General features: G+C 68.3%; 176 protein-coding genes, 1 tRNA gene and 27 pseudogenes (2 of these 204 only partly in view). 91 read left to right on the top strand and 113 right to left on the bottom strand.

Annotated features, from left to right (window positions below):
• The 3 genes and pseudogenes from ACHMW8_RS03525 to ACHMW8_RS03515 form a co-directional block, all read left to right on the top strand.
• Positions 1-594, top strand: the 3' portion of a protein-coding gene (locus tag ACHMW8_RS03525) for an alpha/beta fold hydrolase (RefSeq protein WP_395444765.1). It extends 327 nt beyond the left edge of the window; only the last 594 of its 921 coding nucleotides appear in the window; its start codon lies off the left edge, out of view; its stop codon occupies positions 592-594.
• A 125-nt stretch (positions 595-719) separates the two neighbouring features.
• Positions 720-1,484 (top strand): SDR family oxidoreductase, encoded by a 765-nt coding sequence (locus ACHMW8_RS03520; RefSeq protein ID WP_395444764.1) that lies wholly within the window; start codon positions 720-722, stop codon positions 1,482-1,484.
• Positions 1,485-1,581: 97 nt separating this feature from the next.
• A pseudogene (locus ACHMW8_RS03515) lies at positions 1,582-4,138 on the top strand (response regulator).
• 21 nt (positions 4,139-4,159) lie between these two features.
• Here ACHMW8_RS03515 and ACHMW8_RS03510 read toward each other — a convergent pair.
• Complete coding sequence (locus ACHMW8_RS03510) at positions 4,160-5,320, bottom strand: aminotransferase (RefSeq protein ID WP_395444763.1); 1,161 nt, start codon at positions 5,318-5,320, stop codon at positions 4,160-4,162.
• Positions 5,321-5,406: 86 nt separating this feature from the next.
• Between ACHMW8_RS03510 and ACHMW8_RS03505 the strand changes: the two genes are divergently transcribed.
• A complete protein-coding gene (locus ACHMW8_RS03505) occupies positions 5,407-5,652 on the top strand; it encodes a GlsB/YeaQ/YmgE family stress response membrane protein (RefSeq protein ID WP_125155368.1) in 246 nt (81 codons plus the stop codon).
• 6 nt (positions 5,653-5,658) lie between these two features.
• Here ACHMW8_RS03505 and ACHMW8_RS03500 read toward each other — a convergent pair whose 3' ends face one another.
• The 3 genes from ACHMW8_RS03500 to ACHMW8_RS03490 all read right to left on the bottom strand — a co-directional run bounded on the left by ACHMW8_RS03500 (position 5,659) and on the right by ACHMW8_RS03490 (position 11,737).
• A complete protein-coding gene (locus ACHMW8_RS03500) occupies positions 5,659-8,076 on the bottom strand; it encodes a putative bifunctional diguanylate cyclase/phosphodiesterase (protein WP_395444762.1) in 2,418 nt (805 codons plus the stop codon).
• Positions 8,077-8,430: 354 nt separating this feature from the next.
• Entirely contained in the window at positions 8,431-10,266 is a 1,836-nt protein-coding gene (typA, locus tag ACHMW8_RS03495) for a translational GTPase TypA (protein ID WP_125155370.1), read from the bottom strand.
• A gap of 529 nt (positions 10,267-10,795) precedes the next feature.
• Positions 10,796-11,737: an N-formylglutamate amidohydrolase gene (locus tag ACHMW8_RS03490; RefSeq protein WP_395444761.1), complete on the bottom strand. Its 942-nt coding sequence runs from the start codon at positions 11,735-11,737 to the stop codon at positions 10,796-10,798.
• 156 nt (positions 11,738-11,893) lie between these two features.
• Between ACHMW8_RS03490 and cpdR the strand changes: the two genes are divergently transcribed.
• Positions 11,894-12,250 (top strand): cell cycle two-component system response regulator CpdR, encoded by a 357-nt coding sequence (cpdR, locus tag ACHMW8_RS03485; RefSeq protein WP_004616083.1) that lies wholly within the window; start codon positions 11,894-11,896, stop codon positions 12,248-12,250.
• A 110-nt stretch (positions 12,251-12,360) separates the two neighbouring features.
• Positions 12,361-12,435, top strand: a tRNA-Val gene (locus ACHMW8_RS03480).
• A 707-nt stretch (positions 12,436-13,142) separates the two neighbouring features.
• On the opposite strand, the gene ACHMW8_RS03475 is transcribed toward ACHMW8_RS03480, so the two are convergent.
• A complete protein-coding gene (locus ACHMW8_RS03475) occupies positions 13,143-13,994 on the bottom strand; it encodes an MBL fold metallo-hydrolase (protein WP_395444760.1) in 852 nt (283 codons plus the stop codon).
• Between the two features lie 423 nt (positions 13,995-14,417).
• On the opposite strand from ACHMW8_RS03475, the gene ACHMW8_RS03470 reads away from it, so the two are divergent.
• A complete protein-coding gene (locus ACHMW8_RS03470) occupies positions 14,418-15,491 on the top strand; it encodes a hypothetical protein (protein ID WP_395444759.1) in 1,074 nt (357 codons plus the stop codon).
• A gap of 211 nt (positions 15,492-15,702) precedes the next feature.
• Here ACHMW8_RS03470 and ACHMW8_RS03465 read toward each other — a convergent pair whose 3' ends face one another.
• Entirely contained in the window at positions 15,703-15,894 is a 192-nt protein-coding gene (locus ACHMW8_RS03465) for a hypothetical protein (protein ID WP_395446087.1), read from the bottom strand.
• Between ACHMW8_RS03465 and ACHMW8_RS03460 the strand changes: the two genes are divergently transcribed.
• The 4 genes from ACHMW8_RS03460 (at position 15,836) to ACHMW8_RS03445 (ending at position 20,599) form a co-directional block, all read left to right on the top strand.
• Positions 15,836-16,354 (top strand): carboxypeptidase-like regulatory domain-containing protein, encoded by a 519-nt coding sequence (locus tag ACHMW8_RS03460; RefSeq protein ID WP_395445887.1) that lies wholly within the window; start codon positions 15,836-15,838, stop codon positions 16,352-16,354. The two genes, ACHMW8_RS03465 and ACHMW8_RS03460, sit on opposite strands and share 59 nt — an antisense overlap.
• Positions 16,355-17,247: 893 nt before the next feature.
• The gene (locus tag ACHMW8_RS03455; RefSeq protein ID WP_395445886.1) at positions 17,248-18,099 is read left to right on the top strand and encodes a TonB-dependent receptor domain-containing protein; all 852 of its coding nucleotides are present in this window, start codon (positions 17,248-17,250) and stop codon (positions 18,097-18,099) included.
• The gene (locus ACHMW8_RS03450) at positions 18,093-18,935 is read left to right on the top strand and encodes a hypothetical protein (protein WP_395444758.1); all 843 of its coding nucleotides are present in this window, start codon (positions 18,093-18,095) and stop codon (positions 18,933-18,935) included. The genes ACHMW8_RS03455 and ACHMW8_RS03450 overlap by 7 nt, the downstream gene beginning before the upstream one ends.
• A 65-nt stretch (positions 18,936-19,000) precedes the next feature.
• A complete protein-coding gene (locus tag ACHMW8_RS03445; RefSeq protein ID WP_395444757.1) occupies positions 19,001-20,599 on the top strand; it encodes an adenosine deaminase in 1,599 nt (532 codons plus the stop codon).
• A gap of 13 nt (positions 20,600-20,612) precedes the next feature.
• Here ACHMW8_RS03445 and ACHMW8_RS03440 read toward each other — a convergent pair whose 3' ends face one another.
• Positions 20,613-21,968: an NCS2 family permease gene (locus ACHMW8_RS03440; protein ID WP_395444756.1), complete on the bottom strand. Its 1,356-nt coding sequence runs from the start codon at positions 21,966-21,968 to the stop codon at positions 20,613-20,615.
• Between the two features lie 311 nt (positions 21,969-22,279).
• Between ACHMW8_RS03440 and ACHMW8_RS03435 the strand changes: the two genes are divergently transcribed.
• A complete protein-coding gene (locus ACHMW8_RS03435; protein ID WP_395444755.1) occupies positions 22,280-23,170 on the top strand; it encodes a hypothetical protein in 891 nt (296 codons plus the stop codon).
• 235 nt (positions 23,171-23,405) lie between these two features.
• On the opposite strand, the gene ACHMW8_RS03430 is transcribed toward ACHMW8_RS03435, so the two are convergent.
• A complete protein-coding gene (locus ACHMW8_RS03430) occupies positions 23,406-24,620 on the bottom strand; it encodes a citrate synthase (protein ID WP_395444754.1) in 1,215 nt (404 codons plus the stop codon).
• A gap of 113 nt (positions 24,621-24,733) precedes the next feature.
• Between ACHMW8_RS03430 and ACHMW8_RS03425 the strand changes: the two genes are divergently transcribed.
• Genes ACHMW8_RS03425 through ACHMW8_RS03410 form a run of 4 tightly spaced genes read left to right on the top strand, consistent with a single transcriptional unit; the run spans position 24,734 to position 29,964 of the window.
• The gene (locus tag ACHMW8_RS03425; protein WP_395444753.1) at positions 24,734-26,902 is read left to right on the top strand and encodes a TonB-dependent receptor; all 2,169 of its coding nucleotides are present in this window, start codon (positions 24,734-24,736) and stop codon (positions 26,900-26,902) included.
• A gap of 10 nt (positions 26,903-26,912) precedes the next feature.
• On the top strand, positions 26,913-28,277 hold the full coding sequence (locus ACHMW8_RS03420; protein ID WP_395444752.1) for a CitMHS family transporter: 1,365 nt from the start codon (positions 26,913-26,915) through the stop codon (positions 28,275-28,277).
• Positions 28,274-29,659 (top strand): acyclic terpene utilization AtuA family protein, encoded by a 1,386-nt coding sequence (locus ACHMW8_RS03415; RefSeq protein WP_395444751.1) that lies wholly within the window; start codon positions 28,274-28,276, stop codon positions 29,657-29,659. The genes ACHMW8_RS03420 and ACHMW8_RS03415 overlap by 4 nt, the downstream gene beginning before the upstream one ends.
• A complete protein-coding gene (locus ACHMW8_RS03410) occupies positions 29,659-29,964 on the top strand; it encodes a DUF4387 family protein (protein ID WP_395444750.1) in 306 nt (101 codons plus the stop codon). The genes ACHMW8_RS03415 and ACHMW8_RS03410 overlap by 1 nt, the downstream gene beginning before the upstream one ends.
• Positions 29,965-30,149: 185 nt before the next feature.
• Here ACHMW8_RS03410 and ACHMW8_RS03405 read toward each other — a convergent pair whose 3' ends face one another.
• The 5 genes and pseudogenes from ACHMW8_RS03405 to ACHMW8_RS03385 form a co-directional block, all read right to left on the bottom strand.
• On the bottom strand, positions 30,150-30,683 hold the full coding sequence (locus ACHMW8_RS03405; RefSeq protein WP_395444749.1) for an RNA polymerase sigma factor: 534 nt from the start codon (positions 30,681-30,683) through the stop codon (positions 30,150-30,152).
• 31 nt (positions 30,684-30,714) lie between these two features.
• Positions 30,715-32,091 (bottom strand): efflux transporter outer membrane subunit, encoded by a 1,377-nt coding sequence (locus ACHMW8_RS03400; protein WP_395444748.1) that lies wholly within the window; start codon positions 32,089-32,091, stop codon positions 30,715-30,717.
• Between the two features lie 3 nt (positions 32,092-32,094).
• A pseudogene (locus tag ACHMW8_RS03395) lies at positions 32,095-32,843 on the bottom strand (efflux RND transporter permease subunit).
• 22 nt (positions 32,844-32,865) lie between these two features.
• A pseudogene (locus ACHMW8_RS03390) lies at positions 32,866-35,211 on the bottom strand (efflux RND transporter permease subunit); the annotation flags it as partial.
• Between the two features lie 4 nt (positions 35,212-35,215).
• The gene (locus ACHMW8_RS03385; RefSeq protein WP_395444747.1) at positions 35,216-36,337 is read right to left on the bottom strand and encodes an efflux RND transporter periplasmic adaptor subunit; all 1,122 of its coding nucleotides are present in this window, start codon (positions 36,335-36,337) and stop codon (positions 35,216-35,218) included.
• A gap of 168 nt (positions 36,338-36,505) precedes the next feature.
• On the opposite strand from ACHMW8_RS03385, the gene ACHMW8_RS03380 reads away from it, so the two are divergent.
• Genes ACHMW8_RS03380 through ACHMW8_RS03370 form a run of 3 tightly spaced genes read left to right on the top strand, consistent with a single transcriptional unit; the run spans position 36,506 to position 38,248 of the window.
• Positions 36,506-37,195 carry a response regulator gene (locus ACHMW8_RS03380; protein WP_395444746.1) on the top strand — a complete coding sequence of 230 codons (690 nt, stop codon included), beginning with the start codon at positions 36,506-36,508 and terminating at the stop codon, positions 37,193-37,195.
• On the top strand, positions 37,192-37,581 hold the full coding sequence (locus ACHMW8_RS03375; RefSeq protein WP_395444745.1) for a hypothetical protein: 390 nt from the start codon (positions 37,192-37,194) through the stop codon (positions 37,579-37,581). Before ACHMW8_RS03380 ends, ACHMW8_RS03375 begins: the two co-directional genes overlap by 4 nt.
• Entirely contained in the window at positions 37,544-38,248 is a 705-nt protein-coding gene (locus ACHMW8_RS03370; RefSeq protein ID WP_395444744.1) for an ATP-binding protein, read from the top strand. Before ACHMW8_RS03375 ends, ACHMW8_RS03370 begins: the two co-directional genes overlap by 38 nt.
• 120 nt (positions 38,249-38,368) lie before the next feature.
• Here the strand turns inward: ACHMW8_RS03370 and ACHMW8_RS03365 are convergent, their stop codons facing one another.
• Positions 38,369-39,373 (bottom strand): LysR family transcriptional regulator, encoded by a 1,005-nt coding sequence (locus tag ACHMW8_RS03365; protein ID WP_395444743.1) that lies wholly within the window; start codon positions 39,371-39,373, stop codon positions 38,369-38,371.
• Positions 39,374-39,449: 76 nt separating this feature from the next.
• Here ACHMW8_RS03365 and ACHMW8_RS03360 point away from each other — a divergent pair, with 76 nt between their 5' ends.
• Both ACHMW8_RS03360 and ACHMW8_RS03355 read left to right on the top strand, forming a co-directional pair.
• A complete protein-coding gene (locus ACHMW8_RS03360) occupies positions 39,450-39,743 on the top strand; it encodes a nuclear transport factor 2 family protein (protein WP_395444742.1) in 294 nt (97 codons plus the stop codon).
• Complete coding sequence (locus tag ACHMW8_RS03355) at positions 39,740-40,528, top strand: SDR family oxidoreductase (RefSeq protein ID WP_125155388.1); 789 nt, start codon at positions 39,740-39,742, stop codon at positions 40,526-40,528. The genes ACHMW8_RS03360 and ACHMW8_RS03355 overlap by 4 nt, the downstream gene beginning before the upstream one ends.
• Positions 40,529-40,578: 50 nt before the next feature.
• Here the strand turns inward: ACHMW8_RS03355 and ACHMW8_RS03350 are convergent, their stop codons facing one another.
• Entirely contained in the window at positions 40,579-41,004 is a 426-nt protein-coding gene (locus tag ACHMW8_RS03350; protein WP_125155389.1) for an Lrp/AsnC family transcriptional regulator, read from the bottom strand.
• Positions 41,005-41,142: 138 nt separating this feature from the next.
• On the opposite strand from ACHMW8_RS03350, the gene ACHMW8_RS03345 reads away from it, so the two are divergent.
• From ACHMW8_RS03345 to ACHMW8_RS03300, 10 genes are all read left to right on the top strand, one after another.
• Positions 41,143-42,174 carry an ornithine cyclodeaminase gene (locus tag ACHMW8_RS03345; protein ID WP_395445885.1) on the top strand — a complete coding sequence of 344 codons (1,032 nt, stop codon included), beginning with the start codon at positions 41,143-41,145 and terminating at the stop codon, positions 42,172-42,174.
• A 252-nt stretch (positions 42,175-42,426) separates the two neighbouring features.
• Positions 42,427-42,969 carry an RNA polymerase sigma factor gene (locus ACHMW8_RS03340; RefSeq protein ID WP_125155391.1) on the top strand — a complete coding sequence of 181 codons (543 nt, stop codon included), beginning with the start codon at positions 42,427-42,429 and terminating at the stop codon, positions 42,967-42,969.
• Positions 42,962-44,011, top strand: coding sequence for a FecR family protein (locus ACHMW8_RS03335; RefSeq protein ID WP_395444741.1), 1,050 nt, complete (start codon positions 42,962-42,964; stop codon positions 44,009-44,011). Before ACHMW8_RS03340 ends, ACHMW8_RS03335 begins: the two co-directional genes overlap by 8 nt.
• A gap of 209 nt (positions 44,012-44,220) precedes the next feature.
• Complete coding sequence (locus tag ACHMW8_RS03330; protein ID WP_395445884.1) at positions 44,221-46,569, top strand: TonB-dependent receptor domain-containing protein; 2,349 nt, start codon at positions 44,221-44,223, stop codon at positions 46,567-46,569.
• Between the two features lie 71 nt (positions 46,570-46,640).
• Positions 46,641-47,684, top strand: coding sequence for a hypothetical protein (locus ACHMW8_RS03325; RefSeq protein WP_395444740.1), 1,044 nt, complete (start codon positions 46,641-46,643; stop codon positions 47,682-47,684).
• Between the two features lie 26 nt (positions 47,685-47,710).
• Positions 47,711-48,604, top strand: coding sequence for an alpha/beta hydrolase family protein (locus ACHMW8_RS03320; RefSeq protein WP_395445883.1), 894 nt, complete (start codon positions 47,711-47,713; stop codon positions 48,602-48,604).
• Positions 48,605-48,624: 20 nt separating this feature from the next.
• The gene (locus tag ACHMW8_RS03315; protein WP_125155395.1) at positions 48,625-50,163 is read left to right on the top strand and encodes an amidase; all 1,539 of its coding nucleotides are present in this window, start codon (positions 48,625-48,627) and stop codon (positions 50,161-50,163) included.
• A 33-nt stretch (positions 50,164-50,196) separates the two neighbouring features.
• Positions 50,197-50,796, top strand: coding sequence for an FMN-binding negative transcriptional regulator (locus tag ACHMW8_RS03310; RefSeq protein ID WP_395444739.1), 600 nt, complete (start codon positions 50,197-50,199; stop codon positions 50,794-50,796).
• A gap of 257 nt (positions 50,797-51,053) precedes the next feature.
• The gene (locus ACHMW8_RS03305) at positions 51,054-51,578 is read left to right on the top strand and encodes a serine hydrolase domain-containing protein (protein WP_395444738.1); all 525 of its coding nucleotides are present in this window, start codon (positions 51,054-51,056) and stop codon (positions 51,576-51,578) included.
• Positions 51,529-52,566, top strand: coding sequence for a serine hydrolase (locus tag ACHMW8_RS03300; protein WP_395444737.1), 1,038 nt, complete (start codon positions 51,529-51,531; stop codon positions 52,564-52,566). Before ACHMW8_RS03305 ends, ACHMW8_RS03300 begins: the two co-directional genes overlap by 50 nt.
• Before the next feature lie 232 nt (positions 52,567-52,798).
• Here the strand turns inward: ACHMW8_RS03300 and ACHMW8_RS03295 are convergent, their stop codons facing one another.
• A complete protein-coding gene (locus tag ACHMW8_RS03295) occupies positions 52,799-53,704 on the bottom strand; it encodes an NAD(P)/FAD-dependent oxidoreductase (RefSeq protein WP_395444736.1) in 906 nt (301 codons plus the stop codon).
• The gene (locus ACHMW8_RS03290) at positions 53,697-54,179 is read right to left on the bottom strand and encodes an RrF2 family transcriptional regulator (RefSeq protein ID WP_395444735.1); all 483 of its coding nucleotides are present in this window, start codon (positions 54,177-54,179) and stop codon (positions 53,697-53,699) included. The genes ACHMW8_RS03295 and ACHMW8_RS03290 overlap by 8 nt, the downstream gene beginning before the upstream one ends.
• Positions 54,180-54,513: 334 nt before the next feature.
• On the opposite strand from ACHMW8_RS03290, the gene ACHMW8_RS03285 reads away from it, so the two are divergent.
• From ACHMW8_RS03285 to ACHMW8_RS03265, 5 genes are all read left to right on the top strand, one after another.
• Complete coding sequence (locus tag ACHMW8_RS03285) at positions 54,514-54,867, top strand: DUF305 domain-containing protein (protein WP_395444734.1); 354 nt, start codon at positions 54,514-54,516, stop codon at positions 54,865-54,867.
• Between the two features lies 1 nt (position 54,868).
• The gene (locus tag ACHMW8_RS03280; RefSeq protein ID WP_395444733.1) at positions 54,869-56,236 is read left to right on the top strand and encodes a hypothetical protein; all 1,368 of its coding nucleotides are present in this window, start codon (positions 54,869-54,871) and stop codon (positions 56,234-56,236) included.
• A gap of 107 nt (positions 56,237-56,343) precedes the next feature.
• Positions 56,344-56,871: a sigma-70 family RNA polymerase sigma factor gene (locus ACHMW8_RS03275; RefSeq protein ID WP_395444732.1), complete on the top strand. Its 528-nt coding sequence runs from the start codon at positions 56,344-56,346 to the stop codon at positions 56,869-56,871.
• The gene (locus ACHMW8_RS03270) at positions 56,868-57,644 is read left to right on the top strand and encodes an anti-sigma factor family protein (protein WP_395444731.1); all 777 of its coding nucleotides are present in this window, start codon (positions 56,868-56,870) and stop codon (positions 57,642-57,644) included. The genes ACHMW8_RS03275 and ACHMW8_RS03270 overlap by 4 nt, the downstream gene beginning before the upstream one ends.
• A gap of 187 nt (positions 57,645-57,831) precedes the next feature.
• Entirely contained in the window at positions 57,832-59,310 is a 1,479-nt protein-coding gene (locus ACHMW8_RS03265) for a M20/M25/M40 family metallo-hydrolase (protein ID WP_395444730.1), read from the top strand.
• On the opposite strand, the gene ACHMW8_RS03260 is transcribed toward ACHMW8_RS03265, so the two are convergent.
• Entirely contained in the window at positions 59,292-60,224 is a 933-nt protein-coding gene (locus ACHMW8_RS03260; RefSeq protein ID WP_125155402.1) for a LysR substrate-binding domain-containing protein, read from the bottom strand. The two genes, ACHMW8_RS03265 and ACHMW8_RS03260, sit on opposite strands and share 19 nt — an antisense overlap.
• Positions 60,225-60,356: 132 nt before the next feature.
• Here ACHMW8_RS03260 and ACHMW8_RS03255 point away from each other — a divergent pair, with 132 nt between their 5' ends.
• Together ACHMW8_RS03255 and astD are read left to right on the top strand one after the other, a co-directional pair.
• Entirely contained in the window at positions 60,357-61,553 is a 1,197-nt protein-coding gene (locus tag ACHMW8_RS03255; protein WP_395444729.1) for an aspartate aminotransferase family protein, read from the top strand.
• Positions 61,554-61,555: 2 nt separating this feature from the next.
• Positions 61,556-63,020, top strand: a pseudogene (gene astD / locus ACHMW8_RS03250) (succinylglutamate-semialdehyde dehydrogenase).
• Positions 63,021-63,040: 20 nt separating this feature from the next.
• Here the strand turns inward: astD and ACHMW8_RS03245 are convergent.
• A complete protein-coding gene (locus ACHMW8_RS03245) occupies positions 63,041-64,006 on the bottom strand; it encodes an FCD domain-containing protein (RefSeq protein WP_395444728.1) in 966 nt (321 codons plus the stop codon).
• Between the two features lie 301 nt (positions 64,007-64,307).
• Here ACHMW8_RS03245 and ACHMW8_RS03240 point away from each other — a divergent pair, with 301 nt between their 5' ends.
• The 12 genes and pseudogenes from ACHMW8_RS03240 (at position 64,308) to ACHMW8_RS03185 (ending at position 81,192) form a co-directional block, all read left to right on the top strand.
• Entirely contained in the window at positions 64,308-65,867 is a 1,560-nt protein-coding gene (locus tag ACHMW8_RS03240) for an ABC transporter substrate-binding protein (protein WP_395444727.1), read from the top strand.
• A 19-nt stretch (positions 65,868-65,886) separates the two neighbouring features.
• Positions 65,887-66,831: an ABC transporter permease gene (locus ACHMW8_RS03235; protein ID WP_125155407.1), complete on the top strand. Its 945-nt coding sequence runs from the start codon at positions 65,887-65,889 to the stop codon at positions 66,829-66,831.
• Between the two features lie 8 nt (positions 66,832-66,839).
• Entirely contained in the window at positions 66,840-67,655 is an 816-nt protein-coding gene (locus ACHMW8_RS03230) for an ABC transporter permease (RefSeq protein ID WP_125155836.1), read from the top strand.
• A 150-nt stretch (positions 67,656-67,805) separates the two neighbouring features.
• A pseudogene (locus ACHMW8_RS03225) lies at positions 67,806-68,459 on the top strand (ATP-binding cassette domain-containing protein); the annotation flags it as partial.
• 30 nt (positions 68,460-68,489) lie between these two features.
• Positions 68,490-69,284: an ATP-binding cassette domain-containing protein gene (locus tag ACHMW8_RS03220; RefSeq protein ID WP_395445882.1), complete on the top strand. Its 795-nt coding sequence runs from the start codon at positions 68,490-68,492 to the stop codon at positions 69,282-69,284.
• 214 nt (positions 69,285-69,498) lie between these two features.
• Complete coding sequence (locus ACHMW8_RS03215) at positions 69,499-72,186, top strand: TonB-dependent receptor domain-containing protein (RefSeq protein WP_395444726.1); 2,688 nt, start codon at positions 69,499-69,501, stop codon at positions 72,184-72,186.
• Positions 72,187-72,284: 98 nt separating this feature from the next.
• On the top strand, positions 72,285-72,815 hold the full coding sequence (locus ACHMW8_RS03210; protein WP_125155410.1) for an RNA polymerase sigma factor: 531 nt from the start codon (positions 72,285-72,287) through the stop codon (positions 72,813-72,815).
• A gap of 4 nt (positions 72,816-72,819) precedes the next feature.
• Positions 72,820-73,794, top strand: a complete 975-nt coding sequence (locus ACHMW8_RS03205) for a FecR domain-containing protein (protein WP_125155411.1) — start codon at positions 72,820-72,822, stop codon at positions 73,792-73,794.
• Between the two features lie 154 nt (positions 73,795-73,948).
• A complete protein-coding gene (locus ACHMW8_RS03200) occupies positions 73,949-75,817 on the top strand; it encodes a hypothetical protein (RefSeq protein WP_395444725.1) in 1,869 nt (622 codons plus the stop codon).
• Positions 75,818-75,861: 44 nt separating this feature from the next.
• On the top strand, positions 75,862-78,681 hold the full coding sequence (locus ACHMW8_RS03195) for a TonB-dependent receptor (protein ID WP_395444724.1): 2,820 nt from the start codon (positions 75,862-75,864) through the stop codon (positions 78,679-78,681).
• 196 nt (positions 78,682-78,877) lie between these two features.
• Positions 78,878-80,038 (top strand): alginate lyase family protein, encoded by a 1,161-nt coding sequence (locus ACHMW8_RS03190; protein WP_395444723.1) that lies wholly within the window; start codon positions 78,878-78,880, stop codon positions 80,036-80,038.
• Positions 80,039-80,229: 191 nt separating this feature from the next.
• On the top strand, positions 80,230-81,192 hold the full coding sequence (locus tag ACHMW8_RS03185) for an aldose epimerase family protein (RefSeq protein ID WP_395444722.1): 963 nt from the start codon (positions 80,230-80,232) through the stop codon (positions 81,190-81,192).
• Between the two features lie 33 nt (positions 81,193-81,225).
• Here the strand turns inward: ACHMW8_RS03185 and ACHMW8_RS03180 are convergent, their stop codons facing one another.
• The gene (locus ACHMW8_RS03180) at positions 81,226-82,275 is read right to left on the bottom strand and encodes an arginine N-succinyltransferase (RefSeq protein WP_395444721.1); all 1,050 of its coding nucleotides are present in this window, start codon (positions 82,273-82,275) and stop codon (positions 81,226-81,228) included.
• Positions 82,276-82,281: 6 nt separating this feature from the next.
• Complete coding sequence (locus tag ACHMW8_RS03175; protein ID WP_395444720.1) at positions 82,282-83,745, bottom strand: serine hydrolase domain-containing protein; 1,464 nt, start codon at positions 83,743-83,745, stop codon at positions 82,282-82,284.
• Between the two features lie 185 nt (positions 83,746-83,930).
• Between ACHMW8_RS03175 and ACHMW8_RS03170 the strand changes: the two genes are divergently transcribed.
• The 5 genes and pseudogenes from ACHMW8_RS03170 (at position 83,931) to ACHMW8_RS03150 (ending at position 88,781) form a co-directional block, all read left to right on the top strand.
• Entirely contained in the window at positions 83,931-85,205 is a 1,275-nt protein-coding gene (locus tag ACHMW8_RS03170) for a hydrolase (RefSeq protein ID WP_395444719.1), read from the top strand.
• Positions 85,206-85,215: 10 nt separating this feature from the next.
• The gene (locus ACHMW8_RS03165; protein ID WP_395444718.1) at positions 85,216-85,446 is read left to right on the top strand and encodes a PepSY domain-containing protein; all 231 of its coding nucleotides are present in this window, start codon (positions 85,216-85,218) and stop codon (positions 85,444-85,446) included.
• Positions 85,398-85,946 (top strand): annotated as a pseudogene (locus ACHMW8_RS03160) (PepSY-associated TM helix domain-containing protein); the annotation flags it as partial. The gene ACHMW8_RS03165 and the pseudogene ACHMW8_RS03160, both read left to right, overlap by 49 nt.
• 94 nt (positions 85,947-86,040) lie before the next feature.
• Positions 86,041-87,666: a flavodoxin domain-containing protein gene (locus ACHMW8_RS03155; protein ID WP_395444717.1), complete on the top strand. Its 1,626-nt coding sequence runs from the start codon at positions 86,041-86,043 to the stop codon at positions 87,664-87,666.
• A 65-nt stretch (positions 87,667-87,731) separates the two neighbouring features.
• Complete coding sequence (locus ACHMW8_RS03150) at positions 87,732-88,781, top strand: carbohydrate porin (RefSeq protein WP_395444716.1); 1,050 nt, start codon at positions 87,732-87,734, stop codon at positions 88,779-88,781.
• Positions 88,782-88,805: 24 nt separating this feature from the next.
• Here ACHMW8_RS03150 and ACHMW8_RS03145 read toward each other — a convergent pair whose 3' ends face one another.
• Entirely contained in the window at positions 88,806-90,116 is a 1,311-nt protein-coding gene (locus ACHMW8_RS03145) for an MFS transporter (RefSeq protein ID WP_395444715.1), read from the bottom strand.
• Positions 90,117-90,221: 105 nt separating this feature from the next.
• Between ACHMW8_RS03145 and ACHMW8_RS03140 the strand changes: the two genes are divergently transcribed.
• Positions 90,222-91,412: a lactonase family protein gene (locus ACHMW8_RS03140; protein WP_395444714.1), complete on the top strand. Its 1,191-nt coding sequence runs from the start codon at positions 90,222-90,224 to the stop codon at positions 91,410-91,412.
• Between the two features lie 3 nt (positions 91,413-91,415).
• Positions 91,416-94,016 carry an aconitate hydratase AcnA gene (gene acnA, locus ACHMW8_RS03135; protein WP_395444713.1) on the top strand — a complete coding sequence of 867 codons (2,601 nt, stop codon included), beginning with the start codon at positions 91,416-91,418 and terminating at the stop codon, positions 94,014-94,016.
• A gap of 249 nt (positions 94,017-94,265) precedes the next feature.
• Here acnA and ACHMW8_RS03130 read toward each other — a convergent pair whose 3' ends face one another.
• Positions 94,266-96,566 (bottom strand): TonB-dependent siderophore receptor, encoded by a 2,301-nt coding sequence (locus ACHMW8_RS03130; protein ID WP_395444712.1) that lies wholly within the window; start codon positions 96,564-96,566, stop codon positions 94,266-94,268.
• Positions 96,567-96,796: 230 nt separating this feature from the next.
• Between ACHMW8_RS03130 and ACHMW8_RS03125 the strand changes: the two genes are divergently transcribed.
• Both ACHMW8_RS03125 and ACHMW8_RS03120 read left to right on the top strand, forming a co-directional pair.
• Positions 96,797-97,807, top strand: coding sequence for an alpha/beta fold hydrolase (locus ACHMW8_RS03125; RefSeq protein ID WP_395444711.1), 1,011 nt, complete (start codon positions 96,797-96,799; stop codon positions 97,805-97,807).
• Between the two features lie 256 nt (positions 97,808-98,063).
• On the top strand, positions 98,064-98,966 hold the full coding sequence (locus ACHMW8_RS03120) for a helix-turn-helix domain-containing protein (protein ID WP_395444710.1): 903 nt from the start codon (positions 98,064-98,066) through the stop codon (positions 98,964-98,966).
• 4 nt (positions 98,967-98,970) lie between these two features.
• Here the strand turns inward: ACHMW8_RS03120 and ACHMW8_RS03115 are convergent, their stop codons facing one another.
• A complete protein-coding gene (locus tag ACHMW8_RS03115; protein ID WP_395444709.1) occupies positions 98,971-99,606 on the bottom strand; it encodes an NrsF family protein in 636 nt (211 codons plus the stop codon).
• Entirely contained in the window at positions 99,599-100,042 is a 444-nt protein-coding gene (locus ACHMW8_RS03110) for a sigma-70 family RNA polymerase sigma factor (protein WP_395444708.1), read from the bottom strand. The genes ACHMW8_RS03115 and ACHMW8_RS03110 overlap by 8 nt, the downstream gene beginning before the upstream one ends.
• A gap of 400 nt (positions 100,043-100,442) precedes the next feature.
• Between ACHMW8_RS03110 and ACHMW8_RS03105 the strand changes: the two genes are divergently transcribed.
• On the top strand, positions 100,443-101,144 hold the full coding sequence (locus tag ACHMW8_RS03105; RefSeq protein ID WP_395444707.1) for a DUF1109 domain-containing protein: 702 nt from the start codon (positions 100,443-100,445) through the stop codon (positions 101,142-101,144).
• Between the two features lie 146 nt (positions 101,145-101,290).
• On the opposite strand, the gene ACHMW8_RS03100 is transcribed toward ACHMW8_RS03105, so the two are convergent.
• From ACHMW8_RS03100 to ACHMW8_RS03090, 3 genes are all read right to left on the bottom strand, one after another.
• The gene (locus ACHMW8_RS03100) at positions 101,291-102,040 is read right to left on the bottom strand and encodes a putative DNA-binding domain-containing protein (RefSeq protein ID WP_395444706.1); all 750 of its coding nucleotides are present in this window, start codon (positions 102,038-102,040) and stop codon (positions 101,291-101,293) included.
• Positions 102,037-102,867: a DUF692 domain-containing protein gene (locus tag ACHMW8_RS03095; RefSeq protein WP_395444705.1), complete on the bottom strand. Its 831-nt coding sequence runs from the start codon at positions 102,865-102,867 to the stop codon at positions 102,037-102,039. The genes ACHMW8_RS03100 and ACHMW8_RS03095 overlap by 4 nt, the downstream gene beginning before the upstream one ends.
• A 65-nt stretch (positions 102,868-102,932) precedes the next feature.
• Positions 102,933-103,202 carry a hypothetical protein gene (locus tag ACHMW8_RS03090; protein WP_125155429.1) on the bottom strand — a complete coding sequence of 90 codons (270 nt, stop codon included), beginning with the start codon at positions 103,200-103,202 and terminating at the stop codon, positions 102,933-102,935.
• A 240-nt stretch (positions 103,203-103,442) separates the two neighbouring features.
• Here ACHMW8_RS03090 and ACHMW8_RS03085 point away from each other — a divergent pair, with 240 nt between their 5' ends.
• From ACHMW8_RS03085 to ACHMW8_RS03060, 6 genes and pseudogenes are all read left to right on the top strand, one after another.
• Positions 103,443-103,913 carry a DoxX family protein gene (locus tag ACHMW8_RS03085; protein ID WP_125155430.1) on the top strand — a complete coding sequence of 157 codons (471 nt, stop codon included), beginning with the start codon at positions 103,443-103,445 and terminating at the stop codon, positions 103,911-103,913.
• Between the two features lie 355 nt (positions 103,914-104,268).
• Positions 104,269-104,733 (top strand): carboxypeptidase-like regulatory domain-containing protein, encoded by a 465-nt coding sequence (locus tag ACHMW8_RS03080; protein ID WP_395444704.1) that lies wholly within the window; start codon positions 104,269-104,271, stop codon positions 104,731-104,733.
• A gap of 335 nt (positions 104,734-105,068) precedes the next feature.
• Positions 105,069-106,154, top strand: a complete 1,086-nt coding sequence (locus tag ACHMW8_RS03075; RefSeq protein WP_395444703.1) for a hypothetical protein — start codon at positions 105,069-105,071, stop codon at positions 106,152-106,154.
• A complete protein-coding gene (locus ACHMW8_RS03070; RefSeq protein ID WP_395444702.1) occupies positions 106,046-107,746 on the top strand; it encodes a hypothetical protein in 1,701 nt (566 codons plus the stop codon). Before ACHMW8_RS03075 ends, ACHMW8_RS03070 begins: the two co-directional genes overlap by 109 nt.
• Entirely contained in the window at positions 107,743-109,209 is a 1,467-nt protein-coding gene (locus ACHMW8_RS03065; RefSeq protein WP_395444701.1) for a sulfatase, read from the top strand. Before ACHMW8_RS03070 ends, ACHMW8_RS03065 begins: the two co-directional genes overlap by 4 nt.
• Positions 109,187-110,305: pseudogene (locus ACHMW8_RS03060) on the top strand (sulfatase); the annotation flags it as partial. The gene ACHMW8_RS03065 and the pseudogene ACHMW8_RS03060, both read left to right, overlap by 23 nt.
• Here the strand turns inward: ACHMW8_RS03060 and ACHMW8_RS03055 are convergent.
• Genes ACHMW8_RS03055 through ACHMW8_RS03045 form a run of 3 tightly spaced genes read right to left on the bottom strand, consistent with a single transcriptional unit; the run spans position 110,282 to position 112,107 of the window.
• Positions 110,282-110,665: a hypothetical protein gene (locus ACHMW8_RS03055; protein ID WP_395444700.1), complete on the bottom strand. Its 384-nt coding sequence runs from the start codon at positions 110,663-110,665 to the stop codon at positions 110,282-110,284. The pseudogene ACHMW8_RS03060 and the gene ACHMW8_RS03055 overlap by 24 nt on opposite strands.
• A 45-nt stretch (positions 110,666-110,710) precedes the next feature.
• The gene (locus tag ACHMW8_RS03050) at positions 110,711-111,706 is read right to left on the bottom strand and encodes an amidohydrolase family protein (RefSeq protein WP_395444699.1); all 996 of its coding nucleotides are present in this window, start codon (positions 111,704-111,706) and stop codon (positions 110,711-110,713) included.
• Positions 111,703-112,107, bottom strand: coding sequence for a hypothetical protein (locus ACHMW8_RS03045; protein WP_395444698.1), 405 nt, complete (start codon positions 112,105-112,107; stop codon positions 111,703-111,705). Before ACHMW8_RS03045 ends, ACHMW8_RS03050 begins: the two co-directional genes overlap by 4 nt.
• A 38-nt stretch (positions 112,108-112,145) precedes the next feature.
• On the opposite strand from ACHMW8_RS03045, the gene ACHMW8_RS03040 reads away from it, so the two are divergent.
• Both ACHMW8_RS03040 and ACHMW8_RS03035 read left to right on the top strand, forming a co-directional pair.
• A complete protein-coding gene (locus tag ACHMW8_RS03040; protein WP_125155435.1) occupies positions 112,146-112,793 on the top strand; it encodes a TetR/AcrR family transcriptional regulator in 648 nt (215 codons plus the stop codon).
• Positions 112,794-112,985: 192 nt separating this feature from the next.
• Entirely contained in the window at positions 112,986-113,948 is a 963-nt protein-coding gene (locus tag ACHMW8_RS03035) for a nucleoside hydrolase (RefSeq protein ID WP_395444697.1), read from the top strand.
• On the opposite strand, the gene ACHMW8_RS03030 is transcribed toward ACHMW8_RS03035, so the two are convergent.
• The 3 genes from ACHMW8_RS03030 to ACHMW8_RS03020 form a co-directional block, all read right to left on the bottom strand.
• Positions 113,945-116,296 carry an arylsulfatase gene (locus ACHMW8_RS03030; protein ID WP_395444696.1) on the bottom strand — a complete coding sequence of 784 codons (2,352 nt, stop codon included), beginning with the start codon at positions 116,294-116,296 and terminating at the stop codon, positions 113,945-113,947. The genes ACHMW8_RS03035 and ACHMW8_RS03030 overlap by 4 nt on opposite strands.
• Positions 116,297-116,439: 143 nt before the next feature.
• The gene (locus ACHMW8_RS03025; RefSeq protein WP_395444695.1) at positions 116,440-117,354 is read right to left on the bottom strand and encodes a formylglycine-generating enzyme family protein; all 915 of its coding nucleotides are present in this window, start codon (positions 117,352-117,354) and stop codon (positions 116,440-116,442) included.
• Between the two features lie 180 nt (positions 117,355-117,534).
• Positions 117,535-117,921: a c-type cytochrome gene (locus ACHMW8_RS03020; RefSeq protein ID WP_395444694.1), complete on the bottom strand. Its 387-nt coding sequence runs from the start codon at positions 117,919-117,921 to the stop codon at positions 117,535-117,537.
• Between the two features lie 189 nt (positions 117,922-118,110).
• On the opposite strand from ACHMW8_RS03020, the gene ACHMW8_RS03015 reads away from it, so the two are divergent.
• Positions 118,111-118,911 carry a universal stress protein gene (locus ACHMW8_RS03015; protein WP_395444693.1) on the top strand — a complete coding sequence of 267 codons (801 nt, stop codon included), beginning with the start codon at positions 118,111-118,113 and terminating at the stop codon, positions 118,909-118,911.
• A 74-nt stretch (positions 118,912-118,985) separates the two neighbouring features.
• Here the strand turns inward: ACHMW8_RS03015 and ACHMW8_RS03010 are convergent, their stop codons facing one another.
• Positions 118,986-121,004 carry an ATP-binding protein gene (locus ACHMW8_RS03010; RefSeq protein ID WP_395444692.1) on the bottom strand — a complete coding sequence of 673 codons (2,019 nt, stop codon included), beginning with the start codon at positions 121,002-121,004 and terminating at the stop codon, positions 118,986-118,988.
• A 264-nt stretch (positions 121,005-121,268) separates the two neighbouring features.
• Here ACHMW8_RS03010 and ACHMW8_RS03005 point away from each other — a divergent pair, with 264 nt between their 5' ends.
• Entirely contained in the window at positions 121,269-121,832 is a 564-nt protein-coding gene (locus ACHMW8_RS03005; RefSeq protein WP_395444691.1) for a LuxR C-terminal-related transcriptional regulator, read from the top strand.
• Between the two features lie 59 nt (positions 121,833-121,891).
• Here ACHMW8_RS03005 and ACHMW8_RS03000 read toward each other — a convergent pair whose 3' ends face one another.
• The 7 genes and pseudogenes from ACHMW8_RS03000 to ACHMW8_RS02970 all read right to left on the bottom strand — a co-directional run.
• Positions 121,892-122,083, bottom strand: a complete 192-nt coding sequence (locus ACHMW8_RS03000) for a hypothetical protein (protein WP_125155443.1) — start codon at positions 122,081-122,083, stop codon at positions 121,892-121,894.
• An 87-nt stretch (positions 122,084-122,170) separates the two neighbouring features.
• Positions 122,171-122,794 carry a pyridoxamine 5'-phosphate oxidase family protein gene (locus tag ACHMW8_RS02995; protein ID WP_395444690.1) on the bottom strand — a complete coding sequence of 208 codons (624 nt, stop codon included), beginning with the start codon at positions 122,792-122,794 and terminating at the stop codon, positions 122,171-122,173.
• A 64-nt stretch (positions 122,795-122,858) separates the two neighbouring features.
• Positions 122,859-123,290, bottom strand: coding sequence for an OsmC family protein (locus ACHMW8_RS02990; RefSeq protein ID WP_125155444.1), 432 nt, complete (start codon positions 123,288-123,290; stop codon positions 122,859-122,861).
• A gap of 101 nt (positions 123,291-123,391) precedes the next feature.
• Positions 123,392-123,613, bottom strand: a complete 222-nt coding sequence (locus ACHMW8_RS02985) for a DUF5961 family protein (RefSeq protein ID WP_125155445.1) — start codon at positions 123,611-123,613, stop codon at positions 123,392-123,394.
• A gap of 132 nt (positions 123,614-123,745) precedes the next feature.
• Positions 123,746-124,080 (bottom strand): annotated as a pseudogene (locus tag ACHMW8_RS02980) (hypothetical protein).
• The gene (locus ACHMW8_RS02975) at positions 124,004-124,195 is read right to left on the bottom strand and encodes a hypothetical protein (RefSeq protein ID WP_395445881.1); all 192 of its coding nucleotides are present in this window, start codon (positions 124,193-124,195) and stop codon (positions 124,004-124,006) included. Before ACHMW8_RS02975 ends, ACHMW8_RS02980 begins: the two are co-directional and overlap by 77 nt.
• Positions 124,196-124,256: 61 nt before the next feature.
• A pseudogene (locus ACHMW8_RS02970) lies at positions 124,257-125,507 on the bottom strand (M10 family metallopeptidase C-terminal domain-containing protein); the annotation flags it as partial.
• A 502-nt stretch (positions 125,508-126,009) separates the two neighbouring features.
• Between ACHMW8_RS02970 and ACHMW8_RS02965 the strand changes: the two are divergent.
• Positions 126,010-127,224 carry an OmpA family protein gene (locus ACHMW8_RS02965; RefSeq protein WP_125155447.1) on the top strand — a complete coding sequence of 405 codons (1,215 nt, stop codon included), beginning with the start codon at positions 126,010-126,012 and terminating at the stop codon, positions 127,222-127,224.
• 241 nt (positions 127,225-127,465) lie between these two features.
• Here the strand turns inward: ACHMW8_RS02965 and mnmD are convergent.
• The 3 genes and pseudogenes from mnmD to motA all read right to left on the bottom strand — a co-directional run bounded on the left by mnmD (position 127,466) and on the right by motA (position 130,686).
• Positions 127,466-129,248, bottom strand: a pseudogene (mnmD, locus tag ACHMW8_RS02960) (tRNA (5-methylaminomethyl-2-thiouridine)(34)-methyltransferase MnmD).
• Between the two features lie 93 nt (positions 129,249-129,341).
• A complete protein-coding gene (locus ACHMW8_RS02955) occupies positions 129,342-129,689 on the bottom strand; it encodes a hypothetical protein (protein WP_125155449.1) in 348 nt (115 codons plus the stop codon).
• Between the two features lie 130 nt (positions 129,690-129,819).
• Positions 129,820-130,686: a flagellar motor stator protein MotA gene (gene motA / locus ACHMW8_RS02950; protein ID WP_125155450.1), complete on the bottom strand. Its 867-nt coding sequence runs from the start codon at positions 130,684-130,686 to the stop codon at positions 129,820-129,822.
• A 202-nt stretch (positions 130,687-130,888) separates the two neighbouring features.
• Between motA and ACHMW8_RS02945 the strand changes: the two are divergent.
• Positions 130,889-132,203, top strand: a pseudogene (locus ACHMW8_RS02945) (MFS transporter).
• Between the two features lie 35 nt (positions 132,204-132,238).
• On the opposite strand, the gene ACHMW8_RS02940 reads toward ACHMW8_RS02945, so the two are convergent.
• Positions 132,239-132,883, bottom strand: coding sequence for a helix-turn-helix domain-containing protein (locus ACHMW8_RS02940; protein WP_125155452.1), 645 nt, complete (start codon positions 132,881-132,883; stop codon positions 132,239-132,241).
• 153 nt (positions 132,884-133,036) lie between these two features.
• Here ACHMW8_RS02940 and ACHMW8_RS02935 point away from each other — a divergent pair, with 153 nt between their 5' ends.
• Entirely contained in the window at positions 133,037-133,363 is a 327-nt protein-coding gene (locus tag ACHMW8_RS02935; RefSeq protein ID WP_395444689.1) for a nucleoside transporter, read from the top strand.
• A gap of 117 nt (positions 133,364-133,480) precedes the next feature.
• Here ACHMW8_RS02935 and fixJ read toward each other — a convergent pair whose 3' ends face one another.
• The 5 genes and pseudogenes from fixJ to ACHMW8_RS02910 form a co-directional block, all read right to left on the bottom strand.
• The gene (fixJ, locus tag ACHMW8_RS02930) at positions 133,481-134,110 is read right to left on the bottom strand and encodes a response regulator FixJ (protein WP_125155454.1); all 630 of its coding nucleotides are present in this window, start codon (positions 134,108-134,110) and stop codon (positions 133,481-133,483) included.
• Positions 134,103-135,582, bottom strand: a pseudogene (locus tag ACHMW8_RS02925) (PAS domain S-box protein). Before ACHMW8_RS02925 ends, fixJ begins: the two are co-directional and overlap by 8 nt.
• Before the next feature lie 261 nt (positions 135,583-135,843).
• Positions 135,844-137,403, bottom strand: a complete 1,560-nt coding sequence (locus tag ACHMW8_RS02920; protein WP_395445880.1) for an amino acid ABC transporter ATP-binding/permease protein — start codon at positions 137,401-137,403, stop codon at positions 135,844-135,846.
• Between the two features lie 198 nt (positions 137,404-137,601).
• A pseudogene (locus ACHMW8_RS02915) lies at positions 137,602-137,661 on the bottom strand (hypothetical protein); the annotation flags it as partial.
• Between the two features lie 89 nt (positions 137,662-137,750).
• A pseudogene (locus ACHMW8_RS02910) lies at positions 137,751-138,962 on the bottom strand (ABC transporter transmembrane domain-containing protein); the annotation flags it as partial.
• Between the two features lie 207 nt (positions 138,963-139,169).
• On the opposite strand from ACHMW8_RS02910, the gene ACHMW8_RS02905 reads away from it, so the two are divergent.
• The 4 genes from ACHMW8_RS02905 (at position 139,170) to ACHMW8_RS02890 (ending at position 142,638) form a co-directional block, all read left to right on the top strand.
• Positions 139,170-140,732, top strand: coding sequence for a cytochrome ubiquinol oxidase subunit I (locus ACHMW8_RS02905; RefSeq protein ID WP_125155458.1), 1,563 nt, complete (start codon positions 139,170-139,172; stop codon positions 140,730-140,732).
• 14 nt (positions 140,733-140,746) lie between these two features.
• Entirely contained in the window at positions 140,747-141,898 is a 1,152-nt protein-coding gene (gene cydB / locus ACHMW8_RS02900) for a cytochrome d ubiquinol oxidase subunit II (protein ID WP_395444688.1), read from the top strand.
• A 14-nt stretch (positions 141,899-141,912) separates the two neighbouring features.
• Entirely contained in the window at positions 141,913-142,032 is a 120-nt protein-coding gene (gene cydX, locus ACHMW8_RS02895) for a cytochrome bd-I oxidase subunit CydX (protein ID WP_035043223.1), read from the top strand.
• 153 nt (positions 142,033-142,185) lie between these two features.
• On the top strand, positions 142,186-142,638 hold the full coding sequence (locus ACHMW8_RS02890) for a chemotaxis protein CheW (protein WP_125155460.1): 453 nt from the start codon (positions 142,186-142,188) through the stop codon (positions 142,636-142,638).
• An 88-nt stretch (positions 142,639-142,726) separates the two neighbouring features.
• Here ACHMW8_RS02890 and ACHMW8_RS02885 read toward each other — a convergent pair whose 3' ends face one another.
• The 12 genes and pseudogenes from ACHMW8_RS02885 to tet form a co-directional block, all read right to left on the bottom strand.
• Complete coding sequence (locus tag ACHMW8_RS02885; protein ID WP_125155461.1) at positions 142,727-143,203, bottom strand: ASCH/PUA domain-containing protein; 477 nt, start codon at positions 143,201-143,203, stop codon at positions 142,727-142,729.
• A 112-nt stretch (positions 143,204-143,315) separates the two neighbouring features.
• Complete coding sequence (yihA, locus tag ACHMW8_RS02880) at positions 143,316-144,005, bottom strand: ribosome biogenesis GTP-binding protein YihA/YsxC (RefSeq protein ID WP_125155462.1); 690 nt, start codon at positions 144,003-144,005, stop codon at positions 143,316-143,318.
• A complete protein-coding gene (gene yidC, locus ACHMW8_RS02875) occupies positions 144,005-145,861 on the bottom strand; it encodes a membrane protein insertase YidC (RefSeq protein WP_125155463.1) in 1,857 nt (618 codons plus the stop codon). Before yidC ends, yihA begins: the two co-directional genes overlap by 1 nt.
• Before the next feature lie 7 nt (positions 145,862-145,868).
• Positions 145,869-146,321, bottom strand: a complete 453-nt coding sequence (rnpA, locus tag ACHMW8_RS02870; protein WP_395445879.1) for a ribonuclease P protein component — start codon at positions 146,319-146,321, stop codon at positions 145,869-145,871.
• A gap of 92 nt (positions 146,322-146,413) precedes the next feature.
• On the bottom strand, positions 146,414-146,548 hold the full coding sequence (rpmH, locus tag ACHMW8_RS02865; protein ID WP_004622337.1) for a 50S ribosomal protein L34: 135 nt from the start codon (positions 146,546-146,548) through the stop codon (positions 146,414-146,416).
• Between the two features lie 189 nt (positions 146,549-146,737).
• The gene (locus ACHMW8_RS02860) at positions 146,738-147,733 is read right to left on the bottom strand and encodes an NADPH:quinone oxidoreductase family protein (protein ID WP_395444687.1); all 996 of its coding nucleotides are present in this window, start codon (positions 147,731-147,733) and stop codon (positions 146,738-146,740) included.
• A gap of 137 nt (positions 147,734-147,870) precedes the next feature.
• Positions 147,871-148,929: pseudogene (locus ACHMW8_RS02855) on the bottom strand (alpha/beta hydrolase); the annotation flags it as partial.
• Between the two features lie 33 nt (positions 148,930-148,962).
• On the bottom strand, positions 148,963-149,598 hold the full coding sequence (locus ACHMW8_RS02850) for a TetR/AcrR family transcriptional regulator (protein WP_125155467.1): 636 nt from the start codon (positions 149,596-149,598) through the stop codon (positions 148,963-148,965).
• A gap of 217 nt (positions 149,599-149,815) precedes the next feature.
• Positions 149,816-150,067, bottom strand: coding sequence for a DUF2164 domain-containing protein (locus ACHMW8_RS02845; protein WP_125155468.1), 252 nt, complete (start codon positions 150,065-150,067; stop codon positions 149,816-149,818).
• A gap of 120 nt (positions 150,068-150,187) precedes the next feature.
• Positions 150,188-151,575, bottom strand: a pseudogene (locus ACHMW8_RS02840) (flavin-containing monooxygenase).
• Positions 151,576-151,650: 75 nt separating this feature from the next.
• Complete coding sequence (locus tag ACHMW8_RS02835; protein ID WP_395444686.1) at positions 151,651-151,977, bottom strand: hypothetical protein; 327 nt, start codon at positions 151,975-151,977, stop codon at positions 151,651-151,653.
• Positions 151,978-152,084: 107 nt separating this feature from the next.
• Positions 152,085-153,311, bottom strand: coding sequence for a Tet(A)/Tet(B)/Tet(C) family tetracycline efflux MFS transporter (gene tet, locus ACHMW8_RS02830; RefSeq protein ID WP_395444685.1), 1,227 nt, complete (start codon positions 153,309-153,311; stop codon positions 152,085-152,087).
• 82 nt (positions 153,312-153,393) lie between these two features.
• On the opposite strand from tet, the gene ACHMW8_RS02825 reads away from it, so the two are divergent.
• Positions 153,394-154,017 (top strand): TetR/AcrR family transcriptional regulator C-terminal domain-containing protein, encoded by a 624-nt coding sequence (locus tag ACHMW8_RS02825; RefSeq protein WP_395444684.1) that lies wholly within the window; start codon positions 153,394-153,396, stop codon positions 154,015-154,017.
• Here the strand turns inward: ACHMW8_RS02825 and ACHMW8_RS02820 are convergent.
• Complete coding sequence (locus tag ACHMW8_RS02820; RefSeq protein WP_125155473.1) at positions 154,001-155,329, bottom strand: sorbosone dehydrogenase family protein; 1,329 nt, start codon at positions 155,327-155,329, stop codon at positions 154,001-154,003. The genes ACHMW8_RS02825 and ACHMW8_RS02820 overlap by 17 nt on opposite strands.
• Before the next feature lie 75 nt (positions 155,330-155,404).
• Here ACHMW8_RS02820 and ACHMW8_RS02815 point away from each other — a divergent pair, with 75 nt between their 5' ends.
• Positions 155,405-156,076 (top strand): arylesterase, encoded by a 672-nt coding sequence (locus ACHMW8_RS02815; protein ID WP_125155474.1) that lies wholly within the window; start codon positions 155,405-155,407, stop codon positions 156,074-156,076.
• Between the two features lie 34 nt (positions 156,077-156,110).
• On the opposite strand, the pseudogene ACHMW8_RS02810 reads toward ACHMW8_RS02815, so the two are convergent.
• From ACHMW8_RS02810 to ACHMW8_RS02770, 9 genes and pseudogenes are all read right to left on the bottom strand, one after another.
• Positions 156,111-159,191, bottom strand: a pseudogene (locus ACHMW8_RS02810) (efflux RND transporter permease subunit).
• Positions 159,192-159,204: 13 nt separating this feature from the next.
• The gene (locus ACHMW8_RS02805; RefSeq protein WP_395444683.1) at positions 159,205-160,326 is read right to left on the bottom strand and encodes an efflux RND transporter periplasmic adaptor subunit; all 1,122 of its coding nucleotides are present in this window, start codon (positions 160,324-160,326) and stop codon (positions 159,205-159,207) included.
• Between the two features lie 118 nt (positions 160,327-160,444).
• The gene (locus ACHMW8_RS02800) at positions 160,445-161,617 is read right to left on the bottom strand and encodes an acetyl-CoA C-acetyltransferase (RefSeq protein WP_395444682.1); all 1,173 of its coding nucleotides are present in this window, start codon (positions 161,615-161,617) and stop codon (positions 160,445-160,447) included.
• Positions 161,618-161,697: 80 nt separating this feature from the next.
• Positions 161,698-162,141 carry a hypothetical protein gene (locus tag ACHMW8_RS02795; RefSeq protein ID WP_125155478.1) on the bottom strand — a complete coding sequence of 148 codons (444 nt, stop codon included), beginning with the start codon at positions 162,139-162,141 and terminating at the stop codon, positions 161,698-161,700.
• An 87-nt stretch (positions 162,142-162,228) separates the two neighbouring features.
• Complete coding sequence (locus ACHMW8_RS02790; RefSeq protein WP_125155479.1) at positions 162,229-162,579, bottom strand: hypothetical protein; 351 nt, start codon at positions 162,577-162,579, stop codon at positions 162,229-162,231.
• 199 nt (positions 162,580-162,778) lie between these two features.
• Positions 162,779-163,123 carry a hypothetical protein gene (locus tag ACHMW8_RS02785; protein WP_370450178.1) on the bottom strand — a complete coding sequence of 115 codons (345 nt, stop codon included), beginning with the start codon at positions 163,121-163,123 and terminating at the stop codon, positions 162,779-162,781.
• Between the two features lie 51 nt (positions 163,124-163,174).
• Positions 163,175-163,456: a helix-turn-helix transcriptional regulator gene (locus tag ACHMW8_RS02780; RefSeq protein WP_395444681.1), complete on the bottom strand. Its 282-nt coding sequence runs from the start codon at positions 163,454-163,456 to the stop codon at positions 163,175-163,177.
• A gap of 62 nt (positions 163,457-163,518) precedes the next feature.
• Positions 163,519-164,577, bottom strand: coding sequence for an L-glyceraldehyde 3-phosphate reductase (gene mgrA / locus ACHMW8_RS02775; RefSeq protein ID WP_395444680.1), 1,059 nt, complete (start codon positions 164,575-164,577; stop codon positions 163,519-163,521).
• Positions 164,578-164,672: 95 nt separating this feature from the next.
• On the bottom strand, positions 164,673-165,575 hold the full coding sequence (locus tag ACHMW8_RS02770) for a LysR family transcriptional regulator (protein ID WP_395444679.1): 903 nt from the start codon (positions 165,573-165,575) through the stop codon (positions 164,673-164,675).
• A 135-nt stretch (positions 165,576-165,710) separates the two neighbouring features.
• Here ACHMW8_RS02770 and wrbA point away from each other — a divergent pair, with 135 nt between their 5' ends.
• The 5 genes and pseudogenes from wrbA (at position 165,711) to ACHMW8_RS02745 (ending at position 171,772) form a co-directional block, all read left to right on the top strand.
• Entirely contained in the window at positions 165,711-166,310 is a 600-nt protein-coding gene (gene wrbA, locus ACHMW8_RS02765) for an NAD(P)H:quinone oxidoreductase (RefSeq protein ID WP_395444678.1), read from the top strand.
• Between the two features lie 510 nt (positions 166,311-166,820).
• Positions 166,821-167,649 (top strand): annotated as a pseudogene (locus ACHMW8_RS02760) (flagellin).
• Positions 167,650-167,978: 329 nt separating this feature from the next.
• On the top strand, positions 167,979-168,806 hold the full coding sequence (locus ACHMW8_RS02755) for a flagellin (protein ID WP_395444677.1): 828 nt from the start codon (positions 167,979-167,981) through the stop codon (positions 168,804-168,806).
• A 183-nt stretch (positions 168,807-168,989) separates the two neighbouring features.
• Positions 168,990-171,458 (top strand): glycoside hydrolase family 3 protein, encoded by a 2,469-nt coding sequence (locus tag ACHMW8_RS02750; protein WP_395445878.1) that lies wholly within the window; start codon positions 168,990-168,992, stop codon positions 171,456-171,458.
• 158 nt (positions 171,459-171,616) lie between these two features.
• A complete protein-coding gene (locus tag ACHMW8_RS02745; RefSeq protein WP_395444676.1) occupies positions 171,617-171,772 on the top strand; it encodes a hypothetical protein in 156 nt (51 codons plus the stop codon).
• On the opposite strand, the pseudogene ACHMW8_RS02740 reads toward ACHMW8_RS02745, so the two are convergent.
• Positions 171,753-173,415: pseudogene (locus ACHMW8_RS02740) on the bottom strand (carboxylesterase/lipase family protein). The gene ACHMW8_RS02745 and the pseudogene ACHMW8_RS02740 overlap by 20 nt on opposite strands.
• Positions 173,416-173,535: 120 nt before the next feature.
• On the opposite strand from ACHMW8_RS02740, the gene ACHMW8_RS02735 reads away from it, so the two are divergent.
• Positions 173,536-174,954, top strand: coding sequence for a S41 family peptidase (locus ACHMW8_RS02735; RefSeq protein WP_395444675.1), 1,419 nt, complete (start codon positions 173,536-173,538; stop codon positions 174,952-174,954).
• Here the strand turns inward: ACHMW8_RS02735 and ACHMW8_RS02730 are convergent.
• The 5 genes and pseudogenes from ACHMW8_RS02730 to putA all read right to left on the bottom strand — a co-directional run.
• A pseudogene (locus tag ACHMW8_RS02730) lies at positions 174,955-176,272 on the bottom strand (mannanase); the annotation flags it as partial.
• Complete coding sequence (locus ACHMW8_RS02725) at positions 176,269-177,633, bottom strand: alpha/beta hydrolase family protein (RefSeq protein WP_395444674.1); 1,365 nt, start codon at positions 177,631-177,633, stop codon at positions 176,269-176,271. The gene ACHMW8_RS02725 and the pseudogene ACHMW8_RS02730, both read right to left, overlap by 4 nt.
• 92 nt (positions 177,634-177,725) lie before the next feature.
• A complete protein-coding gene (locus ACHMW8_RS02720) occupies positions 177,726-178,007 on the bottom strand; it encodes a type II toxin-antitoxin system RelE/ParE family toxin (protein ID WP_395444673.1) in 282 nt (93 codons plus the stop codon).
• Entirely contained in the window at positions 178,004-178,267 is a 264-nt protein-coding gene (locus tag ACHMW8_RS02715) for an antitoxin (protein ID WP_395444672.1), read from the bottom strand. The genes ACHMW8_RS02720 and ACHMW8_RS02715 overlap by 4 nt, the downstream gene beginning before the upstream one ends.
• A 38-nt stretch (positions 178,268-178,305) precedes the next feature.
• On the bottom strand, positions 178,306-181,395 hold the full coding sequence (putA, locus tag ACHMW8_RS02710) for a bifunctional proline dehydrogenase/L-glutamate gamma-semialdehyde dehydrogenase PutA (RefSeq protein ID WP_395445877.1): 3,090 nt from the start codon (positions 181,393-181,395) through the stop codon (positions 178,306-178,308).
• A gap of 433 nt (positions 181,396-181,828) precedes the next feature.
• Between putA and ACHMW8_RS02705 the strand changes: the two genes are divergently transcribed.
• A complete protein-coding gene (locus ACHMW8_RS02705) occupies positions 181,829-182,296 on the top strand; it encodes an Lrp/AsnC ligand binding domain-containing protein (protein WP_125155492.1) in 468 nt (155 codons plus the stop codon).
• A gap of 392 nt (positions 182,297-182,688) precedes the next feature.
• Here the strand turns inward: ACHMW8_RS02705 and ACHMW8_RS02700 are convergent.
• The 3 genes and pseudogenes from ACHMW8_RS02700 to ACHMW8_RS02690 all read right to left on the bottom strand — a co-directional run bounded on the left by ACHMW8_RS02700 (position 182,689) and on the right by ACHMW8_RS02690 (position 188,448).
• Positions 182,689-184,093 (bottom strand): annotated as a pseudogene (locus ACHMW8_RS02700) (efflux transporter outer membrane subunit).
• Between the two features lie 2 nt (positions 184,094-184,095).
• Entirely contained in the window at positions 184,096-187,263 is a 3,168-nt protein-coding gene (locus ACHMW8_RS02695; protein ID WP_125155494.1) for an efflux RND transporter permease subunit, read from the bottom strand.
• Between the two features lie 12 nt (positions 187,264-187,275).
• Positions 187,276-188,448 (bottom strand): efflux RND transporter periplasmic adaptor subunit, encoded by a 1,173-nt coding sequence (locus ACHMW8_RS02690; protein WP_125155495.1) that lies wholly within the window; start codon positions 188,446-188,448, stop codon positions 187,276-187,278.
• 201 nt (positions 188,449-188,649) lie between these two features.
• Between ACHMW8_RS02690 and ACHMW8_RS02685 the strand changes: the two genes are divergently transcribed.
• Both ACHMW8_RS02685 and ACHMW8_RS02680 read left to right on the top strand, forming a co-directional pair.
• On the top strand, positions 188,650-189,246 hold the full coding sequence (locus ACHMW8_RS02685; protein WP_125155496.1) for a TetR/AcrR family transcriptional regulator: 597 nt from the start codon (positions 188,650-188,652) through the stop codon (positions 189,244-189,246).
• Between the two features lie 132 nt (positions 189,247-189,378).
• Positions 189,379-191,076 carry a hypothetical protein gene (locus tag ACHMW8_RS02680; protein ID WP_395444671.1) on the top strand — a complete coding sequence of 566 codons (1,698 nt, stop codon included), beginning with the start codon at positions 189,379-189,381 and terminating at the stop codon, positions 191,074-191,076.
• A gap of 19 nt (positions 191,077-191,095) precedes the next feature.
• On the opposite strand, the gene ACHMW8_RS02675 is transcribed toward ACHMW8_RS02680, so the two are convergent.
• The 11 genes and pseudogenes from ACHMW8_RS02675 to ACHMW8_RS02625 form a co-directional block, all read right to left on the bottom strand.
• A complete protein-coding gene (locus ACHMW8_RS02675) occupies positions 191,096-191,611 on the bottom strand; it encodes a hypothetical protein (protein WP_395445876.1) in 516 nt (171 codons plus the stop codon).
• A 168-nt stretch (positions 191,612-191,779) separates the two neighbouring features.
• Positions 191,780-192,720 (bottom strand): annotated as a pseudogene (locus tag ACHMW8_RS02670) (family 43 glycosylhydrolase); the annotation flags it as partial.
• A gap of 178 nt (positions 192,721-192,898) precedes the next feature.
• Positions 192,899-194,336: pseudogene (locus ACHMW8_RS02665) on the bottom strand (sugar porter family MFS transporter).
• Between the two features lie 122 nt (positions 194,337-194,458).
• The gene (locus tag ACHMW8_RS02660) at positions 194,459-194,920 is read right to left on the bottom strand and encodes a hypothetical protein (RefSeq protein ID WP_395445875.1); all 462 of its coding nucleotides are present in this window, start codon (positions 194,918-194,920) and stop codon (positions 194,459-194,461) included.
• A gap of 273 nt (positions 194,921-195,193) precedes the next feature.
• Positions 195,194-195,412, bottom strand: coding sequence for a hypothetical protein (locus ACHMW8_RS02655; protein WP_395444670.1), 219 nt, complete (start codon positions 195,410-195,412; stop codon positions 195,194-195,196).
• A gap of 304 nt (positions 195,413-195,716) precedes the next feature.
• Positions 195,717-197,492, bottom strand: a complete 1,776-nt coding sequence (xylD, locus tag ACHMW8_RS02650; RefSeq protein ID WP_125155502.1) for a xylonate dehydratase XylD — start codon at positions 197,490-197,492, stop codon at positions 195,717-195,719.
• Positions 197,485-198,351, bottom strand: a complete 867-nt coding sequence (locus ACHMW8_RS02645) for an SMP-30/gluconolactonase/LRE family protein (RefSeq protein WP_125155503.1) — start codon at positions 198,349-198,351, stop codon at positions 197,485-197,487. Before ACHMW8_RS02645 ends, xylD begins: the two co-directional genes overlap by 8 nt.
• Positions 198,352-198,444: 93 nt before the next feature.
• Positions 198,445-199,194, bottom strand: coding sequence for a D-xylose 1-dehydrogenase (gene xylB, locus ACHMW8_RS02640; protein ID WP_125155504.1), 750 nt, complete (start codon positions 199,192-199,194; stop codon positions 198,445-198,447).
• 5 nt (positions 199,195-199,199) lie between these two features.
• Complete coding sequence (locus ACHMW8_RS02635) at positions 199,200-200,636, bottom strand: aldehyde dehydrogenase family protein (protein ID WP_125155505.1); 1,437 nt, start codon at positions 200,634-200,636, stop codon at positions 199,200-199,202.
• A gap of 16 nt (positions 200,637-200,652) precedes the next feature.
• On the bottom strand, positions 200,653-201,807 hold the full coding sequence (locus tag ACHMW8_RS02630; RefSeq protein ID WP_395444669.1) for a fumarylacetoacetate hydrolase family protein: 1,155 nt from the start codon (positions 201,805-201,807) through the stop codon (positions 200,653-200,655).
• Positions 201,808-201,969: 162 nt separating this feature from the next.
• Positions 201,970-203,026 (bottom strand): annotated as a pseudogene (locus ACHMW8_RS02625) (LacI family DNA-binding transcriptional regulator).
• An 87-nt stretch (positions 203,027-203,113) separates the two neighbouring features.
• Here ACHMW8_RS02625 and ACHMW8_RS02620 point away from each other — a divergent pair.
• Positions 203,114-203,626, top strand: coding sequence for a molybdenum cofactor guanylyltransferase (locus ACHMW8_RS02620; RefSeq protein ID WP_395444668.1), 513 nt, complete (start codon positions 203,114-203,116; stop codon positions 203,624-203,626).
• Here ACHMW8_RS02620 and ACHMW8_RS02615 read toward each other — a convergent pair.
• The 12 genes from ACHMW8_RS02615 to ACHMW8_RS02560 all read right to left on the bottom strand — a co-directional run bounded on the left by ACHMW8_RS02615 (position 203,623) and on the right by ACHMW8_RS02560 (position 219,430).
• Complete coding sequence (locus tag ACHMW8_RS02615) at positions 203,623-205,125, bottom strand: sulfite reductase subunit alpha (RefSeq protein WP_395444667.1); 1,503 nt, start codon at positions 205,123-205,125, stop codon at positions 203,623-203,625. The two genes, ACHMW8_RS02620 and ACHMW8_RS02615, sit on opposite strands and share 4 nt — an antisense overlap.
• Complete coding sequence (locus tag ACHMW8_RS02610; protein WP_395445874.1) at positions 205,125-206,102, bottom strand: FAD:protein FMN transferase; 978 nt, start codon at positions 206,100-206,102, stop codon at positions 205,125-205,127. The genes ACHMW8_RS02615 and ACHMW8_RS02610 overlap by 1 nt, the downstream gene beginning before the upstream one ends.
• Positions 206,103-206,185: 83 nt before the next feature.
• Positions 206,186-207,079 carry a DUF4198 domain-containing protein gene (locus ACHMW8_RS02605; protein ID WP_395444666.1) on the bottom strand — a complete coding sequence of 298 codons (894 nt, stop codon included), beginning with the start codon at positions 207,077-207,079 and terminating at the stop codon, positions 206,186-206,188.
• A gap of 8 nt (positions 207,080-207,087) precedes the next feature.
• Positions 207,088-207,606, bottom strand: coding sequence for a DUF2271 domain-containing protein (locus ACHMW8_RS02600; protein WP_125155512.1), 519 nt, complete (start codon positions 207,604-207,606; stop codon positions 207,088-207,090).
• 11 nt (positions 207,607-207,617) lie between these two features.
• Positions 207,618-208,247, bottom strand: coding sequence for a PepSY-associated TM helix domain-containing protein (locus tag ACHMW8_RS02595; protein ID WP_395444665.1), 630 nt, complete (start codon positions 208,245-208,247; stop codon positions 207,618-207,620).
• A 35-nt stretch (positions 208,248-208,282) separates the two neighbouring features.
• Complete coding sequence (locus ACHMW8_RS02590; RefSeq protein ID WP_395444664.1) at positions 208,283-210,259, bottom strand: HWE histidine kinase domain-containing protein; 1,977 nt, start codon at positions 210,257-210,259, stop codon at positions 208,283-208,285.
• A gap of 199 nt (positions 210,260-210,458) precedes the next feature.
• Positions 210,459-211,166 carry a 2OG-Fe dioxygenase family protein gene (locus ACHMW8_RS02585; RefSeq protein ID WP_125155514.1) on the bottom strand — a complete coding sequence of 236 codons (708 nt, stop codon included), beginning with the start codon at positions 211,164-211,166 and terminating at the stop codon, positions 210,459-210,461.
• Entirely contained in the window at positions 211,163-211,591 is a 429-nt protein-coding gene (locus ACHMW8_RS02580; RefSeq protein WP_395444663.1) for a group III truncated hemoglobin, read from the bottom strand. Before ACHMW8_RS02580 ends, ACHMW8_RS02585 begins: the two co-directional genes overlap by 4 nt.
• A gap of 170 nt (positions 211,592-211,761) precedes the next feature.
• Positions 211,762-214,182, bottom strand: a complete 2,421-nt coding sequence (locus ACHMW8_RS02575) for a glycoside hydrolase family 3 N-terminal domain-containing protein (RefSeq protein ID WP_395444662.1) — start codon at positions 214,180-214,182, stop codon at positions 211,762-211,764.
• A gap of 171 nt (positions 214,183-214,353) precedes the next feature.
• Positions 214,354-216,153 carry a DUF885 domain-containing protein gene (locus tag ACHMW8_RS02570; protein WP_395445873.1) on the bottom strand — a complete coding sequence of 600 codons (1,800 nt, stop codon included), beginning with the start codon at positions 216,151-216,153 and terminating at the stop codon, positions 214,354-214,356.
• Positions 216,154-216,421: 268 nt separating this feature from the next.
• On the bottom strand, positions 216,422-218,368 hold the full coding sequence (locus tag ACHMW8_RS02565; RefSeq protein WP_395445872.1) for a M61 family metallopeptidase: 1,947 nt from the start codon (positions 218,366-218,368) through the stop codon (positions 216,422-216,424).
• A 198-nt stretch (positions 218,369-218,566) separates the two neighbouring features.
• A complete protein-coding gene (locus ACHMW8_RS02560; protein WP_395444661.1) occupies positions 218,567-219,430 on the bottom strand; it encodes a BON domain-containing protein in 864 nt (287 codons plus the stop codon).
• A gap of 204 nt (positions 219,431-219,634) precedes the next feature.
• Between ACHMW8_RS02560 and dnaG the strand changes: the two are divergent.
• Positions 219,635-221,576 (top strand): annotated as a pseudogene (dnaG, locus tag ACHMW8_RS02555) (DNA primase).
• Between the two features lie 441 nt (positions 221,577-222,017).
• A complete protein-coding gene (rpoD, locus tag ACHMW8_RS02550; protein ID WP_125155520.1) occupies positions 222,018-223,979 on the top strand; it encodes an RNA polymerase sigma factor RpoD in 1,962 nt (653 codons plus the stop codon).
• 77 nt (positions 223,980-224,056) lie between these two features.
• Here rpoD and ACHMW8_RS02545 read toward each other — a convergent pair whose 3' ends face one another.
• From ACHMW8_RS02545 to ACHMW8_RS02510, 8 genes and pseudogenes are all read right to left on the bottom strand, one after another.
• Positions 224,057-224,560 carry a VOC family protein gene (locus ACHMW8_RS02545; protein ID WP_125155521.1) on the bottom strand — a complete coding sequence of 168 codons (504 nt, stop codon included), beginning with the start codon at positions 224,558-224,560 and terminating at the stop codon, positions 224,057-224,059.
• Positions 224,561-224,812: 252 nt separating this feature from the next.
• Positions 224,813-225,163 carry a response regulator gene (locus ACHMW8_RS02540; RefSeq protein WP_395444660.1) on the bottom strand — a complete coding sequence of 117 codons (351 nt, stop codon included), beginning with the start codon at positions 225,161-225,163 and terminating at the stop codon, positions 224,813-224,815.
• Between the two features lie 180 nt (positions 225,164-225,343).
• Positions 225,344-225,469, bottom strand: a pseudogene (locus ACHMW8_RS02535) (ATP-binding protein); the annotation flags it as partial.
• A 346-nt stretch (positions 225,470-225,815) separates the two neighbouring features.
• Positions 225,816-226,730: pseudogene (locus ACHMW8_RS02530) on the bottom strand (histidine kinase dimerization/phospho-acceptor domain-containing protein); the annotation flags it as partial.
• Between the two features lie 226 nt (positions 226,731-226,956).
• A complete protein-coding gene (locus ACHMW8_RS02525) occupies positions 226,957-228,021 on the bottom strand; it encodes an endo-1,4-beta-xylanase (RefSeq protein WP_395444659.1) in 1,065 nt (354 codons plus the stop codon).
• A gap of 62 nt (positions 228,022-228,083) precedes the next feature.
• Positions 228,084-228,503: a flagellar export protein FliJ gene (locus ACHMW8_RS02520; protein ID WP_125155524.1), complete on the bottom strand. Its 420-nt coding sequence runs from the start codon at positions 228,501-228,503 to the stop codon at positions 228,084-228,086.
• Positions 228,503-229,837 (bottom strand): flagellar protein export ATPase FliI, encoded by a 1,335-nt coding sequence (gene fliI / locus ACHMW8_RS02515; protein ID WP_125155525.1) that lies wholly within the window; start codon positions 229,835-229,837, stop codon positions 228,503-228,505. Before fliI ends, ACHMW8_RS02520 begins: the two co-directional genes overlap by 1 nt.
• 145 nt (positions 229,838-229,982) lie before the next feature.
• Positions 229,983-230,686, bottom strand: the 3' portion of a protein-coding gene (locus ACHMW8_RS02510; RefSeq protein ID WP_395444658.1) for an alpha/beta hydrolase family protein. Its footprint extends 304 nt past the window's final position; the window shows 704 of its 1,008 coding nt (coding positions 305-1,008); its start codon lies beyond the right edge, outside the window — the gene reads right to left on this strand; it ends in the stop codon at positions 229,983-229,985.

The raw sequence follows: 230,686 nt of genomic DNA, 5'->3' as shown, positions 1-230,686 counted from the left end.
GCCGCGGTGATGGACGTCCTGAAGGTCCAGAAGGCTCAGCTGGTCACCCACGACATCGGCAACATGGTCGGCTACGCCCTGGCCGCTGAGCATCCCGACCGCATCACCAAATGGGTGGTGATCGACGCCCCGCTGCCGGGCGTCGGGCCCTGGGAGGAAATCCTGAAGCTGCCGATGCTGTGGCACTTCAACTTCCGCGGCCCGGACATGGAGCGCCTGGTCGCTGGCCGCGAGCGCATCTATCTGGACCGCTTCTACAACGAGCTGTCGTTCAAGCCCGCCGCGATCACCGAAGAGACCCGCCAGCACTACGCGGCGCTCTACGCCCGCCCCGGCGCGATGCACTCGGCCTTTGAGCAGTTCAAGGCCTTCACCCAGGACGCGGTCGACAACAAGGCCTTCGCCGCCAAGGGCAAGCTGCCCATGCCGGTGCTGGCGGTCGGCGCCGACCACTCCTTCGGCGAGCGCCAGGCCGAGGTGCTGCGCTTCGTGGCCAGCGACGTAACGGCCAAGGTGCTGCCCGACTCCGGACACTGGGTGATGGAGGAGCAACCCGCCGCGACCACGGCGATCATCACGGGGTTCCTGGACTAGGATCCTCCGTCCCCCGTCATCCCGACCGCAGCGCCGCCGAGGGCCGGGATGACGGGAGTGCTTGACCCACCGCCGCCTTGCCGCCAGTTTGAGGGAAAATTCAAACAAACGTTTAGGGCGGCGCCATGAACCTCTTCGACCTGACCGGCAAGGTGGCGATCATCACCGGATCCTCGCGGGGCATCGGCAAGGCGATCGCCGAGCGGATGGCCGAGCACGGCGCCAAGGTGGTCATTTCCTCGCGCAAGCTGGAACCGTGCGAGGCCGTCGCCGCCGATCTCAACGCCCGATACGGACCGGGGACGGCCATCGCGGTCCCGGCCAATATCGCCTCGAAGGAGGATCTCCAGCACCTCGTCGACCAGACTCGCAAGGTCTTCGGACAGGTCGACATCTGCGTCTGCAATGCCGCCAGCAATCCCTACTACGGGCCGCTGGCCGGGATCAGCGACGACCAGTTCCGCAAGATTCTGGACAACAACATCATCAGCAACCACTGGCTGATCGGCATGGTCGCGCCGGAGATGCGCGAGCGGAAGGACGGCGCGATCATCATTGTCTCGTCGATCGGCGGTCTGCGCGGCAACGCCATCATCGGGGCCTACAACATCTCCAAGGCCGCGGACTTTCAATTGGCGCGCAACCTGGCTCACGAGTTCGGGCCGGACAACGTGCGGGTCAACTGCATCGCGCCGGGTCTGATCAAGACCGATTTCGCCCGGGCCCTGTGGGAGAATCCCGAGACCCTGAAGCGCGCGACCACGGCCGTGCCGCTGCGCCGGATCGGCGAGCCGGACGAACTGGCCGGGGCGGCGGTCTATCTCGCCTCAAAGGCCGGCAGCTTCATGACGGGGCAGGCGCTGGTGGTGGATGGCGGCGCGACCATTTGAGCCGTTCGAACCCGAAGTCGCTCAATGCCGGCGATAAGCTTAACTGGTCCTACATCTATCCCCTCGAAGGGTGACTGCAGTCTCCAGGAAACCGGACTTGCGGCGCCTTCTCGTCCTTCTCGCCTTGATTGGGTCGTTCACGGCCGGCGCCGCTGAGGCGCAGGGCGACGCCCAGCCTTTGGCCCAGCGGTTGGATGAGCTGGCTCAGGAAATAGGCGCGCACGAGGTTCGCAACCCTCCGCGCGACAACGAGGATATCGAACGCGCCGGCCGCCGCGTCCTGCGCGATCACGGTCAGGCCCGGCTCTATGGCCTGTGGCGCGTTCTCTACGCCTACAAGAGCAATCAGATCGAAGGCCGGTTCGACGCCTGGGTCAAGCTGGCCCGCGAGGCCGCCGCGCGCGATCACGACACCCAGCTCGCCACCCTGGTCGAGCTGGAGGCCCTGGCCTATCGCCACGAGACGCACGGCTTCCGCGCCTTCACCGACGGCGACTGGCGCAAGTATCTGAGTGGATCGGGTCCCGACATCCGCGTGATGGCCGGGATCGAGCGCGTGCGGCACCTGGGGCAGACCGGCCGCTGGGCGGAGGCCGCCCGGCTGGCCGCCGACCTGCAGGTCGATATCGAACGGCGCGGCCGTATCGCCGAGCCTGTGCTGGCCGAATTGCATCAGGTGCACAGCTACACGCTGTCGGACATCGGCGACAAGGAAGGCGCCTTGGACCACATGGCCCAGGCCGTGCGGCTGGACGAACGCGACTCCTTCCACGTCCGCAAGATCGAGCGGATCTACGACATCGCCTACACCGCCGCCGACCTGGGCGAGCTGGGCGCGGCCCAGCGCATGGCCGACCTGCACCACCGCATGGTCGTGGCCGACGGCGACAAGGATCTTCTGACCTGGGACCAGCACCTGTGCGCCCGCATCGCTCTGATGCTGAACCAGCCGCGCAAGGTGCTGGCGTGCCTGAGCGGCGCCCGGGCAGAGCTCGACAACCCCAGTCGCCGGCTTCAAGTCATCATGCTGGGCCAGCGCGCCCAGGCTCTGGCCCAGCTGGGCATGGCCGTTCGAGGCCCGCGCCGACCTGGAGCGGCTGAAAACCATTCCCACCGTGCTGACCCAGCGCGACCCGGGCGCCGAGGCGCTGGTCCAGGCCTATATCGACCAGGCGGAAGGCCGCAGCGACCTGGCTTTCCGCGAGTTGGACGCCTGGCGGCGGGCCAATAGCGCTGAGACCGAGAAGGCCCACGCGCGCAGCGTGACCGAGTTATCCTCCGCCCTCGACAGCGAACTGCGCGCCAAGCGCGACGAGAGCCGCCGCCTGACCGAGGAGGTGCGGCTCAGCCGCAGCCTGGCGCGGGCGTCGGTTGTCATCGCGCTCTTGCTCGGCGTGCTGGTCGCCGGGGGCATCGCCTGGGCCCTCCACCAGCGTCGCGCCTCCCGCCGCCTGAAGGGCGCCCAGGAGCACGCGGAAGCCGCCAGCAAGGCCAAGTCGGCCTTCCTGGCGGTCATGAGTCACGAGCTGCGTACGCCGCTGAACGGGATGCTGGGCCTGACCCAAGCCTTGCGCGCCGGGACCCTGACGCCGGAGCAACGCGAGCAGGTCGACCTGATCATGGACAGCGGCGACACGCTGCTGGTCCTGCTGAACGATATTCTCGACCTCTCCAAGATCGAGGCCGGCAAGCTGGAGATCGCCCCCACGGTTGGCGATCTGGTCCAGACCTGCGCCCGTCTGGTCGGCGGCTACCAGCCGACGGCGCGCGAAAAGGGCGTGCTGCTGACCTTCAAGGTGGAGAGCGAGGCGCCCGGGCCGCTGATGTTCGACGGGGTGCGGGTGCGCCAGTGTCTGACCAACCTGGTCTCCAACGCGCTGAAGTTCACGACCACGGGCAAGGTCGAGGTGGCCCTGGCCTGCTATCCGGAAGAGGAGGGGCGGGTTCGCGTGCGCCTGCGGGTGTCCGACACGGGCATCGGCATGACCGAGTCCACGGTCGCCAAGCTGTTCCTCCCCTTCACCCAGGCCGACGCCTCGACCACCCGCAACTTCGGCGGCACGGGCCTTGGCCTGAACATCACCCGTCGGCTGGTCGAGATGATGCGCGGCGAGATCCGCGTCGAAAGCGAAGAGGGACGAGGTTCGGTCTTCACCATCGAGATGCTGGTCGACGCGGCCGACGCCTCCGAACTGCCGGCCAGCCAGGCCGAGGCTGGCGAGGACAATGTCCGGTTCGCCGCCCTGCATGGCCGCCGCGTGCTGGTGGTCGACGACCATCCGGTCAACCGCCGCGTCATTCGCCTCTTCCTCGAGCCGTTCGAGTGCGAGCTGGTCGAGGCCCAGAACGGCCAGGAGGCGTTGGACGTGTTGGAGCGCGAGCCGGTCGACCTCGTCCTGATGGACGTCAACATGCCGGTGATGGACGGGCTTGAGGCCACGCGTCGGCTGCGCGCGGATTCGCGTTTGGCGCGGCTGCCGGTGATCGCGCTGACGGCCGACGTGATGTCGGCGCAGATCAAGACGTGCCTGGAGGCGGGCTGCGACGCGCACGTCGCCAAGCCGATCGACCTGCGGAACTTGCTGTCGGTGATGGACACGTGCCTGGCGCGCGGTGTGGCGCGCGAGGTGATGGCGGGACTGAGCGCGCTGTAGCCTCTGGCTGATAAGCTCTGGCTAGCTGAAAGAAGCCCGAGCTCTCGCCAGCCGCTCCACCGCCGCGTCCAGAGTCGCGTCCGCCTTGGCGAAGCATAGCCGCACCACGTTGCGCACAGGGTCCTCGGCGAAGAACGCCGACACCGGGATCGCCGCCACGCCAAACTCGACGACCGTCCGCTCACAGAAGGTCACGTCATCGACCGGAATCCCCGACGCCGTCAGGTCGACGTTGAGGAAGTACGTCCCCTGGCTCTCCAGCACGACATAGCCGGCCGCGCGCAGGCCGGCGGTCAGGCGGTCGCGGGAGCGCTGCATCTCGACAGGCATCTCGTCGAACCAGGCGCGGTGGTTGTCGAGGCCCCACGCCACGCCGACCTGCAGGTTCGGCGGCGTGGTGAAGGTCAGGAACTGGTGCGCCGCCGCCAGGGCCCTGGTCAGGGCGGGGGCGGCCATCAGGAAGCCGACCTTCCAGCCGGTCATGCCGAACAGCTTGCCGGCCGAGCCGATCTTCACCGTCCGCTCGCGCATCCCCGGGAAGGTCATCAGCGGTCGATGCTCGCGGCCGTCGAACACGACCGCCTCCCAGACCTCGTCGCACACCGCGATCGCGCCGTGCTTGACGCAGAACTCGGCCAGCAAGGCCAGGTCCTCGTCGGGCGTGACGATCCCGGCCGGGTTCAACGGGCTGTTCAGCACCACCATCCGGGTCTTTTCGCTGAACGCCGCCTCCAGCATTGCCCTGTCGAACCGCCAGTGCGGCGGGGCCAGACGGACGAGGCGGGGGATTCCGCCCGCGCGGCGGACCAGAGGCAGGTAGGCGTCGTACAGCGGTTGGAACAGCACGACCTCGTCGCCGGGCGAGATCAGGGCCGTGAACGCCGCCGCCAGGGCCTCGGTGGCGCCGGAGGTGATGACGATCTCCGTAGCCGGATCAAGCCGCAGGTCCTGAGCCCGGCCATAGTGCCCGGCCACCGCGGCGCGCAGCTCCGGCAGGCCGCGCATCGGCGGATACTGGTTGGAGCCCTCGATCAGCGCCCGCGCCGCCGCTTCGCGGACGGGCAGGGGGCCCTGATCGTCGGGAAAGCCCTGGCCCAGATTGATGGCGCCGTGCTGGCGGGCCAGGCCGCTCATCCGCTCGAAGATCGTGGTGGGCAGGTTGTCGAATACGGGATGGACCATGCCCTTGCCTAACACGGCGCGGGAATTCTGAAACCCGGCGGCCGCTCGCGCATTCTCGTGGCTTAGCTTCCAGAGGAGGGCATCACATGCACGGCGTCGGTTTCATCGGAGCCATCATCATCGGCATCTTCGCCGGCTGGATCGCCGAGAAGATCATGAAGCGGGACCATGGCCTGCTGACCAACCTGATCGTCGGCCTAGTCGGCGCGCTGCTCGGCGCGTTCCTGGCCGGGATGCTGGGCATCCACTTCTGGGGCTGGGTCGGCAGCCTGGTGATTTCGACCCTGGGCGCGATCGTGCTTCTGTGGATCCTGGGGTTGGTGAAGAAGTAGGGGCGACTAACCGAGCGCCGCTTCTTCTTCCGCGCCATCGTCCTCGCCTTCCCGACGCATCTGTCGCGCCAGGTTCGACAGCAGGAAGCTCGGGATGTCGCCCACCGGCATCGGCCGCCCGTACAGGAAGCCCTGGAAGGTGTCGCAGCGCATGTCGGACAGCAGCCGCGCCTGGGCGGCGGTCTCGACGCCTTCCGCGGTGACTTCCAGGTTCAGGGTCTGGCCCAGGAGGGCGATGGTGCGCAGGATGTCGGCGATGGCCGTGTTGTCCTGCATCTCCGCCACGAACGACCGGTCGATCTTGATCTTGTCGAACGGGAAGCGCCACAGATAGGCTAGGCTGGAATAGCCGGTGCCGAAGTCGTCCATGGCGATCTTGACGCCCAGGGCCTTCAGGGCGGCCAGCTGTTCCAGGGTCTTGGCGCTGTCGTGCAGCAGCAGGCCCTCGGTGATTTCCAGTTCCAGGCGGCCCGGCGCCAGGCCCGAACCGGCGAGAGCCGCCTTGACCTGGGCGACCAGCTCGCCGGACGCGAACTGGTTGGGCGAGAGGTTGACGGCGACGGTCAGATGCGGGGGCCAGCCGGCGGCGGTGCGGCAGGCCTCGTGCAGCACCCACTCGCCGATCTTGCCGATCAGGCCCCATTGCTCGGCGCACTCGATGAAGTCGGCCGGCGGCACCAGGCCCCGGCGCGGATGCTGCCAGCGCAACAAGGCCTCGAAGCCCGTGGTCTCGTGCTCATGAGCGCCGATCAGAGGCTGGAAGAACAGCTTGAGCTCGTTTTTGGCCAGGGCGTCGCGCAGGTCCAGCTCCAGCGCCCGGCGCTCCTGGGCCCAGACGTCCATGGCGGTCTCGAAGAAGCGATAGGCTCCGCGTCCGTCGCCCTTCGCGCGGTAGAGAGCCAGGTCCGCGTTCTTCAGAAGGCCGTCCGGATCGTCGGCGTCGAATGGCGCGACGGCGATGCCGACGCTGGCGCCGATCAGCACGTTGTGGCCGCGGACGTCGTAGGGATCCGAGAGCGTGTCGACGACGGCCATGGCCAGGGCGCCCAGCGCCTCCGCGCCCGGCGAGGGGGCGATGACCACGGCGAACTCGTCGCCGCCGAGCCGTGAGACCAGACCCTGGGCCCCGACACAGTCGCGCAGGCGCGCGGCGGCCTGGACCAGCAAGGCGTCGCCGATCGGGTGGCCCAGGCTGTCATTGACGCCCTTGAAATGGTCGAGGTCCAGGCACAGCACGGCGCAGCCCAGGCCGCTTCCGCCGTGGGCCTTGGGCTTGCCATGCTCGTTCCAGGCCTTGCCTAGGGCCTGCAGGAACGACAGGCGGTTGGGCAGTTGGGTCAGCACGTCGTAGTGGGCCAGGCGCGAGATGCGGGCCTGGTCCTCGCGGGCCTGGGTGATGTCGGCGCCCACGCCTCGGAAGCCGATGAAGGCGCCGTCCATGTCGAGCACGGGCTTGGCCGACAGCGACCACCAGTGGGTCTCCTCGCCGACGCCGATCGAGACGACCACGTCGCGGAAGGTTTTCTGTTCGGCGAACAGGGCCGAGAGGGAGGCGACCGGGCCGCTCGGGGCCTCGGCCGCGCCGCACAGCTCGGACATCGGCCGGCCGATCAGCGCGTCCTTGTCGGCGCCGGCCGCGGCGGCCATGCGGTCGGAGACATAGGTCATGGCCCCGGAAGCGTCGACCTCCCACAGCCAGTCGCTGGCGCCTTCCTCGAAGTCGCTGAGCAGCAGAGAGACAACCTGCCTCTGCTGTTCCAGCTCATCGGCGGCGACCAGGCGTTCGACGAAGATCTTGGCGTGCGACAGGCACGAGACGCTGACCACCAGGTGGCAGAAGATCAGCAGGCCGCCCAGGGCGTACAGAATCGGGTCGTGGCTCGTGGCCAGCGCCCACAGGGCGCCAATGACCATGGGGGTCGAATAGGCGATGGCGGCGGCTGGCAGGGTCAGCATGGCGAAGCCGCCACAGCCGATCATCCCGGCCAGGACCGAGGCGACCAGCATCGGCATGGCGCCCGAGAAGCCCTGAGCCTTGGGCATGGTCAGGACGGGCAGCACGCTCCACAGCAGACCCAGCAGGCCCGCCTGGATGACGATGCGGCGCGCGCCGCGCGCGGAAACCGCGGACTTGGCGCTCTTGAGGCGCCGGGCGGCGTACCAGCCGCGCAGGCCGAGCAGGGCGTAGCTCATCACCGTCGCCGCCCAGACTGTCAGGATGACACGGTGCGGCCCGGTCAGGCCGGCCAGATTGACCAGCAGGGCGATGACGATGTTGGCGCTCATCATCACCGGGGTCATGCGCAGAATGGACTGTACCTGCTCCATGCGTACGCGTCCGGCCATGGCCTCGGGCACGGCCGGGTTCACGCGCTCAGCGAGCGCGGCCAGGCCGCGGCCGATCATCGAACTGATGGCGCGCACGCGCTGTCCTCGTCTCAACTGGAGTGGAGATCTGCTGGGCCAACCATCCTTCGCCCGGGTAAACCTCCGGTTAAGTTCGTGATTTGGCGAAGCAAATCACGCGATGAAATCGAATGCATGGCTGTATTCGCGACCGGCTCGCCAGTTGACGCTCCGCTCCGTTCTTCCCGACGAAAGCTGGGGCCTAGATCTCGGAGCGCCGGGCCGACCGGCTTGGCGTGGTGTTTCTGGGACCGCCCCGGCGCTGCTCCGTCTGGAGTGGGCTTTCGCCCGGGAAAAGGGGAAGGGGCCGGGGCAAAGAAAAAGGCCGCCGTCCTTTCGAACAGCGGCCCAATTCTCGAAGGGTGAAGAATCCTACTCTTCCTTGACGCGACGCTTGCGGAACGACGGGTTCAGGATCTGCTTGCGCAGGCGGATGTTCTTCGGGGTCACCTCGACCAGCTCGTCTTCCTCGATATAGGCGATGGCCTGCTCGAGGGTCATGCGGCGCGGCGGGGTCAGGCGGATCGATTCGTCCTTGCCCGAGGCGCGGACGTTGGTCAGCTGCTTGGCCTTCATCGGGTTGACGTCGAGGTCGTCCTGACGGGCGTTCTCGCCGATGATCATGCCCAGATAGGTCTTCTCGCCGGCGCCGACGAACATCACGCCACGCTCTTCCAGGTTCCACAGCGCATAGGCCGCCGTCTCACCGTCCGAGTTGGAGATCAGCACGCCCTTGCGCTGCTGGTCGATCGCGCCCTTGTAGGGCTCATAGTGGCTGAACACGCGGTTCAGCACGCCCGAACCGCGCGTGTCGGTCAGGAACTCGCCCTGATAGCCGATCAGCGAGCGCGACGGAGCGACCAGCTGGATGCGGGTCTTGCCCGCGCCCGACGGGCCCATGTCCTTCAGCTCGGCCTTCCGCAGCGACAGCTTCTCGATGACGATGCCCGAGAACTCGTCGTCGACGTCGATCATGACGTCTTCCATCGGCTCCAGGCGCTTGCCGGTTTCCGGATCGGTCTGGAACACGACGCGCGGACGCGAGATCGAGACCTCGAAGCCTTCGCGGCGCATGTTCTCGATCAGGACGCCCAGCTGCAGTTCGCCGCGGCCGGCGACTTCATAGGCGTCGCCCTCGGCGGTCTCGGTGACCTTGATGGCCACGTTCGATTCGGCTTCCTTCAGCAGGCGGTCGCGGATGACGCGGCTTTGCACCTTGTCGCCTTCGCGGCCGGCCAGCGGGCTGTCGTTGACCGAGACGGTCATCGAAATGGTCGGCGGATCGATCGGTTGGGCCGGCAGGGCCTCGGTGACTTCCAGGGCGCACAGGGTGTCGGCGACGGTGGCCTTGGACATGCCGGCGATGGCGACGATGTCACCGGCCTCGGCGCCTTCATCGACCGGCGAACGCTTCAGGCCGCGGAAGGCCAGCACCTTGGTGATGCGGCCGCGCTCGATTTCCTTGCCGTTGCGGTCCAGGGCCTTGATGGCCATGCCCGGGACGGCCTTGCCGCTCTCGATGCGGCCGGTCAGCAGGCGGCCCAGGAACGGGTCGCTTTCGATCAGCACGTTCAGGATCTGGAACGGCTCGTCCTTCTTGGCGATCTGCTTCGGCTCCGGCACGTGGCGGACGATCAGGTCGAACAACGGGGCCAGGTTATCGTTGGGCACGTTCATGTCGAGCGTGGCCCAGCCGGCGCGCCCCGAGGCGTAGATGTGCGGGAAGTCCAGCTGCTCGTCCGTGGCGCCGATGGCGGCGAACAGGTCGAAGGCGGCGTTGTGGACGCGGTCCGGATCGGCATGGGCGCGATCGACCTTGTTGATGCAGAGGATCGGCTTCAGGCCCATCTTCAGCGCCTTGGTCAGCACGAACTTGGTCTGCGGCATGACGCCTTCCTCGGCGTCGACCAGCAGGACGCAGCCGTCCACCATGCCGAGGATCCGCTCGACTTCACCGCCGAAGTCGGCGTGGCCGGGCGTGTCGATGATGTTGATGCGGGTTTCGCCCGCTTCACCGTTCCACAGCACGCTGGTGCACTTGGCCAGAATGGTGATGCCGCGCTCACGCTCCTGGTCATTGGAGTCCATGGCGCGCTCGGTGGTGGCTTCATTGGCGCGGAAGACGCCCGACTGGGCCAGCAGCTGGTCGACGAGGGTGGTCTTGCCATGATCGACGTGCGCGATGATGGCGATATTTCGCATGGACATGGGAGCGGACGGACTTTCGGGAGGAATAGGAGATGACGCTGTGCGCGTCAGGCGCGCGGCTTTTACGCGACTGCGTCCGATTTATCCACCCCTGACGCTCGGAAAGACTTGTCGCAGGTAACCGGTGTCATCCGCAAAGCCTTATGAGCCTTGGGTTTGCGAGGTGTTCTCACTGGAGACCGTTTCAAACGCAACAAATTGTGCGCTGCAACATGCCTAAATTTAATGCACTTCCGAGTAGCGCCGTTCTGTGATCCTTACCCCACAACGGGTTGCGCGATACTCCTGTCAAAAAATCGACATTAACAGCGACTTTTTCACTTGCCTGTTTTTGCGCCGCACCCTATAAACATTCCTGTGAGGCGGCGCTGCCGCTTCTGCCCTTCCTGGGCGTTTCCTCCCTAATGAACTGGCCCGGCGGTTTCGCCGGGCTTTTTTTGGTCCGGGCGGCCACGGGCGTCATTGATCCATGACAAGGCGCGTCGGGAGGTGGGCTCGGACCCAATTCTAGCGCGGGATTCTTCTCGCCCTAACGCAGTTCCGCGAGATCCAGCGCCGCCAACACCCTGGTCAGCGACTCGGCGTCGGCCGTGAGCCGCGCCAGGCCTTCGGTCGGTTCGCGCGTGGTCTCGTTCATGTAGAGCGCGCGGTTGATCTCGATCTGCAGGGCGTGAGTGCGCCGGGCCGGGCGGCCGTAGTGCTCGGTGGTGTAACCGCCGGCATAAGGGGCGTTGCGGACGACGCGATAGCCCAGGGCTTCCAGTTCGCGCTCGACAAGGCCGGTCAGCTTGGGAGAGCAGGCCGCGCCGAAGCGGTCGCCCAGCACGATGTCGCACGGACCGCCGTTTCGGGCGCGTTGGCCGTGCGCGGCGGCCGCCGGCATCGAATGCCAGTCGATCAGAATCGCCGCCCCATGCGCGGCGCGCGCCGCCGCCAGTTGGCGGTCCAGCGCGTCGTGATAGGGGCGGTGGGTCAGTTCCACCCGCGCCCTGGCCTCGGCGAAGGTCAGCTTGCGCGCGTAGATCGGCCGCCCCTCGCCGGCGATGCGGGGAATCGTGCCCAGCCCCGCCGCCACCCGGGCCGAGCGGCCGTGGGCGTAGTCGGGCAGGGTCTCGGCGAACATCGAGGGATCCAGCTCCCACGGCTCGCGATTGAGATCGACATAGGCGCGGGCGAGGCGGGCGCGGATGACGCTGGCCCCCAGGGCCGGCGCGCCAGCGATGATCTGGTCGACGAAGGCGTCCTCCGAGGCGCGCAGCGTCTCGACCGGCAGGCGGGCGGCGGCGATCATGTCTTCCGGATAGATCCCGCCCGAATGGGGCGAAGCGAACACCAGGGCCGTGGGCGGAGGGATTCCGGCTTGCGCGGCGCGCGTCACTTCGAACGCCGGGCCGCCGAACGTCTCCAGCGGCGCGGTCATCTCCCCGTCCTTTGGGGCGTTGTCTGCCGAGAGGGGCCGCCAAGCGCTCATCCGGGCATCATCGAAGCCCGACCGCGCCGGGTCAAACGACAAACAGCGCGATAGCGGTTCGTCCACAGCCCGCGACACTTAGGTTCATCCCCGATTTACGCTCATCGCGCTAAGGTGACTGTCTCCGATCGACGACTTTCCCTGGAACGTGACCTCATGGCCCGCATCCTTCTCGCCGAAGACGATGATTCCCTCCGCGGCTTCCTGGCGCGGGCGCTGGAACGCGCCGGCTTCGAAGTCCAGGCCTGCGCGGATGGCGAGGAAGCCGTCCAGCACCTGGAACATCCTTGGGATCTGCTGCTGACCGACATCGTCATGCCGGGCATGGACGGCATCGAGGTGGCCCGCCAGGCCGCCGCCCGCGACCCCAGCCTGCGGATCATGTTCATCACCGGCTTCGCCGCCGTCGCCCTCTCGGCCCAGGACCGCGCGCCGGCGGGCGCCAAGGTGCTGTCCAAGCCCGTCCACCTGCGCGACCTGGTCGCCGAGGTGGAAAAGATGATGGCCGCCTAAAAAGTTGCCCTAAAAAGTTTTAGGGCGGCTTGCGCCTCGGCGAAGCCGCCGCTATACCCCCACACCTTCCCGGCCGGGACGCCTCTCGAGGCGCTTCGGATCGCTTCGGCGGACGCGTAGCTCAGCGGGAGAGCACTACGTTGACATCGTAGGGGTCACAGGTTCAATCCCTGTCGCGTCCACCATCCTCTTTTCCCAATAAAGCCAGATGCTTGCGGCTTGATCGAGCAATCGGTCTCTGGCCGATTTTCGGCGTCCCTCCAGTTTCCCCAGCATGGGCGCGAAATTCCCGTGCGCGGCATCCATCGTGGCACGCACAATGTGCTCGTAAGCGAGCTTGCGAGGGTGATCTGTACCCACCACCGCGCTCCCGCTTTGGGGGCGGCTCCAGCGGCGACGCCGCAGCGTGAGCTCGACGTAGTCGACGCCAGAGACATAGGGAAAGTGGCTGTGCGCCGCCGCCGAGCCGTAGTCGAAAATCTCGTTGCGTACTGACGTCCGACTCTGTTCGGCGCGATAGCGCAACTGCCGCGCTCTCGGGCGAGACCTTACGCGGCGCGCCATTTCGTCCGAACCGCGACCGGTGGCGCTCTATCGGATCCTGTCTTGACGCGTGACGTTCGGCTGCCAATCGCTCACTCAGCCCGTGCCTCGCGTTCGCGCAATATGGTTGAATGGCGACCTCGGCGATCTGGTCGCGACTTATTCTCTTCCAGATGCGGTCGGAGGACTCTCAGAAAGGAGGCCTGCGAGAGCTTCGCGCCTTCGCGGATTTTGAGAGATCCAATCAACTGGCCCGGCTCGCGCTGGGCCATTTTTCAGGATGCGGTCAGAGCCTGATGGGCGGGGACGTCAGACAGGCGGTCGACCCGATGGCGACGTGATCCGGCGGCTAAAGAGCGTATTTGCGCCCTTCCTCCGCTATCATGAATTTGAAGAAGCCGATCTTTTCCAGTTGCCGCTCTACCGACCTACGGCTCGACGGCCCCGCTCCCGAAGGCTTTATGTGCGTGACCAGTATCGGCAAGGCCCGCATGCGAGCGTCGTCCTGCGTCATGCCGCGCAACGTCTGAAGCTCGGTGTTCAGCCACATCGGGGTCAGGTGCCCGTAGAGTCGGGCGGCTGGGACAGGGTCGGGGTACGAGACCTCGATCAGCATTCCCCGCAGCCGCCCCTGCCGCACCAACGGAGCCACGGCGCGCCAAAGATCTTCCAGGTTCGTCGCGTGTTCGACCGCGTCGGGACCCGTGTCGCCCAGGCAGAGGAAGGCGTCCGGTCCGCTCCGGAGCAGGAACGCGGTCGACGTCACCCCTCCGTGTGACAGCGGGTAGGCCGTGACGGTCATGCCCGTACCTGCGATCGGCTCGGGCGTCCCGCCAGGTTCCAGGTCCTTGTAGTGATACTTGCCGATGTGAGGCGAGGGGCCGCGGTCGCCCATGTTGGGCCATGCGACCCAGTTGAAATAGTGATCCGCGAGCGCTTGGTTCACTTGCGGCAGACTCATGATGTCTTTCTGGGTGTCGTCTGGAGACGCCAGCACAAGACCCGCGACATGGTCGAGGTGGGCATGTGTGATCAGGTAGGCAGCGATGGAGTCCATCACCTGTCCGCGCGAGTCAGCCCCTGGGTAGCGGCCCTTGCGCACGGCCCGATCCAGGCCCGAAGCTAGCGTGCCCACGTCGCACATCACGCCCGACCGGTTCCCATGGGCGACGATATGGTAGGCGCTCGTCGGCTCTTCCACGCCGCCGTTGACGCCTAGCGCGACGACCTCGAAGGCGGACGGCGGCGGCGCGGCCGCCGAGAGCAGGAGAAGCGCTGGAAGAAGCGCTCGCGGGAAACCTCGACCTTGCATGACGCCTAGACTTCGAAAAGATCTGAAGCTTGTCGCGCCGAGAGCGGAATGGCGAGGCATAAGGGGCTTGGCTGCCCCGCCACCGACGAGCAACTCCCTGGAGCCGCGCTAAGCGGCAGCACAGGCGCGAGCTTGCCCGGTACGGCGTCACATGAAGTAAGAATTTATTTCCACTCCCGCGCTCGCTTGACCGGCGAGCGCCGCGCGCCATTGCATCCGACCAGAACAAGGCTTTCAGCGTCCCCGGCCATCCGCCGCGGCGCCAGGGTCTTCGCGTAGCGTTACAGGGCCCAGTTGGGGGAATTTGCGATCATGTTGAACTTGTCCGCCTGGACACGCCGATCCCTTTTGGCTGCGGCCTTCGCCGGGATGACGGCGACGTCGGCCCTGGCTCAGGCGCCGGTTTCGCCGCCCGCCGCGTCCACGGCCACGGCCACGGCCACCGCCCCCATCCCGATCCGTGTCGTCGTCGTCACGGCCTATGCGCTGGAAGACAAGGCGTGGATGGCCAAGGCGCCCCAGACGCTGGACTTCCCGAACGGCGTCGCGCCGCTGGGCTACGATCCGGCGAAGGGCGTCCTGATCGTCCGCACTGGCGTGGGCACCAACCATGCGGCCATCACCACCTTCGCCCTGGCGACGGATCCGCGCTTCGACCTTTCCAAGGCTTACTGGGTGATCGCGGCCATCGCCGGGGTCAATCCGAACGAGGCCTCGCCCGGGTCGGCGGCGTGGATCGGCAACGTCATCGACGTCGACTTCGGCAAGTGGGTCGATCCGCGCGAGGCCCCGCCGGAATGGCCAGGCGGCTATCCGCCGTTCCAGCCGCCGCGCGCCGGCCGGCCCGATAGCGTCTACTATCCGCTCAACACGGGCCTGCGTGACTGGGCCTATGGGCTGACTAAGGGCATTCAGCTCCCGGACACCGAAGCGCTGAAGACGGCGCGGGCGCGCTTCTCCAGCTATCCGAACGGCTCCAAGCCGCCCTTCGTGCTGACTGGCGACGAAATCTCCGGCCAGGCCTACTGGCACGGCGAAATGCTGACCAAGCGCTACGCCAAGCTCGCCACGGACTTCAGTGGCGGCAAGAGCCGGTTCGTGATGACCGCCATGGAGGACACCGGCGTCGCCAATGCGCTGCGGCGGCTCACCGTGGTCGGCAAGGCCGACTACGACCGGCTGGTCGTCCTGCGCACCGCCAGCAACTACTCGCAGCAGGCTCCGGGCGAGAAGTCCGGTCGACAGCATGAACCGACCCTATGCCGGGGTCGGCGACGCCGCCGCCTACGCCGCCCTCGTGGTGGCCGGCAAGGTCGTCGACGAGCTCTCGGGCAATTGGGCGGTCTATCGCGACAAGATTCCCGGCGACGGGAAGTAACGACCTGAAACGGCGGATCGACCCTCGTGGTCGGTCCAGCCGCGAGGACGCGCCAAGCGTCCCGACCGTTGGGGGAAACACCGCAAACTCCGCTTCACGGCTGGCCATGCGCTTCGGCGCGCAAGCGCGGTCGAAGGCGAGGCGGGCGTAACGGATTCAGTTCGGTGTGGCTCGGGGGACCGTGGCCCACCATCTCAAGGGGACCCAAATGCGACATCTTTATGCCGCGAGCGCCATCGCGCTCGCCTTGGCGGCCACCGGAACGACGGTCGTCGCCCAGGAGACGACCTCCTCGATCCGGGGCTCGGTGACCGCCGGCGGCGCGGCCGCCGTCAACGCCAGCGTCAGCGCCGTGCACGAGCCCTCGGGTACGACCGCGAACGCCACCACCAACAGCGCCGGCGCCTTCAACCTGACCGGCCTGCGTCCAGGCGGCCCCTACACCGTGACGGTGACCGCGCCGGGCTTCCCGCCGGTGACCTCGCAGAATCTTCTTCCTGAGCGTGGGTCAGCCTTATGTCCTGCCGGTCGCCGTGGGCGATACGCAGGTCGACGCCCTGGTGGTGACCGCCACTCGGGGGGAAAAGAGCGGCCCGCTGGTCACGGTGTTCGATCGCGACAGCATCGCCAGCGTAGCCTCGGTGTCTCGCGATATCCGCGACATCGCCCGTCGCGATCCGTTCGCTTCGTTCAATCCCAGCACCCGCGGCGTCTCGATCGCGGGCCAGAACGGCCGGACCAACCGCTTCTCGGTCGATGGCGTGCGCTTCTCGGACAACTTCGGCCTGAACCAAGGCGGCCTTCCCAGCGCGCGCGGCCCGATCCCCTTGGACGCGATCGAGCAGCTGTCCGTCAAGATCGCGCCCTATGACATCTCCGAAGGGGATTTCCAGGGCGGCTCGATCAACGTCGTTCTGCGCTCGGGGGGCAACAAGTTCACCGGCGCCGCCGGTTACACCTATTCGGACGACAGCCTGATGGGCACGAAGTCCAAGGGCAGCAGCTTCTCGCAGGAGATGACCTCCAAGACGCGCAACGCCTTCATCTCGGGGCCGATCATCAAGGACAAGCTGTTCTTCGCCTTCGCCTACGAGAAGCTCGATGAGACCGTCCCGTCGGTCTTCGGCCCGCCCGGTTCGGGCAACGCCATTCCGAACCTGACCCAGGCCCAGGTCGATCAGGTCACCTCGATCGCCAAGTCGGTCTACGGCTACGACACGCTCGGCGTGCTGACCAGCCGTCCTGAAAAGGACAAGAAATGGACGCTGAAGCTCGACTGGAACATCAACGACAACCAGCGCCTGTCGTATTCGACCATCCAGAACAAGGGTGAGACGATCGCGCTGAGCGGCGGCAGCTCGTCAATCACCTCGCCGGGCCTCGGCCTGGGCTCCTACGCCACTCACGAGCCGGAAAAGGTCGAGACCCACGTCCTGCAGCTGAACTCCCGCTGGACCAACGCCTTCAGCACGGAGGTGCGGGTCAACTACCGCGACTCGATGAAGGTCCCGATCTCGTTCGGCTCGCCAGGCTACAGCGACATCACCGTCTGCCTCGACCCGGTCGCCGTCGGTTCGCTGAACCAGTGCACTCAGACGGGGACGCCGCGACTGATCTTCGGCACCGAAGCCTTCAGCCAGGCTGACGTCGTCGGGCAAAAGCAGTATGGCGCCGAATTCGTCGCCCGCTACAATCTCGGCGACCATGCCTTCAAGCTGCACGCGTCCTACAGCCGGCTGAAGATCAGCAACACGTTCGTGGCCAATTCGCTGGGCACCTACTATTTCGAACTCCCTGGCGGACTTCCAGGCCCGCCAGGCCGGCCAGCTTCTGTACCAGTACTCGATCACGGGCAAGCTGTCGGACGCCAGCGCCAGCTTCGACTATGATCAGCTGACCTTTGGCGCTCAGGACAGCTGGGACATCACGCCGGAGCTGAACGTCACCGCCGGCGTCCGTTTCGACGGCTACGAGATGAAGGACAAGGCGCCGCTCAAGACGTCGTTCGTCAATCGCTACGGCTTCGCCAACAACGCCAATATCGACGGCAACCTGGTTGTCCAGCCGCGCGTCGGCCTGACCTGGCGGCCGACCGATCGCCTGACGGTGCGCACGGGCGTGGGCCTGTTCAACGGCGGCGCGCCAGACGTCTTCGTCGGCAACAGCTTCTCGAACGCCGGGGTGTTCACCAACACGGTCACGATCGGCCGCGCCGTCGGCGGTACGGGCTGCACCATTCCGGCGACGGTGGCCAACGCCGCGGCGATCTGCGCGGCGGCCCTGAACAATGTCCAGGGCAACAAGATCGACCCGCTGGTGTCCAGCTACCTGCAGACCAACACTTCCGCCCTCGGGGCCTCGCCGACTTCGTTCATCCTGCCGACCTTCAAGCTACCGGCGCAGTGGAAGACCAACCTGTCGGTCGACTACGTGGCCGATCTGGGCGAGCGACTGGGTGACGGCTGGCGTTTCGGCGCGGACCTGTTCTATGGGCGCGCGGACTCCGCCGCCTACTATACCGACCTGCGCCTGACCAAGGTCGGGACGGCGCCGACGGCCGCCCGATCTATGCCGACACCTACACCAATACGGCCAACAGCGACCTGGCCATGCTGAGCACCGACAAGGGCAAGTCGGTCATCGCCGTCGCCCGGGCCAGCAAGTCCTTCGACTTCGGCCTGGATACCGGCATCAGCTATACCTACTCGGACGTGAAGTCGCTGTCGGACATGGGCAGCTACGCCTCGGGCGGTTCGACGGCCAGCGGCACCTATGGCGGCCAGCCGATGGTCGATCCGAACCAGCCGGCGTATGGCCGGTCCAGCTATGAGGTGCGGGACAACTGGAAGTTCAACATCGACTACGCCCACGCCTTCTTCGGCGACTACAAGACCAGCTTCAATCTGTTCGGGGAACTGCGTTCGGGCTCGCCCTACAGCCTGACGATGAACACCACCTTGTCCAACAGCCGCTCGACCCTGTTCGGCACGACCGGCGGCGGCAACCGCTACCTGCTGTACGTGCCGGACGTGTCGAGCATCACCGCCGACTCCAAGGTCAGCTATGCCTCGACGGCGGTCTACGAGGCGTTCCGCGACTTCGTGCGGGCCAACGACCTGAGCCAGGGCGTGATCGGCAAGAATACGGAGAAGTCCCCGGATTACTTCAAGGTCGACCTGCACGTCGAACAGGAGGTGCCCGCGCCGTTCCTCGGCTCGGCTCGGTTCAAGCTGTTCGGCGATGTCGAGAACCTGCTGAACCTGATCAACAGCGACTGGGGCTCCTACAGGACCTACAACCCACTGACCTCGGTGGTGAACGTCGCCTGCGCCCAGCAGGTCGGCTCAAGCTGCAATCAGTATTCCTACACCGCCTTCACCAAGCCGACCCTGCAGCCGAACGCCCAACTGGGCGTCTGGCGGGTCCGCCTGGGGGCCCGCTTCGAGTTCTAGTTTTCACCGCTTAAGCTTCGGCCCCGGCGTTCGCGCCGGGGCCGATTCCATATCAGGGGCAGCGCATGATGTCCGCATCCATGAAGGCTCTCGTGGCCCTGTTCGCCGCCAGCTGCCTGGCGTCCGCCTGTCCGGCGATCGCCGGGACGTCCGCGGACACCGAGCTGGACGCCCTGTTCGCCAAGGCGGCGACGTCGCCGCCGTTGCTGCGCGTGCTGTTGACCAAGTTGCCCAAGGGCGCGGACCTGCACAACCACGCGGGCGGCGGCACCTATGCCGAGGACTTCATCGCCTGGGCCGCGGCGGCCGATGGCTGTTTCTCCAGGTCGACCCAGTCCCTGGTATCGGCCCCTTGCGCCGGCGAGGCCAACGCCGATCGGGTTGCGCTGAAAGGCCTGCCCGAGCGAGACCCCGACCTCTACAGCGACATCGTCGATGCGCTCTCCACCCGCCGCTTCGAGCAGGGGGTAGGCGATCCGGAAATCTCCGGCCATCGTCGTTTCTTCCGCACCTTTGGCCGCTCGGGACGGGGCGGCGGCGAGGACCGCGGCGTGCGGATCCAGGCCGAGGCTCTGCGCCAGGCCGCGCTCGACAATACCCTGTATCTGGAGTTGATGGCTGGCTCGAGCGCCTCGCGGGCGGTCGTCCAGGCTTCGGCCGCCATCCCGTGGGCCGATCCGTGGGTCCAGACGGCCGACGGCTCGCCGCCTCAGCGCCTGGACGCCAGGATCCTGCAAGCCCGTCTCGATCAGCTGAAACCAGCCATCGCCAAGGCTACGCCGGCGGCGGTCGCGGAGGCTGACGCCAACGACAAGGCCATCGCCGCCCTCAATCGTTGTGAGACCGCCAAGCCCGAGCCGGCCTGCGATGTGACGCTGCGCTATCTGCTGTCGATCTCGCGCCAGCGCTCGCCGGAGGTGGTGTTTGGCCAGATGGCCGCCGCCTTCGCCTTGGTGAAGGCCGACCCGCGCTACGTCGGGATCAACATCCTGGAGCCCGAGGACGGGCCGGTGTCGCTGCGCGACTACCGGCTGCACATGCGCCTCTTCGCCTTCTTCAAGACGCTGTATCCCGACGTGCCCCTGACCCTCCACGCGGGCGAGCTGGCCATGGGCCTGACGCCGCCGCGCGACCTGCGCTTCCATATCGCCGAGGCGGTCGAAATCGCCGGGGCCCGCCGTATCGGCCACGGGGTCGACATCGCCTATGAAGACGACGCCGAAAAGCTGTTGGCGCGCATGGCCCGCGATAAGATCGCCGTCGAGATCAACCTGACCAGCAACGACGTCATCCTGGGCGTGAAGGGCAAGGACCATCCGTTGCCGCTGTATCTGGCCGCCGGTGTGCCCGTGACCCTGTCTACGGACGACCTGGGCGTTTCACGAAGCGATCTGACCCACGAATACATGCGCGCGGTGCTGGAACAGGGCGTGCGCTACGGTCAGCTGAAGCAGATGTCGCGCGACAGCCTGACCTACTCTTTCCTGCAAGGCGCGAGCCTGTGGGATGGTCCCTGCGCCGACGCCAGCGGCCCGACGCCGTCCGGACCCTGCGCGGCGGTGCTGAAGACCAGCCCCAAGGCGCGCGATCAGTGGCGTCTGGAGCGGGCCTTCGACACCTTCGAGACCCAGATGAAGGCCATCGTCCCGAAGCTCGCCCCGTAGAGCCTGTCCTGTTTCAGCCCGCCGTCATCCAGACGAAGCGGGCGACGAACAGGCCCGCGAGCACGAACAGCAGCCAGTCGCCGCGTCGGGCCTGGCCGCGCACGATCTTCAGCGCCGCGAAGACCGTGACGCCGAACGCCAGGCCGTTGGCGATCGAGAAGGTGAGGGGAATGATGATCAGCGTCAGGAAGGCCGGCACGGCGGTGTAGGCGTCGTCCCAGTCGACCTCGGCCAGCGGCGCCATCATCAGGCCGCCGACGATGATCAGGGCGGGGGCTGTCGCCGCCGCGGGGACCAGTTGGGCATAGGGCGCCACGAACACCGCCAGCAGGAACAGGATGCCGGTCACCACCGAGGCCAGGCCCGTGCGGCCGCCGGCCTGCACGCCAGCGGCGCTCTCGACATAACTGGTTACGGTGCTGGTGCCGACCACGGCTCCGACCATGGTCGCCACCGAGTCAGTGGTCAGGATGCGGTTCAGGCCCGGGATCTTGCCCACCGCGTCGACAAGGCCGGCGCGCTTGGTCACCGCCACCAGGGTGCCGATGTTGTCGAAGATGTCGACGAACAGGAAGACGAAGATGATCTCGAACAGGCCCAGGCCGTGTCCGCCGAAACCCAGGGCGCCGGCGATATCCAGCTTGAACGCCGTCTGCGTCATCGCGGTCAGGCTGTAGGGCTGAGGCGTGAAAACGACCTGGCCGCACAGCCAGGCAATGATGCTGGTGACGACGATGCCGATCAGCAGGGCGCCCTTTACCCGCCAGGCGCTGAGGCCGGCGATCAGCAGCAGCCCCAGAAGCGCCAGGGCGGGACCTGGCTGACGCAGGTCGCCTAGGGCCACGAAGGTCGCCGGATTGCTGACCACGATGCCGGCGTTCTTCAGACCGATGAAGGCGATGAACAGGCCGATGCCGCCAGCGACGGAGGCGAAGAGGTGTACGGGAATGGCCGCGATGATCATCTGCCGGACGCCGGCCGCCGTCAGCAGCAGGAAGATCGCTCCCGACAGGAACACGCAGCCCAGACCGACCTGCCAGGGCACGCCCATCTGCAGCACGACGGTGTAGGTGAAGTAGGCGTTCAAGCCCATGCCGGGCGCCAGGGCGAGGGGCACGTTGGCGACCAAGCCCATGGCCAGGGTGGCGAATCCGGCGGCGATGCAGGTGGCCACGGCCACGGCGGCGACCGGAAGGCCCGCATCGGACAGGATCGCCGGGTTGACCATGATGATATAGGCCATCGCGACAAATGTCGTAGCCCCGGCCAGGATTTCGGTCCGAACGCTGGACCCCCGCGCGCTGATCCCGAAGTGACGGTCCAGCGCGGCTGTCGTTCCAGTCGCGCCTTGCGAGGCCTTGCCGCTCATAGGTCTTCCCGATCCTTCACCGTGCCCCCGAGGAGGGCGCCGGTACGCCAAATAAGAGGGCAATTCGCGCGGGATGCGCGCGACGTCCCTGAAGCCAGGCGCGCTATGGCGACGGACCTCGTTCTTCGTCGCTAGACAGATAGCGGCGACGTGGCCGCGCGGGGTGTTGGATAATGAAGCTGTTACTTACTGGCGTGAGATCGGCGACCGATGCCGAATGTGTTGGCGCGTTGCGCCCGTCGCGCGGGCGCCTGCTCGACGCGAGAACAGGTTTCGCCAGGCCGGGGCGCGGAGCCGGCTGGAGATTCGCCTTGGGATCCGCTCTGGCGGGCTTTGTGGCGATGGTCTCGGCGGGAATGGCCATGGCCCAGACCGTGGCGACCGCGCCATGCAAAGCCACCATCGCCGTCATCGGTGGGACCTATCTGAACGACGCGTTGCTGAATTCCAGCTACCTGGGTCAGACGTTCCGCATCCGAACTCCGGTGGGAGAGTCGCCCGAGATCGCGTGCGGCAAGGCCAATGGCGTCGACTTCTACTACATCCACGGCCACGGGCAGGGGCGCTGGGTAGAGACCTGGACGGCGCTCTATAAGCTGGGCGTCAAGGAAGCGATCGGCGGGGCGACGGCCGGCGGCGTCAATCCCGAGATGAAGACTCGCGACTTCGTCGTCCCGAGCGACTTCATCGACTTCAACATCTCGCGACCGCGCGCCTTGCCCAAGCAGATCTACACCACGGGCGAGACCATCCTGCCGCGCTACACGCCGGCGACGGACCCGCTTCTGGACGACATCCTGGTCGACGAAACCCGCAAGCGCCTAGCCGCCGACGCCTCGCTGAAAGACATCAGGGTCCACAAGGGCGGCGTGGTGATCCAGGCGGCGGGCGGGCGGTTCGAGACGCCGGCCGAGATCCGCTTCTTCAAGCAGATCGGCGGCGACATGGTGACCATGAACGTGGGATCCGAAATGGCCTATGCCCGCATGGCCGGCGTCAACTACGCGAGCTTGGTCGTCATATCCAATCCGGCCGAGGGCTTGGGTGATTGGCGCTTCGAGGACCTGACCGCTATCTATCGGTCGCTCAACAAGGTCTCGCTGGACATCGTCATCGCGGCTCTCCCGCGCATCGCGGGTCTGGCGGGAAAGCCGCGTGTCGGCGATGCGCTGCGCATCCATCCGGAAATGACCAGCAAATAGCGCTTCACATCGGCAAGGGCGGTGAGTTGCGCTTTCGTCAGTTTCGCTCGATCGATCTGGTCGATCTCGATGACGATCGCGGTCGGCTCTCGGTCGGCGGCCGCGGCCGCCGACATCGGCCTACGTCCATGTTCGCCGCGCCGGAGTCTGGCGGGCGATTTCGGCGCACGTGGTCAAGCTCGAATGGCTGATCCTCAGACGATGCAAGCCAATGGGGCAATCGGGCGTCACAAGCCTATATCCCGCCTCCCGACCCCCTCTCCAAAGCGCCCGTCGGTAGCGGCCCGTCATAGCTGGCTCGGGCGCTGCGACCGATCATCGGCTCGGCCATGGCTTCCTGTGCGTGCGCGATCCAGCCGATGGCCCGGCCGATGGTGCCCAACGCCAGTTCATTGCCGGCCAGGCCCAGGCGATGACCCAGGAAGGCCAGCAGCACGATGACGCCCGGCTCGCGCGAGGTCAGGTCCGTGACGACGCCAACGGCTGTCTCCAGCCGCTGGAACAGAGGGTCGTGGACCAGGCCGGCGCGGCAGGCCGACAGCAGGGCCTGGGCGCGCCGGTCGCCACCCCTGTGCATCGGCAGGGTCTCGAAACCCGCCAGGTCCTCACCGGCCCGGAAGCGCGAGATGATCGGCTGGGCTGGATCGGCGGCGCCGAGGATTTCCAACACCAGACGGCGAACGGCTTCGTAACGCTGGATCTTGGCCTTCTGACCGGTGGCCGCGACCAGGCCGACCAGCACCGCCGCATAGGGTGTCAGTCCTGTGCTGGCCGCCGCCCGCACGGCGTGGGTGGTGGCGGCGAACTCGTGGTCGGCGATCAGGATCAGAGCGCGCCGGATCAGGTCGGCGAAAACCAGGTCCGCGCCCAATGTGTCGGCGATCGCGCGATGCACCGGCGCGGGCGACGGTGCGTCTGCGCCCAGGATCAGCGCCGTCAGCCAGCGCAGGGCGTCCGCGCCGGAGGCGGCGAAGCCGGCCGGAGACAGGTCGAAGGCCCGCGGGTTGGCGCGCTCGATCAGCGGCAGCATCGACATCGCCCGGTCGAGCGTTGGGGCGTCTTGCAGAGCGGCCAGCATCGCCGGGAGCATGAGTGGCGCATGCGGCAGGCGATTCGTGAAGATCTGATCCGCCGGAGCCTGCCAGAGCAAGGCCGCGACATCCTCTACGCTCGCACGGTCGGCCAGGTCGACGACGTCATGGCCGCGATAATAGGTGCCGGTGGCCGTTAGAAGGGTGATGCGCGTGGACGGGGCGGGCGGTTCTCCGCCCTGCGGCTCGAAGGACGCCAGCAGCGCCAGGATGTCGGCGCGCCAGTAGCGGCGGCGCCGGGTGCCTGGCACGGCGAACGACCGCAGCCCCTTGCGACTGACATACGAGTACAGCGTCGGAACCGAGATTCCGAGCGCTTCGGCCGCTTCCGGCGCGTCCATGTAAAGATCATCGCTCATGCGCCTTTCTCCAAACATTGACGCAATTCGTCAAGATTGACGAACATTGATGCGCTGTGTGTCCTTGCGCTCAAGGCGGCCGTAGAGCCGCATCAGAGGGAAAGGAAACAGCCATGAAGAAGGCGATCTTCGCCGCGGCCCCGCTGGGCGTCGCATTGGCCGCCACGGCGTCGGCCGCCGCCGCGCAGGTCTCGACCGCACCGCAGCCGTCCGCCACGATCGAGGAGGTCGTGGTCACGGCCCAGCGCCGGGCGGAGAACGTCCAGAACGTGCCGATCACCATGAACGTCTTCGGCGCCAAGCAGGTCGAGCAGGCCCGCATCACCGAGGTGAGCGAGGTCGCCAACCGCACCGTCGGTCTGAACTTTGACGCCTTCCCGACCAGCCAGCCGCGGCCCGCCATCCGCGGCATCGGCTCGTCCGACCGCGGGGCGGCGGGCGATCCGTCGACGGCGGTCTTCATCGACGAGGTCTATATGGGCCGGCCGGCGGCCGTGGCCTTCGACGCCTTCGACGTCGAGCGCATCGAGGTGCTCAAGGGGCCGCAGGGGACGCTTTGGGGCAAGAATGTCGTCGGCGGCGCGCTGCACGTGGTCAGCCGCCGGCCCAGCTTGGCCGGCTTCGACGCGAGCGTCGCCGCGACGCTGGGTAACTACGACCGGCGCGAGCTGGCGGCCTACGCCAACCTGCCCTTGGGCGACACCGTGGCCCTGCGGATCAGCGCCAGCACCCGCCAGCACGACGGCTTCGTGCGCAACCTCTACCTGAACAATCGCGTGCAGGACGAGGACACCCAGAGCCTGCGCGCCCAACTGCTGTTCAAGCCGAACGACCGCCTGACGGCCCTGATCGCCGCCGACGGCACGCGCAATCGCGCCACCTTGCCCGCGCGTCACACGATCGGCGTCGATCCGGCCAGCTCCAGCGCGGCGGTCTGGCGCGCCGCCGTCGACCGCGATCCGGGCGTCACCCGGATGGACATTAACGGCGACGACGATCGCGACACCTACGGCCTGAGGTTCAATCTCGACTACGACTTCGGCGCCGCCATCCTGTCGTATGTCGGCAGCTATCGTTGGCTGGACTACGACTCCTTCGGGGATGGCGACGGCGGCAATCCGACCACCAACCGCATCAATATCCGCGGCGGCCAGTACGAGGAGACCGAGTTCTGGAGCCAGGAACTGCGTCTCACGGCGGCGCCGGGTGGGCCGCTGTCCTGGGTGACGGGGCTCTATCTCTACCGCGCCGACACCAGCCGCACCGATCTGCTGGTGCTGGACAGCCCACCGGCGCCGTCGAACACGTTCCTGGCTCGCGACCAGTACGACCAGAAGAATGTGACCGACAGCGCCGCGGCTTTCGCCGATGTCACCTACGCCCTGACCGATCGCCTGAAGCTCTTCGGCGGCCTGCGCTATTCGCGCGACAAGAAGGACTACGGCGTCTCGACCCAGGCCAGCACGGCCTTGGTCCGCGCAGCCAGCCGCTATGCGGTGCGCGCCTCGGACTCATGGAACCAGCTGACCTGGCGCCTGGGCGGCAACTATGAACTGTCCGACGCCGCCATGGTCTATGGCTCGGTCTCGACGGGCTTCAAGAGTGGCGGCTACCAGGACACCCCCTCGACGCCGACCTCGGCCGCCACGCCCTTCGACGCCGAGATCGCCACGTCGTATGAGATTGGCCTGAAGAGCCAGCTGCTGGGCCGCACCCTGCTGTTCAATCCCAGCCTGTTCTGGATCGACTACGACGACCTGCAGGTTCGCCGGACGGTCGGCTTCGACACCATCACGACCAACGCGGGCTCGGCGCGCATCCGTGGGGCCGAGGTGACGGCGCAGTGGACTCCGGGCGGCGGATTTTCGCTGGGCGCGGCCTACGCTTTCACCGACGCGCGCTTCGTCGATCTCGTCACCGGTGGGGCTGATCTGTCGGGCAACCGGCTGAACCGCAATCCGCGCCACAAGATCTCGCTGTCGCCGGCCTACGAGCGGGCGCTGGCGAGCGGCGGGACGGCGTTCGGCGCGGTGGACGTCAACTACGAGAGCTTCATCTTCGACGATATCGACAACAATCCTATCAACGTCCGGCCGGCGCGGACCCTGGTCGATGCGCGGCTGGGCTATCGCAGCCCCGACGGACGTTGGGAGGCGATGCTCTGGGGCAAGAACCTGACGGACGAGGTGACCATCACCCACCAGTACATTCTCGCGGGCGGCCAGTTCGCCTATTTCGGTCCGCCCCGGACGTACGGCGCGACCCTGCGCTGGCGCTACTGAGGGGGCGGCGGTGAACTCCTCGCTTCTCGCCGTCACCGGGTTCGGCATGGTCGCCGTCTTCATGACGCTGATCATGACCCGGCGGCTGTCGGCCGTGGTCGCCTTGATACTCGTGCCCGTCCTGGTCGCGGCGTTCTGCGGCTTTGGTCCGGCCATGGGGCCGATGATCGTCAAGGGCCTGGTGAAGCTGGCCCCAACGGCTGCGGTGCTGCTGTTCGCGGTCTTCTACTTCGGCGTGATGATCGACGCGGGACTGTTTCGGCCGCTGGTGGACCGGGTGCTGGCCATGGTCGGCGGCGATCCGCGCAAGGTCGCCTTGGGCACGGCCGCGGTGGCGGCGATGGTCTCGCTGGACGGCGATGGCGCGACGACCGCCATGGTGACGATCACCGCCTTCCTGCCGATCTACCGCCAACTGGGCATGAACCCGCTGATTCTGGCCGTGCTGCTGGGATCGTCCAACGCCATCATCAACATGGTGCCGTGGGGCGGGCCGTTGGCGCGGCTGGCGGCGGTGCTGCAGGTCGACCCGAATGCGATCTTCCTGCCGCTGATCCCGGTCATGGCGGTCGGGCTGCTGGGCGTCGCCGCCCTGGCCTGGCGTCTGGGCGACGTGGAGCGCCGACGACTGGGCGTGCAGGACCTGGCTCCCGACGTCTGGCGGGTCGATCCCGCCCAGGCCGCCGTGGCGCGACCCAAGCTGTGGTGGCTGAACCTGGGCCTGACGATCGCGGTGCTTCTGGCGGCCATCCTGCGCCTGGCGCCGCTGCCGGTGGTGTTCATGGTCGGCTTCGCGATCGCCCTGACCCTCAACTATCCAAGGCTGGACGACCAGCGCGCGCGCCTGGCCGCTCATGCCCCGGCGGTGATGGGCATCGTCGTGCTGGTCTTCGCGGCCGCGACCTTCACCGGCGTCCTGGAGGGAACCGGCATGGTCGGCGAGATGGGCAAGGCCTTCCTCGCCGTGCTGCCCCCGTCCTGGGGACCGCATCTGGCCGTGGTCACCGCTTTCGCCAGCGGTCCCATGACCTTCTTCCTGTCCAACGACGCGTTCTTCTTCGGCATCGTTCCGATTATCGCCGAGATGGGACAGGCCTACGGCATCGCGCCCGAAGCCATCGCCCGCGCCTCGCTGCTGGGCCAGACGGTCCATGTGCTGAGCCCGCTTGTGGCGGCCATCTATCTGGTCGCCGGCCTGCTCGAGGTTGATGTCGGCGCGATGCAGCGATTTGGCCTGAAGTGGGCCGTGGCGTTGATGACGCTGATGATTCTGGCCGCCGTGGCCTTCGGCGCTGTCCCCCTGTCCGGAAATTCTTCCGTCGCCCCGACCGCCGAGGCGCGGGCGGCCTCAGTTCTCGCGCGGAGCGCATCATGACCGATTTCGAAGACACCCTCGTCGTCGTCCCCGTCGGCGCGCTGGGCGCCGGCATCGATCCCGAACACGTGGAGGCGGGATTGACACAGGGCGCCCACGCCATCGCGTTGGACGCGGGCTCGACCGACAGCGGTCCGTCCTGCCTGGCGACGGGCGTCTCCAAGTACAGCCGCGAGGCCGTGAAATCGGACCTGCGCGTGCTGATGGCGGCGCGGGCGAAGTATGGCGTGCCGCTGCTCATCGGCACCTGCGGCACGGCCGGCGGCGACGCCGGGGTGGCCTGGACGCTTAATATCGCGCAAGAGGTCGCCACCGAGCTTGGGCAGAATCCCAGGATCGCGACCCTGCATTCGGAGCTGAGCCGCGAACAGGTGCTGGCGAAGCTGGAGGGCGGCAAGGTCTTGCCCCTGGCGCCGCTGGGGCCGCTGGATGCGGCCACGATCGAGCGCTGCGAGCATATCGTCGCGCTGATGGGGCCCGAGCCCTACATTGCCGCGCTGAAGGACGGCGCCGACATCGTCCTGGGCGGGCGGACCACCGACACCGCCGTCATCGCCGCCGTGCCGCTGATGCGCGGTGCGGGAGCGGGAGCGGCTTGGCACGCGGGCAAGATCTCGGAATGCGGCGGGCTCTGCACGGTCGATCCCACCGACGGCGGCGTGCTGATCAAGGTCGGGCGCGACGCCTTCGAGGTCTGGCCGCTCAGCAGCCAGAACCGCTGCGACGTCTACAGCGTCTCCTCGCACATGCTGTACGAGAACAGCGATCCCTTCATCCTGACCGAGCCCGGCGGCGTGTTGGACGTGACGCACGCCCGGTACGAGGCGATCGGCGAGCGGGGCGTCCGGGTGACCGGATCGCAATTCCTGCCCAGGCCCTACACGATGAAGCTGGAAGGCGCGGCGCTGGGGCCGTTCCAGACCCTGATGTGGGTCGGTATCGCCGATCCGGCGGTGTTGGCGGTGGTCGACGGCTTCGTCGCGACGCTTCACGCGGCCCTGGTCGAGCGCGTGCGCAAGGTCATGGGCCTGACGCCGGACGCCTTCGATATTTCGCTGCGCCCCTATGGCTGGAACGCGGTCTCGGGGCTTCCCGCCGCCGAAGGGACCCCGCCGCCGCGCGAGATCGGCCTGATGTTCGTGGCCACCGCCGAGACCCAGGACCTGGCCACGCGCATTGCCAGGACCTGCAATCCCTACTTTTTCCACTTCCCGGTTCGTCGCGGAAAGGAGCTGCCCAGCTACGGCTTTCCGTTCTCGCCGGCCGAGGTCGAGCGCGGCCGCGCCTATGAGTTCGTACTCAACCATGTCGTTGCGACACAGGATGGGATGGAGCTGGTCCGCCGCGACATGATCGACAGCCCCATCCCGGAGATCGCCTGATGGCCAAACTGAAAGACGTCGCCCGCTACGTGCGCTCCAAAGCGGCGGGGCCGTTCTGGATCACCGTCGATATCTTCTTCCCCTCGCGCGACGTCTACGACAGCAGCAGGGATGCGGCGGGCTTGGCCACGACGGCGATCGAGCAGGCGCTGCGGCTCGATCCGGGCTCGGCCAAGCGCGTCGATGTCCCCGATCTGGCGGTGATCAAGTACGCCTATCCGCGCCGACACGCGCAGGGCGGCGCTTTCGAACGCGACATGCACGGTGGCCAACAATTCGTTCCGCTGCTGGAGCTCGAAATCTGAGCACCCTTGCAGTGATCTTCCCCGAGAAGATGGACGGGGTTAAGCCGCTCTGCGTCCGGCCTCGGCGGGGCCTCCGCCGGCCAGACACAGTCGCCGGGGCCGGCGTCCTCGTGCATGGGACGTCGCCTTTCAGACCGGCGATTTGGAGGTTCGTCTCGCCTCGGGCGACGTAGTCGATCAGGGCGTCATCGCCTGACTTTCGTGAGCAAGTGCTGGAGCGTTCGCGCCATGTGTTTCTCGACCGAGCTTCGCGAAATTCCGAGTTGCTCGGCTGTCTGAGCATGGGTCAGTCCATCGAACTTGTGCAGCCAGAAGACTTGCCGCGTCTTGGAGGGCAGGTCCGCCAGCGCCTGGGTCAATCGCTCTAGCCGCAAGCGAGCGTCCACCGCGGCCTCGGCGTCTGGTGCGTCCGTGATGTCGGCTCCGTCCAGGTTTGTGTGGCTTACGCGCCGCCAATCAGCGTCGCGGGCCTCGGAGCGTCGCCGAGCGCGGATGTGGTCCAGCAGCAAGTTCGACGCCAATCGGTAGAGATAGGCCGATGGATTCTCGATCGTCTCACCATCCACCCGCTGAACCTTGAGGAAGAGATCCTGCATCAGGTCCTCGACGTCCGCGCTCGCGCGGGTCCGAACGGAGAGAAAGCGACGCATGTCCTCGCGCCGCGCGAAGTAGGCGAGGACCAGGGCGTGCGTCGGGGGAGCGAGCGGATCGTCTTTCACGAGGCTTCAAGTTCGGCGGTTTACGGGATCGCTAGGTGGGCTCCAGACCGCCGCCGAGCGCGGCGTAGAGCGCGACCATGGCCGCGAGCTGGTCGTGTCTGAGCGACAGCAGCGCTTGGCGCGCCGCATAGTCGGTGCGCTGCGCGTCGAGCAGCTCTAGGCGACCGTCCAGGCCTGCGCGATAGCGTAGCTCCGAGAGTTGCAGGCGCCGCGCCGCGGCCTCGGCCACGCCCTCCTGGACATGGACCTGGTTGGCGAAAGTGGCCTGGGCCGCCAGGCCGTCGGCGACTTCCCGGAAGGCGACCTGGATCTGCCGTTCGTAGGCGGTCACCGCGAGCGACTTGCGCGCCTTGCTCAAGGCCACGGCGCCCCGCAATTGGCCGCTCCTGAAGATCGGCTGGGTGATCTGGGGGGCGAAGGACCATGCGCGGCTTGCGGGATCGAACACGGCGCCGAGATCCGAACTGGCGCCGCCGAGCGCGCCCGTCAGCGAGATCCTCGGCAGCAGGGCCGCGCGCGCGGCGCCGACATCGGCGTTGGCGGCGCGCAGCATGTGCTCGGCCTGCGCGATATCGGGTCGACGAACCAGCAGTTCGGCGGGAAGGCCGGGCTCCAGCTGGGTCGGAAGCGGCTGATCGGCCAGGGGAATGGGAGGCGGGAGCGGAGCCGGTTCGGGCGCGCCGACCACGAGCTCAAGAGCATTGCGGGCCCGGGCGAGGGTCCGACGACCGGCCTCGCGATCCGCTTCGGCTTGGCGCACCATGCCCTCGGCCTGGGCGACGTCGAGGCCGCTGGCCTGCGAGGCCGACTTTAGCCGCTGGGCGATGTCGAGCGATGCGCGCCAGTCCGACAGCGTGGCTTCGGTCAGCGCCAGCTGTTCCTCGGCCAGCCGCTCGTCGAGATAGGCCGTCGCGACGGCGGAAATCAGGGCGATCCGCGCGCTACGAGCGCCGGTCTCGCTAGCGAGATAACGTTCGTACGCGGCGTTGGACTGAGCGCGTAGGCGTCCGAACAAGTCCAGCTCAAACGCCGTCAGCCCGAGATTGGCCGCGAAGGCGTCCGTTCGTCCTTGGGTCGGCGAGCGCTCCTGCGTCCGCGCCAGGCTGGCTGCGATATCGGGCCCCAGGGCGGCGCGCGCGACGCCGCGTTCCGCGCGGGCGGCCTCGACGCTCAACAGGGCGGCCCGGAGATCGCGGCTCTGCTCCAGGGCCTGGCCGATGAGGGCTTGAAGCCTGGGATCGCCATAGACCTGCTTCCAGGCGAGTGATCTCGCCGCGGGGATATCCGCCGCCACCCCGCCCTGAAGCACGGGATAGGAAGCGGCCACCGGCGCCGCCGGAAGCTCCAGCCGAGGCGTGACCGAGCAGGCGCCCAGCAGCGCCGCGCTACAAAGGATCAGAGCACGCATGGATCAGCCCTCCGCCGAGGCGGCGTTGTGTCGTCTCGACAGGCGCTCCGCCGCGCCGACGACCACGACGAAGAAGACGGGAACCAGGACGATCGTCAGCAGGGTGCCGGTGACCATCCCACCGAACACACCCGTTCCGATGGCGTGCTGGGTTTCGGCGCTGGCGCCTGACGCGATGACCAGGGGAACCACCCCGAGGGCGAAGGCCAGGCTGGTCATCAGGATCGGACGCAGGCGAAGCTTGGCGGCATGGATGGCCGCTTCGGTCAGCCCCATGCCCTGGGCGCGACTGGCCTTGGCGAACTCGACGATCAGGATGGCGTTCTTGGCCGACAGGCCGATGATGGTGATCAGGCCAACCTTGAAGAAGACGTCGTTGGGCAGGCCTCGCAACAGCACCGCGGCCAGAGCGCCAATCAGGCCCAGCGGGATGGCCAGCATCACCGAAAGCGGGATCGACCAGCTCTCATAGAGGGCCGCCAGGACCAGGAAGACGACCAGCATCGACAGGGCGAGCAAGGCGGGGGCCTGGCGCCCGCCAGCTTCTCCTGCAGCGACTGCCCGGTCCACGCGACCGCGTAGCCCCCGGGAAGCTGGGCGGCCAGTCGCTCCATCTCGGCCATCGCCTGACCGCTCGAGACGCCGGGCGAGGCCGATCCGGTGAGGCGCACCGACGGATAGCCGTTGAAGCGGGTCATCTGGGCGGGCGCTGTGGTCCAGGCCGGAGTGACCACCTCGGACAGCGCGACCATCCCGCCGGAACTCGTTGCGGACATACAGCTTCAGCACGTCGCCGATCTGCATCCGGAACGGCGCGTCGGCCTGGACGATCACCTGCTGCAGGCGGCCGGCGTTGACGAAGTCGTTGACGTAGCTGGAACCCAGGGCGGTCGACAGGGTGTCGCCGATCGCCGCGAAAGAGACGCCAAGGGCCTGGGCCTTCTGTCGGTCGATATCCAGCCGCACCGTCGAGCCGGCCGGAAGGCCGTCGGGATAGACGCCGGTCACCAGCTTGCTTTGGGCCGCCAACTCCAGCAGGCGCGTCCGGGCCTTGATCAGCGCCTCGGGGCCGCGATTGGCGTGGTCCTGCAGCGCCAGGGTGAAGCCCGACGAGTTGCCCAGCTCGTCGATCGACGGCGGCATCATCGACATGACCTCGCCCTCGCGCTGGGTCTTCATGGCCTCGGTCGCGGCCTGGACCTCGCCGGCGCTGGTGGCGCCGTCACGGTTCTTCCAGTCCTTGAGCATCGTGAAGACGAGCGCGGCGTTGGGGCCCTGGCCCGAGAAGCTGAAGCCGGTGACGGCCTGGGTCGTCTCTATGGCGGGGCGCGTGCGGGCGTAGTGCTCGAAGCGCCCGACCGCTTCGCTGGTGCGCTGGGCCGTGGCGTCGGCCGGCAACTGGAACGAGGTCATGAAGTAGCCCTGGTCCTCCTCGGGAAGGAAGGCCGACGGCAGCACCAGGAAGGCGCCCGCCGTGACGGCGACGACGACGCCGAACGCGGCCATCGCGCGCCCTCCGCGGCGCAGCACCTTGCCCAGCAGGCGCTCGTAGCCGTCGGTCAGGCGGTCGAAGCGTTGGTCGAACCAGCCGAAGAAGCCCTTTTTCGGCGCGTGGGCGTCGATGGGCTTCAGCAAGGTCGCGCACAGGGCTGGCGTCAGGGACAGCGCCAGGAAGGCCGAGAACAGGATCGAGACGGCCATGGACAGCGTGAACTGGCGATAGATCGCGCCCACCGATCCGTCTGCCAGGGCCATGGGGATGAAGACCGCCGCCAGTACGGCGGTGATGCCGATGATCGCGCCGGTCATCTCCGACATGGCCTTGCGGGTCGCGTCCTTGGGCGAGAGGCCTTCGGTCGCCATGATCCGCTCGACCGCCTCGACCACGACGATGGCGTCGTCGACAATGATGCCGATCGCCAGCACCATGCCGAACATGGTCAGCACGTTGATCGAGAAGCCCGCCGCCAGCATCACCGTGAACGCGCCCATCAGGGCGATCGGCGCGACGATGGCGGGGATCAGGGTGTAGCGGATCTTCTGCAGGAACAGAAACATCACCAGGAACACCAGCGCCATGGCCTCGACCAGGGTCTGGACGACCTTCTCGATCGAGACGCGGACGAACGGCGCTGTGTTGAAGGGGATGGCCAACTGCATGCCGGGCGGCGCGGATTTCTGCAGCTCGTCGAGCCGGGTCTGGATCGCCGCCGCGGTCCGCACCGCGTTGCCGCCGGGCGACAGCTGAACCCCCAGCGCCGTCGCCGGCTGTCCGTTCTCGCGCGTGGCGAAATTGAAGTTCGCCGCGTTGAGCTCGATGCGGGCGACGTCGCCCAGGGTGACGCGCGAGCCGGCGGTGTTGGCGCGCAGCACGATGGCCTTGAACTGCTCGACGGTCCGCAATTGGCCGTCGGCCGTCAGCGGGACCGTGACGCGCTGGTCCTTGACCGTCGGCTCGCCGCCCAGGGCGCCCGGCGCGAGTTGCTGGTTCTGGGCCGCGATCGCCGCGGTGACGTCGCTCAGCGCGAGATTGAAGCCCGTCAGCTTATTGGGATCGACCCAGATGCGCATGGCGCGCTCGGAGCCGAACATCTGCACCCGGCCGACGCCCGGAACGCGCTTCAGCTCGTCGGCGATATTGCGCACCATGTAGTCGCTGAGCGCGACCTCGTCGTCGCGCCCGTCGACGCTGCGCAAACTGACCATCATCAGAAAGTTGGACGCCGCGCTTTCGACGCTGACCCCGGTCTGGCGCACGGTCTGGGGCAGGCGCGGCTCGATCGTCTTCAGGCGGTTCTGGACGTCGACCTGGGCCAGCTCCGGGTTCGTGCCCGGCTTGAAGGTGGCCGTGATAGAGGCCGAGCCCGACGTGTCGGTCGAGGACTCGAAATAGAGCAGGTTCTTGACGCTCGAGAGCTCCCGCTCGATTAGGCCGACGACCGAGTCGTTCATGGCCTGGGGCGTGGCCCCGGGATAGCTGGCGTAGATGCTGACCGTCGGCGGCGCCACGACCGGGTAGCGCGCCACGGGGAGGCGAGGGATCGCCATCAGGCCCGCCAGGACGATGGCGATGGCGATCACCCAGGCGAAGATCGGCCGCTCGATGAAGAACTTCGGCATGGGACTAACGCGCTCCGATCTGGAACGGGACGGTCTTGACCTGGGCGCCGGCCGTGACGCGGTCCTGTCCCTCGACGATGACGCGCTCTCCCGCTTTCAAGCCGCGAGTCACGACGTAGCGGCCGCCCACCACGTCCCCGACCTCGACGGCGCGGGTCTCGACGAGGCCCCTGGCGTTCACCAGGCTGACGATCGGCTTGCCGCCGCCATCGCGAAGCACCGCTTGCTGAGGCGCCAGGACGGCGCCCTGGATCGGCGCGCGCGGCAGACGGGCGCGGACGAACATGCCCGGCAGGAACGCGCGATCGGGATTATCGATCTGGACGCGCGCGATGGCGTCGCCGGTCGCGGGATCGACCGTGACGCCGGAGAACAGGATCCTGCCCTTGCGCGGGTATGGCGCGCCGGAGGGGGTGAGAATCTCCACCTCGCGGCCCGCGCCGCCGCCCGCCATGGCGCGGAGCGCTTCGAGGCGAGCCGACGGCTGACGGACGTCGACATAGACCCGGTCGATCTGCTGGACGGTGGCCATGGGACCCGCGCCGCCGGCGGCGACCAGGGCGCCCTCGGTCACCTGCGCTTCTCCGATCCGCCCGGAGATCGGGGCCTTCACGGTCGCGAAGCTCAGGTCTACGCCGCGGCGGCGCAGGGTCGCGCGCGCTTCCGCCAAATCAGCCTCGGCCTGGGCCTTGGCCCCCACCGCGTCGTCGTAGCTTTGGCGGCTGATCGCGTCGGACTCGACCAGCGGCGCCAGGCGCGAGACTTGCGCCTTGGCGCGGTCCGCCACGACGACCGCGCGCGAAAGCGCGGCCTGTGCGCCTTCGGCTTCCGCCTGATAGGGCGCGGGATCGATCTGGAACAGCGGCTGGCCCGCGTGGACCTCGCTTCCCTGGTCGAACAGCCGCCGTGTCACGACGCCGGACACCTGCGGGCGAATTTCCGCGGTGCGGAAGGCGACCACCCGACCCGGCAGGTCGTCCATCGGGATGACGGTCGCGACTTCCGCGGTCGCCACCGCTACTTCAGTCGGGGCGGGCGACGCGCCGACCTCGGCCTGACCGCAGGCGGCCAGGGTGGAGGCGCCGAGCAGGAGGGCGGCGGCGAGACGAATGTTACGGCGGTCCATGAAGAGGCAGGCTCCCGAGGCGCACCCTTTGGTGGCGCGGGGAGCCTATGCCCGAGCGCGGTTGCGCGATCGTGGAGGCCATGTTGCGACTTGGTGGAGGCTTCTGGCGCCGCCCGCGGAAGGATGATTAGTGCTCGACTGTCCGGTCGCGGCCGCATTGGAGACCCCGTGAACGCCCTGGTTCTGATCGTTGAAGACGAGCGCGAGATCGCGGAGATCCTCGTCGGGTATCTGGAGCGCGAGGGGCTCAGGACCGTCACGGCGCGCGATGGCCAGACGGCGGTCGAGCTGCATCAGGCGCTTCGCCCCGACCTCGTCCTGCTCGACGTAGGGCTGCCCAAGCTCGACGGCTGGGAGGTGCTGGCGCAGCTTCGTCGGCGGGGCGCGACGCCCGTGATCATGCTGACGGCCCTGGACCAGGATCTGGACAAGCTGCAGGCGCTTCGGATCGGGGCGGACGACTATGTCATCAAGCCTTTCAACCCGCTGGAGGTCGCCGCCCGCGCCAAGGCCGTGCTGCGCCGCGTCTCGGGCCGGGACGCGGCCTCGGTGGCGCGCGCGGGACCGCTTGATGTCGATCCCGTCAATCATACCGCCACGGTCAACGCGCCTGACGGGCCGCGCCGGCTCACCTTGACCCTCACCGAGTTCCGCCTCTTGCTTCACATGGCCCAGGCCCCGATGCGCCTCTATACGCGCGCCGAACTGCTGGACGCCTGCCTGTCGGGCGGAGACGCGCTGGAGCGGACCGTCGACAGCCATCTGAGCAAGCTGCGCAAGAAGCTCGAAGCCGCTGGCGCGCCAGGCATGCTCTCGAACGTCCGGGGCCTCGGCTATCGCCTCCTGGGGGGGCAATGAAAGCGCAGAGTCTATCGCAGCGCCTCAACCTGGCGGTCGTCGGCATCACCCTGGCGACCCTGGTCCTGAGCCTGATCTTCATTGCCGTCGGTTACGGGCTGCTCTTCGAGTTCGCTCCGAAGCTGGTGTCGGCCGAGGACGCCATCCTGCCCGCTCCCGTGGAATGGGGGATGTACTCGGTCTGTATCGTGCTGGGCAGCATCGCCGCGAGCGTGGTCGCGACGCGGGTCGCCCGACGGATGGTTGAGCCGCTCGAGACCCTGGCCGAAGCCGCGCGGCAGATCGCCAGCGGGAGACCTTTCGGCCAGAGCGATCTTGACCACTCCCGCGCCGACGGAAGCCAGCCAGATGATCGCCGACTTCAACGCCATGGCCGATCGGCTTGAGAAAGCCGTCGACGACATCGTCACCTGGAACAGCTTGATCGCCCACGAATTGCGGACGCCGGTCACGATCCTGAAAGGGCGTCTCCAGGGCCTCGCCGAGGGCGTCTTTCAGCCCGAGCCGGCGCTCCTGCAATCCCTTCACCACCAAGCCGACGCGTTGGCGCGGCTTGTCGAAGACCTGCGGGTCGTCAGCCTGCTAGACAGCGGCCGCCTGCAACTGAGACCCATCGAGATCGATCTGGCATCCGAGATCGAGGGGCTTGCGCGCCTTGTCGAACGCGACCTCGACAAGGCGGGCTTCGGATTGCGCATGACCCTCACGAGCGGCCGCTGCGTCGCCGACCCGGTCCGCTTGCGACAGGCGGTGCTGGCCCTTGTCGACAATGCGCTGAAATATGCGGAGCCCTGCGTTCTGGAAATCGCGACGCGGGTCACGGACGCCGATGTCGCGATCAGCGTCATCGATGAGGGACCGGGAATGCCAGAGGGCTTCTCAGAACGCGCTTTCGAGCCGTTTCGACGCGGGGACGACTTCGACATGAAGGCTGGATCAGGCCTCGGTCTAGCCGTGGTGCGCGGCATTGCCGGGGCCCACGGCGGTCAGGTGAGCTACGAGCGCCGAGACGGCCGTTCGGCCTTTACGATCACGCTGCCGAGAAGGGGCTAGGTTGGAAGGCGCGCGCACGGTGCCCACGGCCGCGCAAACTGTTTTAGCCGCCTGGCGCGAGGCTAGGTTACGCCCCCTGAACGTCGCCTTCCTGGAGGCGCGGCAACGTCACGTCCCAACCTATTGAGCGCTCCAGGCCTGGCTGGCGCCGCCGTACCGCCGCGCAAAATCAATAAACGCCTTGAACGCCGCGGTCGGGTTGCGTCGGCTCGGATAGTAGAGGCTCAACGGCGAGAGCGTGGGCGTCCAGTCCTCGAGCACGCGCACCAGGCGGCCCGCCTCAATGTCGTCCCGCACGTCGGACTCCATCGCCAGGGTGAGGCCAACGGAAGCAAGGGCGGCCGCGCGCGCAAGGCTGGCTTCGTCCAGGGTGATGGGGCCCTTGACGTCGATCTGGACCGATTGTCCATTCTTCTCGAACGGCCAGCGGTAGATCGCGCCATTGGGAAGTCGGACGCGTAGACAAGAATGCTCGGCGAGGTCTTGCGGGACCCTGGGCGTCCCATGCGCTTCCAGATAGTTTGGCGCGCCCACCACAACATTGCGCCGTCCGCGTCCCAACGGGAGCGCGATCATGTCGGCCGGCACAAGGTCCGCGCTGCGGACGCCGAGGTCGAAGCCGCCCGCGACGATGTCCACCAGGCGACCTTCGGTGACGATGTCGATGTGGACCTGAGGGTGCGCGCGCAGGAACGGCAGGACGAGCGAGGCGAAAATTTCCCGCGCCGCTGTCGGGAAGGCGTTGATGCGCAACGTGCCCGACGGCGTGGCCTGTTGAGCGCGCGCGACCTCCATCGCCTCATGAATATCGCGCACGGCGGGCGCGACTTGAGCGACGAACCGCTGACCCGCCTCGGTCAAGGAGACGCTTCGCGTCGTCCGGTTGAAAAGCCGTACGCCAAGCGTGCGCTCGAGCTTTCCGACCGCATTGCTGAGGGCGGTCGTTGAAACCCCCAGCTCAAGCGCAGCCGTCCGGAACTTACCCTTCCGGGCGACCATGATGACGGCGTCCAACTCCGTGAGACTGTTAAGGGCCATTGTCCGGATTTTCGTGATGAAGCATCCCGGATTGTCCTGATTATCCAGCGACTGTCCATCGCTACCTTGGTTGGCAAGCGCACTCACGGCCAACTCGGCCGCGACCGCGAAAGGCAGGACAGAACAAATGTCGCTCGAACTTCCATCCCCCATCGCCGCCTATGTGGCGGCGAACGCCCGCCTCGATGTGTCCGCCATGCTCGAGCCCTTCGCGGCCGACGCCCTCCTCACCGACAACGGCCGCGCCGTTCTGGGGCGCGCCGAACTCAGGCGGCTGTTCGAAGAGGAAGTCGTCGCCGTGAAGGCGATCTTCACGCCGGACACCGTTCGCCATGAAGACGGTCAGGTCGTCGTCGAGGGGCCCGCCCACGGCGACTTCAAGGGCAGCCCGATCCGCTTCACCTATCGCTTCACGCTCGAAGACGACGCCATCAAAGCTCTGGAGATCACGGCGTGACCCTCAAGACCGATCCGACCGAGTTCGCCGGCAAGCGCGTGCTCATCAGCGGCGGCACCAAGGGCTTGGGCCGCGCCACCGTCGAGCGCTTCCTGGCCGGCGGCGCCCGGGTGATCACCGCCGCCCGCGGGAGCCCCGAGCCGATCGACGGCGTCGAGTTCGTGCAGGCTGACCTGACGACGGCCGAGGGCGGGGAAAGCCTGGCCAAGGCGGCGCTCGAACGCCTGGGCGGCATCGACATCCTCGCTCACGTCATCGGTGGCTCCGCCACGCCCGGCGGCGGCTTCGTCGCCCTGACGGACGATCACTGGCTCTCCGAACTGAACCTGAACCTGCTGGCCACGGTCCGTCTTGATCGCCTGCTGATCCCGCAGATGATCGAGCGGGGCGGCGGCGCGGTGGTCCACGTCACCTCGATCCAGTCGGTCCTGCCGCTCCCCGAGGCGACCACGGCCTACGCGGCGGCCAAGGCCGCGCTCAGGACCTACAGCAAATCCATTTCAAAGGAACTGGGCCCGAAGGGCGTGCGGGTCAACGTCGTCTCGCCCGGCTGGATCATGACCGAGTCGACCGGGGTGTTTCTCAAGCGTCTCCAGGACGCCAACGGCGGAACGATCGAGGACGCGCGTCAGCTCGTCCTGCGCGGCCTTGGCGGGATTTCGATTGGTCGCGGGGCCGAACCCTTCGAGGTCGCCGATGTCATCGCCTATCTGGCCTCGGATCGCGCCGCCGCGATCCACGGCGCCGAGTTCGTCATAGATGGTGGGACGGTGCCGACCGTCTGATCTGTTCGATGGTCCACGCCCCGCGGTGGCTGGGCGTGGAGGCCATGACCTTACACGCTACTGAGCAACAGGCTGGTCTCGCTGTTCTGGACACCGGGAGTTTCGCGCACGTGGCGCAGGACGCGGTCGAAATCCTGCAGGCTGGCCGCGCGGATTTCGGCCACGAGATCCCAGGAACCATTGGTCGAGTGCAGCGAGTGCAGTTCGGGCAGGCCGCGCAGGCTGCGGATGACTGCGGTCGTCGACTTGCCCACGACCTCGATCATCATGATCGCCCGGATGGCGTCGTCTTCGGTGTCCTGGCGCACGCGGACCGTGAAGCCAAGCACAGTGCCGCTGTCGAGCAGGCGCGACAGGCGGTTCTCAACGGTCTGCCTGGACACGCCCAGCAGCAGGGCCAGTTTCGAGAGAGGCGCTCGACCATCTTCGCGCAGGGCGCTGATCAGCCGGCGATCGAGGTTATCAAAGATATGCATTGGCTAATTCACAAGAGCGATCATCAATTTCGCCAGAAATCTGGCAAAATGATAGGTGGTTTCGGCATCCCGTTCGATATCGGCTCGCAACTAGAATGCGGCCGACGCTTAACCGGAGGGACCGCCCCCGTGCTTTTCATGGATGTCGACGCCGTCGTGAACCTCGTCGATCGGATCGGCCTCGAGACGGTCCTGACCGAGATGGCGGGATATATCGAGGAGGACTACCAACGCTGGGGGGAGTTCGAGAAGTCGCCGCGTCTGGCGAGCCACTCCCCCGACGGCGTGATCGAGCTGATGCCGACCAGCGACGGCCAGGCGTTCGCCTTCAAGTACGTGAACGGCCACCCCGCCAATACCGCCAAGGGGCTGCAGACGGTTGTCGGCTTCGGCGTGCTGGCCTCGGTGAGCACCGGCTATCCGGAGCTGATCGCCGAGATGACCATAACCACGGCCCTGCGCACGGCGGCGACCTCGGCCATGGCCGCGCGGCACCTGGCGCGGGACGACGCCAGCACGATGGCGATCATCGGCCTGGGCGCGCAGTCCGAGTTCCAGGCTCACGCCTTCCGGGCCGTCCTGGGCGTGCGCCGGCTGCGGGTCTATGACGTGGATCCGTCCGCGACCCGCAAGTTCCTGGCCAACATGCGCGATCTCGGCTTCGAGATCACCGTGGCGCGATCGGCGGCCGAGGCGGTGCTGGGCGCCGACATCGTCACCACCGTCACCGCCGACAAGGCCCAGAACCACATCCTCTCCGACAACATGGTCGGCGCCGGCATGCACCTGAACGCCGTGGGCGGCGACTGTCCGGGCAAGACCGAGCTGGCCGCCGACATCCTGCGCCGGGGCGAGGTGTTCGTGGAATTCACGCCGCAGACGCGGATCGAGGGCGAGATCCAGCAGCTGGAGCCGGACTTCCCGGTCACCGAGCTGTGGCAGGTGATGTCGGGCAAGGCGCCGGGGCGTCGCGGCGCCGAGCAGATCACCATCTTCGACTCGGTCGGCTTCGCGATCGAGGACTTCTCGGCCCTGCGCTACCTGCGCGACCGCATGGTCGAGACCGGAGACGGGACGCGGCTGAACCTGCTGGCCGCGCCGACGGATCCGCGCGATCTCTTCGGCCTGCTGACGGCGCGCGAACACCCCGCGACGCCTGTCGCGGTCTAGGCGCGAGCGACCCAACCTCCGCGCGAAAGTGGCCGGCAAGGCTGCGTAGAGGATGGGCAGAAGGCGCCCGAGAATTCGGAAACTCTGGTTGCCAGACGGATGGACTTGCCCGAGGACTGGACGCAACGATCAGAATAAAGGGGATCGGCCGGGCGAGGAGGGACCCGCGTCGGAAACGACGGGCCCCGACCGCCGCGACGCACGCGGGGCGTCGCGTCCGGTTAGACCCTTGTCGGGGATGGCGTCGCGCCGATGAAGACGGACATCAGGGCATTGGAGACCAGGGCGGGGGGCGAGCGTCGGGCGCGCCTGTCGGACCTCGTCACGCGCCACCGCGAGACGGTTGTCCGCTATTTCCGGCGCAAGGGTCTGGACCCCGCCGCCGCCGAGGACGGCGCCCAGGAGACCTTCATCCGCATGAGCCGGGTCGATCCCGGTGACCTTGTAAGCCCAGAAGCCTATCTCTTCACGGTCGCCTCGAACGTCTTCCTCGAGCGCGGCCGCCGGGCCAGGACGCGACGCGAGGACCGGCATGTCCACATCGACACCGTCGAACTGATCGACAGCGAGCAGTCGCCCGCCCGCATCTTCGAGGGGCGGGAGGCCCTCGTCCGGCTGGCCAAGATCCTCGAGGAGCTGCCGGCGAGGACGAAGGAAGTTTTTCTGCTCAACCGAATGGACGGTCTGACCTACACTCAACTCGCGACGCGGTTTGGGGTCTCGGTAGGTACGATCGAAAAGCAGGTGAGCAGAGCGCTCGGCCACATCCGGGCGCGGATGGATCAGGATGCGTAAGCGCGGTTCGATATTCGACGGCGGGTTGAAGCCGCCCCAGGGACAGGGCGCGCGGGCCGCGCCCGACTGGGTCGCGCGCCTGGCCTCCGACCAGAGCACCCGCGAGGACGATCATCGACTGCGGCTGTGGCTGGAGGCCGACGCGGCCAATGGCGCGGCGTTCGACGCCCATGCCCGGGTGTTCAACGCTGTCGGCGACCTGGCCGACGATCCGGAGGCGCGCGCGATCCTGATGGGCGGCAAGGCCGCGCCCGTCAGGCGCGTCGATCGCCGGGCGCTGCTGGGCGGCGGGCTGGCGGCGGCCGCGGCGGCCGTCACGGCGGCGGTCATCGGTTCGGACGTGCTGGCGGAAAAGAGCTATCGCACCGAACCGGGCGAGCAGCGCCGGCTGCGTCTCGCCGACGGTTCGATCGTGATGCTCAACACCCGCTCCAAGCTGCGGGTGCGCTTCGACGGCGACGAGCGGCGGCTGTTTCTCGACTACGGTCAGGCCTGGTTCCAGGTCGCCAAGGACGCCCAGCGACCGTTCCGGGTGTTCGTCGGCGAGGACGAGGTCCGGGCCCTGGGCACGGCCTTCGATGTCCGCCGCGAAGGCGAGCGCGCGACGGTCACGCTGGAGGAGGGCAAGGTCGCCATCTTCCGTCAGGCCGGCAATCAGCCCCTGGGCCTCAAGCCGGGGGGCGCGACCTCCAAGCTGGTGGCGGGTCCTGTCGCGCCGGCCGTGATCCTGTCGCCCGGCGATGAGGCGCGTCTGGTTCCGGCCGCCGCCCCGGCTGTCGCCGCCGTCGATCTTGCCCATGTCCAGGCCTGGCGGACCGAACGGGTGATCCTGGAATCCACGCCGTTGGGCGAGGCCATCGAGGAGTTCAACCGCTATGGCGGTCCACAGCTGGTGCTGGGCGACAGCGATCTGGCGGCCATGCCGGTCAGCGGCGTCTTCCACACCGATCGTCCCAAGGCCTTCGCCGAGGCCATAGCCTCGTCCTTCCCGGTCAAGGCTCGCCCCGGCGATGGCGGCCAGATCGTTCTGACGCACCGCTGACGCCGGGGCGAAATTCCTCCGTCACAAAAAGTTCGAAAGGCGATGGGGGTAAAACCTCCCGGCTGCATCCCTGTCACTGAACGCTTGAGTTCGAGGGGGCAAGATGAAGACCATCGACCTACGGGGACTGCTGCTGGCGGGTTGCGCGGCTTTGGCCGTGACCGGCGGCGCGACGGCGGCGCAGGCGCAGGCGGCGCGGGACTACGCCGATTCAGCGGCAGGATCTGGCCTCGGCCCTGCGGGCCTATTCGCTGAAGAGCGGCCAGGACGTCGTCTACGACCCCAGCCTGGTGCGGGGCAGGACCTCTCCGGGCGCCAGCGGGCGACTGACCGACGAAGCCGCGCTGCAAGCGCTTCTGGCCGGCAGCCGCCTCTCGGCGCGGCGCACGCCCGCCGGCGGCCTGAGCATTGTGCCGGAAGGCGAGGCGGGACGCCCCCAGGCCGACGCCACCGGGGAGTTCTCGCCTCCGGCGGCGACGGTCGATGAGATCATCGTCACCGCCGGCAAGCGCGCCGAACGTCTGGGAGACCTGGCGGGCGGCGCCTCGGCCGTCACGGGTCAGCAGCTGAAGGCCGCCGGCGCTCAGAGCAACGCCGACTACCTCGGCCGCATTCCTGGCGTGGTCTTCAACGAAGGCACCTCGGGCCAGTCGGCGGTGACCATCCGCGGCGTCGGCGCTACGGCGGGGATCGACCAGGGACAGGGGCCAACCGGTTACTTCCTCAATGAAATCCCGCTGACCGAGCCCAGCTACGCCTCGGGCATTCCCGATGTCGACACGTTCGACCTGAACCGCGTCGAGGTGCTGCGGGGGCCGCAGGGCTCGCTGTTCGGTTCGGCCTCGCTGGGCGGGGCGATCAACTACATCGTCAACACCGCCGACGCTTCGGGCTTCGACGCCGCGACCGAGACGACGGTCCGCCACATCGCGCGCTCGGGCAAGGCCAGCTACGCGGTGAAGGGCATGGTCAACATCCCGATCATCCAGGACAAGCTGGCCGCCCGCCTGACCGGCTTCTCGCGCGAGGATGCCGGGTATATCAGGAACCTGGGCGCGGGCACGCGCAACAACCTGCAGGTCAATGGCGTGCGCGGCTCGTTGGTGTTCACCCCGACCGACCGCACGACCCTGTCGCTGCTGAGCCTGTATCAGAAGAACAAGTCCGACGAGATCGCCACGACGCAGAGCGCCTTCGGGCCTTATGCGCGCTCGACGATCCTGGCCGGTCCGACCGACTACGACTTCGAGATCCACTCGCTGCGGCTGGACCACAGGTTCGACTTCGCCAACCTGACCGTCCTGGCCTCGACCAATACCAAGGACCATGTGCTGGACAGCGACGTCACGCGCTCCAGCGCCCTGCGAACCTTCGCCCCGAAGGGGGTGCTGTCGCAGGAGATCATGCACACCAAGATGAAGACCATCGAGGCGCGGCTGGCCTCGGACGGCGACGGCCCGTTCAAGTGGCTGATCGGCGGCATGTATTCGGAGACCAACACCGACGTCGCCACCCTCAGCAGCCTGCCGACGGGCGCGGCGGTTTTGGCGTCGCGCTATAACGCCGCCCAGCTGCAGGGCGAGCTCTTCAACCGCACCTACAGTCACCGCGAGGGCGCCGAGAAGGCGCTGTTCGGCGAGGTCAGCTACGAGTTCATCCCCACCGTCACCGCCACGGTCGGCGGCCGTCTGTTCGACACCAAGTACTGGGTCGAGATCCAGCGCTACGGCATCAACTACGGCCTGACGGGCCAGACGGTGCCGCGCCGCAACGCCGGCGACGACGGCTTCGTGCCCAAGGTCTCGCTGGCCTGGCGCCCCAGCCGCGACCTGACGGTCTACGCCCTGGCCAGCGAGGGCTTCCGGTTCGGCAATCCGAACACGGTCGTGGATCTGCCCGGCTTCGACACGCCGGCGGCCTGGGCCTCGGACTCGCTGTGGAACTACGAGCTGGGCGCGCACAGCAGCTGGCTGGAAGGCCGCCTGCAGGTCGACGCCTCGGTCTACAACATCGACTGGAGCGACATTCAGGTCCGTCTGGTGCGCCCGGGCGACAATCTGACCTATGGAACCAATGCCGGTTCGGCCCGTATCCGCGGCGTGGAGCTGGCGGTGGTGGGGCGCCCGACCGCCGCCCTGACGTTGTCGTCGAACATCACCTATCTTGACGCCAAGCTGACCGAAACAGTGAGGACGGCCTCGCCGCCGCTGCTGGAGGGCACCCGACTGCCGGGCGACTCGCCCTGGCAGATCTCGAACCAGGCGAGCTACCGCTTCAGCGGGCCACTGACGCCGGTCCTGACCGTGTCGCACCGCTACCTGGCCAAGGCCCCGGAGACCCTGCAGGGACCCGACGTCAAGGTCGCCGGCTACAACCAGTTCGACGCTCGCCTGAATGTCAGCCTCGACAATGTCGACGTGGCCCTGTTCGCGACCAACCTCGCCAACAAGCGGGCGGTGGCTTTCGGCTACGGCCTGTCCAGCACTGGCACCGGCCTCAGCGAGTTCGTCATCCGCCCCCGCACCGTGGGCGTGACGTTGAACTGGAAGCTGCGGTAGCCGGTCCGTCCCGGCGCGTCGCCCACCCGTGGCGCGCCGGACCTTCTTCCTACAGGACATGAGGCGGGCGCATGGCCGGCGGACTTCGATTTGCATTGCTGCTGGCCGCGCTCGCCCTGCTGGGCGGCGCGCCTTTCGCCGCTTCGGCCGCGGAGCCGATCCGTCCCGCCGACATCATGGGCTTGACCGACGTGTCGGATCCGCAGCTGTCGCCAGACGGCAAGCTGGTCGCCTATGTGGTCATGCCCACCCTGTCGACCCAGCGGCCGTCGCGGTCGGCGATCTGGATCGCGCCGACGGATCGCAGCGCGCCGCCGCGCCGCCTGACGTCCGGCGCGCAGATCGAGAGCGCCCCGCGCTGGTCGAGCGACGGGCGCGAGATCGCCTTCCTGTCCAACCAGGCCGATCCGTCGGCGCCCACGATCGCCGCCCGGCAGCTGTGGGTCGCCCCTGTCGACGGCGGTCCGGCCAAGCGCCTGACGGCCTCGCCTACCGAAGTGCGCGCCTTCTCCCGTTCGGCTGACGGCAAGGCCGTCGCCTATGTCGCCGCCGACCCGAAGACCGACCAGCAGAAGGCTGATATCGCCGCCAAGCGGGACCAGATGATCATCGATGATAAGGGTGAGCTCGGGCGCCTCTGGTTGCTGGAGGCAGGGGGCCAGCCGCGCCGCATCGCCATCGAGGGCCGCGCCATCGCCGAGGCGCGCTGGTCGCCGGACGGCAAGCGGCTGTCGGCGCGGGTGGCCGACAGCACCGGGCTGAACGACTACTTCTATCATTCCGACGTCGTGCTCATCGACGCCGCCACCGGCGCCGTCCGCACCCTGATGCGCGAAGCCTCCGGTCCGGGAGAATGGTCGCCCGACGGCAAGCGCCTGGCCTTCGCCCAACTGCGTGAACAGTATGTCGGCCTTCGGGTCTGGATCGTCGATGTCGACGGCGACCGCAGGCTGAAGGTCGGCGAGGATCATCTCGGCCACCTGACGCGCCTGGAATGGGCCGCCGATGGTCGCTCGCTGCTGGCCCAGTCGTTCGAGGCCACGCGCTCCAGGCTGGTGCGGATCGACGCCAAGGATGGGAAGATCTCCCCCTGCTGGCCTTCGAGGGGCGACTGACCGGCTTCAGCGCCGAGAACGGCCGCGTGGCCCTGGCCGCCGACACCCCGACCCGGCCCGACGACATCTGGCTATGGACGCCGGGCCAGAAGACCGCGCAGCCGCTGACCGATCTCAATCCGCAGGTGCGCCAGTGGGCGCTGGGCCAGGTGCGCGAGGTGAGCTGGACCAGCAGCCTGGACGGCCGCAAGGTCTATGGGACCCTGGTGACGCCCCCCGGTTACGCGCCCGGAACGCCGATCAAGACGGTGATCCAGGGCCATGGCGGCCCAGAGGGCTTCTGGTGGTCGGGCTGGCTGGGCAGCTGGCACGACTGGGCCCAGATGCTGGCCACCCACGGCTATGCGGTGCTGCTGCCCAATCCGCGGGGTTCGGACGGCCAGGACATCGGCTTCACGCGGGGCCCGATCAACGACTGGGGCGGCGGCGATTTCCAGGACGTGCTGGACGGCCTGGACATGCTGGTGGCGGAGAAGATCACCGACCCGACCCGTGTGGGGATCGGCGGCTGGAGCTATGGCGGCTTCCTGTCAGCCTGGGCGGTGACGCATAGCGACCGCTTCCGCACGGCCATCGTCGGCGCCGCGCCCGTCGACATCTCGTCCATGCTGCTGACCACCGACACGCCCGATTTCGTGGCCGGCTATTTCGGCCGCTTCCCGGAGAACCTGGCGCGGATGGACGCCTCGTCGCCGGTGCGTTTCGTCGATCGCGTGAAGGTTCCGGTGCTGGTGCTGCATGGCGAGCAGGACCGCCGGGTGCCGGTGAGCCTGGGCCTGTCGTTCTACCGGGGCCTGCGCCTGCTGGGGAAGGACGCGACCATGGTCAGCTATCCGCGCGAGCCGCACTGGACCTATGAGCCCGCCCACCAGACCGACATCCAGGAACGGGTGCTGGCCTGGTTCGACGCGCATCTTTGACGCCTGCGAGGAACAAGATCATGGACCTGAACCGTCGAACCCTGCTGGCGACCGCGACGGCCGTCCTGGCCGCGCCGGCCCTGGCTCGGGCCCAGATCAAGGCCGGCGACGGGATCGTCGGGATGAACGCTCGGCGGATGGTCGCCGCCCTCCGCAAGCGGGAGCTGTCCAGCCGCGAGGTCGTGGCCGCCCACCTGACCCAGATCGACCGCCTGAACCCGCGCTTCAACGCCATCGTCTCTCGGGTCGACCGCGACGTCCTGCTCAAGCAGGCGGCGGCGATGGACGAGGAGGCCGCCGCCGGCCGGTTCCTCGGCCCGCTGCATGGCCTGCCGCACGCGGTCAAGGACACCGCCCCGGTCAAGGGCGTCCGCAGCACCCAGGGCTCGCCGATCCTGCGCGACAACATCCCCGCCGCCGACAGCCTGGTGGTCGAGCGCATGCGCAAGGCCGGCATGATCTTCATCGGCAAGACCAACGTGCCGGAATTCGCCCTGGGCTCGCACAGCTTCAATCCGCTGTTCGGGACGACAGGCAACGCCTATGCGCCGGACCGCTCGGCCGGCGGCAGCACCGGCGGCGGCGCGGTCGCGCTGGCGCTGCGCATGGTCCCGCTGGCCGACGGCAGCGACTTCGGCGGGTCGCTGCGCAACCCGGCCGGCTGGAACAACGTGTTCGGCTTCCGGCCTTCGTTCGGCCGCGTGCCGTCCGTCCCCAACAGCGACATGTTCTGGCAGAACTTCGCCACCTCCGGCCCGATGGCGCGAACGGTCGAGGACCTGGCCCTGCTGCTCTCGGTGCAGGCCGGTTCGGACCCGCGCTCGCCGTTCTCGCTGCCCGACGATCCGGCGATCTTCGCAGGGGCCCTTGACCAGGACTGGAAAGGCAAGCGGATCGGCTGGCTGGGCGACCTGGGCGGCGCCTTGCCGATGGAGGCCGGCGTCCTCGATACCTGCGTCAAGGCGCTGGAGGCCTTCCGGGCGATCGGCATGACGGTCGAGGCGGCCACTCTGTCGGAGCCCGCGGCGGACATGTGGCGCACGGCGGTGACGCTGCGCCATTGGTCGGTCGGTTCGGACCTGCAGGCCTTCTATGACGATCCGGCCAAGCGCGCGCTGATGAAGCCCGAGGCGATCTGGGAAGTGGAGGGCGGCATGAAGCTGACCGCCCCGCAACTGGCCGTGGCCTCGGCCGGCCGCACGCGCATCTATCAGGCCTTCCGGACCGCCTTCGAGCGCTATGACTTCCTGGTGCTGCCGACGGCCCAGGTCTTCCCGTTCGAGAACGCCACGCGCTGGCCCACGGAAATCGCGGGCGTCCAGATGGACAGCTATCACCGCTGGATGGAGGTGACCCTGCCGGCGACCATGGCCGGACTGCCGGTGCTGGCCGTCCCCGCCGGCTTTGGGGGAGCCCGACACCTGCCCATGGGTCTGCAGATCATCGGGCCCAACCACGCCGACCTCGCGGTGCTCAAGCTCGGTCACGCCTACGAGCAGGCTTCGCCCTGGATCGCCGCGACGCCGCCGGCCGCGCTAAACGACGTCGCGCGCGGGTGACGACCAGTGCTTCCGCCTGAAACCCTCCGATCGATGATCCATCCTTTTTCGACGTGGACGAACCAGGACGTCGCGGACCTGATCGCAGCCCATCCCCTGGCTTGGATCGTCAGTAGCGGCTCGGCTGGCTTTCACGCCACGCCCTTGCCCTTGCTGGCCGATCTCGATGGGGAAGGGCGCCTGGTCTCGCTGACCGGACACATGGCGCGCTCGAACCCCCTGGTCGAGGTCCTGGAGCGGGAGGGGAAAGCGCTGGCGCTGTTCATGGGGCCTCATGGCTACATCTCACCATCCTGGATGTCCGACCGAACCCAGGCTCCGACCTGGAACTACGCCGTGCTGCGGGTCGAGGTTCGGGTTCGGTTCGACGCCGTCACGGTCGATGAGGCTCTTGATCGGCTTTCCAGCGCCATGGAGGTCGATCGACCAAAGGCGTGGTCGCCAGACGAGATGGGGGAGCGCTTGCACCGTCTCGGCCGTGGGGTGATCGCGTTTCGCGCCGATGTCGAACGTTTGGACGGCCGCTTCAAGCTTGGCCAGGATGAGCGCGACGACGTCTACGCCGATATCATGACGGGCCTGGGTCCCGGAGACCTGGCGGACTGGATGGGACGTTTCAATCCCGACCGCTGACCGTGGCGGGCGTCGCCTTGTAGGACGGGCGCCGACGTCGACGTGGCAGGCGAGGTGGGGATCCGCCGACAGGTTCGGCGGGCGCGGATGCTGGCGTTCTTCGGCCCAGGCAAGCTCTTGGTCAAAAGGAAGGCGTGTTACCGAGTTCGGCTGAGAGGTCGCATCGCCGCCGGCTCTCTGCCGAAATGCCGTGACAAGGCATGCGGGGACAGGATCAATCTGTGTGACTTCGAGCATGTCCGCCTAGGGAAATTCCTATGATGAAGGGGCGCGATTCCGCCTTGTTCTTGCCGACCCGGCGCGGCGTGCTTGGCGCCATCCCCGCCGCCGCCATGGTGTCGAGTGCTGTGGCGGCCGCGCCGCCGCGAACGACAGCGCTTTCGCCCGAAGCCACGAAAGCGATCGGTGGGATGGTTGACGGCTTCGTCGCGCAGAACCGCGCCGATGGTCTGTCCGTCGCGGTGGTGATGAACGGAGCCATGCGCTTTTTCAACGCCGGCGTTACGTCCCAGACCACGCTCACGGCAGCGACTGAACATCATGTCTATGAGATTGGCTCGGTGTCCAAGACCTTCACGGCGCTGATCCTCGCATCAGCGATCAAGGAAGGCCGGGTCGCCTTGAACGATCCCGTGCGGAAGTTTCTGCCGCCGGGCTTCGACAATCTCGCGAAGGACGGTCGAGCCGTCACCTTCGCCGACATCGTCACGACGACCTCGGCGCTCCCCGACAATGTTCCGGACTATCTGGCGGTCGCGCCGGGCGCCCGCCCAAACAGTTGATCTTCGCGGCGGCGCAATTCCTGGACGCCTTTCCCTATGCCGGATTTCTTCCCGAACTGGCCAAGGTGACGTTGCTGGACAAGCCCGGCGTGGCGCCCGCCATTCGAACGCGGCGTCCGTCCTGCTCGGCGTCCTGCTCGAACGCATCTATGGAAGACCCTACGCCGACCTGCTTTCGCGATACGTCGAGAAGCCCCTGGGCCTTGGCGCCGGAACGGGTGAGGGACGCGCGAGCTTGCAGGTCGCGGGCTACGGCGCCGACGCCACCCCGCGTCCACGTTTCAACCAGCCCGTAATGCTTGCCGCGGCCGGACTGCACTACTCCGCGGCCGACATGGCGAATTACCTAACCGCGCAGATCGACAGGCGCACACCCGCGATCGCGCTCAGCCAGCAGCCGCTCTTTGCAGTTAGCGACGCCGATTCGATCGCCTTCCATTGGACCGTCGGACGCAAAGCCGACAGCAAGACATATCTCCGCCATAGCGGAGGGACGTTCGGCTGCTCCACCTACTGTGATTTCCATCCGGATCAACGGTTTGGGATCGTGCTCCTGGCGAACCGGGTGACAAGAGACACTCAGGAAGACCTCAAGAAGATGGCCGAGGCCATCCATCTTGCCCTGTTCGGCGCGCCCGCGGGCCTGGCCAGATTGCATCGCTTGCTGGAGGCCAGCGACTACAGCGACGTGACGGCGACGGTCGCGCTCGTGAAGCGCCAAAACCCCGAACTCTTCCTCAAGGAAGAGTACCTCAATGATTGGGCGTACCGCCTTTTGAAGGCTCAGCGGGCGAAGGCGGCGGTTGGCCTGGCGGGCTATAATGCGGCTATCCGCCCCGAAAGCTGGAACGCCCACGACACCTATGGCGAGATGCTCGCCGCGAACGGCGACAAGGCCAGAGCCATCGCGGAATATCAGCGCTCGATTGAGCTCAACCCCGCCAACTCCAGCGGGAAAGGGATGCTTGCCAAGCTTCAATCACAATAGGTCGTCAGCCGCTGCGTGAGAGCGCCGCTAAAAGGAATTCGGCGTTACGGGAGCGCATAAACCTGGGCGGACGGGGCCAAGCCCGCCCCCGCGTCTGGCGCTGAATATCGGGGGGCGGAGACGCATCAACGTCGGCAACTGGCGCCGCCTCGCCCCTAGAGCATTTTCCGATCGGTGTGAAACGGTCATCGGATCGAAAATGCTCTAGGTGGAACAGAAGCCGGATGGGCCTCTAGGCGGCCAGCGCATCGCGGATCAGCGACTGGTGGGCGGCGACCCCAGCCAGGACCCCGTCGGCCGAGGCTAGGGTAGCGTTTTGCATTGGGCGTGCTGCGTCTCCGGCCGCGTAGACGCCGGGCACGGTCGTGGCTTTCCAGGCGTCGGTTCGGATGATCGGTCCCAGCGGCCCTTCGTCGAATTCGCAACCGAGCATATGGGCCAAAGGACTGGCCATGCGCTGGGCGGGCGCGACAAAGAGACCGTTCAGCGCGACCGTGCGTCCATCGGCCAAGGCCACGGCCTCGAGATCGGGCGCGCCGCCCAGCAGGGCGACGATCGGGGTCCGCTCGATGCTCACCCCACGCGCGTCCAGCAGCGCGCGCTGTTCATGGTCCGGTTCGAACACGCCCTGGGTGAACAGCGTCGTCGGACCCCAGTCGGGTATCATCGCGGCCTGATGGGCCGACATCGGATGTCCCGCCATCACGCCCAGAGGCCGATCGCGGTGCTCATAGCCATGGCAATAGGGACAGTGCAGAACACTGGCGCCCCAGCGCTCCTTCAGGCCCGCGATTTCCGGCAGGATATCGACGACCCCTGTCGCCAGGACGAGACGCCGAGCCTGGGCGAGGCGACCGCCGGCCAGGGTCAGTTTGAAGCCGACGTGGAGCGCCTCGGCGTCCAGCACCTCTCCGTGGACAAAATCCACCGTCGGATAGGCGGTGACCTGACAGGTCGCCTCTCGCACGATCTGTCCCGGCGCTTTGCCGTCCTGGCCCAGGAAGCCGTGCGACGCGTCGGCGAAGCGGTTGCGCGGCAGACCCGCGTCCACGAGCAGAATTCGGCGACGCGCGCGGGCCAGTTGCATGGCGGCGGAAAGGCCGGCGAAGCTGCCGCCCACGACGATGGCGTCAAACATGGTGATGGTCCTTTGGGAGGGGGATCTTGGTGGTGTCGACGCGGCCGAACAGCTCGGCCAGCGACACAGTCGCCAACCGCCTGGTCAATAAGGCGCGCGCCTCCACGACGGCTTCGTCGAGCGCCGCGTTGACGGCCTTTTCAATCAGGCATCCCGGCGAGTCCTCGGCTCTGCCCAGAGCGATGACGGGTTCGTCCAGCGCGTCCTGAACGTCCGCAAGGCTGATCTGCGATAGCGGTCGGCCTAGGCTCCAGCCGCCGCCGTGTCCCTTTGTCGAGGCGACGATCCCGGCCTCGCGCAGGCCCGCGAAGGTGCGCCGGATGACGACCGGATTGGTCCCGGCGCAGGCGGCCATCTCCTCGGAGGTCATGGATGCTTGGCGCTGAGCCATGTGCAGAAGCACGTGGAGGGCGACGGACAGGCGGCTATCACGTTTCATGTAATAATATTTGTTACATGAAGCGCCGCGCCGCAAGGGGCGCCGCTCCGGGCGGGGTCGGCACGCTCTCGGCTGGTGCGTGAGAGGTCAGTGGCCAAGGTGGCTCAAGGCCATGAGCGCGCTCGCCCATTCGGGGAATGGCCAGCTGATCACCTGCTGGCCTGTCCGCGCGCCAGGGATAGCGCGGAAAAGATTCTCAAGCGGGCGGAATAATCGCCGCGGCTCAGCGTCTCCTGTTCGACGGTCGCGTCTTCCGACGCCGAAACTGGAGAATGCTGTTGGCCTTCGCACGCAATTCACAAAAGCGAACCTGGCGCCCCTTTTCCTCGCGGCGAGTCTCGGATGGGCCGCGCCGCTGGCGGCCAGCACCTTGGCCGACAGCTTCAAGGCCGAGAACGACGTGGCCATGGACAAGATGATGGCCGCCATGGCCGTCAAGCCGACGGGCGACGTCGACCGCGACTTCGTCGAGATGATGATCCCTCACCACCAGGGCGGCATCGACATGGCCGTCGCCGAGCTGCGCTACGGCAAGAACGAGCAGCTGCGCCGGGTGGCCCAGGAGATCATCGTCGAACAGCAGCAGGAGATCGCCGCCATGCGCCTGGCGCTGGGCGATCCCTTGCCGCCGGCCTCCGCCGCGCCGACCGGTCCGCCGGCAGGGGCCTCATCCCCTTCGCCGTCCACGCCCCATCACCACGCCGCTCCGGCCCAGGATCACTGAGATGAAAACCGCGTCCTTCGTGCTGGCGCTTTTCGCCGCCAGCGCCGTTTCCGCCACCGCCTGGGCGGGCCAGGCCCCCGGCAAAGCCAGCGACGCCGATATCGCCATCAGCCATCGCGACCGCGTCTACGCCGCCGAGCAGTTCTCCAATACCGTGTCGGTCACCGATCCGGTCGACAACAAGCTTCTGGGCGTGATCCGACTGGGCGATCCGTCGCCGGGCAATTTCAGCCCGCTCTACAAGGGCCAGGTGCTGGTGCACGGCATGGGCTTCTCGCCCGACCACAAGACGCTGGCGGTGGTGTCGATCGGCTCCAACGCGGTGACCTTCATCGACACCGCCACCAATGCGGTCAAACACACCGCCTATGTCGGCCGCTCGCCGCACGAGGCCTTCTTCACGCCCGACGGCAAGGAGGTCTGGGTCACGGTGCGCGGCGAGAACTATCTGGCGGTCCTGGACGGCGCGACCTTCGAGGAAAAGACCCGGATCATCACCCCGGCCGGCCCGGGCATGACCATCTTCTCGCCCGACGGCCAGTACGGCTATGTCTGTTCGTCGTTCAATCCCGAGACCGACGTGATCAGCGTCGCCGACCACAAGATCGTCGGCAAGGTGGTCCAGCCCAGCCCCTTCTGCCCCAACATCGCCGCCTCTCCGGACGGCCGGCAGGTGTGGTTCACGCTGAAGGATGTCGGCAAGGTCGTGGCCTTCAACGCCCGGCCGCCGTTCGAAGTGCTGAAGGTGATCGACACCGGGCCGATCACCAACCACGTCAATTTCATCCGCAACGCCAAGGGGCAATTCGCCTATGTGACGGTCGGCGGTCTCAACCAGGTGCAGGTGTTCCGCACCGACGACTTCTCGAAGGCGGCGACCATCCCGGTCGGCAAACTACCCCACGGGATCTGGCCGTCGGGCGATGGGACGCGCATCTATGTCGGTCTCGAGAACGCCGACGAACTGGCGGTGATCGACACAGCCGGCAACAAGGTGATCGCCAACGTGCCGATCGGCCAGGCGCCCCAGGCGCTGACCTATGTCCCCAACGCCGTTCCCGAGGGGCCCGGGACCCAGAACCTGCAGCCGCTGGGCGTCGCCGGCCAGGCCGCCCACCTCACCCTCGCCGCCGTCGGCGGCGCGCCGGGCGTGAGCCCGACCAGCGTCAGCCTGTTCGACCAGGGCCTGATCCAGGTCGTGCAGGCCTCGGTTACGGGCCTCGCGCCCGGAGTCCCCCTACGTGCTGGCTCTGTCGGACAAGGCCGATGGCGGTGGACAGCTTCAGCCGCTGGCCAGCTTCATGACCAATCCGGCCGGATCGGCGATCGTCAACGCCATTGGCCCCATCCGCCAGCTGGTTCAGGCTAGCCAACCCGACCTGCGGCGCTATCTTGTGATCGCGGCTGGCGGGCCGGACGGGCCCGGCGCGCTGGTGCAAGTCCAGGCCCCGTGACGGTTCGGGCGAGAGCATCGACATGGACGACATGATCGCTCTGATCGAGCCGTCGATTCCCAGCCTGCGACGCTATGCGCGCTCTCTCTCGCGCGACGCGTCGGAGGCCGATGATCTCGTCCAGGACTGCCTGGAACGCGCCATCAGTCGCTGGGGACAAAGACGCCGCGACGGCGATACGCGAAGCTGGCTGTTTTCGATCCTGCATAATCTGGCGATCAGCCGCTGGCGGCGGTTCCAGCGACGCGGTCGGCATATGGCGATCGACGATGTCACGGACGCCGCTTTGTCCCTGCCCGCGAGCCAATCCGACGGGATGGATCATGCCGATCTGATGCGCGCCCTGGCCGGCCTGCCCCCGGACCATCGTGCGGTGCTCCTGCTGGTCGGCGTCGAGCAACTGACCTACGCCCAAACCGCCGCCGTGCTAGGCGTTCCGATCGGCACGGTGATGTCCCGGCTCTCCAGGGCGCGCGAACGCCTGGCCCAACTGATCGCCGCCGATTCCGTCATTCCAGCCCAACGCGCACACCTGCGGAGGATCAAATGAGCGCGCCTCGTCCGATCAGCGAAGACGACCTGCAGGCCTATGTCGACCAGGTCCTGGACGCTGGCCGCCAGGCGGTGGTCGCCGACTATTTGCGGCTTCACCCCGAGACGGCGCGGCGGATCGACGGCTACATCGCCCAGCGCGACGCCCTTCGCGCCGCGCTTGCGCCAATCGCCGAGGCGCCGATCCCGCCGGAACTTGGCGTTCGCGCCCTGGCCGAGGCCCGACGCGCGCGCCTGATGGCCTGGCGCCCCGCCGTGGCGGCCGCGATGCTGCTCTGTCTGGGCGGCGTGGGCGGCTGGTCGGCGCGCGCGGTGTTCACGTCCCCGGTCAACGGCGTTGGCGCGTTGGCGCGCGAGGCCGTCGACAATTACCGCGTCTACGCGTCGGACGATCATCGCCCTTTCGAAATGGGGGCGGCGCAGAAGGCCGATCTGGTTCGCTGGGTGTCGAACCGCCTGCATAGCCCGGTCGAGGTCCCCGATCTGCGGTCGGCCGGCTATCGATTCATCGGAGGCCGCCTGGTGACGACGCCGCATGGCCCGGCGGCCATGTTCCTCTACGACGGGGAGGGCGGCGAACGCTTGGCGGTGATGGTCCGGCCCATGAAGGTGGAGAAAAACACCGCCATGTCGGAGCGGAGCGATGGCGGCCTGGGCGGCGTTTCCTGGGCGACCGACGGCATCGGCTACAGCCTGGTCGCGCCATCGAGCCCAAGATCGCTTCGCCACTTGGGCGACGAAGTGCGTCGACAGGCCGAGGCGACCATCTGATCGACGGCGCCGCGGACCGTTGGGGGCCCGGCTATCCGGGCCTTGGCTGGGCGCGCTCGGTTCCCGCGACCTCCTAGTCGTGGTTGGCCGGACGGGCTTCTCTTCGATCTCAAGGTCCGGAAAAGAGCTTTGCATTCGCCCTTACGCGCGTCATGTTGGATTGCATTATTGGCACAACAAGACAATTATGCCGGAGGCGATGGGCGATCCCGCTCGCCGCCGTGGTCGCGAGGGGAAAATGCAGGTCGAGTTGAAACTGCTTTCGGGACTGGCCTTGGCCGTTCAGGTGTTCGCCCTGACCCCCTCCGCGGCGCACGCGGCCGAGGACGCCAAGTTGGCGCGCTACCGTGAAACCTATCGCGAGATGATCGAGACCGATTCCAGCGCCGCCACCGGCAGCTGCACGGCGGTGGCCGAGAAGGTCCAGGCGCGCCTGCTGGCGGCCGGCTATCCGCGCGCGGCGGTCGAGGTCAGCATTCCCGAGGGCTTTCCCAAGGACGGCGCCCTGCTGGCCCGCCTGGACGGAACCGACCCAAAGGCGCCGGCCGTATTGCTCTTGGCCCATATCGACGTGGTCAACGCCAACCCCGCCGACTGGAAACGCGATCCTTTCAAGCTGGTCGAGGAAGACGGCTACTTCTTCGGGCGGGGCGCGATCGACGACAAGGCCATGGCCAGCAACCTGGTCGACGCTCTGGTCCGCTACAAGGAAGAGGGCTTCAGGCCGCGCCACACCCTCAAGCTGGCCCTGACCTGCGGCGAGGAGAGCGGCGGCCGGGTCAAGGGGGTCAAGTGGCTGCTGGAGCATCGGCCCGAGACGCTGAAGGCGGCCTTCGCCATCAACGAGGGCGGCTCGGGCTATCTGGACGCGGCCGGCAAGCCGACGGTGTTCGGCGTCGAGGCTGGCCAAAAGGTCTACCAGGACTTCAAGCTGGTGGTGACCAGCCCCGGCGCGCACAGCTCCCGTCCCGGCAAGGACAACGCCATCACCCGCATGTCGGCCGCGCTGGTTCGTCTGGGCGCCTATCAGTTCCCGGTCCAACTGAACGACGTGGCCAAGGGGTTCTTCGGCCGTTCGGCCGCGCTCCACGAGGGCCAGGTGCGCCAGGACATGGCCGCGATCGGTGCGGGCGCGGCCGACGCCGCGGCCATCGCCCGCATCGCCGACGCCGACCCGACCTGGAACGCGCGCCTGCGCACCACCTGCTCGTCGACGATGATCGACGGCGGCCACGCCCGCAACGCCCTGGCTCAGCATGTCGAGGTCAACGTCAACTGCCGCATCGTGCCGGGACCCAGCATCGAGGAGATCCGCGCGGCGATCGTCACCGCCCTGGCCGATCCGTCGGTCGAGGTGACCACCAACTCGCCGCCGCCCCCGCCGCCCGTTCCGACGCCCCTGACCCGCGAGATCATGGGACCGATCGAGACGGTGGCCGCGCGCCTGTGGCCGGGCACGCCGGTGATCCCGGCCCTGTCGACCGGCGCCACCGACGGGCGTTTCCTGACCGCGGCCGGCATCCCGACCTACGGCGTCACCGGCATGTTCGTCGATCCCGACGGTAACGGCGTCCATGGCCTGGACGAGCGGGTCAGGGTCAGTTCGCTCTATAAGAGCCGCGACTTCCTCTACCAGTTGATCAAGCTCTACGGCATGGGGCGGTGAGGCTCGCGCGGGGACTCCTCGCGCGCCTCGGCGATGATCCAGTCGCGCAATTGAGCGAAACCCCGCTTGTCACGCTGGCCGGGCGGGTAAACCAGATAATAGGCCCCCTGGCTCGACATCGGCAGGTCGAAGACCTGGACCAGCGCGCCCGAGGCCAGCTCCGGCTCGATCAGGAAGCTGGGGATCAGGGCCGCGCCCGCGCCGGCGACCGCGGCCTGGGCCAGCATCAGGAAGTGCGCGAAGTCAGGTCCCGCGCGCATCGACGGCCGCGGCGATACCTCGGCCAGTTCGAACCAGCGTGTCCAGGCGTCCCGGCGAAAGCTCTGGGTGAGCAGGGGGAGGCGCGCCAGATCCGCCGGGCTCGCCAGGCCGTATTGGGCGGCAAGCGATGGCGCCACCACCGGGATGCTGCGTTCGTGGAACAGAAGGTCATGTTGCGCCCCGCGCCAGTCGGGGCGGCCAAAATGGATGGCCGCGTCGAAGGGCTCCTGGGCGAAGTCGAACTCGTCGGTGCGGGCGGCGAAATTGACCATCAGGTCCGGGTGGCGGCTGGTCAGATGCGGCAGGCGCGGGGCCAGCCATCGCATGCCGAAACTCGGCAGGGTCGCCAGATTGACTGTCCGGTCGGACGAGGGCGCCAGCGCCTTGGCCGTGGCGCGGCGGATGCTGTCCAAGGCCGGGGCGATGGCCGCCGCATAGGCCTCGCCCTGCGCGTTCAACGTCACGCGCCGCCCCGAGCGATCAAACAGGGGCGCGCCCAGCCAATCCTCGAGATGGGAGATCTGCCGGCTGACGGCGCTCTGCGTCAGGCCGATCTCGTCGGCGGCCCTGGAGAAGCCGCCATGGCGCGCCGCGGCGCTGAAGCTATGTAGCGCCGCCATCGGCGGAAGCAGCTTTCGGCTCGCGTCATTCATTCCAAAAGCTCATCTAGACATTCTGGTTTTACGTTTGCTGATCGGAAGCTCCCGGTCAATCTATCGCACCAAATCGCACAAGGCGTAGCTCTGGTCGCGCCGTCACATCCTTGCGTTTTGGAGCGTCCCGACATGTCCGACCCGTTGATGAACGTCTATAATCGCGCGCCTCTGGCCCTGGTCAGCGGACGCGGCGCCTGGGTCTTCGCCGAAGACGGCTCGACCTATCTCGACTGCGTGGGCGGGGTGGCGACCAACGCCTTGGGGCACGCCCATCCGGCGCTGGTCGCGGCGCTGACCGAGCAAGCCCAGCACCTCTGGCACGTTTCCAACATTTTCCAGATTCCGCAGCAGAACGCGCTGGCGGACCGCCTCGTCGCCGCCTCGTTCGCCGACCGGGTGTTCTTCGCCAACACCGGCTCGGAAGCCGTTGAGTGCGCGCTGAAGACGGCGCGCCGCTATCACGCGGCCAACGGCCAGCCCGAGCGCATCGACATCATCGGCTTCGAAGGCTCGTTCCACGGGCGGACCTATGCGGCCGTCAACGCGTCGGGCAACGCCGCCTATCTGGAGGGCTTCGGTCCCCGGCTTCCGGGCTATCTTCAGCTCAATGTCCGCGACGCGGCCGGCATCGAAGCGGCGATCGCCGCCGACACGACCGCGGCCGTCATCGTCGAGCCCGTGCAGGGCGAGGGCGGGGCCCGCGCGCTGAGCGGTGAATTCCTGCAGCGCCTTCGGACGCTCTGCACCGAGCACGGCGTCCTGCTGATCTATGACGAGGTGCAGAGCGGCATGGGCCGCACCGGCAAGCTCTTCGCCCACCAGTGGTTCGAAGGTGTCGAGCCCGACATCATGGCCCTGGCCAAGGCCCTAGGGTCAGGCTTTCCCGTCGCCGCCTGCCTGGCGACGGAAGCGGCGGCCAAGGGCATGACGCCCGGCGCCCACGGCTCGACCTTCGGCGGCAATCCCCTGGCCATGGCCGTGGCCATCGCCGCCTTCGACGAGATCTCGCGACCGGAGACCCTGATGCTGTCGCGTGGTGTCGGTCATCACCTCGCCGTCGAACTGGATCACCTGATCCGCCGTCGCCCCGACGTCTTCGTCGAGCGGCGGGGCAAGGGCATGCTGATCGGCCTGAAGCTGAAACCCAACAATCGCGAGTTCATGGCCGCGGCGCGGGACCGGGGCCTGCTGGTGGCCGGCGGCGGCGACAATTGCATCCGCCTTCTGCCGCCGCTGATCCTGTCGAGGGAGGAAGCCGACTTCGCGCTCGAACGGCTGGAGCAGACCTGCGACGCCTTTGGCGCGGCCCCGATCCGGGCGGCCTGACGATGGCCAGCCTGTTCATCGACGGCGCCTGGCGCGAGGGACGCGGCGAAGTCTTCGCCTCCACCGATCCCGCCAGGGGCGAGACGGTCTGGAGTGGCGCGGCGGCCGACGCCCTCGAACGCTGAGGACGCCCTGCGCGCCGCGCACGGGGCCTTTCCCGCCTGGGCCGCCACGGCGCTGGAAGAGCGGATCGCGCTGGCCCGCGCCTACGGCGAACGCCTGAAAGCCCGCGCCGAGGACATCGCGCGAGACATCGCGCGCGAGACCGGCAAGCCGCTGTGGGAAGCCCGCGCCGAGGTCGCCGGCATGGTCGGCAAGGTCGAGGTGTCGATCCGCGCCCAGGCCGAACGCGCCGGTTCGCGCGCCGCCGAAGCCGCCTTCGGCCGCTCGGTGCTGCGTCATCGCCCCCACGGGGTGATGGCGGTGCTGGGGCCGTTCAATTTCCCTGGTCACCTGCCCAATGGCCACATCGTCCCGGCTCTGCTGGCCGGCGACACGGTGGTGTTCAAGCCCTCGGAGGAGACGCCGCTGACCGGCGCCAACCTGGCGCGGGCCTGGCAGGAAGCGGGCCTTCCCGGCGGGGTCCTCAATCTGGTGCAGGGGGGCCGCGACACCGGCGCTGCGCTGATCGCGGGCAAGATCGATGGCCTGCTGTTCACCGGCTCGGCCGCCGCCGGCGCCCACTTCCGCCGGGCCTTCGTCGACCGGCCCGAGGTGATCCTGGCGCTGGAACTGGGCGGCAACAATCCCCTGATCGCCTGGGATGGCGACCCCGCCGCCGCCGCCTCGGTGATCGCCCAGTCGGCCTTCTTCACCGCAGGCCAGCGCTGCTCTTGCGCGCGCCGCCTGGTGCTGCCGCGCGGTCCGCGTGGCGACGCCATCCTCGAGGCGCTGCTGGCGCTGGTCGCGCGCCTGACCATCGGCGAGTGGGACAGCCAGGAGCCGCGCTTCATGGGCTCGCTGATCTCGGTCGCCGCCGCCGACCGCGTGCGGGCGGCGGTCGCGGCCCTCGTGGCGCGGGGCGCGCGGGTCCTGTTCGCGGGGACGCTGCCGGCCGGTCTGTCGCCGGCCTTCGTCGCCCCGACCCTCCTCGACGTCACCGAGGTCGACGTCGCCGACGAGGAGATCTTCGGTCCGGTGCTGCAGGTGATCCGCGTCGACGACTTCGAGACGGCGATCGCCCGGGCCAACGACACCGCCTATGGCCTGGCCGCGGGCCTGATCACCGAGGACGACGCGCTCTGGGAGATCTTCCTCGATCGCGCCCGGGCCGGGGTAGTCAATCGCAATCGGCCCACCACCGGCGCGGCGGCGACCTTGCCGTTCGGCGGTCTGGGCGCCTCGGGCAATCATCGCCCCAGCGCCTACTACGCGGCGGACTATTGCGCCTATCCGGTGGCCAGTTTCGAGGCCGATCGCCTGGTCGATCAGACGGCCGACATCACCGGCCTGGCCGCGCCAGGTTAGAGCACTCTAGGCGATCAAACTCAGCTGGGCTTGGCGTGATCGGGATTCATGACCCCGTGATGGGCGCTGGTCGTCAGGTGGTTGCGCATCAGGGCCGAGGCTCGCTCGTTGTGGCCCGCGTCCAGGGCGTCGAGAATCTCCAGGTGCTCCGTGATCGATTCCTGAACCCGCTCGACGCCATATTCCCAATTGTAGTTGAGGAAGCGGCGAAGCTGGATCTGCTGCTGGACGGCGGCGAGCATGAAACGGTTGCCCGAGCAGCGGGCCAGGCCCTCGTGGAAGTCGGAGTTCATCTCGTAGAATTCGACCGCCAGGACATCGCGCCAGGGGCGCTCGCGGAACGCCAGGTGCTTGGCGCGCGATTCGGCCAACCATCCCCGATCAAGCGAGAAGGTCGGCTGCACCAGCAGGGCCGGTTCGAGGGCGTGGCGGAAGGCGTAGCTTTCGGCCTGGGCGCGCGCGGAGTCGATTGAGGGCAGGAAGGTCCAGCCATTGCCGGCCTTGCGTTCGACGAGGCCAAGCGCCGAGAGGCGGCGCAGGACGCGCAGCACCTGCGGCAGCTTGGCGTCGAACAGACGCATGATCTCCTGCTGGGTGCAGTCGGCCGCCAGGCGTCCGACGTTGCGGGCCTGGGCGATGGCGACCGCCAGCCTTTGGTCGTCTTCCTCCTGCAGGTTGACCGGATCGATCTCGGGGGCGGCGATCACCGGCTCCAGAAGCACGAAGCCGCGATTGGCCCGGGCCTCGACCGCGCCCTGGTCGGCCAGCAGCTTCAGGGCGCCGCGGATGGGCGTGCGCGACACGCCGAAATGCTCGCACAGATCCAGTTCGACCAGGTGATGACCAGGACCCGCGCCCTGCTCCTTCAGCAGGCGAAGGATGCGCGCGGCAAGGTCGGCCTGCAGGCGGCTAGGGCCGCGTCCCGTCGATCCCGCGGCCTTGGCGCTGGTTTCGGCGGGCGGCTTCCTGTTTGTCCGTGGAACCATCGCGCGTCGCCTTCAACTCCCTGAATCTTCTAACGCCACACACCTTGAGCCACGCGCAAGGATTTCGTCCTGTTGTCGCCCGCGTCGGCGCATCCTGGCAAGCAGCCGGCATGATCCTTGGCTGATCATATCCTGCCCAGAAGTGCGGCGTGCGGCGCTGTCGCGTGCGGTGTTGGCATTTTGTCTTTTCGACACTGAGAAAACATTTATATAGGGTTCAGAGCCTGTCCGGAAGAGACGAAGGCCATGGTTGGCGGGTGGACCGCCAGGCTCCGGGGTGTGTGATGGGGAAGTGCGAGCAATGAAGCCGTCAGGCGTTTTCGTCCATTTGGCGACGGTCCTGGCGGTTTGCCTGGGCCTGGCGGGAGCCGCGCGGGCAGAGACAGTGCTGCGCGCCCGCCTCAACGCCGACATCTTGTCCCTGGATCCGGGCGCGCGCCGCGACGAGAACACCGACGCGGTGATCCTGCACGTCGTCGAGGGGCTGGTGGCCTCGCGGGAGGACGGTTCGATCGGGCCGATGCTCGCGAGCCGCTGGACGGTGTCTCCGGACGGGCGGACCTACACCTTCGCGCTTCGCCGGGGCGTGACTTTTCAGAATGGCGCGCCGCTGACCTCGGCCGAGGTGGTCTGGTCCCTGAAGCGCTATCTCGACCCCAAGACGCGCTGGCGTTGCCGCTTCGAGTTCGGCGACGAGGGCATCACCAGGATCGAGTCGATCACCGCGCCCGATCCCGGAACCGTGGTGATCCGACTTTCCCGGCCCGCCCCGATGTTTCTCAAGACCCTGGCGCGCAACGACTGCGGCGGCACGGGGATCCTGCATCCGGACTCGGTGGGATCCGATGGCGCGATCCGCCGCCTGATCGGCACCGGTCCCTTCGAGGTCTCCACATGGAAGCGCAACCAGTTCATCGAGCTGTCGCGCTTCGCCCGCTACGCGGCCCTGCCCGGGCCCCGCGACGGCAACACCGGCGGCAAGCACGCCCTGGTGGACAAGGTCCGCTTTCTGATCATCCCCGACGGTTCGGCGGCGCGCGCAGCCTTGCTGCGCGGCAGTCTCGACGTTCTGGACGCGCTGAGCCCCACCGAGCTGGCCGGGGTTCGGGGCAAGCCGGGCGTGCGGCTGGAGATCAATCCGACGATGGATCTCTACGCGGTGCTGTTCCAGACCCAGGATCCGGTGCTCGGCGACGCGCGCCTGCGCCGCGCCATCGCCCTGTCGATCGATACGGCTGGCCTCGCCAAGGCGGTGACCTGGGGCACGGCCAAGGGCAACACCTCGCCAGTGCCGCTTGTCAGCCCGTTCTTCGGCCCGGTGCAGGCCTCTCAGCGACGGGTCGATCTGGCCGAAGCCCGGCGCCTGGCCAAGGCCGCCGGCTACAAGGGGCAGCCGATCCGCTTGGTCACCAACCGCCGCTACCCGCAGTGCTTCGACGCGGCCGTGCTGATCCAGGCCATGGCGGCCCAGGCCGGGATCAACATCCAGATCGACACCCTGGACTGGGCCAGCCAGCTGGATCGCTACGCCACCGGCCAGTACCAGGCGATGGTCTTGCCGTTCTCGGCGCGCCTGGACCCGTCGCTGAACTTCGGGCTGCTGATCGGCGACAAGGCCAAGGACCCGCGCAAGGCCTGGAGCACGCCGCAGGCGCGGGCATTGCTGCGCCGTTCGATGGAGGTCGAGCGCCCCGCCGATCGCCAGGCCGCCTTCGATGACCTGCAGCGCGCCTTCATGGAGGACACCCCGGCCATCGTGCTGTTCAGCAGCTCGCGCATCGCCGCCGTCCGGCGGAACGTCACCGGCTACAAGGGCTGGCCCGCCGCACAGCAGCGCCTGTGGGGCGTTGGCCTGCGCTGAGCCCGGAAAGAAACCAGACATGCTCAGCTATATTCTCAAACGCCTGCTGCTGACCTTGCCAACCCTCCTGATGGTGGCGCTGGCGGTGTTCTTCCTGATCCGGCTGATCCCCGGGGATCCGGCCCTGGTCATGCTGGGCGACGCCGGCGACGCGGCGTCCCTGGCCGCGCTGCGCCAGGACCTGGGCCTGGACCAGCCGCTGCCGGTGCAGTTCATCCTGTGGGTCGAACACGCCCTGCGGGGTGATCTTGGCCACTCGATCCTGACCAGCGAACCGGTCTCCGTCTTGATCTGGCAACGCTTCCAGCTGACCGCGATCGTTGTCTTGGTGGCGGTCAGCGCCGCGACCGTGATCGCCGTGATCGCCGGCCTGGCGGCCGCCTGGCGGCGCGACACGCCGCTCGACCTGGCCGTGGTCGGCGCCGCAAGCCTGGTGCTGGCCGTGCCCAGCTTCTGGCTGGGCCTGATCCTGCTGCTGGTGTTCGGCCTCAAGCTCGGCTGGCTGCCGGTGGTCGGCTATGTGCCGTTCTCGGAGAGCGCGGTCGAGGCGGCGCTTTTCCTGGTGCTGCCGATCCTGACTCTGACGATCACCGAGAGCGGCGTGCTGACCCGCATGATGCGCTCCAGCGCCATCGACGTTCTGCGGCTGGAATATGTGACTCACGCCCGCGCCAAGGGGCTTTCGGAATTCACGGTGCTAAGCCGCCACGTGTTCCCCAACGCCTTCGCCCCGACCCTGACCCTGGTCGGCCTGATCCTGGGGCACCTGCTGGGCGGCATCGCGGTGATCGAGACCGTGTTCACCCTGCCGGGCCTGGGCCGCCTGATGGTCGATTCCATCCTCGGCCGCGACTACCCGGTCGTGCAGGGCTGCCTGCTGTTCACCGCCGTCGTCTACGTGGCCGTCAACCTCGTCGTCGACCTCTGCTATCCGCTCTTCGACCCGCGGGTGACCGCCCAATGAAACCCTCCATGCTCTCCGGCGCCAAGCCCAACGCCGTCATCGGCGGTTTGCTGGTGGGCGGCCTGCTGGTCGTCGTCCTGCTCGGCTATGTCTGGACGCCCTACGATCCGATCGCCATCGACCTGGCCCATCCCCTGGCGCCGCCGTCCTGGACCCACTGGTTCGGTTCCGACGAGTTCGGCCGCGACGTGCTGAGCCGCGCCATGCTGGGCGCGCGGATCAGCGTCACCATCGCGCTGGGCGTCGTCGCCGCGGCCGTGATCGCCGGCACGCTGATTGGGGCGATCGCCGGCTTTCTGCGCGGCTGGGTCGACCGGGTGATCATGAGCGTCAACGACGCCATCCTGGCGTTTCCCGGCATGCTGCTGGCCCTGGCCCTGATCGCGGTGCTGGGCTCCAATCGCGGCAGCATCATCCTGGCGCTCAGCGTCGCCTACCTGCCCTCGATCGTGCGGGTGGTGCGCGGGGCGGTGCTGTCGATCCGCGAGCGCGAATATGTCGAGGCCTCCAAGGTGGTCGGCGACGGCGCCCTCTACACCATGGTCCGCCATGTGCTGCCCAACGCCCTGCCGCCGGTGGTGGTGCTGGCCACGAGTCTCTTTGGCTGGGTGGTGCTGTCGGAAAGCGCCCTGAGCTTCCTGGGCGTGGGGGTCCCGCCGCCCGCGCCGACCTGGGGCAACATGCTCAGCGCCGCCCGGCCCTACATGGAGAACGCCAGCTGGCTCAGCGTGACCCCGGGCGTCTGCATCGCCCTGACCCTGCTGGGCGTCAATCTGCTGGGCGACGCCCTGCGTGACCGCCTCGACCCTCGGAGGGACGCATGACCGCCGCGACGCCGCTGCTGCGGCTTTCCAACCTGCGCATCGAGGCCGATGTCCATTCGCGCGAGCGGCCGCGGCCGCCGCTGCTGGAGGGCTTGAGCCTCGACCTGGCCGAAGGCCAGGTGCTGGCCATCGTCGGCGAGTTCCGGCAGCGGCAAGACCATGGCCGCGCGGGCCGTGCTCGACCTGCTGGCGCCGGGCGTGCGGCGGACGGGCGGGTCGATCCAGCTGTCGGGCCGGGAACTGACCGCCCTGTCGCCCGACCAGATGAGGGCCGTGCGCGGCGGCGACATCGGGATGGTGTTCCAGGAGCCGATGGTCTCGCTGAACCCGGCCATTCCGATTGGCAAGCAACTGGCCGAGGGTCTGCGCCTGCACCGCAAGCTGCCCGAGGCCGAGATCCGCCGCCAATGCCCGGAGATGCTGCGCCGGGTCCAGATCGCCGATCCGGAAAAGTGCCTGGCCGCCTATCCGCACGAGTTCTCCGGCGGCATGCGCCAGCGGATCATGCTGGCCTCGGTCATGCTGCTCAAACCCCGCCTGCTGATCGCCGACGAGCCGACCACGGCGCTGGACACGCTGAGTCAGCGCGAGGTGCTGGAGCTGATGGTCGAGCTGGCGCGGGACTATAGGGTCGCCGTTCTCCTCATCACCCACGACCTGGGCCTGGTCGCCAAGTACGCCGAGAGGGTGGTGGTGCTGGAGAAGGGCAAGCTGGTCGAGGCCGGCGACACCCGCCAGGTGCTGACCGCGCCCGAGCATCCCTACACCCAGCGCCTGGTCGGCTCGCTGCCGCGCCGATCGGAGGGCCGCCAGGCCCTGGCGCCGGACGCGCCGGTGCTGTTGTCGGTCAAGGGCTGCTGCATCGACTATGCCGGCAAGCCGGGCCTGCTATGGGCCGGACCGCCCAAGCGCGTCGTGCATGGCGTGGATCTGGCCGTCCGCGCTGGCGAGATCCTGGCCGTCGTCGGGGCCAGCGGCTCCGGAAAATCGACGCTCGGGCGGGCCATGCTGGGTCTCAAGCCGATCGCCGAGGGGGCCGTGACCTTCGATGGCGTCGACATCGCCAGGATGCGCCCCGAGCAGATGCGCGCGTTTCGTCGCGACGCCCAACTGGTGTTCCAGGACCCGTTCTCCTCCCTGGATCCGCGCTGGCGGGTGGGCCAGATCATCGCCGCGGCGCTGCGCAATGTTCCGGGCCTCGACGCGCGCCAACGTCGCGAGCGGGTGGAGCGCATCCTGGAGGAGGTGGGCCTGGGCGGCTTCGCCGACCGTCATCCCCACCAGATGTCCGGCGGTCAGCGCCAGCGGGTGGCCATAGCCCGCGCCGTGGTCTCGCGACCGCGCCTGGTGATCGCCGACGAGCCGGTCTCGGCGCTGGACATGACCATCCAGCTTCAGGTGCTCGATCTCTTCCAGGCCCTGCAGGCCCAGTACGGCTTCGCCTGCGTGTTCATCACCCACGATCTGGCGGTCGTCGAGCAGATCGCCGATACCGTACTGGTGCTGTCGCAGGGCAGGGTGGTCGAGACCGGGACGGTCGAGGCGGTCTTCGCCGCGCCCCAGCACGCCTACACCCAGGCGCTGCTGGCCGCCACGCCGGCCTTGGCGGCGGTTGCGCTCGCGGGTTGACGACCGGCGCTAGCCCGGGGTTTCAATGGCCGAACGGTTCTGGGGCCGCGGCCCGTCGCCGTCGTGGGGCTGACGCGCGTGAACGGATCATCGCCGCGCTGGCCACGGGGATGGCGCCGGGGCCGAGCACAAGCTACTGGCGTTATAAGGAGAATGGACCGCGCGTCAGGATCGCGCGCCGAGCGGGCGGAGATCCGCAATTGGGGAGGTCGGCATGTTTCCGCGCGCGTTCCGCGCTCGTCGCCTGGGGTGCGTGGGGGGGCTCCTGGCCCTGGCCGTGCTGATCCCCGCGCACGCGCTCGCGGAACAGGCGGCGGCCAGTTTCGACCAGGACGCTTCCAGCCTCGGCCTCGCCCTGCAACGGTTCGGTCAGGCCACCGGCCTGCAACTCCTCTACGCTCCGGACCTGACCGCCGACCAGCGCGCGCCGGCCCTGCGCGGCCGCATGAGTCCCGAGCGCGCGCTGAGCGCCTTGCTGGCTCGCACCGATCTCGCCTTTCGCAAGACCCCTTCGGGCGTCATCGTCATCTACCGCGTCAAGCCGGCGGCGCGACGGGAGCAGGAGGCTTCGCCCGTGGTCCGCCACGCGCAGGAGATCGAGCCGGTCGTCGGTCTGGAGGCGGTGGTCGTCACCTCGGGCAAGCGGGTCGAGACCCTGGGCCTGTCCGACGCCTCGGTGCAGGCGCTGTCCAGCCAGATGATGGACCGCGCTGGCGTACGCGACTTCGACGACCTGACCAAGCTGGCCCCGACCCTGACGATCTCGAAGACCACCCAGCCGGGCAACAACAGCATCAATGTCCGGGGCGTGGGCACCTATTCCTATTCGATCGGCGCCGAGCCCAGCGTGGTGGTGGTGATCGACGACGTTCCGCAGGCCTTTCAGGCCATGGCCTTCACCGCCCTGGCCGACGTGCGGCAGGTCGAGATCCTGCGCGGTCCGCAGAGCACCCTGTTCGGCAAGTCGGCCTCGGCGGGCGTCATCTACATCACCACCAACCCGGCCAGCGACGTCTTCGCCGCGCGGGCCGAGACCATGTTGACCGACGACCACGAACGGCGACTGCAGGCCAGCATCACCGGGCCGGTGAGCGACACCCTGAAGTTCCGGCTGTCCGCCGCCTACAGCCGGTACCGTGGCAACGTCTTCAACCTGGCGACCCGGCAGTGGCTGAACGGCCAGTCGGATCTCAACCTGCGGGGCAAGCTGGTCTGGACGCCGGGCGACAACTGGGCGATCACCCTGACGCCGCACTTCACCCGGTCGCTGGCCTCGTGCTGCGTGGGCGCCGACACCTATATCTCACCGCAGGCCACGCAAGGGCGGGCCGAGTTGTCGCGCGAGGCGGTTCTGCGCGGGATCGTTCCCGGACCCGACAACCACTTCGCCCGCTACGACGTCAATGCGCGCGGCAACGCCAGCGACAAGGGCGTGAACCTGCGCGTAGGCGGGACCGTTGGCTCCTGGCGGCTGACCTCGATCTCCTCGGTGAATCGCTACTACCTCTACGATCGGCAGGACACGGACGCGACCGACCTGGACTACAGCCTGATCGCGCCTCGGGCGCCGCGCGGCGGTTCGGCCAACGGCGGCTATTTCCGCATACGCGCCGAGAACCAGGAGGTGCGCCTGAATAGCCCCGCTGGGGGGGCGTGGGACTATGTCGCCGGCGTCTATGTCGGGCGGACGCGGTCGGAGCGCTACTTCGTGCGCGGCTCCAACAGCTTGGGCGACTACAACGGCTTGCCGTCGCTCCCGACCACCAACAGCACGGCCTATTCGCGCTACCTGGCCCGGACCTCCAGCCGGACGATCGCGGCGTTCGGACAGGGAGCCTACGCGGTCAACGGAAACGTCTCGATCCTGTCGGGCCTGCGGCTCAGCCACGAGAAGATCGGCTATCGGTTCGACGACCTGGGCAACGGGGTCACCTATGGCGCGCCGGATTGCTCGCGCGTCAGCCCGACTCTGCCAGTCGAGACCTGTCACAGCGACACCGCGCTCAGCGGGCGGGTCGGCGTGCAGGGCAAGGTCACGCCGGGCGTGACGGCCTATGCCAGCTATTCGACAGGCTACAAGGGCCGGGCCTATGACCTGACCAGCAGCCTGACGACGCGTACGCTCGCGACCTCCGGACCCTATGCCGGCCGCCCCATCGCGGACGCCATCGCCGCCCAGCAGCCGGTCGCGTCGGAGACCGTGGGCAGCTATGAGGTCGGGCTGCGGGCCGTCTCGCCGGATCGCGACCTCAGCCTGAACCTGACCGCCTATCGGGAGCGGTTCTCGGGTTTCCAGGCCCAGAGCCGCGACGACGCCACGGGCCTCAACGTTCTGAACAGCATCGGCAGCCTGCGCGCCGAGGGCATCGAGAGCGAGTTCAGCGCGCGTCTGAGTCCTCGCCTGACCTTGGACGGCGCGGCGGCCTACAGCCGCGCGATCATGACCGATTTCGACGGCGCCGCCTGCTACTTCGGCCAGACCGCCGCGCAGGGCTGCGTAGGCGGGAAGCAGGATCTCAGCGGCAAGCCCCTGTTCAACGCCCCGCGCTGGTCGCTGACCCTCAACACCCTCTATCGCAAGCCCCTGGGCGGGGACAGGCTGCTGGAGCTCACCGCCGGCTACCGCTGGCGCTCGAGGGTGGTCTACAGCCTGTTGCAGGATCCGGCCTCGGTCGAGCCGGCCTATGGCGTCCTCGATGTCTCCGCGGGGGTGAGCGGACAGGGTTGGCGCCTGACCGGCTTCGTCGGCAATCTGCTGGACGCGCGGTTCGCGGTGACGCGCGGCCGGGACACGCAGTGGAACCTCGTCGGCGCCGACGGCCAGCCGGCCATGGCCACGCACTGGAAGCCCGCGCGCGACAGCGGTCGCCACGTTGGCCTGCGCCTTGCCGTGGATTACTGAAGAATGAGCGCGCGCGCGTTGAGGATTTGGCGGACTGGCGCGTCGAAACCCAGTGAGCGCGGCGAAGATCCGCGTCTTCGGGAGGACTTTTCGTAGGGATGGCCGCGCAGCTCAAACTCGATCCGCGCGAGCAGGCCCGCCTCCAGCGGCTGTCGGAGGCCTACCGCGGGCCGCTGACCGCCTATTTCGAGCGCCGTGTGAGGTCGCGCGACGAAGCCGAGGATCTGGTGCAGGAGGTGTTCCTGCGCCTGGTTCGACGGTCCGACGGCGCGGACATCGACAATCCAGAGGCGTTCGTTTTCCGGACGGCGGTCAACCTGTTGCGCGACCGCTCGCGACGGCGGAAGACGTTCCGCGACCACCTCGACGAGACCGAGCTTCGTCAGGATCGTTTCGAGGGCATTTCGCCCGAGCGCGTCCTGGGAGACAGGCAGGCCTTGCAGGCGGCGATGCGGCGATTGTCCGAACTGGACGAGCGCACGCGGGACGCCTTCATCCTGCACCGGCTGGAGGGCTGGAAACACGCTGAGATCGCCAAGGCGTTCGGCGTTTCCGTCAGTTCGGTCGAAAAGTACATCATCAAGGCCCTGGCGCACCTGATGCGCGGGGTCGATCCGTTTCAGAGCTAGGCCCGTGTTCGATCCGCCGCGACAGATCCTGATCGACGAGACCGCCGCGGGCTGGGCCGCGCGCCGGCTGGGCGGGGCCGCGTCCGACGAGGCCGGCTTCACGCGCTGGCTGGCCGACGATCCCGCGCACGAAGAGGCCTACGCCCGCGCCGAGGCGGTCTGGCGTCTGATGGGCGAGGGAGCCGGGACCGACGGCGTGCTGACCCTGCGACGTGAGGCTCTGCAGCGCGCCCGCGCCAGGCGGTCCGGTTGGAGCCGCCGGGCGGTCGCCGCCGGGGTGGTGGGCGCCATCGCAGCACCGGTCGGCGGCCTCTGGTGGATGCGCCATCGCGCCGGGCAGGGGGCGCTGTTTCAGACCGCGCTCGGCGAGCAACGCACCCTGACCCTGTCCGACGGCAGTCGCGTCACGATGGATGCGTTGACGGTCATGAGGGTCCGCTACACCGCCGAGGCGCGGTCGATCGATCTGGTCGCCGGCCGCGCCTATTTCGAAGTCGCTCACGACGCCAGCCGGCCGCTGCGGGTGCATGCCGGCCCGCGTACGGTGACCGCCGTGGGCACCGCCTTCTCGGTCCGCCGCGAGCCCCGCGAAACCACGGTCGTCCTGGCCGAGGGCAAGGTCGCGGTCAGCGATCACGAGAGCGCCACGGTTCTGGCCGTCATGCGGCCGGGGCAGTCCCTGCTGATGGTTGACGGCCTGCAGGCAGGTCGTCCGGCGAGCGCCGACCTCGGTCGGCTCCTGGCCTGGCGCCAGGGGCAGATGATCTTCGACGACGTCGCCCTGGCCGACGCGGCGGCCGAGATGAACCGCTACTCAACCCTGCAAGTCGTGGTCGCCGATCCTCGTCTCGCCAGGCTGCGGATCAGCGGCAGGTTCTATGCGGGTCAGAGCCGGGCGTTCGTCGAGGCGATCCAGTCCTACTTCCCCGTGCGGGCCAAGAGCACCGCCACGACGGTCGAGCTGCACGCCGCGCCGTAGGGGCCCATCGGTGAAGTCCGAGCGGTTCGCCGCCCGACGCGCGCGTCAGCGAAAAGTCCGAAAAAACTTTCGATTTCGATTGAGGATGCCGCCGCCAAGCGCGTCGGAACGGTCAAGAGAAAGGTCGAATGGCCACTCGGGGAGGATCGTTGACTTGCACCTGACACCGGTTACCAGCGTCGCCCACGGCGTTTCGATCGCGGCCTTGATCCTGCTGGGCTCTGGCCTCGCCGCCCACGCGGCCGAAGCGCCGGCCGCCGCCATTCCCCCTTACGACGTCACCGTCCGCGATCGCATCCAGCCCCAGACCGAGCAACTGCTGCTGAAGCTGGTCAAGGACGGCCGCAAGCTGGAGCTGGACGGCACGCCGGTGTTCAACGGCAGCGACAAGTTCCTGCCGGGCAAGATCGCGATGGGCCTGGTCGACTTCCTGATCACCCTGCCGGACAACGACCCGCGCCTGCCGGCCTACCTCGCCGACTTCCGCAAGATCGCCAAGCTGACGGCCGACGACGCCAACGACAGCTGGGGCGCCTACTACTACCTGTCGGCGCTGAACAAGCTGCGCGAGGCTGGCCGGCTGAAGGACGCCGTCGACCCGCTGACCCTGGCCAAGCTGCGCGTGCGGCTGGACTGGCGGATGTTCGTCGACGTCGACACCTACCAGCTGATCGACCACCCCAATAACTACTACTGCGTGGCCTTCGCCATCGCCCGCCTGCGCGCGCGCATGGGCTGGGAGGATGGCGCGCCGGCGGAGAAGCTCTACGCCAAGATCGCCGAACACTACGACCTCTATTCCGGCCAATACGGCTTCGCCGACGAGACCGATGGGGACGGGCGCTTCGACCGTTATAGCGTGCTGCTGGCCGGCGAGATCGCCCAGCGCTTCATCGAGACCGGGGGCAAGCCGCCGCAGCAGGTTCTCACCTGGCTGCGCAAGTCCGCCGATGTGATGCTGATGCGCCTGGACGCCCAGGGACAAGGTTTCGAATACGGCCGCAGCATCGGTCCCTATGGCGAGACGGCGATCATCGAGGTGCTGACCGCCGCGGCGGTGCTGGACCTGCTGACGCCGCGGGAGAAGGATCTGGCCTACGCCTATTCCGCCCGCGCGGCTCAACGATACGCGGCGTTCTGGCAGGATCCCAAGACCGGCTCGGTGAACCTCTGGGACGGCGGCCGGCGCACCGACGACTATCGCGGCAAGTTCCGGATCCTCGGCGAGAACCTCTCCCTGGCCCACCAGTACGCCTACACCAGCGCCCACTGGACGCGGATGGGCTATGGCGGCAAGGCGCCCGCCAACGACTGGGCCGAGGGCCTGGCGAGCCTGCCCCGGCGACAGGTCACATGGTTCCAGCGCGGCGACTACGACCGCCTGCTGGTCTCGGTCCGTGATGGCGCGCGGCTGGTCAGCCTGCCGGTGATCAACGGCGGCGAAAGCCAGCACATGCACAATCCGTATTTTCCGATCCCGTTCTCGCCCGGGATGCTGGCGGCCTCGCCGGACGGCGTCGCGCCGTTCCTGACGCCACGCCTGACCCTGGAGGACGGCTCGGCCCTGATGCCGCTGGCCTATTTCAAGGACGCCAGGGTCGAGGCCAAGGGCGCCAGGACCACCGTCTCCTGGCGCCAGGACGAACTGGACCGGATGGGCGAACGCGCCCCGGTCGCCGACAAGCGCGTCTCGGTCAAGACGACCTACGTGCTGGAGCCCGGCCGCATCACCCGCACCGACGTCTTCACCCCGGCCGCCGGCGTGAAGGTCAAGGATATCGAGCTGCAGCTGGGGTCGTTTTCGGGCGGCGCCAAGCAGGCCGGGGCGGTCACCACCTTCGCCGACGGGGCGGTCCGCCGTTTCGCCGTCGAGGGCCTGAAATCCTGCCAGTCCGGCCCTGTCGGCCAGGACAAGGAATACCGAACCGCGACCGGCGCCATGACGACCAAGGTCGTCTGCCATGGCGCGCCGACCGACCCGGCGACGCCTTTCAAGATCACCTGGCGTCTGGACTACCGCTGAGGGGAGAACCTCGGCGAACAATCAAAAAAGGATGGGGAAGCTCCATGAAATCAACATTCTATCGTAGCCTGCTGCTGAGCGCGGCGATCATCCTCCCGGCCCAGGCCCTGGCTCAGACCGCCCCGGCGACGCCGCCCGCGGACGATACGATCGATGCGATCGTCGTCACTTCGGCGCGCGCCACCCAGCGCAGCTCGATCGAGACCAAGCGCACCGCCAGCGTCATTGTCGACGGCATCGTCAATGACGAGATCGGCGCCCTGCCGGACAACTCGGTGGGCGACACGCTGGAGCGCATCACCGGCGTCACCGCCGACCGCTTCAAGGGCAACGCCAACGAGCTCAGCGTCCGGGGCCTGGGTCCCGCGCTCAGCTTCTCGACCTTCAACGGCCGCGAGGTATCGACCGCCGGTCCCGACCGCTCGGTGGCCTTCCAGCAGTTCCCGTCGGAACTGGTCAACGGCGTCCTGGTCTACAAGAGCCAGCAGGCCGACTTCCTGGACGGCGGCATCGCCGGCGTGATCGAGCTGAAGTCGATCCGACCCATCGACTACGGCAAGCGCCGCATCCAGATGGAAGTGCGCGGCGCCTACCTGCCCAAGGACGACGACATCCGCGGTCACAACGGCCTCGGCTATCGCGGCAACATCTCCTACACCGACAGCTTCGACACCAAGTTCGGCGAGATGGGCGTCAGCCTCGGCTACCAGCGCCTGGATCAGGCCACGCCCGAGGACTACTACATCACCAACTCCGCGTTCGTGCCCTGCACGACCTACGCGGCGGCCCCGGGAACCTCGACGGCCAACTGCTCGAACGCCACGACCGCGCCGACCGGCTCGACGATCGGTCCGCGCTACTTCGCCACCAGCTCGCGCACCTTCCAGTCCAAGGTCACGGACGAGAAGCGCGAAGCGCTGATGGGCACGTTCCAGTGGAAGCCGACCTCGAACCTCGACATCAGCATCGACGGCCAGTACTCGACCCGCAAGAGCGGCGAGTACCGCAACCAACTGGCCATTACCGAGGCCCTGCGCGGCGTCCAGCCCCTGATCGTTGGCGGCCAGTCGAACGACTTCAGCGACGGGGCGCTGATGAAATACAGCGGCAACTCGAACCTCGAGATCCAGGTCGAGGACCGTCAGCGCAACGAGAAGTACATCGGCGGCGGCGGCGCGGTCACCTGGACCCCCACGGATCGCCTGACGATCAGCGGCGACCTGTCCTACTCGCAGTCGCACCGCACCGAACTGCAGAAGGCCACCAACATGCGCTCCAAGTCGCGCGTGGCCTATACGCTGGACGCCACGACCGACGAGGTTCCCTCGGTCACCTTCACGAACTTCGACGTCAACGATCCGGCCAACTTCCTGATCGGCGCGCCGACCAGCAACAGCAACTATGCGCGCTATCGCCTGGCCACCGACCGCTTCGACAAGATCGGCGCCGTGCGGGCCGATGTGACCTACGAACTGGGCGACGGCTTTTTCCAGAACATCAAGATCGGCGGCCGTCTGTCGGATCACCGCCGCACCCAGGACGCCGGCAACAACAGCGATCTTCCGATCCCGGTCACCTATGACGGCCGCACGCCGACCCAGCTGGTCGCCGACGCCAACGCCAACTGCCGCGTGCCATTCTCGACCTCCGACTTCATGGACGGCAAGACCAACGTCAAGTCGTGGGCGCTGTTCGACAACGACTGCCTGTTCCGCACCTACACCGGCAAGGACAAGGTCGACCTGCCGGCCAACGCGCCCGGGCCGGAAGACTCCAATATTCGTGAGCGGATCAGCACCGCCTACATCATGACCAGCTTCCGCACCCATCTGGGCGACACGCCGGTTTCGGGGAACGCCGGCGTGCGCTATGTCCGCACCCGCGTGCTGTCGAAGGGCTTCCGCGGCGAGTTGACCGTAACACCGTCGGTGGGCGGCTCCGCCGCGACCGTGGTCCGCACGCCCGGCACGCCGCTGCAGGAGATCGAGGGCGAGGGGGGCTACGAGTACGTCCTGCCCAGCATCAATGTCGCCTTCGACCTGACCGATGTCGTGAAGCTGCGCCTGGCGGGCTACAAGGCCCTGTCGCGCTCGGGCATCGAAGACTTCAACGTGGGCATCACCCCGGGGGTCGACGCCAACGCGACCACGGTGCAGGGCGTCCTGGCCAACAGCACCACCGGCAATCCGAACCTCAAGCCGATCCGCGGCTGGAATCTGGACGCCTCGCTGGAGTTTTACGTCAATCGCGACACCTCTTTCGCGATCGCCACCTACTACAAGTGGCTGAAGGGGGCGTCGTTCGACGCCCAGGAGCCGCGCGAGACCAGCATCGTCGCCAACGGTCAGCTGGTGACCTTCAACGCCATCGCGCCGGCCAACGACCCGGCGACCCGCGACCTCTACGGGATCGAGTTCTCGGGCAACCACGCGTTCACCTACCTGCCGGGTATCCTCAGCGGGTTCGGCGTGCAGGGCAGCTTCGCGATCACTGAGGCCAATTTCGAAATCCCGGATTCGTCCGCCGTCGGTCCGTACACGGACATGGCCAACCTGATGGGCCTGTCCAAGTACACCGGCAATGGCTCGATCTACTGGGAGAACGACAAGCTCTCGCTGCGGGCCTCGTATCGGTATCGCTCGGGCTACTTCAAGCCCAACAGCAACACCAATCGCAGCGTAAAGGGCTCGGGCTATCTGAACCTGTCGGCGTCCTACGACCTGACCAAGCAGGTGCAGCTCAAGCTCCAGGCCCTGAACGTCACCAACACCCGAGACATCATGTACAAGGCCGGCGAGGACTCGATCACCGAGGTCTCGGACAATGGGCCGCAGATCTACGCTGGAGTTCGTCTGCGATTCTGATCCAACGCGGTCCGGCGGGTTCTTCATTCATCCCCGCCGGACCGACGACTGTCCCGCCGCGCCGTCGCGGTCCGTCGACCGTCAGGACTCCCCAATCGCCTCCCAAGCGCGGATTGCCTGACCGACGGATGGTTCCCGGGGCCGAGCCCCGGGGCGCGGGACCTTTTTATCCCTTCGGCGCCGTTCGGAGTGGTTCATGAACCGACGCGATTTCTTCCTCGGGACGGGCCTGGCCCTGGCGGCGTTTGGCGGCGCGAGGGCGGCGCCGCTCGACATCGCCGGCATCGATCGGGCGCGGATCCTGAAGGCCGCCGATCGCTACCTGGCCGAGGCGCCGGCAACGATCACCGCCTTCGCCGCGCCGCGCGGCCCTGGCGGCCGACACGACTACTACTCGGAAGCCGACTACTGGTGGCCCGATCCGGCCCATCCCAAGGGTCCGTACATCCGCAGGGACGGCTATTCCAATCCCGACAAGTTCACCGCCCACCGCGACGCGTTGATCAGGCTGGGCGTCCAATTGCCGGCCCTGGCTGCGGCCTACAAGGTGACCCGGGACGCCCGCTACGCCGAGCACGCCGAGAAGCACCTGCGGGCCTGGTTCGTCGCGCCCGACACCCGCATGAACCCGAACCTGGAGCACGCCCAGGCCATTATCGGCGTCAACACGGGCCGGGGCATCGGCGTCATCGACACCCTGCACCTGGTCGAGGTGGCGCGGGCGGTTTCGGTGCTGGCGGCGGCGCGACCGGAACTCGGCGTCTATGCCCCGACCATCGCCTGGTTCGACGCCTATCTGACCTGGCTGACCACCTCTCCGAACGGCGTCGACGAGCGCGACCAGAAGAACAACCACGGCAGCTGCTGGGCGCTACAGGCGGCCGTGTTCGCGCAACTGACGGGCCGCGAGGCCGAGCTGGACACGGCGCGCGGGCGGATCAAGGCGCTGGTTGTCGGCCAGATCGCGGCCGACGGCTCCCAGCCTCTCGAGCTCTCTCGCACCAAGCCCTATGGCTACTGCCTGTTCAACCTGGACGTCCTGGCCGCCTGCGCCCACGTGATGTCGACGCCGGGCGGCAACGTCTGGACCTTCAAGGGGGAGACTGGCGGCTCGATCGCCGACGCCCTGGCCTATATGGCCCCGTTCATCGCCGACAAGACAACCTGGCCCAAACCGCCCGACGTCGAGGCTTGGGACGGCTGGCCCGTCCGCCAACCCAGCCTGCTGTTCGGAGGCCTCGCCTTGAAACGACAGGGCTATCTCGACCTCTGGAAACGGCTGGATCCGGATCCAACAGAGCCCGAGGTCATCCGCAACTATCCGCTTCGTCAGCCGGTGCTCTGGGTCGATGCCTGATCTCGTCTCCCGCGAAAACCGCGTCGGCGCGGCGCTGGCTCTAATCGCTGTGATCGCCCTGATCGCCGTCGCTGGCGAGGCCCGCGCCGCCGAGGTCCGCCGTCTGCCGTTCGGCAAGACCAGGGCCGGCGCGGCCGTGGTCAAGACCGTGCTGCGCAACGACCTGGGCATGAGCGTCGCGGCCATCGACTATGGCGCCGACCCTGACCGCGATCGAGACGCCCGACCGCCAGGGCAAGTTCGCCAATGTCGTGCTGAATCGACCCGACATCGGCGCGTACGAGACCAACCAGCGGCGTTATGGCGCGGTGATCGGCCGCTATGCGGGCCGCATCACCGATGCGCGCTTCTCCCTGGACGGCCAGACCCGCCAGCTCGAGGCGGGGCGCAACAACATGACCCTGCACGGCGGCTCGCGGGGCTACGACAAGCGGTTGTGGTCCAGCCAGGTTGTCTCGGACAGCCAGTCGGTCGGCGTCCGCTTCAGCCTGCTCAGCCCGGCGGGCGACCAGGGCTTCCCTGGGACGCTGAGGCTGACGGTGACCTACCGTCTGATGCGCAAGTCCAACGCGCTGCGCATCGACTATGTCGCCTGGACCAGCGCGCCGACCGTGGTCAATTTCACCAACCACGCCTTCTTCAACCTGGCCGGAGCCGGGGCGGGGGCGAGCGCCGTGGCGGATCATCGCGTCCAGATCGACGCCGACCGCTACGCGGAGGTCGACGCCCGCAAGGCCCCGACCGGCAAGCTGCCTTCGGTGGCGGGCACGGTTCTGGACTTCCGGTCGCCACGACGGCTGGGCGACGTGCTGCGTCTCGACGATCCGCTGCTGGCCGCGTCGAACGGCTTCGATCACAGCCTCGTCCTGCGCGACGCCATGTCGACCGTTCCGCTTCCGGCCGGCTGGATCGAAGATCCCGCCAGCGGCCGCCGGATGACGGTGCTGACCACCGAGCCCTCCATTCAGTTCAACAGCGGCAACGGGTTCGACGGCAGTGAGACCGGTTCGGAGGGCGTGGCCTATCCCCGGCACGCGGGCCTGGCGTTCGAGACCCAGCACCTGCCGGACAGCCCCAACCAGGCGACGTTCCCCTCGACGGTGCTGCGGCCCGGGACCCCGTTTCGATCGACGACCGTCCTGCGTTTCTCCTGAACCGAGCGGACGGATTTCACCCGAGGGCGCAAGTCACATTCCATCGGCTCGGGCGCGACGTTCGCGGCCCGGCGCGATACGGACCTCAGCGCCACGGTCGACCCGCAAGGCGCGCCGGGCCGTCTCGTCGATGGCGACCTCGCCCGCCGCGGCGCGGGCGCGGGTCTCCACGACACGGAAGTCCTCAAGGCGGGTGTTCGAGACCAGCCAGGGCGAGGTCTCGCCCGCGCCGGTCTCCGCGACCTGGACCGAACGGCTATCCTGCACCGTACGGATCTTGTCGCGCGCGGCATGGACCTGAGGGCCGCCGTCAAAGACATCGACATGGGCCTCGTAGCGGAAGTCCTCGTCCATCAGCATGGCCATGGCCTTGGCGCTGACCGCATGGGCCCGGCCGATGGCCTGGCGCGCATCCTCCGGCAGCAAGGCGGTGTAGATCGGCTGCTTGGGCATCAGGTCGGCGATGAACCCGGCGCCCTCGACCGCGCTGAGACGGTCGGCCTCTTCGAACGGCAAGTCGAAGAATCGCGCGCCGATCGCGTCCCAGAACGGGCTGCGGCCATCCTCGTCCTGCCAGCCGCGCATCTCGGCCATGACCCGGTCGGCGAACAGGTGTGGAAAGGCGGCGATCAGCATGTAGCGGCTGCGGGCCAACAGACGGCCGGCGCTGGTCCCGCGCAGCTCCGGCCGGATCGCCAGGGAGCCGACCTCGGTCGCCCCGGTATAGTCGTTGCTCAGGGTCAGCAACTCGACGTCGACCCGGCGGCCCAGAAGTTCCGAACGCTGCACCAGCTTGGTGAGCTTGTAGGAGAAGAAGCCGTGGCGCTCGCCGATGCGCGGATAGACCGCCGAGATGCCCAGGACGCGGCCGTCGGCAAGATCCTCCAGCACCAGGACGTGCTGGCGGTCGTCGGTCTCCTGGCCGGCGAAGGTGCGCTCAGAGCAGTCGATCTTGTTGGCGAGAACCGCGGCGTCCGGGGGCAGGGTGGTCATGCCAGGGCCCAAGGCCCGGGCCAGGTCCAGCAGCGGATCCAGGTCGGCGGCCCGCGCGGCGCGGACCACCCAGGCGGGCGCGTCGGTCATTGCGGCTTAAGACTCCGGTCGGCGATCCCCGTCAGTTCCGGCCAGGCCAAGGCGCCGGAATTGACGTTCACGGTGCGGGTGAGCGTCAGGCGCTCGCCCTCGAAGCGGCACCAGACGGTGTCTCGAAAGGCGGTGTCGGGGAAGATCCAGGTCAGGCGCGTGGTGGTCTCGTTGACCTGCTCGGCGCCGGCCAGAACGCACACGCCGTGAAGGGCGTAGCCATGGTGCAGGTCGCGGCCGGGCATGTCGGTGACGCCGGCGATCCAGTCCCGGAACCCCGCCGTGATGGCGTGCTCGCCGGCCTCGTCGACGAGGGTGAACACGCAACGGTCCTTCTCGAAGTCCAGCCGCACGGCCCGCACTCCGAGCCGGTTGTCGTCCATCCGGTAGGTGACGCCGCTCACCAGGCGGGGGGTGTTGGCGCGCACGGAGTTCAGCGGCCTGGGCCGCCGCAGGGGTGACAGGGCTGCGTCGAGCGCCGCGTCGCCTTCCGCGGACCCGCCGCGCAGGGCGTCTCGGGATCCAGCGATCGATGAACGGGGCGATCTTTTCGCTGCCGTCGATCGCGCCCAGCACCACCAGGGTCGCCTCGGCCTGCGGGAACACCGTCGCCATCTGCACGAAGAGACCCAGGGCGCTGTAGCTGCCGTCGGGGCGCACCACCCAGTGATAGCCGTAGCCGCCGTCGCCATAAGCCCGCGTGGCGCGCGCCACCCAATCGGCTGGCAGTAATCGACGCCCGTTCCAGACGCCGTTCTGGGCGTGCAAGGCGCCGATCTTCAGCAGGTCGACCGGCTTGAAGGTCAGCCCGTTGCCGCCGGGGTTGATGCCGTCCGAGCCGATGTCCCACTGCTCGCCAGTGATCCCCAGCGGCTCGAACAGTCGCGGCTTGAGATAGTCGTGGAGGGTCAGGCCGGTGGTGCGCGACAGGATCGCCGCCAGCATGTAGCTGGCCGCGCTGGTGTAGACATAGGCGCCGCCGGGCGGGTGCGTGATCGGAATGCCAAAGAACTTGGCGATCCAGCTCTCGCTGCTGCCGCGCCAGAGGGCGCCGGAGGTCTCGGCCGCATGCCCCGTGCGCATGGTCAGCAGGTCTTCCACCGTCATCGCCGCCAGCTTCTCGTCCACGACGGGCGGCAGGTGCTGGGGAAAGAACGACACCACCTTGTCGTTCAAGGCGAAACGGCCTTCCTCCAGAGCCAGGCCGATCGCGCAGGCGGTGACGCTTTTGGCCACCGAGTGCATCACCCGCGGGGTGTCAGTCCGATAGGGCCACCAGGCCGCGTCGACAGCCACATGGCCGTGGCGATGCAGCATCACCGCATGCAGCTCCAGGCCCGCCTCGAGCGCCTCGCGCATGAAGCCGGCGATCCTGGCGCCGTCGACGCCCACGGCCGAAGGGCGCGCCCGGGGCAAGCCGTCGACCGCGACCGCCGCTTCCGTCGCGGAGCTATCGGAAATGAGCGCCATTCACCCCAGCCTGAAAGTCTCGCGACGACGACCGATCGACGCAAAAAAGTACCGTTGGCGAAAGTCGATACGGTTGACCGGAGCGGGCGTCAATGATTTTGTATTTATGTGAGCAAAAAGACGAAACGGCCTTCTGAAGTCGGTGCGCTTGCGTTTCCGGGCCTTGCTATCGGGTGGAGCACAGGGTGACGAACGACAACCACGGGGCGCGCGCGGCCAGGCCCGTTGAAGCGGAAGACCGCTTCATGCTCGACCGCCTGGCGCGGGATGGGGCGGCGCTCGTCGAACGCGCCACGACGTGGTGCGGCGTCAACTCCGGCAGCCGGAACCTCGAGGGCCTGGCGACCCAGGCCGGCCTGTTGGTCGAGGCGCTGGAGGTCTTGCCTGGGGAGGTGACGCGCTCGCCTCTGGACCCCACCCTCGAAGTCGCCGCCGACGGCGCCGAGCGCCGTCAGGCCAATGGCGAGGCGCTGCTTCTGACCGTGCGGTCGCATGCGCCCGTTCAGGTGATCCTGACGGGGCACTACGACACGGTGTTCCCGGCCGACACCGCCTTTAGGCGCGTGGTCGCGCGCGACGACGGGGCCCTGAACGGGCCTGGCATAGCCGACATGAAGGGCGGGATCAGCGTCATGCTGGGCGCCCTGGCCGCCTTCGAGCGTCATTCGCTGGCGCATGCGGTCGGCTACCGCGTCCTGCTGTCGCCCGACGAGGAAACCGGATCGATCGCCTCGGCGCCGCTCCTGGCCAAGATCGGTCGGCTTGGTCACGTGGGCATGACCTACGAGCCGGCCATGGACCATGGCGGGCTGGCCGGAGCCCGCAAGGGCTCGGGCAATTTCCACATCGTGGTCCGCGGCCGCGCCGCTCATGCCGGCCGTGACTTCGACAAGGGGCGCAACGCCGTGGTCGCGGCCATGGCCATCGGCCAGGCGCTGGCCGCGCTGAACGGCCGGCGCGAGGGCGTCACCGTCGATCTGGCCAAGATCGACGGCGGCGGGGCCTTGAACATCGTGCCGGACCTGGCGGTCATACGGTTCAACGCCCGCTTCCCCGACGCCGCCGCTCAGGCCTGGCTGGAGGCGGGGATCGACGAGGCTCTGGAGATCGGGCGGGGCGAGGGGCTGAGCGTCGAGCGCCACGGTGGCGTCACCCGCCCCGCCAAACCGCTCAACCCGGCCCAGGAGAGACTTTTGAACGCGGTGCGCGAGACCGGCGCGATGCTGGGCCAGCCGATCGCCTGGAAGGCGTCGGGCGGCGTGTGCGAAGGCAACAACCTGTTCGCCGCAGGCCTGCCCAACGTCGACACCCTTGGCGTGCGGGGCGGCGACATCCACAGCCCGGCCGAGTTCGCCCGACCCGAGAGCTTCGTCGAGCGCGCGCAACTTTCGGCCCTGCTGCTGGCCCGGCTGGCGCGCGGCGAGATCGACGCCCCGGCGCTGCGCGCCGCCATGACCTAGGCGCTGTCGCATGCTGAAGGAACTGATCCGCCAGATTCATTGGGCGCTAGGCCTCACCCTCGGGCTGGTGCTGACGGTGATGGGCGTCACCGGGACGATCACCGCGTTCGACGACGAGATTCTGAGAGCCCTGGACCGCGGCGTGATCCAGGTCGCGCCCCGGCAGGCGCCCCGCTTTCGCCCGACGCCCTCTTGGCGCGCTTCGCCGCCCAGCGCCCTGGAGCCAAGCCAACCCTGCTGACCCTGCAAGGCGAACCGGGTGGTTCGGCGCGGGTCACCTTCGTCCCCGCCGGCCGCTCCAAGGACTCCACGGCTCCGCCCGAGAAACTGTACCTGGATCCCTATGACGGCCGAGTGCTGGGTCAGGCGCGGGGCGAGGCGTTCTTCGCCCGGATTCTGCTGCTGCATCGGGTGCTGCTGCTGCCGGGCGGGAGTGAGGGGGCCGGGCGGCAGGTCACCGGGGCGGCGGCCCTGGCCCTGCTGTTCTTCGTGATCTCGGGGATCTATCTGCGTTGGCCAAGATCGGCCGCTCGCTGGCGGGCTTGGCTGACCTTCGATCCGCGCCAGCGCGGCCGGGCCCTGTGGCGAGGCCTGCACGTAACGGTCGGGACGTGGGTGGCCTTGGCCTATCTGCTGAGCGCGGTCAGCGGCCTCAGCTTCTCCTACGATTGGTGGCGCGACGGGCTGTCTCGCCTGCTGACCGGCCAGGCTCCGCCCGCCAAAGCCGCCGAGTTGACCAAGGCGGCCCGGAAGACGAGCGGCAAGGACGGAGCGGCGGTCAAGAAACCCGGCCGTCCGTCGCTGGACAGGGCCTGGGCAGGCATGAAGGCGATCAATGGCGGTCGCTTCGACAGCGCCATCGTCACCATTCCCAAGGACGCCAAGGCGACGGTGCGCATCCGCTACCTCGACCTCGGCGCGCCGCACGACCGCGCCTTCAACGAGCTTCAGCTCGACCCCCACGACCGGGGCGGCGCGCAAGGTCACGCGGTTCGACGATCTGCCCCTGGGCCGCAAGCTGATGCAGGCCATGGTCGCGGTCCACCGGGGCGCGTTCTTCGGCCTGCCGGGACGGATCCTGGTCATGACCGGGGCGGCCCTGCTGCCGGGCTTCTTCATCACCGGCTGGCTGCTCTATCTCGACCGTCGTCGCGGAGGGCGCGCCGCGCGGGTCCTGGCCAAGGCCGCCAAGCGCCCGGCGCGGCCGGCCGGCGGCGAGGAGATCCTGGTGGCCTTCGCCAGCCAGACCGGCACGGCCGAGCAACTGGCCTGGCGAACGGCCGCGGCCCTGGTCGAAGGCGGCCGCGTGGCGCGCGTGACGTCCCTGGCCAGTCTCGACGCCGACGCTCTGGCGCGCGCCGACCTCCTGCTGGTGGTGGCCGCGACCTATGGCGAGGGCGAACCGCCGGACGCGGCGCGCGCCTTCGCCCGCAAGCTCATGGATCGGCCGCTCGACCTGCCGCGGCTGCGTTACGCGGTCCTGGCCCTGGGCGACAGCGCCCATGCCGACTTCTGCGCGTTCGGGCGACGGCTGGACGCATGGCTGAGGGCCAGCGGCTCGCGAGCCGTTTGCGATCTCACCGTGGTCGACGGCGGGGAGCGCGACGCTCTTGCCCTGGCCCGCTGGCGCGAGGTGCTGACGGCCCTGGGCGCGGCGGCGCCCGCCGAGACCTGGAGCGCCGACCACCACGAGCCTTGGGTCCTGACCGCGCGGGAGCACCTCAACCCAGGTTCGCCCGGCGGCGAGACCTGGCGCGTGGTCCTGACCCCGCCCGATCCGGCGCGTCTGGTCTGGACGGCCGGTGACATCGCCGAGGTCGTCGCCAGAGCTCCGGACGGGGACGACCGAAGCCCCGCGCCCCGCGACTATTCGATCGCCAGCCTGCCGTCCGAAGGCCACGTGGAGCTTCTCGTGCGGCAGTCGGTGTTGCCCGACGGGCGGCTGGGCTTGGCCTCGGGCTGGCTGACCCGGCACGCGCCTCTGGGCTCCAGCGTGCCGATGCGCCTGCGGGCCAACACCAACTTCCATCCGCCGCGTCAAGCCCGGCCGATGATCCTGATCGGGGCCGGCACGGGCCTGGCGGGCCTGCGCGGTCATCTGGCCCATCGGGCCGAGCGCAGCCTGACCCCGACTTGGCTGATATTTGGCGAACGCTCGCCCCGCGCCGACCGCTACTACGCCGACGCGTTGGAGGCCTGGCTGGCGTCAGGCGTCCTGCGGCGTCTGGACCGGGTGTTCTCGCGCGAGGACCAGCGTCGGGAGGGACCTCGCTACGTTCAGGACATCCTGACTCGGAACCCCCACGTGGTGCGCCAGTGGGTCGATGACGACGCGGCGATCTTCGTCTGCGGAGGCCTTGCGATGGCCGCCGCCGTGGACCGCGTTCTGGCGAGCATTCTCGGGCGGGAGCGTCTCGATGACCTCGCCGCCGCCGGGCGTTATCGGAGGGATATCTATTGAGCCGTCATCCTGCGCGAAGCCGGAAGGCCAAGCCCTCCCGGCGCACGGTCTTTGGATTGGCCGCGGTGTCTGCGGCCCTGCCCGTCGCCGAAGCCGCCTGGGCGCGGGAGGGCGAGGTCTGGAAGAGTCAGGCGGCCTATACGGCGGATCTTGTCGTCACGCCCAACGGATCGGGGCGGGCCTGGGCCCTGGACAATCTGGACCTGACCGGCGACCTCGATCTCGACGCTCTGGCGGGCCTTCGCGACGCCGTCTTCCACGCGGGACTCCTGATCAACACCGGCGGCCAGCCCGACGCCGCGCTCGGGACGCTGGAAGGGCTCGACAATATCGAGGTGACGCGTCCGCGCACCCGTCTGTTCGAGGCTTGGCTGCAACAGGATTTCGGCGCCGGGCGAGGATCGGTGCGCGCCGGGCTCTACGACCTCAACAGCGAATTCTACGCCACGGCGGGCTCCGACCAACTGATCCATCCCGCGTTCGGGATCGGCACGGAGTTGTCAGCGACCGGATCGGCGGGACCGTCGATCTTCCCCTCGACGGCGCTGGCGGTGCGGCTTCGCTGGGAGGACGAGCGCAAGCGCTATGTCCAGGCGGCCATCATCGACGCCAAGGCCGGAACGCTGGGCGATCCCGGCGGCGTCGATCTTGGGTTCGCCCAAGGGGCGTTGGGCGTCGTCCAGGTCGGCGGGGGCGACCGCAGCCGCTGGGCGGTGGGGGCCTGGCGCTACGGCTTTGAGCGTGACGACACCGGAACGCCGCGCGCGCGCGGGATCTACGGCCTGTTCGAGCGTGACCTGACCTCGGACCATGGCCGGGGGATCACTCTGTTCGTCCGCGGCGGCGCGAGCGCCGGGCGCGCACCGATCGCCGTGTCCCTGCAGGCCGGAGCGACCAGAGGCGGCGTCTGGGCCAGCCGCCCGGACAGCCGTCTGTCGGTCGGCTTTCACTACGCCAAGGCCCGCGGCGATGGGAGCGAAGTCGGCTTCGAGGCGGCCTATGCCGACAAGATCGCGCCGCGGACGACCCTGCAGCCCGGCCTGCAACTTGTCGCCGCGCCGGGCGGGCGGTCCATCGCCATCGCCTCTCTCCGGCTCATCGTTGAAGCCTGGTGAGACGGGAGATCGGAGGCGCAAGGATCAGGTTCGCCTTTCGGCGGCGGTGGTGTTCAGCCGCGCCGCGGCGGTCATGGCGAAGGCGACCAACGTCAGGACGGCCAGGAACAGCAGGCCCTTGGCCGGGTCGCCGGTGCGCGTCTTGACCCAGCCCAGCGCGTAGGGGCCCGCGAAGCCGCCCAGATTGCCGATCGAGTTGATCACCGCCACTGAGACCGCCGCCGACGATCGCGTCAGGAAAAGCCCGGGCAGCGACCAGAACGGCGACTTGAACGCGTAAAGGCCGGTCAGGGCCAAGGTCAGCAACACCATCGACAGGACGATGTCGCGGGTCAGGACCGTGGCGGCCAGGGCCAGGCCCGCCACCAGCAGGGGCAGGGCCGAATGCCAGCGGCGCTCGCCGGTGCGGTCCGAGTTCTTGGACCAAAGCACCATGGCCACCGTGGCCACCGCATAGGGCGCGGCCGAGACCAGGCCGATCTGGAAGGCGGTGAGGCTCTTGGACAGGTGCTTGACGATCTGCGGCGTCCAGTAGCCGATGCCCAGATTGCCGCACTGGTAGATGAAATAGATCGCCGACAGATAGAGAACGCCCGGGGCCAGCATGGCCTTGACCGTCCCCAGATGCCGGACGCCGCCGCGACGGGCGTGATCGGCCTCGATCCGCGTCTCCAGCCAGTTGCGCTCCTCGGGCGTCAGCCACTTGGCGTCCTTGGGCCGGTCGGTCAGCAGCCAGTAGGCGCCGACGCCCCCGATCACCGCCGGGACGCCCTCCAGGAAGATCATCCACCGCCAGCCCCCGAAGCCCATGACGTCGTTCATCCGTTCCATGATCAGGGTGCTGAGCGGCGCGCCCAGGAGGTAGGAGGCGGGGATGGCGGCCAGGAAGAAGGCCACGGTCGCGGCCTGTTCCTTGGCGCGCACCCAATAGGTCAGATAGACGATGATGCCGGGAAAGAACCCCGCCTCGGCCACCCCCAGCAGGAAGCGCAGGACGTAGAGCTGGGCGGCGTTCTGGACGAAGGCGGTCAGGATCGACACCGCGCCCCAGGTCAGCAGGATCCGCGCGATCCAGATCCGCGGGCCAAAGCGGTTCAGGGCGATGTTGCTGGGCACCTCGAACAGGAAATAGCCGAGGAAGAACACGCCCGCGGCGAAGCCGAACGCTTCGCTGGTCAGGGCCAGGTCATGGTTCATCTGCAGGGCCGCGTAGCCGATGTTGGCCCGATCCAGGTACGAGATCATGTAGAGCCCGAAGCAGGCGGGGATCAGCCGCCAGAACACCTTGCACGTCGTGCGGGTCTCCAGCGCCCGCGCCGCCTCGTCATCCTGCATCGCTCGTCTCCCGGCGCCTGATCGTCACGGGGCCTCGTCGCCCTCTTTCCACGGCAGGATTGAACTATTATAGATAGAAATACAATAACGATCCGGAGCCAGGCCGTGCCGCCATCGACTCACGCCGAAGTCTCGGCCGCGCCCAGCCGGCGCGGGGTGCTGGCGGGCCTGGGGGCGGGCGTGCTGACGGGATCGGGCGCCGCGGCGCGCGAAGGAAGGACCAAGGGGATGACGAGCTATCTGGCCTATGTCGGGGCGCGCACCTCACGCGAGCGCAACGCCCGGGGCGACGGGATCAACGTGTTCCGGGTCGACGCGGCGAGCGGCGCCTGGAGCCACCTGCAGCTGGTCGGCGATCTGGTGAACCCCTCGTTCCTGGCGTTCGACCGCACGGGATCGAACCTCTATGCGGTGCATGGCGACCAGACCGAGGTCAGCGCCTTCCGGATTGGCGCCGACGGCCTGCTGACGGCGATCAATCGCCGGTCCACCGGCGGCAAGAACCCGGTGCACCTGGCGTTCGACGCGACCAATCGCTGGCTGGTCGTCGCCAACCACATCACCTCCAGCCTGGCGGTCCTGCCGCGCGGCGAGGACGGGTCCCTGGGCGAGCGGGTCGACCTTGTCACCCTGTCGGGGCCGATCGGTCCGCATCGCGTGGAACAGCCCTTCGCCAAGCCGCACCAGGTGGTCTTCGATCCTTCCAACCGGTTCCTGGCCGTGCCGGACAAGGGATTGGACCGCACCTTCGTGTTCCGGCTCGATCCGGCCACCGGCAAGCTGACGGCGATCGACTCGCCGGCTCTGGGCCGCGACGGCTCGGGTCCGCGCCACATCGGTTTCCATCCGGGCGGGACGCTCGCCTATGTGATCAACGAACTGGATTCGACCGTCACGGCCATGCGCTTCGACTCCGCCAGCGGTGCGTTAACGCCGTTCCAGATCGTCTCGAGCCTTCCCGATTCCTTTGTCGGCAATAGTCGGGGCGCGGAGATCGAGGTCTCGGCCGATGGTCGGTTCGTCTACGCCTCCAACCGCGGACACGACAGCCTGGCCGTCTTCGCCGTCGACCCGGCCAACGGTCGCCTGACCCCGGTCGAATGGCGGGCCAGCGGCGGCAAGACCCCGCGCTTCTTCGCGATCTCGCCGGACGGCCGTTTTGTGTTCGCGGCCAACGAGGAGAGCGACACCATCGCGCCGTTCGCCGTCGGACGGGAGACCGGGCGGCTGTCGCCGGCCGGTGAGCGGATCAAGGTCGGCAGCCCGGTCTGCATCGTCTTCCGCGCTCGGGCCTGACCCATGCGTATCGCCAAGATCGAGGGCGCGTTCGGCGTCCTGGCCTGCGTGGACTTGCCGGCCGAAGCGGGCGGGGCGCTGCACCGCCTGCCGATCACCCACCGGATCCTGCTGGAGAATCTCCTGCGTCAGGGCGGCGAGGCGGCGCGGGCCGGGCGCGCCGATCTCCTCGCCTGGCTGGAGCGTGGCCGCAGCGAGGCGGCGATCACCTTCTCGCCGTCGCGCATCCTGATGCACGACACCACCTGCGGTCCCGCCCTGGTGGATATCGCCACCATGCGCGACGTGCTGGCGGCGGCGGGCGGCGACCCGACCCGGCTCAATCCCGACAGGCCCGTGGCGACCTCGACCGACCATTCCCTGGCCGTGGACTTCGCGGGCGTCGGCGACGCGGCGGCCCGCAACATGGCGCGTGAGCTCGAGCGCAATGGCGAGCGCTACCGGTTCATGAAATGGGCGTCGGGAGCGGTGGACGGCTTTCGGGTGTTCCCGCCCGGCAGCGGCATCATGCACACCATCAACATGGAGCGCCTGGCGACGGTGGTCGCCCGCGAGACGCGCGACGACGTCCCATGGGCGGTCCCCGACACCCTGGTGGGCACCGACAGCCACACGCCGATGATCAACGCGCTGGGCGTGCTGGGCTGGGGCGTGGGCGGGCTGGAGGCCGAGGGCGCGATGTTCCGCGTGCCGGTCTCTCTGCGTATTCCCGAGGTCGTCGGCGTTCGTCTGACCGGCGCGCTGGGGCCGGGCGCGACGGCGACCGACCTGGCCCTGGTGGTCACCGAGCGGCTGCGCAAACTGGGCGTGGCCGGGGAGTTCGTCGAGTTCTTCGGTCCTGGCGTGGGCAGTCTGAGCGTCGGTCAGCGGTCGGTGGCGGCCAATATGGCGCCCGAATACGGCGCCTCGACCGGCTTCTTCCCGATCGACGCGCGCACGCTCGACTACCTGCGGATCACCGGCCGGGACGCGCCTCAGATCGAGCTCGTCGAGGCCTACGCCCGCCGCCTTGGCCTTTGGCGGACGCCGGAGCTGGAGCCGCGCTACACCGAGACGATCGAGATCGACCTGTCGGTCCTGACGCCCAGCGTCGCGGGACCGCGCCGGCCGCAGGACCGGTTGGAATTGGCGGCCGTGCCCGCCGCCCTGGCGCCGGCCCTGGCAGGCGTCGCTCCGGCCGGTCCCGGCGGGCCTCCGGCCGACGCGGTGGCGATCGCCGCCATCGCCTCCTGCACCAACACCACCGACCTTGGCCTGCTAGTGGCGGCGGGTCTGGTGGCGCGCAAGGCCAGAACCCTGGGCTTGGCGCCGCCGGCCTGGGTGCGCGCCTCCCTGACGCCCGGGTCGCCCGCCACCCGTCGCCGGCTGGAGCGCGTCGGTCTGCTTGAAGATCTCGAAGCCCTGGGCTTCTCCATCGCCGGCTACGGCTGCGCGACCTGCATCGGCAACTCCGGCCCCCTGCCAGCCGTGATCGAGCAGGCGATGGCCAAGCGGGGTCTCAAGCCCATCGCCGTGCTGTCGGGCAATCGCAACTTCCCCGGCCGGGTCCACGCCCAGGTCGACAACGCGCTCCTGGCCTCGCCCGCCCTAGTGGTCGCCTACGCCCTGGCCGGGCGAGCGGCCCTGGACATCGCCAGCGACCCGATCGGCCACGGCCCGGGCGGCGAGGTCGTGCGTCTGGCCGATCTCTGGCCCGCGGCGGACGAGGTCGAGGCGTTCGTCCGTCTCGCCGCTGATCCGGGGGATGTCGCCGAGGCCTATGATGCGGCGGAGGCCTCCCCCGCCTGGGCCGCTCTGTCGGCGCCGGAGGCGGCGCGGTTCCCCTGGGACCCTTCGTCGACCTATCTGCGGCCACCGCCGTTCGTACGCCAGGAGAGCGGCGTGATCGCGCCGGGATCGATGCGGGCGCGGATCCTGTTGGCGCTGGGCGACGACGTCACCACCGACCACATCTCGCCGGCCGGGGCGATCCCCGCCGCCAGCGAAGCCGGGCGCTGGCTGGTCGCTCACGGCGCCGACCCAGCCGATCTCAATGTCTACGCCTCGCGCCGCGGCAACTGGGAGGTGATGGTCCGGGGGCTCTTCACCAACCGGACGCTGAAGAACCTCCTGGGCGAAGGTCTCGCGCCCGGCTGGACCTTCGATCCCGACGGCCAGCCGGCCCCGGCCTGGACGGCCGCGCAACGCTACGGGGCGCTCGGCGCGCCGCTGGTGATCGTGGCCGGAGAGCGCTACGGGACCGGCTCGTCGCGCGACTGGGCGGCCAAGGGCGTTCAGCTCCTGGGCGTGCGGGCGGTGCTGGCCAGAAGCTTCGAGCGCATCCACCGCTCCAACCTGGTTGGCATGGGCGTGGCCCCGTTGCGAATGCCTGAGGGCTGGCGCCCGGAGACCCTGGGCCTGACGGCGACCGATCACATCGAGATCGATTGGGACCTCGACGCACTGGCCCCCCGCGCGTCGATCGCCATCCGGATCCTGCGGGCCGATGGGACGGTGCTGGAGGGGCAGGCCACGGCCCTGGTCGAGACCCAGGCCGAGATCGCGCTGTTGCGGGCGGGAGGCATGATTCCGAGCATCCTGCGCCGGGCGCTGGACAGGCTCTAGGCGGCGCCGACGTGACGGCAAGTCTGGTCTGATTTCGGCGGCCCGGGTCGTCGAGGCGTCGGTGGAGCAAGTGCTGAGCGATCCAGCCGCCCGAACCCGTGACATCGGCGGGCCCTCGGGCACGGCGGCCTTCGCCTGGTCCGTGCGCGAGGCCATCGGCTCGCGCGCCATGGACGCGCGAGCCATGCAAAAGGAATGGGCCGGCCTCGCGATGAGGCCGGCCCAAGATCGACGGTTCCCGGGGGAGGATCAGAACTCGGTCGAGATCGCGAACTTCACCGTCGACGGCGCGCCTTGCGCGGCGAAGAGGCCGCCGGTGGAGGCGAAGTACTTCTTGTCGCCGATGTTCTGTCCGTAGACGCGGAAGGTCGTCGGCCGCCCGGCGATCTCGGTGCGATAGGACGCGCCCAGGTCGAACAGGGTGTAGGCGGGGATGAAGTTCTGATTGAGCGGATTGATGGCCTGGTCGCCGGTGTGGAAGACGCCGCCATTGATCGCCAGGCCCTCGACCAGGGCTGTGAGCCGGTACTCGCCCGACACCGACCAGGAAACCTTCGGCGAGCCCTCGACGCGCTTGCCGACGATGGTCGGCGAGATCAACTGGCTGCCGCTGGCCGCGTCGATGCGCGGCGTTCCGTTGGCGTTGAACAGCAGGACCGTAGGGGAGCCCGACGTGTACTTGGCGTCCAGGAACAGCGCGCTGGCGTAGATCGTGAAGTCGCGGCTGACCTTGCCCGTCAGGCTCGTTTCCAAGCCCTTGTAGGTCTGGCGGCCGTCCTTGACGTAGGTGTTGGCGCCATTGACGACGGCGGAGTCGCGCTTGATGTCGAAATAGGCCGCTTGCAGCAGCAGGGTGGGGAAGATTTCCCACTTCACGCCGCCCTCATACTGGGTCGATTGCGACGGACCCAGTTGCTCGTTGGAGTTGGTCGCCGTCAGCGGCGCGGCCGGCGTCGATTCCAGCCCCTCGATATAGGTCGCATAGAGGCTGACATTGGACTTGGGTTTGATCACCACCCCGCCCGACAGCGAGGTCGGCTTGGCCTGGAAGGTCTTCACGCCCGTGTCGAGGCGCTTTTCCTCGTAGTCGGACTTGCGCACCCCGACCAGCACCTGAAGCCATTCGTTGTACTTGATGCGGTCAAAGACGTAGTAGCCGACATCCTTGATGCCGCTGGGGTTATTGAGCGCGTTCAGCGGCTCGCCCAGCTGCGGGATGGCGTGCGGGTCGGTGATGCTCTGCCGGCACAGGGCGCGGGTCTGGCCCGCCGCGGCGGTCGAGGCCAGGGTCGCGCCGATCAGGGCCCCGGTCGTGCTGTTGTAGAGGCAGGCCTGGGCGCTGCTGGCCGACGAGCGGTTCTCGCGGATGTTGTCGGAGGCGCCCAGCAGGATCTCATGCTTCAGCGGGCCGGTGGAGAAGGCGCCGGTGATCTCGACGCGGTAGTTCTCGTTGCGGTACTTGGCGACCGGCTGGTAGCTGACCGACAGCGGGAACTCGCCCACCGCGCCCGTCAGGGGATTGGTGTTGGGATCGTTCGGGTCGATCGTGTTGAAGTGGCGTTCGCGCTGCAGGCGCGACAGGCCGGCGCTGGCGACGAGCTCCCAGTTGGGCAGGAAGCGCCAGATCGACTTGGCCAGCAGGTTGCTTTCCTTGGTCTTGTTGCGCGCCCAGTCCGGTCCGAAATTGGTCGAAGGATCGATCAGGTTCGGCAGCTTGATGGTCGGATAGGGGTTGGCGACCGTGGTGGCCGGGACCTTCAGGAAGCGGTAGATGCCCGGTTCGTTGACATCCTTGAAGATGCGCTCGCCGTCGAACTGCAGGGTCAGGGTGTCGGTCGGCTTCAGGTCAAAAGCGCCCGACAAGAGGTTGCGCTTGCCGTCGGTGTTGTCGATGCCGGAGTCGGGTCGATCGTAGACGGCGTTGATCCGATAGCCGAGGATGCCGCGCGTGCCGCCGACATCGACATGGCCGCCGACCGCGCCGTGCGAATTGCCGAACACCGACATGTTCAGCAGCGGGTCGGGCGTGGCCCGCTTCATGGTCAGGTTGATGATGCCCGAAGGGCTGGTGAAGCCGTAGTACAGCGCCGAGGCGCCCTTCAGGGCTTCGACGCGCTCCTTGTCCTCGAGCGGCAGGTCGATGAGGTTGATGATCGGCAGCGTGCCGTCGAGGCGATAGTTGCCGCGGTTCTCGACCGGAATGCCGCGGATGGCCAGGTTGCTGTAGACCGTCGGCGAGGTCTGGGAGGCGGTGACCCCGGGCGTGTTGCGCAGGGCGTCCTGAATGCTGCGCGACTGCTGCACGTCGAGCATTTCACGCGGGATGACGCTGATGGTCAGGGGGGTGTCCAGCTGCTTGGCGCCGCGGAAGCTGCCGACCTGGACGGCCTTGGTGCCGGTGGTGTCAGCGGTGACCACGATCTCCTCGAGGGCGGAGACTTCGCCCGGCGCCGTCGTCGACTGGGCGTTGGCCAGCACTGGAAGGGCCAGGGTCGCCGCCAGGGCGGTGGTCCCCAGCCAGGCGCGGCGTGTAAGCGTATGGCAAGTCATCTCGTTACCCCCTTCTTGACGAATTTAACCCACCCCCGCCGGCTTCCGGACATCAGGTGTGCTGTTTGTACTTTTGGTGACGATAATTACGTATTGTATTTTGTAAACCAGAAATCCAGTTTGCGGCCATCACGTCCCGACTGGCGCCTTTTTCGAAGGCGCCGTTGGCGGTCGAGAGGCAACCGATCCCCGGGCAAGTTAAGGGCCGGCGGACAAGCTCGGAGAAGATGATGCGCAGAGTCGACTGGACCGCCTGCATCGCGATCGTTCTTGTCTCGATGGCCTCGGCGGCGTTCGCGGAGTCTAGGGTCTCCGAACCGAAGATCGTCGCCGAGACGGTTCGCGACGACGTCTTTCCCAAGCTCCAGGCCCACTATCCCAACGGCGTCGTCGCGCGAGGCGGTGTCGAATTCGCCAACCTGACGGGCTTTCGGCCATTGCAGCTCGACCTCTATACGCCGCGCCCGATCAAGGGCGGCGCGCCGCTGGTCGTCTGGGTCCATGGCGGCGGCTGGAACCGGGGCGACTCTCGCACCGCCGGCGGCTTCGCCGACTTTCCGGCGGTGCTGGCGTCGGTGGCCGCGCGTGGCTTCGGGGTGGCTTCGGTCAACTACCGCCTCAGCGGCGAGGCGCGGATCGCCGACCAGGTGCGGGATATCAAGAGCGCGGTGCGCTTCCTGCGCGCTCATGCGGCCGACTACGGCCTCGATCCGGCCCGGGTCTATCTGGTGGGCGGCTCGGCGGGGGGCCAGCTTGCGGCCCTGGCGGCGACGACCTGCGGCGTGCCGCTCTTCGATCCGCCCGCCTCGACCGGGCGCCTGCCAGGCTCCCAGGCCAGGACCGCCAAGCCCTTGCCCGTCTCCGACTGCGTCCAGGGCGCGGTGGCCTGGTTCGGCCCGTTCGACATGAGCCGGCCAGGCTCTCTCAAGGTCGAGCAGGTGCTCGGATGCGCCGGGGCCGACTGCTCGGCCGCCGCCGCGGCGGCCAGTCCTGCGACCTATCTCGACGGAGACGACCCGCCGATGCTGCTGCTGCACGGCGCCGCCGACGATCAGGTCAGTCCCGAGCAGACCCTGGTCTTCGCCGACAGGCTCCGCGCGGCGGGCGTGCCGGCGGACACGGCGATCCTGCCAGGCGTCGGCCACGGTTGGATCGGGCCCGACCTTGCCTCGACCCGCGCCGCCAGCCTCGACGCCCTCAGGCGCACGCTGGATTTTCTTCAGGCACAGGCGCGACGTTAGCGCGTTCCGCGCGCCAAACCTCTTCGCGGGGCGACCGCGAGGTTGGCCAAGTGACCGTCCCCCGCTCCAGGAGAGCCAAGGCGGCCAAGCCGCCGAGGACGTGTAACGAACCATGGTCTGTGATCCAGCGGAAGGGATCGTCGTGGCGACGAGCGCCCCGGTCAAACCCCTGACCAGATAATTCAGCTGGACGTGTAACGCGGGGGGCCGCTCGCGCGAAACCGAGAGGTAGCTGGATCCATCGAGAGAACGCGCAATGACGATTCCGGCGACTCGCGCCTTGAAGGGCCTGGCGAGTCCGGACGACTGGGCCCGTGGCCTGGCTCGCGCGCCGCTGGTCGACGTCGCCGTGGGGCGTTCGAGGCAGACGCGCCTGCGCCGCTGGCAAGGCACGGATCCCGATGTCGACCAGCCCGCGCTCGACGCGCACTATGTCGTTGTCCACCTGGGCGGCGCCAAGCGAATCCGGCGGACCGGGGAGGGCGCGAGCCTGGTTTCGGACGTGGCTTCCGGCGCGATCACCATCGTGCCGGAAGGCGCGGCCTACGCGTGGAGCACCCAAGGCCCCATCGACTACGCCCATTTCTACGTTTCGCCCGCGACCTTCGAACACGCCGCCGAGACGACCTTCGACCGGGATGGCCGCGGCGTGGCGCCGATCGACCGGATCGGAGGGGAGGATCCGGTGTTGCTCGGCCTGTTCCAGGCGATGCTCGACGAAGCGGCCTCGCCGTTGGGCGAAGCGCTCTATATCGACACCTTGGGTGAGGCTTTCATCGGCAGACTGCTTCGCGACCATTCCAACCTCCCGCCCTCGGGGCGGCGGGCGCCCTACGCCCTGGCGCCGCGGCGACTGGCGGAGGTGATCGGCTTTATCGAGGCCAACCTGGCCCAGGCGCTCACTCTCGATGATCTGGCGGCCGTCGCCAAGCTCAGCCGGTATCACTTCAGCCGCGCTTTCGCGCGGGCGACGGGTCTGGCGCCGCACGCCTTCGTGGTCGACCGCCGGCTCGACGCCGCCAAGGCGCTGCTGCGCGCCACTAGTCTGCCGATCGAGGACGTCGCCAGACGATGCGGCTTTCGCGGCGCCTCGCACTTCGCGGCGCGCTTTCGCCGGGCGACGGGGGCCAGTCCTTCGGACTATCGCCGCGACCGGTGAGGGGTCACCAGCGCGCCAGGCGCGGCAGCAGCAGCCGAACCAGGAAGAGAGCCAGGCCGCAGCTGAAGCCATACCAGACCGCGACGTAGAGCGGATCGTCGTGCGGGCAGGCGAACACGAAGACGAAGGCGGCCCAGGCCGCCGCCCCAGCGCCGATCGCCAGGGATGAGCCTGGAGCATGGGTGGCGGCCGCCCGTCGCATCAGGGCGGCGAGGAGCGCCACCGGCGGAGCCGACAAGCCGACCACGAAGCCGACACAGTGCAGGCCGTCGCGCCAGTCGAGCCGCGCGACCAGATCGCCGCCGCCGTCCATCGCCGCATCGAACAACCAGCCCGCGCCCAGCGCGAGGACCACCGCCATCGCCATCAGCTGTAGGCCGCGCCGGGGCGACACCTCCGGAGCGAAAGATCGCAGGGCTGTGGCGAAGCCGAGAAGGGCCAGGGTTCCCAGGCTGATCAGCTTCCACCAGAACACCGGCAGGCCCAAGGCCGCCGCGAGGTTCGGACGCGCCAGGCCGGCCGCGAGGAACAGGCTCAGTTCCAGCGCGCAAAGCGCCGCGAGCGCCAGGATCTCGAGGCGGGGCGAGCGGCGGCGGACCGGCGCCAGGTCTCCGGCCAGATTGTCGAGAAAGTCATCCATCGGCGTAGGCCTGATTTTGTACGGCAAGGGTCAGTCGGGCCAGGCCCCTGTGGATATTGATCTTGACCAGCGAAATGGACTGGCCGGTCCGCCGGGACGTCTCCTCGACGCTGTAGCCGTGAATCTTGACCAGACGGATGCATTCGGCCTGGGCGGGTTTCAATTCCGCCAACAGCTGGTTCAGGATCGTGGCGCTGATCACCGCCGCGCCGTGATCCTGCGTGGCGATGTCCTCGCCCAAAGGCTCGGTCGCCATGCGCTTCAAGGCCCGCAGGCGATCGATCCACTTGTAGCGCGCGATCGCACCGAGCCAGGGACCGAACGGCCGACCGGGGTCGAAGGTGTGACGCTTGTCATGGATGGCGATCAAGGTGTCTTGCACCGCGTCCTCGACGATCGCCGGGGCAGGCGCCGGCTGAAGTAGCGATTCAGCCATATGTGCAGCTCTCCCAGCAGGCGGCGGTATCGGACGCTGTCGCCCGCCTGGGCGGCCATCATCAGCTCCGCCCATTCGCTATCGGCCATGCAAATTCCGCTCAGATGATCCCAGGGTCATGACGGCGTCCCCCGCGTCAGGGCGAATCCCGGCCAGCGGATTTCACTCGCTACGCGATCCGAAGATCAAAAGGGGCGGGCGGAAAGTGACGGGGACGACGCCACGGCAAGAACGCGACGATGAGCGCAAGAAGTCGCTAGGTCCGGAGGCCGGACATCTTGCGGGGATGGGGGAGGAATTCGCGCGAAGCCCTGTAACCGCCGTACAGGCCTCGTCGAACGTCTTGATGACGGAGGCCGGTCCTCGGCTGGCCGCCAATTCAATCGAACCGGGATTTTCCGTGCGACCACCCGATCCCAACGCCGCGGCTCCGCCTCGAGCGGCCCTTGCCGGAGCCACCGCGTCCGTCGAGCGGACGATCGCCGGTCTTGTCGCGGACCTGCGGCCCGTGGCGCGCCATGCCGCGGTCCGTCGCCTGTTGGCCGGCGCGGGTGTCGGCGTCGTGGCTTCGATCATCCTGGTCGACCTGGTGCTCGGCTATCGGCCGGACATGGTCGGCGCGGCGCTCACGGCGATGTTCTGGATCAAATTCGCCTATACCCTGGCCCTGGCGGGGCTGGCGCTCTGGACGGTCGACCGGCTGGCGCGACCGGGCGTATCGGCCATGAGCCGGTCGTTCTGGCTGTTGGCGCCGGTCGCGGTCCTGACCATTCTGGCGATCTGGCAACTGGCGGACGCTCCGGCGACCGACCGGCGCCACATGCTGATGGGCGTCAGCGCCGCGGCCTGTCCATGGCGCATCGTGGGGTTCGCCCTGCCGCCGCTGGCGGGCTTGCTGTGGGCGGTGCGTGGCCTGGCTCCGACGCATCTGGCCCATGCGGGCGCGATCGCGGGAATCGCGGCCGGCGGCCTGGGCGCGGCCGCCTACGCGCTCAACTGTCAGGAGGCGACCGGTCCTTTCGTCGCGGCGTGGTACAGCTTGGGCGTCCTGGCCGTCGGCGGACTCGGCGCGACCCTGGGGGCCAGGGTGCTGCGATGGTGAGCCCGCTCGTGTTGGGCGCCGCTCTTGTCGCCTGTCGCGCGAAGGCCTCGGCGCCGCCGGTCGAAGACGCCGCCGGCAGGGTCGTGGACGTCTCCGGTCGCGCGCGAACCGGATGATCCGCGATCCCTGGCGCATGATCATTCGGCTCAGGCGGCCGTCATGATCAGGCCGTCCTGGAGCCAGGATGCCAGCAGCCCTCCGGCCTGGCGAGCCGCCTCGTCCGGGTCGTCGACCACCTTGGCCAGTCGCTCGCACAGACCCGTGAAGGTTATGCCCTGCTGGATCCAGCCAAGCGCTTCAGCCTCGAAGGCTTCGATCGTTCGGTATTGCGGCGACAAGCCCGCGCGCCACACGCGGATCGCGCCCGGTTCCGGCAGGCGCTCGGCGGCTGGAGGCGTCACGCCCTCGGCCAGGGCCGTCCAGATGGCCGCCGCGTTGGTCGCCACGACCCTGACCGTAAGGGTCGGCGCGAACGTCAGGGTCGCGGCGTCCCAGTCGACTTTGGCCAGGGCCTCCTCGTTGATCGGCTCGGCGTCGGTTCCGTCGAAGGCGCGACGCAGGGTCCAATCCAGCCAGGCCAGTTCCCGAACCTCCAGATCATCGGGGTAGAGTTGGCTCAAGGTGTCGGTGAATTCCGCGCCATAGTCGGCGAGCGTCCAGGCGTGGGGCGCGTGACGTTCGATGTGGAAGCGGGCGCTCGCCTCGAAGGCCTCGTCGCCCAGCCACCCCCAGGTCTTTTCATAGGTGTCGCGCAGGCAGGCGGCCAGCTGAGCGCGATAGGCGTGGTGGTAGACCGCCAAACCGGGGCCTCCGGTCGCCGCGACGCCGGGCGGATGATCCGGCGCGCCGGTCAGGATATGGTCGCGCAGAGCGCGTTGCTGGGCGAGCAGGTTCATGCCGCGCGCCTCCAAGGCGAGGCCAAGCCGCGGGCGATCTGCAGCTCGGCGAGCAGTTCGGCCAAGGGGGGAATGTCGTCGTCGCGCTCGATCATCGTGGCGGCCGGCCCAAACCGTCGGCAGGCGGTCTCATAGAGCGCCCAGACCGGATCGGGCACGGGCTGGTCATGGGTATCGATCAGCAGCGCCTTGCCGACGCTATGGCCGGCCAGGTGCATCTGGCGCACCCGGTCGGCGGGCGCCTGCTCCAGATAGGCATAGGGGTCGAAGCCATGGTTCGCGCCGCTGACGTGGATATTGTTGACGTCGAGCAGCAGGAAGCAACCGGTGCGCCGACAGGTCTCGGCCAGGAAGGCCACTTCGCTCATCTCGTCGTCGGCGAAGGTCAGGTAGCTGGACGGGTTCTCCAACAGGATCGGCCGCTCCAGCACGTCCTGAGCCCGCGAAACGTTGGCGCAAACGATGTCCAGCGCTTCCTCCGTATAGGGCAGAGGCAGGAGGTCATGGGAATTGAAGCCCTCCACCCCCGTCCAGCAGAGGTGGTCGGACACCCAGAGCGGCTTCACGCGATCAGCCAAGGCCTTGAGTTGGCGTAGATAGTCGGGCTTGACGCCGTCCGCCGAACCTATGGACATCGACACGCCATGCAGCGCCACGGGATAGCGTTCGCGGACCGCGTCGAGCATGTAGAGGGGGCGGCCGCCCCTGACCATGAAATTCTCGGAGATCACTTCCACGAAATCGACGGCGATCTCCGTCTCCAGGAAGTCGGAATAGTGCTGCGGGCGCAAGCCCAGGCCAAAGCCTTCGAAGGGCGGGAGGGTCACGGCATGGTCTCGGGCAGGAGGACGGCGGGGCCCGGCGCAAGATCGCGCCCCGCCAGATGGAAGCCTTAGTTCGGGGCGGTCAGCGAGCCGCCGGCGGTGGCGCAGGCCTTCTTGGTCAGTTCCTTGAAGCCCTGACCCTTGCAGTCGTTCTGGCCCTTGCAGTCGTGGTTGCCCGACTTGCAGTCCGAGGCGCCCTTGCACGAGTTGACGCCGTAGCAGTGGACCTTGGCGGTCGCGGCCTTCGGCGCGGCCGACGCCTGAGTGACGGCGACCATGCTGGTCAGGGCGAACACGGCGGCGGCCGAAGCGATCGTGGCGGACTTGAAGTTGGTCATGTTGGTCTCCTTGAGGACATGTCGCGGGCCGCGAAGATCGGCCTGACGAGGAGGTTTTCGTCGGCCGTCCCGCGCCGGTTACAGGACCTCATGAAGTTTCTCGCGATGACGAGCCGCCACGGCGGATTTTCTCCCAGGGTGTAACCGGCGGGCGTCGCGCGTCGAACCCATGCTCGTGGCCCACTTCCATTTCTTCCGGGCCGGCCGTCGCGCCTGACGCGCTCTTCAGGAGATTCAACCATGCGTTCGCCCCCCTTGCCCATCTACGCCAAGGCCGCCGCCGCCGTCAGTCGCGCGGTCCCAGAGGCGGTGCTGCTGCTCACGGCCCGTCTGGGTGTCGCGGCCGTCTTCTTCCTCTCCGGTCGAACCAAGGTCGACGGCATTTTGCACATCAAGGATTCCACCTACGGACTGTTCGAGACCGAGTACAAACTGCCGCTGGTCTCTCCCGACATCGGCGCGCACCTGGCGACCTATTCGGAGCATCTGTTTCCCATTCTGCTGGCTCTGGGCCTGTTCACTCGGGTCGGCGGCGCGGCCTTGCTGGGCATGACCCTGGTGATCGAGATCTTCGTCTATCCCGACGCCTGGCCCACCCACCTGAGCTGGGCTGGCCTTCTTCTGCCCTTGATCGCGCGGGGCGGCGGCGACTGGTCGCTGGACCGACTGCTTGGCATCGAACCGCCCGCGAGGCGAGCAACGGGCGACTAGAGTATTTTCCGACGAAGTGGATACCGGTTCGTCGTCAGAAAATGCGTCAAACAAAATGCTCTAGGACCAGGCCACGTTCTGCGCCGCCCGTTGTGGCGCTGGAGACCTCCGACGAGACCTTCGAAGGTCAGGCTCGCCATCCGAATCGACGCCAGCGATCTTGTCTTCGAGGTTGAGGACAGCCGTTTCCACGGCCTTTCGCTCGATTTATGAGCGCGCGGCGCCGCTGGCGATGCAGATCGCCGCACGGCGGACGCCAAGGCGATTTAAGCAACTTTACTTATCGGAAAAGTTCAGTGACCTTACTTAAATCGAGCGGGTGGCCCGGCTGCCCGCGCTGGGTAAGGGGTAGGTCATGGGGTGCAGGACTTATTGGAGCGGCGCGGCTTTCGGCGTGATGATGCTGGCGGCGGCCAGCGCGGCTCACGGCCAGGAATCCTCGTCCAACATCCATGGCGTCGTCACGCTGAACGGAGCGCCGGTGGCCAATGCGGGCGTCGCGGTGGTTCACACGCCGTCCGGAACCCGAGCCTTCACCTCCACCGAGGCCAGCGGCGTCTTCGACCTGCGCGGCCTGCGGGTCGGCGGGCCCTACACGATCACCGTCACCGGGGGCGGCCAGCCGCCCAAGACGCTGGAGAACGTCTTCCTGCGCGTGACCAAGACCGAGGAAGTGTCGATCGACCTCGCCGCGGAGGAGACGGTTCGAGGCCGTGGTCGTCACGGCCTCGGGGACGCGAAACTCCGACCAGGGGCCCAAGACGGTCTTGGGGCGCGAGGCCATCGCCGCGGTGGCCAGCGTTGCTCGCGACCCGCGTGATCTGGCGCGGCGCGACATATTGGTGTCGCAGGACCTGTCGGGCGGCCGGGCGGGAGCCAACGCCGGCGGCATCTCGATCGCCGGCTCCAACCCGCGCTTCAACCGCATTTCGGTCGACGGGGTGTCGGCGCAGGACAGCTTTGGCCTGGCCCAGGGCGGCATGACCACGACCCGCGGGCCGGTGACCCTGGACGCCATCGAGCAGTTCAGCATCGCCGCCGTGCCGACCGACGTCGAGAATGGCGACTTCGTCGGCGGGGCGATGAACATCGTGCTGCGTTCGGGCGCCGAACCGGTTCCATGGCACGGCCTTCGTCAACTACCTCAACGACGGCATGGTCGGACGCCATCTCAGCAAGCAGCGCACGCCGTCGCAGATCAGCCAGAAGAACTACGGCGGCTTCCTGTCCGGGCCGATCATCAAGGACAAGCTGTTCTTCGCCGCCGCCTACGAGACCTATCGGACCAGCGAGGCAGTGTTGTTCGGCGCTCCAGGCTCGGGCGCGCCCAACATCTATTCCAACGGCCTGACCCAGGCGACCATCGACGCGGTCAAGTCGACCTTCGACACCAACTACGCCAGCGACTATGCGGTCGGGGACTCGCTGACGAGTTCGCCCGTCACCGACAAGAAGTACTCGGTGAAGCTGGACTGGAACATCAGCGACCGCCACCGCGCCTCTCTGACCTATCGCTACGCGCAATCCGCGTCGATGAACAAGCCTGACCTCAGCGCGACGACGGCGACCCTGACCTCGCACTGGTTCGAGCAGTCGAATGTCGACGAGGCCACCACGCTGGACATCCGCTCCAACTGGACCGACCGGTTCACCACGACCCTGAAGGCGACCTATCGCTCTTACGTCAACGGGCAGAACCCGCCGACGGGCCAGAACTTCTCCGATATCTCGGTGTGCGCCGCGCCGACATCGGACGCGGTCACCACCACCTGCCAGACGGGCTATTCGTCGGTGCGCTTCGGCGTCGACCAGTTTCGCCATGCCGGGGCGCTGGACCTTCAAGAGGCCCGCTTCCAGTTCCTCGGCGAGTATTCCTGGAACGGCAACCGCTTCAAGTTCGGGGCCCAGGCCCGCAAGGCCGACGTCTACGACCTGTTCGTGCCCAACCGTCGCGGCACCTACTATTTCGACTCCCTGGCCGACTTCGCGGCGGGCAAGGCCAGCAGCCTGACCTACGCCAACGCGGTAACGGGCGATCCCAACACCGCGGCCTTCAACTCGACCTACTGGACCAATTCGGTTTTCGCCCAGGACACCCTCGACATCACCGATGACCTGCGGGTTACCGCGGGGTGCGGTTCGACTGGTACGACCAGCCCGACCGGCCGATCTACAACCCCAACTTCACGGCGCGGAACGGCTTCAGCAACCAGAAGACCATCGACGGCCTGCACATCCTGATGCCCCGCGTCTCGGCCGAGTGGACGCCGCGCGAGCGCCTGAAGATCAACGGCGGCTTCGGCCTTTTCGCGGGCGGCATCCCGGACGTGCTGACCGGCACGCCGTTCTACAACACCGGCTACGCCACGACCCAGGTCGTCATTCAGCGCAACGCCGCCGGCGCGTTCACCGAAACCACGGGCACGGGCGGCTTCACCCAGGCGATCGGCGCCGCGGCGCTGAACAACCTGACCGGCGACGCGACCTTCGGCTACCAGATCCCCTCCGTGGTCCAGCAGCTGCAGCAGGGGACCCTGCCCGGCGCCACGGCCATTCCGGCCCTGGGCGCGGTCATCGCCCTGTCGCCGACCTTCGAAATTCCGGGGCAGTGGAAGGGCTTCCTGTCGATCAACCTGGACCTGGGCAAGGGCTGGGCGCTGAGCGGCGACTACGTGCATAGCCAGGCCCATAACGACCTGACCTATTCCGACTACCGGGCCCAGCCGCTGGTGATCAACGGCGTCCAGCAATTCCTGCCGGACGGCCGCATCCGCTACGACGGCCTCTCCGCCGCCGTGCCGGGCAAGAACTCGACCAACCTCGGCGCCAACAACGATCTGGTCGCCACCAACACCGACAAGGGTTCGTCCTGGACCGGCGGCCTGACCGTCTCGAAGCGCTGGGACTGGGGCGTCGACATGGCCTTCGGGCTGGCGCGCCAGCGCATGAGCGACGTTAGTCCCGGCGCCTATTTCGGAACGACCTCCGCCTCGCTCTACAACACCGTGCCGGCCTATGGAGACCCGAACCACGACTACCTCGATCGTTCGGTCTACGAGATCCGCAACCGCGCGAAGTTCGAGCTGAGCTTCCACAAGGCGTTCTTCGGCGACAACGAGACCCGCGTCACCTTGTTCGCCGAGCGACAGGACGGTCGCCCGTTCGGCTTCACGATGCAGGATTCCGCGGCCGGGCGCGGCCCCGTGTTCGGCGTCACCAAGACGGCCCAGGCGCTGTATGTGCCCGACTTCGCGGCGGACACCAACACGTCGGATCTGAATGTCGGCCTGGTGACCTTCGCCACCGCCGCCGACCTGGCCCGGTTCCAGAAGTACGTGAACGCGTTCAACATCCCGACGGGGCTGGTGCGCAAGTACAGCAACACCAACGCGCCCATCAACCGCGTCGACCTGCAACTGAGCCAGACCCTGCCGACGCCGATCGAGGGGCACAAGGTCAAGCTGCAGTTCGATGTCCGCAACCTGCTCAACCTGATCAATCGCGACTGGGGCCTGGTCGGCGAGTATACCGATATCAACACCCTGGCCCGCGTGGACTGCGCCGACGCCAACGGCGCGGCGGTGGGGGGCCAGCAGCGCGGTCTGCGCGCGCTACCGCTATTCCAGCGTGCCGACCAGCGTGACCAAGACGCGCAACACGGCCCTGTCGCTTTGGTACATGCAGGTCAGCCTCCGCTACGAGTTCTAAGTCCCCTCATGACTTGGAAAGGCCCCGGGACCCGTGCGAACCCACTCCGCGCAGGTCCCGGGGTTGTCTCCATGGGACGAACCCGGAAGATCTGGATCAAAGCAAAGCAAGCGAGGGCGGCATGAAGGACTTGACCCGGCGGGACCTGTGCGGCGGCGCCGCGGGATCGGCGACGGTTTCTGCGGCGGGCCTGGCGTCCGCCGCGCCCGCTCGTCGCCGGCCCAACATCGTCTTCGCCCTGGCCGACGACTGGAGCTGGCAGTCGGCCCGTCCGGTCGACATGCTGGGCCTGCGGATGCCCAACTACGCGCGCGTCGTCCGCGACGGCCTGAGCTTCGACAACGCCTTCGTCGCCGCGCCCACCTGCACCACCTCGCGCGGGTCGATCCTGACCGGCCGCGCGCCATGGCAACTGGAGGAGGGCGCCAACCTGGCCAGCATCCTGCCGGCCAAGTTCGCGGTCTATCCCGAGATGCTGGAGCGGGCCGGCTACCATGTCGGCTTCGCGGGGAAGGGCTGGGCGCCGGGTCAGCTGAAGCCGGCTGGTCGCGCGCGCAATCCGGCTGGCGACGCCTATCCCGACTTCGCCGGCTTCCTGGCCAAACGCCCCGCGGACGCGCCGTTCTGTTTCTGGCTCGGCGACCGTGATCCGCACCGGCCCTATGTACGGGGGCAGGGACAGCGCAACGGCGTCAGCTTCACCGGAACCCTGCCGCCCTACCTGGCCGACAGCCCGGCCACGCGTGAGGACGTCGCCGACTACATGTTCGCCGCCGAGCGTTTCGACCGCGATCTTGGCGTGGTGTTGGCCGCGCTGGAGGCGGCGGGCGAGCTGGACAACACGCTGGTGGTCGTGACGGGCGACAATGGCTGGCCATTCCCGCGCGGCAAGGCCACGCTCTACGACGCCGGCGTCCACGTGCCGCTGGCCATGATGTGGCCCGGCCGGATCAAGGCCGGCGGCCGAACGCGGGCCCTGGTCACCCTGACCGACCTGGCTCCCACCTTCCTGGAGGTCGCCGGCCTGCCCCCGTCGCCGGTGATGACCGGCGCCAGCCTGCTGCCGGTGATGACGGGTGGGCGCTGGGCGCGCGACGCGGTGATCACGGCCATGGAGCGTCACATGGATGGGCGCACCCAGCCGGGGCAAGGCTATCCGATGCGGGCCCTGCGCACCGAGCGCTACCTGTTCATCCGTAACTTCCATCCCGAGCGCTGGCCGGCGGGCGACCCGCCGCGACGCGCGGTCGACGCCGCCAAGCTGGAGACCAGCGTGTTCGCCGGCTTCGCCGACATCGACCAGGGGCCGGCCAAGGCCTGGCTGGCCACCCATCCGGACGACCCAGCCTATGGTCCCGCCGTCGGCAAGCGGCCAGCGCGCGAACTCTACGACGTGACGGCCGATCCGTTCGAGATGCGCAACCTTGTGGGCGACCCGCGTCACGCCCGCGTACTGGCGCGAATGGACCGCCGTCTCACCGCCGAACTGAAGCGACTGAAGGACCCGCGCGTCGGGCCCGACGGCGACGTCTTCGACCGCTACCCCAGCTACAGCGACCCCGGCTATGGCCGGCCGGCCGACTTCTGATTCCCAATTCCGTATTGGCGTGGAGGGCGTGATGACCCGTTTGACGAGGCGATCGATGTGTAGCGCCCTGGGGGCGCTGGGCCTGACCGGCGCGACGGCCGGTGCGACCCCGATGAGCCGGCGGCCCAACATCCTGTTCGTCCTGGCCGACGACTGGGGCTGGACCTCGTCGAGAGCGATCGACGAACTGGGCATGACACTGCCCAACTTCGAGCGCGTGAAACGCGCCGGCCTGACCTTCACCAACGCCTTTTGCGCCGCGCCGACCTGCACGGCCTCGCGGGGCGCCATCCTGACGGGCCGCGCGCCCTGGCAGTTGGAGGAGGGGGCCAACCTGGCCAGCATCCTGCCGAAGAAGTTCGGGGTCTATCCCGACATGCTGGAGGCGGCGGGCTATGTCGTTGGCTTCGCCGACAAGGGCTGGGCGCCGGGGCAGCTGAAGCCGGTGGGACGCACGCGCAACCCGGCGGGCGATCGCTACGCCGATTTTCCCGCCTTCATGGACAAGCGCCAGGCCGGGACGCCGTTCTGCTTCTGGCTGGGGACGCACGATCCGCACCGGCCTTACGTCAAGGGACAGGGACGGGCCCATGGCGTCACCTTCGACGGCCCCATGCTGCCGTACCTGCCCGACGCGCCGGAAATCCGCGAGGACATCGCCGACTATATGTACGCCGTCGAGCGCTTCGACCGCATCCTGGGCGTGGCGCTGGACCGATTGGAGGCCTCGGGCGAGGCCGACAACACCCTGGTCGTGGTGACCGGCGACAACGGACCTTCGTTCACACACAGCAAGGCGACGCTGTACGACGCGGGCTCGCACGTGCCCATGGCGGTGTCCTGGCCGGGCAAGGTCAAGCCGGGAACCGTCACCGACGCCTTGGTCGTGCTGACCGACCTGGCCCCCACTTTTCTGCAGGTCGCGGGCCTGAGGCCGACGCCCGAGATGACCGGCAGGAGCCTGGTCCCGCTCCTGCGGGGCGGCCGGGGCGCGCGCGACGCGGTGGTCACGGCCATGGAGCGGCACATGGACGGCCACACCGAGCCGGGCTCGGGCTATCCGATGCGGGCCCTACGCACCGACCGCTACCTCTTCATCCGCAACTTCCATCCCGAGCGATGGCCAGCCGGCGATCCGCCGCGCCAGACGCCTTCCGCCGACCGCCTGGAGAAGGACAACTACGCCGGATTCGCCGACATCGGGCCGGGACCGACCAAGGCGTTCCTGGTGCTGAACCAGGCCGATCCGAGGGTCGCGCCGTACTTCGCCCTGGCGACGCGCAAGCGGCCCCCGCGCGAGCTCTACGACATCAAGGCCGACCCCTATCAACTGCGTGATCTTTCGGGCGATCCGCGCTACGCCGCGCGCCTGAAGGCCCTGGACCAGAGGCTGGAAAAGGAATTGGTCGCCACCGCGGATCCGCGCGTCGGCAAGGATCCCGACGTGTTCGACCACTATCCCTCCTACAGCGATCCGGGCTTTGGTCGCCCGGAGGGGATTTTAGGCGTCGCCGGCCACGCGCCGGCCGCCGACCCACACCTGGGCGATGTTGGCGCGGCTGGCGTTCAGCAGGATCTTGCCGGCGAGGTCTTCGGGCGAGACCTCGCCGAACAGGCGTATCGAACCGTTCGCGGCCTCGCAGTCGATGAGCAGGGCGTCGAACCAGCAGCCGGGCTCGAAGCGGCCGATCGGCAGGTCCAGCGCCCGGCCGCCGCCGGCGGTGGCCAGATGGAAGGCCGTGACGACGTCGATGCGCGAGGCAGGACATCCCCGCTGGTCGGCGGGCAGATCGGGGTCAACGCCGGTCTCCAGCATCCGCGAGGCGGCGATCGCCATGCGGGCGGTGTCGAACAGGGACGCAGCATGACCGCCCGAGATGTCGGTGCCCAGGCCGACGTGCAGGCCCTTCTCCAAGGCGCGGCGCAACGGGAAGACGGCGTTGGCGAAATAGGCGTTCGACAGCGGGCAGTGGGCCACGGCCGCGCCGCGCGCCCGCACGCGCTCCATGTCGTCGTCGGTCAGGAAATTGGCGTGGGCCAGCACCGTGCGGCGGCCCAGGAGCCCAAAGCCGTCCAGGCTGGCGGCGTCGGTCACGCCGTGCCGCGCCAGCACGTGACCGTGGGCCCAGTCGCTTTCGGAGCAGTGGGTCTGGACATGGCAGCCGGTCTCCCGCGCCAGACTCCCGAGGCCGCTCAGCGCCGCGTCGGTGCAGGACGGGATGAAGCGCGGAGTGATCACCGGCCAGACCAGGCCTTCGGTATTGTCCGGATGGCCGCGGACGTAGTCGATCAGGGCGCGCGCGCCGTCGACGGCGTCCTCGGCAGAGGCGTCGCGATAATAGTCGGGACAGGCGGCCGGATCGTCCATCGCCACCTTGCCGACCAGGGCCCGCTGGCCATGCGCCAGGCACAGGTCGACAAGCTTATGAGTGGCCTCCTGATGGACGGTGGCGAAGTAGAGCGCGGTGGTCGTGCCCTGGGCCAGCAGGTCCGTCACGACCGCCGCATAAACCTCCGTCGCGAAGTCCAGGTCGGCGAACCGGCTCTCCAGCGGGAACGTGTATCCTGCAGCCAGACCTCGAGGGGGACGTCCAAGGCCTGGCCCAGCTGGGCGTACTGCGGCGCGTGGACGTGCAGGTCGACCAGACCCGGGATCATCCAGGCGCGGCCGGTCAGCGTCACCAGGCGGTCGGCGGCCCGCGCGCTCGCCAGCAGGCTCTCATGGCCGGCGTGGTCGGCGGGAAGCACGGCCTGGATAAGCCCGTCCTCGCCGATCGAGATCAGGGCGTCGGAGAGGCTTTCGAGCCGATCCGGCTCGGGGGCGTGCAGGAATGATCCGCGAACAACCTTGCCGCGAAGATCCGTTCTCGCAACTTCTTCCGCCGCTTGCGTCGTCATTGTCTTGCCCTCCCGGGCGTTCCCTGTAGGAAACGGCTATGCTGCTCGCCAAGACCGCCATTCCGCGCTCGATGAACCCCGATGACACCAAGGGGAGATTGATCGCGACCTGCGAGCGCCTGCTCGGCGAGCGCGGTTTCGGCGGAGTGGCCCTGCACGAGATCGCCCACCAGGCGGGGCAGAGCAACAAGTACGCCGTCCAGTACCATTTCGGCGATGTCGAGAACCTGATCAGCGCGGTCTTCGCGACGCGTGAGCGCTTCATCATCGAGCGCCGGCTGCAGCTGATCCAGGTGGCCGAGTCCAAGAACCTCATGGGCGACCCCGAGGCGCTGCTGGAGCTGATCTACCTGCCGATCGCCGAGCAGGTGGACGAGGACGGCCGCCACAGTTTCGCGCGGTTCTGGATGCAGTTCTTCGCCCGCCCGGACGCCAGCGGCCTTGCCGCCAATCCGTTCCCCGGCCGTCACCCGATGTACTATCGGATTCTCGACCTGCTGCAGGCGGCGGTGGGCGGTCCGCCGGGGCGCGTCGAGGCGGAACTGCGGATGCTGGGCTTCATCAACTTCGCGGCCCTGATCGACCGCGACAACGCCAAGATGGGCGGCAAGCGCGTGCCCGCCCTCGGCACGGTGGTGACGCGGACGGTCCGTCTGATGGCCGCGGCTCTCACGGGCGCGGCTTGAGGCGCTGGAGCGTTTCGGCGCCTCCGGCGTGATCAGGAAAGAGGCGTCGCGCATGGTAATCTTCGAGCTTCAATTAAGCCAATTTACTTAACTCCGCCGTTTTGGCAAGTTGCGCCGGCGCGATCGGGATCGCGCGCGCCACATCGCCCGAAGACGAACGGGCGAGGCGCTGCACGCCAGCTGGACAGGTGCATGCGGCTTATCATTGATACGGACACGGCAGGCGACGACTGCTTCTCGATCCTGCTCGCGGCCGCGCGACCCGACGTGACGCTGGAAGCGCTGACCATCTGCAATGGCAACATCGATTTCGACCAGCAGGTCGAGAACGCTCTGGTCACGCTGGAGGTCGCGGGTCTCGCGGGCCGCGTTCCCGTCCACCCTGGCTGCCCGCGTCCCCTCCTGCGCGAGCCGGTGGACGCGGCCTATGTCTTCGGCCAGGACGGCATGAGCGACGCCGGCTTTCCAAGGACCGCCCAACGTCCGGAGGTCAGCCATGCCGTGGACGCCATCATCGACCTGGTGATGAGCAATCCCGGCGAGATCACCTTGCTGGCCCAGGCCCCGCTGACCAACATCGCCCTGGCGGTGAGCAAGGAGCCGCGCATCGCCAAGGCCTTGAAGCACCTGTGGATCATGGGCGGCTGCGACAACGGCATCGGCAACGTCACGCCGGCCGCGGAATTCAATTTCTACGTCGATCCCGAGGCGGCCGCGATCGTGCTGAAGGCCGGCTTTTCGATCTCTCTGGTGACCTGGACCCTGTCCCTGACCGACAGCCTGCTCACCGAGGCCGAACTGAGCGACATCGCGGCGATCGGTAGCGAGCGCGCCGCGTTCTTCACCACCGTCAACGCCGCTTCGGTCGCCTTCAGCCAGGCGCGCTACGGGCATGGCGGCACCTTGCACCCGGACGCGCTGGCCTGCGCCTGCGCCGTGGTCGATGGCGTGGTGACCCGCACGGAGGCGTGCCTCGTGCAGGTCGAGACCGCGCCGGGCCTGACCCGCGGCTATTGCAGCGTGTCTTCCTCGATGCTGCCGGATCAGGAGGAGGCCGATCCCGCCCTTGGCAAGGCTCCGCCGCCCAACGTCCGGATCGTCAAGGCCGTCGACCGCGAGCGCTTCCGGCGGGCCTTGACCGAAGCGCTGCGCTAGCTGGCGGGGTCCAGGTCGACCTCGACCTTGTCGAGGACGCCCGGGTAAGTCGGCGCGACACCGTAGTCGACGACGGGCGAGCCGCTGTCCTCGCCGATGTCGAAGGTGTCCTCGAACGACACCTTGCCTCGGCTGGTGCGCGGGACGCGGGCCTGGCCGACCACCTTGTCGTCGACCGACAGGATTGCGGTCGCGCCCTGGCCGGGACCGCCGCCGTCATAGACCAGGCGCACGGCGATCTTGGCCGGCCCCGCGCCCAGGCGGGTCGGCGACTGGACCGTCGTGATCTGCTTCTGGAAGAAGTTGTAGGTGAAGGCCGGCTTGCCGTCCTTGACGTATAGCGAAAAGCCGCCGGACTCTCCGCCCATGCTGACCACGGGGCCATCGCCGTCCCGGGCCGGCGCGACGATCCGGGCGGTGATCGAGAAGCTCCGGTTCTCGACCGGCGGCCACATGCCGCTGTAGAGCCTCGTCTGGCCGTAATAGGTGCGATGCACGGCCTCGCGGGTGTCGGGCTGGCCGCGCCCCAGCACTCGAGGATCGATCGGCAGAACCTGGTTGCGCCTGGCTTCGGCGTCGAACAGGTCCTGCAGCGCCTTCAGCCTGGCCGGATTCGCCGCCGCCACGTCATGGGCCTGTGAATAGTCATGGTCGAGATCGTAGAGTTCCCAGGCCTGGGGCTTGAGCGTGTCGACCGAGCTGTAGACCCAGGGCGCGAGGCCCGTGCGCTGGGCGGCCAGCCAGCCGTCGTGATAGATCGCCCGATTGCCCAACATCTCGTAATATTGGGTCGTGCGTCGGCTGGACGCGGCGCCGCTATCGATGGTCGCCAGCAGGCTGGCGCCATCGAAAGGGGCCTGGTCGACGCCGTTGACACGCCTCGGCTGAGGAACGCCGGCCGCCTCCAGCAGGGTGGGGGCGATGTCGATGACGTGCTCGTACTGCCAGCGCGTGCCGCCAGGATCCTTGACCCGGCTGGGCCAGGAGATGACCAGCGGGTCGCGGGTGGCGCCCAGGTGCGAGCCGATGCGCTTGCTCCACTGGAACGGCGTGTTGCCCGCCCAGGCCCATCCGGCGCCGTACATCGGCGTGGTCGAGGCTCCGCCCAGCGTCGGCAGGGCGCGCAGGCGCTCGGCGGTCGTGTCGGTCACCCCATTGATCTGCGCCATGGAGTTGATCGCGCCTTCCGGGCCGCCTTCCTGGCTGGCGCCGTTGTCGCCCGCGATGAAGACGATCAGCGTATTGTCCAACTGGCCGGTCTGGCGGATGGCGTCGATCACGCGGCCGATCTCGTGGTCGGTCTGGGCCATGAAGCCCGCATAGACCTCCATCATCCGGGCCTGAACCTTCCGCTCGTCCGGCGACAGCGAGTCCCAGGCCGGCAGTTCGGGCGGGCGCGGCGTCAGCGTGGCGTCGGCGGGCACGACGCCCAGCGCCTTCTGCCGGGCGAAGACCTGCTCGCGGTACTTGTCCCAGCCCATGTCGAACCGGCCCTTGAACTTGTCGATCCAGGCCTTGGGCGCCTGCAGGGGAGCGTGGGTCCCGCCGGGGGCGTAGTAGATGAAGAACGGCTTGTCCGGATTGACCGACTTCTGGCTGCGCAGCCAGGCGATCGTATGGTCGGCCATCGCCTCGTTCAGGGTGTAGTCGCCCGCGCGGCCCTTGGGCGGGTCCAGGCGGCCGGGCTTGACCCCCTCATTGATCTGCGGCGCCCACTGGTCGGTCTCGGCCTGGATGAAGCCGTAGAAGTAGTCGAAGCCCTGACCGCTGGGCCAGCGGTCGTAGGGGCCCGACGGGGTCATTTCGGAGACGGGCGTCAGGTGCCACTTGCCGATGGCGGCGGTGGCGTATCCGTTGGCGCGGAGGATCTCGGAGACAAAGGCCGAGCTCTTGGGCAGGACGCCCGTGTAGCCGGGGTAGCTGCTGGCCCAGTTGGTGATCGTGCCCATGCCGATGGCGTGGTGGTTGCGACCGGTCAGCAGCGAGGCGCGGGTCGGCGAGCACATCGGCGTCACGTGGAAACGCGTGTAGCGCAGGCCGTTGGCGGCCAGGGCGTCGAGGGTCGGGGTCGTGATCGCCGCGCCGAACGCCGAGGTCTGGGCGTAGCCGGCGTCATCCAGCAGGACGAGAAGGATGTTGGGCGCGCCCGCCGGGGCGGCGGGGGCCGAGGGCGGCGGCGTCTCGGCCCGGGAGTCGCGATAGGTCGCCCCGATCGAACCTTGAAAGCCGGGCAGGGGGATGGGCAGGACCGAGCGGTCGATCGATGGCGAGGCAGCCTGGGAGGACGCGGCTTGGGCCGAGGCCACGACAGGGCCCGCCAAGCCGGTCGCCAGAGCGGCCAGGGACACGAAAGCTGCTAATCGGGACCGCATGTCTTGCTCGCCGAAACATCTGAACCATCGCGCGGAAGCGCAACCGCCAGAAGACAGGCTTGGCAAAATCTAAGTCAAGATACTTATTCCGTCGCGCTCAAAGCACGCTCAGGCGCTGCCTAAACGGCCAATCTGCGGACACAGCGGAAGCCGATGTGGCTGGTCGAGGTGTCGACAGCTTCGGGGTGTCGGGCGGCGGGCCGGTAGCGCTGGCAATAGTTGGGCGCGCAGAGGTGCGAGCCGCCCTTGATGACCTTGCGGGGGATGCGGGCCGGATCGCCGGGCTCGTAGCTGTGGTCCTTCAGCGCCCCGCGGGGATTGCTGGGCACGCAACAAGCGCTCTTCTTGGCCGCCGCGCCGCGCGGGGCGTACCAGTCGCGGGTCCATTCCCAGACGTTGCCGATCATGTCGTGCAACCCGTGACCATTGGCCGGGAAGCTGCGGACCGGCGAGGTGCGCTCCCAGCCGTCCAGCAGGTCATTGGCGACCGGAAACTCGCCCTGCCAGTAGTTGGCCAGCATGGCCCCGTCGGGCGCCAGTTCGTCGCCCCAGGCGTAGTCGGCGTCGACGAGGCCGCCGCGCGCGGCGTGTTCCCATTCGGCCTCCGTCGGCAGCGACTTGCCCGCCCAGCGCGCATAGGCCTCGGCGTCGGCATAGGCGACATGGACCACGGGATGGTCATCCAAGCCGTCCAGCGAACTTTCTGGACCGTAGGGGCGGGCCCAGTTCGCGCCGGGCGTCCAGAGCCACCATTGCGAGACATCGTTCCAGTTGGCCAGGCGCTCCGGCTTCTGGAAAACCAGCGAGCCCGCCACGGCCATCGCCGGATCCATGCCGGGATAATCCTTCGGATCCGGCGGGATCTCGGCCACCGTCACATGGCCCGTGGCCTCGACGAAGCGACGGAACGCGGCGTTGGTCACTGGCGTCTCGTCGATCAGAAAGGCGTCGACGCGCACGTCGAGCGACGGCGCTTCCTCCGGATAGAAGCGGTCCGATCCCATCCGGAAGACGCCAGCGGGAATCAACTTCATGTCCGTCGTTTCCGGGCGAAGCGCGCGGGAGGATCTCAAGGCCATTCTCGGAACGCCACAATGGAAGAAGCCGCCAAGGCTAGCGGCGTCGTCGCAAACATCAATCGACGGTCTTCGTCGTGGAGGCGCATTGTCTCGGCGGCGAACAGGGCCGACGACGCCGTCCGCCCAAACGCGACGTCAGCGGACGTCCGAGCGACGCCTCGCCGGCGTTTCCGGCTCGTCGATGTCCAGTGACTTGATGTAGGCCGTCAGGGCGGCGATCTCGGTCGACGAGAGCGGCTTGCGGGGCATGCGGTAGTGGCCGACGGCGGAGATCGTCTCCAGCTCCCAGTCCAGACGCGTGTCCTTGTATCGGCGCGCGACCTCCTTGAAGGTCGGCGGAGCGCCCGTGGCCGATGCGCCTTCGAGTTGATGGCAGGTCAGGCACTTGTTGCTCGCCAGGACGCGGCCCGTATCGACGGCGCGCCCGCGCGCGGCCTCGGCGGGAGAGACCCGGTCCAGGGCCGCGCAGCCCGCGAGGGTGGCCAGCGCCAGGGCGCCGAAAAGCGTTCGATAGTTTCGCATGAGGCCTCCCGCGCCGCTTCACGGCCTTGGCGCGGTCATCATCGCCCGCCTGACCATCCGAGATTTGATATCGAGCAACTCGCCTACGGGAAACTGCGGATGTCGTCCTGGCTGGCGCGGCGCCACAACGGCTCCAACCCAAAAAGGACCGCTGGCGGCCCGCTCCCTTAGCTTGGCAGGAGAACGGCAGTGAAGAACATTCTTTTGCTCGTGCACGGCGACAAGGGCCTGGAGGCCCGGCTGCAGGTGGCGCTGGATCTCGCTCGGGCGCTCAATGGCCACATTCAATGCGCCGATGTCACGCCCCTGACGCTCTATCCGGCCGATCCGATGGCATGGTCGACCGGCATGCCGCTGGACGAAGACCGAAAGCTCGAGGTGGAGCTCCGCCAGCGCCTCGAGCCGCGCCTGGCCGCCGAGGGGGTTTCCTGGAACTGGACGGAGAGCGTCGGCGACATCGGCGTCTGCCTGACCAATCAGTCGCTGCTGTCCGATCTCATCGTGGTCAACTGCCGGCGCGACACCTTCCTCGCGGATCATCGTCGGGGCCTTGTCGGCGATCTCGCCGTCCACGCGCGACGCCCGATCATGGCCGCGCCCGAGATGGCGCCCGGGATCAAGCTGAGCGGCGCGGCGATCGTGGCCTGGGACGGATCGGCGCCCGCTTCGGCTGCGCTGCGCTCGGCGATCCCATTGTTGACCCAGGCCTCGGAAGTCCATCTGGTGACGGTCGGAGAACTGGACAACGGGCCGTCGGCCGAGGACGCGGCCGTCTACCTGTCGCGGCATGGCGTGCGGCCCCAGGTTCACGCGATCGCGCGGGGCAAGGCCTCGCCGGACCGGGTGCTGCTGGACCTCGCCGACAATCTCCGCGCCGGCTATTGCGTGATGGGCGCGTACGGAAAGGGGCGCCTCTCCGAAGCGCTGTTCGGCGGCGTGACGCGTCGCATGATCGAGGCGGCCGCCCTGCCGCTGCTTCTGGATCACTAAGGCGAAGGTTTGGCGCGTGGCGGGCGCCGGCCAATCGCGCTTTCGGCCGCCCCGGACGGAGCGGCCTTGTATCGTCAGGATTCCCGCCGAGCCCTTGGGTGGGGGACGCGGGCGGTGTTGGCGACCGCGGAAAGCAACTCGCCGGCGTTGATCGGCTTGCCGACGAAGCCGTCCATTCCCGCCGCCAGGCACTCGGCGATCTCCTCGCTTGAGGCGTTGGCCGTCACCGCGACGATCGGCGTCGCGGCCGCCTCTCCGCCGAGCGCCCTGATCTGTCGCGTGGCCTCCAGTCCGTCGAGCTGGGGCATGTGAACGTCCATCAGGATAAGGTCGAACCGACCAGACGCGGCGGCCGCCACCGTCGACAGGCCGTCCTCGGCGAACTCGTAGCGGAGACCCGCTTCGTCCAGCAGGATCGCGATCACGCGACGATTGAGCGGATGATCCTCGGCCACCAGGATCAGGGGATCGAAGTCGATGGGGCCGGGCGAAGCGGACGGCGCGGGCGTCTGGCCCGCCGGGCTGGCCCGTGGAAAGGTCACATCGACCGTGAAGGTCGAGCCCGCCTGCTGTCCGGGCTCGGCTCGGATGTCGCCGCCCATCATGGCGACCAGCTCCTTGCAGATCGCCAGCCCCAGTCCGGCCCCGCCGTGACGACGCGTCGTCGTGGCGTCGCCCTGCACGAAGGGCTCGAACAGGCGTTGAAGCTCGCACGGCGCGATGCCGGGGCCGCTGTCGGAAACGGAGAATGTCACGCGATCCGAGTTCCGGTCTCCGGAGGCGCGCAGGCTGACGGCGCCGCGCTCGGTGAACTTGATCGCGTTGCTCAAGAGGTTCGAGAGAACCTGCCGCAGTCTATGGCCGTCCGCGAGAACGGCTTCAGGCAGCTCCACGCACTCGATGTGCAGCTTCAGATCCTTGGCCTCGGCCGCGAAGCGCCAGATCTCGCCGACGGTCAGCACCAGTTGATGGAGATCGATCGGCGTCGGGTCCAGCGAGAGAGCGCCGGACTCGACGCGCGCAAGGTCCAGCACCTCGTTGAGGATCGACAGGAGGGCGTCTCCGGACGACTTGATGAGCTTGGCCATCTCGAGCTCGGCGGGCGGCAGCGGACGCTTGGCCAGGGCATCGGCGACGGCCAGGACCCCATTGAGCGGGGTTCGCAGTTCGTGGCTCATGATCGCCATGAAGCGAGACTTGGCCTGGCTGGCCTGCTCGGCCTGCTGCCTGGCGGCCTGAGCCTCTCGCGTCCGTTCCTGGAGGTCGCGCTTTCGCTCGGTCAGGTCTTGGCCCAGGGTTCGCAGCTCCTGGACCTGCTGGCGCAGGCGCTGGTTGGCCAGCGTCAGGGCGGCGTCGACCCGGAGCCGCTCGTCGATGTCTCGGCAGACGCCAATGAACTTCTGGGCGCCGCCGATGGTCGCCTCACCGACCGACAGCTCGATGGAGACGCGGCCGCCATCGCGTCTCGTCAGGCTGAGGGGCCTGGGACCGACGTTGAGAATGCCGCTGCTGCCCGTCTCCATATAGCGCGCGACGCGGACCTGATGCGTGTGGGCGTCGTTCGCGCTCATCAGCACCGTCAGGGGCTGGCCGACGAGCGAGCCCGGCGGCCAGCCGCCAAGGGCGTGAGCGGCGGGATTGGCGTTCTCGATGAGGCCGTTCACGTCGATCACGAAGATCGCGTCGGCGGCGTTGTCCAGGATCGCGTTCAGACGTTCCTCGGCGGCGGAGTGGGCTTGTCGCGGAAAGAGGACGATCTGGATGGCGGCATCCTCGCCTTCGGCCTGGCGCCAGGACAGGGCCGACCAGCCCAATCCGGTCAATGTCTCGTCGTCGGCCGGTCCCGCGGGCGCGCGAACCAGTCTGCGCAAGAGCGCCCGCGCGGTCCGCTCTGGCGCGGTCAGTCGCCGGCTGACCAGAGCCATCGTTTCGGTGGCGTTCAGGATTTCACGGTCGCCCACTATACAGCGAACCAGCGTTCCTGTGCTTCTAAACTGTAAGACGATCGGCGCGAAAGCGCCCGATAGGGTGGCGTCTTCGGAGGTATAGTTAGCGCTATCTACGGGGCAATTTCGAGCGGGTCTTGTCGCCATAACTTCCTCGAATCGTCTCTCGACACGAGCGTGACACGGTGACGTCTGGCGTTGCTCATCCCTATGGCTAGGCGCCGTGCCGTAAGTTGCGGCGGATCAATTCCTTGCGGTCCAATTTCATCAAAATACTAGCCAGAGGGCTAGGTGACGCGCCGGGATAGATTCCCTATTTGCGGTATGGGTATTTGGCGGCGCCACTAAGTTTATCGACGTAGGTCAGCAATGAGGGTGGCGATTCTAGGCTCCGACATGGAGCGCGCGGCGATGCTGCGGAACATGGTCGCAGAAGCGATCGGAGGCGAGATTGCCGTCGGCGTCCACACCGCCCAACTTCCCGCCGATGTGATATTCGACCTGCTTATCCTCAACGTGCCGGTCACTGCGGACCCGATCGATAGCTTCGCGCAGGTCGTCAGCTTGCGGGCGCGACATCGCGTCCTGTTCGCCCCTCGATGCGACCTGGACCTCGCCAAGCTCGCCTATGCCCAGCGTTTCCAAGGCTTCATTGGAGAGCACATCACCCGCGAGATGCAGCATGCGATATTGCGGTTCATCGTCGCGGGCGGCGAGTATTTCCCTTGGGTCGACAAGGGCAAGTTAGGGCAGCGGCCGTCGGTGGAGCGGCTGTCCAAGCGGCAACGCGAGGTGCTTGGTCATCTGCTGAACGGCAAGACCAACAAGCAGATCGCCGACGCGCTCAGGATCTCCCTGGCGACCGTGAAGCTGCATGTTCAGGCCATCCTCAGCGAGGCGGGCGCCCGCAACCGCACCGAGGCCGTCGTGCGGTTCGGCGGGCTTGGGCGAGCCGACCTCGGGAAGGACGTCTAGTCCTTTGTTTTAACGCATTTTCTGGCGACGAACCGGCGTTCGCTTCGTCGGAAAATGCTCTAGATGGGCTCGCTGATCGGCTGGAAGCTGGCCGGGTCCAGCCCCTCGTCGACGCCCTTCACATAGAGGCCTTCGGCGTGGTGATGGTAGTCCTCGACCTCGTAGACCTGGCCCGAATAGACGCCCAGGTGCGGCAGGCTCACCCCGGTGCGCAGCAGCATGTCGCCCTGGCGGAAGATGCGTTCGCTCATCGTGGCTCCCTCTCGTGACGACGGAACGTGCGGCGCCGGAGGCGGCGGCGCCAAGACACGAGTTCGTCAGCTTCCGAAACGGAACGTCTAGGCGGGGCCGAGGCGCTCGCGGAGCTGCTGGTTTTCCGCTTCCAGCGCGGCCAGCCGGTCGCGCAGGGGCGCGACCGCGCGGGCGATCTCGGCCTCGGTGAAGCGCGGGATGATGTGCTGTGGGCAGTTCCAGTCGAAGGCGGCCAGCCGCAGGCGGAAGATCCGTTCGGGCCGGGCGCGGTAGCCGGGGACGCTGACCCGCGCCAGCAGGTCGGGCTCGGCGTCCAGCGCCAAGCGCTCGGCGTGGGCCAGAATCTTCAGGCGGGCGCGGCGGGGATAATCGACCAGGATCAGGGCCAAGCGGTCATTGGCGTCGAGGTTGCCGGTGCTGATGTACTGGCGATTGCCCGCGTAGTCGGCGAAGGCCAGGGTCGTCTCGTCGAGCACCTTGAGAAAGCCGGGCGGGCCGCCGCGGTGCTGGACATAGGGCCAGCCGGTCTCCGAGACGCTGGCCATGTAGAAGCTGTCGCGCTCGGCGATGAAGGCGACCTCGTTGGGCGTAAAGGCCTCGGAGACGCGATCGACCGCGCCGGGCGTCCACAACTGGTCGACGCCCATCTCGGCCTGGGCCGCGCGCACGCTGGGCGAGCTGGCCAGGTCCAGGAAGCTGTAACGGCTCACGGCGCGATCTCCCGGCGTCGCGCCCAGCCTGAAACGGGGAGGGAGCGCGACACCGGGCAGGATCCTATTCGGTCAGGCTGGCGTCGAGGGTGATCTCGGCCTTGAGCAGTTTGGAGACCGGGCAGCCAGCCTTGGCCTTGGCGGCCAGTTCCTCGAACTGGGCCTGATTGGCGCCGGGGATGCTGGCCTTCAGGGTCAGGTGCGAGGCGGTGATGGCGTAGCCGCCCTCGACCTGTTCCAGGGTGACCTTGCAGGAGGTGTCCATGCGGTCGGCCTTGAGGCCCGCCTCGCCCAGGATCAGCGACAGGGCCATGGTGAAGCAGGCCGAGTGGGCGGCGGCGATCAGTTCTTCGGGATTGGAGCCGGGCTGGCCCTCGAAACGGCTGGCGAAGCCGTAGGGATAGTCCTGCAGGGCGCCGCTCTCGGTCGAGATCGAGCCCTTGCCGTCCTTGATGCCGCCGCTCCAGGCGGCCGAGCCGCTTCTGACGATCTTCATGTCGGTGTCTCCAGTGGGGTGTTGGACGAGGTCAGGGGGTGTCGAAAGCGTTGCACCACGGCGCGGCCGCGGCGGCTTGAAGGAAACCGCTTTTCTTGCGCTCAGGCGCTGGCGCAGGGCTCGGTCTCGCCGGTCGCCAGGTCGACGCGGAAGCACTGCTCGCGCCCGGTGTCCTCGTCGCGCACGAGGATCGCCAGCTCGTCGCTGTCGACGTCGTGGGCGAAGTCCTCGACATAGGCGACCGCCGCCGCTTCGGGGCTGGTCTCGTCGATCGAGCGGGCTTGGTGGCCATGCAGATGCAGGGCGCGGGCGGTGAAGGTCATGATGGTCTCCTCGGGCAGGAGAAACGCGCCGGGGCCGCTTTCGGATTCATGAGATGCGAAAACGGCGGCGAGCCCGAAGCCCGAAGCCCGCCGCCCGCCCCCCGCCGTGGGGCGTGACGGGAGGTGCTGACCTCAGATCAGATTGTATTCCGGCTTGGCGTAGATCCCGATCAGGTCGACGCCATAGACATTGTGCGTCACCTGGTCGGCGAAGAAGGCGTCGGCCGACTTGGCGTAGACGCCGACGTGCTCGGTCTCGCCGCGGCCAGCAGCCAGCCGACCATGGCGGCCTTGGTCCCCTGACCGTTGGCGCCGTCCTGACCGTAGTAGGCCATGTAGCTGGCGCGGGTCATGGTCCAGCCGCCGACCACGACGGTGGTGTCCAGCAGGTCATGGACCTTTTGGTCGGTGGGCGCCGCGCCGAAGATGGTCGCATAGGCTTTCTTGGTGGCGTCGAAGAGGGTCAGGGACCCGTAGGTGGCCGTGAAGGTCGCGGCGCCTTTCGCCGTTCTTGCCCAGATTGACAGCGAAGTTGATGAAGCGGTTCACCGTGTCGAACGACTGGTAGTAGGCGCTGTTCAGGGTGTTGGGGTTCGCGCCGTTTCGGGTCGACGAGATAGTCCATGCCCGCGGCGGTCGGGGTCTTGCCCGTGAAGAACTGGTAGGAGAGGGCGGCGACCGCGCTGGTGTTCACCGTCGCCTTGACGACCAGGCCGATGGCGTCCGTGTAGCTCGTCCCGGAGGCCATGGCGCCGGCGATCGACTTGGTCATGGCGTCTGCGCCGGTGCTGAAGGTCTGCAGGCGCAGGACGCTGGCCATGGCGGAGGCCACCCGGCTGTCGACCAGGGCGACCGCGCGGTCCGAGAACTGCAGGTTCTCGATATTGATGGCGGTGTCCGAGCCGTCGGTTCCGGCGTTGTCCTTGATCTGCCAGCCGCCATTGGCCAGGGCGCTGACGGCGTAGGACGCGAACTTGCCGGCATAGGCGGCGGTGTCCAGGCCCGCGCCGCCGTCCAGGACGTCATTGCCCGAGCCGCCGGTGATGCGGTTGGCCACCGCGTTGCCGGCGATGGTGTCGGCCGCGGCGCCGCCGATGGCGTTCTCGATGGCCGCGCCGATGGCGATGGTGACGTTGCCGGTCAGGCCGCCCACGCTGGAGAAGAAGCCTTCACGCAGGTCGATCGTCTGGGCGACCTTGTAGCCGGAGAAGTCGAAGGTGTCGGTCCCGCCGGCGTCCCACGCGGCGAAGACCAGCTTGGTCGACGACGAGGTCGCCGAGAACCAGTCGCGCTCGGCGTTGGAGTTGAAGCCGTAGACCGTGTCGCCGGTGCGGGTGGTCCTGTTGGCGCCGTAGGCCAGCTGGGCCGCGGCGATGTCGTCCAGCAAGGGCGAGGCGGCGTAGGCGCCGCCGAACGCGCCGCCGGTGTTGGATTCGCTGAAGTAGGACATCACCGTGTACTGACGGCTATCCTCGTAATAGTCGGCGTCGGCGCTGTAGGTGATCGCGGTGGCCGCGCCGTCGGCGTTGTAGTCCGACGGGTGGGCCAGGCCGATGGCGTGTCCGATCTCATGGACCAGCACCATGCCGCCGTAGTTCGAGCCGTTCGGGTTGCTGTTGTAGCCGAGGCTGGAATTGATCCAGACGTCGCCCGAGCGACTGCTGGGCTGGGCGTTGCCCGGATAGTAGGCGAAGGCGGCCGAGCCGGACTCGCCGCTGCCATAGTCGCCGAACAGGATGGCGGCGTCGTCGCTGTAGGCGGTCGCGCCCGTGGTTCCGGCGCCGACCCGCACGAACTTGATGTCGGCCACGTCCGACCAGGCCTGTAGGGCCTTCTCGGTCTGGATGATCTGGGCGGCGTTGAACTGCGAGAAGCCCGAGGTGTCGCTGGGCATGGTGGTCGGCGCGGTGGCGCGGAAGGCATAGGTCACGCTCGCGCCGACGTGCAGGGCCGGACCCCAACCCGGTTCGCCGCGCAGCAGCTGGGAGGCCGCCTCGGCCACCGTCAGGCTTTTCTTGCCCGCCACGACGCCGTCGCGAGCGTCGGCGTTGACGAAGGCGTTCGGGGGACTGATCGCCCGTAATCATCACGGGTTCCTGGCCGGCCTCGGGAAACGTTTCAATGCTCACGGACATACTCCACTCGCCCCACGCCGGAAGTATGTAGAGAGGGCATTTCTCCTGCAATCTCCGCTACTTGCGACATGTGCGCGCACTTCTCTGGCCAAGCTAAGCTTTGCCGGGGCGCCGGCGCGTCCGCGACGTTTTTCGCAATTGACCGCGTTTTGTGGCTTTTTCGCCACACCCAAAACCGTGAAGTGCGCGTTTGTCGTGCTGAGGTCCCGGGGACATGTCGGGCTCGAGACATACTACAGAGACTAGAGAGGGTTTTTAGACATGAATATGCGGTTGCTTGCCGGCGTCGCCTTGGTCGCGCTCGGCGCGGCCTCGGGTGCTTCGGCTCAAAGCGCCCTGAGCGGCTTCTATGTCGCGGGCGATGTGGGCTACCACGAGCCGAAGGACGTCAAGGCCACGTCCTCGAACGGCTATCAGTGGAATTTCTCGGGCGACAAGGACTGGGCCGGCTTCGCTCGCCTGGGCTACAAGTTCTCGCCGAACTGGCGCGTGGAAGCTGAATACGGCTATCGCCCCAGCGACCTGAAGAGCGTCCGCGGCAACGGTCTGGCCGGCGCTCAGCCGATCGGCCTCTGCACGCCCGGCGTCGGCCGTTCGGCCGCCTCGCCGGACTGCGGTGAGCTCGACGGCAGCCTGAAGGCCACCACCCTGATGGCCAATGTCATCTTCGACCTGGCTCCCGGCGGCACCTTCAACCCGTATATCGGCGCCGGCGCCGGTACGGCCTGGGTTCACAACAAGGCCTATGGCCAGCTGTCGGGCGTTCCGGCCGGCGGCGCTCGCTTCCAGAACACCAACTTCGACGACGTCGACCAGGCCTTCGCCTATCAAGGCATCGTGGGCGTGGGTTGGAACTTCGCTCCGAACTGGTCGATGGACCTGACCGGTCGCTATCTGGAAACCAAGAACCTCAAGTGGGGCTCGGTGACCCAGAACACCGGCCCGGCCGGTGGTTCGATCACGGACGTCGGCACCTTCTCTGGCAAGTACAAGGACGCTTCGGTGACCCTGGGTCTGCGCTACACCTTCGGGTCGCCGCCGCCCCCGCCGCCCCCGCCTCCGCCCCCGCCGCCCCCGCCGCCCCCGCCCCCGCCGCCTCCTCCGCCCCCGCCGCCGATGCCGGCCGCTCCGGCCTATGAAGCGCGCGAGTTCGTGGTCTACTTCCCGTTCGATCAGTACGTGCTGACGCCGGAAGCCCAGGCGGTGGTCCAGCAGGCCGCCGAATACGCCAAGGGCGGCAACGCGACCAAGGTCGTGGTGACGGGTCACACCGACACCTCGGGTTCGGACCGCTACAACCAGAAGCTCTCGGAACGCCGCGCCAAGGCCGTCGCCGATGGCCTGGTCAGCCAGGGCCTGAACGCCACGGCCGTGGCTGTCGACTGGAAGGGCGAAAGCGCTCCGGCCGTCGCGACCGGCGATGGCGTCAAGGAACCGCTGAACCGCCGTTCGACGGTCTCGATCAACTTCCAATAAGGAAGTCTCGATCGACGGAATTGGGGGCTGGCCGCGAGGCCGGCCCCTTTTTCTTTGGCGGGGCAAAAACGGAAAGACGCTCCCGATGGGGCGTCGGGAGCGTCCGATCCGGCGGACCAAGAGGGCGAAGGACCGCCGTAATGGGGCCGGCAAGAAGGGGGCGCCAGCCTCATCGGTAGATTTGAACGGGTAGGAAGCGCTGGCGGCAAAGGGTCCGTCGCGCTCCGATAACCGTGTTCGATTATACGCCGATACCCGTGTCAGGCGAGTCGAAACGGCCAGACTCGGTCAGGTGCGACAATTGGCGCGGCAAGGGCGAGGGATGGCCCAGCAACTTGGCGACCAGGTGCTCGGCCAGCAGCGGGGCCAGGCAGAAGCCGCGCGAGCCCAGCCCGGTCAGAACGAGCAGGCCATCGTCGCGGATCCCCGCCAGCGGCAGACGGTCCGGCGTCGTGGCGCGCACCGCCGCGCGGCCTTCGAAGGTCTTGCCCGCCAGGCGCTCGGCCAGGTCCGGCAGACCCTTGGCCAGGGTGTCGAGGTTGCGGGCGTGGTCCTCGGGACGGATGTCGACGGCGGTCTGGTCGCGGTCGTGGGTGCGCGCCGAACAGGACGCCGTCACGGGTCGGCACGGCATAGCCGCCGAAGGCCGTCGCCGAGGTCGTCTCGCCGGCGGTCCAGCTGGCCTGGCCGCGCACGGGCTTCAGGGAGATCTGGGGGAGAAGGTCAGCGCTCGCGGCGCCGCCGGCCACGGCCACGCGGTCGGCGGCCACGATCAGGTCGCCGGCTTCGTCCAGCAGGCGCCAGACCCCATCCTGTTCCGACCCGTCGCGCTCCAGGCGGGCGACGCGGCGGCGGAGAATCTCGCCGCTCCAGGCGCGGGTGACGACGGCGGGCTCGATGACCAGGGCGCGGGTCATGGCCAGGGCGTCGCCGCGCATGAGCATGGCCCCCGGCTCGAACAGGTCCTGGTCGGCGACGGTGGCGAAGCGGGCCGGATCGCGCGGGCTGGCGGGCAGCTGCAGCACCTCGCGGGCGATGATCGCCCCGGGCTCGGCGTCGTACAGGGCCGCCGCGCGGGCGAGGGCCTGGGCGTAGAGCGCCGCGCGCGGTCCGCCGCCGGCGTCGAGCGCGGGGGTGACCAGGGCGGCGGGGTTGCCCGAGGCGGCGACGCGGTCCGGATCGTCGACGACGGTGACGGCGAGGCCTTCGGCGCGGGCCGCGCGCGCCAGCGACGCGCCGGCGATACCACTGCCGATGATCGCCAGGGTCTGGGGCCGCGGCGCGGGCTCATGCTCGCCCATTTCGCTCAAGGGGGGCAGCCAGGCCTCCAGCCGCTCCCGCTTGCGGCCGAAGCCGGGGCGCTTGGCGATCTCGAAGCCGGCGGCTTGCAGGCCGCGCCGTACGGCGCCGGCCACGGTGAAGGTCGCCGCGCGGGCGCCCGACGCCGAGCGGCTGGCGACGGCGGTCAGCACCTCCTCGCGCCACATGGCCGGGTTCAGCGCGGGGGAAAAGCCGTCCAGGAACCAGGCGTCGGCCGCGCCGTCCCAGGCTTCCAGCGCCGGGATCACGTCCATGACCGCGAGGTCCAGGGTGGCGTCGAAGCCGGGCAGGTCCACGCGGTGGAAGCCACGCGCGCGACCCGGCCAGTGGTCCAGCAGCACCTGGGCCGCCGCGCCCAGCTCGGGCCAGTGGGCGAGAATCCGGGCGGCCTCGTCGCGCGCCAACGGATGGGCCTCGACCGAGAAGATATGCAGGCGGCCGGCTCCTTGTTTCTCGCGCCGCCAGAGGTCGAGCAGGGCGGCGATGTTCAGGCCAGAGCCGAATCCAAGCTCGCCGACCGTGAAGTCTGGTTGCCGCCCGAACCGCTCTGGTAGGCCGCAGCCGGCCAGGAACACGGCCCGCGTTTCGGCCAGGCCGTCGACGCTGGAGAAGTAGACGTCGCCGTAAAGGCTGGACTGCGGCAGGCCGTCCTCGCGCCAGATCAGCGGCGAGCCTGCGGGACTGGAAGACGCGGTGGGATCCATCGGCCTGCTAGAGCGCCGCGGGGCGGCGGGCGTCAACGAAAAGGGCCGCCCCAGCGGAGCGGCCCTTCTGGATTTCCCAAGAATGGGGCGCGCCTAGTGCCCGGCCTTCTTCTCTTCCGGCTTGGCGGCGGTGGCGGCGTCCGCCGCGGCGGTGGCCGAGGTCGCGGACGGCGTCGAGGTGGCGCCCGTGGCGGCGGCGTCCGCCGCCGTGTCGGCCGGATCGGCCGGCGCCGCGGCCGCGTCAGCGGCGGCCTTGTTGGCGTCGGCGGCGGCCTGGTCCTTGGCCGAGGCGGCGTCGGTCACGGTGCTGGCGTCGGCGGCGGCGGCCTTGGCGGCTGCGCTGTCGCCCTCGGCTTCCTCATGCTTGCCGCACGCGGCCAGCGACAGGGCCGAGACGGCCACGCCGGCGATCAGGAGTTTGCGAAGCATCGTGGTGTTCATGCGGATTTCCCCTAGCGGCGGACGCCGTCGCCTTGTCGACGACGACTTTGCGCTGAAGGAATACCGGTTCGAAAGCGGGCGCAAGTTACGAGGCGCTAACCTCAGGCTCGGGAGTGGCCCTCGGAAGCGGCTATTCGTTCGGGATCTGCGACAGCGCCTCTTCCAGCTCGGCGAAGCTGGGCTGGGCGGGCGAGGGCACGTTGCCGCGGCCGATCTCGACCGAGATCTGGGCGGCGTTGCCGTGCAGGTGGGCGACCAGAACGGCCTGGATGATCTTGTAGAAGGCTCCGTCCTCGTTGACGACGGCCTGCAGGCGCGTGGCCATCGGGCCGACGATGCCATAGGCGATGAACACGCCGAGGAAGGTGCCGACGAGGGCGCCGCCGATCATGCCGCCCAGGACGGCCGGCGGTTCGGTGATCGAGCCCATGGTCTTGATGACGCCCAGCACGGCGGCGACGATGCCCAGGGCGGGGAGGGCGTCGGCCATGCTCTGCAGGGCGTGGGCCGGCTCGAGCGCCTCGTGGTGGTGCTTTTCGAGCTGCTTTTCCATCGCGTCCTCGACCTGGTGGGGATCCTCCAGGTTCATGGTCATCATCCGCAGGGTGTCGCAGATGAAGTCGACGGCGAAGTGGTCGTGGGTGATCTTCGGGTAGCGGGCGAAGATCGTGCTCTCGTGCGGCTTTTCGATGTGGCTTTCCAGGGCGATGACGCCCTTGGACTTCATCGTCTTGGTCAGCAGGAACAGCAGGGACAGCAGGTCGCGATAGTCGGACGGCTTCCACTTGGGGCCTTTGAAGATCTTGCCGAAGCCGCCGGCCGTGCCCTTGATGACGACCATCGAGTTGGAGATCAGGAAGGCGGCGACGGCGGCGCCGAGAATGGCCATCAGCTCGTGAGGGGCGGCCTCGATGATGACGTCCAGCTTGCCGCCACCCATCAGGTAACTGCCGAACACCATGCCGAAGAGCATGACGATGCCGATGATCTGGAACATGGTGGCTAGACCGACCCCGAGAATGAAGCCGCATCATCGGGGTTAATGATTAAGCCAACGTTTTCGCGCCGGCGCTCCTGGCCCATGACGTGCGATACATCGTGCTTGAAGCTTGCCGGCGCGCGCCACGCTACGACCTAAAAATCGGACATCGCCGTTCTGGCGCTTCCATCGGAACCGGAGGCGGCCTAACAGTTGTTTGATGACTGGGGAGTCCAAAGAGGCCCGGGCCAACCGGGCGCCGTTCGCGATCCTCTTTGGCGTGTCGGTGGCGACCGCCATGGGGAACAACGGCATGCTGTCGGTGCTGCCGGCCATCGGCCGCCAGATCGGCATTCCCGACGCCATGGTCGCGGCCATCTTCTCCCTCTCGGCGGTGCTGTGGGCGATCACCTCGCCGCTGTGGGCCCGGCAGTCGGACCTGCGCGGGCGCAAGCCGCTGATCCTGCTGGGCCTGGGCGGCTTCTGCGTGTCGATGCTGCTGTGCGCCCTGGTGGTGTCGGCCGGCCTGCATCACCTCGCCCCGCCGCTGGTGATCTTCGTCGCCTTCCTGCTGTGCCGGGCGCTGTTCGGGACCTTCGGCTCGGCGGCCAATCCGGCCACCCAGGCCTATATGGCCGAGCGCACCAGCCGCGAGGAGCGCACCCAGACCATGGCCACCCTGGCCGGGGCCTTCGGCCTGGGCACGGTGGTCGGCCCGCTGCTGGCCCCGCTGTTCGTGCTGCCGGGCGTCGGCCTGGCCGGACCGATGTTCGCCTTCGCGCTGCTGGCGGCGGTGATGCTGGTCGTGGTCCAGCGCGGCCTGCCGGAGACCTTCAAGCCTGGACGCGGCGAGACCCCGCCCCGCCGACGTCTCGGCGTGCCCTGGCGCGGCGAGAGCGCGGCCCTGTGGCGCGATCCGCGCCTGAAGCCCTTCCTGATCTTCGGCTTTCTCGTGGCCGCCTGCCAGACGGCCCAGACCCAGACCCTGGGTTTTCTGATCATCGACAAGCTGGGACTTCCGCCGGTCAAGGCGCAGGGCTTCATCACCCTGGCCATGGCCGCCGGCGCGGTGGCGGCCCTGCTGGCCCAGTGGGGCCTGATCCGCATGTTCCGCATGGGGCCGCGCGACCTGATGCGCTGGGGCGTGGGCTGCGCGGCGATCGGCAATATCGTCGTCGCCTTCGCGCCGGACTACGCCGCCGTCGCCATCGGCTACGCCATCGCCAGCCTGGGCTACGGCTTCGCGCGCCCGGGCTTCACGGCCGGCGCCTCGCTCTCGGTCGAGGCCAAGGATCAGGCCGGAGCGGCCGGCGCCATCGCCGCCATCAACGGCCTCAATGTCGTGGTCGCGCCCCTGTTCGTGCTGCTGTACGAGCGCATCGGCTGGGGGGCCGTTCATCCTGAACGCGGCCATCCTGGCGGCGCTGGTCGTCTACGCCCTGCGCGAGGCGACCCTGCGCGAGGTGGACAAGGGCGGCGCGCGGGAAGAGGCCACGATCGCGGGGCTGGAGCGGACGGACGAGGGCGGGGTCTGACCGTCAGACGAAGGCCTTGCCTGGGCGGATTTGGATCAGTCGACCATCCGCTCCAGCGCCCGACGATCTTGCAGCACCACGCACCGCACGCTGGGCAGGGCGATCAGTCCCTCGTCCTGCAAGGCCGTCAGGGTCCGCGACACCGTCTCGATCGTCAGACCCAGATAGTCGGCCATGTCCTGGCGGCCCATCGGCACGTTCAGCTCGGCGCGGGCGTGGGTGCGTTCGGCGATGTCCAGCAGCAGGCCGACGACCCGCTCCTGGGCGGAGCGACGGCCCAACATCAGCACGTGATCCTGGGTGCGCTGCAGGACCTCGCCGGTAAGGCGGAACAGGGCTCGGGCGGCGTCGCTGCGCGTGGCGGCCAGATCGCTGAGCGCTCCGCGCCGGATCATCCGGATGCTGGCGTCGGTCAGGGCCTCGGCCGTGATGCGGTGGGTGTCGCCCATCTCCAGGCCGAAATACTCGCCGGCGAAGTGGAAGTCGTCGATCTGGCGGCGGCCGTCGCGCAGGATGCGGTAGGTCCGAACCGCGCCGGTGACCACCTGATAGACATAGTCGGCGGCCTCGCCCTCGCCGAAAATCTCCTCGTCGCGCGAGAAGCGCGGGCAGGCGCCCGGAATGGCCAACACGGAGTCGAGGACGCCAGGAGCAGTGTCGATGCGAAGCGGAGACAGCATGGAAAGACCCTTCAGTTGATAGGGTCATGCGCCTATTCCCACCGTCGCGATATTCGGGAGCCGCGCCTAAGGAAACACCCTTACGCGGGTATGCGGGTGGCGTGTTTGAGGCGGATCAACCCATGTGGACGGGTGTCCAGGCAAGATGGCTTCATGTCGGATCGCCCCCTCATTCTGCTGCTCGTCGAGGACGAGCCCCTGCGCGAGGCGTTGCGCTTCTCGCTGGAGACCGAGGGCTATGCGGTAGGGACGCGGCCGGATGGGAGACCGGCCGCGGCGGTGGTCATCGACGATGATCGGGAGGACTGGCCGGCGGTGGGGGAGAGCCCGACGATCGTGCTGACGGGCGACGCCGAGCGGCTGCTGCGGCGGGGCGTGCGGGGCGTGTCGCTGGTGGAGAAGCCCCTGCTGGGGGATGCGTTGAGCGTGAGACTGAGCGAGGTGCTCAAAGCCAGCAAAAGCCTGTCAGCCCGGCCATAGCGAAGCTTGGAGTCGGGACCCAGGGGATGACGAAGCGTCGTGTGCGCAGCCCCTCGGTCCCGGACAGCCTCCGCGAGGCTTCCGGGATGACGAGAATCGGAGAGTTGAGGGGGAGGTTCACGCGCCCCCACGCACCGACAGCGTCATCCGCACCAGCGCCGCCAGGTTGTCGGCCTGCATCTTGGTCATCAGCTTGGCGCGGTAGATCTCGACCGTGCGCGGGCTGATGCCCAGTTCGCGGGCGATGACCTTGTTGGCGTGGCCGGCGACGACGCCGTCCAGCACCTGGCGCTCGCGTTCGGACAGGGTCTCAAGGCGATGCAGGATGGCGGCCTGGTCGTCGGTCACCGGAGCGGCCTCGGCGGCCTTGATGGCGCGTCCGAGCGCGTCCAGCATGCGAGCGTCCGAGAACGGCTTCTCGATGAAGTCCACGACGCCCGAGCGCATGGCTTCGACGGCCATCGGGATGTCGCCGTGGCCGGTGATCATCACGATCGGCATCTTGACCTTCAGGGCCGCCAGGCGCGCGACCAGCTCCTGGCCGCTCATCTCGGGCATGCGCACGTCGGTGATCACCACGCCCGGCTTGGCGTCCGGCAGGGCCTCGAGGAACGCCGGGGCGCTGGCGTAGGCGACGACCTCGAAGTCGGCGGACTCCAGCAGGAAGGCCAGCGACTCGCGGGCGCTCTCGTCGTCGTCGACCACATGCACGACGGCGGTCGGGGTCGCCTGGGGAGCGTCACTCATCGACGGGTTCCTTCTTATGATCGGCGGGCGGCAGGATGAAGCGGAACAGCGCCCCGCCGCCGGGATTGGCCTCGGCCCAGATGCGGCCGCCATGGGCTTCGATGATCGAACGCGAGATCGACAGGCCCACCCCCATGCCCTGCGGCTTGGTGGTCATGAACGGCTGGAACAGCCGCTCCAGCACCTCGGGCGCGATGCCGGGGCCGGTGTCGGCGACGCTGACCTGTGACCAGCCCTGGTCGGTCACGGCGCTGGTGATGGTGAGCGCCTTCCGTCGCGCCCCGCTCTCCTGCATGGCGTCGATGCCGTTGCGGATAAGGTTCAGCAACACCTGCTGCACCTGGACCCGGTCGGCATAGACGGCGTCTGCGGCCGGATCCAGGGAGAGACGCACATCGACCTGCCGGTCGCGCTCGCCGATCAGGGCCAGGGCCGAAGCCTCCTCGATCAGCTTGGACAGGCTCTCGTCGGCCCGCTCGCTGGCCCCGCGGCGGACGAAGTCGCGCATGCGGTGGATGACCTCGCCGGCCCGCAGCGCCTGGGCGGCGGCCCGGTCGATGGCGTCGCGGACCTTGGCCTGGTCGGCCTCGCGGCCCCGGTCGATCAGGCGGCGCGAGCCGGTCAGGAGGTTTGCGATGGCCGACAGCGGCTGATTCAGCTCGTGGGCCAGGGTCGAGGCCATCTCGCCCATGGCCGTCAGGCGCGAGACGTGGACCAGCTCGTTCTGCAGCTCCTGCAGGCGGGTCTCGGTCTCCTGGCTCTGGGTCAGGTCGCGGATGAAGCCGGTATAGGAAGGCATCGGTCCCTTGGTCTCGCCGACCGCCAGCTCCATCGGGAAGGTCGAGCCGTCCTTGCGCTGGCCGACCACGACGCGGCCGACGCCGATGATCCGCTTGTCGCCGGTGCGGTGGTAGCGCTGGATGTAGTCGTCGTGTGCGGCCGCGTGCGGCTCGGGCATCAGCAGGCTGACATTCTTGCCCAGAACCTCCGAGGCGGTCCAGCCGAACATCCGCTCGGCGGCGGGACTGAACGAGGTCATCAGGCCGTCGCGGTCGATGACCACCACTCCGTCCGGCACGGTGTTCGAGGATCGAGCGAAGGTGGTCGTTGACCGCCGCCTCCCGCCGCCGCGCGGCGTGGAACCAACCGCCCCCGACGGCCATGCCGAAACCGACCGACAGGAAGATCGCCGCGCACAGGCCGCTGACCAGGTTGAACGGGATGTCGCGCGTCACCCACCAGACGCTGGCCCAGGCGAAGGTGGTGGCGAAGGCGCCGGGGCCCAGGCCGCCGAGCGCGGCGCTGACCAGAACCGCCGGCACGAACAGCAGGAACGACGAGGGGGCGGTGAACGCCGCCGGTAGATACAGGCGCGCGACCGCCGTCGCCATCACCGCGGCGAAGGCGGCCAGATAGGCGGTGGGGTGCGGATCGCTATAGAGCGTCGAGGACAGGCCTCGGGCTGGCTTCATCGGTGTTCCCAGTCTTGAGGTCCTTATAGCCGGACGGGTTTGAGCCAGGTCAAGGCGCGGTCATTGCGTAGGTCCGAGGCTAGATGTTCCAAACAACAGGAGCGTTCGAATGTCGGACGGACAAATGGCGTATCTGGGTCTGGTGATCGCGGCGTTCTCGGCGTTCGCCGTGGTGCTGTTCGTGACCTATATCCGGGTGAACATGAAGTAGGAGCCTTCGGCGCTCGGAGCTTCCCAAAGGCTCGCCATCCCGGCTCCGCGCTACGCCTCGGCTGGGATGGCGAGCTTTTTCGCGTTTGGAGCGTTCGCGCCCATCTCCACCCGCCGTCCGCAGACCGCCGTCGGCGCCGCGCGGTGGCTGACCAGCACCAGGCCCTGGCCGGTGCGGTCCAGGCGCTCTCGAAGCCGGTCCACCACCAGCATCTCGGTCGCCGCGTCGAGGCCCTCGGTGGGCTCGTCCAGCAGCAGCCACGGCGCATCCCGCAGATAGGCCCGCGCCAGGGCCAGGCGTCGGCGCTCGCCGCCGGACAGGCGCTCGCCGTCGTCACCGAGATAGGCGGCCAGGCCTTGAGGCGCGGCGCGGATGCGATCGGCCAGGGCGGCGGCTTCCAGGACGTCCCAGAGCTGGGCGTCGGTCGCCTTGGGCGCGGCCAGGCGGAGGTTGTCGCGCACGGTGCCGGCGATCAGGCCGGCGTCCTGCGGCAGCCAGGCGAAGGTCGAGCGGGGGAGGGCGGCTTGGCCGCGCAGGCCCAGCAAGGCCTCGACGGCGCTGGTCTTGCCGCAGCCGGACGGGCCGACGACGGCCAGACGTTCGCCGGGACGCAGGGTCTGGCCGAGGATCGTCACGCTGGGCGGCGTCTCCGGTCTCGGCGCGATCGCCTGAGGGCGATGCCGCAGGATCATGTCCAACCGGTCGCGAGCCTCCCGCGCCGCGCCGTCCTGGTCGAAGGCGTGGGCCAGGCCGGCCAGGGCGTCGACGCTCATGGCGGCGGCCAGGCCCGCCAGGGCGGCCAAAGGCGCGCCGGCCGGGGCGGCGCTGACGACGGCGGCGGCGACCGCGACGCCCAGCAACGTGGCTTGGCTCATCAGGATCAGGCCCTGGGCGCGGGCGGCGGCCAGCCGCGCGGCGTCGAGCTGGGCGGCCCTGGCGTTCAGCGTCTCGCCGGCCCAGGCGTCCAACCCGTAGGCGCGCAGCTCGGCCGAAGCGGCGACGAGGGCGGCGGTGGTCTCCTTCAGGGCTCCGACCCTGGTTTGAACCGCGGCGCGGGCGGGCGTGGAAAAGCGCCTGGCCACGGCGCGGGCGATCAGGATCGCGGCGCCGGCGGCCAGCAGGATCACGAGGGCCGGGAGCCAGCCCGCCAGGGCGGCCATCACCAGGCCAGAGCCCAGGCCGGCGACCGCGCTCCAGGGAGCGGAGAGACGGACGAAGCGCGTCTCGATGGCGTCGACGTCCTGAACCAGGCGGGCGGAGGCCTCGCCGCGCGACAGGGTCAGCGATTGGGACGGGGGGGCGGCGGCCAGGCTCTCGAACACTGCCGGGCGGATGGCGGCCAGGGCGCGCAGGGCGGCGGCGTGACCGCTCAGGCGTTCGCCATAGCGGGCGGCGGTGCGCAGGATGGCTAGCAGCCTGATCATCGCGCTGGGGATCAGCACGTTGAAGGCATGGGCGGCGGCCACGCCCGCCAGGCCGGCGGCGGCGCTGGCGACGATGAACCAGCCGGACAGGCCCAGCAGGATCGTCGAGGCTCCGCCCACGACCACGGCGCTGGCGATCGCCAGCCGCAGGGCGCCGGCGCGCTGGCGCTTCTGGGCGCGGATCAGGTCGTTCGAGGGGGCTGGTCACAGGCGGATCACTTGGTCGGCGAGGGCGGCGACGGCCTCGGAGTGGGTGGCGATCAGGGTCGTGCGGCCCTTGGCGGCCGCGCGGATGGCGGCCAGCATCCCCTCTTCGGCGAGCGCGTCGAGATTGGCCGTCGGCTCGTCCAGCAGCAGGATCGGGGCGGGCTTGAGCAGGGCGCGGGCCAGGGACAGCCGCCGCCGCTCGCCGCCGGACAGACCGCTGCCGCGCTCGTCGAGCATGAAGTCGAGGCCGCCGGGCCGGTCAGGATCAGGCCGACGGCTTTCGCCGCCGCCTCGATGTCGGCGCGGGTCGCGTCGCGGCGCGACAGGGCGATGTTGTCGGCGATCGAGGCGGGCAGGATCAGCGGCGACTGGCCGGCCCAGGCGATGTCGGCGGCGCGGGGGGGCGCGCCGTCGATCAGGATTTTCCCGCCGGTCAGGGGCGCGAGCTCCAGCAGCAGGTTCAGCAGCGAGCTCTTGCCCGCGCCGCTGGGGCCGACCAGGGCGGTGATGGTTCCGGCCTGGGCCACGAGGTCGAAGCCGTCCAGCGCCGGCGCGTCGGCGTCGGGATAGCGGACCGTGACGCCCTCGAAGCGGATGGTCGGGGCCTGGGCCAGCGGCGTCGCGACGGGTTTCTCCGCGGGCCTTTCGAAGGTCGCGAGACTGGCCGAGGCTGCCTCGGCGGCCTGGCGGTCGTGATAGGCGGCGGCCAGGCGGCGCATCGGGGCGTAGATCTCCGGCGCCAGGGCCAGGACGAAGAAGGCGCGCTTCAGATCCAGGGTCTCGGGGACCGGGAACGGCAGCAGGCGCAGCAGGTTGAAGCCGCAATAGACCGCCACCAGCGCCACCGACAGGGCCGCGAAGAACTCCAGCGCCGCCGAGGAGATGAAGGCCACGCGCAGCACGCGGATGGTGCGCTCGGCCAGCTCGGAAGCCGATCGGCGCAGGGCGGCGGCGGTCGTCCCCTCGGCCTGGAAGGCCAGCACCACGGGCAGGGCGCGGACGCGGTCCAGGAAGAGGCCCGAGAGGCGCTCCAGGGCCAGGAATTGGGCTCGGCTCTCGGCGGCGGCGGCCGTGCCGGCCAGGATCATGGCGGCGATGAAGGGAATGAGCGTGGCCAGCAGAATGCCGGCGCAGATCGGGCTGGCGATCGCGGCCACGGCGATCATCATCAGCGGCAGGACCGCGGCGGAAAGTCGCGCGGGCAGGAAGCGGGCGAAGTGGCCGTCCAGAGCCTCCACGCCCTCGACCAAGGCGGTGACGGCCTGACCCGTCGGGCGACGCGGGCCAGCGAACACGGAACGCGCCAGGTCGGCGCGGGCGGCGGCCTTGGCCTGGGCGGCGGCGCGCGCCCCCGCTTCGCTCGCCGCGCGGGCCAGCCAGCCTCGCAGGCCGCCGGCCAGGATGATCGCGAACAGGCAAAGGCCCAAGGTCAGCGGCCCACGCCCGCTGGCCACGGCGTCGACGCCAAACGCCAGGCCCGCCGCGAAGCCGATCGCGGCCACGCCGTCCAGCAGCACGAACAGCCGCGCGCGGCCCATGGCGGACCCACCGCGCCGGCTGGCCTGCTTGAGCCACGTCCCGGGTTCAACGGAACCATCAATCTGCACTATGTCGGCGCCCATGGGTTGAGTGTAGGCTCGTTTGGTCCGCGAGCCTTGATCCCGATCAAGGACCGGACGGTCGCGGCGGTCTAGGGGAAAGTCCTCGAACGGCGTGATCATCGGCCGTTCGTTTGGGAGCTGTCCATGGACCCCGCCGTCATTGATCTATCGCGACTGCAGTTCGCGCTGACCGCCTTGTACCATTTTCTGTTCGTGCCCCTGACGTTGGGGCTCAGCATCATGCTGGTCATCATGGAGAGCATCTATGTGATGACCAAACGGCCGATCTGGCGGACCACCACCCGCTTCTGGGGCGCGCTGTTCGGCATCAATTTCGTGCTCGGCGTGGCCACCGGCATCACCATGGAATTCCAGTTCGGCATGAACTGGTCCTACTACTCGCACTATGTCGGCGACATCTTCGGCGCCCCATTGGCGATCGAAGGGCTGATGGCCTTCTTCATGGAAGCCACCTTCGTCGGGCTGATGTTCTTCGGCTGGGACAAGCTCAAGCCAGTCGGCCACCTGTTCGTGACCTTCATGGTCGGTCTGGGCACCAATCTGTCGGCCCTGTGGATCCTGGTCGCCAACGGCTGGATGCAGAACCCGATGGGCGCGGCCTTCAATCCCGACACCATGCGCATGGAAGTCTCCAGCTTCCGCGACGTGCTGTTCAACCCGGTGGCCCAGGCCAAGTTCGTGCACACGGTCAGCGCCGGCTACGTGATCGCCGCCGTGTTCGTTCTGGGTATCTCGGCGCTGTATCTTCTGAAGGGCAAGTACGCGGGCGTGGCCAAGCGCTCGATGACCGTCGCTGCCGCCTTCGGCCTGGCCGCCTCGCTGTCGGTGGTCGTGCTGGGCGACGAGAGCGGCTACGCCCTGACCGACAACCAGAAGATGAAGCTGGCGGCGCTGGAAGCCATGTGGGAGACCGAGCCCGCCCCGGCCGGTCTGACGGCCTTCGGCATACCGGACCTTAAGGAACGCAAGACCCACGCCGAGATCAAGATCCCCTATGTCCTGGGCCTGATCGCCACCCGCAGCTTCGACAAGCCGGTGGAGGGCATCTTCCAACTGGTCGCCAAGGCGCAGGATCGCATCGAGAGCGGCGTCGTCGCCTACGGAGCGGTCGAGGCCCTGAAGGCCAACCCTAAGGACATGACCGCCCGCGCCACCTTCGAGCAGCACCGCCGCGACCTGGGCTACGCCCTCCTGCTGAAGCGCTATGTCGCCGATCCGCGTCAGGCCGGCCCAGACCTGATCGTCAAGGCGGCCTGGGACACGGTGCCGCCGGTGCCGGTGATGTTCTGGGCCTTCCGGATCATGGCCGGGATCGGTTTCCTGATGATCGCTCTGTTCGCCACGGCGTTCGTGCTGGTCACCCTGCGCAAGCACGACACCAAGTGGTTCCTGATCATCGCCGTGGCGGCCATCCCGCTGCCGTGGATCTCGACCGAGCTTGGCTGGTTGCTGGCTGAGGTCGGCCGGCAGCCCTGGGCGGTGGACGGCGTGCTGCCGACCTTCCTGGGCGCCTCGAGCCTGTCCGTCCCGCAACTGCTGACCAGCATCGCGGCCTTCACCCTTCTGTACGGCGCGCTGGCCGTGGTCGAGATCGGCCTGATCATCAGGACCGTCAAGAAGGGCCCCTTCGCCCCGCATGAGCCGGTGCTCGACGGATCCGTCGAAGCCGAACCGGCCGTCGCTTAAAGGAGCGCTGAATCATGGATATCCCCGTCGATTTCGCCACGCTTCGCGTCATCTGGTGGGCCCTGGTCGGGATCCTCCTGATCGGCTTCGCCTTGACCGATGGCTTCGACATGGGCGTCGGAGCGCTGCTGCCCTTCGTCGCCAAGACCGACCAGGAACGCCGGATGGTCATCAACACCGTCGGCGCGACCTGGGAAGGCAACCAGGTGTGGTTCATCCTGGGCGGGGGCGCGATCTTCGCGGCCTGGCCGTTCGTCTACGCCATCAGCTTCTCGGGTTTCTATCTGGCGATGTTCGTGGTCCTGGCGGCGATGATCATGCGACCGGTGGGCTTCAAGTATCGCTCCAAGCGGCCGAATCCGAAGTGGAGGGTGTTCTGGGACTGGAGTTTGTTCGTCGGCGGCTTCGTGCCGGTGCTGGTGTTCGGCGTGGCCATGGGCAATGTGCTGCAAGGCGCGCCCTTCCGCCTGGATAGCGACCTGCGGGCCTTCTACGAGGGCGCCTTCATCGGTCTGTTCTCGCCCTTCGCCCTGGTGTGCGGTCTGCTGTCGGTCTCGATGCTGGTGCTGCACGGCGCAGCGTGGCTGACCATCAAGGCCGAGGAAGGGCCGGTCACCGAGCGCGCCCGCCTGTTCGGCGAGATCGCGGCCCTGGCCAGCATCGTGCTGTTCGCGGCCGGCGGCTTCTGGGTGGCGTTTGGCGGCCTTGGCTTCCGGATCGAGGGCTTGGCCGACGCGGCTGGTCCGTCCAACCCGCTGCGCGGCGCCGCCGCCGTGCGGGCTCCGGGCGCCTGGCTCGACAACTATGGCCGCCATGGCTGGATGGTCATCGCCCCGGTTCTGGGCTTCGTGGGCGCGGCCCTGGCCCTCTATGGCCTGCGGTTCAACAAGGCCTGGGCGGCGTTCAGCGGCTCGTCCGCTTCGGCCGTCGGCATCATCGCGACCGTCGGCCTGTCGATGTTCCCGTTCATCCTGCCCAGCAGCTTTGATCCGCGCTCCAGCCTGACGGTGTGGAACGCCTCGTCCAGCCACATGACGCTGTTCATCATGCTGATCGTGACGTTGATCTTTCTGCCGCTGGTCCTGATCTACACCGCCTGGGTCTACAAGGTGCTGTGGGGCCGCAGCACCACTGGCGCCCTCGCCACCAACCCCGACCTGTACTGAGGAGCTAGAAAGTCATGTGGTACTTCACCTGGATCCTCGGCCTCGGTCTCGCGGTCGCCTTCGGCGTGCTGAACGGCGTCTGGTACGAGTTCAACCTGTCGGACGACGGCGACGAGGGCCTGTCGGAGCCGTAGGGACTCGGTTTGAGGGGGCGCGACAATCCGGCGCGCCCCTTCGAGCTCAGCCTTAACGGTTGTTAAAGGCCCTTCGGGCTCTTGTAGGCGGGAGCCCGAGAGCGCGTCGAACACGCCGCCCCGGGACCGCTGAATTCGACCCGGGGATATCGCATGACCGACAACACCGCGCCCGCGCTGGAATTGATCTCGTTCTGCATCGGCGAGCAGGAATTCTGCATCGACGTGAAGACGGTCCGTGAAATCCGCGGCTGGACCCCGGCCACCCCGATCCCGCACGCGCCGGCCTATATGCGCGGCGTTATCAACCTGCGCGGTGCGATCATGCCGGTCATCGACCTGCGCAACCGCCTGGGCCTGGGCGTCACCATCCCCGAGACCCGCCACGTGATCGTGGTTGTCGAGTGCCAGGATCGCCTGGCCGGCATCCTGGTCGACGCCGTGTCGGAGACCTTCACCGTGCCGCGCGACAGCCTGCAGCCGGCCCCCGATGTCGGCGTCGAAGAGCTGCGCTACATCCAGGCCATCATCTCGATGGAAAACCGCCTGATCACCTATCTGCGCATGGACGACGTGTTCCCCGCCGTGGTTCGCGAAGCCGCGTAGGCCCTGGATGCTTCCCCTCCGGGGGAGGGCAAAAGAAAAGGCCGCCGAGGGCAACCTCGGCGGCCTTTTCCTTGCGCGCTGCGCTGGATCAGATCTTGCGGACGATCCGCGCCGCTGCGGCGTGGAAGCCCGCTTCGGCGGCGGCGAGGTCGGCCACGGCGCCTTGGCGCTCGGCCGCGACGCCCATGTTGCTCGCCGCGTAGCTCTCCGAGACCTTGCGGGCTCCCTGGGCGCGCAGGGCCGCGTTGGAGGCGGCGGTCTCGTGCCAGGTCGCCAGGCTTTCGGCGGTGACCTCGGCGGCGGCGTCTGGATGCGGGGGGACCTCGCCGAAGCCGATGGCCACGAAGCCGTGGATGACGCCGTAGTCTTCTTCCGACAGCAGGAAGGTGATCTGGCGCTCTTCGGTCTGGCCGGTATAGGCGTCGTCCTCCGGATCGAACTCGCGCAGCACCAGGATGTCGCCGACCTTGAACTCGCGGTCGTTGCGGCGGATCTCGAAGCGCTTCTGGCCCGAACGCACGGCGGCGAAATACTTGGGCCAGGTCTTCAGTTCGTGGCGGGTCATGGTCGGCGGACTTTTCTTACGGAAACGGGAAGGCGGGGGTTCTGAGCGGCGAACCCTAGCTTGAGGTTAATGGCGATCGAAAGGCTGTGGATGGCTCCACGGCCCCGTCAACTCATTCGTCGATGCAGAGGCGGACGATCTCGGCTCGCAGCTCCGGCATGCCCAGGCCTTTCTCGGACGAGGTGGCCAGCACGCGCGGGAAGGCGGCGGCGCGCTTGGAGATCGCCTTCAGCGTCTCGGCCACGACCTTGTCGACCTCGTGCGGCTTGATCTTGTCGGCCTTGGTCAGCACGATCTGGTAGGACACCGCCGCCGTATCCAGGGCGTCCAGCGCCTCCAGGTCGACCTTCTTGAGGCCATGGCGGGCGTCGATCAGCACATAGACGCGCTTCAGGTTCGGACGGCCGCGCAGATAGGCCCGGCCCAGGTCCTGGAACTTGTCGGCGATCGAGCGCGAAACGCGGGCGAAGCCGTAGCCGGGCAAGTCGACCAGGCGGATCTTCTCGGCCAGCAGGAAGAAGTTGATCTCCCGCGTGCGGCCCGGCTCGTTCGAGGCGCGGGCCAGGTACTTCTGGCCGACCAGCCCGTTGATCAGGCTGGACTTGCCGACGTTGGAGCGGCCGGCGAAGGCCACTTCCGGCAGATCCGCGGCGGGCATGGCGTCCATGCGCACCGCGCCCATGATGAACGAGACCGGCTGGGCGAAGAACACCCGCGCCGTCTCGATCTGCTCGTCCGTGAAGTCGGCCGCGCCCGGCAGGACGCTCGGAAGCTCGGCGGGAAGGTTGGGTTCGTCGTTCATCAGGTGGCGTTAGCAGGTTTGCCCTGCAAGCGGGCGATGATCTTGTCGATCGGGTTCTCGACCTTGTAGCGGCGCATGATGATGTACTGCTGGATGATGGTCAGGACGTTGCTCCAGCACCAGTAGATCACCAGGCCCACGGCGAACTGCGACAGGGTGAAGGTGAAGACGATCGGGAACAGCTGGAAGATCCGCTGTTGCATCGGGTCGCCCGCCGGCGGGTTCATCGCCGTCGTCAGCCACATGGTGAAGCCGTACAGCAGCGGCCAGACGCCGATGTGCAGGGTGGTCGACAGGAAGGCGCCGATCAGCGGGGCGTGGGCCGGGTCCCAGGGGATCAGGCCGAACAGGTTGAAGATCGTCGTCGGATCGCGCGCCGACAGGTCGTGGATCCAGCCGAAGAACGGCGCGTGGCGCATCTCGATGGTGACGGTCAGCACCTTGTACAGCGAGTAGAAGACCGGGATCTGCACCAGCATGGGCAGGCAGCCCATCATGGGGTTGATCTTCTCCTTGGCGTACAGGGCCATCATCTCCTGCTGCTGTTTTGCAGGATCGTCCTTGTGCTTGGCCTTCAGCTTCTCGACCTCGGGGGAGATCTTCTTGATCTTGGCCATGCTCTCATAGCTCTTGTCCGCCATCGGATAGAGGATGAGCTTGAGCAGGACGGTCAGCGCCATGATGGCCAGGCCGAAGTTGCCGACCAGCTTGTAGAAGATCTCCAGGATGTTGAAGATCGGGCGCGTGAAGAAGCGGAACATGCCCCAGTCGACGGCGTCGTCGAAGCGCGGGATTTCCGACTTGGCGCTGCTCCAGAACTCCCAGATGGCCGGGGCGGGCGTCGCGCCGTACTCGTACTTGCGCAGCAGCGGCACGGTCTTGGCGCCGGCGAACAGGCGGGTCTTCTGGGTCAGGGTCGCGCCCGGGTTCAGGGCCTGGGTCGGACCGACGAAGTTGACGTCGTAGATATCCGTGCCGCCAGCCTGGGTGACGCGGTACTGGGCCTTGATGGTCTGGTCCTGGTTGGGGATCAGGGCCGCCAGCCAGTACTTGTCGGTGATGCCGGCCCAGCCGCCGACCGAGTCGAAGGTCGAGAGCGGCTTGTCCTTCTTCCACTTGCCGTACTTGGCCAGTTCCAGCTTCTGGTCCTTGCCCGAGCCCAGCACGCCGATGGCGCCTTCGTGGACGATCTGGGTCTTGCCCAGGTGGTCGGTGATGCCCTGGCGCTGGACGGTGGCGTAGGGGGCCAGCTGGAAGGCGGCGGTCCCGTTGTTCTTGACGCTGTCGGTGACGGTGAACATCGCCTGGTCGTCCACGCTGATCAGGCGCGTGAAGGTCAGGCCCATGCCGTTGTCATAGGTCAGGGTGACGGGAGAATTGGGACGCAGCACCTGGCCCGGCGCGGCGGTCCAGACGGTGCGGCTGTCGGGCAGGCCCGGCAGGTTGGCGCCGGCCCAGCCGAAATCGGCGAACCAGGCGTGCTCGGCGCCCTCGGGGCGGAACAGCTCGACCGGCGGCGAGCCCTTGTCGGTGGTCTCGGCGTACTTGCGCAGGAACAGGTCGTCGATGCGGCCGCCCTTCAGGGCGATCGAGCCCGACAGGGCCGGCGTGTCGACCACGATGCGCGGGCTCTGGGCCTTGGCGGCGTCGCGCGACAGGCGCAGCGGGGCCGGATTGCCGTTGGCGTCCAGGGTCACGCCCGGCTGCGTCGCGGCCTGGACCTGGGCGGCCTTCTTGGCGCGCGCCTCGATCTCGGCGCGCTTCTGCTGCGGACCCAGGATGAAGAACTGGTACCCGATCAGGATCACGAACGCGCTGACGATGAACATCAGCGTGTTTTTGTTGTCGTTCTGCATGGAGCGCTTAACCGGAAACTCTGAGATCGGGTTGTTGGGAAGAAACGGCGACGGCGGGTTCGCCGGACGATGGCTTGGAGACTCTGGCCTCCGCGCGATCATGCTCGGCGGCGAGGCTTATCAGCGCGGTTTTGACATCGTCAAGCAAACGCCCCCATTCGCGCGTCGTGGTTCCTCCGCGCGCGATGAACACATAGTCGTGCGAAGGGCGCGCATGAAGGGGCAGGACCAGCCGGGCGGCCTCGCGGAGGCGGCGCTTGGCGCGGTTGCGATCGACGGCCCCGCCGATCTTCTTGGTGGCCGTGAAGCCGACCCGAACGACCGGATCGTCGTCGGGGCGCCTGCGCATCTGGATGAAGACGGCGCCGCGCGACAGGGCCGGGGCCTTGGCCGCCAACAGGAAGTCAGGGCGCTTGCGCAGCCGCTCGAAGCGAAGGGGGGCGAACTTGAGTTCAGCCATGAAAAAGCCGCCTTTCCGGCGAGAACCTGAAACCAGGTCTGTGGAAAAGGCGGCTTTGGTCATCGTCTTACCTCCCGAGGGAGGAAGGGAAATTAGGCGGTCAGGCGCTTGCGGCCCTTGGCGCGGCGACGCGCGACGACCTTTTGGCCGTTCTTGGTGGCCATACGCGCGCGGTAGCCGTGACGGCGGGCGCGCACGAGCTTCGACGGCTGGAAGGTGCGCTTCACGACGTGGCTCCGAAATGCAAATAGGTTGAACGCGGTGACCAGGTCCCCGCGAGTGAGGGGCGGTGGATAAAAGAACGGGCGAGGGATGTCAACCTGAGTCGGTTCAGGGACTTAATATCCTTGCCCCCTCCGGGCCTGCGTCCCTCTTCCCCTCCGGGGGAGGAGCGCGAAGCGCGGAGGGGGCAAGCATCACGGCGCGATCACCGCTTTCCCAACCACCTTGCGCTCTGCCAGCAGATCGAAGGCCCCCCGCCAGCGATCCAGAGGCAATTCGGCGTGGACGTGGGGACGTATGACGCCCTCGTCCGCCATGGTCCAGATCGCCTCGGCGTTTTCGCGGCCCTTTTCGGGAAACTGGCGACCGTACTCTCCGGCCCGTACGCCCATGACCGAGAAGCCCTTGATCAGCGGCATGTTGACCGAAACGTTCGGAATCCGGCCCGAGGTGAAGCCGATGACCAGCAGCCGCCCGTCGAAGGCGATGCAGCGGACGCTCTCGTCGAACACGTCGCCGCCCACGGGATCGTAGATCACGTCAGCCCCCCGGCCGCCGGTGATCTCTTTCACCCGCTCGCGGAACCCGCCGGTGACGTTGACGACCGCGTCGGGGGCGTAGAGGGCCCGCACCGTCTCCAGCTTGTCGTCCGAGGCCGAGGCGGCGATGACCCGCGCCCCCAGCGCCTTGGCCAGGTCCACCGCCGCCAGGCCGACCCCGCCGGCCGCGCCGTGAACCAGCACCCACTCGCCGGGCTCCAGCCGCGCGCGGCGGACCAGGGCGACATAGGCCGTGAGATAGGCCGCGCCGTAGGCGGCGGCTTCGGCGAACGACAGCCGCGCGGGCTTGGGCTTCAGGGCGCTCGCGGAGAGCGCCGCGTATTCCGCGAACCCGCCCAGCCGCGCGCCGCCGACCACGGCGTCGCCGATCCTGAGACCGGTGACGCCCTCGCCCAGGGCGGCGACCTCGCCGGCGATGTCGAGGCCGGGCGTGAAGGGCAGGGGCGGTTTGAACTGGTAGTCGCCGCGCGTCATCAGCAGGTCGGGGAAGTTGACGCTGGCGGCGCGGACGCGGACCAGCGCCTCGCCGGGGCCGGGCTGGGGCGTGGGGACGTCACGGACCGCGCAGCCGGCGAAGTCGGGCTCCAGGTCCTCGACGACGAGGGCGCGCATGGTGGGGGGAGGGGTCATTCTTCAAGGCCCACTAGACTTGTCGTCCCGGCCGCAGCGAAGCGGAGAGCCGGGACCCAGGGGCCACCGCACAGGACTTGGCCCCTGGGTCCCGGACAGCCTCTGCGAGGCTTCCGGGATGACAAGGTTGAGTACGTTTATGAGCGCTGATCAAACGCCTGCCGCACCAGCCCCGCGATCTCGCGACAAGCTCCGTCCGCCGCCGGGATCGCGCCGGTGAAGGCCGTGAACCCGTGGGCCAGGCTATCGTAGCAGCGGTACAGCACCGGCACGCCGGCCGCCTGCAGCCGCTTGGCGTAACCCTCGCCTTGGTCGACCAGCGGGTCGAAGCCGGCGGTGGCGACCACGGCGGGCGCCAGGCCCGTCAGGTCGGCGGTCCTGTCCGGCGACAGGCGCGGGTCGGCCGGGTCGGCGTCGGCGCTCATATAGTGGCCCATGAACCAGTCCATGGTCGCCCGGGTCAGGGGATAGGCGTCGGCATAGGTGGTCATGGACGGCGTCTCGCTGGCCACGTCCACGGCGGGATAGATCAGGATCTGCGCGGCCGGCTGCGGCTCGCCCTTGCGGGCCATCTCCTGGGCGACGATGGCGGCGAAGTTGCCGCCCATGCTGTCGCCGCCGATCGCCGGCGGGACTGAGGCGGCGCCGAAGCGGGCGGTGTTGTCGCGCGCCCAGCGATAGGCGGCCAGCACGTCTTCCAGACCGGCGGGGAACTTGTGGTCCGGGGCCAGGCGGTAGTCGACCGAGATCACCGCCGTGCGGACGATCCGCGCCAGGATCGAGCAAAAGGCGTGGCAGGTCTCCAGGTCCCCGATCACCCCGCCGCCCATGTGGGCGTAGACGATCAGCGGCGCGCTGGCGTCCTGAGCGTCCGGCCGATAGGCGCGGCACGGGATCGGGCCGTTGGGGCCCTCGACCGACAGGCTCTCGGTGCGCACGCCCGGCTCCAGCGGGCCCTGCACGGCGGCCAGGCCCCGGGCGCTGCCGGCCACGGCCTCGGCGGGGCTGAGATTGGTCATGGGCGGCAGCTTCTTGGCCGCGTGGGCGAAGAACTGAAAGCGGGGGTCAAGGGTTCGCCCGCCCTTATAGACGACCCCGCCGCCCGACATGGCCCGCAGGATCGGGCTGGGCAGCGACAGGATCAGCTTTAGGATGGTCTTCTGGGCGGCGTCGGAGGCCATGGTTTCCCCACTCTCTGCGTTCTTGTTGTTCTGGTTATCTGGAAGGCTCTAGAGCCTTGGCAAGGCCGGCAGCCCGCCCAGGATCAGCTTGACCGCGAAATCCGCCGCGCCCTCGGTGTCGACCGGTCGTCGCTCCAGCATCTTGTCGCCGATCTCGCGAGCCACGGCGATACAGGCGGCGGTCAGATAGTCCAGGTCGACCGGCGGGGCGTGGGTCTGCTCCAGCACCCGAGCGAAGGCTTCGCGGACCTCGTCGAACACGGCGGTCACCTCGGGCGACGGACGCGCGTGCGGGATCTGCTCGCCCGGCGGACGGTTGATGCGCCAGCTTTCCTGCTCGGTGGCCACGAAGTTGAAATAGGCCAGGATCGCGCCGCGCACGAACGACGGGAAATCGACGGCCTTCTCTGACTCGGCGCGCAGGAGGGGACGGAAGCGTCGCGCGCCGTCGTCGGCCAGGGCGTCGAACACCTCCTCCTTGGACTTGTAGTAGTTGTAGAAGGTGCCCGAGGCCAAACCCGTGCGACGGATGATGTCGCGCACCGTGGCGGCGTCGTAGCCCAACTCGCCGAACACCTCGCGCGCGGCGTCCAGGATCGCCTGGCGGTTGGCGGTCTTAGTGCGTTCCCGCTTGCCCGGCCGCTGATCGACATGGGGCTTGGGAAAATAGGCGATATTGGACATGGACCGCGACTTAAGAAGGGGACGTTCGTGACGCCCCGTCAAGATCACAGCCTTACTCCGCGGCGACACGCAAGACCTTGCGCCGCCCGGGGTTGAATCGGCAGGGGATCGCCGGTCATCAAGCTTCCTCCCGTCCCCGCCCCTGGCGGGGCGACTTATCATTGTTCAGGAAGGATGCGCCGCTGGCCAGGGGCGTCAATGCTGACGCGTGGGGAAGTCAGAGCGGCTTGATCGGCTGCTCGATCTCCCAGACCGCCTCGCTGATCGCCTCCAGCTTCTCGCGATACAGCGCCGAGGCGTCGTGGAGGCCCTGGTTGTAATAGTACGGCCCCAACCGTTCGCTGATGAAGTCGAGCAGGAACTCGGCGTCGAAGCCCTTCACCTCGAGGTCCAGCTCGGTCCGCAGATAGTCCGACAGCCCGCCGACCAGCTTGGCGCGGGTGTCCTTGTCGAAGGTGATCTTGGCCATGGGGGCTCCTATTGTGGGAGAGGTATCCCAATTGCCCCCTCCGCGCCTACGGCGCTCCTCCCCCGGAGGGGGAAGAGGGATCCTTCCGCCCCCCTCCGGGGGCGGACGATCGCGAAGCGATCAGGTGGGGGCCAGCAGCGGTTCGGTCTTGATCTCCGCCAGCGCCGCCACCGGCAGCTTTCCGCCGGCCGCCCGCGCCCGCGTCTCGCCCTTGGCGATCTCCTTCTTCAGATCGGCGCAATAGACGTTGAAGTCGACCTGGATGGTGTGTCGCGCCGAGTTCGTAGAACTGGCCGGTGTGGCGCGCCTCGTCCTTGGCCATGATCCGGACCATTTCTGCCTCGGAGGGCGGCGCGTATTTCCCCGCCAGATAGGCCGCGGCCAGCTTCGCCTGCTGCTCGGCGAAGTTCACCAGGGTCGGCAGCGGCTGGGCCAGGCCCATGAAGAAGAGGTTGGGGATTCCCGGCTTCATCATCCGCTTGAACAGCGGGAAGCGGTGGTCGGCGTCCGGCAGCAGGGCCGGATCGTCGAAGAACGGGAAGCTGATCTTGTAGCCGGTGGCGAAGACGATGGCGTCGACGTCCTCGACGGTGTCGTCGGCGAAGCGCACGCGCTTGCCTTCCAGCGCCTTGATCGCCGGCTTGAACTTGATGTCGCCGCAGCCCGCGCGGGTCAGGAACTCGCCCGAGACCGAGGGGTGCGCCTCCAGCGGCTCGTGGTCGGGCTTGGGCAGGCCGTAGTCCTCCATCCGGCCGATGGTCTTCTTCAGCACCGATCGGGCCAGGGCCACGCCCAGCTTGCGCGGCATCCAGGCCGGCATGGCGCTCTTATCCGCCGGCTTGCCGTTCAGGTACTTGGGGGAACACCCACACCCCGCGTCGGGCCGAGACCCACAGGTTTTTCGCGATCGGCCGCTGGGAGAGCTCGCTGGCGATATCCATGGCCGAATTGCCCATGCCGACCACCACGACGTTCTTGCCGCGCATGTCCACCGGATCGAACGGGTCGCTATAGGCGTGGGCATGGAAGGCCGGGCCGTCGAACTCGCCCGGATACTCCGGCACGCGCGGATCCCAGTGGTGGCCGTTGCAGACGAACAGCACGTCGTAGAGCCGGGTCTCGCCGGTCGACAGGGTCACCGACCAGAGGCCGTCGTCGGTTCGACGCGCCTTCTCGACGCGGGTGTTGAAGGTGATCGTCGGACGCAGGCCGAAGTGGTCGACATAGTCCTTGAAGTACTGGAACAGCTGGGCGTGATGCGGGAAGTCGGGCCAGTCCTTCGGCACGGGGAAGTCCTCGAACGCCAGCCGCCACTTGCTGGTGTCGATATGCAGGCTCTCGTAGCAGGCCGACATCCCGTTGGGGTTCTTGAAGTACCAGTTGCCGCCGATCTCGTCGGACATCTCGAAGCAGTCGTAGGGGACGCCGTAGTCCTTCAGCCGCTTGATCGTGGTGAAACCGCTGCAGCCCGCGCCGATGACGCACGCCTTGGGGAGCTTGGCCGTCATTCCATCCACCCTGACTTATCGTTGTTCAGGAGTGTACCGGCGTTACGCGGAGCGGCAAGCGGCCGTTGCGGAAGCCTAACGACCGAAGCGGGCCGGCGCATAGGTGGCCGTGCAGGCGGCGTTGCATTGGGCCCAGCGTCCGCCACACCCGTCATCGTCGCCGCCCGCCTGGCAGAAGTAGAGCGTCTTGGAGCAGGTCGTCTTGCACTGTTGGGTGTCGCCGGCGGGCCGGCCCGAGGCCAGGGGGATCGGGGCGGGCAGGATGAAGCTGGGCGCGTCGACCGGCGCGGCGAGGACGGTTACCGGTTTCTTGGGCTTCGGCGCGGCCGGAACCGTCGCTTGGCCGGCCAGGGCCGGGCCGGCGATGGCGAGGGTCAGCAAGACGAGCAGGCGGCGGCGCATGAAGCGACCCTAACGCGCCGGGGTAAAGGCCCGATTAACCATGTTTCCAGGGCTCGGACCGTCTTCGACGAGGCCCCTCGCGGTTAAGCGAGCCGCCCGCCAAGGCCCTATGCGTTGTCCCGCGCCGGCTTGGGCGGATGGCCGCTCAAGAGGATGGGCAGGCACAGCAGGCCGATCGCCGCGCCGGCCGTCCACACCAGGCCCGGAAACCAGCCGCGGCTGGCGAAATAGACCTGGGCGATGACCACCGGACCGATCACCGAGGCCAGGCTCGCCAGACTCGCCAGCACGCCTTGCAGGCGGCCCTGCTGGTCCTCGCCGACCTGGGCCGACAGCAACGACTGGATCGCCGCGTGGCCTATGCCGCCCAGGCAGAAGAACGGCAGCAGCGCGAACGCCATCCAGCCCTTTGTCGCCAGGCCGATGGCGACATAGGCGAAGGCGTCGCAGACGATGGCGATGGCCAGGGTCTTGCGCTCGCCGAAGCGCTCGGCGAGCGGACCGGCCACGAAGGCCTGCGCCAGGGCGGTGAAGACGCCGAAGCCCGCCAGCGAGAAGCCGACCGTCCACGGATCCCAGGCGAACTTGTCCTCGCCGTACAGCACCCAGATCGTACCGCCGACCTCGCCGACGATCGCCAGCAGGACGAAGGCGGCCATCAGCGGCAGCAGGGCGGGGAAGGCGGTCGCCCAGCGCAGCGAGCCGAACGGGTTGAAGGCCGCGCGGTCGAACGGCCTGGCCCGACTCTCGGCCAGGGTCTTGTGCGACTCCGGCAGGATGAAGACGGCCATCAGGAAGTTGACGCCGTTCAGCGCGGCCGCCGCCAGGAACGGTGCGCGCGTCCAGACCTCGCCCAGGAACCCGCCGATCACCGGGCCCAGGATGAAGCCGACCCCGAACATGGCGCTGAACAGGCCAAAGCGGCGGGTGCGCTGCGCCTCGGGCGTGATGTCGGCTATATAGGCCTGGGCCACGGCCATGTTGGCCCCGGTGATCCCGGCGATGGCGCGGCCGACGAAGAGCCAGGCCAGCGAGGGCGCGAAGGCCATGAACACATAGTCGATCGCCGCGCCCGCCAGAGAGACCAGCAGCACCGGCCGCCGGCCCAGCTTGTCGCTGAGCGCTCCCAGCACCGGGGCGCAAAGGAACTGCATCAGGGCGTAGAGGCCCAGGAACGCCCCGAACCGCCAGCCGAGATCCCCGGTATGGCCGACCTCGCGCAGCAGGCTGGGGATGATCGGCATGACCAGGCCGATACCGACGGCGTCCAGCATCACGGTGGCCAAGATGAGAGGAAAGGCGAGCTTGGCGCGGCGCTGAAGATGATCGGGCATAAAATTTATCATCGATAAAGTTCCTTATCGACGATAAAGTCCGGATCGGCCGCGAGGTCAAGATGATTTAGATAGGAAGCCCATGAAGGTCGATCGCCGACGTATCCTGGAGACGGCGCTGGAGGTGCTGAACGAGGTCGGGGTCGACGCCCTGTCCACGCGCGCCATCGCCGAGCGCCTGGGCGTGCGCCAGCCGGCCCTCTACTGGCACTTCAAGAGCAAGCGCGACCTGCTGGGCGCTATGAACGGCGAGATCCTGGCGCGGGCGCACGAGGCGCGCGTGCCCCGGCCAGGCGAGACCTGGCAGGATTTCGTACGCCGCAACGGCAGGAGCTTCCGCGCGGCGCTATTGAGCTACCGCGACGGCGCGCGGGTCCACGCCGGCACCGAGGCCGATCCGGGCGACCTGACGAATGTCGAGGTCCAGGCCGCCTTTCTGGTCGCCGCCGGCTTCACGCCCGGCCAGGCCATGCAGCTGTTCATCGCCATCAGCCGGTATGTCGTCGGCTGCGTGCTGGAGGAGCAGGCCACACCCGTTGACGGCTCTATCGAGCAGGGCCAGCTGGACGAGGCCGCCAAGGCCTATCCGGTGCTGTCCGAGGCCATCGCCTATTACCGCGCGAGCGGCCACGCCGGGCTGTTCGAGCGCGGGCTTGAGCTGATGGTGAAGGGCGCGGAGGCGGAGCTGGCTACCGCGATGGGCTGACCCGCCACACCGCGTTGCCGACATCGTCGGCGACCAGCAGCGCACCGGAGGCGTCCACCGTCACGCCGACCGGCCGGCCCTGCGCCTTGCCATTGGCGTCCAGGAAGCCGGTCAGGAAGTCCTCGACCGGCCCCGCCGGCTTGCCGTCGACGAACGGCACAAAGATCACCTTGTAGCCGGCCTGGGGATTGCGGTTCCACGAGCCGTGCTGGCCCACGAACGTCCCGCCCCAATAGTGGGCCGGGAAGCTCTTGCCGGTGTAGAAGGTCAGGCCCAGCGAGGCCGTGTGGGCGCCTAGGGCGTAGTCGGGGACGGTGGCGCGTTCGACCAGATCGGGGCGGCGGTCCTTGTCCTTGACCCGCTTGTCGACGTGGCGGCCGAAGTAGCTGTAGGGCCAGCCGTAGAAGCCGCCCTCGCGGACCGAGGTCATGTAGTCTGGGACCAGGTCGTTGCCCAGCTCGTCGCGCTCGTTGACCGCGGTCCACAGCTCGCCATTGGCCGGGTTCCAGGACAGGCCGTTGGGATTGCGCAGGCCCGAGGCGAAGACGCGCTTTTCGCCTGTGGCTGGATCGACCTGCAGGATGGCGGCGCGGTCGGTCTCGTTCTCGATGCCGTTCTCGCCGACATTGCTGTTCGAACCGACCGTCGCGTACAGCAGCTTGCCGTCCGGGCTGGCGATGATGTTCTTGGTCCAGTGGTGGTTGATCGGCCCGCCCGGCAGGTCGGCGACCTTGCGCGGCGCGGCGGTGATCCGGGTGACCCCGGCGGCGTAGGGAAAGGCGACGATGGCGTCGGCATTGGCCACGTAAAGGGTGTCGCCGACCAGGGCCATGCCGAACGGCGAATAGAGATTGGTCAGGAACGGGACCTTCATCTCGGCCACGCCGTCGTGGTCGGCGTCGCGCAGCAGGGTGATGCGGTTGGCGCTGGGCACGCCAGCCCCGGCTTTCTTCATCAGCATCTTCTCGAAGAAGCCCTTCAGGCCGTGCGGCGGCTCCTTCTTGGGCGGAGCGTTGCTCTCGGCCACCAGCACGTCGCCATTGGGCAGGACGAGCAGCCAGCGCGGATGGTCCAGGCCTTGGGCGAACGGCTGGACGCGGAAGCCGGCCGGGGCGCGAGGCGTGACGCCCGCCGGCCAGCCGACGACGTCCGAGACCTTGACGGTCGGGATCAGGCTCTTGCTGGGCTTGGGCAGTTGGGGGTTAGGGCCATAGCCGATCGCGCTGTTCTGCTGGCCATTGCTCTGACCGCAGGCGGCGAGGGCGCTCAAGGCCGCGCCGACGATCAAGATTTCGCGAAACCGACGCCGCATTGAACGTTTTCCTCTTCAGCCTGCGTTCAACGCGCAGGGTCTTTGATCTGTTCTGGCTATTGATACGGTTCGACGATGGTGAAGTTCCAGTCTCCCGCTTTTGACCGCCGGCTGTTGCTGGCCGGGCTCGCGGCGCTCGTGACGCCGGGCGCCGCCGTGGCGGCTACGCGGAGCAAGCCGCCGCCGGCGCCCGCGCCGCCCCTGCCGGTGGTGACGGTGCTCGGCGACTCGATCACGGCGGGCCTTGGTCTGGCGCAGGACCTCTCCATGCCCGCGCGGCTGCAGGCGGCGCTGGAGCGGATGGGCGCGCCGTCGCGGGTGCGGAACCTGGGCGTGCTGGGCGACACCAGCGCCAACGGCCTGGCCCGTGTCGATCGCGTGCCCGCCGAAAGCGTGGTCTGCGTGGTGGCGCTGGGCGGCAACGACCTGCTGCAGGGCGTCGCCCCGACCATGACCAAGGCCAACCTGCGGGCCATCGTCCAGCACCTGAAGTCGAGGAACATCCGCGTGGTGCTGGCCGGTGTCCGCGCGCCCGGCTTGCTGGGCGTGGACTACGCCCGTCGCTTCACCCAGCTCTATCCGGACCTGGCCCGCGAGCAGGGCGTGTTCTACGCGCCGGACTTCCTGACGGGAGTGATCGGCGTGTCGCGCTACATGCAGCGCGACGGGATCCATCCGAACGCGGACGGGGCGAGGATCATCGCCGACCGCCTGGCGCCGGTGGTGGCGCAGGCGCTGAGGGCTTAGGGCTGTTGCTCCCCCGCGACGCGGGGGAGCATGGCTACTCCGCGATCGGCTTCTTCGCCGCCACGTGGTGGTGGCCGCCGAAGACGCGGCGCATCAGGCGGCTCGAGCGGACGGTTAGGCCGTCCATCAGGATGAACACCACCGGGATGTAGAGCAGCGAGAGCAGGGTCGAGGTGATCAGGCCGCCGATGACCGCGATGGCCATCGGGGCGCGGAACTCGACCTCGGCGCCCCAGGCCGATGGCGGTGGGCAGCATGCCCGCGCCCATGGCCACGGTGGTCATCAGGATCGGACGGGCCCGCTTGTGCGCGGCGTCGATGATCGCCGTGCGCTTGTCCATGCCGTGTTCCTTCATGGCCATGATCGCGTACTCGACCAGCAGGATCGAGTTCTTGGCCGCGATGCCCATCAGCATCAGGATCCCGATCAGGGTCGAGATCGAGAAGCTGGAGTGGGCCAGCACCAGCAGGCCGAAGGCCCCGCCGATGGCCAGGGGCAGGGCCACCATGATGGTGATCGGGTGGGCGAAGCTGCGGAACAGCAGCACCAGCACGACGTACATCAGCAGGATGCCGGTGATCAGCGCGCCCAGGAAGCCGGTGACCATTTCCTGGATGAACTCGGCGTCGCCGGCGGCCACTTCCTTGACGCCGTTCGGCAGGTTCTTGACCGACGGCAAGGCGTGGACGCGCTTGGCGGCCTCGCCGATGACGATGCCGTCCAGCTCGGCGGTGATGGTGGCCACGCGGGCGCGGTCGCGACGGTCGACCTGCGAGGGGCCGGCGCCGAAGCGCACGTCGGCCACCGCGTTCAGCGGCACGGGACCATTGGCCGAGGGGACCTGCAAAGTCTGCAGGACGGCGATGTCCTCGCGCGCGGTCTCGCTGAGGCGCAGGCGGATCGGCACCTGGCGGTCGCCCAGATTGTACTTGGGCAGGTTCTGCTCGACGTCGCCGATGGTGGCGACGCGCACGGCCTGGGAGATCGCTCCGGCCGAGACGCCGGCGCGGGCCGCCTGATCGGGCTTGGGCGTGACGACGATCTCGGGACGGGCGATCGAGGCGGTGTTGACCACGTGGGCCAGGCCGGGGACGCCGCGCATCTCGGCCTCGACCTTGCGAGCCGCGGCCTCAAGGGCAGGACCGTTGTCGCTGACCAGGCTGAGCGTGTAGCTGCCGCCGTTCGACGGGCCGCCGCCGTTGTTGCTGCCCGAGCCGATCCGCGCGCCGGGGATGGCGGCGAACTGGTCGACCATCTGGCGGCTGAACACCTTCTGGCTGATGCGTTCCTTCTTGTCGGTCAGGTCGGCGGTCAAGTCGGCCTTGTTGACGGCGCTGTTGCTGCCGATCGCGGCGTAGACGCTGACCACTTCCTTGCGAGCCAGCAGTTCGCGGGTCACGCGCTGCACGATGGCGTCGGTCTCGTCCAGCGTGGCGCCGGGCGGCAGCTCGACCGAGAACTCGGCGCGCCCGCGATCGACCTGGGGCTGGAACTCGAACGGCAGGCGGGTGGCCAGGAAGATCGAGAAGGCGAACATCGGGATGCCCATCAAGAGCACCTTCCAACGATTGCGCAGACCCCAGTTCAGGCTCTTCAGGTACGGACCCATCCACGGCGGATCCTTGTCCTCGTGGTTGTGGTCGGCCTTCAGCATGTAGGCGCCCATCAGCGGCGTCAGCAGGCGGGCGACCACCAGCGAGAACAGCACCGAGATGCAGGCCGCCAGGGCGAAGGCCTTGAAGAACTGGCCGATGATGCCGGGCATGAAGCCCACCGGCGCGAACACCGCCACGATGGTGAAGGTGGTGGCCACGACGGCCAGGCCGATCTCGTCGGCCGCCTCCATGGCCGCCGCGTAGGGGCTCTTGCCGCCGCGCATGTGGCGGACGATGTTTTCGATCTCGACGATGGCGTCGTCGACCAGGATGCCGACGGTCAGCGACAGGGCCAGCAGGGTGATGCCGTTCAGCGACTGGTTCAGCGGCGCCAGGACGGCGAAGGTCGGGAACAGCGACATCGGGATGGCCACCGCCGCCAGCAGCGTGGCGCGCCAGTCGCGCAGGAACAGCAGCACGACCAGCACCGCCAGGATGGCGCCGACGATCAGGGCTTCCATCGAGGCGACATAGCTCTCCTCGATGTACTTCACGTTCGAGGTGATCTCCTCGATCTGGATCTCGGGATGATCCTGGTCGAGCTTCTCGACGGCCTTGCGGATTTTCTCGGCGGTCTGCACCTCCGACGCGCCGCGGCCGCGAACCATGTTGAAGGTCACGACTTCCTGGCCGTCATAGCGGGCGCGCGAGCGGGGTTCGGCCCAGTGGTCGGTGACCTGGCCGAGGTCGGCCAGGCGCACGGTGCCGCCGCTCGCGACCGGCACGCGGGTCTCGCGCAGCTGCTCGACCGAGCCGGCCGCGCCCAGGGTGCGGATGGCGCGCTCGGCGCCGGAAATGGTCACGCGGCCGCCGGGCAGGTCGGCGTTCGAGGACACCAGGGCCTGGCTGACGGCGGCGGCGGTGACGCCGCGCGCGGCCAGGCGGTCGGGATCAAGGGCGATCTCGATCTCGCGGCTGACGCCGCCCTGGCGGTTGACCTCGCGCACCCCCTTGATGGCCAGCAGGGCGCGGCTGACGTCGTTGTCGACGAACCAGCTGCGTTGCTCGGGCGTCAGGGTCGGGGCCTTGACGACATAGGTGATCAGGCCGCCGCCGGAGACGTCGACCCGGGTGACAGTCGGCTCCTGCATGTCCTGGGGCAGCGAGCCGCGCAGGTTGGACATGGCGTTTCGCACGTCGTTGGTGACACGCTCGTGGTCCACGCCCAGCTCGAACTCGATGAAGGTGGTCGAGGCGCCGTCGACGACGGTGGAGTTGATGTGACGCACCTGGCCCAGGCCCGCGATCGAGTCCTCGATCAGGCGGGTGACCTGGGTTTCCAGTTCCTGCGGCGCGGCGCCGGGCGCACGGCCGTGACGACGACGAACGGCAGGTCGACGTCCGGGTTGTTGTTGATCCGCATGCTCTTGAAGCCGGCGATGCCGGCGAAGCAGAGCAGGGCGAACAGCATGATGACGGGGATCGGGTTCTTGATCGCCCAGGACGAGATGTTGCGCATCGGTCTGTCGTCCTCAGCGCGCGGTCTTGGGGGCGGCGCCGACGCGGACGAGATCGCCCTCGCCCAGGAAGCCGGCGCCATCGACCACGACCTGCTCGCCGGCGTTCAGACCGGTGGCGGCGACGCGGTCGCCGGTGTTGGCCACGATGGCGATGCGGCGGAAGTGGACCTTCTTGGCCGCGTCGACCACGAACACGCCGGGGCGGTTCTCGCGGTACAGCACCGAGGCCGACGGCACGATCAGGGCCGGCTGGTCGCCGGCGTCGATGGTGGCGCGGGCGAACATGCCCGGACGGAAGCCGCCCATCGACGACAGGGCGATGCGCGCCGTGCCGATGCGGGTGGCGGCGTTGACTTCCGAGGTGACGATGCGGACGCGGCCGCTCATCTCGCCGACCTTCTCGGAGTAGATCCTGGCCGACATGCCGGCCTTGACCGAGCCGAGGTCGGTCTCGGGGATGTCGGCGTCCAGCTCCAGTCGGCTGTCGCGGACGATGCGGAAGAGTTCCGAGCCGGCGGTGACGATCTGGCCCTTGGTGACGCTGCGGCGGCTGATCAGGCCGCCGACCGGCGCGCGGATCGAGGTCTGGGCCACGCGGGCGGCGGTCTCGCCCCGCGCGGCTTCTGCGGCGGCCAGGTTCGCGGCCGAGGTGCCTTGGCGGGCGATGGCGGTGTCGAGACCCGCCTGGCTGAGATAGCCCTTGGCCTGTAGTTCCTTGGCGCGGTTCAGGGCGGCGCTGGCCTCGGCCAGGGTGGCCCTGGCGCTGGCGACGGCGGCGTCCTGCTGGCGCAGCTGGGCGCTGATCAGCGCGCTGTTGAGCTGCACGAGAACCTGGCCGGCCTTGACGGTCTGGCCTTCCTCGGCGTTGACGGCGACGGCGGTCAGGCCGCCGGTCTCGGCGCCGACCGGCACCTCTTCCCACGGCGAGATCGTGCCCGTGGCGTTGATCTGGCGCGCGATCGGTTGGCTGACCACGGTGGCGACGCTGACGGTGGCCGAAGCGCTCGGCGCGGCCCGCGTCTTCTTCTCCGGCTTCTTCCCGCATCCGGCCAGAGCGATCGCGCTCACGCCCAGGACCAAGACCAGCGCGCTCAGCGTCGGGCGGCGCCCATTGATCCCGTTAAGCACGAACATTTCCCCAGCAACAATTGAGCCCGACGGCCTTCTAGCCGACAAACCTCTGGTCGCTGAGTTAATTTGCCGTAAGACGATAAGAAGAGCGGTTCCTCCCTCTTGAAGAGGGAGGGTTCAACTACAGTCGCTCGATGATCGTCACGTTGGCCAGTCCGCCGCCCTCGCACATGGTCTGCAGCCCGTAGCGGGCGCCGCGGTCCCGAAGGGCGTGGACCAGAGTGGTCATCAGCTTGGCGCCGGAACCGCCCAGCGGATGTCCCAGGGCGATAGCGCCGCCGTGGACGTTAAGCCTGTCCGGATCGCCGCCGACGACCTTCAGCCAGGCGGTCGGCACCGAGGCGAAGGCCTCGTTGACCTCGTAGAGGTCGATGTCGCCGATCTTCAACCCGGCGCGGTCCAGGGCCTTCTGGGTGGCCGGGATCGGAGCCTCCAGCATGATCACCGGATCGTGGCCGATCACGGTCATGCTGTGGATCCGCGCCAGCGGCGTGGCGCCCAGAGCTTTCAAGCCCCGCTCGTTGACGATCATCACTCCGGCCGCCCCGTCGCAGATCTGGCTGGAGGTGGCGGCGGTCAGGCGGCCGTCCTCGGTCAGCAGCTTCACCGACCCGATCGATTCAAGGGAGGCGTCCCATCGAATGCCTTCGTCGGCCGCGTGGGTCTCGGTCGCGCCGTCCGGCAGCGTGACCTCGATCGGCACGATCTCGGCGGCGAACTTGCCGCCCTTGGTGGCGGCCATGGCCCGCTGGTGGCTTTCGAGCGCGTAGGCGTCCAGTTCGTCCCGCGACAGGTCGTACTTCCTGGCGAGCATCTCGGCGCCGGCGAACTGGCTGAACTGGATGCCTGGATACCGGTCCTGGATGCGCGGGCTCATATAGGTCCCGAAGCCGTTCTTGTAGGGCAGGGCCGAGGACAGCCCCATCGGCACCCGGCTCATGCTCTCGACACCGGCGGCGATGACCACGTCCATGGCGCCCGACATGACGGTGGCGGCGGCGAAGTGGATGGCTTGTTGCGAGGAGCCGCACTGGCGGTCGACCGAGGTGGCCGGCACGCTCTCGGGCAGGCTGGAGGCCAGGACTGCGTTGCGAGCGATGTTGATGGCCTGCTCGCCGACCTGGCCGACGCAGCCCAGGATCACGTCCTCGATCAGGGCCGGATCGGCGCCGCTGCGCGCGACCAGGGCGTCCAGCACCGTTCCGGCCAGATCGGCCGGATGCCAGCCCGAGACCTTGCCGCCCTTGCGCCCGCCGGCCGTCCGCGCGGCCGCCACGATATAGGCTTCGCCCATGGTTTCCTCCTGTCGTTGCGAGGAGTGAAACAGGCGTTCGAAGCGCTGTCAGCGTTGACGCGGCGTCATGGGGCGACGCTTCAGGGAGCGAGCGCTTCAGGGGACGACGCCGGGCGTCGGCGCGGCAGCGCGCCGCAGAACAGCGCCGCCATGGTCAGGTAGCTGAAGACGCCGCCGCCCGCGATATAGCCGGCGCGATTGGAGAGCTTGTGATCGGCCAGGTTGGCGAGAACCAGGATCAGCGTCAGGCCGTGAAAGCCGCAGGCCCACATAGGCCACCAGCGATCCGATCGCAGGGCGATGAACAGCAGCACCGCCATCAGGGTCGCGTCGACCACGAATACCGCGGTCTGCGGGCCGAACCGCTGTAGGTTATTGTAGAACAGGCCGGTGGCGAACCAGGCCAGGATCATGGCCACACCGCCCAGACGCTCGGGCCAGCCGCCGCGCCACAGGGCCACGCCGGCCGCGATCAGCAGCGCGGCGAGACTGGCCCATTGGTAGAGATAGCTGAGCGGTGACATCGCGTCAGGGTGGCGCCATTCTCCAGGATTGCAACGACCCTCGCCGTTCGGGACGGCGAGGGTCGCGCTGTCGTTGATCTAAGCGGATCAGGCGGCGACGGTCAGGCGGCCGCCGGGCGTGGCCTCGACCATGCCGGCCGGCTTGACGACAGGTTCGCCGAACGACACGGCCGAAAGGCCGATGTCGTGCTGGGCGACCGACAGGTGCTTATGGGTGACCACGATGCTCTCGCGGGCCGCGCCCAGGGCCTGCATGGTGTTGATGGCCGACATCAGGGCGTCTTGACCGATCAGGGCGGAGAGGTTGGCGTCCTGGCGGGTGGTCGGCATCAGCCCGGCCAGGGCGGCGGTGCGGGTGATCGCGGCGTCGATGGCCTTTTCGGCGGCGAACAGAGCTTCGGCCACGGTCTCGGCGGCCAGACGGCGTTGCTTGAGCATGAGAAGTCTCCTCGCGCCAAGGGATGCCCGGCGCGTTGCTGATGTGACGATAGGAGTGAAAGGGACGCCCCGGCTCCCCGGAGGCGGAGATCTTACGGAAACAGGCCTTGCAGCGCGTGGAGCCCCGCCAGGATCGAGCCGAACGCGAACGCGGTCACGATCATCACGGCGGCGATGAAGGCCAATCGCAGGGGCAGGCTCAGATGATTGGGCCGTCCTCCTCCGAGTCCGAAGAGGACAAGTCCGACAGGAACGTCTCGTCCATCACCGCGCTGGCGATACACAGGATCTCCCGCATCACCAGCTCGCTGGGCTTGAACGAAGCCTGCTTGCGGGTGGCTTCCACCAGGTCGTGCACCATCGAAGCGCCGGCCGGAGTCACCGACAGGCTCTGCAACTGGCGCTCGAGCTGGCTCCACGTGATCGGTGGCAGGGCCTCGGCCGAATTCAGCAGGGGCCACGCGTGCTCGAAGCTCTTCACTTCCTGGCGCAGATGCGTGGCTCGGCCGATCGCGTCCTTCTGATGGGGGGTCAACTCGTTCACTGGGAACTCCTTCCTCGATGAGGTCAGCAGACCGCGAGGAAGGATGTTCGCCTAGCCGGGACGCGTCGGACCCTGACGCGATCGGAGGGGGGTCGCCCCCTGATACGCTCGATCGAAGACGCGGCGCGCGGCGTCGTAGCGGTCGGCCGCGCCCAGGCGCTTGCGGGCCTTGTCCAGGTGCCAGTCGACCGTGTGCTTGGAGAGGCCCAGTTCGCGGGCGATCTCCTTGGAGCTCATGTGGCGATCGACGAGTCGAAGGCATTCGCGCTCACGCTCGGTGAGGCGTTCCAGGCCGTCGGCCCGGTCAGGCAGGGTGTGAGCGCCCTTATCCATCACCGAGAACCATATGCAAACGCGACAGGTCGGCCAAGCGCCGGAACATTAAACCTTGGCTGTCAGCGACGCGGCAGATCGCCGTCTGCCAGGGTCGACGACACTTTCCACAGGTCGACGCCGCCTTCGGAGGCATGGCGGTCGATCTGCGCCAGCTCCTCGGCCGAGAAGGTGACGGCCTTCAGCGCCGCCAGGGAATCCTCCAGCTGGGCGACGGTGCGGGCGCCGATCAGGGCTGAGGTGACGCGCGGATCGCGCAGGGTCCAGGCGATCGCCATCTGGGCCAGGGTCTGGCCACGACCTTGGGCGATCGCGTTCAGGGCCTTGATGCGATCCAGATTGTCCTGGGTCAGCAGATGCCCGCCGAACGAGCCGTCCCTGGCCGCCCGCGAGTCCGTCGGCACGCCGTTCAGGTACTTGCTGGTCAGCAGCCCTTGCGCCAGCGGCGAGAAGGCGATGCAGCCGACGCCGAGGTCGTCCAGGGTGTCCAGCAGCGCGTCCTCGATCCAGCGATTGACCATCGAATAGGACGGCTGGTGGATCAGCAGCGGCACGCCCTCGCTCTTCAGGATCGCGTGGGCCTTGCGGGTGAGCTCGGGCGAGTAGGACGAGATCCCGACGTACAGCGCCTTGCCCTGCCGGTGCAGGTGGGCCAGCGCGCCCATGGTCTCCTCCAGCGGCGTCGTGGGATCAACGCGGTGCGAGTAGAAGATGTCGACATAGTCGACGCCCATGCGCTTGAGGCTCTGGTCGCAGCTGGCGATCAGGTACTTCCGCGATCCGCCGATCCCGCCATAGGGGCCGGGCCACATGTCCCAGCCGGCCTTGGTCGAGATGACCAGTTCGTCGCGGTAGGCCTTGAAGTCGCTCCCCAGCACCTTGCCGAAGTTCTCCTCCGCCGAGCCGTAGGGCGGGCCGTAATTGTTGGCGAGGTCGAAGTGGGTGACTCCCAGATCGAAGGCCCGGCGCAGAATGGCGCGGCCGGTCTCGAACACGTCGGCCCCGCCGAAGTTCTGCCAGAGGCCCAGCGAGATCGCCGGCAGGTCCAGGCCGCTGCGGCCGGTGCGGCGATAGGGCATGGCCGCGTAGCGGTCGGCGGCGGCGACATAGGGAGTCTGCATCGGGTGTTCCTCTGGGCGCGCGAGACTACAGCCGCCCCGCGCCGCTTCGGCAAGGGTGTTCAGGCCATCGGTCTGGCCAAAGCGCGGCGGGCGGCTCAATTGGCCTGGCCGCGGAACCGTTCGATGAGAAAGGCCGTGGCCGGACCGGGCGGGGTGTCGCTGCGATAGATGGCGTGCAACGCGTAGACCGCGTCGCTCAGGTCAGGCATGTCGAGGCGTGTGAGGCGGCCGGCGGCGATATCCTCGCGAACCATCGGCTCGGGCATGTTGCCCCAGCCGAAGCCCTCCTTCAGCAGCAGGTGCTTGGCGCCCAGGTCGGCCAGTCGCCAGGTGTGGACGCTGCCGACGGCGAAGTCGCGGCCCTCGGTCAGCCTGGAACGGTCGGTCAGGACGAGCTGGGTGTGACCGCGCGCCGCGCCGGGCGGGTTGCGGCTCCGGGCCAGCGGGTGATCCGGGGCGGCGACCGGGATCAGCAGGGTCGAACCCACGGCGATGGTCTCCAGCGCGTCGCCGCCGTTGACGACGTCCAGCGGTCCGGCGACGCCTACCGTGGCTTGACGATCAAGCACCATCTGGGTCACCGCGCCCAGGCCCTCGACATAGAGGCGCAGGGTCACGGTCGGAAACGCCTCGCGAAAGGCCCGCAGGGCGTCGACCACGCGGGCGGTGGGCAGCATGACGTCCAGCACCAGGTTGACCTCGGCCTCCAGTCCCTGGATCAGGCCCTTGGCCTGGGCGCGCAGCGAGGCGACGTCACCCGCGATCACCCGGGCCTGGGCCAGCACCACCCGGCCGGCCTCGGTCAGCACCGGCGTCTTGGCCGCGTCGCGGTCGAACAGCGTCAGGCCCAGCTGCGCCTCAAGATTGGCGATCGCATAGCTGACCACGGAGTTGGCCCGGTTCATCCGCCGGGCCGCGCCCGCGAAGCTGCCGGCCTCGACCACGGCCAGGAAGACGGACAGCTGGTCCAGAGTGGGCGCGCCTGGCTCGGTGGTCATGAGCGTATCAATCGAAAATTTCGAACATAATGGACGATTTTATTCGACTGTTTCGCAAACTCAAGCGGCGCCAAAACACACGCCGACGACGGGGCATGACGCTTCCGTCAAACAAGACACCGAGGGTTCGCCGTCATGGCCAAGGTTCTGGTTCTCTATTATTCGTCCTACGGTCACCTGGAGACGATGGCCAAGGCCGTCGCCGAGGGCGCGCGCGAAGCCGGCGCGACCGTCGATATCAAGCGCGTGCCCGAAACCGTGCCGCTGGACATCGCCAAGGGCGCCCACTTCAAGCTGGATCAAGAGGCCCCGGTCGCCTCGGTCGAGGATCTGGCCGCCTACGACGCGATCATCGTCGGCGCGCCGACCCGTTTCGGCCGCATGGCCTCGCAGGTCGCGGCGTTCTTCGACCAGGCCGGCGGCCTGTGGGCCCGCGGCGCCCTGCACGGCAAGGTGGCCGGCGCCTTCACCTCGACCGCCACCCAGCACGGCGGCCAGGAAACGACGCTGTTCTCGATCATCACCAACCTGCTGCACTTCGGCACGACGATCGTGGGCATGGACTATGGCCACGCCGGCCAGATGACCCTGGATGAAATCACCGGCGGCAGCCCCTACGGCGCCACCACCATCGCCGGCGGCGACGGCTCGCGTCAGCCCAGCGAGAACGAGCTGACCGGCGCTCGCTATCAAGGTCGCCGCATCGCCGAAACGGCGATCAAGCTGCACGGCTGATCCTAAGCCCCGGCCTTTAGCCGGTCACATCGTCAGGGACCGGCCGCGAGGGGCCGGCCGGCTCCTTTCCCCTCCCGGGGAGCCGGTCGGCCCCTTCTTTCGTTGAACCTGAAAACAGGGAGTCTCGTCATGCGTCGCCGCAACGGTCTTTTCGCCGATCTCTGGAGAGGTTTCGTCTTCATCGTGACCATCCGGGCGATCGCCAAGCACTATCGCTCGCGCCGTTTCTACCTTGTCGGCCGCTGAGGGTTGTCGGCCTGGGGGCTGGGGTGGTTAAGTTCTGGCTGAGATAATTTAAGGTGTATCATTTTGATACATTATATTGATTGGAATTGATCGAGTTCATCTCTCAACGCGTGTTAATGGTAAATAACATAGTTTGATTTGTTAATCATAGAATATTGAAAATTAAACGAAGCTGTAAGCTCGTTGTGCGAGGGTCGTGTTGGGCAAAATGCCTACCGGTCGTCAAAATGACGCCGGAATACCTCGAATAGGAGTTGTTTCGTCATGGCGCTGAACAGCATCAACACGAACTCGGGCGCGCTGATCGCCCTGCAGAACCTGAACTCGACGAACGCCGAACTGGGCTCCGTCCAGCAACGCATCAACACCGGCAAGAAGGTTGGTTCCGCCAAGGACAACGGCGCGATCTGGGCCATGGCCAAGACCCAGTCGTCGACCTCGTCGTCGCTGAACTCGGTGAAGGAACTCGCTGCAACGCGGCCAGTCGACCATCGACGTGGCCCTGGCCGCCGGCGACACCATCACCGACCTGCTCGGCAAGATGAAGGAAAAGGCCCTGGCCGCTTCCGACACCTCGCTGAACACCGCCTCGTTCAACGCCCTGAAGTCGGACTTCGACTCGCTGCGTGAACAGGTCCAGAAGGCCGCCGACAACGCCAAGTTCAACGGCGTCAGCCTGGCCGACGGCAAGGCCTCCAAGATGACCTTCCTGGCCAACTCGGACGGTTCGGGCTTCACCGTGAAGGCCCAGACCCTGGGTCTGGCTGGTCTCGGCCTGAGCTCGACGGCGACCTCGACCTTCGCCTCGGCCAGCTCGGCCAAGACGATGATCGCCACGATCGACAAGGCCATCGGCACCGCCACCAACAAGCTGGCCTCGCTGGGCACGGCCTCGACCGGCCTCGACACCCACCTGACCTTCGTCGGCAAGCTGCAGGACAGCCTGGACGCCGGCGTCGGCAACCTGGTGGACGCCGACCTGGCCAAGGAAAGCGCCAAGCTGCAATCGCTGCAGACCAAGCAGCAGCTGGGCATCCAGGCCCTGTCGATCGCGAACTCCTCGACCTCGTCGATCCTCAGCCTGTTCCGCTAAGCCGGACTTCGTCGACTTAAAGGTCGTCGAAAGGGCGAGTCTCCGGACTCGCCCTTTTTCTTTGAATGCCGATTTCCAGAGTCTAGTTCGGGTTCGGTGGGTGAGGTTAAAGTCTATAAACTGTGTGCCAATTTGGGACACTTTCCGAAATCCAGTAATGAGTCCTAACGCGCGAGTTGCGTTTCTTAAGAAAGTGGGTCCTTGATTCAATCGTTGGATCTGATTCATCAATAATATTGAAAGAGCGTACGGCGTAGTGTGGCCGCGGGCAAAATGCCCGCCGGTTGTCAAAATGACGCCGGAACACCTCGAATAGGAGTTGTTTCGTCATGGCGCTGAACAGCATCAACACGAACTCGGGCGCGCTGATCGCCCTGCAGAACCTGAACTCGACGAACGCCGAACTGGGCGTCGTCCAGCAACGCATCAACACCGGCAAGAAGGTCGGTAACGCCAAGGACAACGGCGCGATCTGGGCCATGTCCAAGACTCAGATGGCCTCGTCGTCGTCCCTGAACTCGGTGAAGGACTCGCTGCAACGCGGCCAGTCGACCATCGACGTGGCCCTGGCCGCCGGCGACACCATCACCGACCTGCTTGGCAAGATGAAGGAAAAGGCCCTGGCCGCTTCCGACACCTCGCTGAACACCGCTTCGTTCAACGCGCTGAAGTCGGACTTCGACTCGCTGCGTGAACAGGTCCAGAAGGCCGCCGACAACGCCAAGTTCAACGGCGTCAGCCTGGCCGACGGCAAGGCCACGCAGATGACCTTCCTGGCCAACACCGATGGCTCGGGCTTCACCGTGAAGGCTCAGACCCTGGGTCTGGCCGGTCTCGGCCTGAGCTCGACGGCGACCTCGACCTTCGCCTCGGCCAGCTCGGCCAAGACGATGATCGCCACGATCGACAAGGCCATCGGCACCGCCACCAACAAGCTGGCCTCGCTGGGTACGTCCTCGACCGGTCTCGACACCCACCTGACCTTCGTCGGCAAGCTGCAGGACAGCCTGGACGCCGGCGTCGGCAACCTGGTGGACGCCGACCTGGCCAAGGAAAGCGCCAAGCTGCAGTCGCTGCAGACCAAGCAGCAGCTGGGCATCCAGGCACTGTCGATCGCCAACTCCTCGACCTCGTCGATCCTCAGCCTGTTCCGCTAAGCCAAGGAAACGTCCGACCGCCGACGCGGTCGCTAACTTGGGGCGAGTCTTCGGACTCGCCCTTTTCTTTGGGCCCCATTTTCTCCCCAAGACCCACGAGGTGGCCTGACCACTTGCCTCCGCGACCCTCGCCATGACAACGTTGTCCAAGAGCGCGGCGACGTGGCCGTCGAACGAGAAGAGTTGGGGAGCATGAACACCAGGACCCTCTGCGTCGCCCTGTTGGCGTCGACCTTTCTGTCCGCCGCCGCCGTTTCCGCCGAGACGCCGCAGGCGACCGCCCACGCCGCCAAGTGGCCCGCGGCCAAGAGCCAGGGTCTGGTCGATCCGGCCACCGAGGCCTTTGTCGACGGCCTGATGGCCAAGCTGAGCCTGGAGGAGAAGGTCGGTCAGCTGATCCAGGCCGACATTGGCCAGATCAAGCCCGAGGATCTGAAGACCTATCCCCTGGGCTCGATCCTGGGGGGCGGCAGCTCACCGCCGATCGGCGCTCCCGACCGTTCGCCGCAGAAGCCATGGGTCGACACCGCCAGGGCCTTTCGCGAGGGCGCGGCCCAGCGTCAGGGCGGGACGCACATCCCGCTGATCTTCGGCATCGACGCCGTGCACGGCAATAACAACGTCGTCGGCGCGACCCTCTTCCCGCACAATATCGGCCTGGGCGCGGCGCGCGATCCCGAGCTGATCCGGCGGATCGGCAAGGCGACCGCGTCCGAGACCTCGGCCGCCGGCTTCGACTGGGCGTTCGGCCCGACCCTGGCTGTCCCGCGTGACGACCGCTGGGGGCGGACCTACGAGGGCTATTCGGAAGACCCGACCATCGTCCGCGACTATGCCGCCCAGATGATCTTGGGCATCCAGGGCGCCGTCTCGCAAGGCGGGGTGATCCAGCAGGGCCATGTCGCCGCTAGCGCCAAGCACTTCCTGGGCGACGGCGGCACGGAGAACGGTCACGATCAGGGGGATGCTAAGGTCTCGGAAGACGACCTGATCCGCCTGCACGCCCAGGGCTATGTCCCCGCGATCAACGCCGGCGCCCTGACGGTGATGGCCTCGTTCTCCAGCTGGAACGGGACCAAGATGCACGGGAACAAGAGCCTGCTGACCGACGTGCTGAAGGGGCGGATGGGCTTTGACGGCTTCGTGGTCGGCGACTGGAACGGTCACGGCCAGGTTCCGGGCTGCAAGCCCACCGACTGCCCGGCCTCGATCAATGCGGGCCTCGACATGTTCATGGCCCCGGACAGCTGGAAGGCGCTCTACGCCAACACCCTGGCCGAAGTGAAGTCGGGTGTCATCCCGATGGCCCGCCTGGACGACGCCGTCCGTCGCATCCTGCGGGTGAAGGCCAAGCTGGGCCTCTTCCAGGCCGCCCGTCCGTTCGGGGGCCGCGAGGGCGTGATCGGCTCGGCCGAGCACCGCGCCATCGCCCGCGAGGCGGCGCGCAAGTCGCTGGTGCTGCTGAAGAACGACGGCGTCCTGCCGGTGAAGAGCTCGGCCAATGTGCTGGTCGCCGGCTCGGGCGCCGACGACATCGGCAAGCAGTCGGGCGGCTGGACCCTGTCGTGGCAGGGCACGGGCAACACCAATGCCGACTTCCCCAACGCGGAGTCGATCTGGTCGGGCCTGAAGACCGCGGTCGAGGCCGGCGGCGGCCACGCGACCCTGGCTGTCGATGGCGCCTTCGATAAGAAGCCCGATGTCGCGATCGTCGTCTTTGGGGAAAATCCGTATGCGGAAGGTGTCGGCGACCTGAAGACCACTCTGGAGCACCAGCCGGGGGCCAAGACCGACCTGGCCCTGCTCAAGCGCCTGAAGGCCAGGGGCGTGCCGGTGGTGGCGGTGTTCCTCAGCGGCCGCCCGCTATGGGTAAATCCCGAGATCAACGCCTCGGACGCCTTCGTCGCCGCCTGGCTGCCCGGTTCGGAAGGCGGCGGGATCGCCGACGTGCTGATCGGCGACAAGGCCGGCAAGCCGCGCGCCGACTTCCACGGCAAGCTGTCGTTCAGCTGGCCCAGGACGGCCGCCCAGTTCAACCTGAACAAGGGCGACAAGGGCTATGATCCGCTGTTCGCCTACGGTTACGGCCTGACCTACGCCAAGCCCGGCAAGGTCGGAAAGCTGGCGGAGGTCTCGGGCGTCAAGGCTGTCGCCGACAACGTCGCGACCTACTTCGTCGGCGGCAAGACCCCCGCGCCGTTCGAGTTCAAGGCCTCGCCCTCGTCGTCGGTGCAGATCGTTCCGGTCGACGCCGGCAACATCCAGGAGGCTGGCCGCCAGGTCACCTTCGCCGGCGACAAGCTGGGCCGCGTCACCATCGTCGGTGAAAAGCCGCTGGACCTGTCGTTCCAGACCAATGCCGACATGGCGCTGAGCTTCGAGTACCGCATCGACGCGCCGGCGACCAAGCCGGTGATCCTGGCCATGGGCGCGGGCAAGCTTGACGTCACCCCGCCGGCGGGGTCGCCGACCGGTCAGTGGGCCAGCGTCAAGATCCCGCTGAAGTGCTTCCAGGCCGCCGGGGCCGACGTCGCCAAGGTCACGGCGCCGTTCGACCTGGGCACGGCCGGGACCTTCCAGGTCTCGATCGCCAATGTGAAGCTGACGGCCGACCCGGCTGGAGCGGTGTGTCCGACGAAGGCGGCGCAGTAAACGCTACGATCTTGTCATCCCGGCTCTCCGCTTCGCGGCGATCGGGATGACAAGCCATGGACAAGCGGAAGCTACAGCACGAAAGCCTGGTTACCCGCGTTTTAACCAGCAACCCCTTGTTCCGCCGAGCGATTTGATCCCGCGAAGGAGCTCGCCCGGTGCAGTACGAAGAGCGTCAAGCGTGGATCGCCCTCTGGACGGCCGTCTTCGGCGAGCCGCCGCCCGTGGAGCCTGATCGGGAGCCGACATCCCGGATCCTGGTCCAGCACCTGCCGCCGACGCTTCCCTACGAGATCAAGTCCCGAACTGGGTGAACGGCACGCGGTTGAAGAACGCGCGCTCGGCCCCGCGCGGATCGTCCTCCAGCCGCGAGGTGGTGTCGAACACCATCGTCTGGCGGCGGGGCAGGGTGTAGGGCTCCCACCTCGGCAGAGCGCCGCCGTTCGGGTCGCCCGTGCTGGCGAAGCGCACGAAGGCGTCGCTCATCGTGTTCGACATGGCGACCGAGTCCGGCCCCGTCCCGACGATCGAGCCCTTGGCGTCCAGCGTGCCGAACACCAGGCCGATGTCGATGGTGTGCGGCGCGCCGAAGATCCCGCCGTCCCTCGGCGACTTCCAGTTGACCTGGTAGGCGAAGGCGGGCGCGCCGGCCTTGGCGCGTTCCTCGTCCTGGATGATCGCGGCCTTCCACGAGCGGCCGGCCGTCGAGGCGGCGAAATAGACGTCCGACGGCGAATAGGTCGGATAGGTCTTGCGGTAGAAGGCCACCACCGTCTCGGGATCGATGTCGATCCGCGCGTTGAACTGGCCCGGCAGGCGGGCGATCACCTCGTCCCAGGTCTTGGGGAAGGCCCCGGCGTCCCAGCCGATGAAGCCCTTGGTCTCGTCGTGGGTGTTGCCGCACATCATCGGTACGCCAAGGCCCACCGGCGAGGCGTCGGGGAAGAACGGATGGCGGTCCAGCGTCCGCTCGTCCAGCACCGGACCCATATAGACCCCCGCCCGAGCCGGCGATCGGATCGACGGCCCGCAGGCCCTCGACCATCTTGTCGGCCGGCAGGGCGCGCAAGGACGCCAGGTCCTGGGCGCCGACCTTTTCCATGAACGCCTTGGCGCGCTTGGTCGCATTGAACGGGCCGCCGGCGGTGACCTGCTGGCCGCTCATGGTGGCGGCGCGATGGAACAGGCCCTTGGCGTTGGGCTGGGCCAGCAGGGTGGCGATCTTGGCCCCGCCGCCGGACTGGCCGAACAGCATCACCCGGCCGGGATCCCCGCCGAACGCGGCGATATTGTCGCGCACCCATCGCAGGGCCAGCACGAGATCCAGCTGACCGGCATTGCCGCTGTCGGCCACCGATGGGTCGTTGAACAGACGGGCGAGATAGAGATAGCCAAAGGCGTTCAGGCGGTGGTTGATCGTCACCACCACGACGTCGCCCCGCCTCGCCAGCTTCGTCCCGACGTACCAGGGATGGCTGCCCGACCCGGTGTTGTAGGCCCCGCCGTGGATGTAGACCATCACAGGCCGCTTGCCGCCATCCGCGAGGCCGGCCTTGCCGGCCTTGGCCGGGGTCCAGACGTTGAGAAACAGGCAATCCTCGGATTGGACCTCTTCCTCGCCCTTGCCCTGCGGACAGGACGCGCCATAGGTCAGGGCGTCCTTCACCTCCGTCCAGGGCTCGGGCTTGATCGGCGGCGTGAAGCGCCGCGCGCCGCCGGTGTCCTGGCCGTAGCGCAGGCCCTTGAAGACGCTGACCCCGTCCTCGACATAGCCGCGCACCTTGCCGGCGGTGGTGGCCACGACGGGAGAGCGCTTCTCGGCCGCATAGCCGGCGCGGGGCAGGGCGGCATAGGCGGCCAGGGCGGCGGCCCCGGTGATCAGGGTGCGGCGGGTCTGAGTGGCTTCCACGGCGGTTCCTCCGGCGCGTTCTGAGGCGCTTTGCGGTAGCGGTAGCATGAATGACACCGGTGACAATCCACTTTCGTCCACTCGAATCCCGCACCTTTCGTCGTTTTAACGTGGCGTAGCGGCGTTCGGCGACTAGGAGGCTTGGCAGAGCTTTCCGGGGAGCCCTTCATGATTTCGCGCCTCAGCGCCGCCGTCGCCGCCGTCGCCCTGATGGGCCTCGCCGCGCCCGCCCTGGCCTACGATCCCGCGCCGTGGATCGAGGACGCCCGTCAGATCCGCGCGGCGCTGAGCGGCCGCTACGCCAATCTCGACTGGTTGACGATCGACCGGGGCCTGAACCTCGACACCAGCTTCAAGGCCGTCGAGGCGGGGCTGGCCAAGACCTCGTCCGACGCCGAGGCGCGCGCCCTGCTGGATCGCGCCCTGGCGTCCCTGGCCGACGGCCACGTGCAGGTCGACTGGAGCCCGGTCGCCCCGGCGCCCAAGGTCTCCGGGCCGCCCGCTCCGCCCTGCGCCGACCAGCGCCCCTTCCGGCCGCGCCCGCCGGTCGCCTCGGGCCTGCCGGGCTGGACGCCGCTGGACACGGGCGAGGGCGCGCGCGAGTTCCCCGGCGGTCTGGTCACCGTCGACGACCGCAAGATCGGCGTCGTGCAGATCTCCATCTTCATGGCCGACCCCGCCGTCTGCGAGGCCGCGGCCGCCAAGTTGAAGCTGCCACTGGACAAGCCTTGCGACGGCGACTGCTCGAACAAGCTGGACACCGCCGTCTACCAGGAACTGACCGATCGTTTCGCCGCGCGTCTGGCGACCGTGAAGGCCGCGGGCGCGCAGGTGCTGATGATCGATCTCGCCGGCAATGGCGGCGGCCGAGAATGGGCCGAAATCGCCGCCCGCATGGTCACGTCCATACGCCTGAAGAGCGCGCCGGTGCGCCTGGTGCGCTCGCCCCAGGCCGCCGACCAGCTAGACGCCCGGGCCCTGGATATCGAGAACAATGTCGGCGGTGAGCGGGGGGCCGCCAAGGCCGCCCTGCTGGCCGAGGCCAAGGAACTGCGCCGCCGCGCCGCCGAGGCTCGCGCGCCCTGCGTCGAGGGCCAGGCCTGCCCGTTGCTGATCGACGCCGGCTACAGCAGTGGCCCGCGCGCTTCCGCCGATCCGCTGGCCCTGGCCGACAAGCCGTGGGGCCAGTCGGTGTTCGAGCCGGTGAAATGGTCGTGGCGCGAAGGGGTCTGGTCCGGCCCGCTGATCGTGCTGGTCGACGGCAAGTCGGCCAGCGCCTCCGAGGAATTCGCCGCGATGATCCAGGACAACAGGGCCGGGATCATCCTGGGCTCGCCGACCCTGGGCGCCGGCTGCGGCCACGCCACCGAGGCCGGGCCCGTGGTGCTGAAGAACAGCGGCGGCCGCCTGTCGCTGCCGGACTGCCTGCGCCTGCGGGCCGATGGCTCCAACGAGATCGGCGGGGTGGAACCCGACGTCTTGGTCGGCTTCCGCAACACCGACGGACCCGCCCTGAAGGTCCGCCGCCTGGCCCCCCGCCTGCCGGAGGCGGTGCGGCAGGCCGTCGCGCTGGCGGCCGCTCGCTGAGAGTCCCCGCACCGCCGCCGCATGCTCGGCGATCACCGCCAGGGTCGCGGCGTCTGTGTCGAAGACGCCGTAGAGGCCCTGTTCCTCCTGGGGCGGATCGCCGACGAAGCTCCTGTCGCCCTGGGCGAACCAGGCGTCGGAATGCTGGGCGCGGCCTTCGCCGTTCCAGGCCCAGAAGTTGGTCCCGGCCGTCGGGCCGCCGGCCTTCATGTCGTCGAGAGCCAAGCCGTAGATTGTCCGGTAGAAGCGGTCCCTGTCGGCGGTCGCCGAGCCGGGAGTGAAGGCGCGGGCGTCGCGGATCAGGCCGAATTCCTCGAACGACCAGCGGCTTGTTCAGCGATTTGGCCAGGGCGATGTGACGAGTCACGTACTCGCGGCAGCGGGCCTCGCCGTCCGCATAGGTCGCCGGCTGGTTCTTGGGGTCGATCCAGCTCCAGTTGTTAGGCCAGACGTGCAGGGTCACGTAGTCGATCGTCGCCGGCCGGTGGGCCTCCAGCGCGCAGGCCTCGCTGCGCAGGCATCCCATGGCGCCCTCGCTGCCGGTGCAAACCAGATGCCGGGTATCCAGCGATTTGATCAGGCCTGAAGTCTCGCGGATCCAGGCGTAATAGGGCGGCAACAGCGTATCGGCCTTGGCTTCCGTCCCGCCCGGACGCGGCTCGTTGGCCAGTTGCCAGGCCATGATCGTCGGGTCGTCGCGATAGGGTTTGCCGGTGACGCTGTTGGTGCGCTGGACTAGGCTGGTCAGGTAGCGGCGTAACAGGGCGTTGGCCTTGGCGTCGGCATAGAAGCGGGCCGCATAGTCGGGATATTCTGGCCACGGATGTTTCGGGTCGCCGGCCTCGAACCACGGTCCGTTGCCCACCCAGTTGAGATAGGCCGGCATGCCGCCCGACCAGTCCCAGAAGTTGTTGACGTAGATCACCGCCTTCATGCCGCGGTGAGCCATTTCGGCCAGCAGGAAATCCAGGCCGCTCAGCAGGTCGGCGCTGTAGACGCCGGGTTCCTCCTGCATCGTCGGCGACACCGCGGCCTTGGCCGGCGAGCGTTCGCCCGCGCCCAGGACTCGCAGGTTGGTGACCCCCAGGGCCTTCAGCCGGTCCAACTCGCGTCCCAGCCGCGCGCGGTCGCCGGTGGGGCCGGGCGAGCCCAGCCACGCTCCGTACCAGAGGTTCGCGCCGACGAAGCGGTAGGGCTTGCCGTCCAGCGCGAGGCGGCCGTCCTTGACGGACACGAAACCCTTGGCCGGCGCGGCGGCCGCGCCCAGCGCCGGCAGGGCGGCGAGGCCGGCCAGCAACTGGCGGCGCGAGGCGGTCATTTCTTCGCCGCGTGGGCGACGGTCCAGTCGACGATCGTCGCCAGGGCGACCGGGGCGATGGTCTCCTCGATCTGACCGTACTCGACGACGAGGCCGGTATCGGCGGTCTGGAACAGGTGGTTCAGCCCCGGCAGTTCCTTGACCGTGACGTCGGCGTCGCCAGCCAGCGCCGCGCGGATCGCGGCCAGGTTCGTCTTGGCGTCGACCTGAAGGTCCTTCGAGCCGCCGATGGCCAGGACGGGGACCTTGATCTTCGCCAGGGCGTCGGCGGGGCGGGCGTTCAGCATATAGTGTCCCGCCGCGCTGGAGAGGGCCAGCACCTGGGCGCGCTGGGGCGACGTCGCGGGAAGGCCTTGACGATCCAGGACGGCGTTCAGTCGCGCCCGGCCGTCATCGACGTCCTGGGCGTCGCGGGCGGCCTGGAACCATTCGGCCCGGTTCTTCATCATGATCTCGACCTGATCGGCAGGCAGGCCATTGGCTATGAAAAGCGCCCGGTTCTGCGCCAGCAGCAGCGCGGTTCCGTCGACGCCCGGCGCGGCCATCAGCACCAGGAAGGCGATACGGGGATCCTCCGCGGCGACCAGCGGCGCGATCTGGCCGCCCTCGCTGTGGCCGATCAGGCCGATGCGGGCCGGGTCGATGTCCCCGCGCGCCCGCAGGAAGGCGACGCCCGCGGCCACGTCGGTGGCGAAGGCGGGGATGCCGGCCGTTGCAGGATCGCCCTTGTCCGAACCGCCCGCCCCGCGATCGTCGACCCGCAGCACCGCGACGCCCTTGCGCGTCAGGGCGTCGGCGATGACCAGGAAGGGCTTATGGTCGAAGATCGTCTCGTCGCGGTCCTGTGTGCCCGAGCCACTGATCAGCACCACGGCCGGGAACGGTCCCGGTCCCTCGGGCAGGGTCAGGGTTGCGGCCAGTTTCAGGCCCGAGGCCGGATTGCGGTACGAGACCTCTTCCGCCCGATAAGGGAAGGGCGGCTTGGGCGTTTGCGGACGCTTCACGACCGGCGCGGCGCGGCTGATGGTCAGGGGCAGGACCGCCCCGCCCTGGGACCATTCGCCCTGAACGGCCTGGCCGTCGGCCGAGACCGTTCCCTCGAAACCCACCGGCGCGGCGCTCAGGGTGAGGGTCATCTTGCCATCGGCCAGGGTCGCGCTGGCCGCCATGCCCTTGACCATCTGCCGGGGGCTGTCCAGCGTGGCCGAGCCGTCCGGCTTGATGTGGAACACCACCGGCAGCTTGCCGCGCGGGGTGTCCAGCGTCCCGTACCAGTCACCGACGATCGGCCCGACCTGGGCCGAGGCGATCGCGGGCGCGAACAGGGCGGCGGCGACGACCGCGCGAGGCAGGAAACGCATGTGATCCGAAACTCCCCTAACTCTTGTCGGGAAGCTTAGGCGCTACGCGTGACGGTTGTGAAGATGGGCCGCCGCAGATTCAGCGGTGGCGTCTACCGACGCTGCAGGCTGTGCAAGATACGGATGACGTTCACTTGCGAGCCATCGACGCGATAGCGGACGATGTAGGCATGCTGGCCAAAGGGAATGTTGATCTCGCGGACAGTCGGACCGGCTAGGCGGCCTCTCAAGGGCGCTTCCGCCAGGCTGTTCACGGCCTCTTCGACAAGCGGGCCAAGCCTGGCGGCAGCACGTGCGTCGCGGACTAAGAGCCAGACGACAAGACGGTTGAAGTCTCGTTTGGCGCGGACCGAGACCGAAACCGTGAAGGTCAATCTAGGGCTGCGCTCACGCGGCGCAGATGAGCGCTGAATTCGTCGAGGGTTATGGTCGGCTCTTCGCCGCGCTCGATGGCGTCGGCGATAGCCTCGTCGATGGCGGGATCTGGATCGATACTCTTCGGAAGCGCGCCCGTTAAGCCAGCATCTATGAGGGCCAACGCATACTCGGACGCAGACATGCCGACGCTGTCCGCCGCGACCTTCAGTTGGGCGGCCTGTTCTCGATCGATATGGATGTCGAAGCCATCGGCCATGGGCGCAGAGTCTCGCCGGCGGCCGATGGCGTCAAGTCCTACAGATTCAGCAGCGCCGGGTCGCCGCCCTGGGCGGTGATGTTGACGCTGACCGCGCGCTCGACCGCGAAGCGCAGTAGGGCGTGGGGGCCGCCCGCCTTGGGGCCGGTGCCGGACAGGCCCTCGCCGCCGAACGGCTGGACGCCAACGACGGCGCCGGTCATCGAGCGGTTGACATAGGCGTTGCCGGCCGGGACCAGGCGCTGGACGTCGGCCGCGAAGCTCTCGATCCGCGAGTGGACGCCCAGGGTCAGGCCGTAGCGACGGGCCGCCAGGGCGCCGGCGACCTGCTCGAGGTCTTCCGGCTTGTAGCGGACCACGTGCAGGACGGGGCCGAACACCTCGCGTTCCAGGAAATCGGCGGCCGGGATCTCGGCCAGCACCGGGGCGAAGAAGGTCCCGCCGTCCGGGGCGGTCAGAGCGTGCAGCACCTTGGCTTCGTTGGTCAGGCGGACTTGGTGCCTGTCCAGAGCGTCCTTGGCCTCGGCGTCGATCACGGGGCCGACGTCGGTGACGGCCAGGGCCGGGTCGCCGATGACCAGGGCGTCCATCGCGCCCTTCAGGCCGTCGATGATGTGCTCGGCGGTGTCTTCCGGCAGGAACAGCAGGCGCAGGGCCGAGCAGCGCTGGCCGGCCGAGCCGAACGCCGAGACGATCACGTCGTCGATCACCTGCTCGCGCTGGGCCGTCGTGTCGACGAACATGCCGTTGAGGCCGCCGGTCTCGGCGATGAACGGGACGATCGGTCCCTGGCGCTGGGCGAGGGTCTGGTTGATCCGCCAGGCGGTGTCGGTGCCGCCCGTGAAGGCGACGCCGTCCAGACCCTCGTGGGCGGTCAGGGCCGCGCCGACGGTCTCGCCGCGACCCGGCAGCAGGGCCAATAGGCGGCTGTCCAGGCCGGCGGCGTGATAGAGCTTCACGGCCTCGAAGGCGATCAGCGGCGTCTGCTCGGCGGGCTTGGCCAGCACGGCGTTGCCGGCGGCCAGGGCCGCAGCGATCTGGCCGGTGAAGATGGCCAGCGGGAAGTTCCACGGGCTGATGCAGACGAAGACGCCGCGACCGGCCAGGCGCAGGGTGTTGGTCTCGCCAACCGGGCCCTTCAGCACCTCGCCGTCGCCGAACTGATCCTCGGCCAGCACCGCGTAGTAGCGGCAGAAGTCGACGGCCTCGCGGACCTCTGCGACGCCGTCGCTCAGGGTCTTGCCGGCTTCGCGGGCCAGGATGGCGATCAGGCGGTCGATGTCGGCTTCCAGCGCGTCGGCCATGGCGCGCAGCACCTTGGCGCGGGCGGGGCCGCCGGCGCGGTCCCAGGCCGGTTGCGCGGCGCGGGCCAGGCGGAAGGCCTCGTCGATCTGAGAGGCCTGGGCCTCGGAGACCGCGCCGACCACCTTGTGGTCGTCGGCCGGGGCGACCACCGGTAGGGGCGGAGTCCCGGCGCTGACCTTGCCGTCGATCAGCGGGCCGGCCGACAGGGTCACGCCGTCCAGGGCGGCGACGGCCGCTTGCAGGCGTTCGCGGTCGGCTTTCACCGACAGATCGAGGCCGGCGCTGTTCTGGCGGCGCGGGCCATAAACCTCGATCGGGGTCGGTATCTTGGCGTGGCGATCGGGATGGGCCTCGACCGTATCGATCGGGTCGGTGACGACCCTCTCGACCGGCACGCGCTCGTCCAGCAGGGCGTGGACGAAGCTGGTGTTGGCGCCGTTTTCCAGCAGGCGGCGGACCAGATAGGGCAGCAGGTCCTCGTGACCGCCCACGGGCGCGTAGGCCCGCAGGGTGATCCCGTCATAGAGATCGTCGGCGGCCTTGTAGAGCGCCTCGCCCATGCCATGAAGGCGCTGGTGTTCGATCTTGACGCCGGCGTTCTTGGCCATGCGGACCACGGCCGCCAGGGTGTGGGCGTTGTGGGTGGCGAACTGCGCGTAGAGGTGCGGCGCGGCGGCGATCAGGGCCTTGGCGTTGACCAGGTACGACAGGTCCGTGGCGGGCTTGGTCGTGTAGACGGGATAGTCCGGACGGCCGGCGACCTGGGCGCGCTTGATCTCGCTGTCCCAATAGGCGCCCTTGACCAAACGGACCATCAGGCGGCGGCCGGTCTCCTTCGACAGGGCCTCGAGACGCGCGATCACCTCGCCGCAGCGTTTCTGGTAGGCCTGGACGGCCAGGCCCAGGCCCTGCCAGTCGCCGAGTTCGGGCTCGCGGCACAGCCTGTCCAGCAGCTTCAGCGACAGGGCCAGGCGATCGGCTTCCTCGGCGTCGATGGTGAAGTTGAGGTTATGACTCGCGGCGATCTTGGCCAGGCGCAGGGTGCGGGGATAGAGCTCTTCCCACACGCGATCCTCATGGGTGGCCTCGTAGCGCGGGCACAGGGCCGAGAGCTTGACCGAGACGCCGTGGCCCTTCTCCGGACCGGCGCCGTTCGACAGCTTGCCGACCGTCTGGATCGCGTCGGCGTAGGACTTCTCGTAGCGTTCGGCGTCGGCGGCGGTGCGGGCGCCTTCGCCCAGCATGTCGAACGAGCACATGGTGTTCTCGCCGGCCGCGCGCTTGATGGCGGCTTCGATCGTTCGCCCAAGGACGAACTGCTCGCCCATGATGCGGATGGCCTGGCCGACGGCGGCGCGGATGACGGGCTCGCCCAGGCGACCGGCCATCTTCTTGATGAAGCCGGGCAGGTCCTTCTTGGCGTCGTCGTCGGGCTCGACGATCTTGCCGGTCAGCATCAGGCCCCAGGTCGAGGCGTTGACGAACAGGCTGTCGCTGCCGCCCAGATGGCTGGCCCAGTCGGCCGAGCCGATCTTCTCGGCGATCAGCTTGTCACGGGTGTCGTCGTCGGGGGTGCGCAGCAGGGCCTCGGCCAGGCACATCAGGGCCAGGCCCTCGCGGGTGCCCAGGCTGAACTCCTGCAGGAAGCTTTCGACCACGCCTTGCTTGCGGACGCTGCGGCGGGCGCCGCGGACCAGGGCCTCGGCCTCGGCGCGGACGGCGGCGCGGTCCTCGCTGGAGAGAGGCTTGGCGGCCAGCAGGTCGGCGATCACCGCGGCCTCGTCGCGATACTTGCCGTCGTCGAGGCTGTCCCAGTGGGCCAAGTCGGTCATGGTCGTTCCCGTGTTTTAGGATATCGTCGGTTTAACTCGACTTCGGCCAAAGGTGCTTCGTTTGTCTCGTTGAGGCTCCGTATCTTCTTCGGTCGGCAAAGCGGAAATGATCATCCGCTCCAGCGGCGCCGAAGGCGCGCGAAGACGCCGGCTGTTAAGGCGAGGGTGAAGAAATGGGGAGGGAGGAAGGGGCGCGTGCTGGGGGAGTATCGCGCCCCTTCCTCTCTTGCGCGACGCCCGGTTAGGGGGAGAGGGGCGAGCGTCGCGTGTGTTCCGCCCTTACGGACTGACCGTTTTCGCCGGGCGCCTTTTAGGGGGAGAGCGCGGGGCGGGGCTGGAACGATCGGAGGTGTAACGTTAAGCTTCGCGAATGTGCTACGTTTGTATGTCATAATTTTCGAAGCTTCTTCGGTGAAAGTTCAATATGGCCATTTCCGCTCTGGATGACACCGATCGCCGCCTGTTGAGGGTTTTGCAGGTCGACGGCCGCATCACCAACGCCGAGCTCGCCAAGCGTTGCAACCTGTCGCCGGCGGCCACGTTCGACCGCGTCCGCCGCCTGCGCGAGCGCGGCTACATCACCGGCTACGCGGCGCTGCTGGACCCGGCCAAGGTCGACCGGGCGCTGCTGATCTTCGTCGAGGTGGTGCTGGAGCGTACGACGGGCGAGGTGTTCGAGGACTTCGCCGCGGCGGTGCGCCGCGCGCCGGAGATCCTGGAGTGCCACATGGTGGCCGGCGGCTTCGACTACCTGATCAAGGCCCGGGTCCGCGACATGGAGGCGTATCGGGGTTTCCTCGGCGACATCCTGGTCAAGATGCCCGGCGTGCGCGAGACGCGGACCTATGCGGTTCTGGAAGAGGTCAAGAGCACGGTGCAGCTGCCGCTCTAGGGTCTGTCCGCTTCGGATTGAGGGGGCGAGAGACCGCGCCAACCTGTGGGGCAGTGGCGCGGTCCTGCCGAGACGACGGTTGGAGCGTCGGTCCTGACGTTCGTCACAACGGTGGACCTTGGGAGAGCCGCCTTCGTGTCGATGGCGCGACTCTAACGCCACCGTTTTCAGGGTCACACAACCTCTGGCTTGCAGCGCCCATTCCGGGTTGGCCCGCCCGTTCGCGTACGCGTTGAACGGCGGCGGAACACGCAAGTCCCACCGCAAGGGTGGAAGGGCGCCTCCAGGGATGGGGGGAGGAGAACGCCCTTCCGTTCGTGACCATCGGGGTGGGGGATGATGGCCAGCGAACCACCCCGGCTCTCGCCGGGGAGCTCTTGTTCGTTTCAGCCTCAGGCCGCGGGCGCGCCGCCGCCGAGGGTCTTGTAGAGGGTGACGAGGTTGGTCGCTCGCGCCAGGCGCGCCGTGATCAGGCCTTGCTGGGCCGAATACAGGGTGCGCTGGGAATCGAGCAAAGTCAGGGCGCTGTCGAGGCCGGCGTCGCGACGCTGTTGCGACAGGCGCTGGCTATCGGTCGCGGCCACGACCAGGCGTTCCTGGGCGGCGAGACGGTCGGCGACCGTGGCCCGCACCGACAGGGCGTCGGAGACCTCGCGGAACGCCGTCTGCACCGTCTTCTCGTAGGTCGCCACGGCGATGTCGCGGTTGGCCTTGGAGACGTTCAGGTTGGCGACATTGGCCCCGCCCGCGAAGATCGGCAGGCTGATCTGGGGCGTGAAGCTCCAGGTCTTGGTCCCGCTCTTGAATAGGCCGTCCAGCTCGCCGCTGCTGGAGCCCAGCGAGCCGGTGAGGCTGATGCGCGGGAAGAAGGCCGCGCGCGCCGCGCCGATATTGGCGTTGGCGCCCCGCAACTGGTGCTCGGCGGCCAGCACGTCGGGACGACGGGCCAGGACGTCCGAGGGCACGCCCGCGGGCAGGTCGGCCAGGATCTGGGCCGAGGCCAGGTCCCGCGACGGCAGCAGGTTGGCCGGCACGTCGGCCCCGGCCAGCAGGGTCAGGGCGTTGAGGTCCTGGGCGACCTGAGCGGTGTAGACCGCCACGTCGCTGCGGGCCGTCTCGGCCTGGACCTGGGCGTTGCGCAAGGTGGCCAGCGAGCCGACGCCGCCGTCGACCTGCTGCTGGGTCAGGCGCAGCGTGTCCTCGCGGGTCGTCAGGGTGTCCCTGGCGAGCGCCAGGCGCTCCTGGTCGGCGGCCAGGGTCAGCCAGGCGTTGGCGGTCTCGGCGATCAGGCTGATGCGGACCGAGCGGCTGGTTTCCTGCGTGGCGAAGAAGCTCTGCAGGGCCTGGGCGTTCAGGCTGCGGACGCGGCCGAACAGGTCCAGCTCATAGGCCGTGAAGCCGATCGTGGCGCTGTAGGCCTCGATCTCCAGCGCCTGGCCGGTCTGCGAGGTCGCCGCCGGGGTGTGGCTGCGCTGCTCGCTGATCGTCCCATTGACGCCCGGGAACAGGGCCGAACGCTGGACGCCGTACTGGGCGCGGGCCTTCTCGATGTTCAGAACCGCCACGCGCAGGTCGCGGTTCTGCTTGAGGGCCAGGTCGACCACGCCTTGCAGGCGCGGATCGACCAGCACCTGGCGCCAGTCGAGGTCGGCGGCCGTGACGGAGGCCGCCGGCTCCGGCGTCGGCGTGGACCAGGTCTGGGGCGACCGGCAGGACCGGGCGCTCGTACTTCGGCGCCAGGGTGCAGGCGCTGACCGCCGTGGAGGCCAGCAGGATCAGGGTGAGACTACGGAACATGATCAGTGGGCCTCCGTCGACGAGATCTCGCCGCCGTGCTCGGCGACGGCCTCGTCATGGCCTTTGTGCTTGGGTTTGAAGACCTTCTCGACGACCACGAAGAACAGCGGGACGAAGAAGATCGCCAGGAGAGTGGCCGAGATCATGCCGCCGATCACGCCGGTGCCGATGGCGTGCTGGGCCCCGGAGCCGGCCCCGTTGGAGATCGCCAGCGGCAGGACGCCGAAGACGAAGGCCAGCGAGGTCATGATGATCGGGCGCAGACGGATGCGGACCGCCTCCAGCGTCGCCTCGACCAGGCCCATGCCCTTCTCGTAGAGGTCCTTGGCGAACTCGACGATCAGGATGGCGTTCTTGGACGCCAGACCCATGGTCGTCAGCAGGCCGACCTGGAAGTAGATGTCGTTGCTGAGACCGCGGGCGAAGGTCGCCAGCAGGGCGCCGACGATGCCGAGCGGCACCACCATGATGACGGCCAGCGGGATCGACCAGCTCTCATAAAGGGCGGCCAGCAGCAGGAACACCACCAGGATCGAGATGCCGTAGAGGGCCGGAGCCTGGTTGCCGGACTCGCGTTCCTGAGCCGACAGCCCGGTCCATTCGAAGCCGATGCCCTGGGGCAGCTGGCTGGCCAGCTTCTCCATGGCGGCCATGGCCTGGCCCGAGCTCTTGCCGGGGGCCGGAGCGCCCTGGATGTTCATCGACGAGAGGCCATTATAGCGTTCCAGGCGCGGCGAACCGTAGGTCCAGCTGGCCGTGGCGAAGGCTGGGAACGGCACCATCTGGCCCTGGTCGTTGCGGACGTACCAGCGGTTCAGGTCCTCCGGCGTCATGCGGTAGGGGGCGTCGGCCTGGATATAGACCTTCTTCACGCGGCCGCGGTCCATGAAGTCGTTCACGTAGCTCCCGCCCCAGGCCGCGCTGAGCGCGCTGTTGATGTCGGCGGTGGTCAGGCCCATGGCCCCGGCCTTGGCCTGGTCCACGGTGATCTTGAGCTGCGGGGTGTCGTCCTGACCGTTCGGGCGCACGCCCGCCAGGTTCGGATCCTGCGCCGCCATGCCCAGCATCTGGTTGCGGGCGTTCATCAGCGTCTCGTGACCGACGCCGCCGATGTCCTGCAGCTGGAAGTCGAAGCCCGACGAGGTGCCGAGTTCCGGCACGGCCGGCGGGATCACCGCGAACACCATGGCGTCGCGGATCTGGCTGAAGGCGCCCATGGCGCGGCCGGCGACGGCCTGGGCCTTGAGCTTGGCGGCCTTGCGGTGCTCGAAGTCCTTCAGGCGGACGAAGGCGAGGCCGGCGTTCTGGCCCGCGCCGCTGAAGCTGAAGCCCGAGACGGTGAACACCGACTGCACGGCGTCCTTTTCGTCCTGCAGGAAGTGGTTACGCACCGTGTCCAGCACCGCCAGGGTCTTCTGCTCGGGCGCGCCGGCCGGGAGCTGGACGAGGGTGATCATGATCCCCTGGTCCTCTTCCGGCAGGAAGGCGCTGGGCAGGCGGATGAACAGCAGACCCATGGCGATGATGATGGCGGCGTAGACCGCCATCCAGCGGCCGCTCTTGCCCAGGATGCCCCGGACCGAGCCCTGGTAGCGACCGGACAGGTCGTTGAAGCTGCGATTGAACCAGCCGAAGAAGCCGGTCTTTTCGTCGTGGTGGCCGGCCTTGACCGGCTTCAGCAGGGTGGCGCAGAGCGCCGGCGTCAGGATCAGGGCCACGATCACCGACAGGCCCATCGCGCTGACGATGGTGATGGAGAACTGACGGTAGATCACGCCCTGCGAGCCGCCGAAGAAGGCCATGGGCACGAACACCGCGGCCAGCACCAGGGCGATGCCGATCAGGGCGCCGGTGATCTCCTGCATCGATTTGCGGGTGGCCTCGACGGGGCTGAGGCCCTCCTCGGACATCACGCGCTCGACATTCTCGACCACGACGATGGCGTCGTCGACCAGCAGGCCGATGGCCAGCACCAGGCCGAACATGGTCAGGGTGTTGATCGAATAGCCGAAGGCCGCCAGCACGCCGAAGGTGCCGAGCAGGACGACGGGCACGGCGATCGTCGGGATCAGGGTGGCGCGCCAGTTCTGCAGGAACAGGAACATGACGATGAACACCAGCACGATGGCTTCGATCAGCGTCTTGACCACTTCCTCGATCGACAGCTTCACGAACGGCGTCGAGTCATAGGGGACGACGTACTTGTAGCCGGCCGGGAAGTTCTTCTCGAGCTGGGCCATCCGAGCCTTCACGGCCGCGGCGGTGTCCAGAGCGTTGGCGCCGGGGGCCAATTTGATGGCCAGGCCGGCGGCCGGGTGGCCGTTGAACTTGGCGACCGAGGTGTAGTTCTCGGCGCCCAGCTCGACGCGGGCCACGTCGGACAGGCGAACGGTGGCGCCGCCGGTGGTGTTCTTGACGATGATCTGGCGGAACTCTTCCGGCGTCTGCAGGCGCGACTGGGCGGTGATGGTGGCGTTCAGGCCCGTGCCCGGCAGGTTCGGCGCGCCGCCCAGCTGGCCGGCCGAGACCTGGGCGTTCTGGGCGCGGATCGCGGCGGCCACGTCGGCGGGGGTCAGGCTGAAGCTGGCCAGCTTTTGCGGATCCAGCCAGATTCGCATGGCGTACTGGGCGCCGAACAGCTGCAGGTCGCCGACGCCGTCGACGCGGCTCAGCGGATCCTGGATGTTGGAGGCCAGATAGTCGGCCAGGTCGGTGTTGGTGGTCTTCGGATTCTCGGAATAGAGGCCGACGACCATCATGAAGTTACGGGCCGACTTGGCGACCGTCAGGCCCTGCTGCTGCACTTCCTGCGGCAGCAGCGCGGTGGCGGTCTGCAGCTTGTTCTGGACCTGCACCTGGGCGATGTCGATGTCGGTGCCGGCCTTGAAGGTCAGGGTGACCGTGGCCGCGCCGGAGCTGTCGCTGGTCGAGGACATGTAGTCCAGGCCATCGAGGCCCTTCATCTTCTGTTCGATGACCTGGGTGACGCTGTCTTCCACCGTCTTGGCGGAGGCGCCCGGATAGATGGCCGAGACCGCGACCTGGGGCAGGGCGATTTCGGGATATTGCGCGATCGGCAGGGTCCGGATGGCGAGCGCCCCGGCCAGCATGATCACGATGGCGATGACCCACGCGAAGATGGGTCTGTCGATGAAGAAACGCGAAAGCATCTGGGGCCCGCCTTAGTGTTGGGCTTGCTGCGGGGCGGCGGGCTTGCTGCCGGCCGGAACGGGCTTGATCGGCGCGCCGGGGCGCAGCTTCTGCAGGCCCTCGGTGATCACCTTGTCGCCCGGGTTCAGGCCGCTGGTGACCAGCCACTTGTCGCCGACCGTCTGGCCCAGGGTGACCGGGCGCGGCTCGGCGCCCTTGGCGCCGACCAGGCTGACCATGGCGGCGCCCTTCGGATCGCGCTGGACGGCCGCCTGCGGGATCAGGATGCCCGTCGGGGCCACGCCCTGGCTCAGGGCCGCGCGGACGTACATGCCGGGCAGCAGCTGGCCGTTCGGGTTCGGGAAGATGGCGCGCAGGGTGACCGAACCGGTGCCGGGGTCGACCGTGATGTCCGAGAACTCCAGGCGGCCCGGGATCGGATAGGTCGAGCCGTCTTCCAGCGTCAGGGTGACCTGGGCGGAATTGGTGCGGCCGACCTTGCCGCTGGCGAACTGCTGCTGGAGCTTGAGCAGCTCGGCCGAGGTCTGGGTCAGGTCGACATAGATCTTCGACAGGTCCTGGACCGTGGCCAGCGGGGTGGCCTGGCTGGCGGTGACCAGCGCGCCCGGCGTCACCGAGCTCTTGCCGATCCGGCCCGAGATCGGGGCCACGACGCGGGTGTAGTTCAGGTTGATGCGGGCGTTGTCCAGCGCGGCCTTCTGCACGGCGACGGCGGCGGCCGTCTGCAGGGCGGCGGCCTGGGCGTCGTCATTGTCCTGCTTGGACACCGCGCCGGTCTCGACCAGGCCCTTGTAGCGGTCGGCCTTCAGCCTGGCGGCCGTGGCGGTCGCCTGGGCCTGGGCCAGGGCGGCGGCGGCGCTGTTGACGCTGGCCTGATAGGTCGCCGGGTCGATCTGGTAGAGCGACTGGCCGGCGCGGACGGTCGAGCCCTCGGTGAACAGACGCGCCTTGATGACGCCGCCCACCTGCGGGCGCACTTCCGAGACCAGGAAGGCCGAGGTGCGGCCCGACAGTTCGGTGGTCAGGCCGACCGGCTGGGTCTGGGCGACGACGTAGCCGACCTCGGTCGGACCGCCCATGCCCATGCCGCCAGCGCCTCCCTTGCCCTGACCGCAGGCGGCGAGGGTGAGAGCGACGGCGGAGAGCCCCGCGGCCGTGATCACGGCCGAGCGTTGGAATTGCATATTTGACCCCGGATGCGGTGGCTTCGCGGGCTATTGCCCTTGACGAAACCGGCATGATGAACAATTTGAGAATGAACGTTCATTCTCAAGTGGGCTGGACATAGGTGCGGTAGTGTCGCAAGTCAACCTTCGCACCCAATGCCGTCGCCTGACCTAGCGGAAATGTAATGCCAAGCGGGAATTTCCCAAGTGAAACCTTCGATGTCTGACGAGACGCATCCGAGCCGACCGTCGCCGGAATCGCGTCGCCAGCAGATTCTGGACGCGGCGTGCGAGCGCGTGAGGCAGTCGGGCTTCCACGGCGCCAGCATGGCGGACATCGCCAAGGCGGCCGGGCTGAGCGTCGGGCAGATCTACCGCTATTTCGAGAACAAGGAGGCGATCATCGCCGCCATCGTCGCCCAGGACCTGGCCGAGATGCGCGACAAGTTCGCCGAGATTGAGAGTCGGCCGGGCGCCCTGCTGGACGCCATCGAGGCGCACCTGCCCGAGGGCATCGACAAGTGCTTCGATCCGCGCCGCGCGACGCTGGCCCTGGAAGTGGTGGCCGAGGCCGCCCGCAATCCCAAGGTCGCCGCCATCGTCCGCGCCGCCGACGATCAGGAGCGGGCCCTGGCCCAGACCATGATGGGGCGCGATCGCAAGCCAGAGTGGAGCGAGGCCGAGTTCCAGGCCCGCTGCGAGGTGGTCGGCATGATCTTCGACGGCCTGCTGATGCGCGGCGTCAACCACCCGGATCTCGACCGCGAGGCCCTGGCCGACGTCCTGCGCTCGACCGTGCGCCACCTGCTGGGGTAAGCCGAAACCCTCAGCGCCGTGTCCCGGGCCCGACGGTCATCCTCGCACCGATGATGGTGGTCGTGGCCGACACGCGGTGTCGGGCGACTAGCTGAACCTTCGGTCGTTCGCTAGGCTAAGCGCGATCTGAGGTTGTCGGAGTCGGGGCGTGAGGCGTTTGTCCGTCGGGGTGCTGGTTGCGCTCCTGCTCGGGCCGCGGCGAAGGCCGAGCCCATCCGCTACGCCCTGTCGCCGGTCGTCGAGAACGGCGCGCTGACGGCCCTGGCGGTCGATATCGACTTCAGGGGCGACAAGGACGGACTGACGGTCCTGAAGTTCATCGACAGCTTCCAGGGCGACACCCGGCCTGGCCGCTTCGCCGAAGGCCTGGAGATCACCGGCGCCAGGTCTGTCACGCCCAGGCCCGAGGGCGGGGCCGCGATCCGCGCGACGCCCGGCGCCGCGCTGCACGCCCGCTACCAGATCCGTTCGGGCTACGACAAGGCGCCGACCACTCAGGACGAGACCCAGACCAAGCCGATCATCCTGCCCGACTGGTTCTACACGGTCGGAGAGTTGGTCTTCGCCTATCCCGAGGGGCGCTACGACACGCCGGCGACCTTCGTCTGGAACGACAAGGCGTCGGGCCTCCGTTTTGCTTCGGACCTCCAGCAGTTGGCCGCCCGCCATGGCGCGGTCGGCGACATGCTGGACAGCATCATGATCGGTTCGCCGCGGCTGCGGATCACCGAGGGAACGGGTGCTGACGCCGGCCTGCGGTTCGCAGCGCTGGGAACGTTCGAGGACTATGACGATAAGGCGTTCTCCGCGATGGCCTTCAGGGTGATCCAGGTCGAGCGCGCGTTCTGGGCCGACGGGTCTACGCCGTTCCTTGTCACGCTGGCGCCGCTGGAGATGCGGTTCATCGCCAGCTACAGCGGTACGGGACGTGGCGACGCGTTCGCCTTGTGGGTCGGGACCGACCTGCCGCTGGCGGACCTGCGCCGGCTGCTCGCCCACGAATATTTCCACACCTGGAACGCGGACCAACTAGGCCTGCAAAGCCGGCAGCGGCGCAGCGCTTGGCTCTCGGAAGGTTTCACCGACTTCTACGCGCGCCGCCTGCTGCTGCGCGCCGGGGTCTACAGCCTGGCCGACTACGCGCAGGCGTGGAACGAGGATCTGCTGGGCTATGGCGTCTCGCCGTCGCGCAACGCCGACATTCAGGCCGTGGCCAAAGACTATTGGCGGGATCGCGGTCTTGAGGAGATCGCCTACAAGCGTGGCGCGCTGAGCGCGGCGCTGTTCGACGCCGAGCTGCGCGAAGACGGCAAGAGCCTCGACGACGTGATGCGCGCGATGCGGCGGCTCCATCGCAGGAACTCCAAGACCCTGCTACGGACCAATTTCGAGACCGCATTCATGGAGGTTTCGGGCCATTCGCCCCTGGCGGAGATCGATCGCTACCATACGCACGGCGGGACCCTGACCTTGCCGGCCAACGCCTTCGCCTGCCTGACGATCCGAACAGTGACGCAGCCCGTCTGGAACCTGGGCTTCGATCCTGAGGCCACGTCCAATGCGGGCGTCTTCACGGGCGTTGATCCGGCCGGCCCGGCCTACGCGGCCGGTCTGCGCGACGGCATGAAGAAGCTGAAGCGCGAGGGCGGAGCCCAGGATGACTCGAGCGTCGAGATCGCCTATCGCGTCCGCGACGCTGCGGGGCGAGAGCAGGTCGTGCGCTACAAGCCCGAGGGCAAGACGATGGTCAGCTTTCAGCGCCTGTCGATTCCCGAGGAGGTGACGCCAGATCAGGAGAAGGCGTGCGTGAAGACTCTGAGCGGCCTCTAGGGCCGAGCGGGGCGGCGCGTCAGTCCAGCGCCTGGTACCGGAAGTTCCGGAACCGCGCCGAGCCCTTGCCGGCCGCGTAGAGGCCCGGCTTCAGCATCAGGAACCCGCCGCGGACATTGTGGTGGTAGCCGCTGACCTCCATGCCCCGGTCGAACCGTTTCCAGGTCTTCCCACCGTCGCCACTGGTGTGAAAGCTGACGATGTGGCGGGTGTTGATCACCTTCATCAGCATCCGCGATCCATGCGGATTGGCGGGTCGTCCGCGCTCGATGCCATACTGGTGGGTGACGAAGGTCTTCTCGTCGAAGCCCAGGCCACAATAGAGCTGGCGGTCGTAGAACAGGATCAGGCCGGCGCGCGTCTCGGGATCGACTTCGATGTCGCAGGTGAATTCATAGGCCTGGTCGCCGTTGACGAAGATCAGCGGCGCGCCGCTGGACGGGGCCTCGCCGGCGCCCTTCAGGGTCATGACGCCATGGGCGCGACTGATGCGGCTCTGCTCGCCGGGCTTGGGATCGAAGAACGCCCACTGCACGCCGTATTTGTCGGCGGTGAAGTCGTCCGACAGCGCCTTGCCGTGCGGGCCGGGCTTGCCGCCTTTCGGCTTCTTGATGGGCTTCGACAGATCGCCGCCGCCGACCTCGAACCAGCCGTCGGCGGTCCAGGTCACGGGGGCCAGCAGGGTCTGACGGCCCAGGGTGTAATAGCCGTTCTCGTAGCCGTGATAGACGGTCCACCAGTCGCCGGGCGTCGGCCCCTCGACCAGGGTGGCGTGGCCGCGCGACCACCATTTCTCGCTGTTGTCGACGGTGCGGACGACCGGGTTGCGCGGATGGTCCTCCACGGGCCGGCCAGCGACTTCGAGCGCGCGACGATGACCATGTGGCCGGTCGGCGGGCCGGCCGTGCCGCCCACGGCGGTGACCAGGTAGAAGTAGTCGCCGCGCTTCATGACCTTGGGGCCTTCGGGCGAGAAGCCCTCCACGTCCCAGTCATCCGGATAGCGCCAGGGATTGTAGACGTGCTCGGGCTCGCCGACGGTGGACAGGCCGTCCGGCGCCAGCCTGATGCGGTCGCCGCCGGACAGGAACAGCCAGCGCTCGCCGTGCTCGTCGACGATGTGGCCGGGATCGATATAGCGCGGCAGTTTCAGGTCGACCGGCTCGGACCATGGGCCCTCGATCCGATCGGCCCAGATCACGTAGCTGGTGTTGTTGTTCGGCTGCTTGGCCGGCAGGTAGATGTAGTAGCGGCCCTTGTGCTTGCAGATCTCGGGCGCCCAGATCGAGCCGACATTGGTCTTCAGCGTGGTGACGACCGGCGTCCAGTTCACCAGGTCCCTGGAATGCCAGATCAGCAGACCCGGATAGGCGTCGAACGAGCTGTGGGTCATGTAGTAGTCGTCGCCGTCCTTCAGGATCGACGGGTCCGGGTGGTCGCCGGCGAGGATGGGGTTGAGGAACGCGCCGTCGCCCAGGTCGGCCTTGCGCTGGCCTTCGACGCCCCTGGCCCAGGTCGGGCCGGCCGCGCTCTTCGACGGCAAGAGGCCCAACTGGCCGGCGGCTTCGCTGGTCGCCGGAAGGGCGGCGAGGCCGGCGCCGGTCAGCAGCGAGCCCAGCGCGCCGCGGCGGTTGATGTCGACCATGTTCGTTCCTCCCGGAGCGGCGCTTCCATTGTCTCGAGGGCGCTCGTCGCCGTTACCCTAGCGGCCTGGGAAAGACACTGTCCACCGGTGTCATTTCTGTTCTCGCAGGGGGAGACGACAAGAAAAAGCCCCGGAGGCGATCCTCCGGGGCTTCGGTATCTTCAGGTGATGGCGGGGCTTAGCCCTGCATCGCCTCCAGCTCCTTGCCGCGCGTTTCGTCGATCAGCTTCTGGACCAGGAAGAACGAGACCACGGCGCAGACGGCATAGAAGCCGTAGGTCATGGGCAGGCTCGCCTTCTTCATGATCGGGAAGCTGAACGAGATGGCGAAGTTGGCGATCCACTGGGCGAAGCCGCAGACGGCCAGGGCCGAGCCGCGCATCTGGTTGGGGAACATTTCGCCCAGCATCACCCACATGACCGGACCCCAGGAGAGGTTGAAGAAGATCACATAGAGGTTGGCGGCGACCAGGGCGATCGGGCCGACGCTGGCGTCCAGGTGCAGGGCGCCGTTGATCATGGTGGCGGTCGAGAAGCACCAAGTCATCACGCCCAGGGTCACGGCCATGCCGGCCGAACCGATCAGCAGCAGCGGCTTGCGGCCGATCTTGTCGATGACAGCGATGGCGGCCAGGCAGGCCAGGATCGACAGCGCGCCCGACAGGATGTTGATCTTCAGGCTGTCGTCCTCGGTGAAGCCCACCGACTGCCACAACACCGAGCCGTAGTAGAAGACGATGTTGATGCCCACGAGCTGCTGGAACACGGCCAGCACCAGGCCGGCCCACAGGATCGCGCGCAGCTTCCGGGTCTTGGGGTCCAGCAGGTCCGAGAACTTCGGCTGGTGATCGGCGGCCAGCGAGGCGCGGATCTCGGCGACCTTGGCCGCGCCCTGACCCGGGCCGAACAGGCGCGAGAGGATGGCTTCGGCCTGGGCGTCCTTGCCCTTGGCGACCAGGAAGCGCGGGCTTTCCGGAATCACCAGCAGGGCGAAGAAGAAGATGCCGGCCGGGATGACCTGCATCCAGAACATCCAGCGCCAGGCCGGCAGGCCCAGCCAGAACTCGGCGGTCGAGCTGCCGGCGGTGTGGGCCAGGGCGTAGTTGGCCAGGAAGGCGCCGGTCAGGCCGGTGATGATCATGATCTGCTGCACGGACGACAGGCGGCCGCGGATATTGGCCGGCGTGACTTCCGAGATGTAGACCGGGCACAGCACCGAGGCTGCGCCGACACCCGAGACCGCCGATCAGGCGGAAGATCACGAAGACCAGCGAGGTGTGGGCGCCGCCGGTGCCCAGGGCGCTGACCACGAACAGCAGGGCCGAGATGATCATCACCGTGCGACGGCCCCACACGTCGGCCAGGCGGCCGGCGGCGAAGGCGCCGAAGGCGCAGCCGAGCAGGATGGCGGCCACGTTGAGGCCCTCGCCGGCCTCGGTCAGGTTGAAGGCGGCCTTCAGGCCGGTCTGCGTGCCGTTGATGACGCCGCTGTCATAGCCGAACATGAAGCCGCCAATGGTGGCGACGGCGACGATCGCGGCGATGAAGGCCATGTTGACCTTCAGCCCGTCGGCGCTCATGCCGGCGCTCGGACCGGCGTTGGATACTGAAGCCACAGGTTTCCTCCCCGTTGGGCCCACCGGCCCCGTTTGATGCCCTCGCGGTCCTTGTCAGACCTTTGGTTGCCGGCGACCTTAGTGTTACCGGTATCAGCGCGCAAGCGGTGGTTCTGACGACCTCATGCTCGTGCGCGGGACTCACCCCTGCGCCTCTTCGATAGCAGAGGCGCAGGGGTTTCCGCGACGTCCGTTTCGTGGGACGCGCGAGGGCGGACAAGGCGGAATGGAAATCTGGCGTCCGGCGACAGGCTGGACGGCGGCGCTACATGATCGTCCGCGGCGCGCGGAAAAGATGCGCCCTGCGGTCCTCCGCCTGGCCGCCGGGCTCGGCGGGGAGAGAGGCGCGGCCCGAGTTGTTCGATCTCAAGCCAGGTCCAGGGCCGGGCGCTCAGCCGCTTCTCGTAGCGCCAGATTTTCAGAGGGTACCAGCCGCCCGGAATCTCGGTCGGAACGGTCTGGGTTCCGGTCAGGACCCAGCCGGCCTTTTGGTAGAAGCGCGCGGCGCGGGTGTTGCCGATGGCGCAGGCCAGCCACGGCGTCTTGACCCCGGCCTCCAGCAGGCGGTCCTCGGCGTCGGCCATCAGCAAGGCGGCGATGCCGGCGCCGCGAGACTCTTCCTCGAACATAGAGCTGGTTCAGCTCGTTGTCCTTGATCAGATGGAAGCCTAGCGGCGCGCCAACCGGCCCGACAGCGCGGACGTGGGGCAGGGCCAAGGCCATCCGGACGATGAAGCTGTCCAGCGTGCGTCGGGTCGCCAAAGCCTTGGGAACCAGCGGCAGATGGGCGTCCCGCCAGCCCTGCCACCACAAACGGGCCAGGGGGCCGAGGTCCGGAGTCTGGGCGGCGCGAATGCTCATGACTTGTCCTCCTCGATTGGCGGCGAGGACTCGGCGGGCCGGCGAAGGGCGGCGCGCACGGTTTTGACCGTCAGGACAGTTAAGGCCGCGATGGCGGCGGGGATGAGAAACAGCAGCCAGACCAGCACCACCAGGGCGAGCTGGAACGCACTCGTCACGACCACCAGGGTCGGCGATTCCTTGCGTTCATCCAGGGCTCGGCTCAACGATAACATGCTGTCCGCACTTGAAAATTATGCCCCCGGTAACGCGACCATAACCTCGTTTTGAGTTTCAACCTAGAAGAGAATTTTACAATTGACTGCAGATTTTTTAGGACTTTCTTAATCTCCATTTGGATGGTCAAGCAGGTTTACTTGGCTGCGAGTGCGTCGCGGTCGCTCGCCAAAAGGGCGCTATTGCGCCTCGGCCCGCCGTGGCGCTGGCCTGAAGCCCCCCTTCGCGGCGAGGCGGGCGGCGGTCGTCCGCGGGCGGCGAGGACAAGAAAAAAGCCCCGGATCGCTCCGGGGCTTCTTGGTTCTAGTGGTTATGCCGGGGCAGCTTGGACGCCAGGTCCTGGTACTTGACGGCGAACTCCAGCACCCCGCCGGTCTCCAGCTGGCCCGTATGGGCGCGGTAGATTTCCTGCCAGGGGGTCATGGTCGCCGGGACGGCCGGAATGCCTTCCTTCCGGCGCTCGGCGATGGTCGCCTCGTCCACCAGGGCGTCGCAGCGGCCGGTATTGAGGTCGATGCGGATGGTGTCGCCGGTGCGCAGCCACGACAGACCGCCGCCGATGGCGCTTTCCGGCGAGGCGTTGAGGATCGAGGGGCTGTCGGCGGTGCCTGACTGGCGGCCGTCGCCCAGCGTCGGCAGGGACATGATCCCCTTCTTCAGTAGGTGATCCGGCGGCTGCATGTTCACGACCTCGGCCGAGCCGGGCCAGCCGATCGGCCCGGCGCCGCGAATGACGAGGATGCAGTGCTCGTCGATCCCCAGGGCCGGGTCGTTGATCCGGGCGTGATAGTCGTCCGAGCCGTCGAACACGATGGCGCGGGCTTCGAAGATATCCTCCTGGCCCGGCTGGCTCAGGTAGCGCTTGCGGAAGTCGGCGCCGATGACGCTGGACTTCATGATGGCGAAGTCGAACAGGTTGCCCTTCAGCACCAGGAAGCCGGCCTTCTGCGCCAGCGGCTCGGCGTAGGGGAAGATCACCTCGCGGTCGCTGGTTTCGCGGCCCTCGAGGTTTTCGGCCATGGTCTTGCCGGTGACCGTCAGAACGTCGCCGTGCAGACGGCCCTGTTGCAGCAGCTCCCACAGCACGGCGGGGGCGCCGCCGGCCCGGTGGAAGCGCTCGCCCAGATACTTGCCGGCCGGCTGCATGTTGACGATCAGCGGGATGTCGTAGGCCGCGCGCCAGTCGTCGGCGGTGATTTCCAGGCCCGCGTGGCGCGCCATGGCCGCGATGTGCGGCTGGGCGTTGGTCGAGCCGCCGGCCGCCGCCACCAGGGCGATCGCGTTCTCGAAGGCCTTCTTCGTCAGGATGTCGAGCGGTTTGACGTCTTCATACGCCAGGTCGACGATCCGCTGGCCGGTCTTGTAGGCCATCTGGCCGCGCTCGCGGTAGGGGGCCGGGATGGCGGCGCAGCCGGTCAGGGACAGACCCAGGGCCTCGGCGACGGCGTTCATGGTCGAGGCCGTGCCCATGGTGTTGCAGTGACCGGCCGACGGCGCCGACGAGGCGGCGCGGTCGATGAACTCTTCCTCGGTGATCTCGCCGGCCGCCAGCTTGCGGCGCGAGCGCCAGATCACCGTGCCCGAGCCGACCAGCTCGTTCTCGTGCCAGCCGTCCAGCATGGGGCCGCCCGACAGCACGATGGCCGGGATGTTCACCGTGGTGGCGGCCATGATGCCGGCGGGCGTGGTCTTGTCGCAGCCGGTGGTCAGGACCACGGCGTCGATCGGATAGCCGTGCAGGGTCTCGACGAGGCCCAGATAGGAGAGGTTCCGGTCCAGCGCCGCCGTCGGTCGACGGCAGTTCTCGAAGATCGGGTGGACCGGAAACTCCATGGGGATGCCGCCGGCGTCGCGAATCCCGTCGCGCACCCGCGTCACCAGATCCAGGTGGATGCGGTTGCACGGCGAGATGTCGCTGCCGGTCTGGGCGATGCCGATGATCGGCTTGCCGCTGCGCAGCTCCTCCGGCGTGATCCCGTAGTTCATGAAGCGCTCCAGATAGAGCGCCGTCATGTCGATGTGGTCGGGATTATCGAACCAATCGCGGGACCGGAACCGGCGGGGCGTACGGTTAGACAAGGCGTACCTCGTATTGCGGCTGACCCGCGACATCGACCTGCACGGCGAACAGACCCCCGGCCAGCGGATACTGGGCCAGGGTCTCGTCGCTCAGGTCCTTGCGAGCGGTGGTGAAGAACAGGGTCTTGAGGTCAGGCCCGCCGAAGCAGGGCTTGGTGACGTTGGGCGCGGGCAGCTCGATGCGGGCCACGGCCTCGCCTGTCGGGGCGAAGCGGATGGCGCCGAAGCCGCCCCACAGGGCGGTCCACAGATAGCCCTCGGAATCGACCACCGAGCCGTCCGGATAGACGTCGTCGCCGACGGCGATCTGCACGAAGACGCGCTTGTTCGACAGCAGGCCGTCCTCGGACAGGTCATAGGCCCAGATCGTCTTTTCCAGGGTGTCGGTGTGGTAGAAGGTCTTGCCGTCGGGCGAGACGCACGGGCCGTTGGTGATGCAGATGTTTTTCTCCATCCGCGCGACGCCGTGGGCGTCCATGCGGTAAAGCGAGCCGGTCTTGTCGGTTTCGCCGTCGTGCATGGTGCCGAACCACAGGCGGCCCTTGGTGTCGACCGTGGCGTCGTTGGGGCGGTTGTTCAGCGCCGCATCCTCGATCTCGAGGAAGCGCTGGAAGCCGGTCGCGACGTGGAACCTGTGCAGGCCCGACTTCAGGCCGGCCACGAAGCCGCCGCCGCCGGCCAGCGGCGCCAGGAAGGTCACCGGCTCGGACGTGTTGACCACCAGGCCCTCGCCGCTGGCGGGGCTGTAGCGGTGAACCTTGTGGCCCTTGATGTCCACGAACCACAGCGCATTGCCGGTCCAGATGGGACCCTCGCCCAGAGTGGCCTTCAGATCCCAGACGCAGGTGGCGGCGCTCATACTCGAAGTCTCCGTAGAACCGGTGTTGGCCGTTCGATAAGGCGGGGAGGGCTTTCAGGGAAGTCCTCCTTTCGTCGAACGGGCCGATCCCGGTTAACGCCAGCCCGCGTCGATCCAGTATTCGTGACCGGTGCAGAGCGAGGCGTCGTCCGAAGCCAGGAACAGCACCAGCGAGGCGACGTTCTCCGGCGCGATGCGGCCCTTCAGGCACTGAGCCTTGACGATCTCGGCCTCGCCTTCCGGCGTATACCACTTCTCCTGGCGCTTGGTCTTGACGTTGCCCGGCACCACGCAGGTGACGCGGATGTCGTCGGGGCCCAGCTCGCGGGCCAGGGCGCGGGTCATGCCCTCGATGCCCGCCTTGGCGGTTTCGTAGAGGACCAGATCCTCCAGGCCCAGGTGCCAGCTGATCGAGCCGAAGTTGATGATCGCCCCGCCGCCGCGCTTGGCCATGCCGGGCGCGACCGCCTGGGCCGCGAACACCATGTGGCGCAGGTTCACGCCGATGCGGTTGTCCCAGTATTCCGGCGTCAGGTCGGCCAGGGTATGGCGGTCGTCGTTGCCGGCGTTGTTGACCAGCACGTCGACGTCGCCGATCTCGGCGAAGGTCGCCTTCAGGGCGGCCAGGTCCATCAGGTCGCAGCGCTTGTAGACCGGCGCGATGGCCGCGCCCTCGGACAGTTGCGCGACCAGGGCGGTGGAATCCGCGTCGACGATGTCGAGGAAGATCACCTCCGCGCCTTGGCGCACGAAGCCGGCGACGAGGCCGGCCCCGATGCCCGAGCCGCCGCCGGTGATGACGACGCGCTTGCCCTTCAGGCTGGGATAGATGGCGGAGGACATGCTGCTTAGGACCACGAGTAGGAGGTTTTGGTCTGGGTGAAGAACTCGACGGCGGCGAAGCCCTGTTCGCGCGCGCCGTACGAGCTGCTCTTCGTGCCGCCGAACGGCACGTGATAGTCGACGCCGGCCGTGGCCAGATTGACCATGGTCATGCCGGCCTTGGCGTGACGCTGGAAGTGGCGGGCGTATTTCAGCGAGGTCGTGGCGATGCCGGCCGACAGGCCGAACTCGACGCCGTTGGCGATCTCCAGGGCCTCCTCGTACGACCCGACGCGGATGGTCGAGGCGACGGGCCCGAAGACCTCTTCGTTGTTGATCCGCATGCCGGCTTGCGTGTCGGCGATCAGGGTCGGCTGCACGTACCAGCCCGGATTGTCGAGCTTCAGGCGATCGCCGCCGGTGACTAGGCGGCCGCCTTCGCCCTTGGCGATGTCGATGTACTTGTACGACGTCTCCATCTGGTCTTCGGAGACGGCCGGGCCGATCTGGGTGCTGGGGTCCAGAGCGTCGCCGACGCGCAGGGCGGCGACCTTCTCGGCCAGCAGAGCCACGAACCTGTCGTGGATGCCGTCCTGGACGATCAGGCGCGAGCTGGCGGTGCAGCGCTGGCCGGTGGCGTAGAACGAACCGTCCAGGGCGATGGCGACGGCGCGTTCCAGATCGGCGTCGTCCAGGATGATCAGCGGGTTCTTGCCGCCCATCTCCAGCTGCACGCGGGCCTGGCGGGCGACGGCTGCGGCGGCGACCTGGGCGCCCACGCCCTGCGAGCCGGTGAACGAGACGCCGTCGACGTCCTTGTGCTTGACCAGGGCGTCGCCCATCGATCCGCGACCGAACAGCATGTTGAACACGCCGGCCGGCGCGCCGCATTCCATCATGATATCGGCCAGCACGTTGGCGGTGGCCGGGGTCGGGCCGGCCGGCTTGATCACCACGGTGTTGCCGAAGGCCAGGGCCGGAGCCGCCTTCCAGGCCGGGATGGCGATCGGGAAGTTCCAGGGGGTGACCAGGCCGAACACGCCGACGGCCTGGCGGTAGGTCTGCACCTCAACGCCCGGACGGGTGCTCTCCAGGTTCTGGCCGTGGCGGCGCAGGGCCTCGCCGGCGAAGTACTTGAAGATGCGTCCGGCGCGAACAGTTTCGCCGATCCCTTCGGCGACCGTCTTGCCTTCCTCGCGGGCCAGCAGGCGGCCGATGTCGGCGCTGCGGGCGATGATGGTCGAGCCGACCTTGTCCAGCAGGTCCGAGCGGACTTCGGGCGAGGCTTCCGACCAGGACGGGAAGGCTTTCTTGGCCGCGTCGACGGCGGCGTCGACCTCGGCCTGGCCGCCCATCGGCACCTTGGCGACGACGTCGTTGGTGTTGGACGGGTTCAGGCTTTCGGCCGGGGCGTCGGCCGCGACGCGTTCGCCGCCAATGTAGTGGCGCAGGGTGTCGGTCATGCCGATGGTCCTTCGATTAGAGCAGGCCGCGGCCGGCCAGGTTGCGGATCAGGGCCGAGATGCCGAACGTCCACGGCTTGGCCTTGTCGCAGGTGGTGACCTCGTTCTCGAGCACGCCCAGTTTCGGCGTCGAGACGCGCACCCGGTCGCCGACCTTGTGGGTGAAGCCCTGGCCGGGCGTGTCGCGATCCTGGATCGGCGCGAACATGGTGCCCAGGAACAAAGCAAAGCCGTCCGGATACTGGTGCTGCTTGCCATAGGCCTGGCCGGCCAGCACGGCGGGGTCGCGGCTGATCAGGCTCATGTTCGACTTGCCGTCGAGCACGAAGTTGTCGCGGCCGGTGATCTTCAGCTCGACCTCGGCCGAGCGGACGTCGTCCAGGGCGAAGGTCTCGTCGAACAGGCGGAAGAACGGACCGATGGCGCACGAGGCGTTGTTGTCCTTGGCCTTGCTGAGGAGCAAGGCGCTGCGGCCTTCGAAGTCACGCAGGTTGACGTCGTTGCCTAGCGACGCGCCACGGATCTGGCCCGAACCGTCGCACAGCAGCACGACCTCCGGCTCGGGGTTGTTCCAGTGGCTGTCGTAGCGGACGCCGACATGGTCGCCCCAGCCCATCGACGACAGGGTCGGGCCCTTGGTGAAGATCTCGGCGTCGGGGCCGATGGCGACCTCGAGATACTGCGACCACAGGCCGTCCTTGATCAGGGTCTGCTTCAGGCGCTCGGCGCCCTCCGAGCCCGGGTTCACGCTCTTCAGATCGCCGCCCATGCTGGCCGAGAGCTGTTCGCGGATCTTCAGGGCGGCGGCGGCGTCGCCGCGCGCGCGTTCCTCGATCACCCGCTCCAGGGTCGAGACGGCGAAGGTCACGCCGGCGGCCTTCAGGCACTGCAGATCGACGGGGGCGAGCAGCTTCACGGCCGCCGCGCCTTCGGGGTCTTCCCAGATGGGGCGGATGTCGAGGGCTTCCAGCGGACCCTTGTCCTCGCCGCGCGGGATTTCGGAGCCGGGCGGATAGGCGTTCATCAGGTCGGCGACGGTCGGGGCGATCTTCGAGACGTCCTCGACGCGACCGCCGCGCACCAGCACGGGCGTCGGGCCATCGCCGAAGTCGATGCGGCCCAGCAAGGTCGCGCTTTCCCAATCTTCCGGAAGGAATTCACTCACGCCCACGGCGTCGTCTCCCCAAGTTCGAGCGTCTGGAAGCTGCCGACACGGCGGCGCTCGTTCATCAGGATCTTGGTAGCGCTAACATGTCTAACTCGCAAGCGACTTGTCAGACCAATCCGCCAAACGCCGTGTTCCGCGCCGAGGGCGCTGGCGGGAGAGGGTGATCTACCGCGCCACGGGCCCGCTGGAATCCCGCACGATCAGGGTGTGGGGATGCATCAGCTGCCTCGGCTCGCCGCTGCCGTCGCGCTTGCGGCGGATTTCTTCCAGGACCAGATCGACGGCGGCGCGGGCCATGGCGGCGATCGGCTGGTGGACGGTGGTCAGGGCCGGCCAGATGTTGTCGGCGATCGATGTGTCGTCGAAGCCGACGATCGAGACGTCGCCCGGCACGTCCAGGCCCAGCCTGTGCGCCAGGCCCTCGGCGGCGGCGGCCATGTCGTCGTTGGCGGCGAAGATCGCGGTCGGGCGCGGCTCGGCGGCCAGCAGCCGTTCGGCGGCGTCCAGGCCCGAGCGATAGGTGAAGTAGCCCCTGCTCGACCCGGATGTCCTCCATGGGGACTCCGGCGGCCTTCAGGGCGGCCATGAACCCGTCCAGGCGCTGCTGGCTGACCGTCTGGTTCGGGTGGCCCTTGATGAAGCCGAAGCGCTTGTGGCCCAGGCTGATCAGGTGCTGGGTCAGCTCGTAGGCGGCGGCCTCGTTGTCGATGCGGATGGTGGCCATGTCGGCGCTGGCCGTGCCCGGGGCGACGGCCACGGCGGCGGCGCCGGCGGCGCGGATCTCGGCCAGCACCTCGGGCGACTCGCACAGCGGCGGCGGCAGGATCAAACCGTCGACGCCGGTCTTCAGCAGGCGGGCCAGGGTGGCGCCGGCCAGCTCCGGTTCGGCGCATTTCTCGATGACGATCTGGGCGCCGGTGCGGCTGCTCTCGTCCAGGGCTCCGACCAGGAACTCCGACAGATAGCCGGTCGAGGGGTTGTCGTAGAGCAGGCCGATGCGGAAGGGCGCGCTGCCGGCCAGGCTGCGGGCGGCGGGGTTGGGCGCGTAGTTGAGGTCGGCGATGGCCTGTTCGACCAGGGCGCGGGTCTCGTCCTTGACGGTGCTCTCGCGGTTGATGACGCGCGAGACGGTCATCGGCGAAACGCCCGCCCGGGCGGCCACGTCGCGGATGGTGGCGCTCTGGGTCGTCCGACGACGCTGACGCTCGACAGGCTGGCTCATTCTTACTTCGTCCCTTTGCGCGGCGGACACTAGACCGCTTCGGGCACAGCTTGGAAGACCGGCGCCAAATCCTGCTAAGACGCGGGCATGACCAAATTCGGCGCGATCATCCTGTGCGGCGGCGCGTCCCGGCGAATGGGACGCGACAAGGCCTTGCTCGATTGGGACGGCGCGCGGGCTGTGGACCGGGTGGCGACCTTGGCCAAGGCGGTCGGCGCGGAGGCGCTGGTGACGGCGGGAGCGGATCTGGGCCTGCCGTGGGTCGCCGACGACGAGGCGTTCGCGGGCCCGGTCGGCGGGGTGCTGGCCGGGGCGCGGGCGCTGGGAACGGCCCGGCTGCTGGTGCTGGCGGTGGATGCGCCGACCGTGACGGCCGAGGATCTGGCGCCGCTGCTGATGGGCGGCGGCTATTACGAGGGTCTGCCGGTTCCGATGGTGGTCGAGGCGGGCGCGATCCCGGGCGACGCCGAGGCCGGGTGGCCGCTGCGGCGGTTCGTGGAGCGGGCGGGGCTGATGGCGCTGCCGGTTCCCGAGGCGGCGAGGGACCGGCTGCGCGGGGCGAATACGCCGGAGGAGCGGGCCAGCCTGCTCAAGCGCTAGTACACGTCCCGCCGATACCGCCCCTCGTCGGTCAGCCGCTCCAGCGTCTCGGCGCCCAGCACCTCGACCAGGGCCGCGTGGACGTCGCGCGACATCCCCTCCAGCGATCCGCAGACATAGATGGCCGCGCCGTTGGCGACCCAGCGGCGCAACACGTCTGCCGCCGCGCGCAGGCGGTGCTGGACATAGATGCGGTCGGCCTGGTCGCGCGAGAAGGCCAGGTCGACGCGGTCCAGAAGGCCCGAAGCCCGCCAGCCCTCGATCTCCTCGCGGTGGAAATAATCGTGGGCGGCCGTCCGTTCGCCGAAGACCAGCCAGTTCCAGCGGACGCCCAGGGCCGCGCGGGCCTTCAGGTGAGCGCGCAGCCCGGCCAGGCCTGTTCCCGAGCCGATCAGGATGAGTGGGCGCGAAGCTTCCGGGGCGTGGAAGCTCCGGTTGGTTCGCACGCGGGCGTCGATCATCCCGCCGACCTCGGCGAAGCGGCACAACCAGCCCGAGCCCAGGCCTGGAGCGCCGTCGGCGCGGGGCGTCAGGCGGACGATCAGCTCGACTCCGCCATCAGAGGGCAAGGACGCGATCGAGTATTCGCGGTGCGGCAGCGGCGTCAGGCGCTCTGCCAGAGCTTCGGCCGAGAGACCGCGCAGGGCCTCGATCGCGGCGGGCTCGTGCGGCAGGCGCAGGCCCGACAGGGTGTTGGCTGTTTCCGGAGGAAGACCGAGCGCGGCGACCTCGGCGGGGTTGTTGCGCGGGCCGATCTCCAGGATGTCGCCGGCTTCCCAGGTCGCGCCGTCTGTTGGGGCGAGGCGGACGTGCCAGGCCTCGCCGCCGGGGCTGCCGGGATTGAGCAAGGTCCTCTCGGCCAGGGTCCAGCGACCGTAGGCCGGACGGCTCCAGTCGGGCGCGTCGGTCACGCCGGTCAGCAGGCTCAACTGCCCTTGCCAATGGCGCAGGGCGGCCGGATCGCCGTCGTCGACGTCGACCCGGTCGAACAGCGGCGCGGCGCCGGACCGCGACAGCCAGGCGTCGAGCTCGCGGCCGAACGCGCAGAACGCGGCGTAGGTCGAGTCCCCCAGGGCCAGCACGCCGTAGCGCAGGCTGGACAGGTCGACGCCGTCCTTCATCACGTCGCGGATGAAGGCGCGGGCTGGGTCGGGGGCGTCGCCCTCGCCGGTGGTGCTGACGATGAACAGGGCGCGGCCGGTCAGGTCGGCGGCGGTGACGTTCGCCAAGTCGCGCAAGGTGACGGGCGCGCCAGCCGCGGCCAGGGCCCGTGCGGTGGCGTTGGCCAGTTCCTCGCCGAAGCCGGTCTGGCTGGCGAAGGCGACCAGAACGGGTTCGCCCGGGCCCTGCGACAGGGCGTCGGCGGCCTGGCGCGTGGCGGCGCGGCGCAGACCTTCGCGCACGGCGATCCCGGCGCAGAACAGGGCGTAGATGCCAGCCACGGCGCCGGCCTCGATCAACCGCCGCGTTTCGGGCGGGAAGGCGGAGAAGTCGACCATCAGTCCAGCATCGCTCGTAGGGCCGGCGAGAGGCGCTCTTCCAGCCCGTCGCTGCGTCCGCTGACGATCAGGGCCGCGAGGTCGTGCTCGGCGGCGAAAGCCAGGGCGGCGTCGGGGGACATGACCGTCAGGGCCGTGGCCCAGGCGTCGGCGCTCATGCAGTCCTTGGCCAGCACCGTGACACTGACGGTCGCGTGGGTGGTCGGCGCGCCGGTGGCAGGGTCCAGGGTGTGGGCGTAGCGGCGGCCGTCGTGGTCGAAGAACCGGCGATAGTCGCCCGAGGTGGCGACGGAGAGATCGTGCAGAGCGACGACGGTCTTCTCGGCGTCATTGGCGGCCAGGCCCTTTGGCGGCGGCCTTTCTAGCTCGACCCACCAGGGCTGGCCGTCAGGCTTGGCGCCGACGCCGCGCAACTCGCCGCCGACCTCGACGAGGTAGCTCTTCACGCCGGCCCGATCGAGGGCGGCGGCGGCCTGGTCGACCCCGAAGCCCTTGGCGATGCCGTTGAGGTCGAGACGAACGCCGCCGGGCTGCAACAGGGCGTCGCCGTCCAGCGTCAGGCGCGTCCAGCCCACGGCGTCACGCAGCGGGATGATGTCACCGGCCAGCGGCGGCCCTCCCGAAAACGGACGGGGGCCGAAGCCCCAGAGGTCGGTCAGGGCCTCCAGGGTCGGGTCGAAGGCGCCGTGCGACCGTTCCGCCACTTCAATAGCCCGGCGCAGGACGGCGGCCATCGCGGCGGGCAGTTGGGTCCAGGTCCCGGGCGCGGCGCGGTTGTAGCGAGAGAGGTCCGACAGCGGCTCCCAAGGGCTCATCTCGGCGACGACCGTATCGAGGGCGCGCTGGACCATCGCCTCGAGGGCAAGGAGGTCGGTGGTGGCCGGCAGCACGGCCTTGACCGACCATGTCGTCCCCATGGTCGCGCCGCCGAACGCGCGAACGGTCCCGCCGACGGGGCGGGCGGGCGGCGTGGTCATGGCGGGGATAAGGACGCGGGGCATGGCCATTCAGATCGAACCCTTCCCCCTTGATGGGGGAAGGGAGCATTCAGCAGTCGATCTTACGGCCGTTGGGCTTCGATCGTGGCGGTATAGCTGGCGCTGTAGCCGTCGCCGGCCAGCGGCGTGGCCGGGGCTTGCTGACCCCCGCCCATCCCGCCGCCGGGCCCGCCCGGGCCAGGACCGCGACCCGGCATGGCGCCGGTGCGGACCGTGGCGTTGATCCAGTACATGCCGGCTTCCGGCAGGGTGAACTTCAGGACGCCGTCGGGGCCGGTCTTCACCTTGACGTCAGGACGCGGGCTATAGCGCGAACCGCCTTCGGCGATGGTCACTTCGAGATCGGCGGCGGGCTTGCCGTCGATCAGGAACTTGAAGCTGGCGGGCTCGCCGGCGACCAGGTCGTTGGGGTGGGTGATCGGCGCGAGTTCGAGACCCTTGCCGGTCGGCTTGAACACCTCGGTCGTCGGCTTGTCGCGGGTGACGAAGGCCTCGTTGCGGTTGAAGCTCTTGATGGTCTTCAGGTCGGCGGCGCCGGCGGGGACCTGCTTGGCGAAGTCCTCGGGCGAGCCGCGGAAGCGCTTGACCTCGCCGTTCTCGGTGTAGCTGGCCATCACGCTCTGGCTGGCCGAGCCGATCTTCCAGGTGCCCGGCTTGGTCAGGGCCACGTCGAAGGTCGAACGGTACTTGCCCGTCGCGCCGTTCTGGATCTTGTCGATCGCGCCGTCGGGCGCGGTGACGACCAGACCGTCCAGGCGCATGGCGTTATGGTCGGGATAGAACAGCTCGTTGGAGATGGCCGCGTCGAACGTCACCCAGACGTCGCCCGACAGCACGGTGGCCGACGGTACGATCCAGCCCCGGTGGGCCGAGGCGGTCATCGGCAGGGCGAGGGCGGCCACGCCGCCAACAAGCAGGTAGGCTGCGGCGGCCAGCAGGCGCTTCTTGAAGGTCATGGCTTTTCTCACTTCACGGAAACGGTGACGGCGCCGAGTTCCGAGGAACCCTTGACCGTGGCGGGCTTGCCGGGCTTGCCCCAGACGAACGGCACGCGGACGGCCTCGTGGCCGCCGACCTCGCGGGCGGCTTCGACGACCAGGTTGTAGGCGCCGGGCTTGAGGTCCTTCAGGGCGCCCTTGGAGCCGGCGAAGACCAGCTTCTGCGGCCCTGGCGCGCGCGTCGCGCCGCTGACGCCGTCGGTCGGGAAGCTCATTTCGCGGCCGGCTTTGCGCCACCATTGGCGCATGTCCTTCAGCCACTTGGCGCCTTTGTCCTCGCGGTTGTCGGCGTCGTACCAGACGGCCAGGGTGCCGGCGGCGGTGCTGTCGGCCGGGTTCTCGATCCAGATCGAGACGTAGGGCTTATGGTACTCGGCGACCGTCAGCTTCGGCACCTCGACGGTGACGTTCAAGTCCGCGGCCAGGGTCGGCGCAGCGCCAGCGGCGGCGCCAGCGAAAGTCAGGAGTGAGATCGAACGCTTCACGGGGTCTGCCTCTAAAGGTGGACGAATAGGATGACGAGAATGACGGGGACGACCAGGCCCAGCCCGACCAGCGGCCAGGTCAGAGGCCGGGCGCGGGCGTGGAACTGCAGCAGGATCAGGCCGGTGACCGTGAAGATCACGCAGGCCAGGGCGAAGATGTCGATGAACCAGCTCCAGGCCTTGCCGGAATTGCGGCCCTTGTGCAGGTCGTTGAGCAGCGAGATCGCGCCGCGCGTGGTTTTCTCGTGCTCGACGGCGCCGGTCTCGCGGTCGATCGAGACCCAGGCGTCGCCGCCCGGCCGGGCCAGGGCGACATAGACCTCGTCGGCCGACCACTCGCCCTCACGCCCCGCCACCTCGGCGCCGACGGCCTTGTCGAGAAAGGGCTCGAGCGCGACGGGCAGGGGCCGCTTGCCCTCTTCGGGACCCTTGGCCAGCAGGGCCAGCAGGTCGGGCGGCAGGGTGGCCTTGCGGGACACCACCACGGGCTTGGCCTCGATCTGGCCGGCGTGGTTCAGGGTGAGGCCGGTGATCGCGAACAGCAGCATGCCGATCAGCGACAGGGCCGCGCTGATCCAATGCCACTGATGCAACTGCTTCAGCCAGAAGGATCGACGATGCTGATCGGCGGCGGATTTCACGGCGTCCTGACGAACCTGGCGATGGAGGCTCGTCCTTACTTGAGAACGAATTGCAATTTCAAGCCACAAGACTCGCCGGGGCGGCCCACGGCCAAAGAAAGCGGAACCCTTACCGCGCCGGCGCCGCCGCGCCGCGGGCGAGGGCGCCCAACAGGGTGCTCGCCGCCACCGGCTTTCTCAGAACGGGACCGTCGTCGACATCGGGCTCCTGGTAGCCCGTCAGATAGACGAAAGGGATGCGCCGGTTGGTCAGGGCCGCCGCCACCGGTGTGATCAGGCGGCCGCCCAGATTGACGTCCAGCAGGGCCCGGTCGATCGGCTGGCCGTCGTCCAGCAGGCCCAGGGCCTCCTCGATCGTGCCGGCCGGGCCGACGACCTTGGCGCCGGCGGCGGTCAGGACGCGGGCAAGCTCCATGGCGACGACGGCCTCGTCCTCGACCACCAGCACGCGCTGGTCGCGCAGGGCCGGGCTGTCGTCGGTCGCCAGCCCGGGACGATAGGCCGGAATGCTCTCGGCCGCGCGGGCCTGGACGCCGGTCAGGATGTCGAGTTCGGACCTCCAGGCCCTCGGGGCGCCAGTCCAGGGTCACGCGGGCGGCGGCCTGTTTCACCGCGCTCTCGATCAGGGTCGAGCCGAAGCCGCGCCGTTGGGGCGGGGTGACCCGCGCGCCGGCTTCCTCGCGCCAGACGAGGCGCAGCGCGCCGTCTCCATCCCAGCGCCAGGTCACCGACAGCCGACCCTCCGGCCGGGCCAGGGCGCCGTACTTCGACGCGTTGGTGGCCAGCTCGTGCAGCACCAGGGCCAGGGACTGGGCGCCCTGGGCGTCGATCAGGACCGGCGGGCCCTCGATGACCAGTTGCTCTTCGCCCCCAACGCCATCCGCGCAGCGATAGGGGTCCAGCTCCAGCCGCAGCAGGTCGTGCAGGTCAACGCCGCTCCAGCGGGCGTTCGACAGCAGGCTATGGGCGCGGGCCAGCGAGCCGATGCGGCCCGACAGCGCCTCGACATACTGTTCCTTGCTATGAAACGGGGTCAGCTGGGCCAGGGACTGGACCACGGCCAGGACGTTCTTGGCGCGATGGTCGACCTCGCGGATCAACAGGCGCTCGGTCTCGACGGCGCGCTTAAGGGCCAGGTCCGAGCGGGCTCGCTCGCTGGAAATCCAGATCAGTTCGGCCACGTCGGCGACGAAGGCGATCTCGTCGCTTGAAAAGGCGCGCGGTTCATCGTGCGCCAGGAACAGATAGGCCGACAGCCGTCCGGCCTTGATCAGCGAGATGGTCATGAAGGCCCGCACGCCGAGGGCGGCATAGGCCTCCAGGGCGTCCGTGGCGTTGGTGCGATCGTCCAGGGCCACGTCGCCCACCGCGACCACGCGTCCCGCGCGCATGTCGGCGCTCATCAGGGGGCCGAAGTCCTCGAGGTGGATCCGCTGTCCGCTCAACCGCGCGACGCCGCGATCGGTCCCGCCGTCGTCGGCGACGATGTCGGCCAGATCGTTGACGAGATCCATCTCCGCATAGCCGGCCCGGGCGACGCCGAACTGCTCGGTCAGCATCCGCGCCGCGGTCTGGGCGATGACGATGGGATCGGCCTCGTCGCGCAGCTTCTGGCCGAGATCCAGCAGGGCGCCGCGGCGCCGCTCGCCGGCCAGCATCCGTTCAAGTTCGGCGGCGGTCTTCCTGCGGTCGGTGATGTCGTTGACCAGGACGTAGTAGCCGGGAATCTCGCCGTCGCGGGCGATATCGGGAACGTACTGGGCCTCGATGTGGCGGGCGCCAGCGCCTTGGTAGTTGTGTTCGGCCTCGAAGGTGACGCTCTCGCCGGCCAGGGCGCGGGCCGCGTGATCCCGCACCAAGTCATAGGCTTCCGGACCCAGGACCTCGGCCAGGGTCTTGCCCTCGATCTGCGAGCGGTCGACCCCGAACCAGCGCTCGTAGGCGCGGTTGACGAAGCGATAGCGCTGCTCGCGGTCGACATAGCTGATCAGGATCGGGACGGCGTCAGCCATCGCGCTGGAGAAGACGGCGCGCCTTTCCCCCGGCGCCTTGGTCAGCGGCGAACAGGGGGGCTGGCCTTGGTCGTCTCGAGACATACGCGGACGCTCAATCCTGTCGAAGGGGCCAAGCCTCACCGTGTCACGTTGTGATCACGGTCTAAACGGGTGAGCGGTGAGGCAAACGGTCGCAGGCGCAACCGCGCCGCGAGCTCTACCGTGCGACGTCCGAGCCCTGCCTGTATGTGACGACCAGCACATCGCGCAGGGCGGGCAGCTCCGGATCGTGCGGCCGGATCGGCGTGACGCCGTGCAGCACGCGGTGGTCATCCAGGAAAACCGCGTCGCCGGGCGCGGTCAGGGTGAAGGAGCCCAGGCTCGTCCCGTCGGGGGCGTAGATGTCGGTGACGCCGCTGTCGACGTTGCGGCGATCCACCAGCATGACGATCACCCAGTCGACGCCGTCGCGATGCGCGCCCTCGGGCGTCGGCAAACCCGCCTCGTCGGCCCGGGCCTCGATGCGGAACTGGTGGAGTTCGACGTGCCACGGCGTGGCTGGGGATCCCGACAGCGGATGGAAGCGCTCCAGGCCGGCGCGGATGACGCCTTGCGTCACCGGGTGCTCGGCGATGGCGTCGGTGACCGGCTCGAACCAGCGCTGCACGCCGCCGTTCAGCGGGTTGTAGTCGCGGCTCTGCCAGTGCGGCTGGTGCGGCTTGCGCGCGATCTCGCCGGGCGCGGCGGCGAAGGCCGCGAACCGCCGGCGACGATAGCGGCCGCCGTCGGCCATGAAGCCGTCGAGGGGAAGGTCGTTCCAGCTTTCGGCGAAGGCCGGCCACTGGGCCATGGCCTCGGGGCCGAGCAGGGCTTGGGTCTCGGCGGCTTCGAAGCGGACGAAGCCGTCGTCGGCCAAGCCGCTCAAGCGACCGCGTCCGGCTTGAAGAACACGCCGAGTTTCAGGCTGCGGGCGATGCGCTCGGCCTTCTGGCCGACGATGGCGGCGCGCGGGGCGTCGAACAGCTCGACGCAGGTCTGATGGAAGAGGTTCAGCCACGGCATGAACAGGCCCTCGGTCAGCCCCTCGACGTGCTGATGGACGGTCACCGGCTGGCCCTTGTAGCGGCCGGAGGTGTTCAGCACCGACGACCAGAAGTCCTTCAGGGTCGCCAAGTGCGCGGGCCAGCCGTCCTCGCCGATCGCCCTCTCGAAGATCGGGCCCAGGCGATGGTGACGGCGGACGCGCGCATAGAAGGTCTCGACCAGGGTGTCGATCTCGGCGTCGGTGAACGCAGCGGCGTCGGCGCGGGCCAAGGCGGCGCGAGTATGGGCGCAGTCGGAAGCGGACATGGCCGTGATATGGGCCCTTACGCGCCGGGACTGAACCCCGCCGCGATCAAACTTGGCTTTCGATTGTTACCTAAGGGGGGCGGAGACGCCGGCCCTATTCCTCTCGTCATCCCGGCCGCGGCGCGGCCCGGGATGACGAGGAATGATCGAGGTGAGTGAAGCTGGACGCCTCAGGCGACGGTGAGCGTCGCCTTCTTCAGGTCCACGGAGTTCGGCCCGACCAGGATCGAGAAGTCGCCCGGCTCGACGACGCGCTTCATGTCGAGGTTCCACATCCACAGGTCCGACGGCTTGATCTCGAAGCTCACCGTGGTCCTGGCGCCGGCCGCAAGGGTCACGCGCTTGAAGTGCTTCAGCTCCAGCACCGGACGGGTGACCGAGGCCTGCTCGTCGTGGATGTAGAGCTGGACGACCTCGTCGCCGGCAGCCTTGCCGGTGTTGGTCACGTCAACCTCGACCTTGACGGTCTCGCCCTGGCCGATCTTGGCCTTGGCCAGGCGCGGGGCGCCGATGTCGAAGGTGGTGTACGAGAGACCGAAGCCGAACGGATAGAGCGGGCTGGTGTCGCCGCCCAGATAGCCGCGGCGGGCCGTGGGCTTGCGGTTGTAGTAGATCGGCAGCTGACCGACGTCGCGGGCGATGCTGACCGGCAGCTTGCCGCCCGGATTGGCGCGGCCGAACAGGACGTCGGCGGCGGCGTTGCCGGTCTCCTGGCCCAGGTACCAGCCCTCGATGATGGCGTCGGCGCGCTGGGCCAGCAGGTTGATCGACAGCGGGCGGCCGTTCAGCAGGAACACCACGGTCGGCTTGCCCAGGTCGAAGATCGCCTTGGCCAGGTCGTTCTGCTGGCCGATCAGGTCGAGGCTCTCGCGATCGCCCAGGTGGTTGTCGGCCCAGGCCTCGCGGCTGGTCTGTTCGTTGTCGCCCAGCACCATCACGACGACGTCGGCCTTCTTGGCGACCTCGACGGCCTCGGCGATCAGCTTGGCGTTGACGGCCGGATCGACGAACTTGACGGCGTCCTGCGCCCAGATGCGTTCTTCGGTGATGCGCACGGCCTCGGCGTAGTCGAGCGCGAAGCCCTGGGCCTTGGCCTCCGCGGTCAGGCCCTCGTGGATCGAGACCACGTGGCGCGGCACGTCCGAGTAGCCGCCGATCGGCGTATCCTTGGCGTGTGTGCCCAGGAGGGCGAGGCGCTTGATCTTCTTGCCGTCCAGCGGCAGCACGCCCTTGTCGTTCTTGAGCAGCACGACGGCCTTGCGTGCGGCCTCGCGGGCCAGGGCGACGGCGTCGGGCGTCGCGGTCTTGGCGTCGGCGGTCTTCTCGTCGCAGTAGGGGTTCTCGAACAGGCCGCCTTCGAACTTCATGGTCAGGACGCGGGCCACGGCGGCGTCGATCTCGAACTGCGGGATGCGGCCGGCCTTCACCAGTTCGGGGATCAGGACGTAGGCCTCGCCGTCGGGCAGCTCGACATCGACGCCGGCGTGCATGGCCATCACCGCCGTCTCGCCGAGATCGGTGGTCAGCTTGTGGCGGGCGATCAGCTCCTTGATCGCGAAATAGTCGCTCTGGACCGAGCCCTTGTAGCCCCACTCCTCGCGCAGGATCTTGGTCAGCAGCCAGCGGTTGGCGTGCGAGGGGACGCCGTCGATCTCGTTATACGACGGCATGACCGCGCGGACGGGCAGCTCGGTCACGGCGCGTTCGAACGGCGGGAAGAAGTTCTCGCGCAGGGTGCGCTCGGCGATCTGGGCCGGGCCGACATTGGTGCCGTTCTCGGGCTGGCCGTGGCCGGTCATGTGCTTGAGGGTGACGAAGACCTTGTCCTTGGCCAGCGGCAGGGTGGTCCCCTGGAAGCCGCGGATGGCGGCCAGGCCGATCTCGGCGCAGACGTGCGGGTCCTCGCCGTAAGTCTCCTCGATGCGGCCCCAGCGCGGGTCGCGGGCCACGTCGACCACGGGGGCGAGGGCCAGGTTGGAGCCGCGGGCGCGCATCTCGCGGGCGGCGACGGCGAAGATCTTCTCGGTCAGATCGGTATCGAAGGTCGAGGCCAGGGCGATGGCCTGCGGGAAGCTGGTCGCGTCACGGGCGACGTAGCCGTGCAGCGCCTCGTCGTGCATCAAGAGCGGGATGCCCAGGCGCGTCTTCTCCACGGCCCACTTCTGGGCGGCGTTGGTGTAGCGCGCGGTCTCCTTGGCGTTGCGGTTGACCGCGCCGTCGTCGGCGCCGGCGGCCGCGTCGATCACCGTGGCGGGCTTGGCGCCCTTGCGGTCGGACGGGCGCGAGATCTGGCCCAGGCCGTTGGGGAAGTTCTTGCTGGCCTCTTCGGCCGAGAACTCGCCCTCGGGGGTCTGGATCTTGTTCTTGGTGAGCCAGATGCCGATCAGCTGGGCGGCCTTCTCTTCCAGCGTCATGCGGGAGAGCAGGTCCTTGACCCGGGCGTCGATCGGCTGGGCCGGGTCTTTGTAGAGCGGCTTGCCGCCGGACGTCTTGGGAGCCTTGTCGGCGGCTTGCGCCAGGCCGGGCATGGCGGCGGCGGACAGCGCCGCGAGGCTCGCGCCGAACAGGCGGCGGGTGAGGGTGGTGGTCATCCGTTTGTTTCCCCGAAGGTGCGCAATGGCCGACGGCTCTGGGGCCGCCTTCGTCAAGGCACTATGGAGGCGGTTGTCTGACCACTCAAGTCAGAAATGGTACCGGTCTCATTTTCCCGATCGCCGTCATTCCCGCCCTTGTGGCGGGAATGACGGAGTTATTTAGGTCGCTCACCCCTGCCAGCGGTCGATCACCCCCTCCAGCACCGTCAGCGGCGCGGGGCCGACCATCAGCGCGGTGTCGTGGAAGCGCTTGATGTCGAACTTGCCGCCCAGGCGCTTCCTGGCGCGCTCGCGAGACGCCGCCCAGACGGTGTGGCCGACCTTGTAGGAGCAGGCCTGACCGGGATTGGCGCAGTAGCGCTCGACCTCGCGGGAGATCTTGCCCACCGAGTCGCCGCCGGTCTCGACCATGTAGGCGATGGCCTTCTCGCGGCTCCAGCCCTTGGCGTGGAGGCCGGTGTCGACCACGCAGCGCGAGGCGCGGAACAGGCGCGCCTGGTACATGCCCAGAAGGCTGAGGTCGTCGCCCTCGTACATGCCCATTTCCATGGCCACCTGCTCGGCATAGAGCGCCCAGCCTTCGGTATTGGCCGAGAAGCCCATGTTCTGGCGCAGTTTGGGCAGGTTGCTCTGGGCGACCAGGGCCAGCTGGAAGTGGTGACCGGGGGCGCCCTCATGGTGGATCAGGGTCGCCAGCGACAGGCGCGGCCACTCGGCCGTGTCCTTGAGGTTGATATAGACCGCGCCCGGACGCGAGCCGTCCAGGGCCGGCCGCTCGTAATAGGCGCCCGACGAGCCGGCCTCGGTGTAGGTCGGCACGCGACGGACCTCGACCGGGATCTGGGGCATCAGGCCGAACCATTTCGGCAGCTCGGGCTGAAGCTTGGCCAGCCGTCCGCGGCAATAGTCGAGGATCTGGGCGCGGCCCTCGTCGGTGTTGGGGAACACCTGGTCGGGCTGAGCGCCGAGGCTGGCCATCCGCGCGCCGACCGACCCTTGCGTCAGGCCGCGCTTCTTGAGGATCTCGTCCATCCGCGCCTGGATCTCGGCGCCTTCGTCCAGGCCCAGGCGGTGGACTTCCTCGGGGGTTTTGTTGGTCGTCGTGTAGATCTTCAGCAGGGCGGCGTAGAAGGCGTCGCCGTCCTTCAGGCGGCCGATGCCGGCGTCGTGGACGGCCTTGGGCCGCATGGCCTGCAGGGCGGCGATCTGACGGTCGAGGGCCGGCTGGATCTCGCCGGTCAGGACCTTTGCGGCCTGGACGTCGTAGTCGCCATACTGTTTGGCGCGACGGGCGGCCGAGGCGACCAGCACGTTCTTGTCGACCGGGATGGCGCGAAACTGGGTGAGCTGGGCGATGGCCTTGTCGACCATGAAGTCCGACGGGATCACGCCCTTGGCCGCGTCGGCGCTGGCCCGTTCGGTCTCCTGGTCGAGCACGCCCGCGAAGGCCTTCATACGGGCGATGTACGTGTCGGCGTCGGCGGCCGACTCGATCTTGTGCTTGCTGTCCAGGAAGTTGGGCGTCGAGATATAGGCCCCATAGTACTGGGTCAGCACGAACGGTCGCGAGCCAGAGCCGTAGTCGAAGCGCGAGGTCCCTTCGCGGGCCTCGTAGTTGAACAGGGCGGTGTCGTAGTTGATGGCGTCGTCGCCGGTCAGGGCCTTGCGGTCGATTGTCTTCAGGCGGGCGATGCGCTTGGCCGGCTCGGCGCGGTCGCGCTTCCAGGCGGCGATCGAGCGGTCCGAGAGTTTCGAGCGGGCGTCGGCGTGCTTGCCGATGTCGAGGCCCAGGTTCGTGGCCTGCTCGGGGCTGTCGCTCAGGTCCTCGTCGAAGAAGGCGTCGAACAGCGCGTACAGCTGTTCCTTCGGTGTGGCCGCCGAGGCTGGACGCGCTGTTGCCCCAAAGCCGGCGGTAAGGGCGGCGGCCGCCGTCCCCATCATGATCTGACGACGGTCGAGCATGGTGATCCCTGACGCTGAAACGCCGCGGCCCCCGAGCCCGGCGGGGCGCATCGTTCCCTCGCTGTCACGCGAGCGTCAATGTCCGGACGAAAAAATGGGGCGGGTTCAAACCGGACGCAAAAAAGGGCCCGCTTGGGAGAGGGGGCGGGCCCTTTTCGGTACGCGTTCAGAGGGATTGAACAGTCAGGAAGGTGACACAGGTGTCGGCTTCCCGCCCTTCCCCAAATCGTCGCAGGCTGCGAGTGGATCGCAACCTGACGGCGAATTTCGTTAACTATTTGCGCGGTGTCAGGATGTCGCCGAGACGGTCCGGGGTCCCGGCGATCCGCTCCAGGCGCGGGTAGCGCAGGCCGCCGCGATAGTCGATCTTGACCATCCTGTAACGACCGCCGTCCTTGATCAGCAGCTCGACCAGCTGACCATCGGGCTTGGCGGCGGCCTTGACGGCGGCCTTGAGCTTGTCACCGTCGAACTGCTCGCCGTTGACGGCCACGACCGTGAGGCCCTGGGTCAGGCCGGCCTTGAACGCGGGGCCGCCCCACTGCACGTCGGTCAGCACGCCGTCAGAACCCACCGTCAGGCCCAGCGAGTAGCTGAGCGGGGTATTCTTGGCCTTGGTCTCGGCCGACTTCATGAACTCGGTGGGGGTGTCGGTATAGACCACCTTGTAGCCGCCGCGCTCGAAGCCATCCAGCGGGGCCTTTTCCTGGACCTCCTGGATGCGGGTCTTGAGGAAGGTGGCCCAGTCATAGGCGTAGACGCCGTTCAGCGCGCCGACCACGTCGTCGAACGTATAGGTCTTCTCGCTGTACGAGCCGTTGTCGACGCCGAAGAAGGCCTTGGCGAAGTCGTCCAGCGACTTCTTGCCGCCGGTCTTCTCGCGGATCAGGGTGTCGGCGTCGAGCCAGACCAGCAGGCCTTCCGAATAGTAGTCCTCGCTGCGCTGCCAGGAGAGCCACGACAGCGGCTTGCGGTTGGCGATGATCGGGTCGTTGGTGGTGTCCTGCACCGGACGCCAGTCGCGGCCGCGGCGGTTGTCATAGACGGCGGCCGTGGCGGCCAGCGAGTCCATCGCCTGCTGCTTGGTCAGCAGGCCCGAGCGGGCGGCCAGCACGTTGCCCCAGTACTGGGTCTGGCCCTCATAGACCCACATCATGCTGTCGCGCATCGGCACGTTCAGGTTCGGAGTCCACAGGTCGGCGGCGCGGCGGAACTTGCCGTTCCACGAGTGGGTGTATTCGTGGCTCAGCAGGTCGCGGCCGACGAAGTTCTTGTCCCACTCGTTGAAGTACTTCGGGGCGACGCGGTTTTCGCTGGAGCGATGGTGCTCCAGGCCGATGCCGCCCAGCTTGTCGGACATCGCCACCAGGAAATCGTAGTGATCGTAGTGGTGCGAGCCGTAGAGCTTGTAGGCCTGCTGGACGAGGTCCTTGTGGATCTGGATGTATTCCGGCTTGGCCTCGAGGTTCTCGGGGCTGTCGGCGATCAGGTTCAGGCGCACCGGGGCCGGGCCGGTGGGGTCCAGCTCGACCGACTTGAAGTACTTGCCGGCCATCATCGGCGAGTCGACCAGGATTTCGACATTGGTCGGCTTGAAGGTCGTGACCTGGCCCTCGGTCTTGGCGGTCTCCAGGGCGGTGGCGAACTTCCAGCCTTCCGGCAGCTTGACGCTGGCCTCGATCGGAATCTGGCGGGTGTAGTAGCCGGCGGGATACATGGTCACCTGCAGCCACTGCAGGTTCAGCATCTCGGGCGTGACCTCGATGCGGCCGACCTTGCCCTCGACGGCGGTCAGGAACTGGTAGCTGATCTGCAGCTCGGTGACGCCGGCCGGGACGTCGACATGGAAGGCGTGGACGCTGACCACGTCGCGGGTCCAGGGGATGCGCTTGCCGTTGGCGGTGACCACCAGGCCGGCCAGCTTGTCCAGGTCGTTGCGCGGGGAGTGGCCGCCCGGGACCCACTGCGGATACAGGAACACGAAGTCGCCGGCCTTGCTGACCGGCATGGTGGTGGTGACGTTCCAGATCTTGCGGTCGAGATCGGTAGCGTCGACGGCGACCTTCAGCGTGCCCGCCGTGTACGGGACGTCGCGCGGGGCTTCGATCGGCGGGGTCGGGGGCGCGGACTCCGGCAGGGGAGAAGTCTGGGCCATAACCGCCGTTGCGGCCAGGGACAGGACGGAGACCGAGAAGAACAGCGCTTTCACGAAACACCCCAGTGCGGCGCGCGGGCGTGCTCCCGCGACGAGAAGCCGGGATGTTTGTGGCGTTAATACTCGCTTGTCGAGGGCAAGTTGGCCGGACGGGCAAGAACGTGGGTATGCGGCCTGGTTTGCGTTTCGGCGTTGAAATCAAGCGTCGGAAGGGTAACGCGAAAAGGCGCTCCGCCCGTCGGTCACGGGCGGAGCTTTTGGCCCTTAACCCAGCGGCGACGCCGGAACCGTGGTCGCCGTCGTGTCGGTCCCGCGGTCGACCCGCAGGTTGTTCTGCACGTTGTCGACGCCCGAGACGCTCTCGGCCAGGGCCTCCGCGCGTCTCTTGTCCTCGCGCGAGCGGACCGTGCCGGTCAGGGTGACGTCACCGTCGGAGACCGCGACCTCGATGCCGTTGGCGTCCAGCCAGCTGTCGTCAGTCAGCCGGTCGCTGACATCCTCGCGGATGCGCTCGTCCGAGCGGCGATAGCCCTTGGGGCCGCGCCCGCGATGGGCGCCGTCGGCCTCGCGGCGGCGCAGGGCGTCGTGGTCGCCCATCCAGGAGGAGACCTCGTCGCGGGCCCGGTCGAACCAGGTGCGCTCCTCGTGGCGGGGGCGCTGGTCGCGCGGGCTGAACGAGCGATAGGGATTGTAGTCACGGCCATAGGCGCCATCGCGATCCGGGCGATCGCGGTCGCGCGCATCGAAATAGCGCTCGTCGCCATAGTCAGGCGTGCGGCCCGAATAGCCGCTGGAGCCGTAGTCGCCGGTCGCGCCGCCGAAGTCGTGGCCGCCCACACGGCCATAGTCGCCTGGCGAGCGATAACCCGTCGCGCCGGCGCCGTAGTCCGCGCCAGAGCGCGCGCGGCCATAGCCGATGTCGCCGCTCGCTTGCGCCGCCCGAAGGAATTCGCCGCCGTGGCGACGCGGGCCGCGCTCGCCGCGATAGCCGCCTTCGTTGCGGTGAGAGGTGTCATAGGCCGGATCGTGACGTCGCGCGGCGTCGTAGCCGTAGCCTTGCTGCCGGTCGAAATCGCCGTCGGCTTCGACGTCGAAGCGGCCTTCGCGGTCATTCCATCTCTGGGGCATGGGTCTTCTCCGTGGCGGGCTTGGAAGCTTGGGGCGCGTCGAGGCGCTCCGGCTTTCAAAACGGAGAGGGCGGACGCGATGTTCCTAATGCCGAGCTTGAGATATCCACAGACTCGCCAAACTTGTGGGCGAAGGACCTACGTCCGATATCTGCGCCGCCGCGCTTCACTATGATGCGCGTTCACCGATCGGCCCCCAGCCTCAATGCGTTTCGACGACCGCTTCCTCGAAGAACTGAAGTCCCGCCTTCGCCCGTCCGACGTCGTCGGCAAGACGGTGAAGCTGCGGCGGCAGGGGCGCGAGTACGCGGGTCTGTCGCCGTTCACCAAGGAGAAGAGCCCGTCGTTCTTCGTCAACGACGAAAAGGGCTTCTATCACTGCTTCTCCAGCGGCAAGCACGGCGACATCATCAGCTTCCTGCAGGAGACCGAGCGGCTGACCTTCGCCGAGGCGGTCGAGCGTCTGGCGGCCGAGGCCGGCATGAGCCTGCCCGCCGTCGACCCGCACGCCGCCCGCGAGGAGCAGAAGCGCTCGTCCCTGGGCGACTGGATGGAGCTGGCCGCGGCCTGGTTCGAGGCCGAGCTGCGCCGCCCGGTCGGTCAGGCCGCCCGCGCCTATCTGGAAAAGCGCGGCCTGCCCGAGAAGGAGTGGAGCCGCTTCCGCATTGGCTTCGCGCCCAACAACCGCACGGGGCTGAAGGACTATCTGGTCGCCAAGGGCGCCAAGCCGGGGCGATCTGGTCGACGCCGGGGTGCTGATCTCGCCCGAGGACGGCGGCCAGCCCTATGACCGCTTCCGCGACCGGATCATCTTTCCGATCACCGACACCCGGGGGAAGGTGGTGTCGTTCGGCGGCCGGGCCATGGACCCCAACGCCCGCGCCAAATACCTGAACGGTCCCGAGACGGAACTCTTCCACAAGGGGCGGGTGCTCTACGGCCTGTTCGAGGCCCGCAAGATCCTGCACGACGGCCAGAGCGGGGGCGGCCAGTTTGGGGGCAAGCCGCCCATGGTGGTGGTCGAAGGCTATATGGACGTCATCGCCTGCCAGCGCGCCGGCGTGCCGGCCGTGGCGGCCATGGGCACGGCCCTGACCGAAGAGCAGATGGAGGGGCTGTGGCGCCTGCATCCGACGCCGACCCTGTGCTTCGATGGCGACAAGGCCGGCCAGCGCGCCGCCCACCGCGCCATCGATCGCGCCCTGCCGCTGCTGAAGCCGGGCCGCTCGTTCCTGTTCTCCATGCCGGTCGGCGGCAAGGATCCCGACGACATACTGCGCGATCAGGGGGCGGCGGCGCTGAAGGCTCAGCTCAGCGACACCAAGCCCTTCGTCCAGGCCCTGTTCGAGCGCGAGCGCGACGTCGAGCCCTTCGACACCCCCGAGCAGCGGACGAACCTGAAGGTCCGCCTGCGCACCCTGGCGGCGACCATCGCCGACAAGGACCTGGCGCACGCCTATAAAGAGGAGCTGCTGGACCGTCTCGACGAGATGCGGGCGGCGCGACGGGTCAAGAACGACGCCAGCGACGCGGGCCGGCAACTGTCGCGCCAGCGTTGGGACAACACGCCCCGCAAGTTCGGCAAGCCCCGGATCGAGGGCTCCACGGCCGAGGGGCGCGCGGCCGCCCAGGCTCTGCAGCACGCCCCCAAGCCAATCTCGGCGGCTCTGCTGATCGCCGCCATCCGCGATCCCAAGGTCGTCGACGACCGCATCGAGGTCTTGATGAACCAGGGCCTGGGCGACGCGCGCCTGGACGGCATCGCCCATGAGCTGGTCAACCTGCGCATGGAGGCCGACCACGTGGAGAGCGGCATGGTGCGCGGTCGTCTGGCCTCGATCGGCTACGACGCCGGCGCCCTGGCGCTGCTGGAGCGCTCCGCGGCCGGCGTGCGGGCGCTGGACGTGACCCACAGCGCCGCCCAGAACCCGGAGGAGGCCATCCGCGTCCTCTGGTCGCAGGCCTTCGACCTTTTGATCCGCCTGACGGCCCTGGAGCGCGCGGTCGACGACGCCAAGACCGACCTGGTCGACGACAGCGACTTCCAGACCCTGCTGCGCCTGAAGACCGAAAGGGACGCGGTCAAGCGCCTGATCGACAGCGGCGGTTGGACCGATCCGGAGATGGTTTCGCAGGTCCTGCACTAGGTTTCTCCCGCTCCGGGGTTGGTCGGGCGAACGCAAATGTTTGCGGTTGCAGGGCCGTCCCATCTTGACACCGGCGTCACCCAAAGCCATTTGCCGACTCAAGGATTTGCCAAGCAGCTGATTGACATCGCTCGGGCCGCCGTCGCGCGCGCCCTCATCGAAACAGGATGTCACCCTCGCCGTGGCCCCAGGTCCCCAGCGGTCGCCGACCCGATCAGGGAAAGCGTCAGGCCGCGCCCACGCCATATGGTCTCCGCCGGGTCTCTCGCGGAGCGCTCATACATGGCGAATACGGGCGCCCTTGGCGAATTCTGACGGGAACGTGATCCTTGGGAAAGCGCTGAACTTCAAGACGCGCGCGACGGGCAGGCGACTCCTTTTCGATACGGATTTTTTCGGCGCCGCTCTTGCACGACGGCGGTGTCGATTTCGGAGAGCTTGATGAGCAACAATTCCTCGGCCGAGACGGAAGCGCCCGAAACCACCGGCGGTGACGGTCCTCTGCTCGACCTGACCGACGCCGGCGTAAAGAAGTTCATCAAGCAGGCCAAGGCTCGCGGCTACGTCACGATGGACGAGCTGAACAAGGTGCTGCCGTCCGAGGAAGTCAGCCCCGACGCCATCGAAGACACCCTCGCCATGCTGAGCGAGATGGGCGTCAACGTGGTCGAGGCCGAAGAAGACGCCGAGGGCTCGGAGGGCGGCGAAGTCGCCACCCGCGACGAGAACACCACGGTCATCACCAGCGACAAGCCGGCCGCCTACGACCGCACCGACGACCCCGTGCGCATGTACCTGCGCGAGATGGGTTCGGTCGAGCTGCTGTCGCGCGAGGGCGAAATCGCCATCGCCAAGCGCATCGAGGCCGGCCGCGACACCATGATCCGCGGCCTCTGCGAGTCGGCCCTGACCTTCGAAGCCATCATGGTGTGGCGCGAGGAACTGGGCACCGGCCGCATCCTGCTGCGCGAAGTCATCGACCTGGAAGGCACCTACGCCGCCATCAACGGCGTCGCCGCCCAGCCGGCCGCCGAGGACGAAGACGCCGAACCGGCCGAACCCGTCGACCAGGAAGCCGGCGCCGAACCCAAGCCCGAGGGCGAAGGCGACGACGACGACGATTTCGACGACGGCGCCGGCCCCACCGTCAGCGCCATGGAAGGCGAACTGCGCGAAGGCGTGATGGCCATCCTGGACGCTATCGCCAGCGAGTTCGAAAGCTTCCGCAAGCTGCAGGACAAGCTGGTTGGCAGCCGCCTGAAGGGCGAGGATCTGTCGGAGGCCGACCGCAAGGCCTATGAAGGTTTGTCGGCGACGATCATCCAGCACCTGAAGACGCTGAAGCTGAACAACAACCGCATCGAGGCGCTGGTCGAGCAGCTCTATGCGATCAACAAGCGTCTGATCGGTCTGGAAGGCCGCCTGCTGCGCCTGGCCGACAGCTACGGCATCAGCCGCGGCGAGTTCCTCAAGGCCTATTTCGGCTCGGAGCTGAACCCGACCTGGTCGGATCAGGTCAAGGGCATGGGCGTGCGCTGGACCAAGTTCGTCGAGAACGACAGCCAGTCGGTGACCGACATCCGCGGCGAGATCGCCGCCCTGGCCACCGAGACCGGCGTGCCGATCGACGACTATCGCCGCATCGTCCAGACGGTCCAGAAGGGCGAGCGCGAAGCCCGTCAGGCCAAGAAGGAAATGGTCGAGGCCAATCTTCGCCTCGTGATCTCGATCGCCAAGAAATACACCAACCGCGGCCTGCAGTTCCTGGACCTGATCCAGGAGGGCAATATCGGTCTGATGAAGGCCGTCGATAAGTTCGAATATCGCCGCGGCTACAAGTTCTCGACCTACGCCACCTGGTGGATCCGTCAGGCCATCACCCGCTCGATCGCCGACCAGGCCCGGACCATCCGCATCCCGGTGCACATGATCGAGACGATCAACAAGATCGTCCGCACCAGCCGCCAGATGCTGCACGAGATCGGCCGCGAGCCGACCCCGGAAGAGCTGGCCGAAAAGCTGGCCATGCCGCTGGAGAAGGTTCGCAAGGTCCTGAAGATCGCCAAGGAGCCGATCAGCCTCGAAACGCCGATCGGCGACGAGGAAGACAGCCACCTGGGCGACTTCATCGAGGACAAGAACGCCATCCTGCCGATCGACGCGGCCATCCAGTCCAACCTGCGGGAAACCACCACCCGCGTGCTGGCCTCGCTGACCCCGCGCGAAGAGCGCGTGCTGCGCATGCGCTTCGGCATCGGCATGAACACCGACCACACGCTGGAAGAAGTCGGTCAGCAGTTCTCGGTCACCCGCGAACGTATCCGCCAGATCGAGGCCAAGGCCCTTCGCAAGCTCAAGCACCCGAGCCGGTCGCGGAAGCTGCGGAGCTTCCTGGACTCGTAAGAGCCCAGGCTCGCCCCGAAATGAGAACGCCCCGGTCGCACGGCCGGGGCGTTTTTTGTCTGATGCTCCCTTCCGCGTCAGGCGTTTTCGAGGGTGCGGGCCTGCGGCTGGTGGGTGTCGAGCGCCATGTTCGGGTCGGCCTGTTCGGTCACTGCGTTGGCGAAGCCGAGATATTCGGCCGCGAAGTCCGGCGGCAGCAGCTCCACCAGCCAGGTGTTCTCGACCCACACCTCGACCACATGGAAGTGGCCGCCGCGATCGCAGATGAAGGCGTCCCAGCCCTTGGCCTTGGCGCGGGCCAGGACCTCGTCGCGGGGCAGGTCGATGCTCAGCGCGAAGTGGGTGGGCGAACGGCCGAAGGCCTCGGGCTGGCGCAGGAAGATCGCGCCCGGCTCGCCGTTCGGGACCATGACGCTGCCGGCGGGATAGACCTCGATAGCGGTGCCGCGGCCGTCGGCCTTGAACACCATGCAGCTGCCGGGGTTGGGCGGGAAATCGACGACGACGCCCCCCATGATGTCGGCGAAGAACTGGCCCACGCCTTGAGGATCGGCGGCGGCTACGGACAGATGATGGATCATTTCGTTTTCCCTTGATCAAGGCGCAGCCGATCCCCGTGGCGCGCGACGACCGCCGCGCGCGGGATTTAAGCTCACCTTTTGCTGTTCACTGATCGGCGTTACGCGCCGAGGCCGCGCGATTTACGGGCGGTGCGGGTAAGTCTCAACTTACAAGGCCGTCATGAAGCCGATTTAACCTTGAGCGTTGCTCTATCTCAAACACTTAGAGTGAGGCAGGCGGCCGAAGCCGCTCACACTTTCGGCTGCCGCGCTCTAGGCGATCTTCTGAGGCGCGGGCTCGGCGGATCGGCCTTCCAGCGCCCGGGCGACGGCCGCGAACAGCTCCTCACGGCGGATCGGCTTGGGCACGTGGTCGTCCATGCCGGCGGCGCGGCAGCGGGCGATCTGCTCGGGCAGGACATCGGCGCTGAGGGCGATGATCGGGACGGTTGCCGCCGGGCTCGACAGGGCGCGGATGGCGCGCGTGGCGGTCAGGCCGTCCATCCCCGGCATGTGCACGTCCATCAGGACGAGGTCGAAGCTCCCGGCCGTGACCGCCTCGAGCGCCTGGGCGCCGTCACTGGCGGTGGCGACCTCGCAGCCGATCAGGGTCAACAGAGCCACGCCCAGCTCGCGGTTCATCGGATGATCGTCGACCAGCAGCACGCGGGCGGCGCGCTCGGGGGCGGTTTCCGGCGTGGGACAGCAGCCGGCGGCCCGGGCGACGGGGTCGCAGGCCTTGGCGGTGAGGGTGATCCAGAAGCGGGCGCCGTGGTCCAGCTGGCTCTCGACGCCGATCTCGCCGTTCATGGCGCTGACCAGGGCCTTGCTGATCGCCAGGCCCAGGCCCGTGCCGCCATAGCTGCGGCTGATCGAGCTGTCCGCCTGGGAGAAGCGCTGGAAGAGCCTGGCCTGAACCTCGGGGGCGATGCCGATGCCGGTGTCGGTGATCTCGAAGCGCAGGGCGCCGGGGGGACGGGCCGGCGGTCAGGCGAGCGACCACGCCGCCGTCGCGCGTGAACTTCACGGCGTTGGCCAGCAAGTTCAGCAGCACCTGGCGAAGGCGGGTCTCGTCCAGGGCCAGGGGCGCGTCGACATCGCCTTCGAACTGGGTGTGCAGATAGAGGCCCTTGGCCGCCGCCTCGGGGGCGATGATGGCCATGGCGTCGCGCAGCAGGGCGGCGGGCGAGGTGGGCGTCAGGCTCAGGTCCAGGCGGCCGGCCTCGACCTTGGCGAAGTCCAGCAGGTCGCCGACGATCTCGGCCAGGGAGTGTCCGGCGCGGCTGACCAGGTCCAGGCGGCGGCGGTTCTCGCTCGACAGGCTGGGATCGTCGGCGACCAGCGTGGCGAAGCCCAGGATGCTGTTCAGCGGGGTGCGGATCTCGTGGCTGATGGTGGCCACGAACTCGGACTTGGCGCGGTTGGCCGCCTGGGCGCGGGCCTGGGCGGCGCGGGCGACGGCGCTGCGGCGGACCAGCAGGGCTTGCAGTCGCGCCTGGCGTCCGATCGCCAGCGCCGCGAGGATGGCCACGACGTAGAGCACGATGTGGAAGATCAGGACTTGGCGGAGCGGCGTCAGGGCGCTTGGCATCGCCACGCCCGTCCGATGCAGCACGGCGGGAATGGCGACCGCCACGGAGGCGGTCACGACGATCGCCACCGCGCGGGGGCCGCCCCGGAACGCCGCCAGCATGACCGGGGCGAACAGCAACGCGCGGTAGTCCATGTCCAGCGCGAAGATGACGGCCGAGAAGGCCAGCACCATCAGCGGGGTGAGGATCGCTTCCAGCCGTCCGACGCGGAAGCCCTGCCGGTGCCGTCGATCCAGCATGATCAGCGCCATGGGCAGCACCAGGGCCACGCCCATGACGTTGGATGTCGTCCACTCGCTCCAGCCGAGCAGGAAGTGGTGACCGGCGCTGACGGCCAGCAGGCTGCTGACGACGATCGAACTGGCGGCGGTCAGGAGGGAACTGGCGGCGATCAGCGCCAGCAGGCTCTTGGGATCGCGAACCCGGTTCGGCACGCCCATCCGCCGCAGCAGCACCGCCGTGCCGAAGGTCTGGATGTCGTCCAGGACCGTGACGGTCAGGACGAACCGCATCGGCTCGCCGACGGCAAGCTCGATAGCCATGTGGACCAGGCTGCTGACAAGCAGGAACACCACGCCCTGGCGTCGGTCCAGCACCATCAAGGCGACGATGACGATCGCGTTGCTGGTCCAGATCGTCGGGATGTTGTGAGTTCGCGCCGGCCAGGACCAGACTGTAGGCGAACTCGCCGCATAGGCGCAGAGCAGGACGGCGAACCTGTTCCAGTTCCGCGGCCGCCCGATCGTCCGGGACCCCGAAGTCGTCACGCAGTCCCCCTGACGCTTACCGAGGCGCGACTATGGGCAAAGAAAGGTCGGCGTTTGGTTAAGCGCGGCGCGAGAACGCGTCGGCCAGGACGCGGGCGGTGGGCTTGGCCTGGCCGGCGTCGTCGAACAGCAGCGGCTGGTCCGTGGGACGCTGGCCCGACGGACCGCGCAGCCAGGTGTCGCTGTCGCGCAGGCCCCAGACGGTGAAGGCGAAGCGCTGGCGCTCGGGCAGGGCCATGAAGGCCTCGGCGACCTCGGCGTATTTGGCGATCTGGCGCTTCACCCGATCGCCGGGCAGGGCGGGAACGAAGCGGTCGCCCAGCGAGATGTCCAGCTCCGACAGGTGGATCGGCAGGCCGAAGCTGGCTAGGTCCTTGAGCGCCGCGCCGACCGCCCCCTCGGGCAGGTCGTAGTCGATATGGGTCTGGGTTCCCAGGCCGTCCAGCGGCGCGCCGCGCTTCAGCAGGCGCTCGACCAGCCGCATGAAGGTGGCGCGTTTGTTGGGCTTCAGCTCGAGATGATAGTCGTTGATGAACAGCGCCGCCGCTGGATCGGCCTCGCGGGCGTGCTCCAGGGCGCGGATGATGTGGTCGTCCAGGCCCAGGTTGCGCGACCACAGGCTCTCGCGCAGGCGCTCGCCGTCGTCGGTGATCGGCTCGTTGACCACGTCCCAGCTGCGGGCCTGGCCCTTGTAGCGGCCGACGACCGCCAGGATGTAGTTGCGATAGGCGTTGGCGAAGGCGGCGCCCTTGCCGTCCAGCTTCTTGAAGGGCTCGGGCTCGCCGGCGTACCAGACGAGCGTGTGGCCGTGCAGGGCCATGCCGCGCGCCTTGGCGAACAGGGCGATGCTGTCGGGGCGGTCGAACTGGAACCCGCCGTCCTCGCGCAGGATGTATTCCATCTTCATCTCCCACTCGGCGGTGAGTTGGGAGAACTGCTCGGCCAGCAGGTCGGCGTAGTCCGGCTCCTGCAGCCAGCGTTCCTGCACGCAGCAGCCGATCGGGAAGCGCGCCAGGCTCTTGAGCGGCGGGATCGGCGCCGGAGCCGGCTGGCTCTTGGCCCCTTGGCCGCACGCCGAAAGGGCCAGCGCCGAGGCGATCGCGGAGCGGCGGGTGAGCCGCATCGGGGAATCTTGAGTGGAGCGCAATCTCATCGCAAAACCGTCTCCACTTCGCGGGTCGCGCTCTAGCGCCCGCCCATGGCGGCGCGTCGAATGCTGACTTCGTCCATCTGGGCGGCTTCGTAGGCGCCCAGCTTCTTGGCCGCCAGGATCTTGGCCTGCTCGGCGACGTGCTCGTACTTCTTGAGGTTCTCGAAGGCCTCGGAGAGGGCGTCGCGGGCGCCGATCTCTTCCTGCAGGCACTGCTCGATCTGGACCAGCATGTCGGCCTTGCGGCGCTTGTGGCCCTCGCGATAGCCGATCATGTACCAGCCGGCGCTGGCGTCACCCTCGGCGTGCTTGGCCTCGGCTTCGGCCTCGGCGTCCAGCATGGTGATGCGCAGTTCGGCCGCCATGCGGCGTTCGGTGATCTCGGCGAGGCGTTTTTGCAGCGTCTCGACCTCGTGGTTCGAGATGCGGATTAGCGAGGCGGCCCACTTGGTCATCAGTACTCACTCGCCAGGATCTGCCCCAGATGACCGAAAGAGTCGTCTAGAGACGTTGCTTCTTCCTTATCCTGGCTGAGGAAAGCCTCGATCGCAGGATTTAGGCGGATCGCGCGGTCGACCACGGGGTCGGCCCCGGCGCGATAGGCGCCGATGCGGATCAGTTCTTCCATGTTGGCGTAGGCGGACATCACCTGGCGCGCGCCCTTGACGATCTCGCGCTCGTGCGGGTGCTGGCAGCCCGGCATGGTCCGGCTGATCGACTTCAGGACGTTGATGGCCGGGAAGCGGCCGCGTTCGGCGATGGCCCGCTCCATGACGATGTGGCCGTCGAGGATACCGCGCGTGGCGTCGGCGATCGGCTCGTTATGGTCGTCGCCGTCCACCAGCACGGTGAAGAGCGCGGTGATCGGCGCGGCGGTGGTGCCGTCGGCGCGGATCGGCCCGGGCCCGGCGCGCTCGAGCAGCTTGGGCAGCTCGGTGAAGACGGTGGGCGTGTAGCCCTTGGTGGTCGGCGGCTCGCCGGCGGCCAGGCCGATCTCGCGCTGGGCCATGGCGAAGCGGGTCACCGAGTCCATCAGGCACAGGACTTCCTGGTCCTGGTCGCGCAGATATTCACTGATCGCCAGGGTCATGTAGGCGGCCTGGCGGCGGGTCAAGGCGGGCTCGTCCGAGGTGGCGACCACGACGACGGCGCGGCGCAGGCCGTCCTCGCCCAGGGTCTCCTCGACGAACTCGCGAACCTCGCGGCCCCGCTCGCCGATCAGGCCGACGACAACGGCGTCGCAGGTGGCCTCCTTGGCCAGCATCGACAGCAGCACCGACTTGCCGACGCCCGAACCGGCGAAGATGCCCAGGCGCTGGCCGCGGCAGGTGGTGGTGAAGACGTTCATCGAGCGCACGCCCAGGTCCAGGCGCTCGCCCACCCGGCCGCGGGCGTGGGCCGGCGGGGGCGGGGTTTTCAGCGGATAGGGGACTTCGCCCTGGGGCAAGGGGCCGAGGCCGTCGATCGGCTCGCCGAACGCGTTGATGATGCGGCCCAGCCACGCCTTGGTCGGCCGGACGACCGCGCCTTCCGGCATGAAACGGATCTCCGCGCCGGGGCCGACGCCTTCGACGGGACCGAAGGGCATCAGCAGGGCGCGGGTCTCGCGGAAGCCCACCACCTCGGCCGGCAACGGTTTCTGGCCGGGGCGCTCGATCTCGACGCGGGCCCCGACCGTCAGCCGGGTCAGGCCGCCGCGCACCTCGATCAGCAGACCGTTCACGGCCGCCACACGTCCATAGATGGTCAGCGGATCGATACGTTCGACGGCGGCGATGAGGCTACGCAAGACGGCTCCTAACCCCACCGAACCTGTCCGCCGGACAGGTTCGGCGTCTATTCCTTCGAGCGTGACGGCCGCCAAAACCGCGGACACTTTTGGCTGTCACGCTCGTGAGCGCAGAGTCCGCCATCGTGGTTAACCGGGTGTGAAGTCAGCCCTTCGGAAGCGGCTTGCCCGGTGCGACCAATTGGTCGGTGAAGAACCGGGTGACCGCCGCGTTGAACGTCCCGTGAAACGCGCGGCGGTCGAAGCCTGGCGCGCTCTCGCACAGCGCCTGGCTCGCGCCCGGCGGGGCGGTGTCGCAGGGCGTGAGGAAGTCGAAGTGCCGGGCGCCCTCGACGACGTGATAGTCGTGGGGGCGGCCAAGGTCGCGATGCACCGCCTCGGCATAGTCGTCGCCGGGCAGGATTTCGTCGTCGGCGGCCTTCCACAGCTGGATCGGCGCCTTGATCCCCTTCAGTCCGTTCTTGCCGAACGTGAAGCCCAGCGCCGGCGCCGCGGAGACCACGGCCTTGATGCGATCGTCGTGGACCCACTTGGCGGTCAGGCTCCCGGCGGGGATCGGATGACCGGCGGTCAGCTTGCAGTCGAAGTTCTTCGGATGGGCCAGGCAATGGCCGGGCATTCTGGAAAGGTGCGGCTCGCCGCCGGCCGCCGCCAGCACCGTGAAGCCTCCGGACGAAAAGCCGAACGCGCCGACCTTGTCCGGATCGATCTTCGCTTTCAGCGGCGAGCTTTCCAGCATCCAGCCGATCAGGGCCGACAGCGCCGCCGGGCGGTCGGCCATGGCCGTGGCGCGGCTCTGGTCCTTGTAGTTGTCGCCGGGGTGGGTGAGGGCGGCGACCACGAATCCGG

This window comes from Caulobacter sp. UC70_42 (genome assembly GCF_044056025.1).
GTDB lineage: Bacteria > Pseudomonadota > Alphaproteobacteria > Caulobacterales > Caulobacteraceae > Caulobacter.
This window is presented reverse-complemented; position numbering and strand designations above follow the sequence as displayed.

Bases quoted from the DNA above. Each gene is read 5' to 3' on its own strand.
- ACHMW8_RS02955 (WP_125155449.1), bottom strand. From the start codon at position 129,689: ATGAACACCACGATGCTTCGCAAACTCCTGATCGCCGGCGTGGCCGTC.
- ACHMW8_RS02770 (WP_395444679.1), bottom strand. From the start codon at position 165,575: ATGACCACCGAGCCAGGCGCGCCCACTCTGGACCAGCTGTCCGTCTTC.
- ACHMW8_RS03125 (WP_395444711.1), top strand. From the start codon at position 96,797: ATGCGCAGAGTCGACTGGACCGCCTGCATCGCGATCGTTCTTGTCTCG.
- ACHMW8_RS02605 (WP_395444666.1), bottom strand. From the start codon at position 207,079: ATGACCTTCAAGAAGCGCCTGCTGGCCGCCGCAGCCTACCTGCTTGTT.
- ACHMW8_RS03470 (WP_395444759.1), top strand. From the start codon at position 14,418: ATGTTGAACTTGTCCGCCTGGACACGCCGATCCCTTTTGGCTGCGGCC.
- ACHMW8_RS03275 (WP_395444732.1), top strand. From the start codon at position 56,344: ATGGACGACATGATCGCTCTGATCGAGCCGTCGATTCCCAGCCTGCGA.
- ACHMW8_RS03045 (WP_395444698.1), bottom strand. From the start codon at position 112,107: ATGACGACGCAAGCGGCGGAAGAAGTTGCGAGAACGGATCTTCGCGGC.
- typA (WP_125155370.1), bottom strand. From the start codon at position 10,266: ATGTCCATGCGAAATATCGCCATCATCGCGCACGTCGATCATGGCAAG.
- ACHMW8_RS03370 (WP_395444744.1), top strand. From the start codon at position 37,544: ATGATCGCCGACTTCAACGCCATGGCCGATCGGCTTGAGAAAGCCGTC.
- ACHMW8_RS03035 (WP_395444697.1), top strand. From the start codon at position 112,986: ATGCGGCTTATCATTGATACGGACACGGCAGGCGACGACTGCTTCTCG.
- ACHMW8_RS03005 (WP_395444691.1), top strand. From the start codon at position 121,269: ATGCTGCGGAACATGGTCGCAGAAGCGATCGGAGGCGAGATTGCCGTC.
- ACHMW8_RS02560 (WP_395444661.1), bottom strand. From the start codon at position 219,430: ATGCCCCAGAGATGGAATGACCGCGAAGGCCGCTTCGACGTCGAAGCC.
- ACHMW8_RS02725 (WP_395444674.1), bottom strand. From the start codon at position 177,633: ATGCGTTTCCTGCCTCGCGCGGTCGTCGCCGCCGCCCTGTTCGCGCCC.
- ACHMW8_RS02965 (WP_125155447.1), top strand. From the start codon at position 126,010: ATGAATATGCGGTTGCTTGCCGGCGTCGCCTTGGTCGCGCTCGGCGCG.
- ACHMW8_RS03120 (WP_395444710.1), top strand. From the start codon at position 98,064: ATGACGATTCCGGCGACTCGCGCCTTGAAGGGCCTGGCGAGTCCGGAC.
- ACHMW8_RS02790 (WP_125155479.1), bottom strand. From the start codon at position 162,579: ATGCTCAAGCAACGCCGTCTGGCCGCCGAGACCGTGGCCGAAGCTCTG.
- ACHMW8_RS03175 (WP_395444720.1), bottom strand. From the start codon at position 83,745: ATGGCGCTCATTTCCGATAGCTCCGCGACGGAAGCGGCGGTCGCGGTC.
- cydB (WP_395444688.1), top strand. From the start codon at position 140,747: ATGGATATCCCCGTCGATTTCGCCACGCTTCGCGTCATCTGGTGGGCC.
- ACHMW8_RS03085 (WP_125155430.1), top strand. From the start codon at position 103,443: ATGCGTTCGCCCCCCTTGCCCATCTACGCCAAGGCCGCCGCCGCCGTC.
- ACHMW8_RS03375 (WP_395444745.1), top strand. From the start codon at position 37,192: ATGAAAGCGCAGAGTCTATCGCAGCGCCTCAACCTGGCGGTCGTCGGC.
- ACHMW8_RS03400 (WP_395444748.1), bottom strand. From the start codon at position 32,091: ATGCGTGCTCTGATCCTTTGTAGCGCGGCGCTGCTGGGCGCCTGCTCG.
- acnA (WP_395444713.1), top strand. From the start codon at position 91,416: ATGCGTATCGCCAAGATCGAGGGCGCGTTCGGCGTCCTGGCCTGCGTG.
- ACHMW8_RS03145 (WP_395444715.1), bottom strand. From the start codon at position 90,116: ATGCAGGATGACGAGGCGGCGCGGGCGCTGGAGACCCGCACGACGTGC.
- ACHMW8_RS03075 (WP_395444703.1), top strand. From the start codon at position 105,069: ATGGTCGGACGCCATCTCAGCAAGCAGCGCACGCCGTCGCAGATCAGC.
- ACHMW8_RS02735 (WP_395444675.1), top strand. From the start codon at position 173,536: ATGATTTCGCGCCTCAGCGCCGCCGTCGCCGCCGTCGCCCTGATGGGC.
- ACHMW8_RS03505 (WP_125155368.1), top strand. From the start codon at position 5,407: ATGCACGGCGTCGGTTTCATCGGAGCCATCATCATCGGCATCTTCGCC.
- rpoD (WP_125155520.1), top strand. From the start codon at position 222,018: ATGAGCAACAATTCCTCGGCCGAGACGGAAGCGCCCGAAACCACCGGC.
- ACHMW8_RS03230 (WP_125155836.1), top strand. From the start codon at position 66,840: ATGCTCTCCGGCGCCAAGCCCAACGCCGTCATCGGCGGTTTGCTGGTG.
- ACHMW8_RS02590 (WP_395444664.1), bottom strand. From the start codon at position 210,259: ATGGCTGACGCCGTCCCGATCCTGATCAGCTATGTCGACCGCGAGCAG.
- ACHMW8_RS03300 (WP_395444737.1), top strand. From the start codon at position 51,529: ATGTTCCGGACTATCTGGCGGTCGCGCCGGGCGCCCGCCCAAACAGTT.
- ACHMW8_RS02635 (WP_125155505.1), bottom strand. From the start codon at position 200,636: ATGACCGACACCCTGCGCCACTACATTGGCGGCGAACGCGTCGCGGCC.
- ACHMW8_RS03410 (WP_395444750.1), top strand. From the start codon at position 29,659: ATGGCCAAACTGAAAGACGTCGCCCGCTACGTGCGCTCCAAAGCGGCG.
- ACHMW8_RS03155 (WP_395444717.1), top strand. From the start codon at position 86,041: ATGGCGGTCGCTTCGACAGCGCCATCGTCACCATTCCCAAGGACGCCA.
- ACHMW8_RS03255 (WP_395444729.1), top strand. From the start codon at position 60,357: ATGTCCGACCCGTTGATGAACGTCTATAATCGCGCGCCTCTGGCCCTG.
- ACHMW8_RS03440 (WP_395444756.1), bottom strand. From the start codon at position 21,968: ATGAGCGGCAAGGCCTCGCAAGGCGCGACTGGAACGACAGCCGCGCTG.
- ACHMW8_RS03210 (WP_125155410.1), top strand. From the start codon at position 72,285: ATGGCCGCGCAGCTCAAACTCGATCCGCGCGAGCAGGCCCGCCTCCAG.
- ACHMW8_RS02610 (WP_395445874.1), bottom strand. From the start codon at position 206,102: ATGACCACGCCGCCCGCCCGCCCCGTCGGCGGGACCGTTCGCGCGTTC.
- ACHMW8_RS02615 (WP_395444667.1), bottom strand. From the start codon at position 205,125: ATGGTCGACTTCTCCGCCTTCCCGCCCGAAACGCGGCGGTTGATCGAG.
- cpdR (WP_004616083.1), top strand. From the start codon at position 11,894: ATGGCCCGCATCCTTCTCGCCGAAGACGATGATTCCCTCCGCGGCTTC.
- yidC (WP_125155463.1), bottom strand. From the start codon at position 145,861: ATGCAGAACGACAACAAAAACACGCTGATGTTCATCGTCAGCGCGTTC.
- ACHMW8_RS02860 (WP_395444687.1), bottom strand. From the start codon at position 147,733: ATGACCCCTCCCCCCACCATGCGCGCCCTCGTCGTCGAGGACCTGGAG.
- ACHMW8_RS03280 (WP_395444733.1), top strand. From the start codon at position 54,869: ATGAAAACCGCGTCCTTCGTGCTGGCGCTTTTCGCCGCCAGCGCCGTT.
- wrbA (WP_395444678.1), top strand. From the start codon at position 165,711: ATGGCCAAGGTTCTGGTTCTCTATTATTCGTCCTACGGTCACCTGGAG.
- ACHMW8_RS02690 (WP_125155495.1), bottom strand. From the start codon at position 188,448: ATGCAATTCCAACGCTCGGCCGTGATCACGGCCGCGGGGCTCTCCGCC.
- ACHMW8_RS03115 (WP_395444709.1), bottom strand. From the start codon at position 99,606: ATGGATGACTTTCTCGACAATCTGGCCGGAGACCTGGCGCCGGTCCGC.
- ACHMW8_RS02755 (WP_395444677.1), top strand. From the start codon at position 167,979: ATGGCGCTGAACAGCATCAACACGAACTCGGGCGCGCTGATCGCCCTG.
- ACHMW8_RS03100 (WP_395444706.1), bottom strand. From the start codon at position 102,040: ATGAACCTGCTCGCCCAGCAACGCGCTCTGCGCGACCATATCCTGACC.
- ACHMW8_RS02645 (WP_125155503.1), bottom strand. From the start codon at position 198,351: ATGAGCGCCGCCACCTGCGTCTGGGATCTGAAGGCCACTCTGGGCGAG.
- ACHMW8_RS03450 (WP_395444758.1), top strand. From the start codon at position 18,093: ATGCTGAGCACCGACAAGGGCAAGTCGGTCATCGCCGTCGCCCGGGCC.
- ACHMW8_RS02890 (WP_125155460.1), top strand. From the start codon at position 142,186: ATGACCGACAACACCGCGCCCGCGCTGGAATTGATCTCGTTCTGCATC.
- ACHMW8_RS02805 (WP_395444683.1), bottom strand. From the start codon at position 160,326: ATGTTCGTGCTTAACGGGATCAATGGGCGCCGCCCGACGCTGAGCGCG.
- ACHMW8_RS03270 (WP_395444731.1), top strand. From the start codon at position 56,868: ATGAGCGCGCCTCGTCCGATCAGCGAAGACGACCTGCAGGCCTATGTC.
- ACHMW8_RS03385 (WP_395444747.1), bottom strand. From the start codon at position 36,337: ATGGACCGCCGTAACATTCGTCTCGCCGCCGCCCTCCTGCTCGGCGCC.
- ACHMW8_RS03110 (WP_395444708.1), bottom strand. From the start codon at position 100,042: ATGGCTGAATCGCTACTTCAGCCGGCGCCTGCCCCGGCGATCGTCGAG.
- ACHMW8_RS03425 (WP_395444753.1), top strand. From the start codon at position 24,734: ATGAAGAAGGCGATCTTCGCCGCGGCCCCGCTGGGCGTCGCATTGGCC.
- ACHMW8_RS03335 (WP_395444741.1), top strand. From the start codon at position 42,962: ATGCGTAAGCGCGGTTCGATATTCGACGGCGGGTTGAAGCCGCCCCAG.
- ACHMW8_RS03490 (WP_395444761.1), bottom strand. From the start codon at position 11,737: ATGAGCGCTTGGCGGCCCCTCTCGGCAGACAACGCCCCAAAGGACGGG.
- ACHMW8_RS02820 (WP_125155473.1), bottom strand. From the start codon at position 155,329: ATGCGGCGTCGGTTTCGCGAAATCTTGATCGTCGGCGCGGCCTTGAGC.
- yihA (WP_125155462.1), bottom strand. From the start codon at position 144,005: ATGAACGACGAACCCAACCTTCCCGCCGAGCTTCCGAGCGTCCTGCCG.
- ACHMW8_RS03020 (WP_395444694.1), bottom strand. From the start codon at position 117,921: ATGCGAAACTATCGAACGCTTTTCGGCGCCCTGGCGCTGGCCACCCTC.
- ACHMW8_RS02795 (WP_125155478.1), bottom strand. From the start codon at position 162,141: ATGTCACCGCTCAGCTATCTCTACCAATGGGCCAGTCTCGCCGCGCTG.
- ACHMW8_RS03185 (WP_395444722.1), top strand. From the start codon at position 80,230: ATGGCGCCGACCCTGACCGCGATCGAGACGCCCGACCGCCAGGGCAAG.
- ACHMW8_RS02990 (WP_125155444.1), bottom strand. From the start codon at position 123,290: ATGAAGATCGTCAGAAGCGGCTCGGCCGCCTGGAGCGGCGGCATCAAG.
- ACHMW8_RS03310 (WP_395444739.1), top strand. From the start codon at position 50,197: ATGATCCATCCTTTTTCGACGTGGACGAACCAGGACGTCGCGGACCTG.
- ACHMW8_RS02520 (WP_125155524.1), bottom strand. From the start codon at position 228,503: ATGACCAAGTGGGCCGCCTCGCTAATCCGCATCTCGAACCACGAGGTC.
- ACHMW8_RS03430 (WP_395444754.1), bottom strand. From the start codon at position 24,620: ATGAGCGATGATCTTTACATGGACGCGCCGGAAGCGGCCGAAGCGCTC.
- ACHMW8_RS03295 (WP_395444736.1), bottom strand. From the start codon at position 53,704: ATGTTTGACGCCATCGTCGTGGGCGGCAGCTTCGCCGGCCTTTCCGCC.
- ACHMW8_RS02985 (WP_125155445.1), bottom strand. From the start codon at position 123,613: ATGACCTTCACCGCCCGCGCCCTGCATCTGCATGGCCACCAAGCCCGC.
- ACHMW8_RS03130 (WP_395444712.1), bottom strand. From the start codon at position 96,566: ATGACTTGCCATACGCTTACACGCCGCGCCTGGCTGGGGACCACCGCC.
- ACHMW8_RS03165 (WP_395444718.1), top strand. From the start codon at position 85,216: ATGCTGAAGGAACTGATCCGCCAGATTCATTGGGCGCTAGGCCTCACC.
- ACHMW8_RS02835 (WP_395444686.1), bottom strand. From the start codon at position 151,977: ATGCGCCGCCGCCTGCTCGTCTTGCTGACCCTCGCCATCGCCGGCCCG.
- ACHMW8_RS03520 (WP_395444764.1), top strand. From the start codon at position 720: ATGAACCTCTTCGACCTGACCGGCAAGGTGGCGATCATCACCGGATCC.
- ACHMW8_RS03065 (WP_395444701.1), top strand. From the start codon at position 107,743: ATGAAGGACTTGACCCGGCGGGACCTGTGCGGCGGCGCCGCGGGATCG.
- ACHMW8_RS02815 (WP_125155474.1), top strand. From the start codon at position 155,405: ATGGTGAAGTTCCAGTCTCCCGCTTTTGACCGCCGGCTGTTGCTGGCC.
- ACHMW8_RS02935 (WP_395444689.1), top strand. From the start codon at position 133,037: ATGTCGGATCGCCCCCTCATTCTGCTGCTCGTCGAGGACGAGCCCCTG.
- ACHMW8_RS03315 (WP_125155395.1), top strand. From the start codon at position 48,625: ATGGACCTGAACCGTCGAACCCTGCTGGCGACCGCGACGGCCGTCCTG.
- rnpA (WP_395445879.1), bottom strand. From the start codon at position 146,321: ATGGCTGAACTCAAGTTCGCCCCCCTTCGCTTCGAGCGGCTGCGCAAG.
- ACHMW8_RS03195 (WP_395444724.1), top strand. From the start codon at position 75,862: ATGAAATCAACATTCTATCGTAGCCTGCTGCTGAGCGCGGCGATCATC.
- ACHMW8_RS03215 (WP_395444726.1), top strand. From the start codon at position 69,499: ATGTTTCCGCGCGCGTTCCGCGCTCGTCGCCTGGGGTGCGTGGGGGGG.
- ACHMW8_RS02800 (WP_395444682.1), bottom strand. From the start codon at position 161,617: ATGGGCGAAGCCTATATCGTGGCGGCCGCGCGGACGGCCGGCGGGCGC.
- ACHMW8_RS03325 (WP_395444740.1), top strand. From the start codon at position 46,641: ATGGCCGGCGGACTTCGATTTGCATTGCTGCTGGCCGCGCTCGCCCTG.
- ACHMW8_RS02885 (WP_125155461.1), bottom strand. From the start codon at position 143,203: ATGACCCGCCACGAACTGAAGACCTGGCCCAAGTATTTCGCCGCCGTG.
- ACHMW8_RS03445 (WP_395444757.1), top strand. From the start codon at position 19,001: ATGATGTCCGCATCCATGAAGGCTCTCGTGGCCCTGTTCGCCGCCAGC.
- fixJ (WP_125155454.1), bottom strand. From the start codon at position 134,110: ATGAGTGACGCTCCCCAGGCGACCCCGACCGCCGTCGTGCATGTGGTC.
- ACHMW8_RS02705 (WP_125155492.1), top strand. From the start codon at position 181,829: ATGGCCATTTCCGCTCTGGATGACACCGATCGCCGCCTGTTGAGGGTT.
- ACHMW8_RS03245 (WP_395444728.1), bottom strand. From the start codon at position 64,006: ATGGTTCCACGGACAAACAGGAAGCCGCCCGCCGAAACCAGCGCCAAG.
- ACHMW8_RS02685 (WP_125155496.1), top strand. From the start codon at position 188,650: ATGTCTGACGAGACGCATCCGAGCCGACCGTCGCCGGAATCGCGTCGC.
- motA (WP_125155450.1), bottom strand. From the start codon at position 130,686: ATGTTCCAGATCATCGGCATCGTCATGCTCTTCGGCATGGTGTTCGGC.
- ACHMW8_RS02905 (WP_125155458.1), top strand. From the start codon at position 139,170: ATGGACCCCGCCGTCATTGATCTATCGCGACTGCAGTTCGCGCTGACC.
- ACHMW8_RS03340 (WP_125155391.1), top strand. From the start codon at position 42,427: ATGAAGACGGACATCAGGGCATTGGAGACCAGGGCGGGGGGCGAGCGT.
- ACHMW8_RS03415 (WP_395444751.1), top strand. From the start codon at position 28,274: ATGACCGATTTCGAAGACACCCTCGTCGTCGTCCCCGTCGGCGCGCTG.
- ACHMW8_RS03265 (WP_395444730.1), top strand. From the start codon at position 57,832: ATGCCGGAGGCGATGGGCGATCCCGCTCGCCGCCGTGGTCGCGAGGGG.
- ACHMW8_RS03510 (WP_395444763.1), bottom strand. From the start codon at position 5,320: ATGGTCCATCCCGTATTCGACAACCTGCCCACCACGATCTTCGAGCGG.
- ACHMW8_RS03080 (WP_395444704.1), top strand. From the start codon at position 104,269: ATGGGGTGCAGGACTTATTGGAGCGGCGCGGCTTTCGGCGTGATGATG.
- mgrA (WP_395444680.1), bottom strand. From the start codon at position 164,577: ATGCAGACTCCCTATGTCGCCGCCGCCGACCGCTACGCGGCCATGCCC.
- ACHMW8_RS02940 (WP_125155452.1), bottom strand. From the start codon at position 132,883: ATGCTGTCTCCGCTTCGCATCGACACTGCTCCTGGCGTCCTCGACTCC.
- ACHMW8_RS03025 (WP_395444695.1), bottom strand. From the start codon at position 117,354: ATGAAGTTGATTCCCGCTGGCGTCTTCCGGATGGGATCGGACCGCTTC.
- ACHMW8_RS03000 (WP_125155443.1), bottom strand. From the start codon at position 122,083: ATGAGCGAACGCATCTTCCGCCAGGGCGACATGCTGCTGCGCACCGGG.
- ACHMW8_RS02580 (WP_395444663.1), bottom strand. From the start codon at position 211,591: ATGTCCGCTTCCGACTGCGCCCATACTCGCGCCGCCTTGGCCCGCGCC.
- ACHMW8_RS02620 (WP_395444668.1), top strand. From the start codon at position 203,114: ATGACCAAATTCGGCGCGATCATCCTGTGCGGCGGCGCGTCCCGGCGA.
- ACHMW8_RS02655 (WP_395444670.1), bottom strand. From the start codon at position 195,412: ATGTTATCGTTGAGCCGAGCCCTGGATGAACGCAAGGAATCGCCGACC.
- ACHMW8_RS02850 (WP_125155467.1), bottom strand. From the start codon at position 149,598: ATGTCCAATATCGCCTATTTTCCCAAGCCCCATGTCGATCAGCGGCCG.
- xylB (WP_125155504.1), bottom strand. From the start codon at position 199,194: ATGTCCTCCGCCATCTATCCCAGCCTGAAGGGCAAGCGCGTCGTCATC.
- ACHMW8_RS03180 (WP_395444721.1), bottom strand. From the start codon at position 82,275: ATGACCGACGCGCCCGCCTGGGTGGTCCGCGCCGCGCGGGCCGCCGAC.
- cydX (WP_035043223.1), top strand. From the start codon at position 141,913: ATGTGGTACTTCACCTGGATCCTCGGCCTCGGTCTCGCGGTCGCCTTC.
- ACHMW8_RS02575 (WP_395444662.1), bottom strand. From the start codon at position 214,182: ATGACCACCACCCTCACCCGCCGCCTGTTCGGCGCGAGCCTCGCGGCG.
- ACHMW8_RS03235 (WP_125155407.1), top strand. From the start codon at position 65,887: ATGCTCAGCTATATTCTCAAACGCCTGCTGCTGACCTTGCCAACCCTC.
- ACHMW8_RS02695 (WP_125155494.1), bottom strand. From the start codon at position 187,263: ATGCTTTCGCGTTTCTTCATCGACAGACCCATCTTCGCGTGGGTCATC.
- ACHMW8_RS03240 (WP_395444727.1), top strand. From the start codon at position 64,308: ATGAAGCCGTCAGGCGTTTTCGTCCATTTGGCGACGGTCCTGGCGGTT.
- ACHMW8_RS03260 (WP_125155402.1), bottom strand. From the start codon at position 60,224: ATGAATGACGCGAGCCGAAAGCTGCTTCCGCCGATGGCGGCGCTACAT.
- ACHMW8_RS03350 (WP_125155389.1), bottom strand. From the start codon at position 41,004: ATGCATATCTTTGATAACCTCGATCGCCGGCTGATCAGCGCCCTGCGC.
- ACHMW8_RS03190 (WP_395444723.1), top strand. From the start codon at position 78,878: ATGAACCGACGCGATTTCTTCCTCGGGACGGGCCTGGCCCTGGCGGCG.
- ACHMW8_RS03305 (WP_395444738.1), top strand. From the start codon at position 51,054: ATGATGAAGGGGCGCGATTCCGCCTTGTTCTTGCCGACCCGGCGCGGC.
- ACHMW8_RS02545 (WP_125155521.1), bottom strand. From the start codon at position 224,560: ATGATCCATCATCTGTCCGTAGCCGCCGCCGATCCTCAAGGCGTGGGC.
- ACHMW8_RS03090 (WP_125155429.1), bottom strand. From the start codon at position 103,202: ATGACCAACTTCAAGTCCGCCACGATCGCTTCGGCCGCCGCCGTGTTC.
- ACHMW8_RS02660 (WP_395445875.1), bottom strand. From the start codon at position 194,920: ATGGCCGACGCCGAGGACCGCCTGCTGGAGGCCGGGGTCAAGACGCCG.
- ACHMW8_RS03345 (WP_395445885.1), top strand. From the start codon at position 41,143: ATGGATGTCGACGCCGTCGTGAACCTCGTCGATCGGATCGGCCTCGAG.
- tet (WP_395444685.1), bottom strand. From the start codon at position 153,311: ATGCCCGATCATCTTCAGCGCCGCGCCAAGCTCGCCTTTCCTCTCATC.
- ACHMW8_RS02845 (WP_125155468.1), bottom strand. From the start codon at position 150,067: ATGGCCAAGATCACCTTCGACAAGGACACCCGCGCCAAGCTGGTCGGC.
- ACHMW8_RS03010 (WP_395444692.1), bottom strand. From the start codon at position 121,004: ATGGCGACAAGACCCGCTCGAAATTGCCCCGTAGATAGCGCTAACTAT.
- ACHMW8_RS03040 (WP_125155435.1), top strand. From the start codon at position 112,146: ATGCTGCTCGCCAAGACCGCCATTCCGCGCTCGATGAACCCCGATGAC.
- ACHMW8_RS02825 (WP_395444684.1), top strand. From the start codon at position 153,394: ATGAAGGTCGATCGCCGACGTATCCTGGAGACGGCGCTGGAGGTGCTG.
- ACHMW8_RS02715 (WP_395444672.1), bottom strand. From the start codon at position 178,267: ATGGCCGATGGCTTCGACATCCATATCGATCGAGAACAGGCCGCCCAA.
- ACHMW8_RS02780 (WP_395444681.1), bottom strand. From the start codon at position 163,456: ATGGATAAGGGCGCTCACACCCTGCCTGACCGGGCCGACGGCCTGGAA.
- ACHMW8_RS02525 (WP_395444659.1), bottom strand. From the start codon at position 228,021: ATGCGGCTCACCCGCCGCTCCGCGATCGCCTCGGCGCTGGCCCTTTCG.